198 protein-coding genes and 4 pseudogenes (1 of these 202 cut by a window edge) are annotated in these 230,686 nt (G+C 69.6%); 116 read left to right on the top strand and 86 right to left on the bottom strand.

Annotated features, from left to right (window positions below; translation table 11 throughout):
* The 10 genes from ACXR2U_RS01010 to ACXR2U_RS00965 all read left to right on the top strand — a co-directional run.
* On the top strand, window positions 1-1,121 hold the 3' portion of the coding sequence (locus tag ACXR2U_RS01010) for an SCO6880 family protein (RefSeq protein WP_458823035.1). It extends 409 nt beyond the left edge of the window; the window shows 1,121 of its 1,530 coding nt (coding positions 410-1,530); its start codon lies beyond the left edge, outside the window; its stop codon occupies window positions 1,119-1,121.
* Window positions 1,121-2,674 carry an ATP-binding protein gene (locus ACXR2U_RS01005; RefSeq protein WP_458823034.1) on the top strand — a complete coding sequence of 518 codons (1,554 nt, stop codon included), beginning with the start codon at window positions 1,121-1,123 and terminating at the stop codon, window positions 2,672-2,674. The genes ACXR2U_RS01010 and ACXR2U_RS01005 overlap by 1 nt, the downstream gene beginning before the upstream one ends.
* Before the next feature lies 1 nt (window position 2,675).
* Window positions 2,676-3,824: a C40 family peptidase gene (locus ACXR2U_RS01000; protein WP_458823033.1), complete on the top strand. Its 1,149-nt coding sequence runs from the start codon at window positions 2,676-2,678 to the stop codon at window positions 3,822-3,824.
* Between the two features lie 610 nt (window positions 3,825-4,434).
* Window positions 4,435-4,740, top strand: a complete 306-nt coding sequence (locus tag ACXR2U_RS00995; RefSeq protein WP_458823032.1) for a hypothetical protein — start codon at window positions 4,435-4,437, stop codon at window positions 4,738-4,740.
* An 89-nt stretch (window positions 4,741-4,829) separates the two neighbouring features.
* Window positions 4,830-6,065: a hypothetical protein gene (locus ACXR2U_RS00990; protein ID WP_458823031.1), complete on the top strand. Its 1,236-nt coding sequence runs from the start codon at window positions 4,830-4,832 to the stop codon at window positions 6,063-6,065.
* 21 nt (window positions 6,066-6,086) lie between these two features.
* Window positions 6,087-7,604, top strand: coding sequence for a type IV secretory system conjugative DNA transfer family protein (locus tag ACXR2U_RS00985; RefSeq protein WP_458823105.1), 1,518 nt, complete (start codon window positions 6,087-6,089; stop codon window positions 7,602-7,604).
* A gap of 56 nt (window positions 7,605-7,660) precedes the next feature.
* A complete protein-coding gene (locus ACXR2U_RS00980) occupies window positions 7,661-8,134 on the top strand; it encodes a hypothetical protein (RefSeq protein WP_458823030.1) in 474 nt (157 codons plus the stop codon).
* Between the two features lie 54 nt (window positions 8,135-8,188).
* Window positions 8,189-8,572, top strand: a complete 384-nt coding sequence (locus ACXR2U_RS00975; protein ID WP_458823029.1) for an Lsr2 family DNA-binding protein — start codon at window positions 8,189-8,191, stop codon at window positions 8,570-8,572.
* 243 nt (window positions 8,573-8,815) lie between these two features.
* Window positions 8,816-9,502 (top strand): hypothetical protein, encoded by a 687-nt coding sequence (locus ACXR2U_RS00970; RefSeq protein WP_458823028.1) that lies wholly within the window; start codon window positions 8,816-8,818, stop codon window positions 9,500-9,502.
* 249 nt (window positions 9,503-9,751) lie between these two features.
* Window positions 9,752-10,213 (top strand): hypothetical protein, encoded by a 462-nt coding sequence (locus ACXR2U_RS00965; RefSeq protein ID WP_458823027.1) that lies wholly within the window; start codon window positions 9,752-9,754, stop codon window positions 10,211-10,213.
* A 27-nt stretch (window positions 10,214-10,240) separates the two neighbouring features.
* Here ACXR2U_RS00965 and ACXR2U_RS00960 read toward each other — a convergent pair whose 3' ends face one another.
* Complete coding sequence (locus tag ACXR2U_RS00960) at window positions 10,241-10,561, bottom strand: hypothetical protein (protein ID WP_458823026.1); 321 nt, start codon at window positions 10,559-10,561, stop codon at window positions 10,241-10,243.
* A gap of 62 nt (window positions 10,562-10,623) precedes the next feature.
* Window positions 10,624-11,550 (bottom strand): hypothetical protein, encoded by a 927-nt coding sequence (locus ACXR2U_RS00955; protein WP_458823025.1) that lies wholly within the window; start codon window positions 11,548-11,550, stop codon window positions 10,624-10,626.
* A gap of 752 nt (window positions 11,551-12,302) precedes the next feature.
* Between ACXR2U_RS00955 and ACXR2U_RS00950 the strand changes: the two genes are divergently transcribed.
* From ACXR2U_RS00950 to ACXR2U_RS00935, 4 genes are all read left to right on the top strand, one after another.
* Window positions 12,303-13,301: a CBASS oligonucleotide cyclase gene (locus tag ACXR2U_RS00950; protein ID WP_458823024.1), complete on the top strand. Its 999-nt coding sequence runs from the start codon at window positions 12,303-12,305 to the stop codon at window positions 13,299-13,301.
* 3 nt (window positions 13,302-13,304) lie between these two features.
* Window positions 13,305-13,817, top strand: a complete 513-nt coding sequence (locus ACXR2U_RS00945; RefSeq protein WP_458823023.1) for an HORMA-1 domain-containing protein — start codon at window positions 13,305-13,307, stop codon at window positions 13,815-13,817.
* Window positions 13,818-13,906: 89 nt separating this feature from the next.
* Complete coding sequence (locus tag ACXR2U_RS00940; RefSeq protein WP_458823022.1) at window positions 13,907-14,851, top strand: AAA family ATPase; 945 nt, start codon at window positions 13,907-13,909, stop codon at window positions 14,849-14,851.
* Entirely contained in the window at window positions 14,848-16,320 is a 1,473-nt protein-coding gene (locus tag ACXR2U_RS00935) for an SAVED domain-containing protein (RefSeq protein WP_458823021.1), read from the top strand. Before ACXR2U_RS00940 ends, ACXR2U_RS00935 begins: the two co-directional genes overlap by 4 nt.
* 654 nt (window positions 16,321-16,974) lie before the next feature.
* Here ACXR2U_RS00935 and mobF read toward each other — a convergent pair.
* Window positions 16,975-22,809: a MobF family relaxase gene (gene mobF / locus ACXR2U_RS00930; RefSeq protein WP_458823104.1), complete on the bottom strand. Its 5,835-nt coding sequence runs from the start codon at window positions 22,807-22,809 to the stop codon at window positions 16,975-16,977.
* 271 nt (window positions 22,810-23,080) lie between these two features.
* On the opposite strand from mobF, the gene ACXR2U_RS00925 reads away from it, so the two are divergent.
* Window positions 23,081-23,425, top strand: coding sequence for a hypothetical protein (locus ACXR2U_RS00925; RefSeq protein ID WP_458823020.1), 345 nt, complete (start codon window positions 23,081-23,083; stop codon window positions 23,423-23,425).
* Between the two features lie 15 nt (window positions 23,426-23,440).
* Here the strand turns inward: ACXR2U_RS00925 and ACXR2U_RS00920 are convergent, their stop codons facing one another.
* Both ACXR2U_RS00920 and ACXR2U_RS00915 read right to left on the bottom strand, forming a co-directional pair.
* Window positions 23,441-24,247 carry a hypothetical protein gene (locus ACXR2U_RS00920; protein WP_458823019.1) on the bottom strand — a complete coding sequence of 269 codons (807 nt, stop codon included), beginning with the start codon at window positions 24,245-24,247 and terminating at the stop codon, window positions 23,441-23,443.
* Window positions 24,248-24,307: 60 nt separating this feature from the next.
* Complete coding sequence (locus tag ACXR2U_RS00915; RefSeq protein WP_458823018.1) at window positions 24,308-25,051, bottom strand: hypothetical protein; 744 nt, start codon at window positions 25,049-25,051, stop codon at window positions 24,308-24,310.
* A gap of 353 nt (window positions 25,052-25,404) precedes the next feature.
* Here ACXR2U_RS00915 and ACXR2U_RS00910 point away from each other — a divergent pair, with 353 nt between their 5' ends.
* From ACXR2U_RS00910 to ACXR2U_RS00895, 4 genes and pseudogenes are all read left to right on the top strand, one after another.
* The gene (locus tag ACXR2U_RS00910) at window positions 25,405-25,833 is read left to right on the top strand and encodes a hypothetical protein (RefSeq protein WP_458823017.1); all 429 of its coding nucleotides are present in this window, start codon (window positions 25,405-25,407) and stop codon (window positions 25,831-25,833) included.
* The gene (locus tag ACXR2U_RS00905) at window positions 25,830-26,030 is read left to right on the top strand and encodes a helix-turn-helix transcriptional regulator (RefSeq protein WP_458823016.1); all 201 of its coding nucleotides are present in this window, start codon (window positions 25,830-25,832) and stop codon (window positions 26,028-26,030) included. The genes ACXR2U_RS00910 and ACXR2U_RS00905 overlap by 4 nt, the downstream gene beginning before the upstream one ends.
* 198 nt (window positions 26,031-26,228) lie before the next feature.
* Window positions 26,229-26,570 (top strand): hypothetical protein, encoded by a 342-nt coding sequence (locus ACXR2U_RS00900; RefSeq protein ID WP_458823015.1) that lies wholly within the window; start codon window positions 26,229-26,231, stop codon window positions 26,568-26,570.
* Window positions 26,497-26,724 (top strand): annotated as a pseudogene (locus ACXR2U_RS00895) (hypothetical protein); the annotation flags it as partial. The gene ACXR2U_RS00900 and the pseudogene ACXR2U_RS00895, both read left to right, overlap by 74 nt.
* 58 nt (window positions 26,725-26,782) lie before the next feature.
* On the opposite strand, the gene ACXR2U_RS00890 reads toward ACXR2U_RS00895, so the two are convergent.
* A complete protein-coding gene (locus tag ACXR2U_RS00890; protein ID WP_458823014.1) occupies window positions 26,783-27,967 on the bottom strand; it encodes a CaiB/BaiF CoA transferase family protein in 1,185 nt (394 codons plus the stop codon).
* A gap of 58 nt (window positions 27,968-28,025) precedes the next feature.
* Here ACXR2U_RS00890 and ACXR2U_RS00885 point away from each other — a divergent pair, with 58 nt between their 5' ends.
* From ACXR2U_RS00885 to ACXR2U_RS00875, 3 genes are all read left to right on the top strand, one after another.
* Entirely contained in the window at window positions 28,026-28,748 is a 723-nt protein-coding gene (locus ACXR2U_RS00885) for a GntR family transcriptional regulator (protein WP_458823013.1), read from the top strand.
* Window positions 28,749-28,779: 31 nt separating this feature from the next.
* Window positions 28,780-29,943 carry an acyl-CoA dehydrogenase family protein gene (locus tag ACXR2U_RS00880; protein ID WP_458823012.1) on the top strand — a complete coding sequence of 388 codons (1,164 nt, stop codon included), beginning with the start codon at window positions 28,780-28,782 and terminating at the stop codon, window positions 29,941-29,943.
* A 995-nt stretch (window positions 29,944-30,938) separates the two neighbouring features.
* A complete protein-coding gene (locus tag ACXR2U_RS00875) occupies window positions 30,939-31,142 on the top strand; it encodes a hypothetical protein (RefSeq protein WP_458823011.1) in 204 nt (67 codons plus the stop codon).
* A gap of 154 nt (window positions 31,143-31,296) precedes the next feature.
* Here the strand turns inward: ACXR2U_RS00875 and modA are convergent, their stop codons facing one another.
* The 4 genes and pseudogenes from modA to ACXR2U_RS00855 all read right to left on the bottom strand — a co-directional run bounded on the left by modA (window position 31,297) and on the right by ACXR2U_RS00855 (window position 33,705).
* The gene (gene modA / locus ACXR2U_RS00870) at window positions 31,297-32,115 is read right to left on the bottom strand and encodes a molybdate ABC transporter substrate-binding protein (protein ID WP_458823010.1); all 819 of its coding nucleotides are present in this window, start codon (window positions 32,113-32,115) and stop codon (window positions 31,297-31,299) included.
* Between the two features lie 20 nt (window positions 32,116-32,135).
* Window positions 32,136-32,549 (bottom strand): annotated as a pseudogene (locus ACXR2U_RS00865) (TOBE domain-containing protein).
* Between the two features lie 97 nt (window positions 32,550-32,646).
* Entirely contained in the window at window positions 32,647-33,195 is a 549-nt protein-coding gene (locus ACXR2U_RS00860) for an NAD(P)H-dependent oxidoreductase (protein ID WP_458823103.1), read from the bottom strand.
* 159 nt (window positions 33,196-33,354) lie between these two features.
* Window positions 33,355-33,705, bottom strand: coding sequence for a cupin domain-containing protein (locus tag ACXR2U_RS00855; RefSeq protein WP_458823009.1), 351 nt, complete (start codon window positions 33,703-33,705; stop codon window positions 33,355-33,357).
* A gap of 146 nt (window positions 33,706-33,851) precedes the next feature.
* Between ACXR2U_RS00855 and ACXR2U_RS00850 the strand changes: the two genes are divergently transcribed.
* The 3 genes from ACXR2U_RS00850 (at window position 33,852) to ACXR2U_RS00840 (ending at window position 37,465) form a co-directional block, all read left to right on the top strand.
* Window positions 33,852-35,081 (top strand): PucR family transcriptional regulator, encoded by a 1,230-nt coding sequence (locus ACXR2U_RS00850; RefSeq protein ID WP_458823008.1) that lies wholly within the window; start codon window positions 33,852-33,854, stop codon window positions 35,079-35,081.
* Between the two features lie 323 nt (window positions 35,082-35,404).
* On the top strand, window positions 35,405-36,559 hold the full coding sequence (locus ACXR2U_RS00845; protein ID WP_458823007.1) for an alpha/beta hydrolase family protein: 1,155 nt from the start codon (window positions 35,405-35,407) through the stop codon (window positions 36,557-36,559).
* 231 nt (window positions 36,560-36,790) lie between these two features.
* Window positions 36,791-37,465: a Crp/Fnr family transcriptional regulator gene (locus ACXR2U_RS00840; RefSeq protein ID WP_458823102.1), complete on the top strand. Its 675-nt coding sequence runs from the start codon at window positions 36,791-36,793 to the stop codon at window positions 37,463-37,465.
* 295 nt (window positions 37,466-37,760) lie between these two features.
* Here the strand turns inward: ACXR2U_RS00840 and ACXR2U_RS00835 are convergent, their stop codons facing one another.
* Window positions 37,761-40,190: a xanthine dehydrogenase family protein molybdopterin-binding subunit gene (locus ACXR2U_RS00835; RefSeq protein ID WP_458823006.1), complete on the bottom strand. Its 2,430-nt coding sequence runs from the start codon at window positions 40,188-40,190 to the stop codon at window positions 37,761-37,763.
* A gap of 357 nt (window positions 40,191-40,547) precedes the next feature.
* On the opposite strand from ACXR2U_RS00835, the gene ACXR2U_RS00830 reads away from it, so the two are divergent.
* The 14 genes from ACXR2U_RS00830 to ACXR2U_RS00765 all read left to right on the top strand — a co-directional run bounded on the left by ACXR2U_RS00830 (window position 40,548) and on the right by ACXR2U_RS00765 (window position 56,467).
* A complete protein-coding gene (locus tag ACXR2U_RS00830; protein WP_458823005.1) occupies window positions 40,548-41,876 on the top strand; it encodes a flavin monoamine oxidase family protein in 1,329 nt (442 codons plus the stop codon).
* A 183-nt stretch (window positions 41,877-42,059) separates the two neighbouring features.
* Window positions 42,060-43,286, top strand: coding sequence for a PucR family transcriptional regulator (locus tag ACXR2U_RS00825; RefSeq protein ID WP_458823004.1), 1,227 nt, complete (start codon window positions 42,060-42,062; stop codon window positions 43,284-43,286).
* Window positions 43,287-43,464: 178 nt separating this feature from the next.
* Window positions 43,465-44,352, top strand: a complete 888-nt coding sequence (locus ACXR2U_RS00820; RefSeq protein ID WP_458823003.1) for an FAD binding domain-containing protein — start codon at window positions 43,465-43,467, stop codon at window positions 44,350-44,352.
* Window positions 44,349-44,861: a (2Fe-2S)-binding protein gene (locus tag ACXR2U_RS00815; protein ID WP_458823002.1), complete on the top strand. Its 513-nt coding sequence runs from the start codon at window positions 44,349-44,351 to the stop codon at window positions 44,859-44,861. Before ACXR2U_RS00820 ends, ACXR2U_RS00815 begins: the two co-directional genes overlap by 4 nt.
* A gap of 139 nt (window positions 44,862-45,000) precedes the next feature.
* Window positions 45,001-45,297 (top strand): Dabb family protein, encoded by a 297-nt coding sequence (locus tag ACXR2U_RS00810; RefSeq protein ID WP_458823001.1) that lies wholly within the window; start codon window positions 45,001-45,003, stop codon window positions 45,295-45,297.
* Complete coding sequence (locus tag ACXR2U_RS00805; RefSeq protein ID WP_458823000.1) at window positions 45,294-46,235, top strand: cyclase family protein; 942 nt, start codon at window positions 45,294-45,296, stop codon at window positions 46,233-46,235. Before ACXR2U_RS00810 ends, ACXR2U_RS00805 begins: the two co-directional genes overlap by 4 nt.
* Window positions 46,232-47,440 (top strand): FAD binding domain-containing protein, encoded by a 1,209-nt coding sequence (locus tag ACXR2U_RS00800; RefSeq protein WP_458822999.1) that lies wholly within the window; start codon window positions 46,232-46,234, stop codon window positions 47,438-47,440. Before ACXR2U_RS00805 ends, ACXR2U_RS00800 begins: the two co-directional genes overlap by 4 nt.
* Before the next feature lie 35 nt (window positions 47,441-47,475).
* Window positions 47,476-48,219: an SRPBCC family protein gene (locus ACXR2U_RS00795; protein ID WP_458822998.1), complete on the top strand. Its 744-nt coding sequence runs from the start codon at window positions 47,476-47,478 to the stop codon at window positions 48,217-48,219.
* 20 nt (window positions 48,220-48,239) lie between these two features.
* Complete coding sequence (locus ACXR2U_RS00790; protein WP_458822997.1) at window positions 48,240-49,028, top strand: carbon-nitrogen family hydrolase; 789 nt, start codon at window positions 48,240-48,242, stop codon at window positions 49,026-49,028.
* A 265-nt stretch (window positions 49,029-49,293) separates the two neighbouring features.
* Window positions 49,294-50,148 carry an FAD binding domain-containing protein gene (locus ACXR2U_RS00785; protein WP_458822996.1) on the top strand — a complete coding sequence of 285 codons (855 nt, stop codon included), beginning with the start codon at window positions 49,294-49,296 and terminating at the stop codon, window positions 50,146-50,148.
* Window positions 50,145-50,624, top strand: a complete 480-nt coding sequence (locus ACXR2U_RS00780; RefSeq protein ID WP_458822995.1) for a (2Fe-2S)-binding protein — start codon at window positions 50,145-50,147, stop codon at window positions 50,622-50,624. Before ACXR2U_RS00785 ends, ACXR2U_RS00780 begins: the two co-directional genes overlap by 4 nt.
* Entirely contained in the window at window positions 50,564-52,981 is a 2,418-nt protein-coding gene (locus ACXR2U_RS00775; protein WP_458822994.1) for a xanthine dehydrogenase family protein molybdopterin-binding subunit, read from the top strand. Before ACXR2U_RS00780 ends, ACXR2U_RS00775 begins: the two co-directional genes overlap by 61 nt.
* A 350-nt stretch (window positions 52,982-53,331) precedes the next feature.
* On the top strand, window positions 53,332-54,810 hold the full coding sequence (locus tag ACXR2U_RS00770; protein WP_458822993.1) for an APC family permease: 1,479 nt from the start codon (window positions 53,332-53,334) through the stop codon (window positions 54,808-54,810).
* Window positions 54,811-54,940: 130 nt separating this feature from the next.
* Window positions 54,941-56,467: a PucR family transcriptional regulator gene (locus tag ACXR2U_RS00765; protein WP_458823101.1), complete on the top strand. Its 1,527-nt coding sequence runs from the start codon at window positions 54,941-54,943 to the stop codon at window positions 56,465-56,467.
* A 31-nt stretch (window positions 56,468-56,498) separates the two neighbouring features.
* Here the strand turns inward: ACXR2U_RS00765 and purU are convergent, their stop codons facing one another.
* Genes purU through ACXR2U_RS00750 form a run of 3 tightly spaced genes read right to left on the bottom strand, consistent with a single transcriptional unit; the run spans window position 56,499 to window position 60,105 of the window.
* A complete protein-coding gene (gene purU, locus ACXR2U_RS00760) occupies window positions 56,499-57,350 on the bottom strand; it encodes a formyltetrahydrofolate deformylase (RefSeq protein ID WP_458822992.1) in 852 nt (283 codons plus the stop codon).
* Complete coding sequence (locus tag ACXR2U_RS00755; protein WP_458822991.1) at window positions 57,347-59,791, bottom strand: GcvT family protein; 2,445 nt, start codon at window positions 59,789-59,791, stop codon at window positions 57,347-57,349. Before ACXR2U_RS00755 ends, purU begins: the two co-directional genes overlap by 4 nt.
* A 47-nt stretch (window positions 59,792-59,838) precedes the next feature.
* A complete protein-coding gene (locus tag ACXR2U_RS00750) occupies window positions 59,839-60,105 on the bottom strand; it encodes a hypothetical protein (protein WP_458823106.1) in 267 nt (88 codons plus the stop codon).
* On the opposite strand from ACXR2U_RS00750, the gene ACXR2U_RS00745 reads away from it, so the two are divergent.
* The 8 genes from ACXR2U_RS00745 (at window position 60,007) to ACXR2U_RS00710 (ending at window position 70,366) form a co-directional block, all read left to right on the top strand.
* Window positions 60,007-60,867: a bifunctional methylenetetrahydrofolate dehydrogenase/methenyltetrahydrofolate cyclohydrolase gene (locus tag ACXR2U_RS00745; RefSeq protein WP_458822990.1), complete on the top strand. Its 861-nt coding sequence runs from the start codon at window positions 60,007-60,009 to the stop codon at window positions 60,865-60,867. The genes ACXR2U_RS00750 and ACXR2U_RS00745 overlap by 99 nt on opposite strands.
* A 246-nt stretch (window positions 60,868-61,113) precedes the next feature.
* Window positions 61,114-62,421 carry a flavin monoamine oxidase family protein gene (locus ACXR2U_RS00740; RefSeq protein WP_458822989.1) on the top strand — a complete coding sequence of 436 codons (1,308 nt, stop codon included), beginning with the start codon at window positions 61,114-61,116 and terminating at the stop codon, window positions 62,419-62,421.
* 284 nt (window positions 62,422-62,705) lie between these two features.
* Entirely contained in the window at window positions 62,706-63,638 is a 933-nt protein-coding gene (locus tag ACXR2U_RS00735; RefSeq protein ID WP_458823100.1) for an AAA family ATPase, read from the top strand.
* Between the two features lie 6 nt (window positions 63,639-63,644).
* Window positions 63,645-64,769: a vWA domain-containing protein gene (locus ACXR2U_RS00730; protein WP_458822988.1), complete on the top strand. Its 1,125-nt coding sequence runs from the start codon at window positions 63,645-63,647 to the stop codon at window positions 64,767-64,769.
* Window positions 64,762-65,874 carry an XdhC family protein gene (locus ACXR2U_RS00725; protein ID WP_458822987.1) on the top strand — a complete coding sequence of 371 codons (1,113 nt, stop codon included), beginning with the start codon at window positions 64,762-64,764 and terminating at the stop codon, window positions 65,872-65,874. The genes ACXR2U_RS00730 and ACXR2U_RS00725 overlap by 8 nt, the downstream gene beginning before the upstream one ends.
* Window positions 65,871-66,671: an MOSC domain-containing protein gene (locus ACXR2U_RS00720; RefSeq protein ID WP_458822986.1), complete on the top strand. Its 801-nt coding sequence runs from the start codon at window positions 65,871-65,873 to the stop codon at window positions 66,669-66,671. Before ACXR2U_RS00725 ends, ACXR2U_RS00720 begins: the two co-directional genes overlap by 4 nt.
* Window positions 66,672-66,795: 124 nt before the next feature.
* The gene (locus ACXR2U_RS00715) at window positions 66,796-68,448 is read left to right on the top strand and encodes an FAD-dependent oxidoreductase (RefSeq protein WP_458822985.1); all 1,653 of its coding nucleotides are present in this window, start codon (window positions 66,796-66,798) and stop codon (window positions 68,446-68,448) included.
* 82 nt (window positions 68,449-68,530) lie between these two features.
* On the top strand, window positions 68,531-70,366 hold the full coding sequence (locus ACXR2U_RS00710) for a chorismate-binding protein (protein ID WP_458822984.1): 1,836 nt from the start codon (window positions 68,531-68,533) through the stop codon (window positions 70,364-70,366).
* A 269-nt stretch (window positions 70,367-70,635) separates the two neighbouring features.
* Here ACXR2U_RS00710 and ACXR2U_RS00705 read toward each other — a convergent pair whose 3' ends face one another.
* From ACXR2U_RS00705 to ACXR2U_RS00695, 3 genes are all read right to left on the bottom strand, one after another.
* Complete coding sequence (locus ACXR2U_RS00705) at window positions 70,636-72,090, bottom strand: NAD-dependent succinate-semialdehyde dehydrogenase (protein ID WP_458822983.1); 1,455 nt, start codon at window positions 72,088-72,090, stop codon at window positions 70,636-70,638.
* Window positions 72,091-72,440: 350 nt separating this feature from the next.
* Window positions 72,441-73,736 (bottom strand): NAD(P)/FAD-dependent oxidoreductase, encoded by a 1,296-nt coding sequence (locus ACXR2U_RS00700; RefSeq protein ID WP_458822982.1) that lies wholly within the window; start codon window positions 73,734-73,736, stop codon window positions 72,441-72,443.
* A 155-nt stretch (window positions 73,737-73,891) separates the two neighbouring features.
* On the bottom strand, window positions 73,892-74,266 hold the full coding sequence (locus tag ACXR2U_RS00695; RefSeq protein ID WP_458822981.1) for a hypothetical protein: 375 nt from the start codon (window positions 74,264-74,266) through the stop codon (window positions 73,892-73,894).
* A 220-nt stretch (window positions 74,267-74,486) separates the two neighbouring features.
* Here ACXR2U_RS00695 and gabT point away from each other — a divergent pair, with 220 nt between their 5' ends.
* The 5 genes from gabT (at window position 74,487) to ACXR2U_RS00670 (ending at window position 80,130) form a co-directional block, all read left to right on the top strand.
* The gene (gene gabT, locus ACXR2U_RS00690) at window positions 74,487-75,896 is read left to right on the top strand and encodes a 4-aminobutyrate--2-oxoglutarate transaminase (protein WP_458822980.1); all 1,410 of its coding nucleotides are present in this window, start codon (window positions 74,487-74,489) and stop codon (window positions 75,894-75,896) included.
* A gap of 487 nt (window positions 75,897-76,383) precedes the next feature.
* Window positions 76,384-76,815, top strand: a complete 432-nt coding sequence (locus ACXR2U_RS00685; protein ID WP_458822979.1) for a very short patch repair endonuclease — start codon at window positions 76,384-76,386, stop codon at window positions 76,813-76,815.
* Between the two features lie 109 nt (window positions 76,816-76,924).
* Window positions 76,925-78,298, top strand: coding sequence for a serine/threonine-protein kinase (locus ACXR2U_RS00680; protein WP_458822978.1), 1,374 nt, complete (start codon window positions 76,925-76,927; stop codon window positions 78,296-78,298).
* A 182-nt stretch (window positions 78,299-78,480) separates the two neighbouring features.
* Window positions 78,481-79,836, top strand: coding sequence for an RNase A-like domain-containing protein (locus ACXR2U_RS00675; RefSeq protein WP_458822977.1), 1,356 nt, complete (start codon window positions 78,481-78,483; stop codon window positions 79,834-79,836).
* A gap of 3 nt (window positions 79,837-79,839) precedes the next feature.
* Window positions 79,840-80,130 (top strand): contact-dependent growth inhibition system immunity protein, encoded by a 291-nt coding sequence (locus ACXR2U_RS00670; protein ID WP_458822976.1) that lies wholly within the window; start codon window positions 79,840-79,842, stop codon window positions 80,128-80,130.
* A gap of 2 nt (window positions 80,131-80,132) precedes the next feature.
* On the opposite strand, the gene ACXR2U_RS00665 is transcribed toward ACXR2U_RS00670, so the two are convergent.
* Window positions 80,133-82,220 carry a beta-galactosidase gene (locus ACXR2U_RS00665; protein WP_458822975.1) on the bottom strand — a complete coding sequence of 696 codons (2,088 nt, stop codon included), beginning with the start codon at window positions 82,218-82,220 and terminating at the stop codon, window positions 80,133-80,135.
* 101 nt (window positions 82,221-82,321) lie between these two features.
* On the opposite strand from ACXR2U_RS00665, the gene ACXR2U_RS00660 reads away from it, so the two are divergent.
* Window positions 82,322-83,200 carry a DUF817 domain-containing protein gene (locus ACXR2U_RS00660; protein WP_458822974.1) on the top strand — a complete coding sequence of 293 codons (879 nt, stop codon included), beginning with the start codon at window positions 82,322-82,324 and terminating at the stop codon, window positions 83,198-83,200.
* On the opposite strand, the gene ACXR2U_RS00655 is transcribed toward ACXR2U_RS00660, so the two are convergent.
* Genes ACXR2U_RS00655 through lxmK form a run of 8 tightly spaced genes read right to left on the bottom strand, consistent with a single transcriptional unit; the run spans window position 83,116 to window position 91,044 of the window.
* Complete coding sequence (locus tag ACXR2U_RS00655) at window positions 83,116-83,478, bottom strand: hypothetical protein (protein ID WP_458822973.1); 363 nt, start codon at window positions 83,476-83,478, stop codon at window positions 83,116-83,118. The two genes, ACXR2U_RS00660 and ACXR2U_RS00655, sit on opposite strands and share 85 nt — an antisense overlap.
* A gap of 44 nt (window positions 83,479-83,522) precedes the next feature.
* Window positions 83,523-84,047 carry a TetR/AcrR family transcriptional regulator gene (locus tag ACXR2U_RS00650; RefSeq protein WP_458822972.1) on the bottom strand — a complete coding sequence of 175 codons (525 nt, stop codon included), beginning with the start codon at window positions 84,045-84,047 and terminating at the stop codon, window positions 83,523-83,525.
* Between the two features lie 31 nt (window positions 84,048-84,078).
* Window positions 84,079-84,873 (bottom strand): hypothetical protein, encoded by a 795-nt coding sequence (locus ACXR2U_RS00645; protein ID WP_458822971.1) that lies wholly within the window; start codon window positions 84,871-84,873, stop codon window positions 84,079-84,081.
* Window positions 84,870-86,114 (bottom strand): ABC transporter ATP-binding protein, encoded by a 1,245-nt coding sequence (locus ACXR2U_RS00640; RefSeq protein WP_458822970.1) that lies wholly within the window; start codon window positions 86,112-86,114, stop codon window positions 84,870-84,872. Before ACXR2U_RS00640 ends, ACXR2U_RS00645 begins: the two co-directional genes overlap by 4 nt.
* Window positions 86,114-87,901: an ABC transporter ATP-binding protein gene (locus ACXR2U_RS00635; protein WP_458822969.1), complete on the bottom strand. Its 1,788-nt coding sequence runs from the start codon at window positions 87,899-87,901 to the stop codon at window positions 86,114-86,116. Before ACXR2U_RS00635 ends, ACXR2U_RS00640 begins: the two co-directional genes overlap by 1 nt.
* 10 nt (window positions 87,902-87,911) lie before the next feature.
* Window positions 87,912-88,874 carry an LLM class flavin-dependent oxidoreductase gene (locus ACXR2U_RS00630; protein ID WP_458822968.1) on the bottom strand — a complete coding sequence of 321 codons (963 nt, stop codon included), beginning with the start codon at window positions 88,872-88,874 and terminating at the stop codon, window positions 87,912-87,914.
* On the bottom strand, window positions 88,871-89,905 hold the full coding sequence (locus ACXR2U_RS00625; protein ID WP_458822967.1) for a T3SS effector HopA1 family protein: 1,035 nt from the start codon (window positions 89,903-89,905) through the stop codon (window positions 88,871-88,873). Before ACXR2U_RS00625 ends, ACXR2U_RS00630 begins: the two co-directional genes overlap by 4 nt.
* Complete coding sequence (lxmK, locus tag ACXR2U_RS00620) at window positions 89,902-91,044, bottom strand: class V lanthionine synthetase subunit LxmK (protein WP_458822966.1); 1,143 nt, start codon at window positions 91,042-91,044, stop codon at window positions 89,902-89,904. Before lxmK ends, ACXR2U_RS00625 begins: the two co-directional genes overlap by 4 nt.
* A 225-nt stretch (window positions 91,045-91,269) precedes the next feature.
* On the opposite strand from lxmK, the gene ACXR2U_RS00615 reads away from it, so the two are divergent.
* Together ACXR2U_RS00615 and ACXR2U_RS00610 are read left to right on the top strand one after the other, a co-directional pair.
* The gene (locus ACXR2U_RS00615; RefSeq protein ID WP_458822965.1) at window positions 91,270-91,428 is read left to right on the top strand and encodes a signal protein; all 159 of its coding nucleotides are present in this window, start codon (window positions 91,270-91,272) and stop codon (window positions 91,426-91,428) included.
* A gap of 44 nt (window positions 91,429-91,472) precedes the next feature.
* Entirely contained in the window at window positions 91,473-91,631 is a 159-nt protein-coding gene (locus tag ACXR2U_RS00610) for an LxmA leader domain family RiPP (RefSeq protein ID WP_458822964.1), read from the top strand.
* Between the two features lie 15 nt (window positions 91,632-91,646).
* Here the strand turns inward: ACXR2U_RS00610 and ACXR2U_RS00605 are convergent, their stop codons facing one another.
* A complete protein-coding gene (locus ACXR2U_RS00605; protein ID WP_458822963.1) occupies window positions 91,647-93,899 on the bottom strand; it encodes a LuxR C-terminal-related transcriptional regulator in 2,253 nt (750 codons plus the stop codon).
* 280 nt (window positions 93,900-94,179) lie between these two features.
* Here ACXR2U_RS00605 and ACXR2U_RS00600 point away from each other — a divergent pair, with 280 nt between their 5' ends.
* Window positions 94,180-94,755, top strand: a complete 576-nt coding sequence (locus ACXR2U_RS00600; RefSeq protein WP_458822962.1) for an N-acetyltransferase family protein — start codon at window positions 94,180-94,182, stop codon at window positions 94,753-94,755.
* Window positions 94,756-94,772: 17 nt separating this feature from the next.
* Here ACXR2U_RS00600 and ACXR2U_RS00595 read toward each other — a convergent pair whose 3' ends face one another.
* Together ACXR2U_RS00595 and ACXR2U_RS00590 are read right to left on the bottom strand one after the other, a co-directional pair.
* Entirely contained in the window at window positions 94,773-95,096 is a 324-nt protein-coding gene (locus ACXR2U_RS00595) for a contact-dependent growth inhibition system immunity protein (protein WP_458822961.1), read from the bottom strand.
* Between the two features lie 9 nt (window positions 95,097-95,105).
* On the bottom strand, window positions 95,106-96,482 hold the full coding sequence (locus ACXR2U_RS00590) for an RNase A-like domain-containing protein (protein WP_458822960.1): 1,377 nt from the start codon (window positions 96,480-96,482) through the stop codon (window positions 95,106-95,108).
* Window positions 96,483-96,859: 377 nt separating this feature from the next.
* Between ACXR2U_RS00590 and ACXR2U_RS00585 the strand changes: the two genes are divergently transcribed.
* Window positions 96,860-97,033 carry a hypothetical protein gene (locus ACXR2U_RS00585; protein ID WP_458822959.1) on the top strand — a complete coding sequence of 58 codons (174 nt, stop codon included), beginning with the start codon at window positions 96,860-96,862 and terminating at the stop codon, window positions 97,031-97,033.
* Here ACXR2U_RS00585 and ACXR2U_RS00580 read toward each other — a convergent pair.
* The 4 genes from ACXR2U_RS00580 to ACXR2U_RS00565 all read right to left on the bottom strand — a co-directional run bounded on the left by ACXR2U_RS00580 (window position 97,030) and on the right by ACXR2U_RS00565 (window position 99,567).
* Window positions 97,030-97,590, bottom strand: a complete 561-nt coding sequence (locus ACXR2U_RS00580; protein WP_458822958.1) for a DUF6036 family nucleotidyltransferase — start codon at window positions 97,588-97,590, stop codon at window positions 97,030-97,032. The genes ACXR2U_RS00585 and ACXR2U_RS00580 overlap by 4 nt on opposite strands.
* A complete protein-coding gene (locus ACXR2U_RS00575) occupies window positions 97,590-97,904 on the bottom strand; it encodes a hypothetical protein (protein WP_458822957.1) in 315 nt (104 codons plus the stop codon). The genes ACXR2U_RS00580 and ACXR2U_RS00575 overlap by 1 nt, the downstream gene beginning before the upstream one ends.
* 12 nt (window positions 97,905-97,916) lie before the next feature.
* Window positions 97,917-98,273 (bottom strand): hypothetical protein, encoded by a 357-nt coding sequence (locus ACXR2U_RS00570; RefSeq protein ID WP_458822956.1) that lies wholly within the window; start codon window positions 98,271-98,273, stop codon window positions 97,917-97,919.
* A gap of 103 nt (window positions 98,274-98,376) precedes the next feature.
* Window positions 98,377-99,567, bottom strand: coding sequence for a DUF2786 domain-containing protein (locus ACXR2U_RS00565; RefSeq protein ID WP_458822955.1), 1,191 nt, complete (start codon window positions 99,565-99,567; stop codon window positions 98,377-98,379).
* A gap of 56 nt (window positions 99,568-99,623) precedes the next feature.
* Between ACXR2U_RS00565 and ACXR2U_RS00560 the strand changes: the two genes are divergently transcribed.
* Window positions 99,624-100,910 carry a plasmid pRiA4b ORF-3 family protein gene (locus ACXR2U_RS00560; RefSeq protein WP_458822954.1) on the top strand — a complete coding sequence of 429 codons (1,287 nt, stop codon included), beginning with the start codon at window positions 99,624-99,626 and terminating at the stop codon, window positions 100,908-100,910.
* A gap of 12 nt (window positions 100,911-100,922) precedes the next feature.
* Here ACXR2U_RS00560 and ACXR2U_RS00555 read toward each other — a convergent pair whose 3' ends face one another.
* On the bottom strand, window positions 100,923-101,270 hold the full coding sequence (locus tag ACXR2U_RS00555; protein ID WP_458822953.1) for a nucleotide pyrophosphohydrolase: 348 nt from the start codon (window positions 101,268-101,270) through the stop codon (window positions 100,923-100,925).
* Window positions 101,271-101,389: 119 nt separating this feature from the next.
* Here ACXR2U_RS00555 and ACXR2U_RS00550 point away from each other — a divergent pair, with 119 nt between their 5' ends.
* Window positions 101,390-101,689: a hypothetical protein gene (locus ACXR2U_RS00550; protein WP_458822952.1), complete on the top strand. Its 300-nt coding sequence runs from the start codon at window positions 101,390-101,392 to the stop codon at window positions 101,687-101,689.
* A 1,096-nt stretch (window positions 101,690-102,785) separates the two neighbouring features.
* On the opposite strand, the gene ACXR2U_RS00545 is transcribed toward ACXR2U_RS00550, so the two are convergent.
* Both ACXR2U_RS00545 and ACXR2U_RS00540 read right to left on the bottom strand, forming a co-directional pair.
* On the bottom strand, window positions 102,786-103,181 hold the full coding sequence (locus tag ACXR2U_RS00545; protein WP_458822951.1) for a hypothetical protein: 396 nt from the start codon (window positions 103,179-103,181) through the stop codon (window positions 102,786-102,788).
* Window positions 103,182-103,196: 15 nt separating this feature from the next.
* Window positions 103,197-103,427: a hypothetical protein gene (locus ACXR2U_RS00540; protein WP_458822950.1), complete on the bottom strand. Its 231-nt coding sequence runs from the start codon at window positions 103,425-103,427 to the stop codon at window positions 103,197-103,199.
* A 493-nt stretch (window positions 103,428-103,920) separates the two neighbouring features.
* Between ACXR2U_RS00540 and ACXR2U_RS00535 the strand changes: the two genes are divergently transcribed.
* The 4 genes from ACXR2U_RS00535 to drmB are packed head-to-tail and all read left to right on the top strand — an operon-like array spanning window position 103,921 to window position 115,020.
* Window positions 103,921-108,477, top strand: a complete 4,557-nt coding sequence (locus ACXR2U_RS00535) for a sacsin N-terminal ATP-binding-like domain-containing protein (RefSeq protein WP_458822949.1) — start codon at window positions 103,921-103,923, stop codon at window positions 108,475-108,477.
* A gap of 14 nt (window positions 108,478-108,491) precedes the next feature.
* Window positions 108,492-110,084 (top strand): nuclease-related domain-containing DEAD/DEAH box helicase, encoded by a 1,593-nt coding sequence (locus ACXR2U_RS00530; protein WP_458822948.1) that lies wholly within the window; start codon window positions 108,492-108,494, stop codon window positions 110,082-110,084.
* Complete coding sequence (locus ACXR2U_RS00525) at window positions 110,081-113,227, top strand: helicase-related protein (RefSeq protein ID WP_458822947.1); 3,147 nt, start codon at window positions 110,081-110,083, stop codon at window positions 113,225-113,227. The genes ACXR2U_RS00530 and ACXR2U_RS00525 overlap by 4 nt, the downstream gene beginning before the upstream one ends.
* A complete protein-coding gene (drmB, locus tag ACXR2U_RS00520) occupies window positions 113,224-115,020 on the top strand; it encodes a DrmB family protein (protein WP_458822946.1) in 1,797 nt (598 codons plus the stop codon). The genes ACXR2U_RS00525 and drmB overlap by 4 nt, the downstream gene beginning before the upstream one ends.
* Before the next feature lie 35 nt (window positions 115,021-115,055).
* Here the strand turns inward: drmB and ACXR2U_RS00515 are convergent, their stop codons facing one another.
* Window positions 115,056-115,883, bottom strand: a complete 828-nt coding sequence (locus ACXR2U_RS00515; protein WP_458822945.1) for a hypothetical protein — start codon at window positions 115,881-115,883, stop codon at window positions 115,056-115,058.
* A gap of 200 nt (window positions 115,884-116,083) precedes the next feature.
* Here ACXR2U_RS00515 and ACXR2U_RS00510 point away from each other — a divergent pair.
* Window positions 116,084-116,329: pseudogene (locus ACXR2U_RS00510) on the top strand (transposase); the annotation flags it as partial.
* Window positions 116,330-116,492: 163 nt separating this feature from the next.
* Here ACXR2U_RS00510 and ACXR2U_RS00505 read toward each other — a convergent pair.
* The 6 genes from ACXR2U_RS00505 to ACXR2U_RS00480 all read right to left on the bottom strand — a co-directional run bounded on the left by ACXR2U_RS00505 (window position 116,493) and on the right by ACXR2U_RS00480 (window position 125,657).
* Complete coding sequence (locus ACXR2U_RS00505) at window positions 116,493-119,381, bottom strand: Z1 domain-containing protein (RefSeq protein WP_458822944.1); 2,889 nt, start codon at window positions 119,379-119,381, stop codon at window positions 116,493-116,495.
* Window positions 119,378-120,331 (bottom strand): PD-(D/E)XK motif protein, encoded by a 954-nt coding sequence (locus ACXR2U_RS00500; RefSeq protein WP_458822943.1) that lies wholly within the window; start codon window positions 120,329-120,331, stop codon window positions 119,378-119,380. Before ACXR2U_RS00500 ends, ACXR2U_RS00505 begins: the two co-directional genes overlap by 4 nt.
* A gap of 19 nt (window positions 120,332-120,350) precedes the next feature.
* The gene (locus ACXR2U_RS00495) at window positions 120,351-121,862 is read right to left on the bottom strand and encodes an ATP-binding protein (RefSeq protein WP_458822942.1); all 1,512 of its coding nucleotides are present in this window, start codon (window positions 121,860-121,862) and stop codon (window positions 120,351-120,353) included.
* A gap of 176 nt (window positions 121,863-122,038) precedes the next feature.
* Window positions 122,039-122,866: a NaeI family type II restriction endonuclease gene (locus tag ACXR2U_RS00490; protein WP_458822941.1), complete on the bottom strand. Its 828-nt coding sequence runs from the start codon at window positions 122,864-122,866 to the stop codon at window positions 122,039-122,041.
* Window positions 122,867-124,081: 1,215 nt separating this feature from the next.
* Window positions 124,082-125,182: a DNA cytosine methyltransferase gene (locus ACXR2U_RS00485; RefSeq protein WP_458823099.1), complete on the bottom strand. Its 1,101-nt coding sequence runs from the start codon at window positions 125,180-125,182 to the stop codon at window positions 124,082-124,084.
* Between the two features lie 94 nt (window positions 125,183-125,276).
* The gene (locus tag ACXR2U_RS00480) at window positions 125,277-125,657 is read right to left on the bottom strand and encodes a very short patch repair endonuclease (protein WP_458823098.1); all 381 of its coding nucleotides are present in this window, start codon (window positions 125,655-125,657) and stop codon (window positions 125,277-125,279) included.
* Window positions 125,658-125,780: 123 nt separating this feature from the next.
* Between ACXR2U_RS00480 and ACXR2U_RS00475 the strand changes: the two genes are divergently transcribed.
* Window positions 125,781-126,626 carry an NgoMIV family type II restriction endonuclease gene (locus tag ACXR2U_RS00475; RefSeq protein ID WP_458822940.1) on the top strand — a complete coding sequence of 282 codons (846 nt, stop codon included), beginning with the start codon at window positions 125,781-125,783 and terminating at the stop codon, window positions 126,624-126,626.
* A gap of 237 nt (window positions 126,627-126,863) precedes the next feature.
* Here the strand turns inward: ACXR2U_RS00475 and ACXR2U_RS00470 are convergent, their stop codons facing one another.
* The 4 genes from ACXR2U_RS00470 to ACXR2U_RS00455 all read right to left on the bottom strand — a co-directional run bounded on the left by ACXR2U_RS00470 (window position 126,864) and on the right by ACXR2U_RS00455 (window position 128,587).
* Window positions 126,864-127,454: a hypothetical protein gene (locus tag ACXR2U_RS00470; protein ID WP_458822939.1), complete on the bottom strand. Its 591-nt coding sequence runs from the start codon at window positions 127,452-127,454 to the stop codon at window positions 126,864-126,866.
* A gap of 139 nt (window positions 127,455-127,593) precedes the next feature.
* On the bottom strand, window positions 127,594-127,914 hold the full coding sequence (locus tag ACXR2U_RS00465) for a hypothetical protein (RefSeq protein WP_458822938.1): 321 nt from the start codon (window positions 127,912-127,914) through the stop codon (window positions 127,594-127,596).
* Complete coding sequence (locus tag ACXR2U_RS00460; protein ID WP_458822937.1) at window positions 127,892-128,308, bottom strand: nitrogen fixation protein; 417 nt, start codon at window positions 128,306-128,308, stop codon at window positions 127,892-127,894. The genes ACXR2U_RS00465 and ACXR2U_RS00460 overlap by 23 nt, the downstream gene beginning before the upstream one ends.
* An 87-nt stretch (window positions 128,309-128,395) precedes the next feature.
* Entirely contained in the window at window positions 128,396-128,587 is a 192-nt protein-coding gene (locus ACXR2U_RS00455) for a hypothetical protein (protein ID WP_458822936.1), read from the bottom strand.
* Between the two features lie 166 nt (window positions 128,588-128,753).
* Here ACXR2U_RS00455 and ACXR2U_RS00450 point away from each other — a divergent pair, with 166 nt between their 5' ends.
* Window positions 128,754-129,650 (top strand): S66 peptidase family protein, encoded by an 897-nt coding sequence (locus tag ACXR2U_RS00450; RefSeq protein WP_458822935.1) that lies wholly within the window; start codon window positions 128,754-128,756, stop codon window positions 129,648-129,650.
* Here the strand turns inward: ACXR2U_RS00450 and ACXR2U_RS00445 are convergent.
* Window positions 129,634-131,049, bottom strand: coding sequence for an ADP-ribosylglycohydrolase family protein (locus ACXR2U_RS00445; protein WP_458822934.1), 1,416 nt, complete (start codon window positions 131,047-131,049; stop codon window positions 129,634-129,636). The genes ACXR2U_RS00450 and ACXR2U_RS00445 overlap by 17 nt on opposite strands.
* A 59-nt stretch (window positions 131,050-131,108) precedes the next feature.
* Between ACXR2U_RS00445 and pnuC the strand changes: the two genes are divergently transcribed.
* The 3 genes from pnuC to ACXR2U_RS00430 are packed head-to-tail and all read left to right on the top strand — an operon-like array spanning window position 131,109 to window position 133,659.
* Window positions 131,109-131,774, top strand: coding sequence for a nicotinamide riboside transporter PnuC (gene pnuC / locus ACXR2U_RS00440; RefSeq protein WP_458822933.1), 666 nt, complete (start codon window positions 131,109-131,111; stop codon window positions 131,772-131,774).
* Window positions 131,771-132,913: an AAA family ATPase gene (locus ACXR2U_RS00435; RefSeq protein WP_458822932.1), complete on the top strand. Its 1,143-nt coding sequence runs from the start codon at window positions 131,771-131,773 to the stop codon at window positions 132,911-132,913. The genes pnuC and ACXR2U_RS00435 overlap by 4 nt, the downstream gene beginning before the upstream one ends.
* Window positions 132,910-133,659: an NUDIX hydrolase gene (locus ACXR2U_RS00430; RefSeq protein WP_458822931.1), complete on the top strand. Its 750-nt coding sequence runs from the start codon at window positions 132,910-132,912 to the stop codon at window positions 133,657-133,659. Before ACXR2U_RS00435 ends, ACXR2U_RS00430 begins: the two co-directional genes overlap by 4 nt.
* On the opposite strand, the gene ACXR2U_RS00425 is transcribed toward ACXR2U_RS00430, so the two are convergent.
* Entirely contained in the window at window positions 133,649-143,329 is a 9,681-nt protein-coding gene (locus ACXR2U_RS00425; RefSeq protein ID WP_458822930.1) for a Calx-beta domain-containing protein, read from the bottom strand. The two genes, ACXR2U_RS00430 and ACXR2U_RS00425, sit on opposite strands and share 11 nt — an antisense overlap.
* A gap of 215 nt (window positions 143,330-143,544) precedes the next feature.
* On the opposite strand from ACXR2U_RS00425, the gene ACXR2U_RS00420 reads away from it, so the two are divergent.
* The 3 genes from ACXR2U_RS00420 (at window position 143,545) to ACXR2U_RS00410 (ending at window position 147,116) form a co-directional block, all read left to right on the top strand.
* Window positions 143,545-144,408 (top strand): aldo/keto reductase, encoded by an 864-nt coding sequence (locus ACXR2U_RS00420; protein ID WP_458822929.1) that lies wholly within the window; start codon window positions 143,545-143,547, stop codon window positions 144,406-144,408.
* Window positions 144,409-144,630: 222 nt separating this feature from the next.
* On the top strand, window positions 144,631-145,857 hold the full coding sequence (locus ACXR2U_RS00415) for a sensor domain-containing phosphodiesterase (RefSeq protein ID WP_458822928.1): 1,227 nt from the start codon (window positions 144,631-144,633) through the stop codon (window positions 145,855-145,857).
* 38 nt (window positions 145,858-145,895) lie between these two features.
* Entirely contained in the window at window positions 145,896-147,116 is a 1,221-nt protein-coding gene (locus tag ACXR2U_RS00410) for a saccharopine dehydrogenase family protein (protein WP_458822927.1), read from the top strand.
* A gap of 24 nt (window positions 147,117-147,140) precedes the next feature.
* On the opposite strand, the gene ACXR2U_RS00405 is transcribed toward ACXR2U_RS00410, so the two are convergent.
* Entirely contained in the window at window positions 147,141-148,067 is a 927-nt protein-coding gene (locus tag ACXR2U_RS00405) for a proteasome assembly chaperone family protein (protein WP_458822926.1), read from the bottom strand.
* 126 nt (window positions 148,068-148,193) lie between these two features.
* On the opposite strand from ACXR2U_RS00405, the gene ACXR2U_RS00400 reads away from it, so the two are divergent.
* The 3 genes from ACXR2U_RS00400 to ACXR2U_RS00390 are packed head-to-tail and all read left to right on the top strand — an operon-like array spanning window position 148,194 to window position 151,297.
* Complete coding sequence (locus tag ACXR2U_RS00400; protein ID WP_458822925.1) at window positions 148,194-148,772, top strand: TerD family protein; 579 nt, start codon at window positions 148,194-148,196, stop codon at window positions 148,770-148,772.
* Window positions 148,769-149,638 (top strand): metallophosphoesterase, encoded by an 870-nt coding sequence (locus ACXR2U_RS00395; RefSeq protein ID WP_458822924.1) that lies wholly within the window; start codon window positions 148,769-148,771, stop codon window positions 149,636-149,638. Before ACXR2U_RS00400 ends, ACXR2U_RS00395 begins: the two co-directional genes overlap by 4 nt.
* A gap of 18 nt (window positions 149,639-149,656) precedes the next feature.
* Complete coding sequence (locus ACXR2U_RS00390) at window positions 149,657-151,297, top strand: alkaline phosphatase D family protein (RefSeq protein WP_458822923.1); 1,641 nt, start codon at window positions 149,657-149,659, stop codon at window positions 151,295-151,297.
* Between the two features lie 69 nt (window positions 151,298-151,366).
* Here ACXR2U_RS00390 and ACXR2U_RS00385 read toward each other — a convergent pair whose 3' ends face one another.
* From ACXR2U_RS00385 to ACXR2U_RS00370, 4 genes are read right to left on the bottom strand one after another with little or no spacing between them, the layout of a single operon-like run.
* Complete coding sequence (locus tag ACXR2U_RS00385) at window positions 151,367-152,428, bottom strand: Gfo/Idh/MocA family protein (protein WP_458822922.1); 1,062 nt, start codon at window positions 152,426-152,428, stop codon at window positions 151,367-151,369.
* The gene (locus ACXR2U_RS00380) at window positions 152,425-153,585 is read right to left on the bottom strand and encodes a M20 metallopeptidase family protein (RefSeq protein WP_458822921.1); all 1,161 of its coding nucleotides are present in this window, start codon (window positions 153,583-153,585) and stop codon (window positions 152,425-152,427) included. Before ACXR2U_RS00380 ends, ACXR2U_RS00385 begins: the two co-directional genes overlap by 4 nt.
* Window positions 153,582-154,700 carry an amidohydrolase family protein gene (locus ACXR2U_RS00375; RefSeq protein ID WP_458822920.1) on the bottom strand — a complete coding sequence of 373 codons (1,119 nt, stop codon included), beginning with the start codon at window positions 154,698-154,700 and terminating at the stop codon, window positions 153,582-153,584. Before ACXR2U_RS00375 ends, ACXR2U_RS00380 begins: the two co-directional genes overlap by 4 nt.
* Before the next feature lie 13 nt (window positions 154,701-154,713).
* Entirely contained in the window at window positions 154,714-156,195 is a 1,482-nt protein-coding gene (locus tag ACXR2U_RS00370) for an APC family permease (protein WP_458822919.1), read from the bottom strand.
* 107 nt (window positions 156,196-156,302) lie between these two features.
* Between ACXR2U_RS00370 and ACXR2U_RS00365 the strand changes: the two genes are divergently transcribed.
* On the top strand, window positions 156,303-157,697 hold the full coding sequence (locus ACXR2U_RS00365) for a glutamine synthetase family protein (protein WP_458822918.1): 1,395 nt from the start codon (window positions 156,303-156,305) through the stop codon (window positions 157,695-157,697).
* Complete coding sequence (locus ACXR2U_RS00360; RefSeq protein ID WP_458822917.1) at window positions 157,697-159,160, top strand: aminotransferase class I/II-fold pyridoxal phosphate-dependent enzyme; 1,464 nt, start codon at window positions 157,697-157,699, stop codon at window positions 159,158-159,160. The genes ACXR2U_RS00365 and ACXR2U_RS00360 overlap by 1 nt, the downstream gene beginning before the upstream one ends.
* Before the next feature lie 126 nt (window positions 159,161-159,286).
* On the opposite strand, the gene ACXR2U_RS00355 is transcribed toward ACXR2U_RS00360, so the two are convergent.
* Complete coding sequence (locus ACXR2U_RS00355; RefSeq protein ID WP_458823097.1) at window positions 159,287-161,368, bottom strand: RecQ family ATP-dependent DNA helicase; 2,082 nt, start codon at window positions 161,366-161,368, stop codon at window positions 159,287-159,289.
* 208 nt (window positions 161,369-161,576) lie between these two features.
* Between ACXR2U_RS00355 and ACXR2U_RS00350 the strand changes: the two genes are divergently transcribed.
* Genes ACXR2U_RS00350 through ACXR2U_RS00340 form a run of 3 tightly spaced genes read left to right on the top strand, consistent with a single transcriptional unit; the run spans window position 161,577 to window position 163,829 of the window.
* Window positions 161,577-162,266 carry a YciI family protein gene (locus ACXR2U_RS00350; protein WP_458822916.1) on the top strand — a complete coding sequence of 230 codons (690 nt, stop codon included), beginning with the start codon at window positions 161,577-161,579 and terminating at the stop codon, window positions 162,264-162,266.
* A 2-nt stretch (window positions 162,267-162,268) separates the two neighbouring features.
* Window positions 162,269-162,604, top strand: coding sequence for a YciI family protein (locus tag ACXR2U_RS00345; protein WP_458822915.1), 336 nt, complete (start codon window positions 162,269-162,271; stop codon window positions 162,602-162,604).
* Between the two features lie 4 nt (window positions 162,605-162,608).
* Window positions 162,609-163,829, top strand: a complete 1,221-nt coding sequence (locus ACXR2U_RS00340) for an RNA polymerase sigma factor (protein WP_458822914.1) — start codon at window positions 162,609-162,611, stop codon at window positions 163,827-163,829.
* 18 nt (window positions 163,830-163,847) lie between these two features.
* Here ACXR2U_RS00340 and ACXR2U_RS00335 read toward each other — a convergent pair whose 3' ends face one another.
* Complete coding sequence (locus ACXR2U_RS00335) at window positions 163,848-167,435, bottom strand: S8 family serine peptidase (protein ID WP_458822913.1); 3,588 nt, start codon at window positions 167,433-167,435, stop codon at window positions 163,848-163,850.
* A gap of 252 nt (window positions 167,436-167,687) precedes the next feature.
* Here ACXR2U_RS00335 and ACXR2U_RS00330 point away from each other — a divergent pair, with 252 nt between their 5' ends.
* Entirely contained in the window at window positions 167,688-169,259 is a 1,572-nt protein-coding gene (locus tag ACXR2U_RS00330; protein WP_458822912.1) for an MFS transporter, read from the top strand.
* 4 nt (window positions 169,260-169,263) lie between these two features.
* Here the strand turns inward: ACXR2U_RS00330 and ACXR2U_RS00325 are convergent, their stop codons facing one another.
* The gene (locus ACXR2U_RS00325; protein WP_458822911.1) at window positions 169,264-170,082 is read right to left on the bottom strand and encodes an alpha/beta fold hydrolase; all 819 of its coding nucleotides are present in this window, start codon (window positions 170,080-170,082) and stop codon (window positions 169,264-169,266) included.
* Window positions 170,083-170,240: 158 nt separating this feature from the next.
* Between ACXR2U_RS00325 and ACXR2U_RS00320 the strand changes: the two genes are divergently transcribed.
* Window positions 170,241-170,690 (top strand): MarR family winged helix-turn-helix transcriptional regulator, encoded by a 450-nt coding sequence (locus tag ACXR2U_RS00320; RefSeq protein ID WP_458822910.1) that lies wholly within the window; start codon window positions 170,241-170,243, stop codon window positions 170,688-170,690.
* 9 nt (window positions 170,691-170,699) lie between these two features.
* Here the strand turns inward: ACXR2U_RS00320 and solA are convergent, their stop codons facing one another.
* On the bottom strand, window positions 170,700-171,866 hold the full coding sequence (solA, locus tag ACXR2U_RS00315) for an N-methyl-L-tryptophan oxidase (RefSeq protein ID WP_458822909.1): 1,167 nt from the start codon (window positions 171,864-171,866) through the stop codon (window positions 170,700-170,702).
* A gap of 17 nt (window positions 171,867-171,883) precedes the next feature.
* Between solA and ACXR2U_RS00310 the strand changes: the two genes are divergently transcribed.
* On the top strand, window positions 171,884-172,510 hold the full coding sequence (locus ACXR2U_RS00310; protein ID WP_458822908.1) for a flavin reductase family protein: 627 nt from the start codon (window positions 171,884-171,886) through the stop codon (window positions 172,508-172,510).
* Here the strand turns inward: ACXR2U_RS00310 and ACXR2U_RS00305 are convergent.
* Genes ACXR2U_RS00305 through ACXR2U_RS00295 form a run of 3 tightly spaced genes read right to left on the bottom strand, consistent with a single transcriptional unit; the run spans window position 172,507 to window position 176,096 of the window.
* The gene (locus tag ACXR2U_RS00305) at window positions 172,507-174,729 is read right to left on the bottom strand and encodes a hypothetical protein (RefSeq protein ID WP_458822907.1); all 2,223 of its coding nucleotides are present in this window, start codon (window positions 174,727-174,729) and stop codon (window positions 172,507-172,509) included. The two genes, ACXR2U_RS00310 and ACXR2U_RS00305, sit on opposite strands and share 4 nt — an antisense overlap.
* A gap of 9 nt (window positions 174,730-174,738) precedes the next feature.
* Window positions 174,739-175,374 carry a cytochrome b/b6 domain-containing protein gene (locus ACXR2U_RS00300; protein WP_458822906.1) on the bottom strand — a complete coding sequence of 212 codons (636 nt, stop codon included), beginning with the start codon at window positions 175,372-175,374 and terminating at the stop codon, window positions 174,739-174,741.
* Window positions 175,371-176,096 carry a molybdopterin-dependent oxidoreductase gene (locus tag ACXR2U_RS00295; RefSeq protein WP_458822905.1) on the bottom strand — a complete coding sequence of 242 codons (726 nt, stop codon included), beginning with the start codon at window positions 176,094-176,096 and terminating at the stop codon, window positions 175,371-175,373. Before ACXR2U_RS00295 ends, ACXR2U_RS00300 begins: the two co-directional genes overlap by 4 nt.
* A 44-nt stretch (window positions 176,097-176,140) precedes the next feature.
* On the opposite strand from ACXR2U_RS00295, the gene ACXR2U_RS00290 reads away from it, so the two are divergent.
* From ACXR2U_RS00290 to ACXR2U_RS00230, 13 genes are all read left to right on the top strand, one after another.
* Window positions 176,141-176,572, top strand: coding sequence for a nitroreductase family deazaflavin-dependent oxidoreductase (locus tag ACXR2U_RS00290; RefSeq protein ID WP_458822904.1), 432 nt, complete (start codon window positions 176,141-176,143; stop codon window positions 176,570-176,572).
* A gap of 201 nt (window positions 176,573-176,773) precedes the next feature.
* Window positions 176,774-177,220: a hypothetical protein gene (locus tag ACXR2U_RS00285; RefSeq protein WP_458822903.1), complete on the top strand. Its 447-nt coding sequence runs from the start codon at window positions 176,774-176,776 to the stop codon at window positions 177,218-177,220.
* 155 nt (window positions 177,221-177,375) lie between these two features.
* Window positions 177,376-178,104, top strand: a complete 729-nt coding sequence (locus ACXR2U_RS00280) for a GntR family transcriptional regulator (RefSeq protein ID WP_458822902.1) — start codon at window positions 177,376-177,378, stop codon at window positions 178,102-178,104.
* Between the two features lie 298 nt (window positions 178,105-178,402).
* Entirely contained in the window at window positions 178,403-179,662 is a 1,260-nt protein-coding gene (locus ACXR2U_RS00275; RefSeq protein WP_458822901.1) for a CaiB/BaiF CoA transferase family protein, read from the top strand.
* 340 nt (window positions 179,663-180,002) lie between these two features.
* Window positions 180,003-180,428, top strand: a complete 426-nt coding sequence (locus ACXR2U_RS00270) for a GlcG/HbpS family heme-binding protein (RefSeq protein WP_458822900.1) — start codon at window positions 180,003-180,005, stop codon at window positions 180,426-180,428.
* A gap of 82 nt (window positions 180,429-180,510) precedes the next feature.
* Window positions 180,511-181,620, top strand: coding sequence for an amidohydrolase family protein (locus tag ACXR2U_RS00265; RefSeq protein WP_458822899.1), 1,110 nt, complete (start codon window positions 180,511-180,513; stop codon window positions 181,618-181,620).
* Complete coding sequence (locus tag ACXR2U_RS00260; RefSeq protein ID WP_458822898.1) at window positions 181,617-182,003, top strand: metal-sulfur cluster assembly factor; 387 nt, start codon at window positions 181,617-181,619, stop codon at window positions 182,001-182,003. Before ACXR2U_RS00265 ends, ACXR2U_RS00260 begins: the two co-directional genes overlap by 4 nt.
* Before the next feature lie 173 nt (window positions 182,004-182,176).
* The gene (locus ACXR2U_RS00255) at window positions 182,177-183,016 is read left to right on the top strand and encodes a mycofactocin-coupled SDR family oxidoreductase (protein WP_458822897.1); all 840 of its coding nucleotides are present in this window, start codon (window positions 182,177-182,179) and stop codon (window positions 183,014-183,016) included.
* A 34-nt stretch (window positions 183,017-183,050) separates the two neighbouring features.
* Complete coding sequence (locus ACXR2U_RS00250) at window positions 183,051-183,836, top strand: ABC transporter ATP-binding protein (protein WP_458822896.1); 786 nt, start codon at window positions 183,051-183,053, stop codon at window positions 183,834-183,836.
* A complete protein-coding gene (locus ACXR2U_RS00245; RefSeq protein ID WP_458822895.1) occupies window positions 183,833-185,092 on the top strand; it encodes an ABC transporter substrate-binding protein in 1,260 nt (419 codons plus the stop codon). Before ACXR2U_RS00250 ends, ACXR2U_RS00245 begins: the two co-directional genes overlap by 4 nt.
* 29 nt (window positions 185,093-185,121) lie before the next feature.
* Window positions 185,122-187,866, top strand: coding sequence for an ABC transporter permease subunit (locus tag ACXR2U_RS00240; protein WP_458822894.1), 2,745 nt, complete (start codon window positions 185,122-185,124; stop codon window positions 187,864-187,866).
* The gene (locus tag ACXR2U_RS00235; protein ID WP_458822893.1) at window positions 187,863-189,830 is read left to right on the top strand and encodes an oxidoreductase; all 1,968 of its coding nucleotides are present in this window, start codon (window positions 187,863-187,865) and stop codon (window positions 189,828-189,830) included. The genes ACXR2U_RS00240 and ACXR2U_RS00235 overlap by 4 nt, the downstream gene beginning before the upstream one ends.
* Before the next feature lie 509 nt (window positions 189,831-190,339).
* Entirely contained in the window at window positions 190,340-191,764 is a 1,425-nt protein-coding gene (locus ACXR2U_RS00230) for an HNH endonuclease signature motif containing protein (RefSeq protein WP_458822892.1), read from the top strand.
* 10 nt (window positions 191,765-191,774) lie between these two features.
* On the opposite strand, the gene ACXR2U_RS00225 is transcribed toward ACXR2U_RS00230, so the two are convergent.
* The 6 genes from ACXR2U_RS00225 to ACXR2U_RS00200 all read right to left on the bottom strand — a co-directional run bounded on the left by ACXR2U_RS00225 (window position 191,775) and on the right by ACXR2U_RS00200 (window position 197,640).
* Entirely contained in the window at window positions 191,775-192,296 is a 522-nt protein-coding gene (locus tag ACXR2U_RS00225; protein WP_458822891.1) for a hypothetical protein, read from the bottom strand.
* The gene (locus tag ACXR2U_RS00220; protein ID WP_458822890.1) at window positions 192,296-193,924 is read right to left on the bottom strand and encodes a GMC family oxidoreductase; all 1,629 of its coding nucleotides are present in this window, start codon (window positions 193,922-193,924) and stop codon (window positions 192,296-192,298) included. The genes ACXR2U_RS00225 and ACXR2U_RS00220 overlap by 1 nt, the downstream gene beginning before the upstream one ends.
* A gap of 183 nt (window positions 193,925-194,107) precedes the next feature.
* Window positions 194,108-194,854, bottom strand: a complete 747-nt coding sequence (locus ACXR2U_RS00215; protein WP_458823096.1) for an amino acid ABC transporter ATP-binding protein — start codon at window positions 194,852-194,854, stop codon at window positions 194,108-194,110.
* Window positions 194,854-195,696, bottom strand: coding sequence for an amino acid ABC transporter permease (locus tag ACXR2U_RS00210; RefSeq protein WP_458822889.1), 843 nt, complete (start codon window positions 195,694-195,696; stop codon window positions 194,854-194,856). The genes ACXR2U_RS00215 and ACXR2U_RS00210 overlap by 1 nt, the downstream gene beginning before the upstream one ends.
* Complete coding sequence (locus ACXR2U_RS00205) at window positions 195,693-196,571, bottom strand: ABC transporter substrate-binding protein (RefSeq protein WP_458823095.1); 879 nt, start codon at window positions 196,569-196,571, stop codon at window positions 195,693-195,695. Before ACXR2U_RS00205 ends, ACXR2U_RS00210 begins: the two co-directional genes overlap by 4 nt.
* Before the next feature lie 22 nt (window positions 196,572-196,593).
* Window positions 196,594-197,640 (bottom strand): alcohol dehydrogenase catalytic domain-containing protein, encoded by a 1,047-nt coding sequence (locus ACXR2U_RS00200; protein ID WP_458822888.1) that lies wholly within the window; start codon window positions 197,638-197,640, stop codon window positions 196,594-196,596.
* Window positions 197,641-197,822: 182 nt separating this feature from the next.
* Here ACXR2U_RS00200 and ACXR2U_RS00195 point away from each other — a divergent pair, with 182 nt between their 5' ends.
* The gene (locus ACXR2U_RS00195; protein ID WP_458822887.1) at window positions 197,823-198,503 is read left to right on the top strand and encodes a TetR family transcriptional regulator; all 681 of its coding nucleotides are present in this window, start codon (window positions 197,823-197,825) and stop codon (window positions 198,501-198,503) included.
* 17 nt (window positions 198,504-198,520) lie between these two features.
* On the opposite strand, the gene ACXR2U_RS00190 is transcribed toward ACXR2U_RS00195, so the two are convergent.
* A complete protein-coding gene (locus tag ACXR2U_RS00190) occupies window positions 198,521-200,266 on the bottom strand; it encodes an acyl-CoA dehydrogenase (RefSeq protein WP_458822886.1) in 1,746 nt (581 codons plus the stop codon).
* 145 nt (window positions 200,267-200,411) lie between these two features.
* Between ACXR2U_RS00190 and ACXR2U_RS00185 the strand changes: the two genes are divergently transcribed.
* The gene (locus ACXR2U_RS00185) at window positions 200,412-201,809 is read left to right on the top strand and encodes a sugar porter family MFS transporter (protein ID WP_458823094.1); all 1,398 of its coding nucleotides are present in this window, start codon (window positions 200,412-200,414) and stop codon (window positions 201,807-201,809) included.
* On the opposite strand, the gene ACXR2U_RS00180 is transcribed toward ACXR2U_RS00185, so the two are convergent.
* The gene (locus tag ACXR2U_RS00180) at window positions 201,798-202,406 is read right to left on the bottom strand and encodes a DUF6891 domain-containing protein (protein ID WP_458822885.1); all 609 of its coding nucleotides are present in this window, start codon (window positions 202,404-202,406) and stop codon (window positions 201,798-201,800) included. The two genes, ACXR2U_RS00185 and ACXR2U_RS00180, sit on opposite strands and share 12 nt — an antisense overlap.
* Before the next feature lie 83 nt (window positions 202,407-202,489).
* Here ACXR2U_RS00180 and ACXR2U_RS00175 point away from each other — a divergent pair, with 83 nt between their 5' ends.
* On the top strand, window positions 202,490-203,530 hold the full coding sequence (locus ACXR2U_RS00175; RefSeq protein WP_458822884.1) for a GmrSD restriction endonuclease domain-containing protein: 1,041 nt from the start codon (window positions 202,490-202,492) through the stop codon (window positions 203,528-203,530).
* A gap of 133 nt (window positions 203,531-203,663) precedes the next feature.
* The gene (locus tag ACXR2U_RS00170; RefSeq protein WP_458822883.1) at window positions 203,664-204,728 is read left to right on the top strand and encodes an alpha/beta hydrolase; all 1,065 of its coding nucleotides are present in this window, start codon (window positions 203,664-203,666) and stop codon (window positions 204,726-204,728) included.
* Window positions 204,729-204,751: 23 nt separating this feature from the next.
* On the opposite strand, the gene ACXR2U_RS00165 is transcribed toward ACXR2U_RS00170, so the two are convergent.
* Window positions 204,752-205,486 carry a rhomboid-like protein gene (locus ACXR2U_RS00165; protein ID WP_458822882.1) on the bottom strand — a complete coding sequence of 245 codons (735 nt, stop codon included), beginning with the start codon at window positions 205,484-205,486 and terminating at the stop codon, window positions 204,752-204,754.
* Between the two features lie 34 nt (window positions 205,487-205,520).
* On the opposite strand from ACXR2U_RS00165, the gene ACXR2U_RS00160 reads away from it, so the two are divergent.
* Entirely contained in the window at window positions 205,521-205,991 is a 471-nt protein-coding gene (locus ACXR2U_RS00160; protein ID WP_458822881.1) for a nuclear transport factor 2 family protein, read from the top strand.
* A gap of 19 nt (window positions 205,992-206,010) precedes the next feature.
* On the opposite strand, the gene ACXR2U_RS00155 is transcribed toward ACXR2U_RS00160, so the two are convergent.
* Window positions 206,011-206,184: a hypothetical protein gene (locus ACXR2U_RS00155; protein WP_458822880.1), complete on the bottom strand. Its 174-nt coding sequence runs from the start codon at window positions 206,182-206,184 to the stop codon at window positions 206,011-206,013.
* Window positions 206,185-206,284: 100 nt separating this feature from the next.
* Here ACXR2U_RS00155 and ACXR2U_RS00150 point away from each other — a divergent pair, with 100 nt between their 5' ends.
* A complete protein-coding gene (locus tag ACXR2U_RS00150; protein ID WP_458822879.1) occupies window positions 206,285-207,955 on the top strand; it encodes a cation:proton antiporter in 1,671 nt (556 codons plus the stop codon).
* A gap of 8 nt (window positions 207,956-207,963) precedes the next feature.
* On the opposite strand, the gene ACXR2U_RS00145 is transcribed toward ACXR2U_RS00150, so the two are convergent.
* From ACXR2U_RS00145 to ACXR2U_RS00135, 3 genes are all read right to left on the bottom strand, one after another.
* Window positions 207,964-209,190 carry an RNA polymerase sigma factor gene (locus ACXR2U_RS00145; RefSeq protein ID WP_458822878.1) on the bottom strand — a complete coding sequence of 409 codons (1,227 nt, stop codon included), beginning with the start codon at window positions 209,188-209,190 and terminating at the stop codon, window positions 207,964-207,966.
* The gene (locus ACXR2U_RS00140) at window positions 209,187-209,513 is read right to left on the bottom strand and encodes a YciI family protein (protein ID WP_458822877.1); all 327 of its coding nucleotides are present in this window, start codon (window positions 209,511-209,513) and stop codon (window positions 209,187-209,189) included. The genes ACXR2U_RS00145 and ACXR2U_RS00140 overlap by 4 nt, the downstream gene beginning before the upstream one ends.
* A gap of 90 nt (window positions 209,514-209,603) precedes the next feature.
* On the bottom strand, window positions 209,604-210,584 hold the full coding sequence (locus ACXR2U_RS00135; RefSeq protein WP_458822876.1) for a hypothetical protein: 981 nt from the start codon (window positions 210,582-210,584) through the stop codon (window positions 209,604-209,606).
* Window positions 210,585-210,644: 60 nt separating this feature from the next.
* On the opposite strand from ACXR2U_RS00135, the gene ACXR2U_RS00130 reads away from it, so the two are divergent.
* Both ACXR2U_RS00130 and ACXR2U_RS00125 read left to right on the top strand, forming a co-directional pair.
* Window positions 210,645-211,412, top strand: coding sequence for an MBL fold metallo-hydrolase (locus ACXR2U_RS00130; RefSeq protein WP_458822875.1), 768 nt, complete (start codon window positions 210,645-210,647; stop codon window positions 211,410-211,412).
* The gene (locus ACXR2U_RS00125) at window positions 211,409-211,945 is read left to right on the top strand and encodes a hypothetical protein (RefSeq protein WP_458822874.1); all 537 of its coding nucleotides are present in this window, start codon (window positions 211,409-211,411) and stop codon (window positions 211,943-211,945) included. Before ACXR2U_RS00130 ends, ACXR2U_RS00125 begins: the two co-directional genes overlap by 4 nt.
* 107 nt (window positions 211,946-212,052) lie before the next feature.
* On the opposite strand, the gene ACXR2U_RS00120 is transcribed toward ACXR2U_RS00125, so the two are convergent.
* Complete coding sequence (locus ACXR2U_RS00120; protein ID WP_458822873.1) at window positions 212,053-212,610, bottom strand: YceI family protein; 558 nt, start codon at window positions 212,608-212,610, stop codon at window positions 212,053-212,055.
* A gap of 156 nt (window positions 212,611-212,766) precedes the next feature.
* Between ACXR2U_RS00120 and ACXR2U_RS00115 the strand changes: the two genes are divergently transcribed.
* Window positions 212,767-213,522 carry a VIT1/CCC1 transporter family protein gene (locus tag ACXR2U_RS00115; protein ID WP_458822872.1) on the top strand — a complete coding sequence of 252 codons (756 nt, stop codon included), beginning with the start codon at window positions 212,767-212,769 and terminating at the stop codon, window positions 213,520-213,522.
* Here ACXR2U_RS00115 and ACXR2U_RS00110 read toward each other — a convergent pair.
* Complete coding sequence (locus ACXR2U_RS00110) at window positions 213,515-213,676, bottom strand: hypothetical protein (protein ID WP_458822871.1); 162 nt, start codon at window positions 213,674-213,676, stop codon at window positions 213,515-213,517. The genes ACXR2U_RS00115 and ACXR2U_RS00110 overlap by 8 nt on opposite strands.
* A 69-nt stretch (window positions 213,677-213,745) precedes the next feature.
* On the opposite strand from ACXR2U_RS00110, the gene ACXR2U_RS00105 reads away from it, so the two are divergent.
* Entirely contained in the window at window positions 213,746-214,183 is a 438-nt protein-coding gene (locus ACXR2U_RS00105; protein ID WP_458822870.1) for a MarR family winged helix-turn-helix transcriptional regulator, read from the top strand.
* Between the two features lie 12 nt (window positions 214,184-214,195).
* Here ACXR2U_RS00105 and ACXR2U_RS00100 read toward each other — a convergent pair whose 3' ends face one another.
* Together ACXR2U_RS00100 and ACXR2U_RS00095 are read right to left on the bottom strand one after the other, a co-directional pair.
* Window positions 214,196-214,993, bottom strand: coding sequence for a phosphotransferase (locus tag ACXR2U_RS00100; RefSeq protein ID WP_458822869.1), 798 nt, complete (start codon window positions 214,991-214,993; stop codon window positions 214,196-214,198).
* Window positions 214,983-215,993: a sugar-binding transcriptional regulator gene (locus ACXR2U_RS00095; RefSeq protein ID WP_458822868.1), complete on the bottom strand. Its 1,011-nt coding sequence runs from the start codon at window positions 215,991-215,993 to the stop codon at window positions 214,983-214,985. The genes ACXR2U_RS00100 and ACXR2U_RS00095 overlap by 11 nt, the downstream gene beginning before the upstream one ends.
* Before the next feature lie 227 nt (window positions 215,994-216,220).
* Here ACXR2U_RS00095 and ACXR2U_RS00090 point away from each other — a divergent pair, with 227 nt between their 5' ends.
* From ACXR2U_RS00090 to ACXR2U_RS00075, 4 genes are all read left to right on the top strand, one after another.
* Window positions 216,221-217,525, top strand: a complete 1,305-nt coding sequence (locus tag ACXR2U_RS00090) for an ABC transporter substrate-binding protein (protein WP_458822867.1) — start codon at window positions 216,221-216,223, stop codon at window positions 217,523-217,525.
* Window positions 217,526-217,638: 113 nt separating this feature from the next.
* A complete protein-coding gene (locus ACXR2U_RS00085; RefSeq protein ID WP_458822866.1) occupies window positions 217,639-218,595 on the top strand; it encodes a carbohydrate ABC transporter permease in 957 nt (318 codons plus the stop codon).
* Between the two features lie 2 nt (window positions 218,596-218,597).
* The gene (locus ACXR2U_RS00080; RefSeq protein WP_458822865.1) at window positions 218,598-219,518 is read left to right on the top strand and encodes a carbohydrate ABC transporter permease; all 921 of its coding nucleotides are present in this window, start codon (window positions 218,598-218,600) and stop codon (window positions 219,516-219,518) included.
* A 55-nt stretch (window positions 219,519-219,573) separates the two neighbouring features.
* Complete coding sequence (locus ACXR2U_RS00075; protein WP_458822864.1) at window positions 219,574-219,903, top strand: DMT family transporter; 330 nt, start codon at window positions 219,574-219,576, stop codon at window positions 219,901-219,903.
* Here the strand turns inward: ACXR2U_RS00075 and ACXR2U_RS00070 are convergent.
* On the bottom strand, window positions 219,872-220,678 hold the full coding sequence (locus tag ACXR2U_RS00070; protein WP_458822863.1) for an alpha/beta fold hydrolase: 807 nt from the start codon (window positions 220,676-220,678) through the stop codon (window positions 219,872-219,874). The two genes, ACXR2U_RS00075 and ACXR2U_RS00070, sit on opposite strands and share 32 nt — an antisense overlap.
* An 84-nt stretch (window positions 220,679-220,762) precedes the next feature.
* On the opposite strand from ACXR2U_RS00070, the gene ACXR2U_RS00065 reads away from it, so the two are divergent.
* The 4 genes and pseudogenes from ACXR2U_RS00065 (at window position 220,763) to ACXR2U_RS00050 (ending at window position 222,972) form a co-directional block, all read left to right on the top strand.
* The gene (locus ACXR2U_RS00065; protein WP_458822862.1) at window positions 220,763-221,596 is read left to right on the top strand and encodes a sigma-70 family RNA polymerase sigma factor; all 834 of its coding nucleotides are present in this window, start codon (window positions 220,763-220,765) and stop codon (window positions 221,594-221,596) included.
* A 74-nt stretch (window positions 221,597-221,670) separates the two neighbouring features.
* Window positions 221,671-221,907 (top strand): hypothetical protein, encoded by a 237-nt coding sequence (locus ACXR2U_RS00060; RefSeq protein WP_458822861.1) that lies wholly within the window; start codon window positions 221,671-221,673, stop codon window positions 221,905-221,907.
* A gap of 194 nt (window positions 221,908-222,101) precedes the next feature.
* Window positions 222,102-222,563: pseudogene (locus tag ACXR2U_RS00055) on the top strand (suppressor of fused domain protein); the annotation flags it as partial.
* Window positions 222,564-222,663: 100 nt separating this feature from the next.
* Window positions 222,664-222,972: a hypothetical protein gene (locus ACXR2U_RS00050; protein WP_458822860.1), complete on the top strand. Its 309-nt coding sequence runs from the start codon at window positions 222,664-222,666 to the stop codon at window positions 222,970-222,972.
* 158 nt (window positions 222,973-223,130) lie between these two features.
* Here the strand turns inward: ACXR2U_RS00050 and ACXR2U_RS00045 are convergent, their stop codons facing one another.
* The 4 genes from ACXR2U_RS00045 to ACXR2U_RS00030 all read right to left on the bottom strand — a co-directional run bounded on the left by ACXR2U_RS00045 (window position 223,131) and on the right by ACXR2U_RS00030 (window position 225,044).
* Window positions 223,131-223,280, bottom strand: coding sequence for a hypothetical protein (locus ACXR2U_RS00045; RefSeq protein ID WP_458822859.1), 150 nt, complete (start codon window positions 223,278-223,280; stop codon window positions 223,131-223,133).
* An 86-nt stretch (window positions 223,281-223,366) separates the two neighbouring features.
* Window positions 223,367-223,771, bottom strand: coding sequence for a hypothetical protein (locus ACXR2U_RS00040; RefSeq protein ID WP_458822858.1), 405 nt, complete (start codon window positions 223,769-223,771; stop codon window positions 223,367-223,369).
* 35 nt (window positions 223,772-223,806) lie between these two features.
* Entirely contained in the window at window positions 223,807-224,223 is a 417-nt protein-coding gene (locus ACXR2U_RS00035; protein ID WP_458822857.1) for a YybH family protein, read from the bottom strand.
* 50 nt (window positions 224,224-224,273) lie between these two features.
* Complete coding sequence (locus ACXR2U_RS00030) at window positions 224,274-225,044, bottom strand: hemerythrin domain-containing protein (protein ID WP_458822856.1); 771 nt, start codon at window positions 225,042-225,044, stop codon at window positions 224,274-224,276.
* Between the two features lie 89 nt (window positions 225,045-225,133).
* Between ACXR2U_RS00030 and ACXR2U_RS00025 the strand changes: the two genes are divergently transcribed.
* Entirely contained in the window at window positions 225,134-226,168 is a 1,035-nt protein-coding gene (locus ACXR2U_RS00025; RefSeq protein ID WP_458822855.1) for a helix-turn-helix transcriptional regulator, read from the top strand.
* A gap of 27 nt (window positions 226,169-226,195) precedes the next feature.
* On the opposite strand, the gene ACXR2U_RS00020 is transcribed toward ACXR2U_RS00025, so the two are convergent.
* On the bottom strand, window positions 226,196-227,278 hold the full coding sequence (locus ACXR2U_RS00020; protein WP_458822854.1) for an NADH:flavin oxidoreductase/NADH oxidase: 1,083 nt from the start codon (window positions 227,276-227,278) through the stop codon (window positions 226,196-226,198).
* 105 nt (window positions 227,279-227,383) lie between these two features.
* On the opposite strand from ACXR2U_RS00020, the gene ACXR2U_RS00015 reads away from it, so the two are divergent.
* Window positions 227,384-227,926, top strand: coding sequence for a hypothetical protein (locus tag ACXR2U_RS00015; RefSeq protein ID WP_458822853.1), 543 nt, complete (start codon window positions 227,384-227,386; stop codon window positions 227,924-227,926).
* A gap of 17 nt (window positions 227,927-227,943) precedes the next feature.
* Here the strand turns inward: ACXR2U_RS00015 and ACXR2U_RS00010 are convergent, their stop codons facing one another.
* Complete coding sequence (locus tag ACXR2U_RS00010) at window positions 227,944-229,575, bottom strand: long-chain fatty acid--CoA ligase (protein WP_458822852.1); 1,632 nt, start codon at window positions 229,573-229,575, stop codon at window positions 227,944-227,946.
* Window positions 229,576-229,641: 66 nt separating this feature from the next.
* Window positions 229,642-230,686: alpha/beta fold hydrolase (locus ACXR2U_RS00005; RefSeq protein WP_458822851.1), on the bottom strand; the 1,045-nt coding region annotated here is incomplete at its 5' end.

Genomic DNA, 230,686 nt, shown 5'->3' with positions numbered 1-230,686 from the left:
TCGCCGACAACCGGGAGCGCACCTGGGCCGTCGTCGCCAGGATCACCCACCCCGGCATCGGACTGGCCGAGGCGCCGGTGCGCACCCGGATGGGCAACGGACTGTCGGAGCTGCTGGAGGGCGCCGCCATCGCCGAGCTGGTGTCGGTCATCGCGCTGCAGATCCGCACCGTCCCGGACGACGGTGCCGAGCGCGCCGCATGGCAGCAGCTCAACCTGCGTCCGGACGCGCCCGCGCTCGCGCTGGCCGTCAACGCCGAGCTCACCGCAGTGATGACCCAGGCCGGAGTACGGCACGAGGCCTTCGTGACCGTCGTCATCCCCGAGGGGCGCATCGCCAAGCTGGCGAAGGAGGCCGGCGGCGGCATCGACGGTCGGGCGCGCGTCATCTACGGCGTGATGGGCGAGATCGAAGCGCGCCTGCTGGGGCCGGTCGCCTGCACCACGGTGAGCTGGTTGGACTCCCCGGCGTTGGCGGCCGCGATCCGCACTGGCTTCGCGCCTGGTGACCGTGCCGGTCTCACCGCCGCCGACATCGCCGCCCAACGCAACCCGCAACTCACGGCGTCATTGCCCATGGCCGCAGCAGGTCCGTCGTCCACCCCGAACCCGGAACGTCGCCACTACGCCCACGACGCGTGGCTGTCCGCGACGTGCACGATCCTGCTGCCGGACAAGGGAGCGATCATGGGCGCCCTGGCCCCGGTGTTCACGCCGACCACGGCTGGCGAACGACGATCGGTGACGGTCTTCTTCGAACCCGTTCCCGCTGCGAAGGCCGACCGCATCGTCGGCAACGAGTCGATGTCGTCGGAACTGGCGACCGAGATCCGCCGCAAGGGTGGCTTCAAGGTGCGCGCCGCCCACCGGCGCGACGCGGCACGCGTCGAGGGCCAGGACGTTCGGCTGGCGGACGGCAACGCGCTGGTGCGGGTGGCCATCGCGGCGTCGGTGACCGTGCCCAACACCTGGTCGATCACCGACTACGGACGTCGGTTGGAGTCCAACATCACCGGTTCCGGCTTCAAGCCGCTTCGTCTCGACCTTGCGCAGGACTCCGCGTTCGCGGCCGCCTGCATCCCGCTGGGAATCGGACTGCCCCGACGTCGAGGACACCGGTGATGCGCCGCACGCAGGACGGCGTCCCTGGTGGCAGGGGTGTCGCGCAACTGGTCGCGGACTTCGGGCACGAACTCCCGGCGCTGGTACCTCCGCCCACGCCCGGCCCAGACAGCGACCCGTTCACGGTCGTGGTCGGTCGGCACGGGGCGACCGGCCGCGCGCGGGGCTGGGCCCCCGTACCGGCGCCGCTCGCCGCGTACCGCATGACGTCGGAGCAGGTCGGGGGAGTGTGGCCGCTGATCGCCGGGGACGGCCTGCCCTCGACCGGTGCGCAGATGGGCATCGACTACTTGTCCGGCGGGGCCTTCCATGTCGACCCTGTCGGATGGACGCTCACGGGCACCGCCGGCGTGACCAACCCCAACATGATCTTCTTCGGTGCTCCGGGCCGCGGCAAGTCCGGCACGGTGAAGATGTTCTGCCTGCGGATGATGGCCTATTCCTACAGGACGCTGATCCTCGGCGACGTCAAGGACGAGTACGAACCGTTGTGTCGCGCCCTCGGCGTGGAGCCGCATGCGGTCGGACACGGCCTGCCGGCCCGCATCAACCCGTTGGACTTCGGTCCGCTCGGCAACGACTGGCGCCGCCTTCCGCGGGACGAGGCACAGCGGCGCGCAGCGATGATCTTCTCCCGTTGGCTGCTGCTGATCCGCGGTCTCGTCGGTTCGCAGCACGTGCCGTTCGGGCCGACCGCAGAGACAGCTGTCGGGCAGGTCATCCGCGATCTCACCGGTTACGCCACCGGCGCCGACCGGATGAACGCGATCACGATCCCGCAGGTCTGGGAAGCCTTGAACAACCCGTCGGAGGCGTTGATCGTCGACTGCCGCTACTCGGACCGGCAACACTTTCTCGACGAGACGCGCGCGGTGCGCGACGCCCTCGGCTCGCTGGTCAAGGGTCACCTGTCCGGACTGTTCGACGCGGCCACCACCGTCGACGTCGACTGGCGTGCACCGATCCAGTCGCTCTCGCTCTCACGGCTGGACCCGCTGGGCGACGAGGCCGTGGGTGTCGCTCTGACCTGTCTGAACTCGTGGGGCCGCGCGATGACACAGGTCGCCGAGCCGGGCGATCTGCGGATCATCATCCGTGACGAGTGCTGGAAGCAGATGCGTCTCGGCACGGACGCGGTGAAGTCGCTGGACGCCGACCTGCGCCTCTCGCGGCGTGACGGGTGCATCCAGGTCGTCATCGCGCACAAGCCGTCCGACATGCTCACCGTCGGTGACGCCGGCAGCCAGGCCGTCGCGATCGCCAAGGACCTGATGCATCTTTGCGCGACAAAGGTCCTGCTCGGGCAGGACGACCAGATCGGCGACGAACTGTCCGACCTGCTCGGGCTCAGCCCAATGGCCGAGCGCATCGTCACCGATTGGGCCACCGCGGCCAAGGGTCGGGCCCTGTGGCTGATCGGTTCGCGTGTTGCGAAGGTGCAGACAGTGCGGACCTCGATGGACATCGCCCTGACCGATACGAACGACGCGATCAGCAGTGTTCACGATGCTCCGTCTCGGGAGAGCTCCCGCCCGGTCGGCGGTGCTGCCTGACATGGCCGCTCCAGATGGTGGTGCGGCTCCTAAGGTCGGCCTCTCAGCTCTCGCCGTGCTCGTGATGTCGACGGTGCTGATAGTCGTGGCGGGCGCTGGCGCGAACGCGTCTCCCAGCTCGAACGTCTGCGGCGGCGCCGGGACCGGCCAGACCGTCGGCACGATCGCGCTGGACGCGGAGCAGCTGGGCAACGCCCGGACCGTCGTGTCCGTCGTCGCCGGTCGGCACCTCCCGGTGTTCGCAGCAGTGGTCGCCGTCGCGACCGCCTACACCGAGTCGACGCTGCACAACTCGTCGGCGCAGTCCGACCACGATTCGGAGGGGTTGTTCCAACAGCGCGTCTCGATCTACACCGAGGTTGTCGCGATCGACCCGGTGCGAGCCACCAACGCGTTCCTGGACCGCCTCGTCGAGGTCCCGGGTTGGCTCGGACGCACCGTCGGCGACGACGCCCAGACGGTGCAGATCTCCCAGCACCCGGAGCGGTACGACCGCTACACGTCACTGGCACAGCAGGTCGTCGGTCAACTCTGGCCGACCGCTGCCGCGGCGGCCGTTCCTCCTCCTACCCCGTCAGATACGACCGCAGCGGCGACGCCGGCCATCGGTGCCGGGCCGGCCATCTGTGCCGGCGGTGGGGGAGCTGTGCCGGGTGGCGGTGGCGTCGCCGGCTCGATCGTCGGCCCACACGGCAACAACGTCGCAGGGACGACCACCGTCCCGCCCGGCTTCGTGATCAGCGGATCCACGACGGCCGCGGTCGCCGTCCGTTTCGCGCTCGCGCAGCTCGGCAAGCCCTACGTCTTCGCCGCTGCCGGACCCACCGCCTTCGACTGCAGCGGGCTCACGATGGCTGCCTGGGCGACCGCAGGCGTGGCTCTGCCGCACCTCGCCGCGGCGCAGACCGCCGCGGGAACCGCTGGGCTCACGGACCTCAGCCAAGCAGTCGGGGGCGATCTTGTGATGATCCCCGGCGCGGACGGCACCGCCGCCAACCCCGGGCACGTCGGCATGATCGCCGGCTACGCCGACGAGCCGGACGGCCGACACCTCTTCATCGTCCAGGCGCCCATGAGCGGGATCCCGGTCGAGCTCACCGAGGCCACCGAGTGGTCCGGTCAGATCAGCGACGTCAGGCACATCGCGTGAGTGCCATTTCCGCGCGACGCCGCGACCCTCAGCCGATGACCCAGGGGTGGGAGATCGCCGCCGCGACGATCGGTGGACTCCTCCTCACCGCGGCGCTCGCGGCTCTCGCCGGTCTGGGAATCGCCTCCGCCTTGTTCGGTGGTGGCTGGGTCTGGCCTCACGGCACGGAGACGATCGGTCATGTCATCGCTGGTGTGCTGACCGGTCATCCCGGGCGCGGCCTTCCCCCGGCAGATGCTGCTCTTGTTGCCCCGGTCGGCGTCACCTACGGGTGCATCGCCGGGTGCGAGGTCGCGACCATCGCAGTGGTCATCGGTGGCGGCGTGCTCGTCTCCAGGTACCGCCGGCCGAACGACGCACGCAGCGGAATGGCCAGCCGTGGCGATGCCAACCGCGTGCTCGGCGTCGGTCAGCTGCGAGCAGCCCGCCAGATCATCCGACCTGACCTTCACCCGTCGGCTGCCCTACAACGCGTCGGGCGCCGTGGGTGGCGGCCGTCCACAGGCGCGCGACCGCGCACAGAGTCGCGCACCCGGCAGGAGGCCCGCTCCGGGGGCCCGAATCCTGAAGGACCAGTCGCGTTCCGACACCACCACGACGAGGAGATCCCATGACCATGAACGGATCGGTCACCAGCGACCCCGGCCCCCGGGCACGTGCTCTCGCACAGTTCGAGGCGGCGGCGAGGTCGACGGGCGGGGTGTCCACCACCGCCCGCCTTCATTGCCTCGCCGCCGTGGACGCGCTCGGGCCCCAACCCACTGACTACGAACTTCCCCCGACCGCCGCTGCCGACGGACACGACTCGCTGATCCGTGGTGCGCTGCGGGACCTGGGCTCCCTGCCCATCGGGGAGTTCGGCTCGGTCCGTGCCGCGGCGATGCACGGCCGGCGCGCGCTGGCCGCGTTGCGCTGATGGCCACCAGTCTGTCGGACCTGCTCGATCACACGGTCGACCGCGCCGCCCACGCGGGCCTCGGCGAGGCGGTTGCGCGCGACGCCCGCATGGCCCTGGGCCGGTTGGGTTCGGCCGTGACACGGCTCGCCGTCGACGGCATCGACACCGTCGACGTTCCCGATCCGGAGCGCGCCTGGTGGGTGAACGCGCTTGCCAACGCCTGCAGCATCGCCGGGCAACCGCCGATTGCCCCTTCGAACGTGGCACCGGGCCGGCTGGCGGAGTTGGCCGACGCCGCCGGGATGACCGCCACCCTCTACCGGGACGAGCTGACCTCCGGCGAGCGCTGGGCGAGCGTCGTCGCGCTGACCGACACCGTCCTCGCGCTCACCCGTCTTGCCGAGGGACCTCACCCCACCGCCGGGGCGGCCCGGGCGATCGCCATGGTCGATGCGGCCGGAGCCGTCGTGTCCAGGTTCGCCGCACTCGACCCACCGAACGCGGAGCACGCGGCGGTGCTCGACCGGCCGGTCCCGGATCCGTTCCCGAATGTGGGGTCTCACAGCGCGCGGATCGACGAGGCCGTTGCCGGGTTGGTGCACTCGACTCGTCCGGGTACCGGTCCTCACTCGGTCGCTGCCATCCTCGCGGTCACGATCGCGGCCGAGACGCTCTGCCGCGCCACCGCACGTCCGGGCGATGGTGACGCCGCTGACGTCCAGAAGGCGGCGGTGGCCTGGAGCAACGTCCGTAGTGCGTTTGCGCCGTTCAACGACGGCAGTCGCGAGCCGCAGACCGTCAGGCCTGTGGCCGCGAGTTACGCACTCAGTGTCAACCGAGTGTTGCATCATGCACGCGTCCAGGAACAGGTCGATGGTGTCGGTAGCGGCATCCTCGTCGTGGCGCCCGAGGTGGCGAGGCGCCTGCCGGTCATCGCGCGCCATCTCGGTGCGGCGGTTGTTGAGGCGACGAACGGTGGCCGCCTGCTCGCCCACGCGTGCGACCTCCCGTTGCGGGAGTCACGGGTCGAGCAGTTCCTGGCGGGACGTCGGCCCCGCGGGCTGGTCGTCGCGGACCTCAACGACGTGCGCGCCGTCACCGATGCGCTCGACGCCGCCGTGAGACACAGTTCGGGGCTGGGCGACGGTCGACATCGAGTGGACACCCCCTACGCGGGTCCCGACCTCGGCCGCGTCGACCTCGATCGGGTCGCTGATCGGGATGCGATCCGCGCCGAGCCCGTCGATCGGTCGCACCAGGAACGCACTGCTGCCGCCACGTGCGCAGCTGCCACCGCGCTGGCGTGGCACGCTGCGCCTCCGGTGTCCGGTCCACGACGTTGATCCTGAGCAGCCGGAGTGGACATGGCCTTCGATCCAGCTGACGTCGGATGGCGGATCGGACGATCGCAGTCACCCCGCGGCGTCGAACTGTGGTCGCGGTACGACCGCACCACCGGCGTCTACGGCGAGCAGGGATCCGGCAAGACCCTCGATGTGCTGGCGCCGGCGCTGCTCGCGCACCGCGGTGCCGCCATGGCGACCCTGACTAAGGTCGACGATCTGCTGCTCACCGCCGGCCGTCGACAGTTGCCCCTGACCGCGACCGGGGGCGCGCGCCCCATCGCCGTGCTCGATCCGTTCGGAGCGGCACCGGGCCTACCGGAGTTCGTGTGGGACCCGATCGCCGGGTGCGTCGACCCGAAGGTGGCCGAGAAGCGCGCCAAGGCCTTCGCCGCGGGGACGGTCACCGGAGCGGTCACCGGCGGTCATCACGACGGGGCCGCGCGCTTCTACGCGGCCGAAACGGCGAAGGTGCTGCAGGGCTTCCTGCACGCCGCCGCGTTGACCGGCCGCAACCTCGACCACATCCTCGAGTGGATCGCGAACCCCGTCGCGGCCGAGCAGCCCGCCGAGATCCTCCGGCAGCACCCGCATGCGGCGAGGTTCTGGGACGGGCTCGTCAGCGGCGCGCTCCACGGTTCGGCCGATACGGTGGGCAACACGGTCACCACCGTGCAGCAGGCGATGGCGCTGTTCTTCCAGCCCGCGATCCGGGCCCGGTGCGTGCCGTCGACGGGCCGACCCGCCACCGACATCGCCCACCTGATCGCCAGGCAGGGCACCGTCTACCTCCTCGGCCGGGAGGATCCCTACGCCAGTGCGGCGCCGCTGATGACAGCCATTGCTGAACACGTGCTGGACACCGCGTTGTGGGCGGCGACGACGGCGCCGCACGGGCGGCTCACGCCATGTTTCCTCGCGTGCCTTGACGAGCTGCCCTCCACCACGCCCCTGCCGACCTTGCGGGTGCGGATGGCCAACGAGCGCGCACTCGGGTTGAGCTTCATCTACGCCGCGCAGACCTGGAAGCAGATGGTCGTCTCGTACGGCGAGGACGAGGCACGGTCACTGTTCGGCCTCACCAACAACTTGATCGTGTTCGGCGGCGGGAAGGACGTGCAGTTCTACCGCGAACTGTCAGAGCTGCTGGACGACGTCCGCATCAGCCGGCAGACCGTGTCGGACGGTCCGGGCGGCGTCGGAACATCCCGTGCGGGCGAGGATGTCCGTGTGCTGCGCCCGGGCGACATCCGCCGAATCGAGGAGCGCCATGCGCTGGTGATCGCCGGCAACGCGCCGCCGATCATCGCCAAGCTACGGCGCTGCTTCGACGGCAAGGAGGGTCGCCAGCTCAAGGTGGACCTCGAGACTGCGCGGGCACGTGTGACGGCCGCCCGCGCCGAGGTCACCGACCTCGAAGACCGCACCGCTGCGGCCGTGGCCTACGCGCGCGCCAACCGTCTTGCACCTCCGACCCGGTCCCCGCACCACGACGAACCACACGCGGAGACGCCTGGCGTGAAGCAGTGGTCATGGTGACGTCGATCGTCAGCGCCTTCCCGCCCCCGCCTGGTTCAGTGGTCCGGGTCCTCAGCATGCTGCAGATCCTCCGGCGCGGCGACCGCGACGAGATGCGGGCGGCTGGTATCGACGGCGACGTGCCACGGCCGTGGGACCCCGCCACCTGCCCGGCTGAGCTGAGAGAGGACATGTGGCTGTGGTGCGATGAGGTCGCGATCTGGATCAACCACGAGTACGCCTGGCGCCCCGCGCAGATGATCCCGCCCTGCTGGCCGCACCACGCCCACATCGCGCGCGAGCTTCCGGTCCTCGCAGTTCTGCGGTGGACGGCTGAGTGCGCGACCGTTCCCGAGCTCGTCGAGGACTGGCACCGCTACACGTTCCCAATGTTCTGCGACCGCATGAGCGGCCGCCTCGGCGAGAGCACGTGTCGCACGGGCGAGCACGCTGAGTGGCCGGCGGAGGCGCGTCACCACTCGTACGTGGGGCGGAGGGGCAACGACACTCGGTTCGACGAGATCAGCTCGCGTCGCGGGGATCTCGTTTGAGCCGCCCGGGCCGATCCGTTGCGGTGCCTGCACGGTGCTGAGGGTGACCCACCCGTGTATGCGTGGTCGGGTATTGACACCTGGATTAGCCCGGTGATGTCGATCGGACACAATGGGCTCATGCAAATCACCATTGATTCGAACGAACCCCTCGCCGACGTCATGCGCGTCGTCGGCAGCATCTACAACGTCACGTTGACCGCCGACGGCCGTCCGTCGATTAGTGGAGCGCGCCGCAGGGGGAACAAGGCACCCTCGGCTACGACGAAATCGAAGTCCTGGAAGAACGGGTCGACTCGATCGTCAGCTGCGAACAGCGGTGCCTATGACCCGAAGGTAGTACGCCAGTGGGCCATGCAGAACGGGCACGAGGTGAGTGCTCGCGGTTCGTTGCCGGCGGCCGTGCTACAGGCGTACGAGGCGGCAAACTCGAACTGAGTACGAACCCGACGAGCAGCAGCATCGCGTCCGTTCGCCGATCCCCGGTTGCGAAGTCGTCGTGCTTTGAGCCCTCGACGGCGTTCGCAACGGGTCCGCTTCTACGACTCTGTGCAAGCCGGGGGTCGGACAGACGAGAACGGCCAGCCGGCCGCGACCCATCTAGTTCCTGGCCAAGTCCTGCTTGCCCGAAGGATGCCCGCGGGGGCTGTTCACACGGCGGTTGTGAGACAGACTGCGGCCATGGAGTACGTGACTGGTGCGGGCGGTGCGGTGGGTGGGACGGACCCTGCGGAGGCTGAGGCGCGAATGGCGGCGTTTCGTCGTCGGCAGGTCCCAGAGAACGAGGCGCCGGTCAGTGTCGGGTGGGACGCGGTGCTGCTGGAGTCCGCCGACGTGGTCGTGCTCTTGGCGGGCGCTCGGGTGTATTCGACGGGCGTAGAAATCACGGTGGTCGTGAACGCACGCCGCGACGAGGATGATCCGCAGGGCGTCGCGCGCGGGCTGTTCGATCCGCGCGCGGGCGCCGACGTCCTGCTTCTGGGGGTGGAGTACGCCGACGGTCGAACCGGCAGCACGTCTGGCGGGATGCAGGCCGTGTTCGCCGAGGCAGCGACGCTCGCAGCGGATGCGGTGACGTTCGCCCCGGTTGGCGGGGGCGGGGGTTCACGGCACGCCACCCGTACGTTCTTCTTGTCACCTGTACCGCCGGTGGGGCCATTACGGCTGGTCGCGGCGTGGCCAGCGCGAGGACTCGAAGAGCGAGTCGTCCGTCTGACAGCGGACCCGATTGCCGCGGCCCAGGCCGGGGTCCGGCGGCTGTGGGACGTCGAGCCGCGTGTGCCACGTCCACCGCGGCGCCCGCCGGTGCCGCCGGGCGGGTGGTTCGAGCGCAACCAGTCCGCCGACTCGGAGCCGGGTCCATCCTGACCTCGGCCTCGGCCGCCCACGCGACGGCGCCTCTACACGGCTGCGAGGGCAGCCTCGTCGACACCGACCCGCGGCTAGCCCGCCGCGATCGGGGATCGGCATCTGCGTCAGGGGGTCGCGCCAGCGCTCCCCCAGGGCGCCTGCTCCGAGGTGCGTCGTTCGCAAGGTGTCGAAGCTGACGATGACGGGGTCGGGGACACCAGGCCGCAATCGCGGCTCGCGTTCGTGTGTCTGTGCCACGCTCGTCTCATGACGGGCCTGACGGGAGCGATCATCGCCGGGGTCGTGGCGCTCCTGGTCGCGATCGGAACCCAGGTCGAGCTGGCCCGACGCGAGCGGCGAGCACGCGTCTATGAACGTCGCCGGCAGGCACTGCTCGACACTCAGGGGGCGGTCGTCGCGATGCGAGGCCGACTGCGCGAATACGGGCTCATCGCGCGAGCTGGAGCCGGGATGCCCTCGCCCGAGCTCGATGAGGCCCAACGCCGGTTCGACGATGCCCGCGTGCTGGTCACGGTCACCTTGACCCGGGTGGAAGATCGCCGCGTCATCGACGCGACCGAGTCGTGGGCAGTCGACGCACAGCAGCGGTTCGTCAGCACACAAGATGTGAGTCCTCGGGACGAGGACGCGGACTGGGATGCGCTGCACGAGGCGTTCGCCGCCGCCTTGCGCTCGGCGACAGGCCTGGGACCGGCGCTGAAGAGCTGAGCGACCAGCGGGAGCGGCGGGCGCGACCTAGCTGGCGACAGAGGCAAGGCTCGCCGCAACGTCGAAGCGTGCCGTGGCCTCGAGCTCGCTGGCAGCAAGGGTCGCGTCCTGAGCGAACTGTGTCGGCGCTCCGGTGAGGACCATCTCGGCGGCGTTGGCGTCGAACAGGATGCGGCGTACGAGCTGAGCTGCGAACGAGGCGGTGCCGCTGAGGAGATTCGAGGCGTCGACGACCACGTGGACGCCGTCCAAGGGGCCTTCTGCGGCCGTGAACGCGTCGACCATCTCATCGGCGAAGTCCCGGCCACTAACGAGGCGCGGTAGCCGGATGGTCTTCGAGTCCGTCATCTTTAGTTCCCTACCAGTAGCTCGGGGTCGTGTCAATCGCGACTGAGTCCATTCTGGCACGCTCAGCGCGGCGCCGGCAGCGTGGAGGCGTGTCGTGCCTGAGCCAGGGGTACCCAGCCTTCGAGCACGGTCCCTGCGCGCCAGGCGCGGGTGGGCTGGTGCGTGCGCCCGTTGCGGTCCGCGGCTGTGAGTGCGTCGCCCGAGGCGACCACCAGTTGACCACCCAGAGCACCAACATCTCGCAGGACGGAGGGCAGCCCCCGCCCGTGGGTGGCCTCAGTCAGACTGCTGGCACCGGACAGCGCCATCGCGATGGCAGTCCGAGCGTCGGTGGCACCACGTGTGCGCAGTGTGGCGAGCATGCCGACGCCGGCGTCCGCAACGGCGAATCGGATGACGCCTTGAGCGGGGATGGTCTGCGCTGCGACGAAGCCGATCGTGCCGGAGTGCTCGTGCACGTTGGCGCTGATCTCAGCCAGCGAGTTGTGCAAGCCCGCGGCCGTGTCGGCGTCGAAGGCGGCCACCTTGTCGTACACCAGCGTCGCCATGGCGCGGACGTCCGCCGGACGCTGCAGAGCCGTGAGCTCGGTGAGGACATCGGCGCGGTCGCGCTCACGGACCTCGGGAAGGTCGTGCCGCGCGCCGACACGGTCGAGCACGTGACCAAGACGCATACGTGCTGCATAGCGGGCTTGGTCTCCCTGAGGTCCGAGGAGTTCGAACGGCGTGCCCACCACGTGCGCGTCGTGGGCGGCCGACGCCACGCAGACCAGGTGGAGTGGGTCGAGCCATCCCGCGGAGCGGAGGTCGATGCCGCGACCCGCTTCTGTCTCGCGCACGGTCAGTAGTGCAAGCCGACGACTGTGCGAGTCGACCGACATGGACATCTGAACCTCGATGGAGCCGACCTGTGCGAATGGGAGGGAGAGGATGACGAGGCTGTCACGCCCGCTGCCCGAGACCCCGCTGACACGCTCGAAGGGGCTCATTCGCCGCGTTGAGACGAGCGGCGCAGCTGACGATCGGCGACTGCAACTTTTCGCAGAACGAAACCTGAGCGGGCGGACGCTCGACGGCCGGACCCTATGCGCTGCGTCCGGACAGGCGGGGCAGGCTCCGAGCGATGAGGTCTGGCCGTGCCGCTCGGATGAGATCAGCTTGATTCCGACTTCGCGCGGACAACGTGGCGTTAACCCAACGAGTCTCACAGCTGCTCGACATCATTGATCAGGAGAGCCGTGTCCACCGCGAGCAGGCCGAGGGCTGGATAGCGATCGTCCGCGCCGCCAGCGCGCCGGCCAACCTCCAGCTGCTGGACGACATGCTGAGTCACCTAGACCGGCCCCCGACCGGAAGGTGACGAGTAAACCCCGGTGCCGGCGCTTGGGCGGGCAAGATGAAGATGACCCGGACCGTTCAGCTGTGTACCGTCCTGGCCCCGCGTAGTGATCGGCGTTCACGGGTAGCGGCAACGGACGGGGGTACGGCGACCGTACGCCGACCTCGCTTCGCCGGTAGACATTCACCCGAACGTGTGTTCGACTAGGTGGTCGACCGGACACCGCCGTCTGTGATCGGCTAGCCGTCGTTTCCGCCCTGACGCCCCGCCCGGTCCTAGCGACCGTCGGCGCCGACAGCAGGCGGAACTGTCAGACCCCCGTGCAAGCATGACGGCCGAGATCAACCCCTGCGGGCACGGCATGCCGTCGCCGTCCCGCCCGACCTTTACGAAGGCACCACGATGCACGAGTTCGTCACGCACACCGTTCTCGCGGCCTACGCCGTCAACAGCGTCAACGTCCCGTCCGACACCGCCCGTAAGCGACGTGAGCAGGTCAACCACCTGCGGACTCGGCTGGAGTCCTACATCGCCGAGCACCCCGACTACGACCTGGTGAAGATGCGCGCCTCCGGCAGCGTCGCCAAGCACACCGCGATCCGCGGCGCTGGCGGCTCCGACGCCGACGTCGCCGCGTACGTCCGCGCTGCCAGCGTCGGCGGCACTGGCGCCGAAGAATCCGGTCTGCTGGATTGGCTACGGGACCGATGCATCGAGGTGTACGGCAAGACGAAGGTCGCCGACGACTTTGTCATCTCCCAGCACGCCGTCGGCATCACCATGATCGGCAGCGGCCTGAAGATCGACGTCGCGCCGGTGCTGTACGAAGGCGGCGAAGACGACCGCGGCTGCCTCATCACCCGCGACGGACGACGGGTGTTGACCTCGGTCTCCCTGCACCTGAAGTTCCTGAACTCGCGCGCCTCCACCGCAGGCCCCGAGTACAAGGAGTTCATCCGACTGGTCAAGGCGTTCATCAAACGGTCCAAGGCCGAACTCGGCGACGAGTTCAAGTTCAAGAGCTTCCTGGCAGAGCTGATCGTCGCGCACCTATGGGACACCGGTTGGAACGGTGAGCCTCTGGCTCTGCACGACTACCCGCGGGCGTTCGAACAGTTCCTCGGCTTCATCGTCAACGGTGGCCTGAAAGAACCGGTCTTGTTCGACGACTTCTATAGCGCCGCCGACGTCACCGTCCCGTCCGAGCCGATCTGCGTGATCGATCCGGTCAACCCCACCAACAACGTCGCCGGCGCCTACCAGGAATCCGATCGGCTCCGACTGGTCGACCGTGCTGCGGACGCTCTCGACGCAGTCACCTGGGCTTCGGCCGCCAACACCAAGTCCGCCGCCAACGACGCCTGGCGGACGCTGTTCGGACCTACCTTCCACGGGGCGTGACCGATGACCTCAAGCCTGACCCGCAGCGCCACCTCCACCTTCACCATCACCGACGCCCGATATATTGCGAGCAAGCTCGGCGCCGACCTGCGCAACCTCAACGCGATGTACGGCAAGCCCGCGCTCGTCGACATCCCCGACTACGTCGAAGAGGTCGCGCAACTGCTAAAGGCCGGGTACCTGAAGTCTGTGGACTTCGGGTTCAAGTCCGGCACCGAATGGAAGTTGCGGTTGCGCTACACCGCCACGGCCAACGGTTACCTGGACGACAACAACCCCGGGCAACTCCCGCGGTCAGCACCCGTCGCCAACCTGCCGTTCTACAGCTTCCTGACCTACTCGGCTGCACTCGATCTGCTGCCGTCCAACGCGCGCGTCGAGTTCCTGGACGCCCTGCCCGTGCACCGGGTGACCGGCACCGAACCCACGACTGGCGGCGGGTCTTACGGAGTCACGAAGTCCTACGCGCGCGCCGAACACGGACTCGAACGCGGCGTTTACACCGCCGCATCCTGACCTGACCCACCTGCCCATCCGGCTACGCGCGCCGCGCGGCGCCAGTCAGAACCATCCCGCACGGGCCGTCTCGACATCCGAAGGGGACCATGAGCACCCAAGAAGACCTGTTCTTACCCGTCGTCGAACTCCCCGACGAGGTCCGCGACGAGCGGTACCGCCGTCTGGTCGGTGTCGACGACATCAAGACGCGGCTGCGCCGAGAAGCGTCGGTACTGGTCAACCCGCAGTCACTGACCGACTGGGCGCGCCGTCACCACCGCGACGTCAACGCCGACGCATTGACCGCGACGTTGAGCGACCGGGCGCCGCTGATCATCTTCGGTGGTGACGTCGGCTCCGGAAAGTCTGCCCTCGCCGAGAGCTTCGGCTGCGACCTCGCCCGCACCCATCGGCTCTCTGCGCAACTGTTCCGGCTGAAACTGACCGCCCGCGGCACCGGCTTGGTCGGTGAGATGACAACGCTGGTCAGCGACGCCTTCGCGATGATCCGGCGTGAAGCCGAGCAGTCCCGACGTGGCGACAAGATCACCGCGATCCAGATCTTGGTCATCGACGAGGCCGACGCCCTCGCCCAGTCCCGCGAGGCGCAGCAGATGCACCACGAGGACCGCGCCGGCGTTGATGCCTTCCTCGCCGGGATCGACGACCTCGCCGGGAGCGGCCTTCCTGTGGTCGTTGTGATGTGCACCAACCGGCTCGACTCGTTGGATCCGGCCGTCCGGCGGCGGGCCGCGGCCACGTTCGAATTTTCCCGCCCGAACGACGGGCAGCGGCGAATCGTGCTCGCCGACGCGCTGACCGGGTTCGGGCTGAGGGGCAAGACCCTGGACGAACTCGTACGCCTCACCGGCGAGCACGGCGACCGGCCCGGCTATACCTATTCCGACCTCACCCAGCGGCTGGTCCCTACAGCAGTTCTCGCTGCGTATCCCGACCGGCCGCTGACCGACCAGGTCATCCTCGACACCGCGCGAGAACTGGCACCGTCGCCAGTGTTCACTGACCACTCCGGGCCAGCGCGAAACGCATGACCGGGCCGTTGCCGTCGCCGTCCGCGACCGGAGTACGCGTCGGGGGTGACTACTACCAGTGGCTGTGGGTGTGGTGTGCATGCCTCGATGTGCTCCGCGACAACACCGGCATCACCCGAGCCGCAAATCCAGCCGTCACGGTCGGCGTCGAGGACCCAGATGCCGGAACCTTCGACGACGTCGTCATCTACCGGCAGTCACCACCGCACGAGTACACGCAGGTCAAGTACACCGTCGACGGCTCGTCACCGGTCAGCACCGCCTACCTCACCGAATCCGCCACCCTGGGCGGGCGGAACCTCCTGCGAAAGTTCGCCGAAACCTGGGCTACTTTGTCCGCCGACAATGGCCCGGGTCCCCTGCTGCGGCTCGTCACTAACCGAAATGTCGACCCCGGCAACCCGCTGCTCTCTGGCATCGACGCCCGCACCGAGCTGCTCTTGCCCAACGCCGCCGCGCAGGGACCCGCCTCGGCCCGCGGCCGCGAGCGGGCGGCGTGGGCCGCCGCCGCCGGTGTTCCTGAAGCCGACCTGCTGCGGATGCTCGGGCACCTCCAGTTCAAGACCGGACGCGGCATCACGGATGTCGCCGACAATTTACGAGCGCGGATGACCGCCCAAGGTCTGCGCAGCGACGACGCCGCGCTGCTGACCGCGACCGCTTGGGTAGCCCAGCACGTCCGCCACGGCCATCGCCGCATCGACGCCGACACCATCCGAGCCGCGATCGACACCCTTGAACTGCACGCCGGAGACGCCTGGGCAACCCTGTCGATCTCCACGATCAAGCCCGACCCGCTGTCAGACCAGGCCGTCGCTTCGGTCGACTGGGTCGACCGGTTCGACGGAGACGACGAGTACGCCAAACGTCATCCGAAAGCACCTGCGACCTGGCAGCAGTTGAACGACGACATCGCGTCCGCTGCCCGCCAGATCGTTGCGCTTCCTCGGGTCATGATCACCGGGAGTTTTCGTCTGTCGACCGGGTTCACGGTCGGCGCCGCGTTACGAGGTGTGACCGGCGTGGAGATCGCCCGCATGCAGGGCCCGCAACTGTGGCGCTCCGACGCCGTCCCCACCCATGCTGCGGTCACGACCGCTGTGGCTGAACTTGGCGGAAGCGACCTTGCCATCGTCGTGGACGTCGCGACCCGGGCGACGGACGATGTCGTGGAGTGGCTCCAGGCGAACCGGGTCTCGGTGGGCAAGGTCATCTCGGTTGCGCCGGCAGCCCGTGCCCATGACAGGTCGATCAGCTCCGGCGGTGATGCCGTCGCGGTCGCGACGGCGATCCGAGACGTCGCGCGCCAGCACTCGAAGGGCGCGTCGAGGGTGCACCTGTTTCTTGCGGCCCCGCTCGGGTTGGCGCTGCTGCTTGGCCACCGCTGGAACCGTATCAAGCCGACAGTCGTGTACGAAGACCTCGGCAACGACGCTGGTTACGAGTTGGCGTACACCGTGTCGGCGTAACCACGGCCGCATTGCCCGACGGCCGCATGGCAGCCCCTCGTGCAGCCGTTGCGAGCCCGGCAACCGCTGCGAAAGCCCAGGAGCGCTGCCTCGTCGGCGGGTCTCACAGATCGGGTCCGGCCCGCCGAACCCAGCGAGCACGGGTCCACCAAAGGCACCGCTTCGCGGTCAGGATGGAGACCACCTTCTGCGATCGGTTTGCATCACGTCGTCGCCTCGATAGCCGAGGACTAACCACGACCGGCAGGGACCCGGCGACAGCCGCAGCACTGCCCAAGTCGCCGCAAGCTTTGCCGGTCCTGACGTGCGCCTCGACACGAGGACATCGCAGCCGCCTCTTGCCGCTTCGCGTTCCACGGCACTCGGCCAACGGCGCTGCCGCACGAAAGATCACAGATCCCCGGGACTGGCTACTGGAGAGAGGCGCCGGGTTGGTCGATCTGCTAGTCCCACACATAGAGCGGCCAGCGCCGGCGGTCTCAGATGACGAACGGTAACCGGGTGCAGTCGCAGTCGAGGCACGCGACGAGCGACGGCCGGTGTCGCCCGTGACCCAGCTGCCGCGAGGCCTGTGTCTAATTCGCACATGCGTGGTCCGCAACGTTTTTGCACTGAGGTGCGTCAGGCGTACGGACGGTGCGCGCGCCTCAGGGGTCAGGCGGGACGGCCTTGATGGCCGAGTTCAGCGGCCGGCACCTGTCGAACCGCATTCCATTGTTGCCGCGGATAGGTAGGGCCAATGTCGTGCCGCTGCATGTCATCATGGTTCGGTTCGGAGGTCGCGACCGAGGCAGGCCACGCGGTGGCTAGCCGAAGCTCGACTGCTCTAGCGACGTGGGCGTTGGGCAGGGGTCGGTGGCCGACGAGCGCGGGCAGGTGGGCACTGACGTCGTAGCCGGTCTGGTCGGCGCGGTCGAGGCTCTCCGCAAGAGCCGGCCACCCTGAGTCGGCGGTGAGGTTTGGCACGAGTCGGTCGGCGAAGGCGGCCCACCGTGCCTCCGACGACTTCAATGCCGACGCGAGACTGATCTCAGCCGGGTCAGGCACACGCTCGGCGAGAGCCCGGCGTGCCGCGGTTCGGGGGTCAGCGGACCAGATCGTGTGCGCGTCGAGCACCGCCCCCACCGCGGTCTCCGCTGAGACCCCAGTCGCCGCTGTGACGAGCGCGAGGCGACCGGGCCAATTTGTGAGCGGAATCGCCGCGACGACTTGCGCAACCGCGCGCGCCGCGTAGATGCTGCCTTCGACGGTGTCGAGCCGGTCGGCCCAGGGAGCGACGCGGTCGGCGATAACGGTGTCGGCGAGTAGACCAGCGGCGGTGAGGTCGTACCACAGCGTGTCCGGCCCCTGCGTGTGGAGCAGTTCGGCGGGGTCCGTGCCTTCGGTCATGAGCAGCTGGCGGGGGTTGTCGCCGCGGGCCGTGAGCTGCCAGAACGCTCGGTGCGCTGCCTGTCGACCGGCCCGGTCGGCGTCGGTTGCGACGATCACGCCGGGACAGCCGTTGCCGATGAACGGGCGCAGTGCGTCGGCCTGGGTATCGGTGAACGAAGTGCCGAGCGGGGCGACGCCGACGAAGTCGCCGCGGCCCGCGAGGGTGACGGCCAATGCGTCCATCGGACCTTCCACGAGTACCGGGGTGGCACCGTCAGCGAGGGCGGCGGCGTTCTCGGCCAGGCCGTAGAGCTCGTTGCCCTTGACGAACAGCTCGGTCTCGGACGAGTTGAGGTACTTGGGCCCAGCGTTGTCGGCGTCGCTCCTGTCAGGGTGGCGCCGTCCGATCCAGCCCCGGATCTCGATGTCGCCCCGGGGCCCAACCGCCGTGATCGGCACAACGAGCCTGTCGCGGAACCGGTCGATGACGCGGCCGGTCGAGGCGTAGGTGCCGAGGCCGGCGGCGAAGATCTCCTCGTCGGTGGCGCCGAGCCCGCGCAGGTGGGTGGTGAGCCCCGTCCACCCGCCGGGTGCATAGCCGACGACGAAACGGTCGTCTGCGGCCAATTCGGTACCGAGCCGGTCGGCCAGGTAGCTCGGAGCCCACGACGAGGGGTAGCGCTCAATGAAGTACGCCGCGGCCTGAGCGTTCAGTTCAAAAAGGCGTCCGCGTGCTGCCGATGCGTCGTCTGTTCCGCTCGCGGTCGTGTGAACCGGTTCCTCCGCGGCGGGAGGGGTGTCTTCGTGCTCGGGCTCGATGAGCCCTTCCAGCCAGTCGCTGTCCGGTGCGCCGTCGGATCGGGCCAGCAGTTCGAGTTCGTGCAGGTCCGCCTGGGGAGCTTCTTCGGCGGCCGTCGGTGGGTCGATGACGTGTGACGGCGGGTCGGTGAGCATGCCGATGCGCCAGACGAGCGCGGTGGCGAGCTCGTCGGCACGAACAGACTCCTCGTAGGGCACGCCGGTGCGGAGCAGGTCGTGAGCGGTGGTGAGCAGCAGTTCCGGTTCCCAGCCACCTCGCTGAGCGTGGGTGACCGCAGCGACCAGGGCGGGCCACGCCGGGTCGGTCCAGACGCGCTCGGCATCGGGGGCGCCGAGAACCGCGACGAGCGTTGGCGTCCAGGCCGGACGGAGGGACTCGGAGACCGAGTGCTCGGTGGCGGTCATCGCGGCTGGAGCCAGATGTGGCACCAGCCGCCACCAGAGGGCGGCGGCCGGCTGCTCGTCGGGCAGGGGGGCTTGGGCCCCGGCGGCTCGCACGAGTGCGGCGATGTCGATGCCCGCACGGTCGGCGATAGCGAGGCGGTCGGCGAGTGTGGGCCAGTACGGGTCGGTGGCGATGCGGCTGTCGATGGCGGCGACGATCGGGGCCCAGCGTCCGGTGGCTGTGCGTGGGTCGCCGAGCACCCGGGCGATTCGCTGGTCGAGGCTGCGCTGGGCGCAGGCGTCTGCCGCGGCGAGCGCGGCCGGCCCCGTCGTCCGGCGGTCGGAGTCGTCGACGTTGTTCGCGGCCCGCCAGACGGCGAGTTCGGCGACCAGGCCGAGGTCACGGTCGAGTAGCGGGGAGGCCCAGGTAGGGGCGCTGGTGGGTGTCCACCCGCGTGCCCGGGTGGCGACCGCATCCGTCACACGGGTGACGGCGTCCGCCTTGTGGAGCAGGTAGTCCCCCCAGGTCCGGTCACGGCTCAGTGCGGGTGGGATGGGAGGGAGCCACGGCAGTGGACCTTTGTCGGCTGAGCGTCGTCCGGCGGGGTCGAGCCGCCATTGGAGAACGGCGGCTGCGTCATGGGCGTCGTCGACGCCGCGTCGTCCGGGTGCGTCGACCGCGTTGCGGAGGACGGTCGCGGCGTCGTCGCCGGCCACGGCCAGCAGGGTGAGGTGCGATCGCAGCGCGGGGTACGCCTCGAGCTCTGTCACGCCGGGCACGACGGCATCGGCAGCGATGTCGATGGCCTGCAGGGCACGCGGACCCAGATGCTCTGCGGCGGCAACGCCCAATGCGTCGGCGTACTGGTCCGCGCACGCCGCCAGTCGGAGAGCCGGGTCATCCGCCGTGCGCTTCGCGCTGGCTGCGGACACGGGGGCGCCGTCGCGCGCGAGGACACGGGTCAGGATGTCGACCGCCGTCGGGGGCAGCAGCGCGTCCCGGGTGACGACGGAGTGGGGGTCGCCGTCGCCTGCAGTGGCGAGGAAGACGTGGTTAACGTGTCGGCCGCGGGTCATCGCGACGTACAGCAGTTGCCGGGTCTCGCCGCCGGTCGCGACGGTGTAGGCGGCGTCGGCGGTGATGCCCTGTGCGCCGTGGACGGTGGTGGCGTACCCGAGGGTGACGTGCTCGGCGACGTAGGCCGCGGGCAGCGTGAGGTGCCGGCCGGTGCGCCGATGGGTGACGTCGAGTGATCCGGACTCGCGGACGGTGTCGACCGTCCAGCGGTCGCCGTTCTTCACCCAGTCGGTGCCGCTGAGCGTAAGTTTCCGGTTGTTCTTGCGGGTGATGATGACGTCACCGGCGGAAGCGCGAAGGCCGTCGACGAGCGTCACCTCCCGTTCGGCGCCGGCGGTGAGGCCGTCGATCCGGTCGTGCCGGGCGCGCGTGTTCAGGTCGGCGACGAGGTCTCTCGTGGGCGCCACCATGATGGCGTCGCGACCGGCGGCATGGTCGGCCGCCCACGCCGCGTACGCGTCATCGGCCGCGGTCGTGGAGTCGCCGACGTGCACCCGGCCGTTGTCGACGTAGTACGCAATCGCGGCGGCGTCACCGTCTCGGAGAGCGAGACTGGCGGCGCCCTCCGCGTGATTCGGAGCGCCGGTCTCTGGGTGGGTGAACCGCATGACCTGCGACAGGGTGACCGCGCCTTGGTTGGCTGCGACGTCGCGCAGCACTCCGCCGGCGCCGATCGCCGCGAGCTGCTGATCGTCGCCGACGAGGCGCACGGACCCGCCACGACCGACCACGTACTCGATGGCCTCGGCGAGGTCGAGGGTTCCGGCCATGCCGGCTTCATCGATCACCACGAGTGTCCCGGGGCCGATCGAGTCGACCCACCCGGGCACATCGGTGCCGGTTGAGAGCGCGTGGAGCAGCTTCGCCAGGGTGTCGGTCTCGGCGCCGATCTCCGCGCGCAGCACGGCCGCGGCTGCTGCCGACGGTGCCAGGCCGACGACGTTGCCGCGGGTGTCATCGTGGCCCTGCGCAGCGGTCCAGGCGCGGGAGAGCACGCGCATCGCCGTGGTCTTGCCGGTGCCGGCCGGTGCCAGCGCGAGCTGCACCCGTGCGCCCGATGTCGCGAGGGCGCGGACCAGCTGTGCCTGGCCGGGGTTCAGCTCGACACCGTTGGCGGTGGATTCCAGCAGTGCCATGTCGACCGTGGCATCGGTGACGACGCGGCCGTCACGGCGGGCGGCGTGAGCGACGATCGCTTCCTCGGCGGCGATGATCCGCGTCGACGTGTAGGTCGTGGCCCCGGCAACCCGGTAGACAGGGCTGCCGTCGCGTCGGCGCAATGTCATCGGAGTGAGTGCATCGTCGCCGGGTTCGACGTGTCCGAGCAGGATGGACCTGAGGGGCGTGAGTGCCGCGGCGACCACGTTGTCGACGGCCCGATCGAGTTCGGCAGCGGGGACTCCGGCTCGGCGCACCTGGCGTTCGGCCTCGGCGCGAATGTGGTGCGCGCTCCACGTTGCGCGGGAGGCCTGGACGTTTAACAGGACGGTGTCGGCGGTGACGCCCACCCATGTCCCATCGACCTTGATGGGCTTTCGTCCGTTGCGCCGGGGCGCCAGCGCGGTGCGCAGGTAGTCGCGTAGACCGGCCTCGCCTCCCAGTACGGCGATGGCCTCGGTCCGCCAGGTCGCGCGCTGCTCGGCGTGGGAGCGGGGTGCGTGCTTCGCTTGCCGGGTCTCGGTGTTCGCTCGTGCGGCCAGAGCGATGGCTTCCAGCGAGGTCGGCGGACGCCCGTGGTCCACCTGGAACGTCGCTGACAGCGCCGCCCGGCGGACGTCGATCGCAGCCCGCCGTGACGACCAGCGGCGGGGGAGTGGGCCGTCGATGCCGACGATCTCGCGGACCGGTCGCTTCGTCGGGTCGTCACCGGGGCGGTCGGCGAACTGCACGCCGAGCCGGTCGATGAGGAAGCTCTCCAGTCGGGTGTTGTACCGCTCCGAGGCGGCGACGTTGTTCGTGAAGATCGGGCGCCCGTCCAGCGCGAGCCACGCGCCGTCGAGTGCCTGCACCTTGTTGCTGATCGCGACGTGGGTGTGCAGATCCGGGTCGCCCGCGCGGGAGTCGCGGTGGGTGAACGCGGCGGCGATCAGGCCGTGGACGTCGACTTGGGCGACTCCGTTCCGGCCTCGCCGGGTGTAGGTCGCGTTGTCCTCCAGCCAGGTCAGCGTGTCGCGGACGGCGTCGTGGTGGGCCTTCTCGATCACGGCCGCCACCTCGCGCGGTGCGACCGCCCACAGCGTCGACACGCTCTTCACGGGACTGAACGCGAGGTCGTATCCGGCGACGGCGGTGGTGGCCTGCCGGGAGATTCGCGCGAGATGCCCCGAGAGTTCGCGGGCGTCGAGCGGCGGCCGACCGAAGGTCTCCGCAAACATCTGGGTGGCCAGGGCGGTGCGGATCTGAGCCCGCACCTCGGCGGGGACCGGTGTGTCTGCCTGCAGACCGAGGGCGGTGTTGTGGTCGCGGTAGGCCCCGGCCGAGCGGCGGTTGAACTGGTTCGCCTGCTCGTGGATCCGGTACGGCGTGCCGAGGCGGCTCGCCTGCCGGACCTGCGCCGGAGACCTACCTGCCGCGACTGCAGCACGTTCCAGCTGTTCCGCCTCGGGATGGCGTCCCTCACCGAAAAGCGCGACCATCTGAGCCTCGGTCACACCGTTCTCTGGGTGAAAGTGCGGCACGGAGGCCACACCGGATCCCAGCCAGACGCCGGGGGATTCACCCTTCTCCGCGTAGTAGGCACCGAGGTTGTCGTAGCCGCGATTCGTGGCGTCGTTCGCCGCCACCTGGCGCGTCAGGTACGTGTATCCGTCGCCCGCGGTGAGCTTGTGCACCGTCATCACGGCCCGACTCTCACGGAGTCATCTGCCAACGCAGCGAGGTGAGGTACAGCGGGTGACGCCGGAATGCATGAGGTGTGTCAGGTTTCGCGGTTCGTCCCGCACTTGCGGTTGGACGTCCGGCCGAGCGAGAAGTCCGCGGGTGAGCGTCGGTTGGTGCTGCCGGCGTCGAGTGGCCGGCGATGGAGTACACCGACGTGGCGTAGGTGGGTGTGACGATCCGATGACGAATCATCACGCGACGGAGGTTGGTATGGCCGGCAGGAATGTCATGACGAGACAGACGGCATTGGCCCGTGCGCGCGAACGGCGCCGTGAACTCGATCGCGCGCGAGGGGACCAGGACGCGCGAATCGAAGCCGCGACGGCGGCGGCGTTGCTGGCGTTGGAGGTCCGTGCCGAGGCAGCTCGCGCTCTGGACGCCACGCAGGCCGACGTGGCGGTGGCGCTCCGCCAGCTGCTGGCCGAGGGCGTCAGCGTCAGCCGGGCGGCAGCGCTACTGGAACTGGACGCGGCCGAGGTGCGTCGGGTGACCCGCGCTGAGCGACTGTCGGAACCCCGCGCCGCTATCGGTGGTGACACTCAGAAGGAAGACGGCCGTCAGCGGCCGGTGTGACGAGCGCCGAAGGCGTCAGGGGGCCGGAGGCGGGGACAACTGCCCGATGCGTTGCAGTGGACTGCGGTTCGCGCGTCGCTCCACGTCGGCTAGGTCGGCACCGGCCGGGTAGTCCCGCAACGGGATGCCCGAGCTGGGTACCGGCGCGTCGCCGCGTGCCTTCTCCACGACGGCCCACATCGCGTCGATGTGGGCACCAGGGTCGTCGTCGAACCCGGACTCGACCGTGACCTCGACGGGGACGCTCAAGCCGGGCAGCAGTTGCACGACGGCAGCACGGACGGCCGCGGCGTAGGAGCCTCCGTAGGCCGCGATGTCGTCGTCTTGGAGTTTGTGGAGTTGAACGGTCAGCTCGTCGAGCGTGGCGGCTGCCGCTTCCTGCTCTGGTGTCCACGGGGTCGGGTCGCCGGTGAGCGTGCCATCGGGGTGATGGGTCATGGATGGAAGTGCAAGCGCGTCGTAGCGACGCTCCAGCGTTGCCTCGTCCTCGTCATGCAGACGCCAATACCCCTCGTCGAAGAGCAGCTGCTCCGGCCGCACCACGAAGTGCAGCGGCTCGGTGCGGTGGTGAAACAGAACGGAAAGGTCGTCGCCGACAGTCGAGACGAGCATGTCTCGCACGTGGGCGGCCTCCCACGATCCGGGACGACGGGCCAGTGCGGTCTCGATGTCGCCGATGTTGGCCACAGCGCTGGCCACGGCGAGCGTCACGAACTCGGCGAAGTCAGGACCGTGGTCCAGCCGGGCAGCGGCGGTGAGGGCCTGCACGGCGTCGGCAAGCAGCTGCCGGGGCGATGGCTGAGTGGTGTCAGGTGCGTTCACGTTGTGTCCTCTGATTGTGAGCTGTAGACGTCGGATGAGGTCGACCTGCGGTCGCCACTCCTACGCAGCGCGCGCCACGGCATGACGGCGCCGGGAGACGGTGCGCATCGTGGTTCCGAGCCGGTCGGCGATGGCGCGGATGGACTCGCCGCGCTCGGTAAGCCGCCGGACGACCTCGTACTGCTCGTTGCGGGTGAGTTGCTCGAGTCGGATGCCGTCGCCGGCCAGGGCGCGTTCGACCGCGATCTCGTCGATGTCGTCACCGGTGAGGTGAGCTCCGATCCTCGGATGCGGCGAGGCGTCGGTGTCGATGTCGTCCCAAGCCAGTGGTGGTTGCCAACCGTTGCGTGCCGCCCACGCCAGTGCTTCACGCGCCGGGCGGCGGTCCAGCGCCGGGCGGACGTCCCACAGCTGCTCGTACAGCGACTGAACGGCCGCGGCGGTGCCCGCGGTGACACGAATACCGCGCATCGTGCGGGCGACATGGGTGGGTGTCCGCTCGAGGCGAGCTGCGAGCTCGCGGAGATCCCATCCGATCGCGACCAAGGCCTGAAGGCGACGTCGCGTACCGGTGGAATCGAGTGTGCTCCGATCGGCCCGGTTTACCCGCTCAGGTTTGATGGCGAGGATCGCCGTGGCGGTCGCCGGTCGGATCTTCATCCGTGCCGGCCCACCTTCGGGCCCGGTCGCGATGACGGCACGCAATGTGGTCGGTGAGATCCCGGCGAGGACGGCTATGCGTCGCAGCCCCAAGCCGGTGGCCCGCAGTTCGCCGACGCGCGCTCGGGCCGGCGCGGCCGGCACGAAGGGAGCCCACCGCCCGTAGGTCCGCTCACGCGTGACGACGCGGCTGGCAGCTGTGTTGGCCGCGGTGCACCGCGTACACCGGCACCGGTCCTTGACGTAGGCGGCCCGCGTGCCGTGGGTGTGGGTCGTGCGCTCGTGCAGGCAGGCCCGAGTAGGGCCGGCGTGAGCTCGCCTGGCCCGCTGCTCGGCGGTTGCAGCAGCGCGCAGGTGCCGCACGCACGAGTGCAGACCGTGGTGGTGTGCGGCCATGGCGTCTGTTGAGTACGAGCCCGAGAAGCCGCAGGTGGGGCAGGTCCGTGTGACGGTCATCGGGCAGGTTGGGGTCGGCAACAGGTGGGTCCTGTGTCCGCATGCCCGGCGACGCGGGCCCGCTCGAGAACCGCGTCGATCCAGTCGGTGCGAACGGTTCCCCGGTCGCCGACGTGGTCGTCGAAATCCATGGCCCGGAACTCTTGGCGGATCAATTCCCATTCCGAGCTGATGAGGAGGTGCTCGAGGTGGGCCTCGACGGTCGCCCGGTCGACGTAGGCGAGAGAGAGTCCAAGATGGTCGCCGACGTCCCGCAGGAGGTGGTGGACATGGCCGTCGTAGGCGACGACCAAGCAAGTGAGGGCTTCGAGGCGAGCGGGCGTCAAGGGAGCGGCGGCCCAGGTGCCCGTGGCGGCAGTTGCAGTCATACGTTCGCTCCGGGTGCGAATGGGGTTGTCAAACAGCCTAGTAGGCAAATCGACTATAGGCAATTAGGCAAGCGTGAGAGGCCCTCTACGCTGTCGGCGTGAGTGACGGGTCGGTCGTCGCCGCGGCGGAGATCGCCGCGATGCTCGGCGTGAGCAGGCAGCGGGTGACGCAGTTGACTGCTAAACCCGACTTCCCGGCGCCGTTGACGACGCTGTCGGTCGGCAAGATCTGGTCCTACGACGACGTGCGCTCATGGGCCGAGGCCACCGGCCGAACGGTGCGCCCGGCCGGAGGCTGAAACTGGCGCCGGGCTGGTTACTGCCGTCCCGGCCGGTGCTCGCGGCGTCACCCACTCACCCCTTGTCTGTTCGATCCTGAGTGAGCAGGCGCCGTGGACTGCCAGTTGGTGACGTCCATGCCGACAAAACCGCCAGCACGGTCCGCCGTGCCGGACTAGTTGTGCTGGTCAGCGGTGATACATCGGAGCGCAACCGACATGCCCGAAACTCTGGGAACGTACGCGGCGCCCACGCTGACGGATAGCGAACTGAGCCTGACCGCCGCCGCGCCTCGGGTGCTGTCCCGTCGGCGGGGCCGTGTCAGTTCCTCCTGTGGCCCTTGGCAGCAGGGCAGCAGTCAGAACGACTGGCGGATGATCACGATTCGCGAACATCTCGGCGCCTGGAGGGCGGTCGTGGTGCTCTGGCTATGGCCCGGCAGCCTCTCCGAGCTGGTAGGCGTCTTCGGCTGGTTCGGCTCGCGGGATCGCCGTCACGATCGGCAGGCGGTCGCCGTCGGAGCAGCTCTTCTCACCCGTCACAGCGACGAGCCGGCGTAACGCCCTGCCGCCGGGCCCTTCAAGGGCCTGTCACAACGGACTGCACAGCGACGTCGACTACGGCGTCGTGGCGCCGGTCGCGGGGCTGCTCACATCCGTGCCCGGTGGAGTTGGCCCGAAGACTGTCGTGATGGTGCCCAGCAACACGGTGACGGCAGCGTCGCTGCAGCAGAACTTGAAAGTTCGACCCCACCAGGCACGAGACGGTCAGTTCAGCGAGCGGGACGGGCACTCGTGTCTGCGGTCAGCCACTGGCGGAGTTCAGCCGAGTCGGCGCCGAGCTGCGGTGGGCGGCGGTCATGGCGCAGGGTTGATCGCTCGAAGCGGATGGGATTGGCCAGTGTACGAATCGGGTCCGGCCCTCCGTGGTCGTACACCGGGGCCAGCCCTAAACCCTCGGCCAGTTCGATGGCCCCGCCGATGTCGTTGACCCGGCCGGCTGCGACCCCGACTTGCTGGAGGCGGTCGGCCCACGTGGCTGCACCGGCACCGGCCATCGCCGCTTCGAGCTCCACGATCAACTCGTCGCGGTGGGCTACTCGGGCGGAATTTGTCGCGAACCGATCGTCGTCAGCCAAGCCGGTGCGTCCGAGCACACCCACCATGGCTGCGAACTGCCGGTTGTTGCCGATCGCAACGGCCAACGGGCCATCGGAGGTCCGAAGCGTCTCGTAGGGCGCGATGCTCGGATGCTTGTTTCCCATGCGGTGAGGTGCAGGTGCGCCGTTGATGTAGGCAGCGCCCTGATTGACGAGGGACGCGATCAGGCTTGAGAGCAGGTTGACCTCGACGACTTGGCCCCGGCCGTCAGCGTCGCGAGTCCGCAGAGCGGCCAGGATGCCGATGGTCGCGTGCAGCCCGGTCAGGACGTCCACGAGCGCCACTCCAACCTTGGTGGGGTCGCCGTCGGACGCGCCCGTGATGCTCATGAGGCCGCCCACGGCCTGCGCGACGAAGTCGTAGCCAGGACGGTCCGCACCCGAGCCGGATCCGAACCCGCTCACCGAGCAGTAGACGAGGCCGGGGTTGTCCGCGTGGGTCGATGCAGCATCAAGGCCGTACCGCGCCAAAGTCCCCGGGAGGAAGTTCTCGATCATCACGTCGGCGCGGGCGGCCAAGGTGCGAGCCAGTGCGAGGTCCGTCTCGTCGCCCAGATCCAGCGTCAGACTTCGCTTGTTCCGGTTGACGCTCGTGAAGTACGTCGTCGTGTCAGCGACGTGCGGCGGTCCCCACTGGCGGGTGTCGTCGCCCAGGCCCGGGCGTTCGACCTTGATCACCGTGGCACCGAAGTCGGCCAGGAACATGGTGGCGAGAGGGCCGGCGAGGACCCGGCTGAAGTCCGCGACCAACACGCCGTCCAAGGGGCCAGCAGCGGGCTCCGCCATGTGATCCTCCATGCCTGCTCTGGCAACGTCGCCGCCGCCGGGTTAGATTTTAGAAAATCTAGCGCACCACGTGGAGGTGGTCGTGATCGAAGCGGGAAAGGGTGACACGCCCCGACTGCGAACGGTCGTCACCGTGCAGCACGCAACCTTGACGTGGTTGCGAGAACAGATCGCCACCGGCGTGCTGAAGGCGGGCGACCAGGTACGCCAGGAGGTTCTGGCCCGCGAGTTCGGCGTGAGCGTCCCGCCGATGCGCGAGGCTTTGCGCACGCTCGAAGCCGAAGGTCAGCTCGTGTACGCGCCTCATCGCGGCTACTTCGTAGCCTCGATGAGCTACGACGAACTCGCCGAGACCTACCGCATCCGTCAGCTGCTGGAGACCGAAGCCATCACACGTTCCGTGCCCGGTCTCGGCAGGGAGGACGTGACGCGGATGCGTGAGGCGGTCTCGGCAATGGAACGCCACCACCGCACCGCCGATGTTCGCGCCATCGCCGAGGCCAACCGCGTCTTCCACTTCACGCTGTTCGACGCGGCCGCCATGCCGCGGATGGCCGACATGATCCGGGTGCTGTGGAGCACGACCGACCGTTACCGCTCGCTGTACTTCGCCACGGCGGAGCACCGACTACGAGTCAACACCGAACACCGCGCCATCCTCGCCGCGACGAGAGCGGGGGACTCCGCCCTCGTCGTCGAGCTGTCGCACCAACACCGCCTACGTTCCCTTGACGCGCTCGCCCGCACCTTCGAGGCCGAGACGTCCTCGGCCCCCTCCTCCTCGCATGGCTGATCGACCCATCACACCCAGACCGGAGAACCGAATGCCCCAGCCCGTCACCTCCCACCTCGACGTCGACACCCTGCTGTCCGACGAGGAACGCGCCATCCGAGACACCGTCCGGGAGTTCGTCGACAAGCGTGTTCGCCCAGACATCGGCCGCTGGTTCGAGGAGGGGATCAGCCCGAAGGATCTCGCCCCGGAGCTCGGCAAGCTGGGTGTGCTCGGGATGCACCTCGACGGCTACGGCTGCGCCGGAACCAACGCTGTGAGCTACGGCCTGGCGTGCATGGAGCTCGAAGCCGGCGACAGTGGTCTGCGAAGTCTGGTGTCGGTGCAGGGCTCGCTGTCAATGTTCTCGATCTGGAAGTACGGCTCCGAGGAGCAGAAGCAGGAGTGGCTGCCGCGGCTCGCTGCTGGTGAGGCTATCGGGTGCTTCGGCCTGACCGAGTCCGACTTCGGCTCCAACCCCTCCGGTATGCGGACCGCTGCGGTGCGCAAGGGCGACGACTGGGTCCTCAACGGCTCGAAGATGTGGATCACGAACGGATCCGTCGCAGACGTTGCGACCGTCTGGGCCCGCACGGAGGACGGCATTCGAGGCTTCCTGGTCCCGACCAACACGCCCGGCTTCACGACCTCTGACGTGCACCACAAGCTTTCGCTGCGCGCTTCGACGACCTCGGCGTTGTACCTCGACGACGTTGTCCTACCGGCCAGTGCGATGCTGCCCGAGGCCCGGGGTCTGTCCGGACCGCTCGGCTGCCTCAACGAGGCCCGGTTCGGCATCGTGTTCGGCGCCATGGGCGCAGCCCGGGACAGCCTGGACACCGCCCTTGAGTACGCGTCGACCCGGATCCAGTTCGACAAGCCGATCGCGGCGTACCAGCTGACGCAGGCCAAGCTCGCTGACATGGCCGTCGAGCTCTACAAGGGGATTCTGCTGGCGCTGCACCTCGGGCGCCTCAAGGACGCGGGCGGGGTCCGTGCTGAGCAGGTCAGCATCGGCAAGCTGAACAATGTCCGCGAGGCCATCCAGATCGCTCGGACGTGCCGCACCATCCTCGGCGGTTCCGGTATCACGACCGAGTACTCCCCGCTTCGTCACGCCAACAACCTCGAGTCAGTGCTCACCTACGAGGGCACTAGCGAGGTCCACCAGCTCGCCCTCGGTCAAGCTCTCACGGGGATCTCGGCCTACCGGTAATCGCGACGACGGTCAGTCGCATCAACGTGACTGGCGCCTATTCGATGAGTGCCGGCATCGCCGAGGTATGAGCTCAGACACGAACAACCACAGGGGGTGTTCGAGGTCGACGAGCGTCTGTCGAGCAGGGCCGTGCGCGCATCGATACGCGTTACCGACTTCCCTGCTGGCCCAGCTTGATCAGCTGGGTCTACGAGGCGTTCGTGATCGAACTGTTCTCCCGCCGCGTCGTCGGGTGGCAGGTGTCGCGCTGTCTGCGCACCGACCCGGCCCGGGACCCCCAGGAAATGCGACTGTTCGACGGCACCCCAGCAAGCCTTTGCACCGACGGACTGGTCCACCGGAGTGACCGACACGGCGTGCACTGTTCGTCAGTTCGTCATGCCTCGACGGCTCGCCGAGGTCGGCATCGTCGGCACGGTCGGGACCGGCAGCAACTGTGACAACGCGGTGGCCGAGGGAGCTGAGCTCCTTGCTCTTGGCCGAGCTGGTTGGCACAGGGCCCTTGGAGGACCGTCGCTGTCTTTGGGATCGCCGTCACCGAGTATGTCGACTGTTGAACCGTCGGCGCCCGTCGGCGACATCGGCCTCGACCCATCGGTCCAGTTCGAGACCCAGCACTACGTTCAGCACAACCGCGCGGCGGTAGTTGAACCGGCCCTAGAGAACGCTGCTGAACCCGGGGCGGGCCGAGACCGAGCGGTTCTCACCGGGTCGTGCGGGCCCAGCAGCACCTCTTAAGTCGTGGTCTGTCACGGCCGGAATCAGCCGGTTGCCAGACGTCAAGGCGGCAGTACGCCTGACTCGGATCTACCGGAAGGCACCTGATGAGGCGTCGTCCGACCTCTTCGCGTCCCACGCACGCCCGCGGCTACGTCGTGACTGTGCTCAGCGGTGACTGGGTCACGTCGGATTGTGGGGTTCAGTAGAACGGCGGCGGCGGTCTGACGCTGAACCCCCATCGTCGGGGGGTCTTTGAGCCTTACGGTCGACCCATGACCTCTTCCCCTTCTAGTCGGTATGGCGACGCGTTCGAACGTGACTTCTTCGAGCCGGAGCCAGACGATTCACCGGACGCCGGCGGTTGGGAAGCGGGCACTCACCTCAAGACGACCGGCGCAGTCGTGAAGGCTCACGGCCGGACTCAGGACGCCGCGCGCGCCGCCCTCGAAGTCCTGACCCGCGAACGCCCGCACTGACAGGCACACGTTTCGGTCTGGCTGGCGAGGTCCCTGCCCGGACAGCCGGTCCGCCTGCGACCCGAGATTCGAGCACGGGAGGGAGGCCGGGAAGACCGATCCGTCGTGAGAAAGGGGATTCGAGGCATCGCTCCGCGACGTCGGGCGATCGACCTCACGGGGAAGCAAACCCCGCGGAGGTCAGGACCTTCTGACCGTCATCGGACAGCACGTAGGCGATGAACGCCTTGGCGAGGTCGGCGTTCTTCGAGGCGGTCAGGGACGCGATCGGGTACTCGGTCGTCGCGTTCTGGTCCGCCGGGATCTCGATGCCCTCGACCGCGTCGCCGGCGGCCTTCACGTCGGTGACGTACACGATGCCGGCGTCGACGGCGCCGGTGGTGACCTTAGCCAGGGTCGACTTGACGTCGGCCTCCTGCGTCACCGGGTTCACCGTGATTCCCGCCTTGCTGAATATCGAGGTCGCGAGCTTGCCGCACGGCACCTGCGCCTGGCAGACCGCGACGGTGACGTCGCTCTTGGCGAGGTCGGCGAGCGAGGTCACCCCGCCCGGGTTGTTCTTCGCCACCGCGATCTCGCCGGAGTTGCTGACGAAGTTCTGCGGGGTCGCGGCTGCCTTGGCGTCGACGACGGTCTGCATGTTGCTCGTCGCGGCCGAGGCGAACACGTCGGCCGGCGCGCCCTGCGTGATCTGGGTGGCGAGCGTGGAACTCGCCCCGAAGTTGAAGGTGACCTTGGTGCCGGGGTTCGCCGACTCGAACTGCTGGCCGAGGGTGGTGAACGACCCGGTCAGCGACGCCGCCGCGAACACCGTGATGTCACCGGTGACCGAGGCCGACGGCGAACCGCTCGCCGACGCCCCACCCGACGACGACCCCCCGGCGTCGGACGAGCCCGACGAGCAGGCCGTGAGCAGCACGGTCGTGGCGGCGAGGACGGTGGTCGCGGTGGCGACGCGGTGACGCAGGTGCACGAGGTCTCCTGGGGTGGTAGTCAGCGGTCGCCGGTCGGGATCTCGACAACGACGTTGGTGGACTTGATCGACGCCACGGCCCGCACGCCGGGCTCGAGCCCGAGGTCGTCGGCGGACTCACGGCTGATGAGCGAACTGACCCGGTGCGGGCCCGCCTAGATCTCCACGAGCGCCATGACGCCATCGCGGACGACCCGGGTGACCAGACCGGTGAACCGGTTGCGGGCCGACTCGGCCGCGACCCCCGCCGCGGGCACGAACGCGCCGTCGGCCGCGACCTGCTCGGCGAGCGCCGCGAGGGCCGTTCCGTCCACGGTCAGACGGCCCGAGTCGTCCTGCGCGGTGCTGAGGCGATCGGAATCGAGTAGGCGGCGGACGGTGTCGTCGCTGACGCCGAGCAGGCCGGCGGCTTCACGGATCCGGTACCGGGGCACGTAGCGACTCTATCCGCGAAAGCGGCTCGAATATCTGCGGATCGATGCAGACGCGGCAAGAAATGCAGCCAATCGGTCGAATTCGCGGAGGGACGGCTCAGCTGGCGAGGCGGCCTGCGATGGTGAGCGTCCGGCGGGCTAAGTGGTCGAGCGCCGCGTTTTCGACGTCGGTCAGCGGGTCGTTGTTGTCCGCACCGGTGACGTGTGAGACGCCGTACGGGTTGCCGTCGGCGAACTTGGTCGGATTGGTGTAGCCCGGCGGGACGATGATGCCGCCGAAGTGGTAGATGGTGTTGTACAGGGCGAGCAGGGTGGATTCCTGCCCGCCGTGCTTGGTCTGTGTGGCGGTAAAACCTGCGTAGACCTTGTCGGCGAGTTCGCCGCGTGACCATTGCGGGCCCAGGGTGTCGAGGAATTGTTTGAGTTGGCTGGCAACGTTGCCGAAGCGGGTCGGTGTACCGAACAGGACGACGTCGGCCCACAGCACGTCGTCGGGGGCGGCCTTGGGGTCATTCTTGGTGCGGTCGAAGTGGGCGCTCCAGGCTGGGTTGCCGGAGACGACTTCGGCGGGTGCGAGCTCAGCTACCTGCCGCAGTCGCACATCTGCGCCGTCTGAGGTGGCGGTGGCGGCGATGCGTTCGGCCATCGAGTGGAGAGTGCCGGTGCTGGAGTAGTAGATGACGGCGAGCTTGACGCTCACAGGTGTTCCTTTCAGTGGGCTGTCCGACTGTGGCCGGCGTGTGTCGCCGGGTGAGGCAGGCATGCTCATGCGTGCTGAGCACGTGCTGCTGCGGTGGCGCCGCGGTTAGTCGGTCAGGACCCAAAACTCACGGAACCGAGTCTTGAACGTCCACGTCGACATGTGCCCCTTGGGCAGGAAGGCTGCGTCTCCTGCTTTGAGCTCGATGGCGCTGCCGTCTTCGAGTTCGATGCGCGCTTCGCCTTCGAGCACGTAGATCATCTCGTTGTCGGTCAGCTCATACCGCGTCTGGGAGGGGTCACACTCGAAGAACCCGCACCCACGCGCTCCGTCCGTCCGGTCCTCGTGCAGCGTGAAGCCGCGTCCGGCAGGTTCGCCACTCAAGATCGTGACGCCGTCGGGCTGCCAAGTCTCCAGTTCGGCGGTGGCGGCAGTCGCGGACTTCAGCGTGGTCATGGGGGCCCTCCAGCTTCGTAGGTGCAGTGTGGTTATCTTCCTGGCTCTCAGCTTGGTTCTCTTTGACGGAAACCGTAGGGAAGTGGGTTTCGGTCGTCTGAATACGCACATGTGAGGGGTGCGGCAGCCGGAAGTACGCTAGGCCGGTGGCGGTCGAGGATGATCTGCGGCTGCTGGCCGATGGTGTCGGCGCCCAGATGTCTGCCCTCACCAGGACCATCGCCCGCCGCCTTCGCGAAGAGGTGCCAGAGTACTACGAACGTGACGACCCGGTCTTAGGCGCCGCAGAGACCGACGCCATCGCCGCGTCACTCCGGGACGTTCTTGACGGGCTCGTCGAAGGTCGCATCCCTCCAGATCGCGCGTCCGACAGCATCCTCCGCGAAGCACGGCTCGCCGCTCAAGCCGACATCGACCTCCACGCCCTGCTCCGCACTTCCAGGGTGGGGCAGGCAGCCATGTGGGACAGCTTCCTCCAGGTCTCCAACGACCTCATCCCCGACGCGGGCCGCCGACTAGCCGCACTGCGCCGCGCTAGCCAGTACCACTTCGCGTGGAACGACCGCGTCGCCGAGTCCATCATCGACACCTACGAGAAGGAACGAAACCTCTTCTACTTCCAGGGCCGGGACCGCAAACGGCGCGCGATCCTTCGGGATCTGCTCGCGGGCATCCCCGTCGACGAAGCAGCGCTCGGGTACCCCCTGCAGGGGCGACATCTTGGGATCGTCGTGTGGGGCGACGCTCCGGAGACCGTCATCAAGCAGCTTTCGGCTGGTCCCGGGCGTCGTACGTTAACGGTCGCCGGCACTGGCGACACCACCCTGGGCTGGGTCAGTTGGCCGGGGTCACCATCTAGCGCCCAGGACGCGGTGGCCTCGTTGAGTCTGCCGCCGGACACATTCATCGCGTGTGGGGAGCCGGCGAACGACGCCGATGGCATGCGATTGAGCCACCGTCAAGCCTGGCAGGCGTACCGAGTCGCACGGATCCGCACTCAACCGATCACACGCTATCGACGGGTAGCGCTTGAAGCGCTGGTCCTGCGTGACATCCCCGCGGCGCGAGACTTCGTCAAGCGTGAGCTCGGCCCGCTCAGCGACTCCAGCGAGCGATCCGTGATCCTGCGTGACACGCTGCGGGCGTACTTCGCAAGCGGGCAGAACGCGGCGTCAACAGCGTCCGTCATCGGGGTTCACGAGCGAACAGTCGCGTACCGGTTGCGGTCGGTTGAGTCGCTACTGAGTGTGTCCGTGGCAACCGCCCGCGACGACCTGTCTGTTGCGTTGCGGCTGTTCGACCTGCTCGGCGACGACACGAACGACCTCGATCTGCCGTTGCATGACGACGGGCCGCTCACCGGCACCACATTCTGAGTACGACGCCGCAACCCGCCCTTGTACTGAGGCTGCACAACGCCTCGTCGAACGGTGCTGGAACCGTTCCAGTTGCACGCTGGCGCTAGACCGGCCATGACCGAAGTTGGCGGCTCAGACCGGCGCCGTGTCACCCGACGTCCACCGCGGCGCGCCTTTCGCGAGAGCGCCACCAACGTCACCTCCGACCGGCCAAACCAGCCGGGGCCGACCGTTCTGGCCGGGGTGCTCGCTTTCCGCAGGTCAGACGCAGCGTTTGTCCGAGCAGGGCAACGCCTTCGCGGGACAAATTCTCGATACTTCTGCGGTCGCGCCTCGCGGATGTGCCCATCCGCACGAAGCGCGACCCGATCCAGCGGTCTGACACGACCAACGACGACGACGCGCCTGCGGAGGGCTTTGTGACCAACGACAACGGTGTTGCGGTGCTGAAGCCGGAGCAGGAGATGCTGAACTGGGGCCGCCTCCTCCTCGACGGCGTCCCTTACGCCGACCTCGTCAGCGCCCGGGACCGAGACCCCTCGGTCACGTGGTTCCAGCACTGGATGGACACCGCGGCTCGGTACGAGCGACTCGGTGACGTTGCACTCGAAGGCGGCCACACGATCAGCGCCGGGGAGTACTTCATTCTCGGTTCGCTCGCTGCTCAGTACGCCCAGTTCCTCTGGTTCGACGATCGCCGACGCGTCGGGCAGGAACGGAAAGTCGAGCTCTACCGGCGCGCCGCACCGCTACTGAACCCACCGGCCGAACGCTTCGAGATCACCGTGGACGGCGCCACCGTTCCTGGCTACGTCCGGCTGCCGCTCGTCGGCTCCGCCCCTTGGCCGACCGTCGTGCTCCTCGGAGGTCTCGAATCGACCAAGGAGGAGAGCTACCAGTTCGAGCAGCAGCTGCTGACGCGGGGGATGGCGACGGTCACCTTCGACGGCCCGGCTCAGGGAGAGATGTTCCCGGAGGTGCTGCTGCGCGGCGACTTCGAGCGATACACCTCCGCAGTGCTCGATTACGTCATCAAGCTCGACACCATCGACTCCGAGCGGGTCGCTGTCCTTGGTCGCAGCCTCGGCGGGCACTACGCACTACGCAGCGCCGCGCTGGACTCCCGGTTTGTGGCTTGCGTGTCGTGGGGTGGCTTCGCGGACATGGACTCTTTCGACATGGAGACCCCACTGACGAAGGAGAGCTGGAAGTACGTGACCGGGTCCACCACGGTGGAGCAAGCCCGGGAACGGACCCAGGCAGCGCTCGATGTCCGCTCAGTTCTCGACGGGCTCCGAGTCCCGACGTACATCCAGCACGGCGCGCTCGACGAAGTCCCGACTTCGGAGGTCGACGTCGTGAAGCAGTACGCCGTGAACGCTGATCTGCACATCGTGATCGAATGGGAAGGCGACCACTGCTGTCACAACCTCGGTCCCCGCCCGCGCATCGAGATGGTGGACTGGCTCGAAGAGCAGCTGAAGCCTCAGAACTGAGCTGGCAGTGCGGCCGCCGCCGTCGAGAACCCACTGGGTACGGCTCTGACGGCGGCGGCTCGCGGCCGCCACCGCGTATCCGCACGTCGACACCGAATCGTGTCAGCACCAGGCACCCCGGTTGGCGTCACGGTTCTGCGTCGACTATCTCGGCGCGGCACTCACCGCCCAGCCTTCGGGCCGCCACGTCTTGGTCGCGCTTCTGCGGGCCTGCGGAAGGATTGAGCTGTGATAGACGAGGTCCTGCGCCGTGCGGGGTTGTTCCAGGGTGTGGACCCGGAAGACGCCGAAGCCCTCTCGGACCAGTTCGAGACGGTCGAGGTCCAGCAAGGCCGCGCAGTGTTCCGGGAGGGTGATCCGGGTGACAGCCTCTACATTGTGCTGTCCGGAAAAGTGAAGCTGGGCAAGCACAGCTCCGATGGGCGAGAGAACCTCGTTGCGGTGATGGGACCGGCCGACCAGTTCGGTGAGCTGTCCCTGTTCGACCCCGGGCCCCGCACCACCACCGCCACCGCGGTCACGGACGCCCGCCTGGCCCGTCTGCCGAAGGCGGCGTTGCATCAACGGCTGCAGGAGCGGCCGATGATCGGCGTGCAGCTGATGCGGGTGCTCGCCCGCCGGCTACGGCGTACCAACACGATGTTGGCTGATCTCATGTTCGTCGACGTTCCGGGCCGAGTGGCCAAGCAGTTGTTGTTGTTGTCGCAGCGGTTCGGCACGGTCGACGGAGGTTTGCTGTGCGTCACCCACGACCTCACGCAGGAGGAGCTGGCTCAGCTCGTCAGTGCCTCGCGAGAAACAGTGAATAAGGCGCTGGCTGAGTTCGCTTCCCGCGGCTGGCTGCGGGTCGAGGGCAAAAGCGTCGTAATCCTCGACCGTGACCGGTTGGTGCGCCGCGCGCGTTAATCGGATGTTCCGGTATCGCGAGGCGCGAATCTGTAGCACGTTCTCGGGGGCGGCGTTCCCGGCATGCGAGCGGCCAACGCCGTTCGCACACCGACACCAGCGCTGCACTGCGCCGACCGGGCGCCGGGCCTGCCCTCGAAGCGTCGCGTGGTGACACCCGCTCGGGCTGAATCGGGGTCCTGCTTGTTCACAGTGCTTGAGGGTTGGGCATCCGGCTGCGGTCTACACACGTCAGGTGCACCGACCTGGGCCGCCGCAACGTTCTTAGGTCGGTCCCGGGTCGGTGCACTCACTATCAGGTCTGAGGAGTTCCGACGTGGGTGGTCACCGCGGTGCTTGATGAGTCCGCGCCGGTTTGGTGGTCGGTGCGGCTGTCCCGGCCGCGGACGGCGTCCGCGGCCATCGTGAACAACGCCTGCGGGTGCACCGGGACACGCTGAGTCCGGAAATCCCCGCCGAGAGCGTCGTCGATGGCTCCTGCGACAGCTGCGCCGACTGCGATCAGTCCGACCTCGCCCATACCCTTAGCTCCGAACGGGTTGTTGGGTGTCGGTGCGTCTTCGGTGATGAAGAAGTCGACGTGGGGGATGTTGCCGGCCGCCGGCAGCAGGTAGTCCATGAAAGACGTCGACAGTGGTTGACCGGTCTCGTCATAGAGGAACTCCTCGAAGAGCGCGCCGCCGATGCCCTGGGCCGCGGCGCCGATGATCTGGCCTTCGGTCGTCAGGTGGTTGATGACCTTGCCCGCCTCTGTGCTGACAAAAAATTTGCGGATGGTGTGTCCGCCCGTGGTGGGGTCCACCTCGAGCTGGATGAGGTTGATTCCGTACGGGTAGTTCATGTGGTCGTCGAGGTAGACCGCGTCCGCGCCCAGCCCGGGTTCTTTCCCAGCTAGGCGGGCTGTGTAGGGGTCCCAGCGGCGGGCGATTTCCGTCAAGGTGATGGATGTGGTCGGTGTGCCTACCACTCTGACGGCTCCCTCGTGGAGCTCCAGATCAGCGATGTCGGCTTCGAGCATCTCGCTTGCGAGCTCAAGCGCCTTGTCTCGGGTCTTGATCGCGGCCGCGCGGGCTGCGCCGCCGGCGAGGACCGTGGAGCGGCTGGACCAGGAACCTACGCCGTCGGGGATCAGATCGGTGTCGCCGTGCAAGACGTCGATGATGTCGGGGTCGATGCTGAGTTCGTCGGCGACGATCTGCGCCAGGATGGTCTCGACACCTTGGCCGACCGATGACGCACCGGTGAGGACGCGGACACGACCGACCTCGTCCACCTCGACTGAGCCGGTCTCGTAGAGACCTAGCCCGGCCTTGTCCATCAGTACACCCATGCCGTTGCCGACGAGGCGACCCTGTGCCCTCAGCTCTTCCGCCTCACGGCGCCAAGAATCGAAGTCGGCAGCAGCCAGCGCCTTCTGAACGTGGTCGAGGACGTCACCGGAATTGAACGAGTACGGCTCGAACGCGATTTCCAGGCCCGGTTCCCACGGGAGGTCCGCGGCAGTGAGGAGGTTCCGCAGGCGAATCTCGGTTTGGTCGATGCTGACTCGGGCCGCGGCAAGATCGAGGAGTCGCTCTCGGGCGAATGTTCCCTCGAATCGGCCGGGCGCGCGGTAGGCAGCGAGCGGTGTCTTGTTGGTCAGAACAGCGTGCAGTGTGGCCGAGAGTGCGGGGATGCGGTACGGACCGACGATCATGCCTGCGGTGATGTCGGAGACCAACGGCTCGGCCTGACGCATGTAAGCGCCGTGGTTGTGCCAGATCTCGTCCTTCATCGCGAGGATGCGGCCTTCTGCGTCGAACGCCCCGGAGATGCGGTGTACCTGTTCCCTCGCGTGGGAGATGCCGACCATATGCTCGACTCGGTCTTCAATCCATTTGACGGGGCGGTCGAGGAGACGGGCCGCGTAAGCGACCAGGATGTACTCGGGGAATGCGCCGCCGCGTACCCCGAAGTTGCCGCCCACGTCGGTGTGCCGCATCCGCATGCTGCTCTGAGGCAGCTGAAGGACCTTGGCGAGCACGCGGCGGGAGTCGTGCACGTGGACTGGGCCCCACATCCACAGCTCGTTGCGGGCTGAGATGGGTTCGACGACGCACCCGCGTGTCTCCATGGGGATACCGGTGTGACGCCCGATGAAGAACTCGCCTGACACGACGTGGGCCGCCGCGGCGAACGCCGCGTCGACGTCGCCGTACTCCTTGACGAAGCTGGCCGGTTCGTTCCCGCCGGGGTGGAGCAGTTGCTGCCCGTTTTCGGCGGCCTTGACGGGGTCGAGCACGACGGGCAGTTCTTCGAGGTTGACCTCGACGAGCTCTGCTGCGTCCTCGGCGGTGTACGGGTCCTCCGCGATGACGACAGCGACGGGTTGGCCCACGTAGAGGACTCGTCCGTCGGCGAGGATCGGATGGCCGAAGTCGTCGATGTCGGGGAACGCGTCGTGATACCCGATCTCTTCGATAGGGATAAGACCGAGGTGTCGTACGTCGTCTCCGGTGAGGACGAGTCGAACGCCGGGCAGCGCCCTCGCCTCGCTGCAGTCAATGCTGGTGATGGTGGCGTGTGCGCTAGACGCTCGAACGACCCTCATCCAGAGCGCGCCAGCCACATCGATGTCGTCGATGAAGGTGCCGCGACCCCTGAGCAGGCGGCGGTCCTCGATGCGGGGCGTGCGGCCACCGACGTGCTTGGCCTCGTGCTCGCTGACCTGACGGGAGGGAGTCATACGTCTGGGGACCTCTCGGTTTTGGGGTTCCAGTCAGTATCCGGCCGGCGGACTGGCCGGCGGCCTCCGGATACCGGAGTGCTGGTGGTGCCTGTCTACCCCAAGTGACAACTGATGTGGCGGCCGAGAAGGGCTCGGTGGGTCGCTGCCCGGCGCTGGCTTGGGTCGGCTTGGTTCGGCGGTGGCGAGCATCGGTGGTGAGGCAACCTGCTGATCGTGCGGATAGCGACAAAGCTGCGGTGAGTTTTGCCGCTTCGGGTCAAGGCTCGTGGCCTCTCGGACCGGATACTGCACTGATCGAACGACCGACGACGGTCGCCTGCATTGCTTGTTCGAATTGACTGTGGAGGCAAAGAAGTGGTCTATGACGTCATCGTGATCGGCGGAGGGTTCGCCGGTCTTCGGACCGCCCGCGACCTGGTAGCGAGTGGCAGCACGGTGCTGCTGCTTGAGGGCGGCGACCGGGTTGGTGGCCGGGCCTACACCCGCCCGTCCGAGCTGTTCGATGGCCTCGAAGTAGAGCTCGGCGGGACCTATCTGCACCGGCATCACCATCCGCGCCTCGCCGCCGAGATCGACCGGTACGGCATGGCAACAGCGCCGGCGCCCCCCATGACCGTCTTCCGTAACCGGTTGGGCCCGGGTGACCACGATTCTGCGTTCCCGGTTCCGATCGAGGAAGCGGAGGCCGCCGAGAACGGGCTGTATCGGATGTTGACCGATGCCCACCGCATCGATGTGACGGCCGGGCTCGAGAATCAGGGCTTGGACGATCTTGACATCCCCCTCGTCGACTATGTCGACGGCCTGGATTTGGGTCCGGTGACGCGTCAGCTGGTCTTGTCGTGGGGCTGGAACATGCTGGGGCATCACCCGTCGCGTTCGTCGGCTCTGTGGGCGTTGCAGATGGTCGCGTCTCACGGTTACAGCGTCTTGGGGGTGGTTCTGTCCCTGGACGAGGTGATGACGAGCGGGATGAGTCGCCTGGCTGAGGCGATGGCGGCTGACATCCCCGAGGTCGTGCTCCGGTCCCCAGTGACGTCGGTTCGGCAGACGGACGACGGCTGCTATGACGTGGTGTCGGTCCGCGACGGTTCGCTGAGTCGAGAGCAGGGCCGTCACGTGGTGGTGGCGACACCTTTCAACACGTGGCGTCGAATCGCGTTCGAACCGGCCCTGCCGCCGGCGCGCGCTGCCGCGGTGACGCAGGGTCACGATTGTCGGGGGCTAAAGCTGTTGATCCATGTCACCGGGGTGCCGGAGGGCCTGTCGTGCACCGGCGACGGTGTGTTCCCCACCCTGTACGACGGCTTGGCTGCCCCCGATGGCGGACGGTTCCTCGTGGCGTTCACGGACTCCGATTCAATCGATCCCCACGACTTGTCGGCCGTCACTCGAGCTGTTCACCACTATGTACCGGAGGCCGTGGTTCACGGTGTCGAGTACTACGACTGGGCCGCCGACCCCCTGTTCGGCGGTCCCTGGGTCTCGCCGTACATCGGGCAGTTCACGAAGATGCACAAAGGCCTGACGGAGCCGCACGGCAACATCGATTTCGTTGGATCGGACGTCTCGTTGCGGTTCCCTGCCTACATCGAGGGCGCGTTCGAGACGGCCGAACGAGCGGTCGAACGCATCATGAAGTCCGGGTACCCGGTCGGGGCCGGGGCCGGAACGGACAGGTGAACGGGTCACCCAAGTCGGGATATCTCCGCACCATGGTGAAATCACGTTGAGTGTCTTGATGGGGGGTCGACGGACCGCTTAGCCACACGCGGACCGCTAAGACCTCACCGCGGTGCGCGACGGGCGTGTAAACCTGTCGTGGCGCCCACGCCGCGACCAGGTGAACGCTCGTACCATCTCGGGGTGGCCCTCGACGACGACCTCCGGTGCCTTGCTGAGGGGGTCCGCACCCGCCTGCCGAGCCTCGTCGACGCCATCGCCCGCCAACTTCGAGACGACATCCCTGAGTTCTACGCACGCGACGACCCCGGCCTGCGGGCTGCCGAAGCAGCAACCATCACAACCTCGGTCCGTGACATCCTCGACGGGCTGGTAGAAGACCGCCCGCCCCCGCGCCAGGCGTCGGATTCCCGCCTGCGCGAGGCCCGCCTCGCGGCTCAGGTCGGCGTCGACCTCAGAGCTCTACTGCGGACCTCCCGCGTCGGGCAGGCCCTCACCTACGACACCATCCTCGACGTCGCCCACGAACTCATCCCCGATCCCGACCGCCGCCTCGCCGTCCTGCGGCACGTCAGCCAATACCACTTCGCCTGGAACGACCGTGTATCGACCTCGATCATCGAAGCCTACGAAGAAGAACACCAGGCGTTCTACATGCGCGGACGCGACCGGAAGAGGCGTGCGCTCGTCCGTGACCTTCTCGCCGGCATCCCCGTCGACGAAGCCGCCCTGGGCTACAGCCTGCGGGCTCGACACCTCGGTCTGATCGCTTGGGGCACCGCGCCCGAGGCAGCTATCAGGGGCATTGCCACGACGCACGGCTACCAAGCCCTCACCGTGACAGGTGCCGGCGACACGGTCGTCAGCTGGCTCGGACGACCCAGCGGTAAGCACACCACCGACCACGAGATCGACACCGCCGAGATCCCGGCCGGGACATTCCTTGCCGTCGGTCGACACGCAGACGGACCCGAAGGCATGCGCCGCACCTTCCGACAAGCCTGGCAGGCGCACCGAGTCGCGCGGGTGCACCTGCAACCCCTGACTCGTTACGCCTCCGTGGCCCTCGAAGCGCTCGTGCTGCGCGACCTACCCTCCGCACGCGACTTCGTCGCCGAACAACTCGGCGCCCTCTACACCGCGGATGACAAGTCTCGAACCCTCCGCGAGACGCTGCGCGCGTACTTCGCCAACGGCCAGAACGCCGCTCTCACAGCATCGTCGATCGGAGTTCACGAACGCACCGTCGCCTACCGCTTGCGGTCGGCCGAGAAGGTGCTCAGACGCCCCATCGCCATGAGCCGCGACGAGCTGTCCATGGCGCTGCGGCTATACGACCTGTTGCAAGAGGACGCGCAGCCTGACCTGTCGCAGCTGCAAACTGAACTGACCAGACCCGTACCTCTGTGACGGTGCCCGGATAGCAAGCAAGCAACGCGGCGCTGTTGTCAGAATCCGCAGTGTTCGTCCGCCAACACTGAGAGGACGCTGGAGCTTCGACACCATCGGCGCTGATCAACCCGCAAGCCGGTGACACGCCACCGCCTCGGCGGCCCACCGCACAGGAGATCCACCGGATGAAGACCCCGTGAAACCCCCCGCCTTCGACTTCGCAGCGCCCACCACGCTGCAGCAAGCCGCAACCCTTCTCGCAGAGGCCGACGACGCGAAGGTGCTCGCGGGCGGTCAGAGCCTGATCCCCCTGCTCAACCTCCGCTTCGCGTCCCCCGCGATGCTCATCGACCTCAACCGCCTACACGAGCTCAACGACATCGAAGTCGGACACGACGAGCTGCGCATCGGCGCGCTCGTCCGCCACACCACGGTCGAACACCACCCCGAGATCGCCCGACGGCATCCGCTACTGACCCAAGCGATGACTCACGTCGCCCACCCACAGATCCGCAATCGCGGCACGATCGGGGGGACCACGGCGCACGCCGACCCGGCAGCCGAAGTCCCCGTGGTGCTGCTCATGAGCGACGCGCGAGTCACCGCCCACTCCACCCGCGGCACCCGAGAAATCGACGTCGACGACCTGTTCGTCTCCATCTTCACCACCAGCCTCGAACCCGACGAGATCCTGACCGAAGTCATCCTCCCCAACCGGCCAGGCACACCCGGCGGGACGACCGGGGCGTCGTTCCAAGAATTTGCGCGCCGACACGGCGACTACGCCATCGGCGGTGCAGCCGCCTGCATCGAGCTCGACAGCGACAAGATCTGTCGCTCAGCCCGCATCGGTCTGCTCGGCGCCGGGATGCGACCCGAAGAATCCAAGCAGGCCGCAGCGCTCATCGAGGGCCAACACATCACAACCGACCTCATCCACGAAGCCGCACACATCGCCACGCGCGACATCGAACCGATGGGCAACGTGCACGGCGACCCCGACTACCGACGACACGTCATTCGCGAGATGACCGAAAGAGCATTACGGGCCGCCACCAACCAAGCAGAGGAGGCGCTGCGATGAAGCACGACATCGAAGTCGAAGTCAACGGCGACGCGTACCGGCGGACGATCGAGCCCAGGATGCTGCTCTCAGACTTCATACGCCGAGAACTGCGCCTCACCGGAACACACGTCGGATGCGAACACGGCGTCTGCGGAGCATGCACCATCCTGTTCGACGGTCAACCGGTGCGGTCCTGCGTCATGCTCGCCGTGCAAGCCGACGGCCACAGTCTCAGCACCGTCGAGAGCCTCGCCGGCGACGGCGAACTGAACCCCCTCCAGCAGGCGTTCAACCGGTGCCACGGTTTGCAGTGCGGGTACTGCACCCCCGGCTTCTTGATGACGCTGCAACCAGTCGTCGACGCTGGCGAGCCAATGGACGACGACGACATCCGTGAAGCCATCTCCGGCAACCTCTGCCGCTGCACCGGCTACCAGCAGATCGTCGATGCCGTCCGCGAGGTCGTCCCGCGCAAAGCTGCGACCGAAGCACTGACCCCGGCCTCAGACGCGCCACGCTCAGCCTGACCCCACCCCAACCTCGTCACTTGCGCGTTCTGGACAACTCCCGACCCTCTTGTACGACGGATGCAGTACAACGCCGCCCCGGCGACTCGCAGACTGCTGTAACCGTCAAAACCCAGGGCCTAAAACCAGGAGGAACAGGATGATCCGGCACATCTTCATGTGGCAAGTCGCCGAAGGAAACGACCCCGCAGAGGTCGTCGCCCTGCTGAACACCCTCAAGGACATGCCGAGCATCCGCAGCTGGGAACTCGGTGCTCACACCGGCGACCCCGGCGACAACGGAACCCCGTGGGACGGCGCCCTCATCAACGACTTCGCCGACTGGGACGGGCTGGAGGAGTACTCCGTCGACCCGTTCCACGCCGAGGTAGTCGCCAAGCTGCTGCCCAAGCTCGCAGCCCGCGCCGTCGTCGACTTCGAACGGGTGGACCAGTGACAGCGACTCAGCCGCGCGCCGACATTCAGGTTGCGTCCAGTCCCTGGGGACCAGACGACCAGCTCGGCGCCCTCAACTTCCTGGAACCAGCCCGCGCGGCCGAAGTGCTCGCACGCGCCGACGGGTCACGGGTGTACGACCTCAGTGTCGACTACTTCGTCGGCATGCCCAGCTTCCAAGCCGCGGGTGACCCGGCCTACCAGCTGTTCATGAGCCACACCCCAGCCGGAACCGCCGTCGACAACCTGAACGGCGCCGGCGCAGGAGTCAACGGGCACGTCTGCTACTCCGGGGACGTTGTGTTCATGTACACCCACACCGGCACCCACATCGACGCCCTCAACCACTTCGGGGTCGACGGCGCGATCTACAACGGGTTCAAGCCCGAACAGCACCTGGGCAGCCGGCACTGGACTCGCGGCGGCGCCGAACAGATCCCGCCGATCGTCACCCGCGGCGTACTCCTAGACGTCGCCGGACTCAAGAACGTCGAGTGCCTGGACCCGTCCTACGCCATCACCGTCGAGGACCTGCAGAACTGCCTCGAACAGGCCGGCACGAGCTTGACCACCGGAGATGTGGCGTTGGTGCGGACCGGCCGCATGGCGTACTGGCCCGACGGGAGCAAGGTCTTGGGCAACCCTCCCGGACTTGGCCTGGACGCGGCCCGCTGGTTGACCAAGCAAAACATCGCCGCGATCGGCGCCGACCAAGAATGCGTCGAGGTCGGACCTTCGGAGCACGTCGACAACTGGCTTCCGGGACACTGTCACTTCCTTGCCGAGGCCGGCGTACCCATGATCGAACTCCTCGACCTCGAATCGCTGGCTCGCGACAAGGTCACCGAGAGCTGCTTCATCGCAGCCCCCATCCGACTGCGCGGCGCCAGCGGCGCCCCGCTGCGTCCGATGGCGATGCCGTTGCGCCAGGCCTCGTGAGCGCTCCTCGAAGCCACGACCCCGCGCAGACCCGGGTCGCGATCGTCGGCGGCTCGATCGGGGGGATGACGGCCGCGGGGTTGTTCCGTGACGCGGGCTACCAGGTCGACGTCTACGAACGGTCCGCAGGTCCCCTGTCCGGGCGAGGCACCGGCATCGTTGTCCAGCCGCAACTTGTCCGGTTTCTACTTGAGAGGACTGCGACCACCCTCGACGAGATCAGCGTCCCGTCCTCGGCGATGAAGTACAGAGACGCAGCCACCGGAGAACTTCTCGGTGCCACCGACGATGCCTGGCGGTTCACGTCCTACAACGCGCTCTACCGTGGCCTGCTCGAACACTTCGGTCTGGACCGCTATCACTTCGGGCACACCCTGGAGCGGATCAACCAAACAGACGACGAGGTCGAACTCAGCTTTCGCGAAGGCAGTACCGCCCGCGCAGACCTCGTTGTCCTGGCCGACGGTGGCGCGTCCACAGGCAGGTCGCTGCTGCTAGGCGTCGAAACCGAATACGCCGGTTACGTGACCTGGCGGGGTCTGAGCGAGCCCGAAGCGCTGTCGGTGTCGACGCGTGAGGTTTTCGATGACAGCTTCACCTACGGTCTGCTCAACGATGGGCACCTCATCGCCTACCCAATCCCGGTCGTGGACGCCGACGGGGGCATCCGGCGGGCTTTGAATTACCAGTGGTACTGGAACGTCGCGGACGGCTCAGAGCTCGACGACGTCATGACCGACCGAGACGGAGTACGCCGACCCACGTCGGTGCACCACCACCAACTCCGTGCTGATCTGCTCGACGAGTTCCGCGGCCGGGCGCAGAGTCGACTGTCCGACGCGTTCACCGAGCTGCTGCTCGCTGCTCCGGACCCGTTTGTCACCATCATCGCCGACACTGACGTGCCCCGCATGCGCGTCGGCCGGTGCGTGCTGATCGGCGACGCCGCGGTGACCCCCCGCCCGCATGCGGCTGCAGGCGGCGCCAAGGCAGCCGCCGACGCGTGGACCCTGGTCGAAGCGTTGAGCGGGTCGGACGCCGACCTGGATGTGACGCTGGACCGTTGGGAAGCGCAGCAGCTGTCAGTCGGCCGTGCCTATCTCGCCAAGGTCCGTCGCATGGCCGACGTGTTGCAGCACGGCGGGCCGTTCGCACCTGGCGACCCGGCCAACCGGTTCGGTCTGCCGGCCGCGACCGCCTTGTAACACCCCACCTCTCCGCCCACACAAAGGACCTTGTCATGCAGCTGACCAACGAGTTCGACGTGTCCGTCCCGATCGATGAGGCCTGGCGGGTCTTGACCGACTTGGAGCGCGTCGGCCCCTGCCTTCCCGGAGCCTCGATCACGGGACGCGACGGCGACGACTTTCAGGGGCAAGCGAAGATCAAGGTCGGCCCGATCACCAGCAATTACAAAGGCACCGCTCGCTGGGTTGAACTGGATGAGGGGCAGTACCGCGCTGTTTTGTCGGCGAAGGGACGCGAGGCACGCGGCGGTGGCGACGCCCAGGCGCTGGTTACAGCGTCACTGTCTGCACAGGGCAACGTCACACACGTCTCGGTGATCACCGAGCTCACGTTGTCAGGCAAGATCGCGCAGTTCGGGCGAGGCGTCATCACGGACGTCAGCTCGGCACTGCTCAAGACGTTCGTGAACCGGCTCGAGGCAATGTTGCAGGAAGAACCCGGCCAGGGCGCAGCTGCGAACCCGTCCGACGACGCCCCGGCCGCCGACAGTGCGGAGCCGGCGGCGACGCGGCTCACGACGGTTCCCGCCACGGAACGCACGGAGCCCTCGCCCGCCGGGTCGAGCCCGTCTCACGGGGTCGCCGCTGCCGCGCCAGCGTCTGACGACGACAACGCGCTGAGCGTCATGCCGCTGGTCCGCAGCGTGGTGGTCGGCCGGTTGACCAAGCCGGTACCGATCTCGTTCGTTGTCATCGCAGCCCTGGTGGGCTACCTGTTCGGGCAGCGGAAGAGGTGAGCGCTGTTTCCCTCGCGACTGTGGATGTGCGGATCGTCCAGGTCTCCTACGGCGACTCGGAATCGCTTGGTGAGCGGGTCGAACGCGTCGGTGACCTTGTGCGCGAGCAGCGAGGCGCCGACTTGGTCGTGCTGCCCGAGTTGTGGGCGCACGGGGGGTTCTCCTACCAGAGTTGGCAGGCCGAAGCCGAGGGTGTAGACGGGGCGACGGTTGAAGCAATGCGGCGGGCTGCGCGCGACGCCGAGGTGGTGCTGCACGCTGGTTCGATCATCGAGCGGGACCCTGTGACCGGCGCCTTGTTCAACACGGCAGTGGTCGTCGACCGGGCCGGTGAAGTTAACGCTACGTACCGAAAGATTCACCGTTTCGGTTTCGATGAAGGTGAACCCCGGCTGTTGAGCGCCGGACATCAGCTCGTGACGCCAGCGCTGCACCTCGCAGATGACGTTGTCATCACCGGCCTGGCAACCTGCTATGACCTGCGCTTCCCCGAGATGTTCCGAATGCTGACCGTCAACGGGGTGAGCCTCGTAATCGTGGCCGCCGCTTGGCCACTGGCGCGCCTGAGCCACTGGCGCCTGCTCGCTCAGGCCCGCGCGGTGGAGAACCAGGTCTTCGTCATCGCCTGCAACACCGCGGGCACGCACGCAGGCGCCGCCATGGGCGGCCACAGCATGATCGTCGACCCGCTGGGTCACGTCGTTGCCGAGGCCGGCGACGGTGAAGAGGTCCTGAGAGCTGACATCGCCCTTGACGCCGTGCAGGCCGCCCGTATGAGCTTCCCCGTCCTGGCCAACCGCCGATTCTGACGAATCGTCGGGGCATGGAAGCCCCTCGGGTACTGACCAGAAGGCCAAGAAGTCGAACCAGGCAGGGCGTCACCGTGTAGCCGCCTGACCAGTCGAGGGCGGACAGGGGCAGGTCGAGGGACGGGCGGCGCCCTCCGGTTTGAACCAAGGTTCCGGCGTTCGTGGTGGTTATCCGTAGGGAGCGTCAGGTTGGCCGGACCTTATGGTTGGCCAACCGCCGCGTCAGCGGGCGCCTGTTCAACGTCACCCAGAGGGGATGCCTCCCGTGAAAGCACCAGTATTTGCCTACGCTGCGCCCGACAGCATCGAGGAGGCATACGGTCTACTGGCGGAGGACGAGGACGCAAAAATCCTGGCCGGCGGCCAGAGCCTGATGCCGCTGTTGGCGCTACGCCTGGCCGCACCGTCCACACTTGTCGACATCTGCAAGATCCCCGGGCTCCGCGACATCGACCTCGTCGACGGCTCGCTCCACCTCGGCTCGATGGTCACCCACAAGGCGATCGAACACTCCTCCACCGTCCGTGCCGCCGCCCCGGCAATCGCGCAAGCAGCCTCCCTGATCGCGCACCCCCAGATCCGGACTCGCGGAACGATCGGCGGTGCAATCGCGCACGCCGACGCCGCCGCCGAATGGCCGGCAGTGATGCTCGCCCTCGACGGGCGCGCGGAAGTGGCCGGCCCAAGCGGCACCCGGTCCATCGCTGCCGACGACCTGTTCCAAGGACCGTTCATGACGTCATTGGACGCCGACGAGGTCATCACCGCCGTGGTGCTACCTGTCGCCGACCGCAACATCTGGGTCGGCGAACACCAACGCCGCCACGGCGACTACGGCCTGTCGATCCTGGCGATGAGCTGGCAGGTCAAAGACGGAGCGTTCACCAACGTCCGCCTGGCGGTCGCAGGCGCAACGGGCAGCGTCAGCCGCGCACCCGCAGCCGAGGCCGCCATGGAGTCCCGGTCGCCTGCGGACTGCAATGCCGCCATCACAGCGATGGCAGACGAACTCACCTTCACATCTGACATTCACGGATCCGCCGACTACCGACGTGACATCACCGCAACGTTGTTCCGGAAGGCGCTCGAAGCCGCCGGGGAAAGGTTGACTTCGGCATGACGAAGCCTGCTGAGCAAATTGCCGTCGACACGGCCGTGAACGGTCGGCGATACCGCCGAACCGTCATGGCACGCATGTCGTTGGCCGACTTCTTGCGTGAAGAGCTCACCCTCACCGGAACCAAACTGGGCTGCGAGCACGGCGTGTGCGGCTCGTGCACCGTGCTCGTCGACAACGAATTAGCCCGCGCCTGCCTGATGCTCGCCGCTCAGGCCGACGGACGCGACATCCGCACCGTCGAGAGCTTGGCGGACGGGCGGGAAATGACCCCGCTCCAAAAAAGCTTCCAGAAGCATCACGCGCTGCAGTGCGGGTTCTGCACGGCCGGGTTCCTCATGAGTTCCACGGCGCTGCTGGAACAGGGGAAACCATCACGACAAGACGTGGTGGACACCTTGTCTGGTCACTACTGCCGGTGCACCGGTTACGCCCCCATCATCGATGCCGTCGTCGAGGTCGCGGAAGGACAGTCGTGAGCTTCGCCCACACACAATCACCGAAGGTCGCAGCCCGCAGCATCGGATCGCGAATCCCCCGTGGTGAAGACCCCAAGCTCTTGACAGGGCGCGGGCAGTACACCGCAGACGTGGTCCTGCCCGGTGTGTTGCACGCCTGCTTCGTCCGCAGCCCCGCCGCACATGCCCGAGTGGTGGCGATCGACACCGAAGCCGCGCTGGCCCTCGACGGTGTTGTGGCGGTGTGGACCGGCGACGACGTCGCCAAGTTCTGCGAGGGCGTCGTCGGTGAACTGGCCATCGACGGTTGCGTCCCGATCATCATGCCATTGCTGGCCCGCGAGGTTGTGCGATACGTGGGTGAGCCGGTGGCGGTCGTCGTCGCCGAGAACCGCTACGTGGCCGAGGACGGTTGCGACCTCGTCGACGTCGAGTACGACACCCTCGAACCGGTCCTGGACCCGCGTACCGCCATCGTGGGCGGTCCAGTAGCCAACGACGGGTTGCCGGACAACATCGCCCTGCAAGGTTCCAAGGTCTTGGGCGACGCCCCCGGCGCGTTCGACGCCGCAGACCGCGTCGTTGAGGCCACTTTCCACACCGGCCGACTGTCGGCCGCGCCCATGGAGACCCGTGGCGTCATCGCGCAGTACGACTGGACCACGCAGGCGCTGCGACTCTGGACCTGTTCGCAGATGCCGCACTACGTCAAATACTGCCTGACCGCCTACCTGGGGTTCCCGGAGAACTCTTGCGAGGTGCTGACCCCAGATACCGGCGGCGGGTTCGGGCAGAAAGCCCACCTGTTCCCCGAGGAGCTGATCCTGCCGCTGCTCGCGCGGGAGCTCGACGCCCCGGTCAAGTGGATCGAGGACCGACGCGAGAACCTCATGACCGCGACGCACGCGCACGAGCAATTCATCGACATCGCGTACGCGTTCGATGCCGACGCCAGGGCGACGGGAGTCCGGATAGTCGCGACAGGCGACGGCGGCGCCTACCACCAGCCGCCGTGGTCAATGGCGGTCGAACCGTGGTGCACTGCGATGGTCACCCCCACCGGTGTATATGACATCCCGGTCGCGGACCTGACCTATCAAGCCGCCGCCACCAACAAGTGCCCCATCGGCGCCTACCGCGGTGTTGGATACATGGCAGGAACCGTTGCCCGGGAATGCCTCATGGACGACGCCGCCCGCGAGTTCGGGCTGTCGCCGTTCGAGATCCGACGCCGCAACGTGGTGAGGGAGTTCCCGTGGACGAACCCGCAGGGGATCGTGTACGAGGAGGGCAGTTGGCGTGAGACCGTCGACACCCTTGAATCGATGGTCGACTACGACAGCTTCCGGAAGCGGCAGGAGACGCTGCGGTCCGAAGGCCGACTGATCGGGCTTGGTCTGAGTGTTTTCGTAGAGAGCAGCGGCGAGAGCACAGCCATGGCGAAAGCGCACGGGATGGGCGACGTCTACCACGACACCGCCACGGTGCGGATGGAACCCAACGGCACCGCCACTGTCACCATCGGTCTGACCACTCAGGGGCAAGGCCACCGCACGACCATGGCCCAGGTCGTAGCCGACACGCTCGGTATCCCCGTCGAGTCGATCACCGTTCGCGCCGCAGAGTCGACCTCCTATGGGTGGGGCAGCGGCACCGTCGGTAGCCGTGGTGCGGTCGTCGCCGGCGGAGCCGTGCTCCGGGCGAGCGACGGCATCCGCACGAAGCTGGTCCAACTGGCAGCCAACATGCTCGAGGCGGACCCAGCCGATATCGAGCTGGCCGATGGCAACGCATCCGTTCGCGGTGTACCCGGCGCATCGGTGTCGATCGTCGACCTCGCGACCGCGGTCTACTTCGACCAGAGCGCGTGGCCCGACGACTTCGACCCGACACTGGAAGTCACGTCTGCCTACGACCCGGCACGTCCCATCTTCAGCAACGGGGGACACGCCATGATTGTCGAGATCGACCCCGACACCGGGTTTGTGTCGGTCGAGCAGGTCTTCTCGGTGGAGGATTGCGGCACAGTCATCAATCCCGACATCGTCGAAGGACAAATCCGCGGCGGCGTGGTCCAGGGGATCGGGGCGGCGCTGCTCGAAAAGTTGGTGTACGACGACGCTGGCCAGCTTCTGACGACGACGTTGCTCGATTACCACATGCCGAGCATGGACTTCTCACCTCCGTTCAAGATCCACCACCTTGAAACGCCGTCGTCGCACACGCCCGGCGGCATCAAGGGCATGGGGGAGTCCGGGCTCATCGCCGCGCCTGCCGCAGTGTTGAACGCCGTCAATGACGCGTTGGCGCACACCGGTGTGGTCTTGCACAGCCTGCCCGTGACATCGGAACAAGTGCTCGCTGCGCTGCGGTCCTGACGAGCCGCATCAGTACGTGTCAGATTGCACCGTTCGGCCGTCTTGAGCGATTCGAACCGAGTCACCCTTTCTGAGCCGAGACAGGCGACGTGCGCGACTCCGCTGAGTCGACGAACTGGCGCAGCCGTGCGTTGAGGCATCGGTGATGGCCACGGCGGACTGCTCCACCTGGACTGGTCCGCCGTGTCATTGTCGGCAACCACTAAAAGTCGACATCGATTGTCCTTGACCTCACTAGTCGGTGTGTCGCGGGCCCCGCAGACTTCGCCACACCCCCGTCGCGTCCATCACACCCGCCGCGGGCCCGCGGCCGGGCCGCCGGGCCACACCTCGACTGACTGGAGTCGCACATGACGACCACGGAGCACGACCCAGAACCTAACCTCCGCACCGGCGCGCTCGGAATCGTGGGTCTCACCGCCGTCGCCGCAGGCGGGGTCGCGCCCGAGTACTCGATCCTGGTCGTCGGCTCGGTGGTGGCGGGCATCGCCGGCGGCGCAACGCCGGCGGCCTTCCTGATCGCCGGCATCGGACTTCTCGGCTTCGGTGTCGTCATGGCTAGCCTGTCGCGGCACGTGGCCGCCGCCGGCGGGCTGTACAGCTTCGCCCGCATGGCCCTCGGACGCGACGTCGGGTACATCACCGGGTGGCTCTACCTCGGCATCGCCGTCGTGGTCGCCCCGGCCACGTTCATCTCCGCCGCGTTCTTGATGCAGAACTTCTTCGCCGCGGTCGCACCAGGCGTCACGTGGCTGTCCTCCAACTGGGTGTGGTGGGCGATCATCATCACCCCCCTCACGCTGTTCGCGGCTTACCGCGGCGTCACCGTCTCTGTCCGACTCCTCCTGACCTTGACCGCCGTCGGGATCGTCTCGATCCTCATTCTCGACATCGCAGTCCTTGCGCAGGGCGGCGCCAACGGCATCGTGTGGTCAGCGCTGTCACCGTTCAACCTCCACGGCACCTCAGTGTCGAACCTCCTCCTCGCTGTCGGCCTTGCCGTGACCTCGCTAGCCGGCTCGGAAGGTGCGGTGTTCATGGCCGAGGAGGCACGCGACCCGCACCGAACCGTGCCTAAGGCCGTGATGATCACCATCGCAGGCATCGTCGTGTTCTACCTGTTCACGTCGCTGGCGTTCACCTCCGGCCTCGGCACGGACGGCACGTCCCAGTGGGGGCTTCTCGGCGCCGGGGTAGTGCAGACCCTCGCCGACAAGTACGTCGCTTCCGGATTCGGGTACTTCCTCCTCGCAGTGGTTGCAGTCGCAGGGATCACCGCAGGGCTCGCGTTCTCCAACTACGTCGCCCGTCTGATCTTCGAGTGGGGACGCGACCGGCACCTGCCGCGCGCCTTTGCACTGACCCACCACAAGTTTCAGACCCCCTATGTGGCTCTCATAGCCCTGGGTGTGTTGTCCGCAATCGGCTTCCTGGCGGGTTGGCTGTGGCAAGGCGGCTCTGCAACCGGTGGCCTGACCGCGTTCAGCTGGATGTACGAGGTCGACGCCGTGCTGATCGCGCTCATCTACCCGATCGTCGCCATCGCTGCTGCAGTCATCGGACACCGGACGAAAGCCGGTGTTCTGGTGCGATACGTCGCGCCGCTCCTGGTCGTCGCATTGATCGGCATCTCCATCAAGGCACAATTCTTCCCCTTCCCCGCCAGCCCCTTCAACATCGCAGTCATCAGTGCGATCGGCTGGATCCTCGCCGGTATTATCATCCGCGCCGTCACCCGTACCCGACACGACCGCAACGAAGAGTTCGGGGAAGAGCAGAAGGCCATCCGCGACGCAGGCGGATCCGGCGAAGTTCGTCTGCCAGCCTGACCTACCCCGCTTGCACAGACCGGCCCACGTGCTGGCCTTCCTGCCTAGCAACCATTCAGGCAGGAAGGCCGCCGGCGCCCAACCCTGGACGTCGCCGCTACCACAACGGCGGAGGTGAGACCAAGTGAGCATGACGGTCGCTGAACTGGTCGCCTCAACTGACCTCCGAACCCGCTTCCTCGCAGGTCGCTGCGGCGGGCAACGCGCCGTGCTGTGGGCGCACACGTGCGAACTCGAAGACCCCTGGAACTGGCTGGGAACAGGTGACCTGCTGCTGTCTGACGGGCTGAACTTCCCCGCCGGACCCGACGAGCAAGTCCACTTCATCCGGTCGCTGGACCGGTCGGCGCTCTCAGGTCTGGCATTGGCTGAGGGCATGCACGCGCCTGCGCTCAGCGACGAGGCCGTTGACGCCGCTGATGCCCTCTCCTTTCCCGTGCTCGAGACTGCGTACGCGCTGCCGTTCGTCACCGTTGCCCGAGCGGTAGCCGACCGGAACACCCAGGAGTCCGGTGCCAGGATCCGCAAGATCATCCGCATCTACGACGTTCTGCGCCAAGCACACCAGGCATCTTTCCGGGGCGGTCCGCTCCTCGACGACCTCGCACGAGAGACCGGCACGCAACTACACGTCGTAGATCCCATCACTGCCGAACCGTTAGCGCCGGACACAGAACGTCTCGCGCAGCCCGCCCGAGAGGCTGTCACCGCCGCCCTCAGCGCCGCCCGCCGACCAATGCCAACGTTCGTTCGAGTCACCGGCGCCGATGTCGACATGCTTGCTCTCCCGTTAGGTACCGGCGAGCGAGGGGTGCTACTCGCCGCGTCGACGCCGCGTGGCGCTCCGGTGGACCTGGTAGTACTCCAACATCTCGCCACGGTGGCCCACCTCGAAGTTGAGCGGCGTTCTGCACTGTCGCTGCGCCGCACACAGGCCGGCGCACGGCTGTTAGAACAACTGGTTGACGGCTCGGTCGACTTCGAGACAGCCGAGGCAGGTCTTGCCGCGATGGGCATGCGCCATCGTCCGTGGCGTGTCCTGTCAGTCCAGGGAGCGAACCCGTTCCGCCTGGACGAACTGCAGTCGAGGCTGGGGGCAGCTGACCTGCCGCACCTGGCCTCCTGCCGCGACGACCACCTTCTGGCTCTCCTACCCGAGGCGTACGCCAACCGAGACATCATCAGCTTCGATCGTGGGTCTCCGCTCGTGGCAGGACTCAGCCAGCCGGTTCACCAGTTGAGGGGCGTCGGCGACGCGGTGCGCCAGGCGCGGTGGGCCATGGAGGCGGCGCGGTCGGACGGCCAAGGGTTCGTCGTCTATGGAGAACAGTCACCGGCGTTCATGCCCAAGACTGTGGAGGAAGGACGGGCCGTCATCGCCCGGGTGTTAGGCCCGATCGAAGAGTACGACGAGCAGCACGGTTCGCAACTGTTGACGTCACTGCGGGTGTTCTTCGACTGCAACCGATCGTGGAAGTTGGCGGCTGACCGTCTCGGTGTCCACCGTCAGACGCTCACCTACCGGATCCGTCGCGTTGAGGAGCTCACCGGCCGTGACCTGCGCAGTTTGCCGGACCAGACTGACCTGTACCTCGCGATGAGGACACAGCAGATGTTGGACACCGGGGCTGCCGCGTCGGGCCAAGCCGGCAGCTGAAGAGTCGGATACCGCGCGACGACGCGCTGGGTTATCGAAAGACCACAGTCTTGGTGCCCGCGATCAGGACACGTCGTTCCGCGTGGGCAGTGACTGCTCGGGCGAGGGCCAGCGCCTCGAGGTCACGGCCGACGGCGGTCAGGTCGGTCGCCGACATGCTGTGGTCGACACGCGTGAAATCTTGGTCGATGATCGGGCCTTCGTCGAGGTCGGCCGTGACGTAGTGGGCGGTAGCGCCGATGACCTTCACACCGCGGGCATGCGCCTGGAAGTACGGCCGTGCACCCTTGAAACTGGGAAGCAGGCTGTGATGGATGTTGATGGCGCGGCCGTGGAGGTCAGCGCAGAGACGGTCCGACAAGATCTGCATGTAGCGGGCAAGCACCACAGTATGAATGTCGTACTCGCCGATGAGACGGCGGATCTCGTCCTCGGCTGCGGCTTTGGTGTCGGCAGTCACCGGGACGTGGTGGAACGGGACGCCGTGCCACTCGACCAGCTCGCGCAGGTCAGGGTGGTTGGAAACCACCGCGGTGATCTCCGCAGGTAGCGCCCCGGTGCGCGCACGGTGAAGAAGATCGTTGAGGCAGTGGTCCTGTCGGGAGACCATGACCAACAAACGGTGCGGTGCCGTTGTCGATCCGATGTGCCACTGCATCTCGAACTGGTCTGCGCACGGCTTGAATTCGTTGCGGAGCCGGTCGAGGTCGTAGTCGTCATCGATTGCGGCGCGGACTCGCATGAAGAACAGCGCAGTGTCATCATCGCCGAATTGCTGGCTGTCGCGGATGGTGAAGCCGCGGTCGGCGAGGAACCCGGCCACGGTGGCGACGATGCCTGGTCGGTCGACGCAGGACAAGGTCAGCACAATGTTGTTGCTCAACTCTTGGGCCTTTCGGACTTGGGGTCATACAGGGGGCGGAGCGACGCCGACGCCGTCATCCGCTGACCTGCAACCTCGACCGTGTAGTCGCCGGTCTCGAACCAGGACCGCTCCTCGGGTCCCGGCGCGGCAACCCAACCCAAGGCGACGGCGCCGCCGACGGTGTGGCCGTACTGGGCGGATGCGACCCGGCCGACGAGTTCCCCGTCGCGGTAGATGGGCTCGTCGTGGGTGAGGTGCACACTCGGGTCGGTCATGCAGAACTGGGTCAGCCTGCGTGACACGCCCGCTTCTTTCGCGGCGAGGAGAGCTTCGCGGCCGACAAACCCACCTGGCTTGTCCCACTTGACGGTGAAGCTGAGTCCCGCCTGCAAGGGGTTGTCTGCGCCGGAGATGTCGTGGCCCCAGCTACGATAGCCCTTCTCGAGACGCAGCGAGTTCATGGCGTGGTAGCCGACTGGCCGCAGGGGCTCGTTGCCGCCGGCGAACAGGGTGTCCCAGATGTGCCGCGCGATCTCGGTCGGGATCAGCAGTTCCCATCCGAGTTCTCCGACATAGGTGACGCGTGTCGCGCGGACATAGCCCAGACCGAGATCGATTTCACGGGAGGTGCCGAACGGAAACGACTCCGTTGAGAGGTCAACGTCGGTGAGCGGCTGGAGCAGCGTCCGTGAGTTGGGTCCCATGACTGCGAGCATCGCCATCGTGCCGGTGACGTCGGTGACGGTGCAGAAGTCCTGGTCGGTGATCGCGCGCTGGAGGTGGGCGAGATCGTGGTTGACGGTTGCCGGTCCGGACAAGACCAGGAATCGGTCCTCAGCGAGGCGTGTGATGGTGACGTCGGCTTCGATACCGCCATGCACGTTGAGCCACTGCGTGTAAACGATCTTGCCGGCGTCGACATCGACGTTGTTGGTGCTGACACGTTGGAGGACCAGCAGAGCGTCGCGGCCCTGCACGAGCAGCTTCCCGAATGAGGAGGTGTCGATGGCACCGACCTGTTCCCGGATCGCCCGGTGCTCAGCCGCGGAGTGCTCGAACCAGTTCTGGGCGCCGAAGGAGTAGCGGTACTCCTTCGGTGTCCCGTCGGGCGCGTACCAGTTGGCGCGTTCCCACCCGGCCAGCTCCCCGAACACGGCGCCTGCCGCCTGAGTGCGTTCGTACAGCGGACTGACCCGCAAAGGGCGTGCGCTGGTGCGCTGTTGAAACGGCCAATGCACCTCGTAGGAGAGGTCCAGAGACTCGACGACTCGCTTTTCGAGGAACCGTCGGTTGGTCTCGTGCCGTTGGACACGGCCGAGGTTGGTCTCGGGCAGGTCGATGGGGCTCTTGCCGTCGACAATCCAGTCGGCGAGGACTGATCCCGCGCCCGGTCCGGACAGGAACCCGACGGAGTTGAAGCCGGCTGCGACGAAGTAGTTGCGGAGGTTGGGGGCTTCGCCGAGGTGGTATTGACCGTCTGGGGTGAAGCTCTCGGGGCCGCAGAAGTGCAAGCGGACTCCGGCGTCTTCGAGGATCGGCATCCGGTGGACGATGCGTTCGTAGAAGGGACCGAGGTGATCCCAGTCCTCGCGGAGCCTCACGAATCCCTTGTTGTCCGGGATTCCGTCGGAGGCCCACGGGTAGCTGCCTGGTTCGAAGAACCCGACCATCAGCGCGCCAGCTTCGTCCTTGACGTAGGAGTACTCGTCGCCGCTCTTGACCGTGGGCAGGTTGCGCTGGAGTCCGGGAATTGCCTCGGTGACGATGTAGTAGTGCGCGAGGGCTTGGAGAGGGACGTCGACGCCGGCCTTTGCGCCGAACTCACGTCCCCACATACCGGTGGCGTTGACGACGTACTCGGCCTCGATGTCGCCTCGGTCGGTTCGGATGCCGGTGACCCGGCCGTTGTCAACTAGAACGTCCAGGGCGGAGACGCCTTCGATGACCTTGGCGCCGCGGGAGGTGGCGCCTCGTGCCAGGGAGATGGTGGTGTCGGTGGCGCTGCCGCGACCGTCACGCGGAAAGAACAGACTGCCGTGAAGCCCGTCTGGGTTGAGCAAGGGGTGACGTTCCAGGGTCTCGTCGACGTCGAGGATGTGGGCTTCGACGTTGCTGCTGCGGACTGCGCTTGCTTGATGGAGCAGCTCCGACATACGTTCGGGGGAGGCGGCGATGTTGAGTGTTCCTGTTTCGACGAACCCCGTCGAGAAGCCCGTGTCCTGTTCGAGCGTGCGAAAGACTTCCAGGCTTCGTCGCACGACCTGGCGGGTTCCGTCGGTGCCGCGTGCCTGGGTGATCAGGCCGGCCGCGTGCCAGGTGGTGCCCGATGTGAGGGTGTTCTTTTCGAGTAGGACGACGTCGGTCCACCCTCGACATGCGAGGTGATATGCGGTAGCGGCTCCGATGACGCCGCCACCGACGATGACGACGCGGGCCCTCGCGGGCATGTTCACGTTCATGGCACCTCCCTGGTGTCCTGCCACAGTCCAAGGCTGCCCAACGCCCATCAACTGAGCTCTTGTACATACCGCGAGCGGTCGTTCGTACAGATGCTCAGTTCCCGGGTGGGGTAGGCCGCCGCGATGATCGAGGCGAAGGTCGCCGACATCGCGTGCCGGTCTGACCTGACCCGTTGATAGGTCGACCCGATGGCAGAGGAAGGCAGCGGCGTGTCGTGAGGCCAAAAGCGCTGCTGCTCGACGGCAACCTTGCTGCCCAACAGATCCGTGCAGAGCTCCGGAACCGGGTGGAGCGACTGGCCGATGCCGGGCACCGTCCGGGCTTGGGAACCATCTTGGTTGGCGACGACGCCGGGTCGAGATCGTACGTCGCCGGTAAGCACCGAGACTGTGCCGAGGTCGGGATCGAATCGTTCCGCACCGAGCTGCCGGCCGATGCCACACAGGCCGAGGTCCTCAATGCCGTCGCGACCCTGAACGCGGACGTTCACTGCTCGGGCTTCATCGTGCAGCTTCCGCTGCCCGCCCATATCAACATGAGAACGGTCCTGCAAGCGATCGACCCGAGGAAGGACGCAGACGGCCTGCACCCGACCAACCTGGGTCTACTCGTCCTGGGTGAGGACGGCACTGAGCCGTGCACTCCCCGGGGCATTCTGGAGTTGCTGCGCCGTAACGACGTGCCCATCAAGGGCGCTCAGTTTTGTGTCATCGGCTGCGGGACAACAGTGGGTCGGCCGCTGGGCCTCATGCTCACCCGTCGGACCGAGCACGCGACCGTCACTTTGTGTCACGAAGCGACGCTCGATGTCGCAGCCCACACTCGGGTGGCCGATGTGGTCATCGCTGCGGCTGGTGTTGCTCATCTGGTCAAGCCGTACTGGGTGAGACCAGGAGCGACCGTCCTATCGGTGGGTCTGACCCGCACGGTCGAGGGCGTGCTCGGTGACGTGCACCCTGACGTCGAGGAGGTCGCCGGCCGGTGGACCAAGGCGACAGGTGGGGTGGGGCCGATGACGCGAGCGATGTTGCTGACCAACGTCGTCGAGGCCGCCGAGCGCCGGTTGACCGAGTGACCCGTTCCGGTCGACTGCCAAGTTGGCTCTGGAAGTGCGCGTACCTCAGGGCGTCGCAGGTGCCATCGCTGATCGGCACTGTTGCGTTGGCACGACAGCGGCCGCAGATTTCTACTGATTTGTCAAAAGACGACCGGGGAAGCGCCGCCTACCGTAGGTACGACCGTCAGCAGGAGTACAACCGCCAGACATGAAGTTCACAACGAGAGGTGGTCGGTCAGTGATTTTTTCGCTCGCCGTACCCCGATGCTCGACGCAGCCGCCGCTGGTGCGCGCATGAGCTGGTTGCCTACCCACCCGCGGGTGGCGGTCCTTGGAGCCGGACTGGCCGGCCTAGCCGCCGCCACCCAGCTGTCCCAGCATGGTTGCGACGTCATCATTCTCGAAGGGCGGAACCGAGTTGGCGGCCGGGTCTGGTCGGAGCAGATCGCGACGGGCGACAGAACGGTAACCGTCGAGCGTGGTGCCGAGTTCGTCCTCCAGGGTTACGACGCGTTCCGTCAGATGCTCACAGACGTTGACGCCGACCTGGTGGACACTGGCATGAGCTACTACGTGCGAGACGTCGGCGACATGCCTAACGTAGAGACCTCGCAGGTCACAGACCTCGGCCGTCGTGCAATGCAGATCGCCGAGACCCTCTCCGACGCGGCCTCCGCCGACGACGTGCTCCGCTACCTTGATGACGACGTCGCAGTCGATGCTCTCCGAGCCCGGATTGAGATCTCCACCGCCGCACCGGCCACAGACGTCAGCGCCACCGCGTTGCGGCACATCGCATCGCTGGAACCGCTGCCGAGCTGGCGGGTCGCGGGCGGAAATCAACGTCTACCGCAAGCGATGGCGCACCGACTGGGCAATATCGTGCACCTCGGCGACCCGGCGCGCCGCGTCATTCAGCACGAATTCGGCGTAACCGTGTCCACCACAACCAGTTCACTGACCGTGGACGCGGTCGTCGTCGCGTTACCGCTGGCAGTGCTGCGAAATCGATCGACCTTCGACATGCACCTGCCGGCCTGGAAACGGGAGGCCCTTGAGCGGGTCGTACAGGGCCACGCCGCCAAGCTGCACCTTCCCCTAGCCGGCACACCGGACACCTCTTCGGTGATGTCGACCCGGGGACGGTTCTGGACCTGGACAGCACGAGACGCGTCCGGCGCAGCGGCCCCCGTGCTGAACTGCTTCATGGGAAGCGCTGCGGCGCTGACCGCCTACCTCGACGAAGGGGCGGCGGTTGGCTGGACCGACGCAGTCAAATCGCTCAGGTCCGACCTGCGCTTCGCCGACACCGCGCCTCTGCTGACCACCTGGGCTGATGACCCGTTCGCTGGAGGCGCCTACTCCGCTCGCGGCGCGAACGCCCAGGACGCAGACACCGACGCACTAGCCAAGCCAGTCGGCGCGGTCTACTTCGCGGGCGAGTACGCAGACGCGGATTTCACCGGATTGATGGAGGGCGCGGTACGTTCCGGCCTTCGAGCAGCTGAGCAGATCGGCGTAGCACGTCGTGGAACAGAGGATTCACCCAGCGCATCAGTCGGTGGCCGATGAGCGTCGGCCGCGGTTTGCAGACGGCGCCACGCTTCGAGGGTTGTCAATGAGCGAACCTGATCAGCCCCCAGTGGGTGCCCGGCCGGAGTTGTCGCGTGGCCCGCGATGGTGGCGTCGTCGCCTGAGCGGCGCCGTCGCAGGACGGCCCCCGGTCGACAAGGCCCCAGCGAAGCCTCACACCGGTCAGGTTGACGCCGTCGTGGCGTTTGCGGTCGCGTGGGGCGCTCCCGCGGATTGCTGTTGGCGGTCGGACGCTGATTCAGCCGGCCCAATTGACGCCTGAAATGCTGACGCGAACCATTCGACCAGTCCCGGACTTCTCCACACCATCGGCTCTAGCAGACGCACTCGACAGGGTCGGCTATCTCGCTGACGCCGGCGTCGCGACCGCCGCATACCTTGCAATGATGATGCGCCGGCCCCTGTTCCTGGAAGGCGACCCGGGCGTTGGGAAGACCGCGCTCGCGACCGCCCTGGCCCAAGTCACCGATGCAACGCTCGTGCGTTTGCAGTGCTACGAGGGCATCGACGCCAGTCAGGCCCTCTACGACTGGGACTTCCCGCGGCAAGTTTTACACCTGCGTGCATCGGAAACCGACGGTGATTCCGTAGTAGCGGAGGGGGAACTGTACGACCGGCGGTTCCTCCTAGCTCGGCCGATCCTGCAAGCACTGGAGACCGCGCCGTCGGTGCTGTTGATCGACGAGATCGACCGGGCTGACGACGAGTTCGAAGCTTTCCTGTTAGAAGTCCTTGCCGACCACGCGGTGACCGTCCCCGAACTTGGCACGATCCGCGCCGAGGTGCCGCCCCTGGTGGTCGTCACCTCTAACCGCACCCGCGAGGTTCACGACGCGCTGAAACGCCGTTGCCTGTACCACTGGGTCGCGCACCCCGCGCTCGACCGCGAGACCGCGATCGTAACTCGGCGGCTTCCTCAGGTCGACGCGTCGCTCGTCGGGCAGGTGGTGGCGGCGGCCCAGGTGCTCCGCCGAGCAGATCTTCAGAAACCGCCTGGAGTCGCTGAGACCATCGATTGGGTGCATGCGCTATATCTGATCGGCGCCGACCAGTTTGACCTTGAGTCGGCAGTAGCGACTCTCGGGACGGCTGTTAAGTACCGCGAGGATCAGGCGCGTGTGGTCCGCGACGTGTTGCCTGAAGCATGCCGAGAGTCGAGGACGTCTTCGGCGGCCGGACCCGCCGAGGGACGGTGACCGGTGGTGAGTGCCGAGCCCGCCGAGGCCATGAGTGTTCCGCTGGGGATGCTGTCGTTCGCCGACGCTCTCCGCAGGGCGGGCGTGGGCGCTGACACCACTCGGGTGACGTTGGCACTTGAAGCCTTGTCGCACCTCAATGCGTTGAACATCGACGAGGTGTATTGGGCGGGCCGATTGACCCTGGTGGCCGACCCAGAGGACATGCCTCGGTACGACGTCGTGTTCCAGATGCACTTCCTCGATCGGGAGTTGGAGGCTCCTGAGACGGCCGCGGTGAGCACGCTGCGAACGGTGCCGCTTAGCGCCGATGGGTCTGAGACCGCAGACTCCGAGTCGCCGCAGGACGACACGCCGTTGTTGACTTCCGCGGACGATGCAGAGGTACTCCGACATCGTGACCTCGCCGAGATCGACGCTGCCGACCGTGAGAACGTGAGTCGTCAGATCGCTGCGTTGCAGCCGCGAACGTCGCCGCGCCGCACTATGCGCCGGCAGGTAGGCGGTCACGGGCGGATTCACCGGCAGCAGACAGTCCGGGCCATGTTGCGAGCAGGCGGCGAGCCAGCGCGACTGGCACACGCACAGCGTCGGGTGAAAAGGCGGCGGCTCGTTCTCCTGCTGGACGTGAGCGGATCGATGACGCCCTATTCCGACTCCGTTCTGCGGTTCGCCCACGCTGCGGTGCGGGCGAACCCAGCGAACGTCGAAGTCTTCACCATCGGCACGCGGCTCACACGAGTCACGCGTGCGATGCGGCTCCGGGATCCGCTGATGGCGTTGCAAACAGCGGCCGAGGTCATTCCGGACTGGTCGGGCGGTACCCGGATCGGTGAGTCCATGCAGGCGTTTCTCGAACTGTGGGGTCAGCGGGGGACCGCCCGACGTGCAGTCGTGGTGGTGTTCTCAGATGGTTGGGAGCGTGGGGACGCCAGCTTGCTCGGCGAACAGATGCAGCGCTTGGCGCGGTTGACGCACCGGGTGTTGTGGGTGCATCCACACCGCGGTAAGGACGGGTTTGCACCGCTGACCGGCGGGATGGTCGCCGCCCTGCCCTACATCGACGACTTGGTGGCGGGGCACACGGTGGCCGCGTTGGCCGAGGTAGCCGAGGTGATCGGTCATGCGTGAACTGCTCGCGGATCTGCGTCGGTGGTGGGACGAGGGCGTGACCGTCGGGGTCGGCACCGTCGTCCGGACCTGGAAGTCCGCCCCGCGCCAGCCGGGCGCCTCGATGCTGGTAGGCCCCGACGGCACCGCGGTCGGCAGCGTGTCCGGCGGGTGCGTCGAGGGCGCGGTCTACGACCTCGCGGGGCAGGTGCGCGAGTCCGGCGCGCCCGCCCTGCAGCGCTACGGCGTGAGCGACGACGACGCGTTCAGCGTCGGGCTGACCTGCGGCGGGATCATCGACCTGTTCGTTGAACCGGTGTCGAAGACGGCCTTCCCGGAGTTCGGCGGGGTGGTCGACGACGTCGAGGCGGGCGCGCCGGTCGCGGTCGCGACCCTCATCGAGGGCCCGCACGCCGGCGCCCGCATGGTGGTGCGGGCCGACCGGGTCGAGGGCAGCCTCGGCCACGACCGGCTCGACGACGCCGTGCGCGACGACGTCCGCGGCATGCTCGCGCAGGGCAGCACCGGCGTCGTCCGCTACGGCGAGCAGGGCGAACGCCGCCTCGACGACATCGCGGTGTTCGTCGCCAGCTACGCCCCGAAGCCGCGCATGATCGTGTTCGGCGCGATCGACTTCGCGGCCGCCGTCGCCCGGGCCGGCAGCTTCCTGGGCTACCGGGTGACGGTGTGCGACGCCCGGCCGACGTTCGCCACGGCCCGCCGGTTTCCCGACGCCGACGAGGTCGTCGTGGAGTGGCCGCACCGCTACCTCGCCGGCACCGACACCGACCCCCGCACCGCGCTGTGCGTGCTCACCCACGACCCGAAGTTCGACGTGCCGCTGCTGGAGATCGCGTTGCGGATGGACGTCGCGTACGTCGGGGCGATGGGTTCACGGCGCACCGGCGACGACCGTGCCGCGCGGTTGCGGGAGCTCGGGCTCACCGACGACGAGCTCGGACGCCTGCACGCCCCCATCGGTCTCGACATCGGCGCGCGCACGCCGGAGGAGACCGCGATCTCCGTCGCGGCCGAGATCGTGGCCCTGCGGTGGGGCGGGTCCGGGCAACCGCTTCGCCGCAGGAACGGACCGATCCACCACGACCAAGAACTGGGACGACGGTGAGCCACGCCCAGGCGAACAAGCTGGGATCAGTTCACCGGTTGCAGGTGTCGGCAGTCAAAGGCTTCGCCCTCCAAAACGTTCAGACGGTCGACATCACGATCTCGGGCATTGCAGGTAACCGCGAGTTCTTCCTGGTGGATGTCGACGAGTTGGTGTACTCGGTGCCCAAAGACCCCATCTTCTTGTCGTGGTCGTCGAAATACGACCCAACCAACAATCGGTTGTCGTTCAGCAACGCCCAGGGCCAGCACTGCGAAGCGCCGGTCCGGAACCACGGCCCGCGCCGTCCGTTCCAGCTCGATGAGCGAACGGTCGACGGATGGTGGGCCCCAGGACCCTGGGACGACCTACTCTCAGTGCTCAGCGGACGCTGGCTGCGGTTGGTGCGGTGCGCCGAACCGGGCGGCGGCCACGACGTGCACCCAGTGACTTTACAGTCGACAGCCTCACTGGCAGCACTCGGCCGCGAAACGGACGGTCGGTCCTTGGACTCTCGGCGATTCCGATTGAACCTGACGCTGGATGTGGGGACCGAGCCGTTCGTCGAGGACACCTGGGCCGACCGGGAGCTCTATGTCGGAAGCTGCGGGTTACGACTCCACAGTCCGGTACCCCGTTGTCTAGCGATCGAGAACAGGCCGCGAGACGGGGACCGAGGATTGCAGGTCCAACGACGTATCCGGCACGTCCGCGGGCCCACCCCCAGCCCATGGGCACCCGGGGTCCTGTTCGGCATGTATGCCGAAGTCACCGAGCCCGGACAGATCAAAGTCGGTGACGAGGTCCGAACACCCTGACCAAATGGTGGCGGTGCCGGGACTCTGCGCGCAACATGTCCCTCTGTTTTCCGCCTCTGGGTAAAGGCTTGCATCTGAACGCACTGCGGCACGCTGGGGATTGACCCTCGCGAGCACCCTCACCATGAGAGAAGGGACCGGGACCTTGGCCTTCGTGATCACGCAACGTTGTTGTGACGACGCTTCCTGCGTGCCGGTCTGCCCAGTCCAGTGCATCCGGCCACGTCCGGGTGACCCGGGCTTCGTCAGAACAGAACAGCTGTACATCGATCCGGGGACCTGCATCGACTGCGGCGCTTGCGCCAACGCTTGCCCCGTCGACGCCATCTTCCCCGAAGACAAGCTCCCCTCGTCACTGAAAGACTTCACCGCAGTCAACGCTGAGTACTTCGCGGAGAACCCGTTACGCGAAGTGGCCCACCTGCCGGTCACCCGTCGGTCCCTAACCGCAGAACAACCGGAATTGCGCGTGGCGGTCGTCGGCGCTGGACCGTCGGCGCTGTATGCCGCTACGGAACTCAGCGAGATGGTCGGAGTGTCCGTCACGATCGTCGAACGGACACCGACGCCGTTCGGACTGATCCGGTCGGGTGTCGCTCCCGACCACCCGTCGACAAAGTGGATCATGAGGCGGTTGGAGCGAGTTCTGCACCGCCCCAACGTGAGATCTCTTTTCAACGTCGAGGTCGGTCGTGACATCTCCCTACAGGAGATGACCGACCAGCACCACGCCGTGGTCTGGGCCGGCGGTGCTGACGGTGAACGCAGGCTCGGTATCCCCGGTGAACACCTCGACGGTGTTATCGACGCTGGCCGGTTCGTTCGGTGGTACAACGGCCATCCCGACTTCGCTATGGACCGGTTCAACCTCGCAGGCCGTACCGCAGTGGTCATTGGGAACGGCAACGTCGCCCTCGACGTCGCTCGAGTGTTGGCCCAACCGGCATCCGCCTACGAGTCGAGCACGATGTCCGAGGTTGCTCTTGCCGCGCTCCACAAAAGCAGCATTAGAGAGGTGCTCATCGTCGGGCGGAGAGGTCCAGTCCACGCCGCCTACAGCACTTCGGAGCTGCTCGCACTGTCCACTCTTCCAGACGTGGAGCTCACCGCGGATCCCGCCGAAGTGCTCTTGGACCCGCAGGAAGCAGCCCACGCCCAAACCCTCCCACCTGCGTCATTTGAACGTCGCCAGGCTCTGGTCGAGGCGGCATCGCATCGCGCAGGCGCGGGTACACGGCGGATCGTCCTTCGCTACCGGCTGGTGCCGACGTCGTTCACCGGCGAAGAAGCGCTCGACGGGGTGGTGTTCACGCGGCCCGACGGGACCACGGAACGGATCGATACGCAACTCGTAGTTCGAGCCGTCGGCTTTCGCGGGCGGCCCGTCTCTGGCCTGCCGTTCGACGAGTCGACAGGAATCATCCCTAACGACGCCGGCCGCGTTCTAGACCCTGCGACAGGTCGTCCGATGCCGGGGCTGTACTGCACCGGCTGGGCCAAACGTGGTCCAAGCGGAACAATCGGAACCAACCGAGTCGACTCGGCCGAGACTGTCGCCTCGCTGCTTGCCGACCTTGAGGCCGGTCGTCTCAGACCGCGACCAGACGGCCAGCGTGACCTGGTCGAGCTTGTCCGAGAACGTCATCCCGGCGTCGTTGACCTCACCGGATGGGACCGCATCGCGGAATGGGAACGACAGCGCGGCCAGGCCCAAAACCGGCCATGGGCTCCGCTGCTGACCTACGACGCGCTTACAAGAGCAGCCCACGGATCCTAGGGTCACGTCCGATGCCACTTCGGCGAGCACGAATTGTCAGCTCCGAGCCGACCGTTCGGCACCATCTCAGTAGGATCCGCTGGTGGACAGCGTCAGCGCACGATTCGACGACGTAGCGGCGGGTACGGCCCTGGTGTTCGGAGTCCCGGACCGCGTAGTCAGCGCCTACAGCCTCGACGAAGTCCGCGACGTCCTCTCCGAAGTCGACCAGGCGAGCCAAGCGGGGGCGTGGGGCTGGGGATACGTCACTTACGAGGCGGCTCCGGCGTTCGACTCGGCTCTGCGGGTGCACTCTCGCCAGGCTGACTCCACCCCGCTGGTCCGCTTCGCGCTCGGCGCCGAGCCATCACGTGAAGTAGCTATCGCGCCAATAGGCCGAAACGAGGCGACCGCTTCGTCGGAGACCACCAAGTGGACGGCCGATTGGAACGCCAGCTCTTTCGAGCAGCGAGTCGAGGCAGTCCGTACGGCCATCGAAGCAGGCGTGGTGTATCAGGTGAACCTGACTACCCGTTTTCGTTGCCGCAACATCCATGACCTCCTGCACTTCTACTCCGAGCTCGCCGCGGCTCAAGGCGGTGCCTACAACGCGTATCTCGACATTGGATCAGCTCCGACCCTGCCTGCTGACACGGGGGTCGACCCCTGCTCCGGGCCCGTCGTGATCAGTGCCAGTCCAGAACTGTTCTTCCGTTGGGACGACACCGGCATCACAGCGCGTCCGATGAAGGGAACTGCGCCGCGAGGTGTGACCGACGCTGAAGATGAACGCGTCCGTGCCGGGCTGCTCACCAGCGAGAAAGAACGCGCCGAGAACGTCATGATCGTCGACTTGCTACGTAACGATCTTTCAAGGTTAGCCCAGCCTGGCTCTGTGCAGGTCAAGGCGCTGTTGCAGGCCGAGCAATACCCCACTGTGTGGCAGTTGACGTCGACCATCGTGGCGCAACCTCACGAGTCAACCACATTGCTCGATGTGTTCGATGCGTTGTTCCCGTGCGGATCCGTGACCGGGGCTCCCAAGGTTGCGGCGATGAACGTCATCGCCGGTCTGGAGGACTCCCCGCGCGGGGTGTACTGCGGTGCGGTCGGCGTGGTTGCTCCGCCGGGTTCAACGTTTAGGGCACGGTTCTCGGTCCCGATCCGGACCGTAGCCGTGCACCGGCTCGAGCGGGCGGCTGTTTTTGGCTCGGGTGGAGGTATCACTTGGAGTTCAGAACCGGCTGGGGAGTGGGACGAGGTGATGACCAAGGCCACGATCCTCGACCGGCCGCTCACCGCCGGTGTGGCTCTGTTGGAGACGATGCGGTTCACGCCGGAACATGGCCTCCGCAACCTTGACCGTCATTTGGACCGACTCGTTTCGTCGGCGGGGCACTTCGGCATCACGGCCGCTCGCCAGCGTATCCACCACGAACTCGAACTCGTCGCTGGTGCCTTCGAGCAGAACGGAGCCCGTCGGGTGCGGCTCATGCTCGCTAGATCCGGCCGCGTCGTGATCGAAGATGCCGCCCTGACCGTCGTTGACGGTAATCAGGTCCTTGACGTGGTGTTGGACAACCACGTGACGGTGCCCGATGTTTGGACCCGCCACAAGACAACCCGGCGCGACGTGTACGAGGCGGCCGCGGCCCGCCACCCCAGCGCCGCTGACGTTCTACTTGTCGATGTCAACGGGTACCTCCTGGAGGCCACCCGGGCGAACGTTGCGGTGCGTCTCGGTCGGCAATGGTGCACCCCACCCCTGGCATCGGGTTGTCTGCCCGGCGTCGAACGCCAGCGACTCATCGACGAGGGCGTCCTCGTCGAACGCCCAATCCACACATCCGATTTGACCCATGAGTCCGAGCTAGCCCTCATCAGCTCCCTACGCGGTTGGAGACCAGCTCGCGTCGTCGGTGAGCGAGCGCGGCGCTGAGAGTCGGGGAAGGTCGTCGTGTCAGCGTGTGAGGGTGGCGTCGCGTGACTCGCTACGGCAGTGGGCTTGTATCCGGTTCGCGCCGGCCTGCCGGTCCTGCCACCGTAGGCAGGTCGGTTTGACGTAGGCATTGCGGCATGGGTTGCGACCGCCTGCGACAGGTGAGTAGCAGCGTTACCGTCACCCGCGACGCTGACAACTGCACGACGCGCACGGACCGGCAGGCTGAGGCCAGGGGGCTTGTCTAGAACCATGTGCTGATTGCGGTCTCACCACTCAGTGGCAACGTACATGGTCTCCAGGTACTCCTCGACGCCATCGAACCCGCCCTCACGGCCCAACCCAGACTGCTTCACGCCCCCGAACGGGGCCGAGGGGTCGGACACCAGCCCGCGGTTCAACCCGACCATGCCGACCTCCAACGCCTCGGACAATCGCAACCCGCGGGCGAGGTCACGGGTGTAGACATAGCCGATCAGGCCCATCTCGGTGTCGTTGGCGAGCGCGACCGCCTGCTCGTCGGAGTCGACCGGGATGACGGCCACCACCGGGCCGAAGACCTCCTCGGTCGCCGCCGCGGAGTCGGCCGGGACGTCGGCGAGCACGGTGGGCGGGTAGAAGAACCCGCCGCCCTCGGGCACCTCGCCCCGCACGAGCACCGTTGCGCCCGCGGCCACCGTGCGGTCGACCTTGTCGGCAATCCCGGCAACCGCTTTGGGCGAGATCATCGGCCCGACCTGGGTGTCCTCCTCGATCCCCGGGCCCACCTTCAACGCGGCCATCCGTTCGGCCAGCTTGCCGGTGAACTCCTCGGCGACCGACCGGTGCACCAGGAAACGGTTGGCGGCCGTGCAGGCCTCGCCCCCGTTGCGCATCTTGGCCAACATGGCGCCGTCGACCGCGGCGTCGAGGTCGGCGTCGTCGCAGACCACGAACGGGGCGTTGCCACCCAGTTCCATCGAGGCCGACGTGATGTTCCTGGCCGCCTGGCCGAGCAGCAGCGCGCCGACGGCGGTCGAGCCGGTGAACGACACCTTGCGCACGCGGCGGTCGGCCAGCAGGTGCTCGACGAGCGGGCCGGGCTTCGCGACCGGCAGGACGTTGACGACACCGTCGGGCGCACCGGCCTCGGCCAGCAGCTGCGCGAGCAGCAGCACCGTCAGCGGGGTGTCCTCCGCGGGCTTGAGGATGGTGGTGCAGCCCGCGGCCAGGGCCGGGCCGAGCTTGCGGGTGGCCATGGCCGCCGGGAAGTTCCAGGGCGTGAGCAGCAGCGACACCCCGACCGGCTTCTTGAACGTGACGATCCGGTTCGCGCCCGAGGGCGCCATCCGCGCCTCGCCACCGATGCGCACGGCCTCCTCGCTGTACCAGCGGAAGAACTCGGCGGCGTAGGTGACCTCGCCCTTGGCGTCGGTGAGCGACTTGCCCATCTCGGTGCTCATCAGCCGCGCGAGGTCGTCCGCGTGCTCGTGCATGAGCACGAACGCCCGCCGCAGCACCAGCGACCGCTCCCGGGGTGCCGTGGCGGCCCAGCCCGGCGCGGCCGCGGTCGCGGCCTCCACCGCGCGGTCGGCGTCCGCGGTGTCGCTGTCGGCGACCGCCACCAGCACCTCACCGGTCGAGGGGTTCAGCACGTCGAACGTGCCACCCCCACCCGGGCCCCAGGTCCCGCCGATGAGCACACCGGTGGGGACGTCGACGTCGATGCCGGGAAGGGAGGTCATGATTTGCTTCCTTGAAGGGTGGGTCGCTGCGGCGGCAGGACAGTCGGATGGCCGGACGGTGGTGTAGTTCCTGGTGGGGCGGGGTGGGCCGTTCGGATGTGCGTGAGTGCACGGGACGTTGCCGGCGTGGTGCTGAGGCGTGCGCCTCCCTGACCCGGCTCCGACGACGCAAGCGTTGTATGCGTTCGCGTTGGTCGCTCAATCTCGATGTCTTGCCTGGCTGGTGGGCGGGCCGTTGACCAGACGCTAGGCAGCCGCGGCCCGCGTGCCGTTGCGCTGAAGCGACAACGGGCGCCATTGGGCACAATCTGTCAACGCGGGGTCACTGTCGCCCTGGGTTGCCGTCGGGGTTACACCCATGTGGTGGGGTCGAGACGGCTGAGGGCGTCGGACATGCGGCCGGGTCGGCGGTTCAAGTTCTCGCGTTTCTCTTTCCTCATGATGGCTTGCTTGACGAGTTGACCGCCGAGGTAGCGGAACGGTTCCGGCGGTAGGTGTCCGCGGGGCGGTGCGGTCAACGCACAACGCGACCACAGGTCGTCTTCACCCAGTACTAGGCTGGCGAGAATTCGTCCGCCCATGCGGCTTGGCCCGACCCCGTCCCCTGAGTACCCGGTGCCGAACCACACCCGGTCATTGTTGGCCAGTTTTTGGAAGTAGGGCAGGGAAGTGAGTGTGTATTCGACTGGCGCTCGCCAGGTTGCGACGAATGCTTCGTTGGCGAGCGCCGGTAGCAGTCTGTTGAACTCCCGCCGGATGAGTTCTTCGTGGGGGACCTGCCCGAACATGGATGACGCGCCGCGCTGTCGGTAGCCAAGGCCGACCCCGCCCTTGCCAAACATCATTCGGCCGTCGGCTGTGGTACGCCAGTAGTTGAGCATTCGGGTGGAGTCGGCGACGCCCAAGCCGGTGCTGCCGGTACTTGCTAGCAGGTCGTCGGGCAGTGGACGTGTGATCGCGTTGTCGCTCGCGCTGGTCAACATGCTACGCCGAACTTCGGGGTAGGCGCTCATCCAGGCGTTGATTGCCAGGACGACGGCTCCCGCATCGACTCGACCGGTGGGTGTCATCACGGTTGTTCGTCGACCGTGGTGTTCCATCGCTCGCATGGGGGTGTTCTCGTAGATTCGCACGTTAAACGTGTCCATTGCGACCCGTCGCAGACCGCGTGCTAACAACGCTGGTTGCAGCGTCGCGGATGTGGGGTCGAGGACGCCTCCGCGTACGGCGGGACCGCCGAGAGCTTGAGCTTCATCGGAACTGAGAAGTTGGAACGGGGAGTTCGGCAGTTCGGCCACGAGCTCCGTTGTCGACTTCCATGCATCGTCCTGTGCGGGGGCGGTGGAGGCCCACAACCACCCGGCGCGTTGGATGTCTGCGTTGATCTGGTGCTCAGCACAGAAGTCGACGATGTCTTCGACGGCGACGCTTGACTGCTGGGCTAACCAGGTCGCTCCTTCGCGGCCAGCTATGGTTTGGAGGGAGTCGAACTTTGGCCACAAGTTCATCAACAGCCCGGCGTTGGTTCCGCTGGCGCCGCTCCCGCACAATTGCGCTTCGACAACGCAGACGTCAAGGTCGGGTCGGCGCATCTTCAGTTCGAGTGCCGTCCACAGTCCGGTGTAGCCGCCGCCGACGATGCACACGTCTGCCGATGTGCGGCCGTGGAGCGAACTGGACGCGATTGTGTGTTCGAGTCCGAGTGCGTGCGAGAGCCACGGGCTGCGGCGTCGGGCGACGGCTGCGTGGTGGTTGGACACAAGGGCTCCAGGTGCTCTGAGTTGGTCGGTGCGTTTGCCTGTCAGGCGGGGAGACGAACCAACGCGGCGGCGATGAATGTGGCTGGCGTGGCGACGAGGGCGATGCCTAGGTAGAACCAGCCACTCAGGTAGCCAACGTCGCGGCCCAGGGCGACGCGGGCGAAGCTGTAGAGACCGCCAGCTGCGGCGACGTGTCGGGAGAGGCTGGCCATGACAATGCCGAAGGCCACGATGCCGATACCTGAAATGGGAAATGCCGCGGGTGTTGCTCCGCCCGCGATAGCCGCGACAACCGAACCGACGACGATGACCGAGTACTCGGGTGACACTCCTCCGGCGGCCGCCGCAGTGAGACCGACGACGCCCGAGGCTCCGTTGCGGAGCGTCCCTCGCTGGTGTGGGTTGGTGTCGGTCATCGGTCCCCGTTCACGGTGATGGTAGGTGTCTTTCAGCTAGCCGACGTGCTACTGGGCGGTGACGTCCCGGCGCTAGAAGGGGCAGTCTTGTTGCGATGTGCACAACCGCCTATGTGCAGGTACGGAGTATCGCTACGTCCTTTCTGCGGATAGTGACAAGGCCGGTTCGAGCGGGTGAGCCGAGGCGGCGGTGTCTGCGTACTCCGGTTAGCCTGCGCGCATGAGCGACGTGGTCCAGAAGCGGTTGTTGGTGTCGGCGGTCCCCGGGCCGCGGTCGGTCGAGTTGCATCGTCGGCGACAAGCGGCAGTGGCTGCGGGTGTCGGCAGCGCGATGCCGGTCTACGCCGCGACCGCCGGCGGCGGGATCGTGGTCGACATCGACGGCAACCAGTTCATCGACCTCGGTTCCGGCATCGCCGTCACTTCGGTCGGCAACGCCGCGCCGGCCGTGGTCGCGGCGGTCACCGACCAAGTGCGGGCCTTCACCCACACCTGTTTCACCGTCACGCCGTATTCGGGATACGTCGAGGTCTGCGAGGCGCTCGCCCGCCTGACCCCGGGCTCGTTCGCGAAGAAGTCGGCGCTGTTCAACTCCGGCGCCGAGGCGGTCGAGAACGCCATCAAGATCGCCAGACGGGCCACCGGCCGTGACGCCGTGGTGGCCTTCGACCACGCCTACCACGGCCGCACCAACCTCACGATGGCCCTCACCGCGAAGAACATGCCCTACAAGGACGGCTTCGGCCCGTTCGCCGGCGAGATCTACCGGGTACCGATGGCCTACCCCTACCGCTGGCCGGGATCGTCGGACCCGGCCGTGGTCGCGCAGGAGGCGTTCGACACCGCGGTCGCCCAGATCCACGCGCAGATCGGCGAGGACCGGATCGCGGCCGTCATCGTCGAACCGATCCAGGGCGAAGGCGGCTTCGTCGTCCCCGCTCCAGGCTTCCTCGCCAAGATCGCCGCGTGGTGCAACGAGCACGGCATCGTGTTCATCGCCGACGAGATCCAGACCGGCTTCTGCCGCACGGGCGATTGGTTCGCCTCCGAATTCGAGGGGCTTGAGCCCGACCTGATCACGACGGCCAAGGGCATCGCCGGCGGACTGCCGCTCGCGGCGGTAACCGGCCGGGCCGAGCTGATGGACAGCGTGCACGTCGGCGGGCTGGGCGGGACCTACAGTGGCAACCCGGTCGCGTGCGCCGCGGCGCTTGGCGCCATCGCCACGATGGAGACCGAGGACCTGCCGGCGGCCGCCCGTCGCATCGAGGAGCTCATGCTGACCCGGTTGCGGGCGATGCAGGAGCGGTTCCCGGCCATTGGTGACATCCGCGGGCGTGGCGCCATGATCGCGGTCGAGCTGGTCTCCGACACGGTGGCCAAGACCCCGAACGCTGCGCTCACCGCCGCCGTCGCCACGGCGTGCGCCCGCGAGGGTGCCATCGTGCTGACGGCCGGCACCTACGGCAACGTGCTGCGCTTTCTGCCCCCGCTGGTCATCGGCGAGGACCTGCTGACCGAGGGTCTGGACTTGGTCGAGAAGGCGTTCGCGGCCGCGACCTCGCACCACCCCTCGGCCCCGGCCCCTCAGTCGGAGGCGGCGGCCGAGGACGCGCCCGCCTCTGATTGAGGGGGTGGCTCGAAGGATCGCTGCCTTGGGCGGTCCCGAGCCGCCGGCCTCGGCGTGCCCGCCCAACGCTCGATAGGCCCGACTGGCGAGTGCGCCCGCAGGAACGTGTTCCGCGCCTGCCACCTCGACGCGTCACCTCAACGGGATGAGCCCCGTGTTCACGCTGTGACGACCCGTTGGTCCGGTCGAGGGGCGACGGGTGCGCCCAGGTCCTCCGGGCTTGCGGCGGGGCCTGCTGAATCAAGGTTTAGTCGATTCGGTGCCTCGAGCTGAAGACGAGGCGTTGGAACGGATGCTGGTCTCCGCGGTCTCAGTCCTGGTCTCAGTACGTCACCGTACGGGGTCGACCACCGGCGTACGAACTCCAGCAAAGACGGGCCCTACGTACGTCCACGGACCCTCTGAGGGCATCTTGTAATCGGGCGGTTAGGGGTTCAAGTCCCCTCGTCGGCTCCACCGCGCGCCGGTCGGCACGGACCGGGTCCTGATGCCGCGTCCGTCGAGCGACGCCGTCGGCCAGCGGTTGCAGCGCCAGGGTCGCCGCGACACGAAGCCGGAGCTGCTGGTCCGCCGCGAGCTGCACGGACTCGGCTACCGCTTCCGGGTGGACGTCGTTCCCGAACGCGGTCTGCGCTGCCGCGGCGACATCGTGTTCTCCCGGCGCAAGGTGGTCGTCTTCGTCGACGGCTGCTTCTGGCACGTGTGCCCGCTGCACTGCCACTTCCCCACGGCGAACGCGGCGTGGTGGCGGACCAAGCTGCTGGCCAACGTCGACCGTGACCGGCGGCACGACGTCGAACTGCGGCAGCGGGACTGGGTGGTCGTGCGGGTGTGGGAGCACCAGCCGCTCGACCAGGTGGTCCGGGTGGTGACCGCGATCGTCGGGTCGCCGCGATGTGCCCAGCCCACGTCCGGGTGACGGGGAACGGCCCCCGGCGCAGCCACGTGCGTTCGTTACGCCTCCGTGGGCATCGTCCCAACCCGCTGGTCCGGGGGAGGGCGGCGGTCCTCGTGGGCACGATGGGTCGGTGACTGCGACGGGGACGACGATCGGCGGCCGGTACCGCGCCGTCCGTCCTCTCGGTCGGGGCGGGATGGCCGAGGTCTGGGAGGCCCACGACGAGGTGCTGCGGCGCCGCGTCGCGGTGAAGCTCTTCGAGTCCCACGACGACGCCGAGGCCCGCCGCGCGGCCGGCGAGATGCACACGCTCGCCGCGCTCGACCACCCCGGGCTCGTGACTGTGCACGACGCCGGGACCGACGGCGACCGCAGCTTCCTCGTGATGGAACTCGTCGACGGCGAGACCCTCGCCGACCGGTTGCGGCGCGGTCCGCTCGACCGGTCCGAGGCGGCTGCGCTCGGCGCGCAGATCGCCGCGGGCCTGGCGTACATCCACGGTCGCGGCATCGTCCACCGCGACGTCAAGCCCGCCAACCTGCTGCTGCCGAACCGCCAGCACGACGACGCGCCGACGGTGAAGCTCGCCGATTTCGGTATCGCCCAGCACACCGGCGGCGAGCGGCTCACCCGCACCGGCACCACGATCGGCACCGCGGCGTACCTCTCGCCGGAACAGGTGACCGGCAAGCCCGTCACGCCGGCGGCCGACGTCTACGCCCTCGGCCTGGTCCTGCTCGAGAGCCTCGGCCGCTCACCCGGGTGGTCAGGCACGCCGATCGAGATCGCCGTCGCCCGCCTGACCGCCCCGCCGACGGTTCCCGACGATCTCGGACCAACCTGGACCCCGTTGCTGCGTGCGATGACCGCGGCCGAGCCGGAGGCCCGCCCGACCGCCGCCCGCGTGCGGGAGGTGCTCACCGCCGTGGCCGCGAGCACCGACGTCGTCGACGGACCGGCGTCGGGCACCACCACCGTGCTGCCGGCGGCGGGTCGCGATCCGTCGTCGACCCGCGTGCTGTCCCCGGCGGAGCGTGGTCCGAGCTCGACCCGCGTCCTGCCCGGGGCGGGTCTCCCCGGGGCGCCGGTCCCACCCGTGCCGACGACGCCGACCGAGATCGTGCCGCTGACCGGCGCGGGTGATGACCGGCGGCGACACTCCCGTCTGCTCCTCGCGGGGTTGCTCGCGCTCGGGCTCGCCGCCGTGGCTGTCGTCCTCGCGGTCGCCCTCGGTGGCTCGCCGGACGACACCGCGCCCTCGGGTGGTACCCCGGCAGCGACCACCGCGTCGACGGGCGCGACGAGCTCGGCCCCGACGACCCCCGCTTCGACAACGGCTGCCACCAGCACGGCACCCACCACCAGTGCGGCACCGACGAGCAGCACCCCGACCGTGGCCGAGACCCCCACCACGCCGGCCGGACCGGGCAACGGCGGCGGACCGGGCGGCGGCAAGGGGCCGGGCGGCGGCAAGCCCGAGAAGACCAAGCCCGGCAAGCCCTGACGACGCTCGCAGATCTCGCCGCGGCGTAGCCGCTGTCCGAGCGGCGCGCAACCCCCGAACTGCCTCTGTGGATCGCCGTCCACAGAAGCGTTCCGTCCTTGTCGGTGCTCGCGTCGGTCTGGGACGGTCGAGGCATGGCGACGCAGGCGGCAGACGTCGAGCGCACGGGGCGGGTGTGACCGGTGTCCGCACCCGTCCTCGATCTCGACAGCGACGTCTTCGTGACGGCGGGCCGAACCTTCCTGGCCGCCAACGACACCGTGTGCGACGTCGTGGCGTCCGCCGCCACCTCGGCCGGTGCCGGCGGCGGGATGGCGGGCTCCGACGCGAGCGCGACGGCCTGGGCCACCGTGTACGACCAGGGCGCGCGACAGGCCCTCGAAGCCGGAGCGGTCCTCGCCGACCGGCTCGGTGAGTACGGGATCCTGCTCGTCACCAGCGGTCAGAACCACGAGGGGGCCGAGCAGGCCTCCGTCCCGGGCGCGCCGGTCTACAGCGGCACCCCCGCCGTGCCGTCGGCCGGCAGCGTCATCCCGGCCGCACCGCCGCCCGCGGCCGGTGGATCGTCGTCGCCGCCGCTGGTGTGGACGGTCCTCTCCGCCCTGATCCCGTTCGACTGGCCCGGTGGCGACCCCGGCCGGTTGCGCGAGGTCGGTGCCGGGTGGGCGACCGCCGCGGGATCGTTGCAGGATGCCGCTGACCGACTGTCGGCGCCGATCGGCGACCTGTCCGCTCAGCAGTCGCCCGAGGTCGCCACCGCGGTCGCCCGGTGCACCGAGATCCAACTCGCGGTCCGCTCCCTCGCCACCGCCTTCGAGCAACTCGGGACGGCCTGCGCCACGCTCGCCGGCCACCTCGAGCAGGCCCACGCCCAGCTCACCGACCTCGTCTCCGACGTCGGCGACCTCGCCTGCTCCGGCTACGGCGTCCTCGCCGCCGCGATCACCGGCGACGACCTCAAGGACAAGATCGAGAAGCTCGTCAACTCGCTGAAGGACGTCTTCGACACCCTCACCGAGCTGATCTCCGAGGCCGCAGGCCGCCTGCTGAACGTGCTGTGCCAGATCCGCGCTCTGATCAAGCAGCTGCAGGCCTTGGTCACCACCCTGGCGAAGGCGGCCTTCAGTCTGGCGGCCGCGAGCGTCGCCGCCCTCAGCGAGGACGACGTCCCGAATGTCGACCTGACCGCGATGGAGTTGGCCGGTGGTCACACGATCGAGCGGCACGTCGGCAAGAGCGACGAGTACCTCGAGAACAGGACGACGCGCTTTGCATCAACCTTTCCCGACCTCGCGACGGCCGAGTTGGCAACCGGCGACAACCTTGCGGACAACGCGAAGCTGATCCAGGACTGGCTCGCTGGACGCCTGCCGGACGACCCGGAGACGTTGGAGATCACCACCCCGTTACCCGCCGGGGTCACAGGGCGCGTGTACAACAGGGTCACTGCCACGTACGAGCCACCGTCAGGAGTGTTCTCTCTCCTGAGGCGAACGCCTACTGGGTTCATCGTCGTCACGTCATTCCTGGAGCCATGAGAGATGAGTTCGTCAGAGCCGGGACTTCCCAAGCTTGCCCGCGCCTACTTCAACCAGGACTACGACCTTGACGGCACGCCTGACGAGGTCGTTCGCAGATTCGTGTCCGATCACCCACGCTCTGTTGTCGAGAGGACAGCAGACCAAATCAAGGGACTTCTCGCGGGTGACGCCGACGAGGCAGAACTGGACCGAATTTGGGGCGAGCAGTATCGATCGAACTTCCTTCCGGAAACAGTCGGTATGACGTACCGGCAGTGGTTCGGACATGTGCTGACAATCCTCGACGCCTGAGGTCAGTCGACTCGCAGCACCCGTACGTCCCAGGCCCCGAGCTCGAGAGTGTCGTCCTCCTCGAACCGAGCGGGTCCGAGCACGTCGGCCGCGGCGGCGGGAAGCGTGAAGGTGCTGGGTTCGAACGACCAGTTGTGCACCACGACCAGCCGCCCGCCAGTGGGTGTCGTGCTGGTGCGCACCGTCTGACTCGGCGCCTGGCGTGACCAGGTGCGGTCGAGGTCGCGGCCGAACCACTCCAGCAGCGCCCGGCCGAGATCGGGGTTCGGCACCGTGCCGACGTAGGTGACCCGGCCGTCGCCGTGGAGTCGGGTGGTCACGGCGGGCCAGCGGCCGAAGTGCGGGTGGACGTAGCGGACCAGCGGAGTGGCGTCGTCGATGGTCAGGCCGTCGACCCAGCCGGTGGCCGCAGCGTCGACCGGAAGGCTGAGCTCGGAGGAAACCGTTGTCACCTGCAACGATGTCGACAGCGTGCTGTACTCGTCGTAGTGCACGCCGGCGGCGACGTCGAGGAACGCGGGCTTGCGCTCCGTCCGGGCCCGAGCGAGGTTGTCCTCGTAGCCGGTGCGGATGCCGAGCACCAGGTGACCGCCCGCGGCGGCGTAGCGCTCGAGCCAGCGGAGGTCGTCGTCGGTGGCGAGCAGGTAGGCCGCGGCGACGAGCACCGGCGTCTCGGCGGCGACGGCGGCCGGGTCGCGGTCGAACAGCTGGCCGGCGTGGACGATGCGGGTCTGCAGGCCGGCGTCGGACGCGGCGCGGTAGAACGCGTCGACCACGGTGCGGTACGCCCGATGGTCAGGCCCGGAGGCGCCGTCACCGAGGAAGGGCGTCTTCGCCGACATCCACGACGTCTCGGTCGAGTACAGCAACGCGACGTCGGCGTCGGGCACGGCGCCCTCGAACGCGTCACCGGCCGCGGCGAGGTCGCGGCCCAGGGCTGCGACCTGCTCGTACACCCGGCCGGGCTCGAGGCTGTGGGGGAGCACGCCGCCCCAGTACGTCTCGGCGCCGAAGTGCAGCGTGTGCCAGTGCCAGTACTCGATCATCCGCGCGCCGCGGGCGACCATCGCCCACGCGGCCTGCCGCCACTGGCCGTCGTACCCGGTCTCGAACGACCACGAGAAAACGATGCTCTGCGCGTCGGTCTCGGTGACGAGGAACGGTGCCTGCTTCGAGGCCCACATCCGGTCGGCCGACTCGAACAGTGCCCAGGTGCCGGTGCCGAACCACGTCTGCGGCGTCACCGCGGTGTCCGGCAGCGAGAGGTGGTCCTGCATGCGGAAGTACAGGTTGCCGCTGGTGACGTCGAGGCGCTCGGACACCGCGACGTCGTCGACGGCGGGGCGTTCGTAGGCGATGCAGGTGGTGACGAACTGGTGGTCGCGCGCGTACTCCCGCACGATGTCGGCCTGCCAGCCGATGAAGTCGGTCGTCAGCGCGGCCTGGAACCGTCGCCACGCCAGTTCGTACTGGGGCTGGGCGTTGCCGTCGGGCGTCCAGAGGTCGGCCCAGGTGGCGAGCCGGTGCGACCAGTAGGTGAGTCCCCAGCGTTCGTTGAGCGCCTCGACCGTGCCGTACTCGTGGCGGAGGTGGTCGACGAAGCGCTGGAAGACCTGCGGGTTGGCGATGATCTCGTTGCCGGGCTCGTTGTCAACCTGGAACCCGACCACGGCCGGGTGGTCCGCGTACCGCGCGAGGATACGGCGGTTGACCCGCTCGGCGTGGAAGAGGAACGCCGGGTGGGTGTAGTCGATCTCCTGCCGCGCACCCCAGCCCATCCGGTGGCCGGCCGAGCGCTCGACGTTGATCTCGGGGTACAGCCGGGCGAGCCACGGCGGGGCGGCGTAGGTCGGGGTGCCGAGGACGACGTCGATGCCGCGGGCGTGGGCGCCGTCGAGCACCGGCGCGAGCCACTCGAGGTCGAAGACGCCGTTGTCCGGCTCCCACGTCGACCAGACCGATTCCCCGACCCGGATGACCGAGAAGGACGCCGCCGCCATGAGGTCGAGGTCCCGCTCGAGCCGCGGGGTCGGCTGGTACTCGTGGTAGTAGGCCGCGCCGAAGCGGATGCGATCGGGGAGGTGGGACACGGCCGCAGCGTATGCGCGGTCGGCCGGTTCAGGCGGACGGTGGGAGTCTCCTGAGCGGGACCCCGGGGCGTCTCAGTGCGGTTCGGGTTGGGTCAGCGTCCGTGACGGCTCCGGCACTGGCGACGACGTTCGCCCGCGGCACCAGCCGGCTCGCCACCCAGCTGGTGCGGTTCGGGTGGCAGCAGGCGGCGTCGTGCGTGTTCGCCGTCGCGGTGTTCGCCGGGCTGCTCGCGGCGTACCTCGTGCCGCTGCCGATCGCCCGGTACGACGCCCTGCTGATCTGGTGCGTCGTGGTCGCGCTCGGGTTGTGGGTGGCGCGGGTCGAGACCTGGCGCGAGGTGCTCGTGGTGTGCGGGTTCCACCTGCTCGGGTTGGGGCTCGAGCTGTTCAAGGTGCACGTCGGGTCGTGGTCGTACCCCGGCGACGCCGTGACCAAGGTGGCGGGCGTCCCGCTGTTCTCGGGTTTCATGTACGCGGCGGTGGGGTCCTACATCTGCCAGTCGTGGCGCCGCCTCGAGCTCCGGGTGACCCACTACCCGGCCGTCCTCACCACGATCGTTGCAGTGTGCATCTACGCCAACTTCTTCACCCACCACTGGATCGTCGACCTCCGCCTGCCCCTCGCCGTCGCAGCGCTCGTGGCGCTGCGACGGTGCGGCGTGCGGTTCACCGTCGGCGACGCCCGCTACACGATGCCGCTCGTGCTGGCGTTCGGCCTGATCGGTGTGTTCCTCTGGCTGGCCGAGAACATCGCCACGTACCTGGGGGCCTGGCGCTACCCCGACCAGGAGGACGTGTGGCACGTCGTGCACGCGTCGAAGATCGGGGCGTGGGCGATGCTCGTGACCATGAGCTTCGTACTGGTCGCCACCGTCAAGGCCCAGGAGGGACGGCTCTACTCCCGCGACGAACCCACGGCGGACGCGACGAGTTCCGCTGTGGCGCGGGGGTCGTCGACCTCGACGACCAGGCGGGCGTAGTCCTCGTCGCGCAAGGCGATGACGACGGCCTTCTGCGGGTCGCGGACGTCCCAGAACACCTTCTCGCCGTCCTGCCGGAAGGTCCCGGCGGCGACCACGCGCGGGATGTGCGCGCCGGGGGAGCGGAAGCCCTTCGACTCGCGGGTCACGCCGGGGTCGGGGGTCGCGCCGCGGACGTGCCGCAGCGGGATGGTGAGCGTGCTCTTCAACGCCCAGAGCTTGTCCATGCCCTCGACCTCGACGACCAGGTCAGTGCCTTCGATGCGCACCTTCGCCATGTCCTCGTGCCTCACTTCGACTCGGTGGTGCCGGATGGAACAGGTCAGATCCCGACGCGTTCGGACAGCGCCGCCGCCGCGCGCCCCACGACGTCACCCGGGGCGCCGGCCCGTGACCGAAGGTGCAGTCCGACCAGGGCGGCGGCAAGACCGTCGGCGACGGCGCCGTCGGCCGGCGGGTCCGTGTGCAGAGCACCGGTCAGGGCGGTGAACACCCGGTCGACCTCGGCGGCGGCCACGGGGTCGGTGGGTGCGCGTTCGACCGCGGCGACGAGCAACAGGCCGAGGTCGACGTCCGGGGTGCCCGGTCGCGCGCCCTCGACCAGTGGGCCGCGCTCGGAGCCCGGCAGGGTCGCGATCCACGGCAGCAACTCGGCTTCGACGTGGGTGCGCAGGGCCCGGTGGAACAGCGCGAGCTTGCTGCCGAACACCCGGTACAGCGAGCCGCGGTGCACGCCGAGACCGGTCACGAGGTCGTCGATCGACGTTCCTTCGTAGCCGCGCTCGGTGAACAACCGGGCGGCCGTGGCCACCGCGTCGGCCTCGTCGAACCCTCGTTGCCGTGCCATGTGTCCACCGTAGATCAATGGGAACGAGCGGTCAAGAACGATCGTTCTCAATCGGCTGACGGCGTCCGGAGAGCAGCACCGCCACCACGACCAGTGCGGCCGTGACGGCGGCTGTGACCACCACACTGCGGGTGAGGTCGCCGATCGATGCACCTTGCAACACGTCGTCCGTCGCGGTGGTGAGCCGGCTCGGGAGCCACGGCGCCAGCGCCGACACCGTGCCCAGGACGGGGAGCAGGAGCAGAACGACCACGCCGCCGCCCGCCGCGACCGCCGTACCCGCCCCGGCGGCGGCGCCGACGGCCGTCACTGCGAGCAGGAACAGCAGGTACAGCAGGGCACAACCGGTCCCGATCAGGGTGCGGCCGGCATCAAGAGCACCGATCAGGACGACGGTCTCGTACCAGGCCACCCCCAAGCCGACGACGTAACCGAGCACGGCGGCGACACCGGCCGTCACGACGCGGGGGAGCACGAGGTCGGCCGCCCGGCGGGTGCGGGTTCGGTAGAACACCGCGAGTGCCGGACGCGCGTCGACACACAGGCCGGACGCCGCGGCGATCACCGTGACCAGTGCGCCGATCTGCAACGCGCTGCGGGCGTATCCGGCGATGCCGTCGGCGGGGACGGGGGTGGGGGTGATGACCTGGACCCCACGGCCGGCCGCGCCGGCGAACAGGTCGCCCGCGTACCGCGCGAGCAGCGGGCCCGCGACGCCGCACACCACGAACGCCACGCCCACCGCCACCCACCGGTGCGAGCGCCACCACCGCAGCCGTTCCACCCGCCACACCGTCATCGGCCGAGGCGGGGCCAGCGCGGTCATGCGATCTCCCTCGTCGAACCGGCCGGACCGTTGCTCAGTGCAACCGGAGGTGCGGGCGGGGCCGACGTCAACGCCCGGAAGGCGGTCTCGAGGTCGGCGTCGACCGCGGCGATCTCGACCACGGCCAGGCCGCTGTCGGCGACCGAGCGCGCCAGCTGGCGGCCGCCGCTGTCGGTGTCGGTGGTCGCGACCAGCAGGTGCCCCGGTCCGATGGTCTCGACCGACGTCACCCACGCCGCGCGCCGCAACCGGTCGGCGAGGACGTCGACGTCTCCGTGCACCCGCACCCGCCACACCGGCCGGACGTGGCGGGCCACCAACTCGTCGGTGCGTCCCTGGTAGAGGAGCCGGCCGTCGACCAGCACACCGACGCGGGGTGCGATGCGTTCGACGTCGGCGAGGATGTGGCTGCTGAAGACCACCGCGGCCGACGTGCCGATCTCCGCGAGCAGCGTCAGCACCTCGGCGCGACCGGTCGGGTCGAGCGCGCTGGTCGGCTCGTCGACCACCAGCACCGCCGGCTCGACGACCATCGCGGCCGCGATGCCCAACCGTTGCGTCATGCCCCGCGAGAACGTGCCCACCCGCCGCCCGGCCGCGGCGTCCAGGCCGGTGCGGTGCAACACCTCACGCACGATCCGCGCCGCGCGGGGAGCGTCGCCGTCGCCGCACACCAGCTGCCGGGAGAGCGCGACCGTCTCGGTGGCCGTCAGCCACGGTTCGAACTCGGCCACGTCCGGGCAGACGCTGATCCGTTCACGGGGGACACCCAGTTCGACCCGGCCGGAGTCGGCCCGGCGCAGGCCGGTGACCATCGCCAGCAGCGTGCTCTTGCCGGCGCCGTTGGGGCCGACCAGCCCGTACACCCCGCGCGCCGGGACCTCGAGGTCGACGCCGTGCACCCCGACCCCGCCCGCGAACTCGCACACCAGTGCATGGGTGCGCACCGCGGGCGCGCCCGGGGCGGCCGACGTGGCCAGGGGCGGCGGGAGGAGGGGTTCCGCAGCCGTGGGTGCCGACGGCTCGGTAGGAACAGAACGTCGTTCGCCGCGGCCGAACACCAGGTAGCCGACCATGCCCCACGGCAAGAACGCGAAGCACAGCACGACCCAGATCCACCGCGGCAGGTTCCGGGTGACCGGTCGCCGGGCCAGGTCGACCAGGCAGAACACCAGGGCGAGGCCGAGCACCACGAGCACCGGCGTCACCGCCGCCCACGGCACCGCGACCCGCGCCGGCATCAGCCGGTCACCCGCAACCGGTGCGCGCCGCCCGCCCCGCGGTCGGCCTGACCCTCGACCAACGCGGTGTACGCGGGGCAGCTCGCCAGCAGCGACGTGTGGTCGCCCGCTCCGACCGCCCGGCCGGCGTCGAGGACGACGATGTGGTCGGCGTCGCGCACGGTCGAGAGCCGGTGGGCCACCACGAGCACGGCCCGTTCGCGCGCGAGTCGTTCGAGCACGCCGACCAGACGACGTTCGTTGAGGCCGTCGAGCTGCGAGGTGGGTTCGTCGAGCAGCAACAGGTCGGCGTCAGAGAGCAGCGCCCGGGCCAGGGCCAGCCGTTGCCGTTGGCCGCCGGAGAGGTCGACCGCCCCGCCGACCACGGTGTCGAGGCCGAGGGGCAGCTGCTCGACGACCGCCCGCATGCCGACGTCGTCGAGTGCCGCCCACACCTCGCCGTCGTCGGCCCGTCGTTCCCGGCCGAGGCAGAGGTTGGCCCGCACGGTGTCCTCGAGCAGGGTGCACTGCTGGTCCACCAGGGCGATGCGGCGGCGCACCGAACCCAACGGCCAGGCCGTCACGTCGTGCCCGTGCAGCAGCACACTCCCGGCCGTCGGCTCGACGAACCGTTCGGCCAGCGCGAGCACGGTGGTTTTGCCCGCGCCGGAAGGCCCGACCAGCGCGGTCATCCCGCGCGCGGCGACGTCGAGGTCGACCCCGTCGAGGACCTGCTGGTCGTCGTACGCCGCGTCGACACCGCGCAGGCTCAGCACCGGTGCCGGGTGCAACGATCGGAGCGTCGCCGGATCCGAGGCCGCCCCGGCGTCCTCCCGTGGCAGCGACAGCACCTGCCGGATTCGGCCCAGAGCCGACAGCCCGACCTGTACCCGGGCCACCCCCGAGGCCAGCACGGTCAACGGCGCGATGAGCTGGAACAGGTACATGAGGAACGCGACGAAGTTCGGCGCCGACAGGGCCCCCGAGGCCAGCCGTGCGCCACTGCCGGCGATCACGCCGATGATGGCGATCTGCTGACCCAACCCCATGAACGGCGAGATGCAGGCCTGGGACCGGTCGGCCGAGATCGAGGCGAGGGCCGCGGCACCCGCGTCGGCGTCGACGGCGTCGGTGGCGCGGTCCTCGGCGCGGTAGGCCTTGATGGTCGAGACCGACCCGAGGGCGGAGGTGAGGGTGGCGGCCAACCGGCCCACCGCGACCTGCTGGCCGGTGGCGCCGCGCCGGACCCCGCGGACGAACACGGCGATGGCCACGCCGGCCACGACGAACGTGCCGATGACGATGAGCAGTAGCACCCAGTCCAGCAAGCCCATCACGACCAGGGAGACGGCGACGACGACGACCGAGACCGGCAGGGTCGTCACGCCGACGTCGATGACCGACCGCAGTTGCGCGGCGTCGTTGGTGACCCGGGCGACGAGTTCCCCGGTGCCGGCGGTGCGGATCGTCGTCAGCGGCAGGCGCAGGATGTGCGCGGCGATGCCGGTGCGCAAGCGTCGGATCCCCTGCTCACCCACCCGCCCGAGCAGGAACGACGACCAGGCCGAGCAGGCCGCCCCGCCGAGGACGAGCACGGCGAGCAGGATCAGCGGCAGCACCAGCGACGAACCGTTGCCCAGTGCAGCGACGAGGTCGCGGACCACGAGCGGGTTGAGCAACGAGGTGGCCGCGGCGACCAGGGCCAGGACGATGGAGAACGCCACCTGCCCGGGGTGGACCTTGAGGACGGACTTGGCACCGGCACCGGCGGAGACGCTCGGCCGGGCCGCGAGGGTGTGGCTGGTCATCGTGGTCTCCTCAGACCTCGGCGAGGATGTCGTGCAGGTCCTCGGCGGCGGCGTCCATGCCGTGCACCGCGGCCACGGCGGTGGTGTTGAGCACGACCTCGTCGACGCCCGCCGCGGCGTACCGCTGGAGTTCGGCGGTGATGTCGCCGGGCTTGCCGTAGACGAACACGCCCTGCTCGACCAGTTCGCGGGCGCCCGCGATCGGGTCGGAGGCGTCGACGTCGAGTCCGGCGCGCCGGAGCATGTCGGTGTAGTGCGGTGCGCGCAGGTGGTTGAAGGCGCCGTGCTGGGCCAGCAGCATCGCGTGCCGCCCGGGCCGGTCGACCGCGACGTGCACGACGGCGACCAGGCGGGGTCCGCCCTCACGCTCGGACGCCGCGCCCGCGATGACCGGGGCGACGGTGTCACGCAGGTAGTCCGGCGGCGTCAACCAGGTGATGGCGGCGTCGGCGACCCGTCCGGCCGCGCGCGCCATGGCCGGGCGCAGCACGCCCGCTCCGATCTCGACCGGCGGGTGGGCCATCGGTGGCAGCTTGGCGTCGACCTGGAAGTGGCGTCCGTGGAACTGCACCGGACCACCCGCCAGCAACGCGCGGGTGACGGTGACGAACTCCTCGACCACCCGCGCGGGGCCGGGCCACGGCGCACCGTGCAGGCTGGCCACGAAGTACGGATCCGCAGCGCCGTAGCCGATGGTGGCGGGCTGCCCGGTGAGGGCGGCGAGCGAGCGGGCCTGCAACGCGGCGTCGTACGGGTGCCGCAGGGCGGCGAGACCCACGGCGATCCCCACCGGGATCTCGTAGCCCGCGCCCGCGAGGTACGCGAACGCGGCGTGGCTCTCCACGTGCAGCGACTGACCGGTCCAGAGCCGGCGCGCGCTGCTGTCGCGCACCAACTGCGCGAACGGCACCATCTCCCGGCCGTGGGTGGGCTGCAGCGGGTAGAGCACCGAGAGTGTCGGCCGCGCGGTCACGACGCCACCGCCGCGAGCAGCGGCGACGAGTCGGGGGTCGCGACCGACGACGGCAGCGCTGGGGAGTCGGTGTTGCGGTAGGGCGCGGCCGGGTCGACCGAGGCCGCGACGAGGCTCGCCGCCACGGCGGCCCGCACCGCCGCGGGGTCGCCCGGTCCGCCCTTCTCGATGACGCCGACGACCGCTTCGGCCACCACCGCGCCGCGGTGCTGCCCGAAGCTCATCCGGTCCCACCCGGGACGGCCGTCGCGCGGATCCCACGCCATCGCCACGCCCGGCGCGACCCTGTGGGCCAGCGCCGAGGTGTCCGCCGCGAGCGCGTCGAGGTCGGTGGCCGCGGCGATGACGTCCGGCAGCACCGGCCAGGCCCGCTCGCCGAGGTAGACCACGACGGCGTCGCGACGCGGGTAGGACTCCCGCCGTGACAAGACCTTGGCGCGGTACGGCACGCGGGCGTCCTCGAGCGCGGCGAGGGTGGCGCCCCACACCCCCGGCGCGAGCGCGGCGGTGGGGACGTGCAGGTAGAGCCGGAGGATCTCGCCCTGGCCGGGCCCGCCGGTCGAACCGTTCACCAGCAGGAACCCCGGTGACAGCGACGGCCGTACGGAACCGAACGGGAGGGTCACGGCGTCGCCGGGGGTGGCGTGGCGCAGCCGTTCACCGAGCTCGCCGGCCAGGGGGACCCGGACGCGGACGCGGTGCAGCTCGACCACCACGCACTCGCCGTCGGGCCCAGCGCCGCGCGGACCGACCGTCACCTCGACCTCGGCGGTGTCGTGTGGAACTGTTGCGGCCAGCAACGCTTCCAGGTCGTGGTCGCGGCGGGGTGAACGCCGCCGACGGGCCGAGGCCTCGGGGCTGATGCCGGCGTGCCACTCCTCGTAGAGCGCGGTGGCGAGGGCGCCCCGCAACTGCTTCGGCGTCTCGCTCTCGACCGTGCGGTCCTCGCTCACTCGGATGCTCGTGCCGTCCTCGGCGACGACGAGCGCATCGAGCCGGGCGCTGATCTCCGGGGTCAGGTGGGTGCTCATCGGACCGCCCCCGTGTCGTCCGCGGCGGCGTCGACGTCGACCAGGCCGATGGTGGCGGCGAACTTCGCCGGGGTCAGGAGCGCGTTGCGTCCTACGCCCGCGGTCCCGCGTTCGACGTGGGTGAGCTTGGCGCTGAGCATGCAGCCGGCCAGCAACCGGTCGAACAGGTGCCAGCCCGCGAACGCGACCACGCGGTCGGTGAAGCCGGGGTCGACCGGCGTGACGTCACCGCGCACCTCGCGGTACCCCGCCCAGAACGCGCCGATGTGCGGGCGGACGGAGGCCAGTTCGGCGTCGCCGCGGCGCATCAACGCCGCGTGCACCTCGCCGGGTGGCGTGGTGTCGTCGGCCTCGACGTCGACGAACATGCGGGAGACCGCGGTGCGGAGGAACTCCCCGACGAACCCACCGACGTCGTGCGCCGCGTCGGCGAGGCGGTACTCCTCCCAGTCGGTGAGGTAGAGGACGTCGTCCTGCAGCAGGAACTGGTCGAGGCGCAGGTCGCCGTGGCACGGCACCCGCGGCGCCGCGGCGGACGCCGTGGCGAGCACCTGAAGGCCCTCGAGCAGCTGGCGGTCGTGCTGGAGCAGCGCCCAGGCCTCGAGTTCGGCGCCGCTGCTGTTCACGTACGCCTCGACCGTGAGGGCCTGCAGGCTGTCGGCGAGCCGGGACCCCGAGCGTGTCGACGTCTCCTCGCCGACGGGTGCGTCCAGGGTGTGCAGGGCGGCCACGGCGCGGCCGGCCCGGCGGCACAACGCGACGTCGAACCGGCCGTCCTCGGCGAGCTCGTTGCCGGGGACGGCGTCGGGCAGGCAGGCGTAGGCGAGGACGTGCGACCCGGGGTCGGCACCGAGGAACTGCGGTGTGACCAGGTGTTCGGAGGCGAGACCGGCGATGAGCTGCTGGAAGGCGTCGAGGCGGGCGAACCGGGCGCCGGCGTCTTCCGTTGCGCCCTGCAACCGTTTCACGAACACGGTACGGCCGTCGGTCACGGCGCCCACGACGTTGTCGTTGCGTCCGCCCTTGACACGGTCGGGATCGACGAGGAATCCGTCGAGCCCGAGGCGTGCGAGGGCGGCGGTCACGAGGTCGGCCGTGGCCGTGAGGACGTCACGCTCCGGTGCTCGGGTGGCTGTCATGGCCTCGACGCTAGGGAGACCGGGCGGCGCGCGGCACCCGCAAGACCCTGTCTGACAGGAGTTCTGTGCCCTGTCAGCAAGGTCTGGTCATGTCGGCGGCCCGGGTGGGTGCGGTCAGCTGTGCAGGCGTCAGGACACCAGGTCCGACGCGGCGCCGGGCCCCGACCGGTCGTCACACCGGATGCCGCGTCGATCGACCGGCCACCACCGCAAGGAGTGAGCACCATGTCCGAAGACCTCATGAACGGTTACGCCGCGTACGCCAGCCCGAGCGCGATCGTGCAGGAGCGCGGCCCGCAGGCGGTCGAGCACCCCGACACCTCGATCTCGGTGTCGATCTCGTTGTCGCTCTCGGTGTCCTGGTCGTTCTCGTTCTCGTTCTGATCGCCCCCGTCCGTCCCGTCCCGTCCCCGTAGAGGAGTCCTGACATGTCCGAAGACCTCATGAACGGCTACGCCGCGTACGCCAGCCCGAGCGCGATCGTGCAGGAGCGCGGCCCGCAGGCCGTCGAGCACCCCGACACCTCGGTGTCGCTGTCCGTCTCGCTCTCGCTGTCCGTCTCGTGGTCGTGGTCCTGGAGCTGGTGACCGCACGCTGAGGGATCACGCCAGGTCAGTGGCGGGCACGGGTGACAAGCCCGTGCCCGCCGCCGTCTGGGCGTGAGCCGCTTCGCGTTCGGCGACCCAACGTGCGAGCTGGACCCGGGACCGCAGGCCGAGTTTGCCGAGCACACCGCGCATGTGGTTGACCACCGTCCACTCCGAGATGGCCAGCCGGCGCGCGGCCTGCCGGTTCGAGAGGCCGTCCGCCACGAGCAGCGCGACCTCGGTCTCGCGTGGGGTGAGGTCGGACCAGCACGCGAACCGGTCGTCGAGGGCCGCGACCGGTGCCGTGGGCAACGGTTCGGTCTGGGTCTCGGCGACCACTTCGTTCAGGACCACCGGCTCGACCGTCACGGTGGTGCCGCTCGCCACGGCGTCGCGGGCCACCGCGGCCAGCAGAGCCTCGGGGGTCGTGGCCCGGCCGCGGGTCCACGCCGCGGCGAAGTCGACCGGGCCGAGCACCTGCGACATCCGCCGTTCGAACCCCGCCACCACGAACGCCGGCTCGTCGTGCCCGGTCGGCATCGTCTGCCGCTCGTCGACCATCGCGCCCAGCAGTTCGGTGACCCGGAGCCCCCGTGCGCGGCTGTTGGACTGCACGCAACTGCCGACGATCTCGGCGATCTGCCCGAGGGTCACGGCGAACCCGAGCTGCCGCAGGTGCACCATCGCCCGCGACCAGTACTCGTCGGCGCTGACGGCGTCGTCGATCGCGGCGTGGCACCCGGCCAGGCGCAGCAGCGCGGCGCCGGAGGACAGGTGGTCGCCGCGGCGGCGGGCGTCGGGCAGCACCGTGCGGCACAGCGCCGCGCCGTCGGCCGGGCGGCCGTCGAACAGGCAGTGCAACGCGGCCATGAGGACGGCGCGGTCGGCTTCGGCCGGGCGGCCGGCGGCCCGCAACGCGTCGGCACCCCTTAGCAACACGGCCTCGTCCCTGGAGCCCGGCGCCGTCAGGGCCAGCACGCCCTCGGTGACGAGCACGTCGGGTTGCTGTGCGTCGGTGGCGAGCCGGCGGCCGCGTTCGAGGGAGTGCGCGGCGAGTTCGGGTTCCCCGAGCCGGGCCTCGGCGTCGGCGAGGGCCAAGCCGAGGCGGACGGCGTGTTCGGGGTCGAGGGCGTGCTCGACCTCGGTGAGCGCCTCGACCTGCTCCTGCACATCGAAGACCAGCCCGAGGGCGCGCCAGTAGGTACGCAGGCCGAGAACGGCGTCGACGGCTCGGGTGGGGTCGAGGTCGCGGGCGCGGGCGAGCGCCGCTGTGATGTTGGCGTGCTCGGCGTGCAGCAGTGCGAACCCGGTGGCCTGCTTGCGGCTGTCGAGCAAGGCCAGTGCGCGGGTGACGACGTCGAGGTGGTGCAGCGTGCAACGGTCTGCCAGGTGGTCGTCGTCCTCGGGTGACGTGACCGCGGCGGCCACGGGCAGCGCCGTCACCGGGACGTGGAAGCGGGCGCGCACCAACCCGCCCGGCCCGGCCGAGCTCTGCTCGCTCGCGACCAGCAGACCGAGGTCGACGAGCTCGGCCGTGGCGCGGTCGAGCCGGAGGACGGACAGGCCGGTGACCCGGGCGAGGGCCTGCCGGCCGATGCCGTCGACGCCGAGCGCTGCCGTGCTGAGCACCGCTCGCGCGTCGGGTGACATCGCGGTCGCGACCTCGGCGGTGTCGGCCAGGCCGTGCTCGACGCGCGACTGCGTGAGCAGGGCCGTCACGGTGGGGGAGCGGGTGGCGTCGGGCGAGGTGGCGAGGTCGGCGTCGACGGTGGTGAGCAGGGCGCTGGCCACCCGCAGGTCGCGCGGCACACCGCGGAAGTGGGCGCACAGTGCCGCGGCCTCGGGCAGGGTCTCGGCGTCGAGCTCGAACGACGGTTGCACGGTGCGCCGGGCCGCAACCAGCAGGGCGACCGCCGGCACCCGCAGCGCGGCGTCGACGTCGAGCAGGGAGTAGTCGGTGGGAACCGGGAGTGGGCGCACCAGGTGGGTGGCGTCGACTCCGCTGCCGGCGCGGCGGTCGGTGACCAGGACGGTGCGGCCGGGCGCGCGTGCCGCCTCGATCCGGGCCGCTCGCTCGGCAGCGTCGAGCCGGTGGGCATCGTCGACGAGCACGACGTCGGCGCCTGGGCCGACCAGGTGCAGCAGTTGGTGGGCGAGGCGGCTCTTGCCCACCCCGGGCTCGCCGACCAGCTCGACGACCTCGACGTCGGGCCGGTCGACCTGCTCCCGGAGTGCGGCGAGCTCGGCCTCCCGCCCGACGAAGGGCACGTCGGATCCGACGTCCGAGCCTCTCGAGCGCAGCGCAGGTGTCAACACGCGGCCGATCCCCTCCGGCCTCCGCTCCCCCCCTTGAGAGCGGGTCACCCCGACCACAGACCGGACAAAGCCCGCGAACGTGACCGAAGTGTGACCTCTCTGGATCGTTGCACACGAAATGGTCACGTGACAGGGCTGTTCGGTGATCGAACGAGGTCCTTACACAGTGAAGCTCTCTCGTACATCTGCGTTGATGCGTTAGGTTGTCGGAGCCGTGGGGTGTGATGCCGGGGTGGACTTCGAGACGCACCCCGTGACGCCGTCGCGGTTCGAGGACTTCGCCGACGTGATCAACCCGAACCGCCGCGCCACCCATTGCTGGTGCCTGTCGCACCGGCTCAACGCGCCGGAGATCGAGGAGTTGGGCCACGGCAGTCGCGAGGAGGTGGCCCGGGCACTGGGCCGGCGCCGCAACCCGCCGGGCGTGGTCGGCTACGTCGACGGCACGGCGGTCGGCTGGTGCAGCATCGGCCCCCGCGCCGAGAACCCGCGCCTGGCGAAGTCCAAGCTCATCCGCCCCCTCGACGACGTCGCCGTCTTGAGCGTCATCTGCGTCGTCATCCGGGGCGGACGCCGCAAGCGCGGCTACACGACCCCGCTCATCGAGGGCGCCGTGGCCTGGGCGGCGTCCCGCGGCGCCCCGGCCGTCGAGGCCTACCCGGTCGACGCCGAAGGCGGCCGGATCGACACCACGATGGCGTTCGTCGGCACGCGGCAGATGTTCGAGAAGGCGGGGTTCGAGGTCGTCGGCCAGACCGATGCGCTGGCCTCGAAGCGGCCGCGGCTGATCATGCGGCGGACGCTTTGATCGAGCGCCGCCCGCCTTCAGCTCGGTTCCGGCGCTGCACCGCCCGGCCCGCGCGCGGCCCCGCGACGGAGCAGCTCGAGTGCGTGGGCGAACCAGTCGCGGAAGGTGTAGCCGTCGTCGCGGGGGTCGTAGCCGGAGTGCAGGGCGAAGATCCATCGTTGGTAGTACTCGTCCTCGGTCAACTCCGCAGCCAGTAGGTCCTCGAAACCACCGATCGACGCTGTGACGTCATCTTGATCCTCGTCTCGGAGGAAGGCGGCGATGGCTTCCTCAGAGGTGGCCCCGTACAGGGTCCAGTCCTGCCCGAGGTACGCGCTGGTGAGGATCTGGAATCCGGTCACGACTGGCATCTAGGGCTCCGGGAAGGCGGTGAAGACGAACCAACCCTGCGAGTTGCGGCGAAGAGTGACACGCAGGTTGAGGGGAACGATGAAACGCTTCGAGTCTCGCAGATACGAGCGGCCGGCACCTGCCGGCAACGGGCCGGTCAGGCGGAGCTCCGCTTTGTGACCGCGGAGCCACGCCTGGATCTCTGCCAGGTGGCCCGCGATCACACCCGAGATGGCCACCGTGGCCGCGGCCATCGACGTGAAGGTCGACGCGATCGGCTGGTCGGTGCGTCCGGTCAGGTAAGTGTCGGGCTTCGCGACATGCCGCCTGATGACATGTGCAGAGGGGTTGTCCCGGTCGTTGGCCTGGAGGTCGAGGGGTGGGACGCCGGCGTCGACCAGATCGGTCACGGCTTGCAGCAGCTCCCGCTGTTCGGTGACCTTTTGCAGCGAGGCGAGGACGCTTATCACCCGCTCGCTCACACCCGCGAGCAGGTTCTCGAAGGTCACGACCTCTTCGGCGAGCCGCGAGATGTACCGACTGATCCGGACGACGGCGATCGCCACCCGGCCGCCGGCGACGGTCTGCGTCGGGATCTCCGCCAGCCCGGCGGTCGGGCCTGCTGCGAGGGCACCGGCGGCCTCGATGACCGCCTCGGTGGCGAGCAGTTCGACCAGTTCGGTGATCACGTCGCCGTGCATCTGCTGGATCGCGCTCGCGTACCCGCCGCACGCTTGCGCGAGCAGTTGGTGCTCGCCGGCCAGGGTGCGCAGGGTGTTCTGCAGGTTCGAACACAGCTGCAGCGCGTAGGGAATCTCCGGCGACTTCTGACCGGACAGGTCCGCGATCGGACGGGAGAGCCGGTCGGCCTCGTCGGTCAACCGGAAGTGGGCCGAGAGCCAGCCGTTGGCGACCTCGCGCAGCTGGTCCGGGTGGCCCGCGGGCCACACGACCGCCAGCGCGTGCGCGACGAGGAACCATCCCGGCGGCGGGTCCACCGGTGTGCCGTCGGCGCTCGGTGGGGTCGACACCACGACGCTGACCCCGCGCCTGGTCACCGGTGTGCTGGGGTAGGCGGGAGGGCCGGCAGTGCTCGACGCGGCTGGAGTCGAGGCGGCCTCGGCGTCGTCGTGGTTGGTGGCGCTGGCCACGAGGCGGTCACCCACGACACCGAGCGCCTCGACCACGGTCGCGTCGGCGCGCAGGAGAGCGTCCGCGGCGGCGTCGTAGTCGCGCGCCCATGCGGCGCCGGTGCTGTCGACGCCCGCCATCCCGCCCGCGCCGTTGACCGCGGTGGCCAGTGCGGTCACGGCATCGCACACGGCGTCGTTGACGGCGAGGAACGCCTTCCCGGCCGAGGCGTAGACGTCAGGATCGACGTCGAGGACGGCAGGCACGATGACGACCCTGGTCGTGGTCGGCGCCGGGTTTCAAGGACGGATCGTCAGCTGTGGACGGCCGTCCACAGCTTCACCGCGGTCCTGGCGGTCGCCTCGTTGATCGGCTAGGTCGAGTTGGCCGTGGTGTCGACAGTTCACCGCTCGGCCGTGATGTCGGTTGTCTTCGCTCACGTTGAGCGTATGTCTCGTAGTAACGCTCACGTGCGGCTCCAACCACCGCCAGTGACCGGCGCCGATCGCCGTGCCCTTGAGCGCGGGGACGATCAGCGACGTCAGTTGCGAATCTTCGTGTAGCGGCAGCGTCACGCGACAAGCGGTCACTGCACTACTGGACCGCACTACCGCCGTGACCCCCGGCGGTGCAGGCTCGCCACGTGACCACCTACGACACCGAGATCGCCAAGCTTCACGCCATGGTCGACGACATCCGGCGCATCCGAGAGGGGACATGCGAGCCCAAGGCCAACACCAACCCGCGGTACTTGGCGCTCTCGGCGGCCGTGAGCAACCTGAACAAGGCCATCGCCGACATGCAGGCCGAAGGCTAAGGATTGACGCGCGGAGGCTTGATCTTGCCGGCGTAGTTGCGAATCGTTTCGAGCGCGCGATCACGGGCCAAGCCTGCGTCGAGAGTCTTCGCCCGCGCCTCCAGCGTCGTGGTAGAGACCAGCCCCGCCTCGATGAGGGCCCAGGCGAACGTGAGGTCCTTGGCTCGGCCGGCGACCAGCTTGGACACGACCAGGTCGTGAGGCTCGAGGCAGCGGGCACGGCTGGGCTCCGCCGAGGCCAGCTCGAAGTTCACCAACCGCTCTTGCCAGCCTTCCGGCAAGGTCGCTGTCGTGAGGTCGACGCCCTGGCCGTAGATCGCGAAAGACTCGTGAAAGGAGGAGTCCTCCCCGATGAAGAGGTCAACCTTGTCGGACTTGGAAAGGGTCGGGTCGTTCAGAAAGGCGATGTCGGCCTCGGCAGAGGCCACCGCGGCGTCAGGAAGCTCGTGCTCGTCGAACGAGCCCAGGATCGACTGACTGCCGATGACCAAGATGTCTGGATCATCGGCGATCGTCGCCGAGGCGCGGAGGATGTGGGCTAGCTCCTCCCGCGTCACTACAGAAGAGCCTCGGCGTACGCATCAGCCCGCTCCTGCATGGTGAGCACACCGGCGAAGGGCGAGTTCTGGCGCATCTCGATCGCCAACTCCGACGGAGACGTCAACGCCTCAACGAGCGCATCGACTGGCTGGGGGCCATTCCGCAGCGTGAGCCACTCACCCAGCATGAGGGCCGCCTGGCCTCGCACGTGGCGGTTCAGACCCTGCGCGAGGTTGGCGTCCATCTTCGAGAGCACCGCGTCGGGATCAGCTTGCAGTCGGCGCGCGACGGCAGCGTTGAGCGCCAAGCTGCGTGCAGCCTCCCGCGTCATGGGGCCAGAGTACTAGCGCAGGGCGTTACCCAGGTCCTGCGTGTTTCGGATCCGGTGGTCGTTGTACCGCACACCCAGCGTTCGCAGCTCCGCGCCGGTCGACTTCACCCTCGACTCGGACTGCCCAGTGAAGCCGAGATCGTCGATGAGGAGGGTGGAAGGGCAGTAGACACTGACGAGCTGGCGCTCGACCTCGCCGAGCTCGGACTTCTCGACGCCCTCGCCGTCGACAGCGGGCTGGGTCTCGACGCCGGCCGTCTGCGCGCGCGGCATCACCACCGCACCCGTCGCGCGGTCAGCCTGGCCGACTGCGTGGTCGCAGCGGCCGCGCGCCGGTCGGGCGATCGGGTGGCGACTTCCGATCCCCACCCGCTCGACCTGTGCCGCGCGGAGGATATCGGCGCGGTGGTGCTGCCGAGCAGCGGCGGCTCGACGTGGTCGCCGCGCTGATCACGTCGAGCTCGTCCCCTGGTCATGACCGCCTCGGCAACGGTGTTGCCGCACCGAGCCGGGCAAGGTCGGCGGCGGCGCGGCCGGCGGCCCACCCGGCGGGGTCGAGTGCGGCCGTGGAACGCAACGTCTTCATGAGGGGGAACGCCTCCGCTACGGCACGGTCGACGGCTGCCTTCCGGTCGACCAGCACCGGCAACAACCGGTCCTGGTCCGCCGACGCCTCCGCCTCGGTCCGCACCTCGCGCAGACGCTCCCCGATCCGGTCGGCGAACGCGAGGAGGAAGGACCGGCGGTACGTCTTCACCGACGACGACCACGCGCCGTCGTCCGGACGTACCCGGGCGACACCACGTGCGGCCTGCAGTTGCAGCGACGTCGCGAGCATGACGGTGGCCCGGACGTCGTCACGCATGCCGACCACCGAGGCGAAGTCGAACCCGGGCTTCAGCAGGGCCTCGCACCGGTTGGCCCGCGCGACTGCGGAGACGATGGAGAACTTCGCGCGCACGTACGGGGCGTCGAGCCAGATCCGGTGCAAGGCCGTTCCGGAAGTCGGCGCCTGCCCGTCCGCGCTGAGCATCGCCGCGTCGATGCTGTGTCGCGCCATCAACGACTGGGCCTTCGCGGCGTAGGTCTCGGCCTCGTGCGGGAACTCGGTCCGCTCCGCTTTGACCAGCAACGCCCGCACTTTGACCAGCATCGCCGCCTCGGCTCCGCCGGCCTCGTCGACCGTCACGGGCGCCGCCTTGGGCAGCCGCGGCAGGAGGGACAGTGCGCCGAGCACGTGTAGGGCCGTCTCGACGATGTGCGCGATGGCCCACCGTGTGTCCGCGGGGTCGGCGAGCCGTGGACGCGGCGCGCCGGCCGGCACCGCCGTCATGACCGCCCGCAGCTCGGCGCTCCACCCCGGGTTGGTACGCAACCGCCCGTCCGCCGCCGTCACCTCGCCCAGCACGTCGAGCAGGCACAACGCGGCGTGGCCGGTGAGGCGACGGGAGCGGAGCTGGTCGAGATCGGAGGGCCGCCAGCCCGACTCGACTGCAGCGGCGACGGCGCGCGGCGTGACCCGGGCGACGGCAAGACGCAGGATGTCCTCCGGCACGGCGAGGAGCGGCGCCACCGGGTCGCCGACGGGCGGACCGAACATGAACGCGACCGCCCGCTTCATCAGCTCGGTCTCGACCTGCTCGTGCTGCGACGGGTTCGGCATGCGGGGAGCGTGGACCTGGGGTCCGACAGTTTCCGTTGCGTGGTGGGATCGGACCTGTGGATCCGACCGTCGAGCAGGTCGTGGACCGCCTCCGCGCGACGCGGTCCACCACCTGGCTGCGTCTGCTCGACGACGCCCGTCTCGATGAACCGGCCACACCGGGCGACGACGCCGCAGCCGTCGTCGAGCCGTACCGGTGGTTCCTCGAACGCATCGGCGGCGGCGTGAAGCTCAGTCAAGCCGGGTGGCTGCCGCCGGCGCTCGTCGTCGAGATGATGGATGCGCTGGGGGAGTCGGACAGGTTCTGGGGAAAGGGCAACCGGGAGAACCTGGCGATCCCGGCGATGCTGCTGCGCGAGTCGGCGACCCGGTACGGCCTGGTCCGCAAGTACCGCGGCCAGCTGCTGCCGACCCGTGTCGGCCGAGGGTTCGTCACCGATCCGACCGGGTTGTGGTGGCACCTCGCCTCGAAGCTGCCCGACGGCCGGGTCGACTCCGAACGGCACGCGGGCACGGTGGCGCTGCTGATGACGGCGGCGGGCCGGGCTATCAACGGAGCCGAGCTCGCCGACGCCATGGCGGTGCTGGGCTGGTGGATGGGGTCGTACGAGCCGCTCACGCCGTTCGACGCGCAGCGGGCCGCCCGCGACACCACCGAGCTGTTCCGCCGTCTCCGGCTGGTGTCGGAATCCTGGAACCACGAGCCGCCGCCGCCGTCCCCAGGTGCCGTCGCCCTGGCGCGGGCGGCGCTGATCGGCCGTGAGGCACCGCCCCGTCGCGCACCGGCGCCCGCGGCCGGGCAGACCCTGGAACTGACGGTCACGCTGCGTGACGTCGAACCACCCGTGTGGCGGCGGCTGGTCGTGCCGTCGTCGCTGACGCTCGCGAAGACGCACGAGGTGCTGCTCACCGCGATGGGGTGGCAGGGCTACCACCTGCACATGTTCGACGTGGGCGGCACGCTCTACGGCGACGTCGAGGACTTCGACGGTCCACTCGGCGAGGAGGACGCCGTCACCCTCGCCGACCTCCGCCGTGTCACGCCGCGCCTCACCTGGGAGTACGACTTCGGCGACGGCTGGACTCACGACGTCGAGCTCGGCGCGCTCGGCATCGGGTCGTCGGTGCCGCGGGTGGTCGCCGGTGCTCGCGCCTGCCCGCCCGAGGACTGCGGCGGACCTGGCGGCTACGAGGAGCTGCTGATGGTGTTGGCCGACCCCGCGGACGACGAGCACGGCGACCTGCTCGAGTGGCTCGGTGGCGCCTTCGACCCCGAGGCGTTCGATCTCGACGCGAAGAACGCGAACCTGGAGCTGCTCGACCGGCAGACCCGGCCGCGCTGACGGCCCGAGCCGTCAGGTCTTGTCGGGCGCGCGGCCCGTAAAATCTGCGGCGGGGAAGCGGCCCTCGGCGGCGTCGATCTTGGCGATCGCCGCGGCGGTCGCGTCGATGCCCAGGCTGTCGGCGAGGGCCAGCAGGTACACGAGGACGTCGCCGATCTCCTCGCCGACCCGGGTGTGCAGCGGGTCGGCCGCGGCGAGCTCCTTCGCTCGGTCGGCTGGCAGCCACTGGAACAGCTCGGCCAGCTCGCCGACCTCCCCCACGAGCGCCAGCAGAAGCGATTTCGGGTCGTGGAACTGGCTCCAGTCGCGGTCTGCGCTGAACCGCCGGAACCGCGCGATGACGTCGTCCGTGTCGCCCACCTGCGAGATCCTCTCAGGCCCTTTAGGGTGACCGACGCGGCCCGACGGACCGCCCGGTCCGTGCCGGGCAACCAGGTCCCCACCCGCACGAGTTCTCTTCGTGCTGCCCGGGGACGTCCATGCCGCTCCGCTACACCGCCGCGTCACTGCCGCGCGCCGGTCAGACGGAATCGGTGGTCGAGCGGTTGGCCGAGCAGCTGCTGTTCGAGGGCGGGCGGCGACCGTCGCCGAGCGAGCGCCGCTCGTGGGACCGGAGCCTGCCGGTTCTTGCCGAAGACCTGCGGGAGGCCGGGCTCGGGAACGGCGAGGTCTTGCTGGAGTACCAGCTCCCGCTCACCTCGCAGCGGGCCGACGTCGTGCTCGCTGGGACTCACCCCGACACCGGACGGCCGTCGTACGTGGTCGTCGAGCTCAAGTAGTGGAGTGCGGCGACGACCGCGGGGATGTCTGGCGATCCGCTCTGCGCAGCGTCCGGGTGAGGACTGCATCGCTCGCCTCCGGCACGTCCGAGTGGTCATCCCGCGTGCACCGAGGGGGGCGCTCGGACGAGCCGAGCCCTCGGCCCTCTCTAGTCGGCTTAGACGTGGCGACCGTAGGGCCGGGCGAGGAGGCGCCGAACGCAGGGACGTACCGGCCGCGCACTTCAAGCCCCTCCACGGTCGGATCGCGACGACGATGCGCCCCGCGTAGACACAGGGCGTCGAAACCTGGATGCTTCGGGTAGACGCAACGTCTGCGAGCGACGGGGGTAGCACGTGTCCTGGTACGACTATTTAAACCCGGTTCGCTGGTTTGCAGACGAGGCTGAAAGCGCACAGCGGCAGGTGGACGCGGGTGACGCTCACAAACGCCTGCACCTTTGTAGTGGGTGCCGGCAAGCGGGACACAACATCCGAACTTGTGCGGACCTGACAGCTGTGCTCGCCCGGCTGGATCACGTCGAGGCGGCGCTGGCTCAGGAGAGGGACCGGAACGAACGGCTTTCGGCGCAGTACCGTCAGGCGTCGGAGGAGTGCGCGCGCCTCCGCGATCGTCTCGCGCGGTTGACCGGGGATTCAATGGCCGTACATTCTCATTCCTCGCGGTAGGCCTCGGCCGCCAGCCTCCCGTCAGAGCGCGCGCGACCGCCGTGACGCCGACACTTTCGGACAAGGTTCAGCGACTGGAGTTCCGCGGGCGTCCTCGTAGCTCGTGAGACGTGATCGTGCACGACCCTCACCGGCGGGCGGAGGGCCGGCGCGAGGCCAGCACCGCGCACCCGTTTGTACCGGCTCAAGGCCGCCCTGTCGCCCGCCGTCCACACCCGGCTCAGCCGTCGAGTCGTTGATCTCGAGGAAAGAGCCAATGTCCTTGAGCTGGTCGACCTACTTCAGACCGGCGAGAAGCTTGCGGCCGTAGTGTGCACCGATCTCATAACCCGACGGTTACGTCGACCCATCGTCCACCGGCCGTCGGTTCTCGACAGATCTCCCACCGCCCGCCCCGCACCCCTGGGCGCAGCCGGATGCAACGAGCTCAGGGCGTGAGGGTCTTGCCCCCGTTACGGGCGGCGATGTCGTGGGCGGTGTAGGGCCTTGATGGCCGCAGGTGGGCCATGACGTGACAAGTTGGGCAGAACGCGGTCAAGTCCTTGGACTTGTTCAGCTGTCTGCGATCCGAAAGGTGCAGTGGTGTCCGGTGGTGTGCTTGTAGGAGGCTGCGCCAGCTGTTGGCGGCGACGAGGGCGTAGTCGTATCCACATCCTGCACACATACCGCCTGATGCATCAACGCAGCTGTCACGGAGCCCGCGGTTACGACTGCGCGCCAGGATCTTGCGTTCAGTGATGACGTTCTCGACAGCGCCCTCGGACTGGTTCTCGTGATCCATGCCGATGCTGTGGAGCAAGATGTCTGCGATGTCGTCGGGCACGCGGGCGTGATGGCGTCAGGTCCGAGCCCACCCCCAGTCGGGGAAGTCGGCACGAAGCGTGCGCAGGTCGAACGGCTGAACCAAGGAAACGTTCTCGATACGCGTGGTCCACCGCCCCCAGCGTTCATTGCCGCTGTCTGTGGCGTCGTCCTGTGTGGTGCCATGCGCAAGGATCTGCTTGAGACCTGTGACGTAGAAGAACACGTCCTCGCCCGCGCGAGCTGCTGCATGGATGGTCCATTCCACGGGGGGCCGGAGTACGCCGCATTGGCCAGCTCCAGCGGGTGCCGGTCGTCTCGGTTGCCCATCGCGACCCAGGTAGCTCGATTGGTCCCGGGGTGACGCGGCTTCGCCTGCACGTTCGAACCCTAGGGTCACTCGTCTTCATAGGCACGCCTCACCCCCCGGGGTGCAGTTGGCCTCGCCGGGCCACTCCGCGGCAGTTCCCGCCACCTCGCGTCTCAACCGCCGATGGGCCAGCAGCGCGGGTGGAGATGGGCCGGCCAGTTCCACGCTTCGGCGCGCCGACTTACCTCAGTCCAACTGGAATTTACGCAGCACGTCTGTATTCTCCGGCCGTGAACGCTTCGTCAGCCCACTGTCAAGACGCTCACATCAGAGACGGGCTGGTAAGACGTTGACTCAGCCTGCACCGCGGTGGTCGGGATCGGACCCAGACCTGCTCGCACGCGTCGCCGAGCTCCGTAGCAACGTCCTGAACGCCTATCGTGCCGACCCGGTGCTGGTGGACGAGCACGGCAAACAGGAGGACAGTTTCCGCACAGGTGGCTACGCCAAGCGTCAGGTACTCGAGCTCGTCCAGAACGCCGCGGACGCTCTGCTTATCTCTGGTACGCCGGGCCGGGTGGAACTGCGCCTGACCGAGTCGGCGCTCTACTGCGCCAATGAAGGCAGGCCATTCACGCGGAGTGGGGTCGATGCCGTAGCACATGCTTACATCAGTGGCAAGCGCGGGAAAGAAGCCGGGCGGTTCGGTCTCGGCTTCAAGTCCGTACTGGGCATCTCGTCATCGCCGACGATCTTCAGCCGCTCGGTGAGCTTCGGCTTTGACGCGGCACGCGCTCGCGAAGAGTTGGCGGACATCGCCCCCGACGCCGAGGCCTTCCCCGTATTGCGCACTCCGGTCGTCGTAAACCCAGACGCAGAGTTCGCAACTGACCCGGTGCTGGCCGAGCTGGCTGTATGGGCGACGACAGTCGTTCGGCTACCGCTGGCGAACGTCCCTGAGGCGTTGGCGAAGGAGCTGTTCGACTTCCCGCGGGAGTTCCTGCTATTCGCGCGCAACGTGGACACCCTCCATATCGGAGTCGAACTTGCGGCGACGGCCCCTCTGACTGTCGAGTACCGCTGCACGATGCAAGACGACCTCGCCACCGTGACCGGAGGCGGCCGACCGGACGCCGACTGGCTGGTCCTCGAGCGGACCCACCGACCCAGCGAGGACGCGCTGGCCGAGGTCGGGGAGGCGCTGCGTCGAGACGAGGTGCTGGTCTCTTCTGCCGTTCCGGTCGACGACCCGGGCCCGCTCGGCCGGTTCTGGGCCTACTTCCCGCTGCAGGACACCACGTCGACCCGCGGCATCCACAATGCGCCTTGGCGGATCAGCGACGACCGTACGACATTGCTCGACGGGCAGTTCAACACGGAGCTGCTCGACGTCGTCGGTGACCTGGTGGTGGAAAACATGCACCGGCTGGTGACCCCCGACGATCCCGCACGCCACTTCGATTTCCTGCCCGCACGTGGGCGGGAGGCACCGAATGACTCGGACCGCTACCTCGCGGCAACCATCCCAGTAAAGGCGCGGCGCCTCCCTTGTATCCCCGACGCCGACGGCACGCTCCGCAGGACTGATGAGCTGTACTACCTGCAATCGGATGTGGAGCTCGAGCTGGAGGCCTACGGTCGATGGGATGCCACTCCGGGCAGGCCGGTCGACTCTCCACACTGGGTCTGCTACCGCGGCCGGGACCGTCGGGCGCGACTGAAGACCCTAATGCGACTCGAGGACGAACAGACCACCGATCGTGAGGTCAGTCCAGCGGAGTGGTTGGAGCGGATTGCTGGCGACGGTATCGACCTGAAGGTCGAAGCCGCGTTGCAGATTGTGTTCACGGTCAAGAACGATGTGGCCCGGCGGCTCCTACTGTTGGCTCGGATCCTGCCGGACAGCACTGGTCGTTTGCACCGGCTGGCCGCCACCGACGAACTGTTCCTCCGCGGCAATGTCTTGTCCAGCATCGCAGGGCTTCAGCTCCTGCGACCCACTCTGCTCGAACGAGGGGACGTTCTCCAGCGGCTGATCACACTCGGGTTCCGTGACGTCGACCCCCGCGAGGAACTGGCCCGCTTGGCCGTACTCACCGCCCGACAGTGGGGCGCCTCTTCGTGGGAGAGCTTTTGGGAGCTGGTCGACGAGGTGACCAACCGCGACGCTGAGGAGATTCTTGTAAAGCACGTCGCGGCTGGCGCCCCTCTGCGAGTCAAGTGCGCCGACGGGCAGTGGCACGACATCGGCACTGCCGTGGTGCCGGGGATTGTCGAACCGGTCGATGAGTCTCTGGCCATCGATGTCGAGCGGCACGAGATGCACCTCGGCCTTTTGAAGGCGTTAGGTGTTTCGGCGCGGCCACTCGAATCAACTGCGTTGGCCCACGATCTCACCTTCCTGGAGTACCAGCGGATACAACGGGATGCCTATCTGCGGGAACTCCCCCCACGGGGGCGCCCGCCCGCCGCTGCGCTCGAGTTTCGTGAACGGGCACCTGTCGGACCGCTGCACGTCCTTCGTCGGTTCGTCGACACTGGCGACTTGACTGCCGCCGAGATCTGGACCAGTGAGCTTCTGTCTGTCGCTGGCTTCGAGCGTTGGCGATTGATGAACCTGCGAAAGCCGATCGGAACGGAGCGCGACGTTCCCGCGCCCCATCTGTGGGCGGCGCAACGCTACGGTCTTCTTACCTCCCCCTGGGGGCCGAGATCGCCAGCCCAGTGCCTGCATCCCGATCTGAGCCGGTATACGCCACTGCTTCCGGTGGCACTGAACGCGGCCGCGACTAAGCTCACGACGGTTGCTTCCATCGAAGCGATGCCGCTTGACCTGTGGCGAGAGTTCTTGACACGCCCCACCGCCGAAGCAGACCCCTGGCTTCTAGGCGAGTTGTTGTTGTCTGCTGCGACGCGACTGCCCGAAAACGAGGCACCGGCTCGAGTGCCGGCCGCTGGCGGTGACGCCGGAATGGTCGACGCGGCAGATCTGCTGGTCGCACTGACCGAGGACGAGGTCGACGCGCTATCCGCGCGAGCCTTGTCGCACGTAGCAGTCCGATCTGAGAGCGACGCCGAGTTGCTGTCGACCGCATGGGGATGTCGACTGGCCTCGACGGTTCTTCGTGTCGAGATCCTGAGCGAGACCCCGAGCGAGCCGGTGGTGCTGCTCGACCGTTTCCGTGGACTGCGAGTGCTGTCGGAGGGGCGGCTGGACAACTACGAACTCGTGCTGTGTAGCGACCTGGCCCGGCAGATCACCGGCCCTGATGGAACGCAGTTCGAGGCGGCCGACTACCTACGCAGCGGAAACACGGTCTACTACCTGAACACCCTCACTGACGAGGAGCTGCTCGAACGTCTCGCCGAGGACTTGGCCCTTCCGTTGACGGCAACGGCTCTACAGCGGGTCCTCGAGGATGCGCAGGATGCGCAGGTCAAACAACGCATTGCGCAGTGCCGACTGGCTGCTTCGGTGGCTGAGAAGCTACTCACGCTACTGCCCGCCGCAGTTCTTGAATCGGCACTTCCTGCTGGGCTGCTCGAGTCCGTACGGCTGCTCGGCGAGGACACCGGACCGCACCAGGTCGCCGAGCTGCTTCTGCACGTCCACGGGTACAGCGTGCTGACCGAACTACGCCGACCGCTGGAGGACGCTGGCTTCCCGGTCCCTGACCGGTGGGCGGGCTCGGCCCCGGCCGTCGCCTTTGTCCGATCCCTCGGGATGCCTCGCGAATTCGCCGGTGTGCGGGGAGGCTCCTTGGACTCCGACGTGACCGTATTGGGCCCGCCGCGGCTTGACGACTTGCACGACTACCAGATGGAACTGGCGCAGCAGATCCGGGAAATCGTCTTACCTTCGGCGGTGCCGTCGCGCGCGTTGCTGTTCCTACCGACCGGTGCTGGCAAGACCCGAGTGACGGTCGAGGCGCTCTGTAAGGCGTTCGTCGAGGACGGGCTCGGCAGTCCTCTGCTCTGGATCGCCCAGTCTGAGGAGCTCTGTGAGCAGGCTGTTCAGACGTGGAGCGTGGTCTGGCGCGAGTTCGGCGACAGGCCCCTACGCTTGTGCCGGCTTTGGAGCAGCAACGAAGTTGCGGACAGTGATGACGCCCCCACCGTGGTCGTAGCGACCGACGCAAAACTCGACAAGTGTCGCGACCGTCCCGAGTACAACTGGCTGCGCTCGGCCAGCGCAGTGATCATCGACGAGGCGCATACAGCTACCGGCGCGGGAATCGACGCGACGTTGCGGTGGCTCGGGCTCGCTGCACGTGAGACCGAGCGGCCCCTGCTCGGCCTTACCGCGACCCCGTTCAAGGGCACCGGTGAGGAAGCGAACCGTCGCTTGGCCGCCCGCTTCGGCCACCGTCAGCTCGACGTCCTCGGCGAGGATCCGTACGGCGAGCTTCAGCGTCGTGGTGTGTTGGCGCGAGTCGAGCACCGCGTCCTGGATGGGACCGCAGTCGAGCTCGCGGCCGACGAGGTCCGCCAGGTCAACACCTTCGGTGCGTTGCCCCAGGCCGTCCTGGAACGTATCGGCCGCGACGAGCAGCGTTCTAGACGCCTATTGGAGGACATCACCAACCTGCCGGAGGACTGGCCCGTTCTGGTCTTCACTGCTTCCGTGTTGTCCGCTCAGGTTCTCGCAGCACTCCTTCGAGTTCGCGGTATTGCGGCGGCCTCGATCAGCGGTGCTACCCGCATCTACGACCGACGCCACAACATCGAGGCGTTCCGGCGGGGCGAGTTGCGAGTGCTGACCAATTGCAATGTCCTGACACAGGGCTTCGACGCGCCCGCTGTGCGTGCCCTTTACATCGCGCGTCCGACCTTCAGTCCCAACGCGTACATCCAGATGGTGGGGCGCGGTTTGCGCGGACGACTCAACGGAGGCAAGGATGAGTGTTTAGTCGTCAACGTCGCCGACACCTTTGGCCAGTTCGGCGACAAGCTGGCCTACAAGGAATTCGATTACCTGTGGGACAGCAAGGGTGGTGAGCTGCGGTGAGACTCATTCCTCCGGTGGATCAGCTCGGACATGTGTCGAGCCGAGCGGAGAAGCGGGTGGCCCAGCTTCTCGCGCAGGTCGACGACCGTCGTCCCGAGTGTGCCTTATACTCGGTTCACCTCCCACGTCACGAGTACAAAGCCATGTCCGAGATTGACTTCTTGGTCGTATACGACGACGCCGTCCTCGTGATCGAGGTCAAGGGTGGTCGTCTGAGTCGCGGCGACGGGGTGTGGACGTTCACCGACCGATACGGGCGCTCGAACAGCAAGCGCGAGGGGCCGTTCGAGCAGGCACGCAGCGCCATGTTCGCCCTGCGCGACCGCCTCACCCGGCAACTGCCGGCTCTGGACGTCGCCTTCGGATACCTCGTGGTCACCCCTGATCAGGACCTGGCCGCCGATCTGGAATGGGACCCGCAGCTTCACGCCGGACCCAGAGCCATGACGGTCACCGGGCTCACTCGCACCCTCGCCAACGCCCGCCGTTACTGGCTCGACAAGAGCCACCGCGCCCCCTCAGGGCGTGCCTACGGCGACCTGGTCAGAACACTCCGGCCGGACTTCGATCGCGTCCCCTCGCTGGGAGCGCGCGCTCAGAGCCTGGAGGAGGACTACATCCGCTTCGCAGACCGGCAGTACGAGCTCCTCCTCGCAGCCGAACGCAATCCCCGCATTGTCTGCACCGGCGGCGCCGGGTCGGGTAAGACCCTTCTCGCCGTCGAGACGGCGCGTCGCGCGAGCGCTGAAGGCAGTCAGGTGCTCGTTACGTGCCGTTCCAGGCCGTTGGCGAGCTTGATCACCGTAGCTCTTGCGGACAGCGGAGCCCGTTGCCTCCCGTTCGACGAGATCGGGTTTTTGGACCCCGTCGACGTGCTCGTCGTCGACGAGGCACAGGATTTGATGGACCTGGACTCCTATGCCCGGCTGGACGCGCTGGTCGTGGGAGGATGGGAGCAAGGGCGATGGCGCCTCTTCTGCGACGTCAACAATCAGGCGCACGTCGAGGGACACTTCGACCGCGCCGTGTTCGATGACCTGGCGACCGCCGCCACTGTGATGGACCTTCCGTTCAACTGTCGCAACACTTCGACGGTCGTGACCCAGACGCAACTGACGACTGGGGCCGATCTGGGGGTCGCCCGCGCCGGAGAAGGACCACCGGTTGAGTATCGCCTCTGCCCAGATGATCAGACGGCCGCGCGAGAGCTCGATGCACGACTGCGAGAACTGCGGAGCGAGGACGTGCCGGCCGGGCAGATTGCCGTTGTCACGTTGCGCGACAGTATCGCCGAGAGTGCCGCCACTTTGAGTGCCGCTTTCCGGAAGGGAGCGCTGAAGGCACCCGCAGACGCAGGTGCCGGAATGCCCACCGGCGTGGCCGAACACGGCGCCGCACAGCTGGTCACCGCCGCCGGCATCAAGGGCCTCGAAGCCACGCACGTCTGCGTCATCGATGTCGCCGATACCCGCTCCCCAACGGCACGAGCGCGACTGTATGTCGCGATGACCCGTGCGCGGATCAGCCTGTGGGTGGCCGTCAATCAGACCGCATGGGACCAGCTCGCCGCTCCACCAGAGCCAAGGACGGGAGTGACGCGGCCATGACCAACGCCCACACGAGAACAGTCGATCATCGGGGAGTCCGCGACGACGTCGTTGCCTACCTCCGTAGCCAGTACCTCGGCCCGGCCGACGGTGAGCACGAAACGATGGCTGACCGACCCGACCGCGCCTACCTCGTCGGGACCCTCTACCCCCGAGGGCGCGCCTCGGAGCAACTCGACGGCGACGTGCTCGGCGAGGAGGGACACGACGATGAACTCGACGAACAGGTCGAGCTGACCAACGCTTGGTACCCGGCCTCCGCAGCCGTATCGTTCCTTCACGACGGAAATACCGTGACTTGCTCGGTCAGCACTGCGGCCTACATTCGAGATCAGTCCACCAAGGACTGGTCCCGCACTCCGCTGAGTGCCGATGACCTCGTCTTGGCTGCTCCGCCGGACGGCCCGTTAGTCCACGACCTTTTCGGCAAGCGGGCGCGGCTTTCCTCGGTCTGGCGTCGCGTCGGTCGCAAATGGTTGGTCACTGTCGCGGTCGAGAACACCGCCGAGCACGACGACGCCGAGTCGCCGCCGCCTACTGAAGACTGCCTGTTCCAGGTCCGGCTCAGGTGCCTTGTAGGTGGCGGGACAGTGCTTCCCTACCCGACCAGCCGAGACCTGACCGACGACCCGGAGGACCAGGAACTTCGTCTGCTGTACCGCGATCACCGCGCCTATGCGGCTGGCCACGGTTGCTCGGTCGACTGGGCTGTCGACGACGACGGCGCCGTCCGTGCGGTGTCGACTCAAATGTTGCCCGCCACAGTCGTGCCCGCAGTGAAGGCTCGTGACGACCTCGACCTGCCCGTCTTCGAGCTGGCCCGCCTGGCCGACGAAGATCTGCCGCCGGAGGTGCTTCGGCGAGAATTGCTGGAGTTCGTCTGCATCTACCAAGAATGGATCCATGAGCGGGAGCGCGAGTTCTTGGCGCTGTCGTCGGCCTCGCCGGAGCACGGACCGGCCGGGACACGACTGCTCGAACGCATGCAAACGGCAGCCGAGCGCATGGCCGAGGCCGCAGATCTGCTCGGGCGCGACGACACGGTTCGTGCCGCTTTCCGGATCGCCAACGCCGCCATGCGCGAACAGATGCTGCAAAGTGCCCATGTGCGACGCAACCCCGGCCGCCGCGGGGTAGCGCTGACCCCGCGCCCTGAACGACCGCTTGTCGAACCGCGCTGGCGTCCATTTCAGCTGGGCTTCCAGCTTCTCGCCCTGGCTTCGACCGGCGACGCAGCGCATCGCGACAGGGGTCTCGTCGATCTTCTGTGGTTCCCCACCGGTGGCGGCAAGACGGAGGCTTACCTCGCCTTGGCCGCATTCGAGATGGTCCGCAGGCGTCTCACCCGTGGACTGCGAGGCGGCGGGACCGCGGTTCTGACTCGGTACACCCTCCGACTGCTGACTACGCAACAGTTCCAGCGATCCGCCACGCTGATCTGCGCTCTGGAACGACTTCGTGAGACCGAACCCCGTCTGAAGGGGACACCGGCGTTCTCAATCGGTCTGTGGGTTGGCGGCGAGACAACACCGAACAGCTACGACCGTGCGCATAAGCAGGTCACCCTCATGCGGCGGTCCCAGAATCCTGACAGCCCGTTCCAGATCCAGGTGTGCCCGTGGTGCGGCACCGCGCTGCTGCCCCGCCGCCGGGTCAATGATCCGGGTGCCTACGGCGTTCGCTCGACTGCCCACAGCTTCGAGCTGTTCTGTCCTCACGAAGACTGCGACTTCCACGATCTGCTGCCGGTCGACGTCGTCGACGAGCAGATCTTTGCTACACCGCCGTCGCTGTTGGTTGCCACTGTCGACAAGCTCGCCCGCTTGCCATGGTTGCGCGATGCCGGCTCCCTGTTCGGGCAGAACAACGTCCCCTATGACCCGCCAAGCCTCGTGATCCAAGACGAACTGCACCTGCTTTCGGGCCCACTCGGCACCACGGTGGCGCTCTACGAGGCGGCCGTTCAGTCCCTGGTCGGATGGGAGGGTCACCGACCCAAGATCGTCGCGTCCACCGCGACAATTCGCGCCGCAGATCACCAGGTTCGAAATCTGTACGCCGCCCCTGTCGGCCTGTTCCCGCCGAGCGGGTTGGATGCTGACGACAGCTTCTTTGCCGTGACCGACTTTCGAGCAGCCGGACGCATGTACCTGGGTGTGATGCCCCAGGCGCACACGCAAGCGTTCGCCACGGTCCTGGCTGCGGTTGCGCTGCTTCAAGCGCCGAAGGAGCTTACGCTGAGCGGCCCCGCGCTGGACGACTACTGGACCCTTGTGGCATACCACAACAGCCTGCGTGAACTGGGTCGAACCGTGACGATCGCCCGCGACGACGTCGATAGCATGCTGCAGGCCCGCCGTGGGGCCGGTGAGGTCCGGGCTCTGCGGCGCGACGGCATCGTCGAGCTGACGAGTAATGTCTCTGCCAGTCAGCTGCCGGTTATCCTCGAACGTCTCGAGCGCGGCGTGGAGCACGATGACGCCGTTGATCTCGTCGCCACCACCAACATGCTCAGCGTAGGCATCGACATCAGCCGGCTGGGCCTGATGCTGATGAACGGGCAGCCGAAGACAACCTCGGAGTACATCCAAGCGACCAGTCGCGTGGGGCGTGCTGACGTTCCGGGACTGGTGGTCACACTCCTGCGAGCGGGCAAGCCCCGTGACCGCTCCCACTACGAGGGCTTCCGGGCGTACCACGAGGCCCTTTACCGATTCGTCGAACCCACCAGTGTCACACCGTGGTCACTGGCTTCTCGACGTCGGTCGTTGCATGCTGCGCTGACCCTGCTGGTCCGCCACGCATGCGGCCTACGGGGCAACGATGACGCAGGCTCATTCTCCGTTGACGATGCTCGAATCGGTGCTGCGTTGGACGCGTTACGCGACTGGGTCGCACGTGCTGACCCAGACGAGGCCGTCGATGCCGACGCTGACCTGAGCCGCTTGGCTGGCGAGTGGGAGCACCGTGCGCGGACTGCCGAGCGGTCCGGCACGAAGCTGCGCTACTCCTCCTCCGACAAGGACGTCCCAGCCCTGCTTCGCGACTACGGCGAGAAGAAGGAGGGCTGGGACACGATGAACTCGATGCGCTCGGTTGATCGACAGGTTCGGGTACTCGCCATCGGAGAGAGTCTTTCATGAGAAAGATGCGACTCAGCCAAACCGTCTCTCCGTTCGGCGTGGGCAGTGTCCTGGATGTACTTGGCGAATCGCTCATGGGAGCTGACATCAGCGAGTGGCCCTACGAGCGCACCGAACGCGTCGTCATCCGCCGCCTTGAGCTCGCTCTCGGTGTCAGCGAGCTGCGCTCGCCACCGAGCGTGCCGTCCTACCCTTCCCCCAACACGCCTGGCCTGCCCTACCAACGCTTCCCGCGGTGGCTCTTCTGTCAGGACTGCCGGCGCATGCGGTTGCTGCGCGCAAGCGAGGAAACCGGTGAGCCACCGGCCTGCGCCCACTGTGGGGGAGGCCTGGTTCCGATGCGCTTCATCGCCGTGTGCACCCGTCGCGGCCACGCGATGGACGTGCGTTGGGATCGGTGGGCGCATTCTGAAGCCACGAGCGACGGCCAACGTCGCTGCAAGGCGCCGAACCTCCTGTTCGAGACCCGCCAGAGCGGAACCGACGGACTGAGCAACTTGCTCGTGCGGTGTACCACGTGCTCCGCCCAGCGCGATCTCGGAGACCTGACCGTCCGTGACAGCCTCAAACGTATCGGTGTGCGTTGCAGCGGTAGACAGCCTTGGCAGCGTGACAGCGGTCAGCAGTGCGACGAGCGCGTCGAAGTTCTGCAACGCGGCGCAACGAACGTCACTCTCACTGAGACGACCACTGCTCTCGACATTCCGGAACCCAGTACCGCGGTGCGCGACGTCGAGGGTGAGATCCGCAGTCACCGCAACTTCGAAGATGTACGCACAGCACCGACCGGGCCGCGCGCCGCGGTCCTCATCGACCTCATCGCAGAAGACCTGTCGGTGAGTCCGGACCTGATCCGTCGACTCGCCGGAGAGTGGCACGACACCGGAGAACCTGAGCAAGAAGCACGGACCGGGCTGCTGACCGCTGAATGGGACGCCTTCCGCCAAGCGTTCGAGCGCCAGGATGAGACGACCGGCACTCCGAACTTCATCATCTCGGCCACGAGACTCGCCGATGATGACAACCGAGACGCCCACCGCCGTCTCGCGGAAAAGGTCGCCCACGTCGTACTGGTACATCGACTTCGCGAAGTTCGTGCGCTGCACGGATTCCGCCGCTACGACCAGCAAGCCGACCTTGTCGACGTCGATCTCGGTTCCCGTGCACGGGCTCGCTGGCTGCCCGCTGTCGAATCGTTCGGTGAAGGCGTCTTCCTAGCCTTGCGCCAGACCGGCCTTCAGGACTGGGAGGGGGACGAGGCTGTACAACGACGCGCCCAACGGCTCGAACGACGTCGACGTGACAGCCTGATCGGCTCGCGATTCGACCCGGTCACTCCCCGACTCGTCCTGCTGCACACCTTCGCCCACCTGTTGATGCGCCAGATGGCGTTCAGTTCCGGCTACTCCTCAGCTTCCCTGCGTGAACGGGTGTACGCAGGCACGGATCAGGAGGCCGGAGTGCTGATCTATACCGCCGCGGGGGACGCCGAGGGCACCCTCGGCGGCTTGGTCCGACAGGGCCAACCGCCTCGGCTGGCCGAGACGATCCTTGCAGCTCTGGAAGATGCTTCCTGGTGCTCGGCGGATCCGATCTGCCGCGAGAGTCACGGGCAGGGGCTCGGCAGCCTCAACCTCGCAGGTTGTCACGGATGCGCTCTGGTGGCTGAGACGTCCTGCGAACGGTCCAATGTCCTGCTGGACCGGGTTCTGCTCGTCGGTGACGAGGACACGCCCGGCTACTTCGCCCCCGTCATCGACGCTGTTCGGAGTGAGAGCATTACTCCCAGCTGACGGCTGCCCAGAGTGTTCTCGTGTGGGTGCGGGGGTCAGCCCTCCGTGGCCGACGACGCCTGGCCGCGCCGTTTGGCACGTCGGTCCGCCGTCTGCGCCTCGCGCAGACATCGGCGGCAGTACGTTGCCAAGGCCGCCAGGTCCTGCAGCTGCGCAATCGGCAGCTGTTCGAGATCCTCGGTGGGGGCGTGCAGGTAATGAACCTGCAGATAGAAGACCTCGCCGTGGTCTGCTGCGACCCTGTCGCGGTGGCAGCGCCAACAGGTGTAATCGTCACGCCGAAAGACCTGTGCTCGCACCGACTCGGGGAACAGGCCTTGGAGACTGTCGCGCCGGTCAGCAAGGTCCAGCGAGAGCAGTCGGAACTGATCCCCGTGCAGGTCGCGGCAGTCCAAGGCCGAGTCGATCGGTAGCCCCTCGCCGTCACGCAGCTCGCGCACCAACGGCAAGGCGTCACGGCCACCCGCGACATATGACAACTCGCTACCGCGAAATACACCCCCGATCGGATCGGACAGCAAGGTGAGGACTCGATCGCGTGCAGTGCCGCCACCGCGCCGAATTGCGCTCGAACTGTGCCAGCGTCGTGCAGCGTCTGTATCCGGGTCCGCCTCGAGCAACCGGTACATGCCGTCCTGCTCTTCGATCCGAAAGCCCTGCTCGAGCCGAAGTTCGCGGACCCGACGAGCCCACTCGCCAATCCCGGAGACCGCGGCCAGCTCGTCGCCGGCGATCCAGTCGCCGAGCCGCGACTGCAGGCGGGCCAGAATCCGTCCACGCGCGCCCCGCCCGGCCGTGGCACGGGGCCGACCCCCGTAACAGCGAGCCGCGGCCAACGTCAGGTGCTGTATCGCCTCGAACACCGACTCGCCATCCGTCTGTCGAGCGACTGCATCTCAAAGCCCCTCGAGGCGCGTCAGAGCAGAGCCGAACTCGGAATACGGATCATCCTCCGACATAGTGCGAGGCTAGCGACGTACGACGCCAGATCACGTCCGGCACGATGTTGTGCGATTTACTGTCTGGAACGCCCTGGTATGTCCGGAACTCCGCCGAGAGCGGCAGCGGCGTCCCGAAGCCGCCTACTGGGCTGACCACTCTCGGCCGCACCCCCAAGGGGCGAGCGGCCGACGTGCTGGCCTACTTTCGACCGGCCCGATACCAGCAACGGCTCGACCGAGGCGATCAACGGCCGCTTCGAGCGGCAGCGGGGCACCGCCCTCGGCTTCCGCAACCCCGCCAACTCATCACCCGCGCCCTGCTTGACGCCGGCGGCTTCAGACCGCGACTAAACCCTCTTCTGCGATGAGCTGGCATACATCAGTGACGCCGTACTGGGCGTGGTCTGCGAGTTAGTGGTCGATGACGCGACGCGACTGGACGACGTGGAGGTACCAGAGTTCGCGAACACAGCTTGCGTGACCGGAGCTGGTGGATGCGCGCGTCCCCCCATGCGCCGGCTCGTGATGCGGCTACTCGACCGGCATCCGAACCTCAAAGGTTAGGACGCGCGATCCCCTCGGGACGAGCAGCGCGGGCACGTATAGCTGAACCCCGGCGTACCGCTCCGCACTCGACCTTTCCTGCATGACGTACAGGAACATGGCGCCGCGGGTTGGGAGTCGCAAAGCGGCAAGCTCGCGGTCGATGTGAGCGGACTTTTCCACAAATCCCTCAAGCGTATTGCGATGGTTTGGGTCTGAAATTTCTCCGAACACTCCGCGCTCGACACGAATAGCTCTTCGCACAACGTAGAATGACTGCTCCCCGCAATCGAAGGTCCCCAGTCCGGTGTCGAGTTGTGGCGCGAGAACGAGAAAATCTTCCAGCAGACCGTCTTTAATCAGCTGTCTGTAGAACTTCAGCGTCGGGTCGACGAGATTCTGCCGTGATGCATCGGTGAGCGGCGTAGAAACGATCGACTCGACCACGTTCGATGCATCCAGAATACCGATGCGCGCGGCAAATGGCCTACGCCGGCCCACGAAGCGAACCGGATCGGTACTAAGATCGAGAACCTTGAATGCTGGCTTCCACGCTTCCAACGATGCGGCTCCACGGCCAGCGGCTAGACCATTTAATGGAAGGGGATTTTCACGGCGGGTGGTGAGCCGGGCATGTATCATCTTGCTCTTCGCATCGGGCAGAAGCCAGTCCAGGTGCTGATACACGAGCGGCCGGAGCTGCAGTGGCGTGAGCAGTGGGTTGCCGTCCTCGTCGAACCCGGCATACTGTTCAAGCTGCGCTCGAAACGCTCGCTCGTCACGTGCGATTCCGTCGAACGCATCCAGCAGGTCGACCTCCTTCTTGCCAATCCGGGCCTTACGTGCGATGTACACGCGAGTCAGATCTTCGTAGCCCTCACGAAATCCAAACCAGCGGCCCATTTGAGTCAACGCGGCACCAAGATTGGTCGCTCGCCGGAAGTATGTGACCGTAAGGCCAGCGACTGTGAATCCCCTACTTAGTTTGGTGCCACCGACTAGAATGCGCCAAGTGTCGTGTGTGTCGAAGTTTAAGACCTCTTGCTGATTCTGGATGTCCTTGTCGCTGTTGACGAGAATAACGGGATGGCCGCTGTCAGCGGTCATCCGTGCAACCGCGTCACCGACATAGTCTCTTAGGTCGTCGAAGTCCGGTGCGGGCATCATCCGACCCTCGGCGCGGGCCTCAATCACAGGCTTTACATCTGTCTCGTACAAGTCGCGCAGGGCCCTCAGCGACCGTGGTTGGGTGAACGCCTCCTCCCGCCAAAGGCGCATGATCTCGGTTCGCAGGTCACGGGCGTCGGCCATTTTGACTGACTCGTGCACCAGCATCGTGTGGTGCCGGAACTTGATCTCTGGATGTCGAGCCGCACGGTGCAGTTTGACAGCGCCTGTGAGCACGTACATACGCACCGCGATACGAAGCTCCTCGAGCTGCTTGTCAACCTCCTCGTCGCCAGCGTTGAGATCGCGCACATGCGCTTTGACATTGGACTTTCGGTAAGACGTTGGGTCTTCGGCGCCGTCGAGGTCGCTAAAACGTTCGACTCCCATGTACCCATTTGGAGGCTCAAGGCCGATAACAAAGTCCTTCGGGAAAATATCTGCGGTATCGGCGGGGTCGACGAACACATTTGCGAACGGTGTTGCAGTGTAGCCTATGTATTGAGCCCGAGGCATCAGCTTAAGCATTTCGGCGATATGACCGTTAATGGCTTTACGGTCGGCAACATCTTTACCTTCGGATCGAGCCTTCTTGACTTTCTCGGGGTCGACGGTATTCACCGATGCCTGGTCGGACTCGTCATCGATGATGAGCACGGGGAGTTCCGTGAACGTATCCCTGTTGTGCCGAATGTCGTCAACGAGCTTGCCTAGTACATCGTGGTTCTTCTTGGTGATCACGAGTCGCGCCCCGGACGGGTAGAGATTGTCGGGATGCCACATCGGTTTATCAGAGTGAATACGTTCCGGAGTCAGCGTTAGGAACTGCTGCACGTAGTCATGATCACGGCTGGTGAGCCTGTTGATACGCGGCTTTCCCTCGCGAGTCCCGAGATCGAGGAATCGCCCGCTGAGCCAGTCGATATCGTCTTGGTAGTCGACCCTTGCGGCTACGGCCTCCTCGTCCGTCATGGCGCCTACAATGTTTTGCCGACCAACCAACTCCATATCGATGCGGCGTTGAGTTTGGCTGCGGAGCAACTCGATGGTGCCAGTCATTATGATCACGAGCCGATAACCTGCGTCGATGGCCTTGGCGACCACGCCGGTGAAGTTGGCCGTCTTGCCGGACTGCACGTGTCCGACTACCAGTCCCTTGGTCTGATAGAGATCGCTCGATGTGGGGTCTGCCAGCCGCCGGACAATGTCGGAGCAGGTCGCGTCGAGCCGGGCTACAGTGTCCTCACGCCACTCCTTCTTATCGAGCAAGTAACTCTCGTACCGCGGCCAATAGAACGATCGCTCGGCTGCGCGGGCCGCGGTGTACCAGGGGGTGTACCGGTTGGCAACGACGATGTCGTGGCGCTGCAGGGCCGGCCTGCGTTCGTCGAGAATCTCTGCCACCCGCCCAGTGGTTCCAAGGAGGCGGTGGATGAGAGCGCGGCGCGCCGTCGTACTTGCGGGGGTGCCTTCGGTCCACGCCTCCTCAACGGGAGCGCAGTCCCATCTGCTCAGCGCCAGGCCGGCCTCGCGCAGGCCGACGTTGTCGTCGGTGGCGTGACGCAGCAATGCGGCTAGTTGATCTACGCCGAAGGCTGCCCCGGCTTCTTCGGCCTCGACCTCTAGACGCGGAAGTAGTTTCCTCGGCGCACCACCGGAGATTCCGCGTAGCACGGCCTGGAGGGACGGGCCGAACCATTCGTCGCTCATTGCGTAGCCGCCTCTGTGGTGAGGGTCAGTCCGATCAACGGGAACAGAGGATCGGTTGGTTCTAGACCGCTAAGGTCCACGCGATAACGGACCTCTAGCAGGAGCTCCGACCGGGGTACCGAGTTCTGGAGCCGGCGTGGCGTGATCGCCGGGAACTTGTCGTCCACGACGTAGAAGGCGGGTGTGGCCCGCAGCGACCAAGCCTGGGTGTATTGCGGCTCGTCCTCGCGCTGGTACAACGGCTGTAGGTGATGGACTACATCGCCGCCCCTCGACCCTGCGTCGTCAATGGCGAGGTCCGCCAAACGGGGCAGGGTCACGCCGATGTCCCGTGTTCCCGCGGTCACCTGGACCGACAATAGGTGAAGTGCTCGGCCTGAGGAAGGCACCATCTGCGTGGCGCTGGATATCCAGTGTGCAGGATGCTCGGATCTGGTGCACTTCACCTCTAGATCAGACGCTGGGAGCCGGAAGTCGTGCTCCTCGGAGGCCGTCCCGACCCACATGTCCACCGCACTGGAAACCGGCCCTGAGCGCATGAGTGCTCTCAGCGTGGCGAGCTCGGCGATTAGGCCGATTTCCTGCTCCTCCGACAGCCGGTCGGGACGTGCCAGCAGGTGTCCATATGCAGCGAGCGCGCGCTGCACCGCATCTGAGAAGGAACTTCCGTTCAGCTGGATTCGGTCGGCCACGGCTCCCAGCAACGCCACCGCTTCCGGCAGTCCCTGTTTAACGACGAGTCGCATCTCCATGTAGCGCACGCCCGCTGCTGAGAACACGACGACGGACACGCGACGTCGCTCGTCCACCTGAGGTCGATCGGCATCGGCGACCACCCGGAGGGCCAACACATCCTCGGCAGGGTCGATCACGAACCACACCACGGGTGACCCTGACACTGTGATCGACCCTCGCGTCGCGGTGTCCCAATACGCCTCGATCGCCTCCACCGTGGGCAAAATGCGGGTCCTACTCGTCACGAAATCTGCTCTCCTCGGCTTCAGCGGCCGAGGCGAGCACCTCGTCCCAGTAGTCCAGCAAGGCCCGTTCCTTAGCGCCGACCGCGGCGCCCTTCATGACGTCTTCGTAGAGTAGATATAGGAGTGCCTTCACCATCGGAACGTCGTTCAGTCCACCCCGCCTTCCGCTGAGCAGGGCTGGTCGGAACCACGAGTTCAACCATAGGACACCCTCCTTGCGGTCGATTTCGACGAAGCGGTCCGTGCCGTCAAACCGGGCCCATCGGATCTCCAGTGGCTTTTTGCCCCGATGGATCGTCGCCTCGCTGGATACAGCACGTTTCACTCGTGGATCGATCCCCGCACCCGGCGGAAGGACCGGCGGGAGCGCCGGGGTACGAGCGTTCGACTTCGCGAAGACGGCCTCCGCGGCTGCGATGTAGTCGTCGAACGTGGTCCCGTGGCCGTCGTCCGCTGTCGCGATTGCCGTGACGAGGTCGGGTCCGAGGTCGACAGAGTCCTTTTCGGCGGACATCTGGACCAGGTCGTCGAGGCCCGTGACGTCGACGGCGACGCGGGCGAGGCGTTTCCGGCGATCCTCACTCGTGGTCTCGTGCCATCCGCCGTAGGACAGCAGCCGGTCGTTTCGATAGATGTACAGACCCTGGTACCGGTCGGGACTACCGCGGCCTATTTGGAATCCGGGGTTGTCCGAGCGCGCAGGCCAGATAGTGCAACTCAGTGGCAAAATCTGACCACGCACGTCTGCCCGCATCTCTAGTGGGTACCCCCTTCGGGCTGCGTGAGGATGCCCGAAGGGGTCGATGGCATGCAGTCGCATCCTGGCGCCCACCTCGCCAAGATCATCGTCCAGAACATCCCACGTTAATGTCAGACGTTCTGCGGTCAGAAGGCGATGGAATACCACACCGAGATGGCGGAACGTGGTTCGCTGCATGGCGTCCAGACGTGCGTCCGTGGCGGTCCGACCGCCGCGGGGCACCTTCCGCAGCTCGTCCCACCGCACGACTGTGCCGTGATCAGCGTTCAGGCCCGGGAGAGGAGACTCGAGGTCCGCCTCCACCTGCGCGGATTCGAGGACGTCGCACACGAACCCCTCGACCTGGCTACGACGCATACGTCGACCCTCGGCTGCTCCGCCCGCGCGGTGGGTCAGTACGGTCAGAGTCTCGGCCTGGCTGAACGAGGCCGACTTCAGGCCAACACCGAAATGACCCAGGGACGGTTTCGCCGTCACTTTGGGTTTCCCGAGGGTCATGGCTGCGTCGACCTGCGCCGAGTCCATCCCTTGGCCGTTGTCGCCGATTACTACCCGCTGCAGTCTGTCCGCGCGGACCACGACCCGCACATGCACGGTCGACGCGCCGGCGTCGACGCTGTTGTCTACAAGGTCGGCCACAGCGGTGTGAAACACGTGCCGCGACGACATCGCCGCCGTTAGGCCCTGGTCTGGCGGCACCCGGCGTTGCTCGACCACGTCGAATTGCTCGTGGTCTGCCACCACATCGCTCCTTCTCGCCGCCGCCGTACGCGACGGGCTGGCTATAATTGCTCAAAATGGTCGAGTACTCGGGTCGGGCAGATCGTGCTAGTAGGACAAGTTCAACTCGGGACTCTGGCCCGCACTAACCAAAACCGACTTTTGTGGACGGTCCGAACGCTCGGGTCTACTCCTCCTTACAGATCCGCGCTGATCGCGCGTATTACCTTGTCACTCAGTGAGCCATGCCCAAGGATCTCGTCCCAGCGCACAGCAACCCAGGCGGCGCCCGCCAGATCGAAGTCCATTAGCGACGCCAGCTGTCTTTGCTCCGGGAATTTCCCACAGAGAAGTGCGAGCCCATCGGGGTAGATTCTCTTTCTGGTCGCTCGAACTCGCCTCATCGGATCGGCTCGATCGGCTCCGACTGTCATCAGTACCCCACGCTGGATAACAGTTCGCGGTGCAAATCGGAAGAGCTCGGCAAAACGTGATTCCTGACCGCCACTACCAAATACTATGGCAAGTTGGCTAACTGTTAAGTCCCTCAGCGGGTTAGGTCTAAGGGTGCGCCATCCGAAAAGGTCAATTGCGTAGTCCTCCAACGCTTGGGTCGCAACGCCTCGCTTGCCGTCGCCGTTCTTTCCTGGTCGGAGCCAAACGCGATGTGCGCGCATCATGAAGGCTTGGTGCCGCCACTGCCTTGCATCCACCTTGACGAGCAGAGTGACCCCGCAGTGGCCTTCTTTAGGAATCGCCCAGTTGTCGCGGGTCGTGCCCTTTATCTCGACTCCAACCCCCTCTATATGAGTGTCAGGGTGACGACTCTTCATCAGCTCAAAATTATCAATCAAGTGATACTGCAGCTTGGTCCCAACCGTGCGTCTTTCGTCGCTGTCGACGGCCTCGTCATATAGATCGAATCTACCAGTGCGTGCACTATCAAGCACATAGTAGACCGAATCCTCTATGGCATCACCAATCAATTCGACCAAGTCGGGCTTCGCCAAGAGCCAGGAAGTCACCTTTTGCAGTTCGTGGTCCTCGTCCGGTGTCTCAAGTAGATGCCTATTATTTCGATAGTCTGAGCAGGGCATGCCGGGGCCGTGAACAGAGTGTCCACGTCGTCGTGGCTGCCCGTTAGACGACCCCCTAGTGCCGACTTTAGGCGGAGGAGCCTTCTCAGCCGGCGATGACGCCGATTTAATCTCGAAGAGCGTTGATGGCCCGTCTTGTTCGTCGTGCTGGAGCCGCTGCCGCGCATCGTGCCAGGCGTACGTGTGAGGCAAGGCTTGTACTCGCGCAGCCTCGAGAAGGCAGAAGGTCTTATCGACTGCAGGAAGACTGGTGCTGTGCGGGTCTGTTGTGATCAAGCCCCTGTGCCCATTGCTACACGAATTCGGCGGAACCTGCGGCACCGGCACACCCATCTCACATCGCTGCGGGCCACGGACTTCCTGTGAAATTCGGGTGAGGTTGCGTTCGACTTGTGCCGCGAGCTGGCCAGCAACAGGAATCTTGAGACCGCTTCTCGGGCGCTCATAAGTGACGCCAATCATCCGTGATGCCGTTGTTGCTGCGTTCCGTAGATCACTCGCTGCTTCGCAGACAATATAATAAGGAGCAATGTCTACTGCACTCAAGCGAGAATCGAACGGTAGAGGTGGGTCTGAGGTCCTACACCCTACAAGTAGATGCTGGCGCTGATCTTGAGCCCGCCTGAAGTCGGTCGCGGCAGAGTATTCGTCTGCAATTGCGTAGCTGGGCTGCTCTCCAGCCACGAAGGAGTTGAGGAGACAGTAGAACCGCCTTTTGCACGACTCAACATCGTTAAACTTCAGAATTTGGACGTTCAGCCGCACGTCAGAAACAAGCCTAGGTATCCCGGCCCATTGTGACGCGGTGATTGGGCCGCCAGCGGGCGGTGTGCCGGCCGGGCTCTTGAGAGGTACGGCTGCAGCTGGCACACCGGTGGGCGGAAAGTTTGAGGCGGACAGATTCCGCACTTCCGTCACGGTCAGCACCTGGCCGCCAAAGTTGGCGGAGTCAGTTGATGATGTGATTGGGGCGCACTCCACTTCGCCCCCGACTACGAAGGCAAACCTTTGGTGGCCTGCGCTCCGCCCACCGCTTCCTAAGAAGAGGTCGGCCGTCGGGATCGCCACGTCAGCACTTTAGGGCCAGCCGCGGCGGCCCGCGCGGCAGGACGGCTACCACTCGGTGACCTGCCGCTCGCCAGGTCAGACTCCCAGGCCGACTGCCGGCCTGATATGTGCCGCGATCGCAGCGGCGAGTCGCGCAGGCACGGCGTTGCCGATCTGCTTGGCAATCTCGATCTTTGTCCCGCACCAGAGGAAGTCGGAAGGGAAGGTCTGCAAGCGAGCCGCTTCGCGGTGCGTGATAACGCGGTTGATCCGGTGCGCCGAGCGCTTCGCCTCCCACTGCGGGTGCAGGTACTGTCCCTTCTCCGGCTTGAAGAACTCCGTGCGCACCGTCAGCGAGGGCGCGTCCCAGCGCATCCGCCCCAGGACGTCGGTCGTTCCAGTCGGCTTGTCCCGCCAGCAGCGTGGCAGCAGCTCATCGGGCAGGTCGAACCGCCCGCCGCCGGGCGGCACGCAGTCGTACCGAGCCAACGACAGCGGCGTCGGCCGGCGGCCGAAGTGCAGGTCGGGCTCTTTGAAAATGCCCCGCTCGGTGAACTCGTGGCCAGCGACGTCGACGAAGCTCGTCCACGAGTCCGGGATCTCCGTGGTGGAGGTGTGCAGCGGGATTCCGTCGAAGGCGTCGCGCACCGTCGACCACGGCTTGAGCCCGCCGGTCGCCGTCCGCGAGTGCGTCGGCGTAGGCAGCTCGAGCGGGCCGACGCGGCTGCCGATGACAATGGTGCGGCGCCGGCGCTGGGGCACACCGAAGTCGGCGGCGTTGAGGACGCCGAAGCGGATCTCGTACTCGTCGAGAGGCCCGCCGTCGACCATGTCCTGCAGCAACGTGAACTCGCCGGAGGTCAGGAACCGATCGACGTTCTCGATGACGAACACCTTGGGCCGTGCGGCCTGCACCACGCGGACGTACTGCTGCCACAGCTTGTTGCGCGGATCCGTCGATACCCGGTTCCCGAGGTTCGAGAAGCCCTGGCAGGGCGGGCCGCCGATGACGACGTCGACCTCCGGGATCAACGACTCGTCGAGCCCCGCGATGTCGCCGCAGTAGATGTGGTCGCCGAAGTTCGCCGCGAAGGTGGCGGACGCGGCCGGGTCCCACTCGACCGCGAGCTGCGAGCTGTACCCCTGTGAGGTGAACCCGGCGGTCATGCCGCCGCAGCCTGCGAACAGGTCGATCATGCTCGGAGCGGCCTCGGTCACCTCTGCGCTCACCACCCGGAGATCGTAGAACGTACGTGCGACATCGAGTCGCCGGCACGCCGGACCGAGACCCTCACGACGCGGGCCGCACGGCCTGCTCGATGACGTCCGCCGCACCCACCGCGTCTTCGTGCTCCCAGAACCGCAGGACCGTCCACCCCGCGTTCACGAGGCGCTCGTCGGTGTCACGGTCCCTCTGAACGTTCGACCGGAGCTTGATGGCCCACCACTCCTTGTTGGCCTTGGGGGCGGTGCCGTGAACGGGACAGGCGTGCCAGAAGCAGCCGTCGACAAAGACCGCGACCCGACGGCGGGTGAAGAGGAGGTCGGCACGACGGCGGCCGAGGCCGAGGACCGGTAGAGGGCTGTGAACGCGGTACCGCAAGCCCCGTCGGTGCAGCTCGCGCCTCAAGAGCATCTCGGGACCCGTGCCCGTATGCCGTTGGCGTGCCATGCGAACCCGGACGGCGTCGCTGCTAGGGGTCGGATCCAACACCCGAGGAGTCTGACGTCGGCTGTCTCGGCGACAGTCGCCGGGGTTGGTGGGCGTTGGACCTGCATGGAAGTATCTCGTGTCATGACGGCCTCGTTCGCCGCTTCGCTGTGCGGATACCGCGAGACCGGAGCACCTTCAATATCAGACGCCGGCGACCCGGGTTCGATCGCTTGGGGGCATGCCTTATTTGCCAGGCTCGGGGTTGAGAAGCATGTGCCGGAAGTCAAAGGAGTCGGGTTAAAGCTCGAGGAACTGACTGCTTCTCAGATCGCGCAGGCATTCCCCGCATTTGTTGTTCGGCGCTCGCAATTGATCCGCTCATTCGAGCAGTATCGTCACCTGGGAGTCTTTGATCGCTTCCGCTCAAGTTACGATGGATCTACCACCGCGATTGAGCGGGCGATGCTTCTTCTGTCATCGATCGAACCGCAGGCGGCAGTCGAGGACGCCCGGTTCGTTCTTGCAGCGGCGTTGAGCCAGGCGCAGAGCGACCAAGATCTGGCTGCAGAGCTAATACTTATGGCTCCTGAGGAGTCGCTCCTGAAGCTTGACATCACCATCGCAACGCAGTCGGATCGGCCGAAGTTGATTGCCGGGCTCTCGTGCAAATGGTCGTTACGAACCGATCGTGCTCAGGACTGTCTCGCCCAGGGAGCCAAGCTCGTTGCAAATCGGCGAGGTCGCATGCCGCATTACGCCACTCTCACGATGGAACCGAGGCCAGCGATGCTGCGGTTGTTGGCTTACGGGTCTGGCTCGATCGACTGTGTCTATCACCTTGCGCTGCCCGAGCTGCGTGACGCTGCGCAGGATCTCATGAAGCAGAAAGGAACCAAGTCATCTCGCCAACAGCGAGACAGTATCGAGCGGATGGTCTCACAGGGTCGTTTGCGTGACTACGAAGCTCTACTGACCGAAATCAGTTGACGCGTTGCGTGCCGCTGTGCTCGTCAGAATGGAGTGCGCTGTGCCGTTCCCGCCCGAGCACTTCAAGCAAATAATAGGCTTAGTGGCTATGCCCTTGTCAAAGGCGTCGGTGGACGGTGGTGACGTCGCGCGCAGATAAGTAGCGACATAAACGATTCGCGCATTCCTAAACCGCTTTGTTCCTGCTCGTGTATCTCGGTCCGCTCGACGAGGGTCACGACCAACGGAATTGCTTCGTCACTTCGGGCGGTCCGCGGGCATGTAGTCGGACATCTTGACGCCGGCGTCCTCCCACGTCGCCACGGGGCCGAAGGGGTCGGCGCCGGGGAGGCCGTAGAAGGAGATCGGGTTGTTGTACGCCCACCGCCCGGTGCCCGGGAAGCTGCGGTGGCCGAGACGGCCGGTGCCGGAGAGGGCGCCGAGGGTGCGGGCGAGGTACATGCTCGCGGTGTACGGCAGGTCGGCGCGGGTGATCTTGTCCGCGTCGTGGTACTCGGTGTGGTCGAACTTCGAGAGGATCTTCGCCCACTCGGCCGGGTGGGCGAGGGCGTAGGCGCGCTCGACCAGGCCGTACTCGACCCAGTCCTGCCCGGCCTCCTCGACCGCCGTGGCGACCGCGAGGGGCAGTTCGACGTCGAGGCCGAGCTTCATGGTGTCGCCCGAGGCCCGCTCGGGTTCGGGGACGAACGGCCACTCGAACGGGCCCTTCACCGGGTGGTTCTTGCGCTCGCAGCGGTAGGTGTACTCGGCGGTCTCGCTCGCCGTGCGGATGGGCCGCACGATCTCGTCGGAGTGGAACGGACAGACCTGGACGCCGGGTGACGGCACGTGGGGCCCTTCATCGAAATGGCGTCGCCCTGGTGGACCCGCTCGGGTGGTTCTCGACCTTGACGCTACCCCGGGTGGCGCCCTCGCCGTTCCCTCCCGTTCACGCCGACCTGACGCAACCGTTGCCGGGCAGCGTCACTCAGCCGCCCGAGCTCAGCACTTCCGGCGCCCCGCAGACACAGATCCACGGCCCACCCTCGACCTCCTGCCAGCAGATGTAGACCCCGCCGGGCGGGGGCATCTTGGTCGGCGGCTCGTCGAACTCGGCACCGGCCGTGCCGTCGTCGGAGGAGCTCGCCGCGGCGGTCGGGACGAACTGGATGGAACTGACGCGCACGGGGATCCCGCGTTCGCGCAGCAGCCGGTCCACCTCGTGGCCGAGGTCGCCCTCGAGTGCGGCGAGCACCTGGATCTGTTCGTCGCTCAACGCGCGGCGGTCACTCTCGGTGTACGTGGTCATGGTTCACCTCATCGTGTGTGGGGGTCTCGCCGCGCGGTTGCACGGCGTGGACGTAGGCGTCGTCGGCGGCCACGCGCATCGTCACGACGACGGGGCAGCGCAGGCACGCCGCGCCGCCGCGTTCGGCGAACCAGCGGCAGGAACCCCGCAGGTGGCACCGCGGCAGCGTGTCGACCACCGGGTCGAGTTCGGTGGCCACCTGACCGCCGAGCCCGCACTGTTGGCCGTCGAAGTGCCGGCACCCGCCTTCGGCGCAAGGGCCGCCGAAGCGGAACACCTGGCGGGGGTCGACGGGCTCGGCGAGCGCGAGGAGTTCGGCGGTGACCGGTACGACGCGGTCGAGGTAGCGCATCGAGGCGCCGCGGTCGTCGCTCTCGCCGCGCACGGCGAACACGACGCTGTCCGCGGCCGGTTCCGCGCTCGGGCACAGGAGCGGGCGGTCCCGCGGGTGTCCGCTCCCGGAGCGGGCGGACACGGGGCGTCAGCCTTCCCTGACCGAGCCCGCGGCGCCCTCGCGGAACTGGCTGAGCTCCGGCCACGCGATGATGCCGGCGAGGATCGGGCCGGGGAACTTCTCCAGCGCGAAGTCCTGCTCCTTGAGGGCGGCCAGCACGCCCGAGAACGCGGCCTTGGTGAGCTCGGCTGCGGTGATCTCCCTGCCTGGTTCGCTCATGATCCACTCCGTGGTGTCGAAGTCGAGGGGGGATGCCTCGACTGTCGACCCGCTCAGCTGGAGACGTCAACGGTGCTCGCGGCCCTGTGCCCGTTCGGGCGCGCGACGATCTCGCGGCGCCGATACGGCAACATCGGGACGTGATCATCGGTCTCGGGAACCGGCGGTGACCGCTCCGTTGCGCCGCTCACCGTTGTTGCGTCCGGGTGACCGCGTGGCGATCGTCGCCCCGAGCGGGGTGGTGCTCCCCGACCGGCTGGCCGCCGCGGTGGACCGGCTGCGAGGGGCCGGGTTCGAGGTCGTCGTGTTCCCCTCGGTGTACGACGGCGGCAGCGCGCGCCCCTACCTCGCCGGATCCGACGCCGGCCGCGCCGCGGACCTCACCAACGCCCTGCTCGACGACGACATCCGCGCCGTGTTCTGTGCCCGCGGCGGGTACGGCGCGCACCGCGCGGTCGACCTGGTCGACTGGCCGCGGCTCGCACGCGTCGAGCCGAAGCACGTCGTCGGCTTCTCCGACGTCACCGCGCTGCACGAAGCGCTCGCCGTCCACCTCGGCTGGGTGAGCCTGCACGGCCCGTGTGTGGCGAGCAACGTCCCGCCCGACGACGTCAGCTGGCGATCGTTGCTCGATGCACTGATGGCGCCACCGACGTTGATGACGTTCCCCGGCGCCCGGCCGCTACAGCGCGGAACCGACACCGGCGTCACGCTCGGCGGCAACCTCACCGTATTGGCCGCATCGATCGGCACCCCGACCTCGCGATCGGCGGACGCCGGGATCCTGCTGCTGGAAGACGTCGGTGAGACCGCCTACCGGGTCGATCGGATGCTCACCCAGCTGCGGCGGTCGGGCTACCTCGACGGCGTGGCCGGCATCGTCGGCGGTTCGTGGCGCGGGTGCGACGGTGTCGAGGATGTCCTGGCCGAGCGCCTCGGCGATCTCGGGGTGCCGGTGTTGCTCGGTGCACCGTTCGGCCACGAACCGCCCAACCTCACCGTGCCGCTGGGCGTGACGGCCACCCTGGACGTTGACGCCCGGACCCTCACCTTCCCCGGTTGATCGTTTCGCTCGCGGAGAGGCGGGCGGCCAACGGTGCCACCCGGCCGAGCGAGGCGCTGGGGAGGACGCTGGCGACGTCGGCCAGGGCGGTGTCGAGCGGGACACCACGGACCGCGGCGCCGTAGGCGGCGGCGATCAGCGGCGTGCGGACCTGGGCCTGGACGCAGTGCAGGAACACGATGCGACCCTCGGCGCGCAACGCCCGGACGGCCTCGACGGTGTCGGCGACGACGAACTCCAGGTTCTCGTTCTCCGCCGGCTGCGGCCGGTCGACCAACCACACCTCGAGACGGTTGCTCTCTGCAACGGTGCTCGGCACCATCACCGGGTCGACCCGGCACAGCGACACCACGGCGTCGACCGACGGCGGCAACGCGGCCAGGGCCGCCACACCGCCGAGCAGCACGCCGTCGTCGTACGGGTGGGGCACGACCTCGGGCGAGGCGTACCCGGCGTAGTCGGGCGCACCCCAACCGGCGCCGACGGTGCGCACGCCGAGCTGGACCAGGTCGCGGGCGCGCAGGCCCGGCCAGCCGTGAAGCATCCGGCGCCAGGCGGCGGGAACGGCGGAGGCGCCGTGGGCGGCGCCGAGCAGGCCGCCGGCGATGGCCGCGACCGTGTCGGTGTCGCGGCCCCCGCGCACCGCGGCCTCGAGGCCCGGGACCAGGCCGGGGGTGGTGTGGATCGCGCACCACGCGGCCTGGAACGCCTCGACCACCCAGCCGTTGTGGGCGAAGTCGGCCGGGACGGAACGCTCGGCCACCTCGATGCGCTCACGCCACACCGCGGCGCGGTCAGGAGCGAGCGCGGACAGGCCGACCCGCACGTCGAGCCCACCCGTCAGCACGGCGTGGCGGATGGCCAGGCACCACAGCACGCAGGCCTCGCCGGCGTCCGGATCGACGTGGGTGAGGGCCGAGATCGTCGACGCCGCCTCGACCAGCGCCTCGGGATCGTCGAGGTACGCGAGCGCGACGGGCGCGGTGCGCATGAGGGAGCCGTTGCCGCCGGTGTGGCCGGTGCGCTCGTGCAGGGAGCGTGCCGCCGCGCCGACGGTGGCGGCCGAGGGGGAGTCGACCGAGAGGACGGCGCGGGTCTGGTTGCCGACGTCCTTCGCCGAGCGCGCCCACCCCGCCCACCGGGCGACCAGGGCGTCCTGCGTGCCGACCTCGAGCAACGACCGGCCGGCCGCGGTGAGTTCGGCGATCGCGACGGCCATCGACGTGTCGTCGGTCCACTCGCCCGGTTCCCAGCCGAACGACCCGCCGCCGGTCATGGCCACGGGCACCGAGGGCGCGAGCGGCGGGCCGAACTCGTACGGCGCGCCGAGGGCATCACCGGCCGCCGTGGCGAGCAGGACTCCCGCCGTGCGGTCGCGCTGTGACGTGGTCAGCTCCATCGGGCACCTCCGGGTCAACGGCTGTTATGGTCACTCTGACCATAACAGGGAGGACCGACATGCTCGACTGGCTGAGCAACCTCGTCGCACCACTGAACGTCGTGCTGTTCACCATGGGCGGCGACGCCGTGACCTGGGCCGAACTGCTCGGCTTCGCCACCGGCGCGGCCTGCGTCGCGCTCACCGTGGCGAACCGCATCGAGAACTTCCCCGTCGGCATCGCCAACTCGGCGTTCTTCCTCGTGCTGTTCGCCTCGGCGCGACTGTGGGCCGACAGCGGCCTGCAGATCGTGTACATCGTCCTGGGCTTCGTCGGCTGGTGGCAGTGGGTCTACGGGGGCGAGCGGCACACGCCGCTGCGCACACGGAACGCCACCCGGAACCAACTCGTCGGCTGCTTCGCGTGGGTGGTGGTCGGCACGGTCGGGCTGACGTTCTTCCTGCGCTGGGCCGACGACGCCGCGCCGTTCTGGGACGCGCTCACCACCGCGCTCTCGCTCGCCGCGCAGTACCTGCTCAACTCGCGGCGGGTGCAGACCTGGTGGTTCTGGATCGCCGCCGACGTGATCTACGTGCCGCTCTACTTCACCCGCGACCTCAACCTCACCGGCATCGTCTACATCCTGTTCCTGGGCCTGGCGATCGCGGGCTACGTCCAGTGGCGGCGCACCCAGCGGGCCGAGCCGGTCACCGCCCCGCCGGCCGTGACGACCGTTGCACCATGACCCGGTTCCGGCACGGCCTGCTGATCGGCAAGTTCTACCCGCCGCACCGAGGGCACCACGTCGCGATCCGCCGGGGCGCGGCGCAGTGTCAGCGGTTCACGGTGGTGGTGATGTCGTCGGTGCGCGAGACCATCCCGTTGCGCGACCGGGTGGCGTGGCTGCGGGCCGAACACGCGAGCGACGGCAACGTGCGCGTCGCCGGCATCCCGTGCGACGCCCCGCTCGACGTCGACGATCCGCAGGTCTGGGCCGCGCAGGTCGCCGCCATGCGGGCCGCGCTGAGGTACGACGACCCGCACGCTCCGCCCGTCGACGCCGTGGTCAGCCACGACGACTACGGCGCCGAACTGGCCCGGCGGTTCGAGGCCACCTGGATCCGGGTCGACCGGCCCGAGGGTGAACCGTCCGGGACGGCTGTGCGTGACGACCTCACCGCGACCTGGCACGACCTGGCCCCGGCCACGAAGGCGGGACTCGCGACCCGGGTCGTCGTGCTCGGCGCCGAGTCGACCGGCACCACCACGGTGGCCCGGGCGCTGACGGAGCGGTTCCGCGGCCGCGGGGGCGTGTGGGAGCGGACCGACTGCGTCGAGGAGTACGGCCGCGAGCACACCGAACTCAAGTGGACCGCCGACGTCGCCACGGCGAAGACGGCCGGGACGACGCCACCGGCGCTCGACGAGATCGTGTGGACCACCGACGACTTCGACACCGTCGGCGCCGAGCAACAGGCACGGGAGAACGCTGCTGCGAGCAACGGTTCGCCGCTGCTGGTCTGCGACACCGACGCCTTCGCCACGGCGATCTGGGAACGCCGTTACCTCGGCGATGACGCACGGGAGGATCCCGCGTACGCGCGGGGGCGCGGCCACGTGTACCTGCTCACCGACCACGAGGGTGTGCCCTGGCACGACGACGGCATGCGCGAGGGCGATCTGGCGGTCCGCGCGGCGATGACCGGCTGGTTCGCCGATCGCCTCACCGCGCACGGTCACTCCTGGGTGCTGCTCACGGGGAGCGAGGAGCAGCGGATCGACCTCGCGGTCCGGACCACCGACCAGCTGCTCGAGCACCGCCTCCGGTTCGCCGATCCCCTGTACGGGCCGGGGTTCGCGCCGACCCCGCGGAGGAAGGCGTGACCGCGCGACGCGGCGAGGCGGCCTGGCTGCGGGGCTACGACCCGTCGGAGTTCCCGCCGTTCGCGGTCACCGTCGACCTCGCCGTCTTCACCATCCGCGAGGGCGAACTCTCTGCCTTGTTGGTGAAACGCGGCAGCCACCCCTACCGCGGCTGGTGGGCGCTGCCCGGTGGGCACGTCCAGCAGGGCCGCGAGTCGACCGACGCCGCCGCCCGGCGCGAACTGCTCGAGGAGACCGGGGTCGATGCCGACTTCCACCTCGAGCAGCTCGCCACCTACAGCGACCCGGACCGCGACCCGCGGATCGCCGCCGGCCTGCAGGTCGTCTCGGTCGCGTACGTCGCCCTCGCGCCGGACCTCCCCGTTCCAGAGGCGGGGACCGACGCCGCCGACGCCCGGTGGTGGCCGGTCGCGGGCCTGGACACCGACGAGCCCCGGCTGGCGTTCGACCACACCCGGATCCTGCGCGACGCGGTCGAACGGGTGCGGGCCAAGCTGGAGTACACGACGCTCGCGTTGGCGTTCGTCGACGAACCGTTCAGCCTGTCCGAGGTCCGCCGGGTGTACCTCGCGGTGTGGGGTCACGCCCCGGACCCGGCGAACTTCCGCCGCAAGGTGCTGGCCACGCCGGGCTTCGTGACCCCGGTGCAACGATCCGAGTCCGCCCCCACACGGAGCGGCGGCCGCCCGCCTGAGCTCTACCGCTCGGGCGGCGCGACCGCCGTCAGCCCCCCGCTCAGTCGCTGATCGTCACCACCGCGGACGGCGTGGCGATCTTCGCGTTGACCGGCGCGGCCAGCGCGACCGTGAACTTCTCCTTGCCCTCCTGCACGCCGTCGGCCAGCACCTGCACGGTGATGGTCGCCGTCTGCTGCCCGGCCGCGATGGTGACCGTGCCCGATGCCGCCACGAAGTCCGTGCCGGCCGTCGCCGTGCCGGCCACCGTCGACCAGTTGACCGTGGTGTCACGGGCGCTGATCGCCGACAGCGTGACCGTGAGGACGGCCCCGCCCGCCGACTCCGACACCGCGACCGGCGCGATGGACAGCTTCGGCAGCGGCGCGGGTCCGGACGACACCGACCCCTTGACGACCTCGACGTCGGACCGGACGTTGTCGAACTCGCCGGTGGCGCCGTCGTCCGCCGTGCCGTTCTTCGTCACGAAGACCGTCCCGGCCGGACGCGAGCGGTAGTCGACCGTGTCGCTGCCGTCGCCACCCGCGATGTCGTCGCCGTACACCGGTGACCAGTGGCTGCTGGCCGAGTCGCCGACCGCCGGCTGGACGAACGTGTCGTTGCCCTTTCCACCGATGAGCGTGGAGTTCTGGCCCACCGTCTGCAGCACCGTGATGGTGTCGCTGCCCGGTCCGCCGTCGACCGTGACCGGGCGGTCGCGGGGGCCGGCCAGGGTGAGGACGTCGTCTCTCGAGCCACCGACGATCTTCTGCACCGTGCGGAAGTCGATCCGGTCGCCCTGGCCCCAGACCGGGGACTTGTCGAGCGTCTTGCTCCCCTGGAAGCGGTTGTCCTCGGTGATCGACACGGGCACGGTGCGCCCCGCGTAGGTCACGGTGTCGATGTCACCCGCGGGCGAGGCCTGGTTCTGGTTGCTCGACCACCCCACCAGCTGGTCGCTGCCGTTGCCGCCGTCCATGACGTCGCTGCCGGCGCCACCGACCAGCACGTCGTCACCACCGTCGCCGAACAGGAGGTCGTCGCCGGTGCCGCCGGCCAGGCCGTCGCGGCCGTCGCCGCCGTGGATGACGTCGCGTCCCACGCCCCCGGCGATGCGGTCGTCGCCGCCGGCGCCGTCGATGGTGTCGTTGCACGAGGCGCCGACGACGTCGGTGCAGTCCGCGGACGTGTCGCCGTTGGAGTCGCCGTCGATCGTGTCGACCCCGCTGCCGCCGGTGATGGTGTCGTCGCCTGCCATGCCGTTCACCTGGTTGACGCCGTCACCGGTGGTGATGGTGTCGTTGCCGGTGCCGCCCTCGAGGACGTCGTTGCCCGGGCCGCCGATGACGGTGTCGGACAGGCCGTCCTGCGCCGGCTGGCCGGTCAGGTGGGTGTTGCCCGTGCCGCCGTAGGCCGTGCTGCCCTCGGCGCTCGCCGTCACGGTGTCGTGACCGCGCCCGCCGACCAGGATCTCGTTGCCCGGGTTCCCGGTGCTGCTGCCGCCTCCGACGACCGTGTCGTCACCGTCGCCGGCGTCGACGGAGTCGCCACCCGTCCCACCGTCGACGGTGTCGCCGCCGCCGAAGGTCCAGATGTCGTCGTGGTCCGGGCCGCCCCGCACCGTGTCAGCGCCGGCGCCGGTGCCGATGACGTCGCGACCGGCTCCGCCGTCGACGGTGTCGTCGCCGCCACCGCCGTAGATGATGTCGGCACCGTCGCCGCCGATCATCGTGTCCTTCGACGTGTCACCGGTGTTGCCGATGTTGCAGGGGGCGATGTCGCAGAGGCGCCCACCGCCGGGACCGGCCACCAGCAGGTCGGCACCGCCGTCGACCCCGAGCGCACCGTCGGCACCGCCCTGCACGCGGTCCGTGCCCGGACCGCCGTAGAGCTTCTCAGGACGGGAAGACCCGTAGATCTCGTCGTCGTTGCTGCCGCCGATGACGACCTCGACGGTGTCGCCGACCAGGTCGTTCTCAGCGTTCGGCCACGCGGCCTGCCGACCGTCGTTGCGGACGCCGTCGAGCGTGATGCGCAGCGGGTCGGTGCGCTCGCTGTAGTCGACGGTGTCCTCGTCGGGGCCGCCGTCGAACGTGTCCGCGTCGGTGCCGCCGACCAGGCGGTCGGCGCCCTTGCCGCCGGACAGCTGGTTGACGCCCTGCCCACCGCGGAGCACGTCCTTGCCGTCGCCGCCGTTCAGCGTGTCGCCACCGGCGCCGCCCTCGAGCAGGTCGTCGCCACCGTTGCCGTTGAACGTGACGGCCTGGCTGCCCGCGACCAGGTGGTCACCCGCCGTGCCCCCGTTGACGATCTCGGTCTCGGCGATGTTGTCGGGGTTCGCAGCCCCGACCACACCGTCGTCCGCGACACCGTCGACCGTCACGTTCACCGGGGCGGTCGCCGCGGCGTAGGAGAACGTGTCGGTGTCCCAGCCGCCGTAGAACAGCTGCGCGCCCGGCTCGTCGATCGCGGAGTCGTTGCCGAGGCCGCCGAGGACCAGCGCCGGTGACGTGCCGGTGCGGAACGTGTCCGGACCGTAGCCACCGCTGACGATCGTGGGCAGGCCGGTCGCGACCTTGATGGTGTCGGCCCCGAGACCGCCGGTGGCGTTCTCGACGCTGCTGATGGTGTCGGCCTCGTTGCCGGACCCGCCACGGCCCGGGAGGGTGACGGTGACGGCGGCCGACCGGTCGGAGTAGTCGACGGTGTCGGCCCCGTCGCCGCCGGCGACGTTGTCGTTGCCGTCGCCTCCGACGAGGACGTCGTCACCGGTACCACCGTCGAGCTGGTCCACCCCGCCGTCGCCCTTGAGCGTGTCCGATCCGTCCTCGCCCTTCAGCGTGTCCTGGCCGTCGTTGCCGACGAGGGTGTCGTCGCCCGGGCCGCCGGACAGCGTGTCGTTGCCCAGCGAGCCGGTGAGCCGGTCGTTGCCGGCGTCCGGCGTGGCGACGGTGGCACAGTCGGGACCGCCGTCGCCGTAGAACGTGGCCGGGCCGACCGTCGCGGCGTTGAGGGAGTCGCTGCCCGCACCGCCGCACACCGTGATCGGCACGGTGCCGATGGCGTCGTCGTCCACCAGCACCTGCAGGGAGTCGTCGCCCCGGCCGAGGTCGCCGACGACCTTCGTGACGCCCGCGAACCGGATCGGGTCGTCGAAGCCGTTGTCGACGGTGACGACGCGACGGCCGGCGGCGTCCGGCTTGTCCAATGTGACGACGAAGTCGTCGAACTGGTCGGTGCCCTTCAGCGTGACGACGCCCTTGGAGAACGTCGCCGGGGAGCCCGGTCCCTCCCCGCCGTGACACGACGCGTTGAGGTTGCGTTGCTTCCAGATCGTGGCGTCGGCGATGTCGAACGTGGCGTTCCCCACCGGGGACTGCACCTTGAGCCGCAGGAAGATGTCGACCTTGGCCCCGATGTCGAAGAAGCACAGCGGGTTGGGGTTCTCGTTCAGCTGGTCGACGATGTTCTGGATGCGCACCTTCCCCTTCCACTCGGGCTTGGTGTAGAGGTTGAAGTCGAACTGGCCGCCGATGCCGCCTTCGATCGCGAAGCTGAAACCGGGGATGCCGATCGAGGCCCCGACCGTGAGTTCGGCCCGCAGGCTGATCTCCGGCACGTCCTTGCCGGACGCGTCGTTGTCGTCGAGGTAGAAGCCCTGCAGCAGGCCGTAGCCGATCGCGGCCGGGCCGTCGTCCTTGTGCATGAGGGCCTGGCGGATGCCGTAGGTGTCGAAGCCCGCGGCGAAGTGGCCGGTGACCTTGAACAACCCGCCGACGTACACCAGCGCGGGGCCGACCGGGAAGCTCACCTGCAGGCTCGGCGCCACCGACAGCGTGCCGGCGTCGAACGTCACCAGCGGGACGTCCTGACCGAGCAGCAGCGAGAACAGCGACGTCGGCTTGGACAGGATCGGGATGTCGAGCCCGCCCTTGGTGGTCTGAGCCGCCAGCGCGCCGGACTTGGTGCCGTCCGCGTCGCCCTGGAACTGCAGTTGCGACAGCGGGTTCGTGGTCGCGGTCGGCGACCCGATCACCGTGCCCGCGGCCGACGGCGGCACCGGTGCGGTCACCGCCGTGCCTGCGACCTGGAACGAGCCGATGCTGATGGTGCCGGGAACCGCCGACGGGTTGTCCAGCGTCGCCACCAGGTCGGTGAGCTGGATGATCCGGTCGACGACCTGGATCGCTGTGCCGTTGCCCGCCACCGCCCGCATGAGCTGGAGCCAGGTGGTCCCCTGGTTGGTGCCGATATCGGTGCCCGGGATCGTCTTCTGCAACTCCGCGATCGGCTTCTCGAGCGGCTGCGTGTACTCGTGGATCTTGCCGATCACCGGGGTGATGAAGTCACTGACGAGGCTGCCGGCGTCGAGCGTGACGTTGTTGAACGCGAGTGACGCCTGGGTCACCGGGTCGTGGCCCGGCTCCCACGTGACACCCGCTTCGCTACGGAGGTCGGTGGAGATCGACGGGATCCCCGACGGCGCGCCCTCGGGCTTGACGGTCTTGATCGTCAGGTCGATGTGGGCGTGCGCGTCGACCGTGGGTGTGATCGACAGCGACGACAGGTCGTTCAGGCCGACCCGGCCGTCGGCGCGGGTGCTGGTGAGCACGACCTTGATCGACGCCGACGCGTCGGACGCGTTGGTCTTGTTGTCGGGGTTGGTCGGCCAGTTGTCCTCGACCTGGATCGGGACGAACGCGATCGTGCCGGTGAAGTCGGGGCCGTCGGCGTGCGGCAGCCGCACCTCGAGGCCGAGCTCCATCGAGTTGGCGTTGTCCTTCGTGGGAACGTAGAAGCCCAGCTGCCGGTCGATGCCGAACGCCAGGTTCAGCGTCAGGCCCGCGCGGTACTTCACGTTGTCGCCGCCGGTGAGGGAAAGACCGGGGAACCCGATGTCGAACGGGATGGTGTCGTCGGCCCCGATGAAGATCTTCACCCCGAACTGCACGGCGCGGACCGTGGTGATCGGCTTGGACTCGTCGGGGCACAGCGTGGGCGACGGCCCGGTGCCGCAGAGGAACTGCATGGTCGGGAGGAGCTTCACGCCGCCGGAATCCTGCTGCAGGTTGGCGATCTCGCTCAGCGGCTGCTGCGCCGCCGCGCGGACGCCGGCGATCGTGGTCTTGCCCTGGACGGCGGTGGCGAGATCCTTGAGCTTGCCGAGCGTGCCGTCCCGGAAGGTCTTGACGACGTCGACACCCGCGGTGACGTCGCTGCCGATGAACGGGATCTTGGTGCCCGGCGGCAGGTTCTCCAGACCGTGCTGGAGCTGGGCGGCCAGGCTGTCGACGCCGTCCACGACGAGCCCGAACTGGAGCGCCTGGTCGTTCAGTGCCGCCTCCACCTCGGTGGTGTTGACGTCCCAGCCGCTCGGCTCGAGCAGCTTGGGCAGGGTGACCTTGATGGTGCCGAGGGGGGTGCTCGGGTTGCCGTTGCCGTCGAGGACGAAGACCGGCAGCGTGGCGCAGGCCTGGGGGTTGACAGTTGCTCCCTGCAACGGTGCGCAGTCGGTGGCGAGGCCGGTGCGGGTCTCCTGCAGGTTCAGCATGGCGAGCGACGGCACGAGCCGACCGAGGTAGGCGCCGAACGCCGGGGTGCCGATGACGTACCGGGTGGTCCCGGTCGCCTGCGGGTCCTTCACCAGCAGGTGCGCGGCGAGCTTCGCCGTAGCGGGCTTGGCGGCCGAGCCGAGCCCGGCCCGGATGGGGCCGAGGTTGGCCTTGAGCGTGGCGTTGACGGTCGCGCCGACGCCCACCTCGAACGAGCTGTCGTCCTGGAGGAAGAAGCTCGGGGTCTTCGCGGTGGGGTCGACGGTCGGGACACCCCCGGCGTTCAGCACGAACCTGGGCAGCAGGACACCGAAGGTGAGGGTGGCGCGGGCGTCGAACCCCGCGACCACGCCACCGTCGGTCGTCGCCCCGGCGAGCCCACCGAGCGAGGAGTTGCCGAGCGAGAGCGCGATGGGGCCGGTGAACGCGCTGACGGTGACCGTGCAGGTCCCGGCGGGCAGCTTGGCCACCCGGTCGGAGGTGCAGGCGCCCAGGCCGAGCTTGACGACCAGGGCAGGACGACCGTCGGTGCCGGTCGCGTCGTAGCTGAACGTCACCAGACTGCTGCCCGACGGCGCGCCGAGGGCGCCGACGAGCGCCCCGTTCACCTTGGCCTGCAACGTGGCCAGGGTGAAGGTGTCGGTCGTCGCCACCAGGGTGTCGAGCGAGGTCTGCAGCTTGCCCAGCACCGGGTCCAGGTCGGCGATGCTCTTGCCGACCAGCGGCAGCGGAGTGGTGGTGGCGGTGCCGCCCTTGGCGATCGCGCCGCGGACGCTGGTGAGTGCGGTGCGGACCGCTCCGATCACCTGGCCGACGAGCGCCTGCGGGTTGGACGGGTCGTACGCGAACGGCAGGGCGGCCCGGGCGAAGTTCGCGTCGGCCGTGACCTTCAGGCCGTCGGCGTCCGACACGTCCGGCCACGCGAGGGTGACGCTGCCGGACGCCAGGTTCTGTCCGAGCACCTGCAGGCGCGCAGTCAGCGTCGTGGCCGGCACGGCGGCGTTGAACGCCACGCTGATCGGCAGCTTCCCGGACTGCGGCGTGATGAGGTCCTGCAGCGTGACGACCCCGTCGCTCGGGGTGGGGTCGACGAGGGCGACACCGACCATGGGCTTGGCCGGATTCGGCGCCGTCAGCAGGTCGACCGTTCCGGACGCGTTGGCGTCGGCCAGGGTGAGGTCGGCCAACGCGAGCGAGCCGGCCAGGGACAGGTCGGCCTTCACCGGCGCGTCGAGGGAGATCACGTTCCCGGAAGGCCCGTTGGTGAGGAAGAACCGATGGGCGAGATCGGTGTCCGGCGTCAGGCTGAAGCCGAAGCCGAAGGTGACGTCGAAGGTGGGCGTGACGGTGGCCGAGGCCGTGCCGGTCAGCCCGGCCACGCCGAGGCCGTCGAGCGCGCTGCCGAGGTCGACCGACGCCGCCTTGGCGCCCGGTGCGCCGTGGTACGCGACCGTGAACGTCACGCGCTGGTGGTCGGCGTCGTAGGTCACGCCGATCTGGCCCCGCTGCGTGTCGGTGCAGGTCGCCTGGCTGGTGGCGAAGACCGCGCAGGACAGCTTGCCGGCAAGTCCCTGCAGCGTGGTGATGCCGGCCGCCCCGGCCTTCTCGACGTCGATGGTCGCGAGCGGTTGGTCCCTCGAGGTCAGGCCCAGGTCGACGAAGAACTGGGTCAGCTTGGACGTCACGTCGGTGACGGCGGAGAGTTTCTGCCTGAGGAACGGCAGATCGACGTCACCGGCGGCCTGTGCGGTCTGCAACGATCGCACCACCTGGGCGACGCCGTTGAGGATGTCGCCGATGGTGACGTTCTGGAACTGGCTGAGGTCGGCGAGCTGCACCTGCGGCGCGGAGAGCCCGTCGCAGAGGGTCGGGTCGACTAGCGAGATCGAGCCCAGCTTGCCGGTCAACCCGGTGAGCGAGGCCGACACCGACAGGTTCGCCTGCACGCCCGTGGACGTGCAGCCGAGGGAGAACGGGGTCGACGTCAGCTCCGACAGCGTGATCCAGCCGTCGTGGTTCGTGTCCTGTGAGGCGTTCCAACTCAGGGCTTCTCCGATGTCGGCGTTGACCGTGCCGGTCGCGTTCGCCGCGAGCACACCGCTCTGGAACGCCAACGCGTTGCCGGTGCCGAACGCGCCGCCCATCGACAGGTCGACGGCGGCGACCGGCCCGACCTTGAACTTCACCAGGCTGTCGAGCAGCGAGAGCTTCATGGTGGTCCCGACGGTGAACGACGCCGTGGCGCCGACGCGCAGGTTCGCCCCGCTGTCGGCCAGGTCGAGTTGGTTGATCAGCCAGGCGAACTGGGTGTCGCCGGCGGCGGTGACGTTGAGCGCGACGTCGACGTCGTAGTGGTCGGCGACCAGCTTCGGGCTGGTCGTGACCTGCAGGTCGACCTTCACGCCGGGCAGGGTCGGCAGGTGGACGTCACTGGTGGGATCGCCGTCGCCGTCGAGGTCGTTGAGCTTGTTCTCCCAGGCGGTCCACGTGGTGGTCGCGGGAACCGAGAGCGGGATGCCCTGTTGCAGCTGGGCGATGCCCTGGAACAGCTGGTCGTAGAGCACCTTGAAACCGGCGCGGGCGCCGAAGGGGATGTCGTCCGCGGCCCGGTCGAAGGCGCCGCTCTCGTCGAGCGTGCCGAGGAACGTCGAGACGCCGTTGGTGGCGAGGGCGACCCGGTCGTCGTTCGCGAAGGGCAGCGGCTGGGTGCCGTTCCACCCGTCGAAGCCCGCGATGGCCTGCTCGATCTTGGCCCCGTAGACGCGCAGGTGGCCCTCGGTGTTGGGGTGGAACGCGCCGTCGATCGCGCCCTGGTAGGACAGCGACTCGAACAATTGCCGCACGTAACGGTCGGTGGCGCAGTAGCCGTGACCGTTGAACGCGTCGGCGATGCCGTTCACGAGCGTCCACTGCGGCCCGCTGGGGAACGTCGTGTTGGCGTGCGCGACGTGGTCGGCCACGAGCTGGTTGAGCTTGACGCCGACGGTCTCGCGGGCCCACGTGTACTCGGCGGGGGAGAAACCGTCGACCGGAGCGGTGGTTCCGGGCGCGGTGTCACCGGTGTTCTCCTGCGCCGAGGTGCCGGTGCAGTACTTCGGCGCCGCGGCGGTGCTGCCGTCGGCAGTGGAGACGTCGTAGTACTCGGTCTGCACGACGTGACCGATCCTGGCCGTTCCCAACGCGGCGATGCCGGCCTCGAGCGGCGCGTACTTGCCGGCCAGCTTCGGCCAACCCTCGTCGAAGGTCTTGCGGCCGGTGGCCCCCGGCTGGTCACAGCCGACCTCGTAGAGGCAGGACTTGACGATGGTCCCGAAGCCCATGTCGTTCGCGCCGATGGAGACGGTGAGGTCGTCGATCCTGCGGACACCGGAGAGCGTCTTCACCCGGTCGAACTGCGGCGGGATCTTCGCGACGCCCGGCGGTGGGTTCTGTCCCTCGTACGGGCCGAGGACGCCGTCAGCGATGGTCGCCCCGGAGCAGGCGAGGTGGACGAACGTCACCGAGCTGTGCGGGTCGCGCTTCTCCAGTCGCAGCGCGGCCTGCGCCGGGCCGGCGAGCGCGCTGCGGTCGCAGCGGTAGTCCTCCCACGTGGCCTGGTACAGCGGCAGGGGGGTGTCCTTGCGGGTGACCTTGTCGGGGTTGCCCTCGCCGCTGGCGACCGAGTCGCCGATCGACACGATGAACGTGTCCTTCAGCGTGATGTCGTCCGCCATCTGGACCGCGCTCTCGTCGGTGAGGCTCGCGACGACGTGGTAGCCGCCGAGCGCCGGCACCGACAGGTGGGTGCTGCAGGTCGCCACGGTGACCTGGGCCTGGGGCAGAGCCGCTCCGGTCACCGTCCACGTCACCCTGGTCGTCGCGCCACGGTCCTTGACCGCGGGTGACGCACAGGCGTCGACGTCGACGTTCCAGTCTTCGGGGGCGACGTACGCGGCGTACCCGGCGGGGGTCGCGTAGTCGATGACACCGTCGTGGTCCGCGTCCAGACCGAAGCGGTCGGGCATCGACCAGGTCCACGACAGCGTGCTCGAGGGCGCGGCACCCGCGAACGACGCCAGAGCCGTCCCGATCGCCCCGCACAGCAGGAACAACCCGAGAGCGACGACGCCCAGGCGTGAAGGCCGCCACCCGGGACGCCGGCCGTCGTCGGACGGCTCGAGGCGGTGGGCGGCGGGGCGGGTGCTGGACATCGCGTGCTCCTGTCGGTGACCGGACGGGTCCACGACGGACCCGACCGGCTCAGAGCTTCGGAGGCGGCGCTTGTCCTCTCCTTGCCGCACGCTTGCGTCCCGCCGGTGCGTCGGGCAGATCGGGCATCTCACCCGGGTGTTGGACCGCACTCCAGGAGTTCGCCGTCAGAGGACGCCTGCGCGCGGGGGCGGTCGAGGTGGGGAAACCGGAACGCGTGACCACCACCAACGCTCCCGCCCACGCCTCCGGCACCTTCGAGATCGCGGGCAAGACCGTCCACCGCCTCGGCTTCGGCGCCATGCGCCTGACCGGAAAGGGGATCTGGGGTCCGCCCGCTGACCGCGAGGAGTGCGTGCGCGTGGTTCAGCGGGCCGTCGAGCTCGGCGTCGACTTCATCGACACGGCCGACTCCTACGGGCCCTACGTCTCCGAGGAGATCATCAAGGAGGCCATCCACCCCTACCCCGACCAGGTCCTCATCGCCACCAAGGCCGGGCTCACCCGCACCGGGCCGGACCAGTGGCCGCCGGTCGGGCGCCCCGAGTACCTGCAGCAGGAGATCGAGATGTCGCTGCGGCGCCTCGGCCTCGAGCAGATCGAGCTCATGCAGCTGCACCGCATCGACGAGAAGGTCCCGGTCGCCGACCAGATCGGCGTGTTCGTCGAGGCCCAGCAGGCCGGCAAGATCGTCGACTTCGGGCTGTCCGAGGTGACGGTCGACCAGCTGCGCGAGGTCCAGCAGCTCATCGAGGTGAAGACGGTCCAGAACCGCTACAACCTCACCGACCGCACCTCGGCCGAGCTGCTCGACGTGTGCACCGCCGAGGGCATCGGCTTCATCCCATGGGCGCCGGTCGCGGCCGGCGACCTCGCCAAGCCCGGCGGCCCGCTCGACGACGTCGTCCAGGCCACGGGTGCGACGACCTCGCAGGTGGCCCTCGCGTGGCTGCTCGCCGTGTCGCCCGTCATGCTGCCGATCCCCGGCACGTCGACCGTCGCGCACCTCGAGGAGAACGTCGACGCCGCCGGTGTCGAGCTCACCCCCGAGCAGGTGCAGGAACTGCTCGACGCCGCCTGACGACGGTCTCCTCGCGCGCCTCTGGCACTGCTCGCACCGGTGCGAGCAGTGCCAGAGGTGTCAGAGGGGCATCGGCTGTCAGAGAGGTACGGCCGGACCGGGCTCGTCGGTCATCGGGCGTCGGCGGGGCGGGTACCGTCGAGAACACAGGTGGAAACCACCGCCTCCGTGCGACGGCGCCCGCGCTCACACGCCGCTGCGTCCGAACGTCGGAGATCCGGCATGCCAATGATCGACCGCGTGCTGGACGACGTCCTCGCCAGCGCCCGCATCCCGGTGCAGTACCAACCCCTCGTCGAACTCACGACCCTGGAGACCGTCGGGTTCGAGGCCCTGGCCCGCCCGCCCGAAGGGGTGACGTTCGTCGACCTGTTGCAGCGAGCCCTCGACCGCGGTGAGGCCGACCGGCTCGACTGGATCTGCCGGGCCGCGGCGCTCGCCGACCCGGGCATCGACCGGCTGCCGGGAGAGCTGGCGTGGTTCGTCAACGCCGAGCCGCGCTCGCTGCTGGCGCCCCGGCCGAGCGACGTCGCCCTCGACGAAGGCCGGTGGGAGCGCGCAGTCGTCGAGATCACCGAGCGGGCACTGGGCAGTGACCCGGTCGGGCTGTTGCGGGGTGTGCAGCAGTTGCGGGGAGGCGGTGCGGGGATCGCGCTCGACGACGTGGGTGAGGTCGAGGAGTCGCTCGCGTTGCTGGCCGTCGTCGCACCCGACGTCGTGAAACTCGACCGCGCCGTGCTCGAACCGCCGGACGATCCGTTCGCGGTGCGGGTGGTCGACGCCGTCTCGGCCTACGCCGAGCGGTCCGGCGCGGCCGTGCTCGTCGAGGGCATCGAGAACGAGGAGCACCTGACGCTCGCCCGGACCGCCGGGGCGACCCACATCCAGGGTTTCCTGGTGGGGCGGCCGGGCCCGTTGCCGACCTCGGTGCCGGTGCCGAGCCGGCCGGTGCCTCGCCACGGCGAGACCGCGCCGGTGGACGACCACGCGACCCCGTTCGGGGAGGTCGGCGAGGGCGTCGCCCACGGCGTGGCGACGCACGCGACGATGGCGGCCATCACCCGTCACCTCGAGAGCCAGGTCGAACACCACCGCGAACCGCTCGCGCTGCTCGCGACCTTCCAGGACGGCGACCAGTTCGGCGAAGCGGTCGAGAAGCGCTACCGCGAACTCGCCGACCAGTACGCGTTCGTCGCGGTGTTCGGGCCGGGGCTGCCGGACCTGCGTCACGCCGGCATCGAGCGCGGCGACATCGCCGACGGCGACGACCTGCTCCACGAGTGGAACATCGTCGTGATCGGCCCGCACTACGGCGTGGCGCTGTGTTCCCGCGACACCGGGCGGGGTCGGGGCTCGGACCGGGAGTTCGAGTACTTCGTCACCCACGACCGCACGCGGGTCGAGCGGGCCGCGCGCGTGCTCGGGCACCGGCTCACCCGCCCCCACTGACCCCCGGACTGTTCCTCGGGTCCGGCTACGGTCGAGCGATGACCGACCGGGAGCACGACCTCGTCGTCCACGGCGCGACCGGGTTCGTCGGCGCACTGACCGCCCGCCACCTCGCCGACCACGCGCCCGCCGACGTCCGCATCGCGCTGTCCGGGCGCAGCCGCGACAAGCTCGAGGCCGTGCGGCGCGACCTCGGGGTCGACTGGCCGCTGGTGGTCACCGACTCCGGTGACGACGCCTCCGTCCGTGCCCTCGCCGGGTCCACCACCGCGGTGATCTCGACCGTCGGGCCCTACGCGAAGTACGGGTTGCCGCTCGTGCTGGCGTGCGCCGGGGCCGGCACGTCGTACGCCGACCTCACCGGCGAGGTGCTGTTCGCCCGCGAGTCGGTCGACCGGGCCCACATGACCGCCCGCGAGACCGGCGCCCGCATCGTGCACTCGGCCGGGTTCGACTCGATCCCGTCGGACCTGTCGGTGTTCGCCCTGCACGAGCGCGCCGCGGCCGACGGTGCCGGCACGCTCACCGACACCGTTCTCGAGGTCGTCTCGATGCGGGGCGGGGTGTCGGGCGGCACGATCGACTCGATGCGCGGGCAGGTCGACGTGGTGCGGTCGGACAAGGCCAAGCGGAAGATCGCGCTCGACCCGTTCGCCCTCTCGGCCGACCGGGCGGCCGACCCGGCGGCGGGGGACCGGACCCACCGCGACGTCGTGACGCCGTTGAAGGACCCCCTGCTCGGACGCTGGGTCGCCCCGTTCGTCATGTCCAGCTACAACACCCGGGTCGTGCGCCGCAGCAACAGCCTGCTCGACCACGCCTACGGGCCGGACTTCCACTACCGCGAGGTCATGAACGTGGGCGACGGCCTCACGGCGCCGGTCGTCGCGGCCGGGATCAGCGCCGGGGTCGGTGCGCTCGCGGGCGGGCTGGCGCTGCCGCCGACGCGTTGGGTGCTCGACCGGGTGTTGCCGAAGCCGGGGGAGGGGCCGTCGGTGGCGACCCAGCAGAAGGGCCGGTTCCGCGTCGCCACCCACACCGTGACGACGACCGGTGCGCGCTACACCTGCACGGTCGCCGCGTCGGGCGATCCGGGGTACGCGGCCACGGCCGTCATGCTCGGTCAGAGTGGGCTGTCCCTGGCCGTCGACGAGCTGACGTCCGAGGGCGGCGTGCTCACCCCGGCCGTCGCGATGGGCGACGCGCTGATCAGCCGGTTGCGCGAGCGCGGCTTCGAGATCGAGGTCCGCGAGGGCTGAGCCCGTCCGCGCGCGGGCGGTGACTCAGTGGTCGTCGCCCTTGCTGCGCTCGGCGAGGAACCGCTCCAACTCCGCGCCGAGTTCATCGGCCGAGGGCAGGTCCTGCTCGGACTCGGCGAGCAGCGAGCGCTCGGAGCCGCGGGCGTAGGCGTCGTACTGCTCCTCCAGCGCGGTGACCAGGGTGCGCACCTCGTCGGACTGCGCGACCTCGCGGTCGATGGCCTCGCGGTTGCGGGCGGCGGCCTCGTCGAGGTCGGCGAGCGGCAGCCGGAGGCCGGCGCGGGAGGCGACCTCGTGCAGGATCGCCGCGGCCGAGGTCGGGAACTCGGACTGGGCGAGGTACGGCGGGACCGGGGCGGCGAGGCCCAGGGCGTCGTGGCCCGCCTCGCCGAGCCGGAACTCCAGCAGGTGGCCGGCCGAGCCGGGGACGGCGATCTTGCCCAGCCACGGCTCGTAGCCCTCGAGGAGGTCCTTGCGCGAGCCGTGCACGATCACGCGGGTCGGGCGGGTGTGCGGCAGCGACATCGGGAACGCGTTGAGCCCGATCGTCAGCCGCACGCCGAGGCGCTCGACCAGCTGGCGGACGGCGGCGGTGAACCGCTCCCACGCGACGTCGGGCTCGGGGCCCGCGAGCAGCAGGAACGGGATGCCGTCGAGGTCGTGCAGGAGGTGGACCGCGAGTTCCGGGGCGTCGAAGGACGTCCAGTGGTCGCTGTCGAACTGCATGACCGGCCGGCGGGCGCGGTAGTCGTGCAGGGCGTCGGCGTCGAAGCGGGCGACCACGCGGTGGTCCATCGCCGAGAGCAGGTGTTCGCGGGCGAGCTTCACCGTCGACCCGGCGTCGACGAAGCCGTCGAGGGCCTGCACCAGCACGGCACCGGTCAGATCGGGGCGATCGGAGTCCAGCTCGTACAGGTCGGCCGGGTCGGGGCCGTTCACGCTCTTGGGCACAGGGGGCACTCCTCGCATCGTCAGGCGCCATTCTCCCACCCCAACTCCGCACGGGCCCCAGGCATGCCCGGGTGCCCCTTTCCACCCGCCGCGCGCGAACACAGCCCCGTGGGGTACGAACGTGCCATGAGCGTGACGCTGCAGAAGGGCGGGAACGTCTCCCTCGCCAAGGCCTCGCCCGGCCTGCGGTCGGTGCTGATCGGCCTGGGGTGGGACGCCCGGACGACCCGCGGGGTCGAGTTCGACCTCGACGCCAGTGCGTTCCTGCTCGACGCCAACGACCGCGTCCTCGCCGACGAGTACTTCATCTTCTACAACAACCTCGTGAGCCCGGACGGCTCGGTCGAGCACACCGGTGACAACCGCACCGGCGAGGGCGAGGGCGACGACGAGTCGATCCGGGTCGAGTTGTACGAGGTCCCGGCTGCCGTCCAACGCATCGTCGTCGTGGTGTCGATCCACGAGGCGATCGAGCGGGGTCAGAACTTCGGCCAGGTGCGCAACGCCTTCATCCGGGTCGTCGACGCCGCCTCCGAGGCCGAGGTGGCCCGCTACGACCTGTCCGAGGACGCCTCGGTCGAGACCACCATGATCTTCGGCGAGCTGTACCGCCGCGACGGCGACTGGAAGTTCCGGGCCGTCGGGCAGGGCTACAGCAGCGGGCTCGCCGGGATCGCGCGCGACTTCGGCGTCAACCTCGCGTGACGCCGCCGGGCGCCGCCCGCCGCGAACCCGGGCGGGTGGCGGTGATCGGCGACGTCGGCGGGCAACTCGCGGCGTTGCGGGCCGAGCTGGCCCGGCTGGGTGCCGACCCCGACTCGGGCGCGCTGCCGGACGACCTCACCGTCGTGCAGGTCGGCGACCTCGTGCACCGGGGGCCTGACTCCGAGGGCGTGGTCGCGCTCGCCGAGCACTACCTCGACACCCAGCCCGGGCAGTGGGTGCAGCTGGTCGGCAACCACGAGGCGCAGTACCTCCGCGAGCCCGCGTTCCACTGGCCCGAGCGGATCGGCGAGGCCGCCGCGCTCACGCTGTGGGACCTCTGGGAGGCGGGCCGCCTGCACGCCGCCGCGGCCGTGCGAGCCGGTGACGACGGCTGGTTGGTGACCCACGCGGGTCTGACGCACGGGTTCTGGCGGGAGGCGCTGGGCTCGCCCACGTCGCCCGAGGACGCCGCCCGCGCGCTCGACGCGTTCCGGTTCGACCACCCCGACGTGCTGTTCCATGCCGGGACGGTGCTCGGCGGCGGGGCGCCGGACCCGGTGGCCGGGCCGGTCTGGGCCTCGGCCGGCGAAGAGCTCGTCCCGAGCTGGCTCGCGGCGAGCGTCCCGATGCCCTTCGACCAGCTCCACGGTCACAGCGCCATGACCGACTGGCGGCGCGGGCGGGTGCACGCCGCGTCCGAGATCGTCGCGCTCACCACGGTCGACCGCGAGCGGGCGCACGAGATCACCCGCGCGGGGCAACGGCTGGTGGTGGGGGTCGACCCGCGCCACGGGCGCAAGGCCCACCGGGGGTGGGAGGCGTTCGTCCTCGACAACGCCGTCGTGACCTCGTTGCCGCCAGGTTGATCCTGTAGACACGAGGGCGTGACGTCTCTCGTACTCGGGCCGGTCCTGCGACACGTCGGCGCCACCGACGCCACGGTCTGGGTCGAGACGGCCGGCCCGGCAACCGTTGCAGTGCGCATCGGTTCCGACCTGCACACCGAACCGACGTGGGAGGTCGCGGGCCACCACTACGCGCTGGTCGAGGTGACCGGACTCGAGCCCGACACCTCCTCGCCGTACCAGGTGCTGGTCGACGACGACGTCGTGTGGCCCGAGGCGTCCGACACCCGGCCGGGGTGCCGGATCCGCACGGTGTCGGAGGGCCGCCGGGTGCGGATCTCCTTCGGCTCGTGCCGCTACGCCCGCTCGGCCGCGGTGCACGGCGACGACCACTACGACGCCGACGCCCTCGACTGCCTCTCGGCCGAGATGATGGCCCGGCCGGACTCGGAGTGGCCGGACTACCTGCTCATGCTGGGCGACCAGGTCTACGCCGACGAGACCACGCCCGAGACCCGCGAGCGGATCGCGGCCAAGCGCAGCCTGGAACTGCCGCCGGGCGCGGAGGTCGCGGACTTCGAGGAGTACACCTGGCTCTACCACGAGAGCTGGACCGACCCGGAGGTCCGCTGGCTGCTCGCGACCCTGCCGTCGTCGATGATCTTCGACGACCACGACGTGCGCGACGACTGGAACACCTCGCACAGTTGGCGCGAGGACATGGCGGAGACGTCGTGGTGGCACGAGCGCATCGTCGGCGGCCTGTCCTCGTACTGGGTCTACCAGCACATCGGCAACCTGGCGCCGGCCGATCTCGCCGCGAGCGAGATCTACCAGCAGGTGCGCTCGCACGGCGGTGACGCCGCCGACCTGCTGCGGGACTTCGCGGTCATGGCCGACGCCGAGGCCGACGGCGGCAAGGGTGCGCGCTGGTCCTACCGCCGGGAACTGGGCTGCGCGCGGCTGTTGATGATCGACTCGCGCTGCGGCCGCATCCTCGCCGACGGCCGCCGCTCGATGGTGAGCGAGGACGAACTGGCGTGGATCACCGAGCAGACCTCGGATGTCGGGCCGCACCTGCTCATCGGGACGTCACTGCCGTGGTTGCTCGCCCGGGCGCTGCAGGACCTCGAGGCGTGGAACGAGGCACTGTGCAACGGTGATGCGGGGCCGAAGTGGGCCGTGCGCGGCGAGAAGCTGCGCCGCGCGGCGGATCTCGAACACTGGGCGGCGTTCCGGCGTTCGTTCCTCGAGCTCGCCGACCTCATGCGCTCGGTCGGTCGCGGCGAACGCGGTGACGCGCCCGCCACGGTGTGCGTGCTCTCCGGCGACGTCCACCACGCCTACGTCTCCCGCGCCGACCTCGGCCCGGGGCTGACCTCCGCCGTCTACCAGCTCACCTGCTCGCCACTGCACAACTACGTGCCCGCGTTCGTCAAGGTCGGCTTCCGGCTGTTCTGGAGCAAGGCGATGGAGAAGGGGCTGCGCGGACTGCTCGGCCTGGTGCACCGCGTGCCCGACCACGAGATCGCCTGGAACCGCGAGGGTGGCCCGTGGTTCGGCAACGAGCTCATGACCCTGCACCTGGACGGCCGGGACGCCAAGCTCGTCGTCCAGAAGTCCGGCAGCGCCCACGACGACCTCACCCTGCACGACGTCGAACGCCGCGACCTGACCTGACAACCGGGAACAATCAAATTCTGTGTACTTCTGCGTCGTGAGGCTGCAGGAGTACACAGAATTTGGTCGTTACGCCCAGGGTTCGACGGCGGTGGTGACGGCGCGGTCGGTGTCGGCCGCCTCCTCGACGGCCAGCGCGACCGCGTGGTCCTGGCACGCCTCCCGCAGCGGGTAGGGCGGGTCGGCCTCGCCCGCGACCCAGGCGCCGGTGGCGGCGAGGATGGTGGCCATCGCGATGTCCTCGTCGTTCCAGCGGTTGCCGAGGTACGGGTTCCGCCAGGCGACCAGGTCGCCGAAGGTGATGTGGTCGGTCTCGAAGCCGTCGAGGTCGAGGTCGTAGCCGGTCTGCCGCCGCACGATCGGGGTGGTGACGATCGTGCGGGGTTCGAGCAGCCGCACGACCCTGTCGTCCATGAGCTCGCCCCGGGTGCCGCGCGCGAGGATCCGTCGGAACCGCAATTGGTTGTGCCACTGGTTGTCGGTGAAGTCGTAGACGCCGGAACGGTCGTCACCGAAGTCGAGCACGGCGTGGATGGTGGTGGCGGCGTGCGGGGTGTCGTCGTCGGTCCAGCCGTCGCGCGTCAGCGGATCGACCAGGGGCGCGGTGGTGCGGGTGGCCCGCACCGTCACCGGCCCGAACCCGACGCCGAGCAGCCCGCGCATGAGCGAGACCGCGTGGTACTGGTGGGTGGAGCTGACCTGGACCTCGGTGACGTCGCCGATCGCGCCGCTGGCCAGGACGGCCGCCCGGGCGGCGTGGGCCGGCACGAGCAGGTACTGCTCGGCGACCTGGACGAGCTCGGAACCGCCGACGTCGTCCCACAGCTCCCGCAGGCCGGGCAGGTCCGGTGCCGGCGGTGTCTCGCACAGCACGGGGAGCCCGAACGCGACGGCCTCGCGGACGACGTCGGGGTTGGCGGCCCAGGTCACGGCGACCACCGCGAAGTCGGGACGGCCGCTCTCCACCGCTGCGGCGAGATCCGGGAAGGTCGGCACGCCGAGCTCGGCGGACAGGTCGACCGACGCCGACCGGCTGACCACGCCGACACACCGCACGTGGGGCAGTGCCCCGGCGAGGCGCAGGAAGTACCGCGCCCGCCAGCCGGTCCCGACCAGCACGAAGGTCCTCATCGGTGCTCCTCCGGTGTGAGGGCCGCGAGGTACCCCGCGACGAGAGCCTCGGCGACGAGCCCGACGGCGTCGTCGGGCGGCAGGAAGCGGGCGTCGTGCAGGCCCGCCCCACCGTCGACGCCGACGAAGGCCATCAGCGAGGGAAGGGCGTCGGGCCCCGACGAGTAGTACGAGAAGTCGTCGGCGCCGAAGGAGCGGAACTCGGTGTCGGTGCGCACGCCGGCGGCGGCGAGGTGGTTGGCGGCGCGGCTGGCGAGCCCGACGTCGTTGACCACCGCCGGTTCGCCCTCGTGGACCTCGAGCTCGGCGGTGCAACCCCACGCCCGCGCCGTGGCCTCCGCGACCTCGTGCAGCAGCTCGACCAGCCGGACCCGGTCGGCCGGGTCCATCGCCCGCAACGTGCCGCCGGCGCGGGCGAGGTCGGGGACGATGTTCGACGCCGTGCCCGCTGCGAGCGTGCCGATCGTGCACACCGCGCCGTGCACGGGATCGATGCGCCGCGAAGGCAACTGCTGCAGGGCGAGGACGACCGCGGCGATCGCCACGACCGGGTCGCGGACGGTGTGCGGGTACCCGGCGTGGCCGCCGTGGCCGTGGATCGTCACCTCGAAGTGGTCGGCCGAGGCGTTGACGAAGCCCGGGGTCACCGCGACCACACCCGCCTCGACCTGCGGTTGGACGTGGGCGGCGACGACGGCCGTGGCGCCGAGTTCGCGCAGGATGCCGCTGGCCATGACGTCGCGGGCGCCGGACGGGGCGGACTCCTCGCGCGGCTGCAGGAGTGCGGCGACCGGCCGGGGCGGGTCGGAGCGGGCGATGGCGCGCACGACGGCGGTGAGGGCGGCGAGGTGGACGTCGTGGCCGCAGGCGTGCATGGCGGCGCCGGTGGCCGACCACGGCACGCCGGTGGCCTCGGTGACCGGCAGGGCATCGAGTTCGGCGCGCAGCACGATCGGCTCGGGGCCGGTCGTCACGACCCGACCGGTGCCGGCTGCAACGGTTCCCTCGCCGAGTCCCAGGGCCTCGACCACGACGGCGGCGGTGTCGGCCTCCTGCCCGGACAGGCGCGGGTCGGCATGCAGGGCGCGGCGCCGGGCGACCGCGGCGGGGAGTTCCTCGGCGACGGCGGCGCGGACCCGCGCGGCGAACCCGGTCACGAGCCGCCCAACCCGTACGCCCGGCGGGCGTTGTCACGGCCGATCAACCGGCTGATGCGTTCGACGTCACCGATGGACCAGGCGCCCTCGCGCAGGCCGGTGTCGAGGAACCGGGTGAGCGCGCGCCGGAACAGTGCCGTCGAGGTCACGTACAGCTCGGGCAAGCCGAACGCGTCGGTGCTGAACAGCACCGACCCGAAGGGCGCCAGCTCGAGCAGCTCGGCCAGGACGGCGTCGGCGCGGGTGCCGACGTTCTGGAGGGCCAGACCGACATCGACGAAGACGTGGTCGAACACCTGGGCGAGGTAGCCCGCGTTGCGGTGGAACGGGTAGTTGTGCAGCAGCATGATGGGCACGCCGAGATCGACCGTTGCTCGCAGCAACGGTGCCAACTGCAACGGATCGCACTTGAGCAGGTCGACGTCGCGGTCGCCGTAGCCGACGTGGAACTGCAGCGGCTTGCCGATGTCGAGGGCGGTCCAGATGCCGAACCGGATCAGCACCGGATCGACCAGCCGTCGGACCCCGGACTTCTCGACCGTCCGCGCCCAGGCCTTCGCGGCGGCCCGGACCTCGGCCGTCGTGGGCCGCGCGGGGTCAAGGTCGAGGCCGATGCGGTAGGCCGCGATCGACTTGAACCCGACCGCCCGCCGGGCGCGTGACACCAGGGCGGCCTGGAACGCGTCGACGTAGTCGGTCGCGCCGATCACCTGCTCCGCGACCTGTTCCAACCGCACGATCTCGTGCCCGGCGCCGCCGGTCATCGCGGCCAGCTCGGCGGGCGGGGTGAGGGCGTCGGCCGCGAAGCCGGTGTCGACCACGAAGTCGCCGATCGCCACCGACCCGATCAGCCGGCGGTTGACCTCGTCGGGGCCGAGGTCGGCGCGGCGGGCGAGGTACTGCTCGGCCGGGGCCAGGGCCGGCAGGTCGAGCAACGGCGCGCAGAACCGTCGGACGGCGATGCCGGCCTGGCTGTCGAACAGCGACTCGTGCCACCGGCCGGGGCCGTCGGCCTCGGTCAACATGGACTCGAACGCGGTCCGGTCGAGCGGCTCGGTCACCACGCCGTGGCAGTGGTGGTCGACGAGGGAGATGCCGTCGAGCAGATCGGGCATGTGGGTCAGGCTTTCACGCCCCCGGGACGGCCGCGCGCTCGGTCGCGAAACCCTCGTCGGCGGCGAGGGCCCGACCCAGGCGGTCGGCCGCTCTCGGTGCGGCCAGGACGGCGACGACGGACAGCAGGATCCACGCGCCGGCCACGATCGGGAAGAACCGCGCCGGACCCTCGGTGGGGTAGGGGATGACGTTGCGGTAGAGCGTGTAGCCGAGCACGACCAGCGCCAGGACCGGGATGACGACCTGCCAGGTCGGCACCGACAGCTTGCGCTGGACGAACACCAACCGGATCGCCCCGATCGTCGTCAGCACGTAGGCGACCAGCAGGATGAGCGTCCCCATCACACCCGACCACGCGAAGGTCTCCCCGATGTGGGCGCCGCAAGCGATCATCACCACGAACGCGACGACCATCAGCGCGGCGACCGCACCGGCGGCGCGCGCCGGGGTGCCGTTGGCGGTGAGGGTCGCGAGCCCGCGCTCGCCGCCCGCGACGTCGCGCTGCATGGCGAACAGCAGCCGCGAGGCCCCGACGACGCACGCCAGGCAGCACCCGAACGCGCTGATCGCCGCGCCGAGGCTGATGAGGTCGCCGACCCACTCGCCGATGTAGCTCGACCCGAGGTCGCCCAGCAGCGAGCTCGACCCGGCGAACGCGGTGAGTCCGGCCTCGTCGGTGCCGAAGCCCATGACCTCGATCGCGGTGACGACCACGAAGTACACGCCGCCGAAGATCGCCGTGCCGAGGATGGCGCGGGGGATGTCGCGGCGGGGGTGGGCGGTCTCCTCGCCGAGCGTCGAGGCCGCCTCGAAGCCGGCGAAGCTCAGGAACCCGAAGACGACGCCGAGGAAGACGGTCGACGCTCCGAGCCCCGGCGACACGCTGAACACCGACAGGTCGAAGTGCTGGGTGCCGCCGTCCGGCGCCTTCTTCAGGATGACGCGGACCAGCACGACCGCCGAGACCACGAGGATGAGCGCGACGGTCACGCCCTCGATCGTCAGCAGGGTCGAGGTCCCGCGCTTGGCCGGCACGATCGTCAGCAGGACGGCCAGTGCCAGCGCGATCGCCGCGAAGACGAACGGCTGCCACACGGGCGGGTTGTTCCAGACATCGACCTGGTCGAGGAACGAGGACAGGAACAGCCCGGCCGCCGACGACGTCACGACGCCGTAGAAGGTGTAGGTCGCGAAGAGAGCCAGCCCGGAGACGACGCCGGTGCGCGGGCCGAGGGTCAGCCCGACGAACGCGTACACCGACCCGGCGTGCTGGAAGTACTGACACATCCGCACGAAACCCCAGCCGACGAGCAGCACGCCGATCGCGGCGAGCAGGAACGCCAGGGGCACGCCGCGCCCGACCTGCGCGATCGTCGGCTGCGGGTTGATGTTGGCCGCCATGCTCGGCGCCATCAACGCCACCGACAGGCCGACGGCCTGCCAGACGCTGAGGTTGCGGCGCAGGCCGGTGCGCTCGTCCGTCGGTGCCGGCATCGGAGTCCTCTCCCAGGTCGTGCTGTGGTCGGCCACAGTCTCGCCCTCCGGAGGCGTGGACGGAAGATGGTTCGAGCCGGTGATCGGGCCGTCTAGGCTCACCCGCCATGAGCGCTGCCGACGAGCTCACCACCGAGCGCCGTGAGGCCGCCCGTGAGCACGCCATGGCCCTGATGTCCGTCCTCGCCGAACGGGGGGTCGCCGGGGTGGCGACGACCTACGTCGACACCAGCGGGATCACGCGGGTCAAGGCCGTGCCGCTCGCGCGGCTGCCCCAGGCGTCGCAGTGGGGCATCGGGATGTCGCCGGTGTTCGACGCGTTCCTCACCGACGACTCGATCGTCGCCGGCCGGTACGCGGGCGGCCCGATCGGTGACCTGCGCCTGCATCCCGACCTCGACCGGTTGGTCGTGCTCGACCAGCAGCCCGGGTGGGCGTGGGCGCCGTGCGACCGGTACACCCAGGACGGCACCCCCCACCCGTTCGACGCCCGCAGCGCGGCCCGGCACGCCGTCGCCGCGCTGGGCGAGGCCGGACTGACCGCGCGCATGGCGTTCGAGGTCGAGTGGGCGATCGGGCTCGCGGAGGCCGACGGTTTCGTCCCCGCCGTGTCCGGCCCGGCGTACGGCTTCACCCGGCTGACCGAACGGTCGGACTACCTGCGCGACGTCCTGGTGGCGTTGGAGCGGCAGGGTGTGAAGGTCGAGCAGATCCACCCCGAGTACTCGTCGGGCCAGTTCGAGTTGTCGGTGGCGCCCGAGGACCCGGTGGCCGCGGCCGACACGCTGGTGCTGGTGAAGGAGACGGTGCGGGCGGCGTCGCTGGCGCACGGGCTGAAGGCCTCGTTCTCGCCGAAGATGGTCGCGGGCGGCGCGGGCAACGGCGGCCACGTGCACCTGTCGGTCTGGCGCGACGACCGGAACCTGTTCGCCGGCGGTACCGGGCGGTTCGGGCTGCAGGACGAGGCGGTCGCCTTCGCCGGCGGCATCCTGCACCGGTTGCCGGCGCTGCTGGCGATCGGGGCGCCGTCGCCCGCGAGCTACCTGCGGCTGATCCCGCAGCACTGGGCGGGCTCGTTCCAGGCGTGGGGGCGGGAGAACCGCGAGACCGCGCTGCGGTTGGTCACCGGTTCGCGGGGCAGCGAGGGGAGCGCGGCGAACCTCGAGGTCAAGGCCTTCGACCTGGCCGCCAACCCGTACCTGGTCGTCGCGTCACTGCTGTACGCCGGGCTCGCGGGCATCGCCGATGCAGCGACCCTGCCCGAGCCGGTCGACGTCGATCCCGCCTCGCTGTCGGAGTCCGAGCGCGCCGCGCGGGGCATCGCCGCGTTGCCGTCGTCGGTCGAGCAGGCCGTCGTCGCGCTGGAGGCCGACGCCGCACTCACCGCCGCGCTCGGCCCGGAGTTGGTCGCCACCATCGCCGACGTCCGCCGCGGCGAGGCCGCCCGGTTCGCCGACGCCTCCGACGACGACGTGGTCGCCGCCCTGCTCTGGGTGTTCTAGTGCCCGATGGTGCGAGATCTGGCGGTGTCACGCCGCCAGATCTCGCGGAACCGGGTCGTGCGCCGTTGTTCGAGGCGTGGGTGGACGTGGTGCGGCGATCGGACCGGGGGCGGTTCGTGCCGTTCACGATCCCCGGGCACAAGCGGCGCGGGGCGGCGGTGGTGCCGGAACTCGGACGCCTGCTCGACGCCGACGTCCCGCTGTACGGCGGGCTCGACACCGTGAAGCTGACGGCCGGGGTGCTGCACGAGGCCGAGGTGTCGGCCGCGCGGTACTGGGGTGCCGACTGGTTGCGGTTCTCGACCGGCGGCTCGACCCAGGCCAACCAGGTCACGACGCTCGCGGTCGGCCGACCAGGTGACACCGTGCTCGTGGCCCGGACGGCCCACCGCAGCCTGCTCTCGGGGATCGCGCTGGCCGGGCTGCGACCGGTGTGGCTGCCGTGCGGGGTGGACGACGCCACCGGGTTGCCGACGGGTGTCGACCCGCCGATGGTGGCGACGGCGTTGGACGAGAATCCGTCGGTCTCTGCGATGTTCCTGGTCGAGCCGTCGTACGTCGGCACGGTGTCGCCGCTGGCCGAGATCGTTGCACTCTGCCACACTCGCGACGTCCCGGTGGTCGTCGACCAGGCGTGGGGTGCGCACTTCGGCGCCCACCCGTCGCTGCCCCGGACCGCGCTGCAGGTCGGCGCCGACGCGATGGTGTTCTCGGCCCACAAGACGCTCCCGGCGTTCAGTCAGGCCGCCGTGGTCGCGGCGCGGGGTGAACGGCTCGACCTCGACCGGTGGGAACGGGCGGTCGCGGCCCTGGAGACCACCAGCCCGGCCGGCGCCATCCTGGCCAGCATCGACGCGTCGCGGTGGATCCTCGAGACCCGCGGCGAACCGTTGCTCGATGCACTGATCGCGGCCGTGGCCGAGGTCAGGGTCCGGTTCGCCGACCAGGGGATCGTGACGGCCGCGGTGGCCGACCCGTCGAAACTCGTGCTGCTCTGCGCGCCGTCCGGCCTCGACGGCCTGGTGCTGGAGCAAGCTTTGCTGGCGCAGGGGTTGCCGGTCGAGCAGGCCGACCGCGACACCGTCATCCCCCTGGTCGGACTGCTCGACGACGCCGCGACCCTGACCCGCCTCGCCGACGCCGTGCTCGCCTTCGCGACCACCTCCGACCGGACGCCCCGCCCCGTGGTCCCCGCTGCGCACTGGACGCTCGCCCCGCCGCCGCAGGCGCTGCCACCCGGCGAGGCGTTCACCGCCCGGCACGAGACGGTCGCGGTGGCCGACGCCGTGGGCCGGGTCAGCGCCGAACTCGTCGCCCCCTACCCGCCGGGCATCCCGCTGCTGGTGCCCGGCGAGCAGATCACGACCGAGGTGCTCGATGCCGTCGCCGCCGCGCGCGCCGCCGGCACCCGCATCGCCTACGCCGCCGACCCGACGTTCAGGACCGTCCAGGTGGTGCGCTGACCGCATCGAGTGGCGCGTGAGTCGCTGAGTGGCGCGACATTCCGGACATCTCCCGCGCCACGGAAACGCTTCCCGCGCCACTCGATCCGAAACGGTCTGGCCGGGGCGGGGGGAGCGAGCGGCGGTTCAGGTGCCGCTGGCCAGCACCATCGGGTGGACGGCGGTGGCGCCGGCGTCGCGGAGCCAGGCGGCGGCGAGGGTGAGGGTCCAGCCGGTGTCGGTGCGGTCGTCGAGGAGCAGGACCTCCTGCCCCGCGACGGCGTCGGCGAGGCCCGCGGACATGGCGTAGCGGGAGTCGACGGCGCGGACCCGGTGGGCGGAGTTGACCGCCCCCTCGCCGGGGCGGATGTCGGGGCGGACGATCTCGAACCGCCCGGCCACCGGCACCTTGAGGTAGCGGGCGAGGCCGTCGGCCAGGTGGGCGGTGAGCTGCGGGTGGGTCACCGAGTCGACGCCGACCACCACGGTGGGCTGCGCGCCCCAGGCGCCCAGGACCTCGACCAGCGCGTGGCGGATCGGCACCGGCAGTTCGGCGTCGCCGCCGGCGAACAGGGTGCGCAGGGCCGAACCCCAGCCGAGGTCGGTGATGCGGGCGACCGCGCGACCGGGCGAGGCGAGCGCGCCGGCGGGGATGCGGCCCTTGCGGTCGGACAGACCGGTCGGCCACATCTTCTTCGGCTCCAGCACGACCCCGGGTTGGCGCAGCCGGGCCTCGGCGGCCTCGAGCGCCTCGGCCGGCGGAGCGTCGGGGAGGGTCAGGCCGCCGCAGCGGTCGCAGCGCCCGCACGGCTCGACCTCGGACGGATCGTCCAACGCCCGGCGCAGGTAGACCATGCGGCAGTCGGGGGTGGAGACGTAGTCGAGCATCGCCTGCTGCTCGGCGCGGCGGGTGGTGGTGACGCGCCGGTAGCGCTCGGCGTCGTAGCTCCACGGCTGCCCGGTCGACCCCCAGCCACCCCGGACGCGGCGGACCGCGCCGTCGACGTCGAGCACCTTGAGCATCATCTCCAGCCGGGTGCGGCGCAGGGGGACGACGGTCTCGAGGGTGGCCGTGGACATCGGCGTGCTCTCGGCCTCGAGCGTGCGCAGCGCGAGGCGGACGTCGTCCTCGGGCGGGAACGCGAGCGAGCCGAAGTACTCCCAGACCTCGCGGTCCTCACGGCCGGGCAGCAGCACGACCGTGGCGTCGGCGGTGGCACGGCCGGCCCGGCCGACCTGCTGGTAGTACGCGATCGGCGAGGGCGGCGCGCCGAGGTTGACCACCCACCCGAGGTCGGGCTTGTCGAAGCCCATGCCGAGCGCGGAGGTGGCCACCAGGGCCTTGACCTCGTTGTTCAACAACGCCTCCTCCGCCGCGAGCCGGGCGGCGGGGTCGGTCTGGCCGGAGTAGGCCGCCACCTCGAACCCGCAGCCGCGCAGGTGCTCCGCGACGTCCTGCGTGGCGGCCACGGTCAGGCAGTAGACGATCCCGGAGCCCGGCAGGGTGGCGAGGTTCGCGCCGAGCCAGGCCAGGCGTTCGGCGGCGGTCGGTAGTGACACCACACCCAGGCGGAGCGACGAACGGTCGAGCGATCCGCGGAGCACGAGGGTGTCGGACCCCAGCTGCTCGGCGACGTCGGCCGTGACCCGCGCGTTGGCGGTCGCGGTGGTGGCGAGCACCGGGATGTCGGCCGGCAGGTCCGCGAGCATGGTGCGGATGCGGCGGTAGTCGGGCCGGAAGTCGTGCCCCCAGTCGGAGATGCAGTGCGCCTCGTCGACCACGAGCAGGCCGGTGGCGGCTGCGAGCTTCGGCAGCACCTGGTCGCGGAAGTCCGGGTTGTTGAGCCGCTCGGGCGAGACGAGCACGACGTCGACCTCGCCCGCGTGGATGCGGCCGTAGACCTCCGACCACTCCTCGACGTTCGCCGAGTTGATGGTGACGGCCCGGATGCCCGCCCGCTCGGCCGCGGTGACCTGGTTGCGCATGAGCGCGAGCAACGGCGACACGATGACGGTCGGCCCCGCCCCCTCGGCCCGCAGCAGCGCCGTGGCGACGAAGTAGACCGCGGACTTGCCCCACCCCGTGCGCTGCACGACCAACGCCCGCCGGTGGCCGACCACCAGGGCCTCGATCGCGCTCCACTGGTCGTCGCGGAGCGCGGCGTCCTCGCGCCCCACGAGCGCCCGCAGCGCGGCCTCGGCGCGGTCCCGCAACGGGGTCGTCTGCATCTGGGTCACGCGTCCACCCTGACACGGGGGACCGACAGTCCGGGTCGCCGGCCGTCCGGCTGTGGACGACGGCCCCGGGCTGTGGACGACCGGCGCCCCGCCCGCCAGAATCTCGTGCCAGCCGGTTGTCGATCGGCGCGGACCTCGTCCGTCGTGATGTCAGAATCGGCCCACCGGCGGCCGCTCCACACCCGAGAGGACCACGCGCATGGCCACCTACCTCGCCCTCATCCACGATCCCGTCGGCGCCTGGGACGACCCGGCCGTCCGGGCCTCGGGCCACGCCGCCCACGAGGCCTTCGCCGGCGCGCACGGCGCGAGCCTGGTCGGCGGCGCCGAGCTCGCACCCGACGCCGTCACCCTCCGCACCGCCGACGACGGCACCCAGACCGTCACCGACGGCGCCTACACCGAGGCCAAGGAGGTCCTCGGGGGCTTCTACGTGTTCGCCGCGCCGGACCGGGAGGCCGCGATCGAGATCGGCCGGGACGTGCCCGTGATCCAGGGGGCGGTCGTCCTGCGCGAGGTGGTGGACCACGGCGGGAGCGGCGAGCGCCGGTGGGTCGCGCTCATCCTCGACGACGAGTGGCACTGGACCGATCCCGAACGGGCCGCGGCGGGCTACCGCCAGCACGAGCAGTTCGGCACGAAGTACGAGGCCGTGCTCAGGGGCGGGCACGAGCTCGCGCCGTCGGCGACCGCGACCCAGATCCGCCGCGACGGCGACCGCGTGACGCTCACCGACGGCGCGTTCTCCGAGAGCAAGGAGGTGCTCGGCGGCTACTACGCGTTCACCGCCGACGACCTCGACGCCGCCCTCGCCATCGCCCGCGAGGTCCCCAGCATGGGCGGGACGGTCGAACTGCGACCGACCGGCACGATGGCCGAGGAGGACTGACCATGCCCCGCTACCTGGCTCTCATCCACGACGACAACACCGCGTGGAACGAACCCGGCGCCTACGAACGCGGCCTGGAGTGGCACAACCGCTTCGGCGCCGAGCGCAAGGCGCAGATCCACAGCGGTGAGGCCCTGCAGTCGGAGAGCACGATGGTCCGCTCCGACGGCGAGGGCGGACACCTGGTCACCGACGGCCCGTTCAGCGAGGCCAAGGAGACCCTCGGCGGTTACTACCTCTACACGGCGGCCGACCGTGACGAGGCCGTCGAGATCGCCAAGGAGGTCCCCGTGTTGCGCGGCTGGATCGAGGTCCGCGAGATCCTCGAGTTCGACTGACCGGATGGACGTCGCGGTCGCGGTCGCGGACGCGCACCGTCGCGAGTGGGGCCTGGTCCTCGCCGCGACGGTGCGCGTCACGCGCGACCTCGACCTCGCCGAGGAGTGCGTGCAGGACGCGTACGGCGAGGCGCTGAAAGTGTGGCCGGAGCGGGGGATTCCCGCGAACGTCGGCGCGTGGCTCACGACGGTGGCGCGGCGCAAGGCGCTCGACACCCTGCGCCGGGCGCAGACCCAGGACCGGTTGCTGCCCGCGCTGGTCGTGGAGGACGTGCCCGAACACTTCGACGTCCCCGACGACCGGTTGCGGTTGATCTTCACCTGCTGCCACCCGGCCATCGCGCCGGAAGCGCGCGTGGCGTTGACCTTGCGGTTGTTGTGCGGGTTGACGACGGCCGAGGTCGCCCGCGCGTTCCTCGTCTCCGAACCGACGATGGCGGCACGGATCACCCGGGCCAAGAAGAAGATCGCGACCGCGCGCATCCCGTACCGGATCCCGACAGCCGAGGACCTGCCGGCCCGGGTCGACACGGTGCTCGACGTCGTCCGGCTGGTGCACACCACCGGGCACACGGCGCCGAGCGGACCCGCGCTGGTGCGGTCGGACCTCACCGACCGCGCGTTGGAACTGGCCCGCCTGCTGCGGCAGTTGCTGCCCGCCGATCCGCGGGTGGCGGCGCTGCTGGCTCTGCTGCTGTTCCACGCCTCGCGGGAGTCGACCCGGGTCGACGAGCGCGGGGACCTGGTGCTGCTCGCCGACCAGGACCGCTCGCGGTGGAACCGGGCGCAGATCGAGGAAGGCACGGCACTGACGAGGGAATCGTTGACGGCCCGGCCGGTGTCGCGGTTCGCGCTCGAGGCGGCGGTGGCGGCGGTGCACGCCGAGGCCGAGCGTTACGAGGACACGGACTGGGCCGAGATCGTTGCCCTGTACACCCTTCTGCAGCAGGCCGCGCCGTCACCCGTCGTCGAACTCAACCGGGCCATCGCGCTGGGCCTCGCGGTCGACCCGGCCACGGGCCTGGCCGAACTCGACCGCCTGGCGGGCGAACCCGCCCTCGCCGGCTACGGCTACCTCGCCGCGAGCCGGGCGGACTTCCTGCGCCGGCTGGGCCGGGTCGACGAGGCCCGCACCGCCTACGAAGAAGCGCTCCACCTCGTCGACAACGAGGTGGAGCGCCGGTTCCTCAGCGGCCGGCTGGCGGCGTTGCCCGCCGGCCGCTGAGGGGGGTCACTCGATCGATCAGCTCACCGAAGGCGCCCCGACCGTGTACGAGTACGGCACCGTCGCGAGGACGTCACCGGTCGTGTAGAACGCCGACAGGAACGCCGGCGGCGTGTACACGTTCAGCACGCCCTTCACGACCGCACCGACCTTCGCGGTCGGGGTGATCGACACGGTGATCGTGGCGCTCGCGCCCGGGGCGATCTGCACCGCCTGGCCGGTGTCGGCCGTCGGGTCGAACGACGCGGCGAAGAAGTCGCCCGTGGACGACGTCACCGCCGGGTCGAGCGGTCGCGTCTTCGCCGAGAGGTCGACGCGGGCCGACGCCGTGGGGGCGCCGTTCTCGTCGACCGCACCGATCTCGTTGAGGTCGGTGAACCACAGACCCGTCGAGACGGTGCCGGTCTGCTCGGCGACCTTCGCGACCGAGACGGTCGAACCACCCTGGGCCGCCTCGAGGTCACCGACGACGTCGATGCCTCCGGCACCCGCCTGCAGCTCGGCCAGAGCCGGCAGCGTCGAGGTGCCGACCGCGGTCAGGCTGGAGGTGCCTGGCGGGACCAGGAACGTCGGACCCGCGTGGTTCGGCAGCTGGAAGCTCTGCGGACCGAACGGTGAGGTCAGCGGCAGCTGCTGCAGCTGACCGGTACGCGGGTCCACCTGCACGTTGATCGGTGCGATGCCGGTGTTCGTGACCTTGACCTTCGCCTGGACGGCCTTCCCGCGGGCGAGGGTCGTGGACGCGCTGGTGGGCACCCCGGTCGCCACGACCTTGTTCTGGTCGAAGCGGACGGTCCCCGTGAACGGCTGCTGGAACTCCGTGCCGGTCACCGGGTTGACGACCAGCACGACCACGCGCCAGCGACCGGCGACCGGGGCCGCGGTGGTCAACTGCATCGTGCGGCCCTGACCGGTCGGGTTGCCCGCGGTGTCGAGACGGAGGTTGGTGTCGATCGCCTGCGTCTCGTCGTGCGGGTCGACCAGGACGCCCTCGAGCAGGTCGCCCGGGTTGGTGGCGAGCTCGACGCCGACGCTGAGGTCCTTCCTGCCCGCCGGCACGTCGACCCCGTAGGTGAAGACCTGGGCCGAGGACCCGGCGCGGGCGTTGCCACCCGTGATCGAGCCGTGGAACGTGCCGGTGCCGCCCTGGACCGCGACGAGCGAGCGGATGACCGCGGCGATGGACGTCTGGTGGCCGTCGGAGCTGGTGACCACGATCGACTGCGAGGTGTCACCCGAGTCGGCCGGGACCGTGAGCACGACGGAGACCTTCTTGGACGCGCCCGGAGCGAGGGTCAGCGTGGGGCTGGAGACCCGCCCGGCCGGGATCGACTGCTGGGCGGTGGTACGGATCGCGACCGGACCGGTGTAGCCGTTCGCGCCGGCCACCGTGTAGATGACCGCGGTCCACGTGCCCGCGGCGGGCTGACGCACGTCGAGGTTGGCGTAGTTCGCGGACACCGCGCCACCCTGCGGGCGGCTGTTGGCGACGTACGTGCCGTCCGGGTTGAAGAGCGAGACGCGGACGACCGGGGTCACCCGGGCCCCGTTGACGATCTTCGCCGCACCCTGCCAGGTCATGGCGAGGGCGAGCCGGTCGGTCGAGGCCGGGACGCTGAACGTGACCTTCTTGTAGACCCACGGCGCACCGGTGGTCGGGTAGGGGAAGGTCTTGGTGGACGCCGCGTCGATGTCGGTCTTGACCGTCGCCACCTGGGTGGTGGCCTCGGTGCGGCCGGCGAGGGCCACCGTCAGCGGCTTGGTGCCGGCGTTGGTCACCGTGACCGGGGTGCTCTTGCTGCTCCCAGGCGTGCCCGCCACGTCGATCTGGCTCGTGGACAGCACGATGTTCGACTTCACACCGGCCGGGGCGGTCCCGGTCGCACCCGGGTAGGTCAGCGCGGCCTCGACGGCGGCGCGCGAGTCGAGCAGACCAGCACCCTGTTCGAACGCCGGCAGGCCGAGGTCCCGCGCGGTGGAGGTCAGCAGCTGCTTGACCAGCTCCGGCGCGGGGGACGCGCCGTCGTGCGTGCTGCGGTAGGCGTCGATGACCAGCGCCGCCGCGCCCGCGGTGAGCGGGGCCGACTGGCTGGTGCCGCCGAACAGCTGGATGTCGGACGTGCCACCGCGGTAGTTCGCGCACTCCGGGGCCCGTGCATCACACGCGGACCAGCCGGACTCGCCGGGTGCGGCGAGGTCGACCGTTCCGCCGGACTGGGTGTAACCACCCGAGGACAGCGACGAGATCTCGTCGTTGATCCAGCGGCCGTTGCCGAACGTGCGGGCGCCGGCGTAGCCGGTCTGCAGGTAGGCCCGCGAGTTGGTGCTCGCGGCGACCGTGATGACCTGCGGGTCGGTGGCCGGGTTGCCGATGGTGCTGGTGGTGCCGGCGTCACCGGACGACGCCGTGACGGTCGTGCCGGCGGCGACGGCCATGTCGTTGAACGCCGAGATGGCGCTGCGCGTGGCGGCGTCCGGGACGGGGTTGCCGCCGAAGGACTCGTTGATGACGTCGACGTGGTCGACGCTCACCGCGTAGTCGATGGCCTGCACGATCGAGGTCGTGTAGAAGTCGATCTTGAGGGCCACGATGCTCGCGCCGGGCGACATCCCGAGGATGCGGATGTTGCAGCCGGCGGGCAGCGGGTAGGCGGGGTTGACGAACGTCGACAGGTCGTGGCTGACCAGACCCTGCGCGGCGATGGACGACGCGTCGCCGTACGCCTCGGCGCCACCCTCTTCGGGAGCGGGACCGTCGGCGGAGAAGGCCTTGTAGTCGGTGATGACGTGCGACCCGTCGGCCCGGATGAAGTCGGGGTTGTCGGGGTCGATGCCGTCGGCGATGTAGGCGACCTTGACGCCCGAGCCGTCGACCAGCTGCTGCGCGGTCGGCTGGCTGGGGTCGTCGGACGCGGTGTGGGTGTCCTCGAGCGCCTCGGGCTCGAGCAGCGGCTTGCTCGGGTCGGTCGGGCACACGGCGTCGGAGCTGGGGACGCCCTGCTCGTTCGGGGTGGCCTTCGGCTGGGCGTGGGGCAGCGTGCCCGGCGTGGCCGGCGTGGTCGTGGTCGAGCCGGGCGCGGTGGGCGCCGAGACCTCGATCTTCTGGTTCTGCACCACCGACGCGACGGCCGGGTCGGCCGCGAGGCTCGCGGCCTGGGCCACGCTCACGGTCGCCGAGAACGCGTTGGCGGTCGTGTAGTGGACGACGTGCGTGGGCTTTGCGCCGGCCAGTCGCGCCAGGACGGCGTTCTGGGCGGCGGTGGCCGACGACCGGCGGGCGCCGACCTTCGACGCGGTGGGCGGGGTCGCGTGCAGTTGGTCGGCGAGCACGACGATGACGGACTCGGTCGCCCCGGGGGTCGACGGCGCGGCGGTGGCGGGTGCGGTGGCACCGGCCACGACCGCGCCTGCGGCCAGCGCGCACGCGGCGGTGACGCCGATGCCGAGCCGCGTCCTACGGGTGGAGACGTGCAACGTTCCTCCTGGGTGGATTGCTGCGATCGGGTGGATCTGGGTGAGGTCACTCTGTTCCTCCTGGTTGTCCGCCGCGCGCGCGGTACCGCGTTGCCGCAGAGCGCTCGTCAGCGGCGAGAACCCTTGTGTCACAGGGGGTTTCTGACGCGCAGAGGTGCTGACTGCTGACCTGATCCGAACCTGGGGGCCTTGCGCGGTTCCCGGGTGCGTGGGTGACGGACGGTCCACCCGACCCTTGTGCGACCTCTGTGGCTGCTCTGGACCTGGTCGGGGTCGGGCAACGATCCGGCATCGGTTGTGTCAGGAACAGCCCGGTTGACAGATCGGCGGGCCGCGTAGAACATTGTCCTACATCAATGGCACACCGTTCTACAGGAGCTCCGGATGACCACGACCACGCCGCGGCGGTGGACCGCCCTGCTGGTGCTCTGCCTCGCCGAACTGCTCGTCAGCATCGACAACACGATCGTCAACGTCGCCTTGCCGACGATGTCGCGCGAACTGACGGCCGGCACCAGCGGCCTGCAGTGGATCGTCGACGCCTACACGCTGGTCTTCGCCGGGCTGCTGCTCGCCGCGGGGCACCTCGGTGACCGCACCGGCCGGCGTCGCACGCTCGTGATCGGTCTGGCGGGCTTCGGCGCCACCTCGGTGGCCGCCGCGCTCGTGACCGACCTGGGCGGCCTCATCGCCACCCGCGCGGTGATGGGCGCGTTCGCCGCGCTGATCTTCCCGGCGACGCTCGCGATCATCACCAACATCTTCACCACCGCGAAGGAACGGGTCGCCGCGGTGGGCATCTGGTCGGGCATCGCCGGCGTCGCGGTCGCGCTGGGGCCGGTCACCGGCGGCTTCCTGCTCGAGCACTTCTCGTGGCACTCGGTGTTCTGGGTCAACGTGCCGCTCGCCGCGGCGGCGATCGTCCTGACGCTGTGGTGCGTGCCGGACTCGCGTGACCCGGCCGCGGCGCGGCTCGACGTCGTCGGGGTCCTCGCCTCGGTCGCCGCCGTCGTCGCCGTGGTCTGGAGCGTCATCGAGGGACCGAACCGCGGCTGGACCTCCCCGGTCGTCCTGGGCGGTTTCGCGCTCGGCGCGGCGCTGCTGGCCGGCTTCGTCGGCTGGGAACGACGGCACCCGCACCCCGTGCTCGACGTGACGCTGTTCCTGAACCGACGGTTCTCGGCGGCGGCCGGTGCGATCGCGGTGGCGTTCTTCGGCCTGTTCGGGTTCATCTTCATGATCACCCAGTTCTTCCAGGCCGTGCAGGGCTACGGAACGCTCGACGCCGGCCTGCGCACCCTGCCGTTCGCGATCGTCATCGGGGTGTGTGCGCCGATCTCGGTGCAGTTGGCGGCCCGCATCGGGACCACGGTCGTGGTGTCCGCGGGTCTGCTGCTCATGGCCGCGGGCTTCACGGTCGCGGCGGCGACCGCCTCGGTCGGGCTGGCGTACTGGGGCCCGGTGATCGTGGCGATGTGCCTCATGGCGGCCGGGCTCGGTCTGGTGAGCGGCCCGGCGACCGAGGCGGTGATGGGCGCGCTGCCGCTCGCCAGGGCCGGCGCGGGATCCGCGGTCAACGACACCACCCGGGAGATCGGCGGCACCCTCGGGGTCGCGGTCATCGGCTCGGTCATGGCAGCGCTCTACGGCAGCCGGATCGCCGAGGCCGTGGGCCGGTTCGACCTGTCCGGGACCGACCTCGCCGCCGCGCGCTCCTCGGTGGTCGGCGGGCTCGAGGTCGCCCAGCGCACCGGCAACCCCGAGCTCGCGGACGTGGTGAAGACGTCGTTCGTCGACGGCTTGCAGCACGGCGCGGCCGTGGCGGCCGGGGCCTGCTTCGTCGCGGCCGTCCTGGTCGCCCTCGCCCTGCCCGCTCGGGGCGGGGCGCGGCACGGCGATGCCGCCCGGCCGACCACCGCTGCGGACGAGACGCCGGCGCTCCCGCTGGGGGTCTGACCGGTCAGACGCCCCGGAGGTGGTCCAGGACGAGGTCCGCGACCTGCCCCGGACGTTCCTCGGCCAGCCAGTGCGTGCCGCCCTCGACCGCGACGAAGCGGTAGGGGGCGCTCACGTGCGCCGCGGTGCCGCGGGCGGCGGCACGGGACAGGAACCGGTCGCGCTCGCCCCACACGTAGAGCGTGGGGACGGCGACGGGTCCGGCGGCGGGGAGGCCGAAGCGCAGTGCGCGATACCAGTTCACCGCGGCGGTCGCGCCGCCCGGCGCCGCGAACTGGGCCTCGGCCGCGGCGATGCCGTGCGAGTCGAGCCCCGACGAACGCAGGCTGTTCGCGGCGAACCCTTCCCGCCGCAGCAGAGCCTCCGGTGCTCGGGGCACCTGCAGGGCGAGGAAGTACCAGGACTTCAGGGCCTGGCCGCGGAGCATCCCGGAGCGGAACGCGAGCGGGTGGGGCGTCGAGAGAACTGTGAGACTGTGCAGCAGTTCGGGGTGGCGGGCGGCGAGTGACCAGGCGATCGCCCCGCCCCAGTCGTGCCCGACCAGGTGGACCGGACCGACGTCGAGCGCCTCGATCAGCCGCACGGCGTCGCGGACCAGTTCGCGCTGGGCGTACGGCCGGATCCCCGGTGGCCGGGCGGCGGGGGAGTACCCGCGCTGGTCGGGGGTGACCACCCGCAACCCGGCGGCCTCCCAGAGCGGCCGGGTGCCGTCCCACATGCCCGAGGTCTGCGGGAATCCGTGCAGTGCAACGATCGTCCCGGCCTCGCCCGCGCCGGTGTCGCGCACGTCGAAGATCAGCCCGTCGCGCTCGAAGTGATCCACGGTACGGCCTCCCGTCGTCGCCTCCACGCTACGGGATGCACAGATTGAACCGTTGCGTGGTGAATCGATCGCATCCCACAGCCCCGTCGATCGTTGACCTATCGTCGGTACGATCACGTGCGGACGTGCACCCTGCAACAATCCGAGGAGTGGTGAACGTGGCTCAGGCCAAGGTCAACTGGGACGACGCGACAGTCGACGAGATCACGGAGGCGATCACCGGCGCGGCGCGGGTGCTCACGACCGTGTCCACGCAGGCACTCTCGGAGGCGGGGGCAGACCTCACGGTCCCGCAGTTGCACATGCTCACGGTCCTCAACGACCGCGGCCCGAGCAGCGTCGCCGCGCTCGCGACCGAACTCGACGTCAACCGCTCGACCGCCCTGCGCATGGTCGACCGTCTGGTTGCGGCCGGCACCGTCTCCCGCGCCGACAACCCGGCCAACGGTCGTGAGGTCGTCGTCAAGCCGACCCGCGCGGGTACGGCGCTCATCAAGAAGGTCGCGACCCGCCGTCGCCGCGCGCTGGTCAAGCTGCTCAGCACCGCGGGCATCGAGGCCGACCGCAAGACCCTCAAGACGCTGAAGGCGCTCTCCGACGCCGGCTGAGCCCCTCGCTCAGCGCCGCGCGAACTGCGCGGGGTCGACGAACCGCGCGGGGTCGAAGAGGCCGATCGGGTGCGCGGTCGTACCGGTGGTCGCGAGGTCGGCGACGATCTCGCCGACCACCGGCGTGAACTTGAACCCGTGACCGGAGAACCCGGCGGCAACGACGACGTTCGGGTGCCCCGGGTGGGTCGCGATGACGAAGTCCTCGTCGGGCGTGGTGGTGTACATGCACGCCACGCCCCGCACGAACTCGCCGGCGGCGTCCGGCACCCGGGCGCGCAACGCGTCCGCGACCGCCGCGACCTCGTCGTCGTGGATCTCACGGTCGAGTTCGTCGGGATCGGTCGGCCCCCCGCGGCGGAAGAACGACACCTTGAACTCGTCGCCGCCGTCGAGCAGCGGGAACGCGTAGAGCTGCAGCGCGTCGGGCTGCTCCCAGATGAACACCGGGAACCGGTCGGGCCCGAACAGCTGTGGCGCCGCCGTGCGGAACCAGTAGAGGACCTGCCGCTCCACCACGAGCGGCAGGTCGAGCTCGGCCAGCACCCGCGGCGCCCAGGCGCCCGCCGTCACCACCAGCCGGTCGGCCCGGTAGGTCCCCCGCGCGGTGGTGACGGTCACACCGCCGTCGTCCGCCGTCAAGTCGACCGCGGGCTCCTCGAAGTGCAGCTCGGCCCCGGCGCGCTCCGCCCGCCGCAGCTGCAGCGACACCGCCCGCTCGGGACGCACGTACCCCGCCGCCGCCTCGTACAGCGCGACGTCGTCGTCGCCCGGTCGGAACTGCGGGAACCGCTCCCGGATCGCCGTGGCGTCGAGCAGGTCGTGTGCCAGGCCGTGGGCCCGGGCGGCCGCCGCGGAGCCCTCGACCGTGGGGCTGCCGGACTTGCCGATCATGAGCCCGCCGGTGCGGCGGAAGACGCCGGGGTCCTCGCGGTCGAGGTCGTCCCAGAGCTCGTAGGCGCGCAACAGCAGGGGCACGTACTCCGCGCCCTCGAAGTACGCCTGCCGGATCATCCGGCTCTCGCCGTGGCTGCTGCCCCGGTCGTGGGCCGGGGTGAACTGCTCGAGCCCCAGCACGGTGGCGCCGCGCGCGGCGAGGTGGGCCGCGGCGGCGCTGCCCATGCCGCCGAGGCCGAGGACGATCACGTCGTACCGCTGCGTGGTGCGGGCGCTCATGGGGGCATGGTGTCATCGTGCGCACCGACTTCGATCCGGCGGCCCTGGGTGTCCGCCCGTTCTACAAGCTGCTGACGGCCGTGGTCGTACCCCGACCGATCGCCTGGGTCAGCACCGTGGGCCGCGACGGCACCGTCAACCTCGCCCCGCACTCGTTCTTCACCGTCGCGTGCACCGACCCGCCGGTGGTCCAGTTCACGTCGGTCGGTCGCAAGGACTCGCTCGACAACGTCGAGGCGACGCGGGAGTTCGTCGTCGCGCTGACGCCCGAGCGGCTGCTGGAGCAGGTGAACGCCACCGGCACCGACTTCCCGCCGCACGTCGACGAGTTCGCCGCGGTCGGTCTCACCCCCGAACCGTCGCAGCTCGTCGCCCCGCCGCGCGTGGCCGAGTCACCGGTCGCGCTCGAGTGCCGCCTGCTCAGCACCGTGAGCTTCGGCAACTGCACCGTGGTGTTCGGTCGGGTCCTGCTGGCCGCGATCGACGAGGACGTCCTCGACGGCGACCACCCGGTGTTCGAGAAGCTCGCGCCGCTCTCTCGGCTGGGCCGTGACGAGTGGGGGCTGCCACCCCGCACCACCGAGATCAGCCGGATCGCGTACTCCGACTGGCCGGGTCACTACGACCCGCCGACCGGTTCCTAGCTGTCGTAGCGGATGTCGGTGGCCGTCGCCAGCGTGGTCTGGGCGGACGTGTCGTTGGAGTCGAGGGCCTGACGCATCGCGGTCCAGGCGTCGGCCGGTGAGAGGTCACCACAACCGGGGTCGGTCCCGCACGCGGCGACCTGGGTCAGGACGCCTGCGAACTCGACCCGAGCGCCGCTGGTCAGGTTGATGTTCTGCCACTGGGTCGCGTTCTCGGGGAAGTAGATCTGGGGCAGCACGGAGATGCGGGTCGGCGCGATGCCGTAGGAGAAGTCGACGTAGTCCGACTGCTGCCAGGTCTGCGTGGTGGTCGTCCCGTCCACCCTCACGGCTCCGCAGGACTGGTTGGCCTGGCCGAGCACCGTGGGGCAGGCGGCCGCGCTGCCGTTGTTGATCAGCTGCAGGCTGTTGCCGGACAGGTAGTTCTGCACCCAGACCTTCACCTCGGCCGCCGTACCGTCGAAGTTGGCCTCGATGTCGTTGGCACCCACGACCGTGATGTCGTCGTTCGACCCGTACGACACCAGCGGCTTCACGACCTCCGAGGCCCAGTCGGCGCCCTTGTCCGCGGGCAGGTACGGGGTGACGCCGGTGGGGTAGCGGTAGCCGTCGTTGCTGGTGCCGACCGCGACGGTGATGACGCCGGACGCGCTCTCCCCGCGGGCGGAGGCGAAGCCGTCGAGGTAACCCTTGACGGCGGTCACGACCTGGGCGTAGGTGAGCCGCTGGCTGTTGCCCTGCGTGTTCGGTGGCAGCACACCGAAGCTCAGACCACCGTCCTCGTTCGGCACCTTGTTGCTCTGGGCGCCGAACTCCAGCAGCACCGTGCGGTCGGACGGGTCGTTCACGTCGACCGCGTCGTCCTGGCCGTGCTGGTACATCTTCTCCCTGATCACGCCGTCCGAGTCGGCGGTGAGCAGGTCGTTCACGTAGCGACTTGTCGACACGCCCGGCGGGACGACGTCGCTGCTACGGACGAACCCGCTGACGTCGGCGATGACCGACAGCGTGCCGCCACTGCCGTTGTAGTAGGCGATCTGGAGCTGGTCGTCGACGGGCGTCACCGGTACGACCACCAGGTTGGTGACGGTCTGGCCGGCGGTGAAGTTCAGCGTGCTGGACCCGCGGGTCTTCTGGTCGGGGTACACGGTGAGGTACCCGCTGCCGGTGCCGCCGGTGACCGTGACGGTGAGGACGACCGCGGACACGCCCTTGACCGGGATGCCACCCGCGCCGCCGACCGCCTGGCTGATGGCGGTGCTGGCCGGGACCGGGCCGACGCGACCGCCCCGGCCCACGCCGGTGCGGGTGTCCAGGATGCGGGCGGGCGAGAGGAAGGAGAACGTGCCCGCGAGGTTGCCGGTGGACCCGCGGAACCAGCCCGCCGCGTCGACCAGCACCTGCAGGGGACGGCCGGAACCGTTGTAGATCGTCACGCTGCCGTCGCCCGCGAGTTTGACCGCGGCCGCGGTGGCGACCGTGCGACCTGTCGTGAAGTTGACGGCCGCGGTGGTCGGGCGGGTGCCGCCCGGGTAGAGGGTGATGTACCCACCGGCCGAGGGGGTGACGGCGGTGACCGTCAGCGCGACGGCGCCGGCCGCGGCCGGGACCGACGAGCCGGTCACCTGCAGCTTGCGGGTGCCCTTGGCGGGCACGGCGACCGAGCTGCGGGTGTCGAGCAGACGCTTCGGCGGGTTCAGCGGCGCGAACGCGCCGGCCGCGGTCGGCGTGGTGGACACGGTGAACGCCCCGCTGACGTCGACCAGAACGTTCGTGCTGCCCCCGCTGCCGTTGTAGATGCGCACGCTGCCGTCCGCGCCGACCTTGACGGTGACGAGGTTCGCGACGATCTGGCCCGCGCCGAAGTTCACGTTGCTGACGACCGGCTTGGTGCCGTCGGGCCAGACGGTGAGGTAGCCCGAACTGGTCGGCTTCACGGCGGTGACGTTGAGGACGACGCTGCCGGCGTTGCCGGGCACCCCGCCCTTGCCGAGGACCGGGAGGGTGAGGGTGCCGCCGGGTGCGATCGGGGCCGTCGAGCGGGTGTCGACGAGTCGCGTCGGGGTGAGGGCGGTGTACGCGCCCGCCGGCGGGGCCGCCTTGTCGACCGGGCGTTGCGGGGCGGTGTCGGCCAGGGCCGGACCGGCGGCGACGAGCGCTCCGGCCAGCAGGGACGTGCCGAGGAGGCCGAGGGCGAGACGGGTCGCAGCGGTGCGCACCACCGGAGGCTACGTCTTCCGGCCCCCCACGTCTTCCCGTGTCGGGGAGAGTTCATCTGCCCAGTCCGGGTGGTGACGCCGCGCCCACGCCGCACTGACCCGGCCCGTACGCGCGCCCCGCAGCGCCTCTCGGTCCTGCAGCGCCTTGTAGACGTGACCGAGCACGAGCAGACCGAGGGCGAACCCGACCAGGTCGTGCACGAACGTCGCGCCGGCGCGGTAGTCCAGGCGCACCAGCGAGGGCCAGTACATGAGCACCCCGGTGCCGAGCAGGACGAGCAGCGCGCCCGCCGAGAGCGCGGTGTTGAGCTTCTGCCCGGCGTTGAACTTGCCCACGCCGCGGTTCGACGCCCGAGCTCGGCGCGAGCGCAACCAGCGGCGGTCGGCCGGCGCGAACCGGTTCAGACGGCGGAGGTCGAGACGGAACGCGACCGACGCCAGCCCGAGCAGCACCGGCACCGGCAGGGCGAGCCCGCACCAGACGTGGACGGTCGCCACGATGCGACGGTGACCGACCATCACCGCGATCGGGTTGAGGTAGAGCGCGGCCGCGGTCGCCATCAGGACGACGACGAGCAGACCGACCACGGCGTGCACCATCACCTCGACCCGGCTGAACCGGACGACCTCCGGGGTCGCGGTCACGTCTTCTCGTCCGACCGGCCGTTGGACTCCCCGACCCAGCCGTCGACGTCGTAGCCGTACTGCTCCCAGTACCCCGGCTGCACCGCCGCGATGACCTCGATGCGTTCGAGCCACTTGATGCTCTTGTAGCCGTACATGGGCGCGACGTAGAGGCGGACCGGGCCGCCGTGGTCGTGGGTGACCGGGGTGTCGTCGAGCATCGAGGTGGCGACGATGACGTCGTCGCGCCGGGCCTGGTCGAGGGTCAGCGACTCGGTGTAGGTGCCGTCGAAGCTGACGAAGCGGAGCGCGGTGGCGGATCGTTGCACTCCGACGCGATCGAGCAGGTCGCGCACCCGGACGCCCTTCCACGGCACCGACGGCACCCGCCAGCCGGTGACGCACTGGAAGTCGCGGGTCATGGACGTCTGCGGGAGGTCCTGGAGGTCGTCGAGGCTGAGGGTGAGCGGGCGGTCGACCAGGCCGTCGACGGTGAGTCGGTAGTCCGCCGCGGTGCGCACCGGGACCGACCCGGTGACCGAGTAGTAACGGAAGCCGCCGCCGAGGGGGAGCAGCCCGAGGATCCCGCCCGGGTCGGGCAGCTTGGCGATCCCGGTGGCGAGGCCACCCTGCACGTCGTGCCCGATGAGAACCCCGAGCGCACCGAAGCCGAGGACGCCCAGGAAGACACGCCGGCCGACGGGCGTTCCACCCGTCGGCGCTCCGGAACCGGACGTCGACACGTGACCACGGTACGGCGGCTCCGGCCGCCCGGAAGGAACATGGCATGCCGCTCGAAGGCGAGTACGAACCCAGCCCGGAGAAGTGGGTCCGCGACCAGGTCGACACGATCGAGGGATCCGGCGGGACGCAGGGCAACGAGCTGCGCGGGATGCCGGTGATCATCCTGACGACCCGGGGAGCGAAGTCCGGCAAGCTGCGCAAGAACCCGTTGATGCGGGTGGAGCACGACGGCGTCTACGTCGCGGTCGCCTCGCTGGGTGGCGCCCCGAAGAACCCGGTCTGGTACCACAACGTCAAGGCCGACCCGCACGTCGAGTTGCGCGACGCGACCCAGGTCTTCGACCTCACCGCCCGCGAGATCGACGGCGAGGAGTACGACCTCTGGTGGGACCGGGCGGTCGCGGCGTATCCCGACTACGCGGACTACAAGCGCAAGACCGACCGCAAGATCCCGCTGTTCGTCCTGGAGAAGTGACGCACGTCCCGAACCCGTGACACCGCTGGGACGTGGCTGAGCGGGTCCACACGACCCGAACAGGAAACCCAGCGACGACACGGGTTCGGGTGGGATCAAGGAACCATGGACGAGACACCGGAACCCCTCCCCACCCCGCACGAAGCGCACACGGCACCGGGGTGGACACCACCCCCCGCGTGGACGCCGCCGAACGGCCCCGTGTCGTTCACGCAGGACGCCCAGCCGTCCCGCGGACGACGGCGGGTGCTGCGCACCGCTCTGATCGCGGTGCCGGCGCTGGCCGTCGTCGCGGGCGCGTCGTCCGTGGTCACCTTGGCGATCGCGGGGGACCACTCCACCGCGACCGGCGCTGGTCACCAGGCGAGCCACAGCCACAGCAGCAGCAGCAAGCACCACGCCGCCACGGTCGGGACGCTGACCGCTGTCGACGGTTCGTCCTGGCAGGTGTGCACGACGTCGGGCAAGACGCTCACCGTCCACCTCGCGCCGTCGACCACGTTCGGCAGCAAGGCCGACCCGTCGACCGAGAGTGCGTTCCACGACGGCTCGACGGTGAAGGTGATGGGCAAGGACCACCACGGAACCGTCGACGCCACCCGCGTCGTCGGTGTGGCCGCGAAGGACAAGTCGGCGCCGTCCACCTGATCCGGCGGGGGTCGTCGCGCGCACCACGGCCGCCCGCTCGAGAGGACCGGGCCTGCCCGCCTCGCGCGGTACGCTGCCCCGGTTTCCCCTCAGCGAGGAGTGGCCGGTGCGAACGACCTGTGGTGGGCGCGGACGTCCCGCGCAGCGGCTCTGACGTGGCCGCCGTCGAGCCGTCGAGCGCGGCGAAGCCCACGAACAACGGGTCACGCGGACGCGCCCGCGCGTACGACGAGATCCGGCAGGCGATCGTCGAGGGCCGTTACGGAGCCGGCCAACGCCTGGTCGAGAAGAACCTCGCGGAGGAGTTCGACGTCTCCCGCACCCCCGTCCGCGAAGCGCTGCGGGCGTTGGAATCCGAAGGCCTGGTCGTCAGCCTGCCCAACAAGGGTGCCGTCGTGCGCTCGTTGTCCGCGCAGGACGTCTACGACATCTACGACCTGCGGGTGCGGCTCGAGTCGTTGGCTGCCGAACGGGCGGCGCAGAACCCGCAGCCGGAACAACTGGCCGTCCTCGACCGGGCCAACGAGGAGTTCGCCGCTCTGCTGCCGCGGTTCGTCCCCGACGACGTCGACTTCGTGCGTCAGGTCGAGGCCATCAACCGCCGCTTCCACCAGGCCTTCATCGACATGGCCGACAGCTGGCGGCTCACGCAACTGCTGGAGCGGACCGTGCACGGCGTGCTGGTCTTCCAGAACTTCCAGTTCTACGACGCCGAGGAACTCGAGCGCTCGCTGATGTTCCACCGCCTCATCGCCCAGGCCATCGGGCGCGGTGACTCGCGGCGCGCGGGCAACCTGGTCGCCGAGCACATCCTGCTCGGGCGCGACATCCTCGTGGACCGGCGCTGGGACGCGCTGACCGAACACCTCGCCGCGCCTGACTGACCCCGCACCCGAGTTCACGAGTTTGCATACAATCGTTGTTCTCGTGGTGCAGGACACGCTAGGGTCCCCGTCATCGACCTCGCGGGTGTGACGGGTAGCCGTCCGGATCGCACGCGTTGATCGCTGCTGTACCAGCGCGAAGTACACCCGTGCCGTCCTCGAGGACGGCACGGACGTCGGACCGCCGATCCTCCGACGACCGTGTCGTGCAGCTGCGCGCCCCCACCTTTCTCGCGATTGCATGCGACCCTGTCGACCCGTCCCGACGGCTCGACCCGCCCGAGAGGACGACCCCTCCGTGGACACTCCCGCCGTCGACACCCGGCCCGCGACCCCGACCCGCACCACCGTTCCGACCGGCGGCGCCCTCGAGGGCGTCCGGGTCGTCGAACTCGGGCAGTTGCTCGCCGGGCCCTTCGCCGGTCACCTGCTGGCCGACCTCGGCGCCCGGGTCATCAAGGTCGAACCGCCGGGGGCGGGTGACCCGATGCGCGAGTGGGGCCACGACCGCTACCGGGGACGGGCCCTGTTCTGGCCGCTGCTGGCGCGCAACAAGATGAGCGTGACGCTCAACCTCCGCTCGCCGGAGGGTCAGGCGTTGTTGAAGGAGATCATCGCCGACGCCGACGTCCTCATCGAGAACTTCCGGCCCGGAACGCTCGAGAAGTGGGGCCTCGCCCCGTCGGTGCTGCTCGAGCTCAACCCCGGGCTGGTGATCGCGCGGGTGTCGGGCTACGGCCAGACCGGCCCGTACGCGCACCGGGTGGGGTTCGCGAGCGCCGGCGAGGCGGTCGGCGGGCTGCGACACCTCAACGGCTTCCCCGGTGGCCCGCCGCCGCGGACCGGCATCTCGCTGGGCGACTCGCTGGCCGGGATGTTCGCGTTGCAGGGCGTCCTCGCCGCGTTGGTCTGGCGGGACGGTCCCGGCGAGGGTCGCGGCCAGGTCGTCGACGCGACGATCACCGAGTCGTGCTTCGCGCTGCTGGAGGGCGCGGTCACCGAGTACAACGCCCTGGGCGTGGTCCGGGGGCCGAGTGGCACCGGCCTGCGCAACGTCGCACCCTCGAACCTCTACCCCTCCAGTGAGGGCAAGTGGATCGTCATCGCGGCCAACGCGGACCCGATCTTCGCGCGCTTGTGCACGGCCATCGGCTCACCGGAGCTCGCCACCGATGCGCGGTTCGTCAGCCACGCGGCGCGAGGCGAGAACGCCGACGAACTGGACCGGTTGATCGCCCAGTGGACCGCCAAGCATGACGCCGAGACCATCGAGGCAGTGCTCAACGAGGCCGGCGTGGTCGTGAGCCGGATCTACGACGTCGCCGACATCAGCCACGACCCGCAGTTCCAGGCGAGGGACATGCTCCTCCGGGTCGAGGACCCCGATCTCGGTGAGCTGGTCCTACCGGGTTTCGTGCCGAAACTGTCGGAGTCACCAGGGGTCTTCCGGTGGACCGGCCCGGGCCGGCCCGGCGCGCACAACGAGGCTGTGTACGTCGACCTGCTCGGGCACGGAGCCGACGAGCTGACCGACTGGCGCGACCGCGGCATCGTCTGAACGCGTTTCACCCACGTCCGCCGGGCCTTCGTATGCAATAGCGACGCTGTGGGTCACGCGAGGGCCCGTGCTCTTGTCACAGTCCGTCGAGCGGTGACGGGCGATGGACGGCTCGAAGCGGCGGGTTTTGTTGCCGTCCTCGTACAAATTCCCGCAGGTTCGGACGACCGTGGTCGCCCGCCTCAGGTCACGACTTCGTGACCAAAGCAAATTTGATGGTATGCAATCTGCCTCGTGCTTGATATGTTCCACGTCACCGGCCGGGCAGCGACGGAACTGCTCGGCGCCGACTTCCCGCGCCGTCACTCGCCACGGTGCCGGCTCTTCGACAGGAGCAGATGTGAGTCAGTCCTACGAGAAGCGCAGCATCAGCGCCGACGCGGCGCAGGCCGTCATCGCGGCGGGCGTCGCCAAGGCCCAGGAGCTCGGCAACAACTACGTGATCGTCGTCGTCGACGAGAGCGGCGTGGTCAAGGCGTCGTTGCGCATGGACGGTGCTCCGTTGCTGTCGGTGCAGGTCGCGACCGACAAGGCCTACACCGCCGTGGGTTTCGGCATGCCGACCGACGCCTGGTACGACTTCGTCGACGGCGACGGACCTCTGCGCCTCGGCGCCACCACCGGTATCAACCGGCTGGTCGTGTTCGGCGGCGGGTTCCCCCTCAAGGACGGCGACCAGGTCGTCGGCGCCGTCGGCGTGAGCGGCGGCCACTGGTCGGACGACATGGAGGTCGCCAAGGCGGGTGTCGCCGCCTTCGACGCCTGATCGCCCTCCTACCACCTGAACGTTGCACCAGGAGCCAGTCCCAGTCCGGTAGTCGCACAACGACGTGAGGATCTGAACGCGCATGTGGAACAACAACCTGGTGATCGACGCCGTCGGTCACACCTACGACTTCAGCGTCGACAACCGTCGGCCGGCCGTTCCGGTCGAGGGTTACGACGGGTTCATCAACTGGCTGTACCACTACGGACACACCCCGCTCGAGTCGAAGCAGGACGGCTACCTGCTCTCGCTCGAGGAGTTCCGTGAGGGCTGGACCACCGAGGAACTGCTGACGATGTTCTTCGTCGAGAGCGACGTCGACATGGTCGCCATGCACGCGGTGAACTTCTTCGACCTCTTCGAGCGCGGCGCGAACCCGTGGCCGCAGTGCGTGGCCGTCAAGGAGGCCGCCCCGGACCGCGTCCTGCTCTACCCCGCCGTCGACCCGCTCTCGAACCGCGGCGAGGAGATGGCGAAGATGGCCGAGCGGGCCGAGGCCGGCATCGACGGCTTCAAGTTCTACCCGGTCAACGGCTTGACCGACTACAACGGTGCAGCGCTCGGTTACTCCTTCGCCGACGAGAAGATCTTCCCGTTCTTCGAGCACGCCCGGAACCTCGGCGTCAAGCACATCGCGGTCCACAAGGCCCTGCCGACCGCCCCCGGCCCGCACCACCAGGACCGGCCCGAGGACGTCTCGGCCGCGGCCGCGGCCTTCCCCGACATGACCTTCGAGGTCGTCCACTCCGGGTGGGCGTTCCTCGACGACTGTGCGTTCCAGCTGCAGATGAACCCCAACATCTACGCCAACCTCGAGACCACGGCGAACACCGCGGGGCGCATGCCGCGCCGGTTCCTCAAGTCGGTCGGGGCGCTGCTCGCCGCCGCGCCCAAGCAGGTGCTGTTCGGCACCGGCGCCCCACTCGGCCACCCCCAGCCCATCATCGAGGCCATCTCGGCGATCCAGATGCCGCAGGACCTGCTCGACGAGGGGCTGCCCGAACTCACCGACGAGGTCAAGGCCGACCTGTTCGGCGGCAACTTCGCCCGGATGCTCGGCCTCGACGTCGAGCGCTTGAAGAAGACCTTCGCCGAGGACGAGTTCGCCACCCGCCGCCAGGAGTGGAAGGACAGCGACCAGCAGCCGTGGGCGCTCAAGCGGGCCCGCATCCACGGGACGGCTGCGGCATGACCGTGGCGGCGGCCGCCGACCGCGTGAACGCGGCGCTGGCCGAGGTCATCGACCCGTGCAGTGTCGGTCGTGGGGTCCCTGCGGGCCTGGTCGACATGGGCATGGTCAAGGCGGTGGAGCGCTCGGTCTCCGAGGACGGTCACTCGGTCGTCACGGTCGAACTGCGCATCACGTCCCCGGCGTGCACGTTCCAGCCGTACTTCGAGCGCGAGGTGCTCGAGAAGCTCGGCGCGGTGCCGGACGTCGACGAGGTCCGCATCGAGTGGAACCGTGACTTCGACTGGTCCGACGACGACATGAGCCCCGCCCTCCGGCAACGCCTGCGCGACAAGCGGCACCGGCTGCTCGCGATGGCCGACGCCGCGGGACCGCCCGGCCGGTAGACCCGGCGCGGCGCCCCGCCGACCGCACTCCCGCACCACGGCAACCCGCCCGGAACCGACGACGTCGGACCGGGTGGGTGATCTCGCCGTACCCGAACGACCCCCCCGAGCGCGCCTCGGTGTTGCCGCGTGCAACGGAAACCTCGTCAGAGCAGAGAGAAGGAACGGACATCATGGCCGGAAGGCTCGAAGGCAAGGTCGCATTCATCACGGGCGCGGCGCGTGGTCAGGGCCGCTCGCACGCGATCCGGATGGCGGAGGAGGGCGCCGACATCATCGCGGTCGACATCTGCGAGGACATCGACACCGTGACGGCCTACGACCTCGCCACCGAGGCCGACCTCGCCGACACGGTGAAGGCGGTCGAGGCGCTCGACCGCCGCATCGTCGCGCAGAAGGCCGACGTGCGCGACATCGACGCTCTCACCCGGGTCGTCGAACAGGGGGTGGCCGAGCTCGGCCGCCTCGACACCGTCGTCGCGAACGCCGGCATCTTCTCCCACGCGCCGGAGACCCACGCGTACGGCGAGCAGCCGTGGGCCGACGTCATCGACGTGAACCTCACCGGGGTGTGGCACTCGGTGAAGGCGGCCGTGCCGCACATCCTCGAGGGTGGCCGCGGCGGATCGCTGGTGCTCATCAGCTCCCTGGCGGGGACGAAGGGACTCGCGAGCCTGGGCAGCTACACCGCCGCCAAGCACGGCGTGGTCGGCCTGATGAAGGTGCTGGCGAACGAGTACGGCGGGCACGGCATCCGGGTCAACACCATCCACCCGAACGCGATCGCCACGACCATGGTGCAGAACGAGACGCTCTACAAGCTGTTCCGGCCCGAACTCGAACACCCGACGCTCGACGACGCGTTGCCCGCGTTCGCCGGGATGAACCCGTTCGGGGTGGCGTTCATCGACCCGGTGCACGTCTCGAACGCGGTGGTGTTCCTCGCCTCCGACGAGTCGCTCTACGTCTCCGGCGCCCAGCTGCCGGTCGACGCCGCGGCCGCGGTGGCCTGACCGCGGCTCGAGGGAACGCGGCGACGGGGCAGCGATGACGACGACGATGACGCCGACGGCGGGCGGCGCAGCGGGTGGCGTGCCGGCGAGCCGGGGCGAGCCGCTGCTGGAGCTGCGGTCCCTGACCTCCGGCTACGGCGACCTCGCCGCGATCCGCGACGTCTCGCTCTCGCTGCACGTCGGCGAGATCGTCGCGCTGTTCGGGCCGAACGGGGCCGGCAAGTCGACCACGATGTCCGCCGCGGTCGGTGTCCTGCCGATCATCAGCGGTGAGGTGCTGTGGCTCGGCGGGAAGCGGCCGAAGAACCTCTGCGCCCTGGCCCGTCACGGCCTGGCCTTCGTCCCCGAGGGTCGGTCCGTGATCTCGGGACTGACCGTGCAGGACAACCTGCGCCTCGGCAGCGGCGGCGTCGACGCCGCCGTCGCCTTCTTCCCCGAACTGGAGCGGCTGCTCTCGCGGCCGGCGGGCCTGCTGTCCGGCGGCGAGCAGCAGATGCTCAGCCTGGGCCGCGCGCTCGCGACCCGACCGAAGGCGCTGCTGGCCGACGAGGTCTCCCTGGGGCTCGCGCCGATCATCGTCGACCGGTTGTTCGGCGCGATCCGGACCGCCAGCGCCGAGAGCGGCATGGGGGTGCTGCTCGTGGAGCAGCAACCCCGCCGCGCCCTCGCGGTCGCCGACCGCTGGTACCTGCTGCAGAACGGCCAACTCGTCGGTGGCGGACCGGCGAGTGACACGACGTTGCTGGACGAGAGCTACCTGCCGACCGCCTCGACGACCACGTCGATGCGCCCATCCACCCCAGAGGAAGAGTCCCGATGACCACCACCAAGCTCGGCGCACTGCGGCGCCGACGGACGACGGCGGCCGCGTTCGCGGCGCTGACCTCGGCCGCGCTCGTGCTCACCGCCTGCAGCTCCGGTGGCGGGGGAGGCTCGGGCGGGGCCTCCAGCGACGAGATCCTCATCGGCTCGACGGTGTCGCTGACCGCGGCGGCGGCGAGCTTCCCCGAGGTGAAGCAGGCCCAGGACGCCGCGGTCGCCGCCATCAACGACGCCGGTGGCATCAACGGCAAGAAGCTCAAGCTGACCGTGTGTGACGGCAAGTTCGAGGTCAACGCCGAACTCGGCTGCTTCCGCACGATGCTGCAGGACAAGGTGTCGGCGATCGTCGGCCCGGTGCTGATCGCCGGCACGGGCGTGTCCGAGTACAAGGCGGCGCTGCAGGCCAAGACGGCCGTCATCGGCTCGCCCGCGTACCAGCCCGGTGAGCTCGTGAGCGACGCGGCGTTCCCGCTCGGGGCCTCGGTAGTGGGCGGCACCTACGCCGCGATCTACGACCTGCTCGACAAGGGTGCCACCAAGATCTCGATCTTCGGTGACGCCAACAACCCGGCCGCGAACTCGATCGTCGAACTGTCCAAGCAGGCGCTGTCCAGCATCGGCAAGTCGCCGGTGAACACGGTCGTCGGTGACACCAGCTCCGACCCGACCTTGCAGTCGGCAGCGGCCAAGGCGACCACCAACGGCACCGACGGCATCATCATCACCGGCGCCCCGCCCTCGATGTCGAAGTCGGTCCCGGCCCTGCGGGCGCAGGGTTACAAGGGCCTCATCGCGACCATCGACGGCGCGCTGCCCGGCCCGGTCGTCGACGCCATCGGTGCCGCGGGCGACGGCATGCTCGTCGCCTCCCAGACGGCCTTCCCCGAGCAGTCGCCGGCGTCGGACCAGTTCCTCGCCGACATGAAGAAGTACGCGCCGGACGCGCCGCTCTCGTTCTTCTCGATCCAGGCGTGGTCGTCGGTGAAGCTGTTCGCAGCCGTCGCCACGCAGGCCAAGGCGTCGACCAGCGAAGAGGTGTTCAACGCCTTCACCGATCTTTCGGATCCGGTCGACATCGGCACCATCGCTCCGTACAAGGTCTCAGGCGTGACCTCGCCGGTCACCGACGGCTTCGAGCCGGCGCCGCGCATGTTCAACCAACAGGTGCAGCTCGGGACGATGCAGGGCGGGAAGTTCGTGGCCGACGGTGGATTCGTCGACCCGTTCACCTCGCTGAAGTCGCTCGGTAGCTGACCGCAGCCACATCCCAGGAGGCCGGACGAATGATCAACTTCCTGCAGTTCGGCCTCCTGGGCCTGGCGACGGGCGCGATCTTCGCGCTCATCGCCCAGGGCGCGGTGCTCGTCTACCGCGGATCGGGCCTGCTCAACCTCGCCCAGGGCGCGTTCGCGATGGTCGGGGCGTACGCGTACTACTCGTTCAACGCGCAGGCCGGGATCCCGGTGGTGCCCAGCGTGGTCCTCGCGGTCCTGCTGTGCGCGGCCGGCGGTTACCTCATGCACCGGTTGGTGTTGCGGCCGATGCGCCAGTCGTCGTCGCTGACCCGCGTGGTGGCCACGCTGGGCATCGTGGTCGTGCTGCAGTCGGCGGCGTTCATCATCTACGGCCAGTACACCAAGACGGTCGAGCCGGTCATCCCGCGGCGCACGGTGTTCCTGATGTCGGACAACCGGCTGCCGATCGGCACCGACGCGTTGACGATCATCGGCCTCGCCGTGGTCCTGACCGGGGTGCTCACGTACGTCTACCGCTCGACGAAAGTCGGCCGGCTGACCTCGGCTGTGGCGGAGAACGACCTCGTCGCGAGCAGCCTCGGGCACTCCCCGGACACCATCGCCGCGCTGAACTGGGCGTTCGGCTCGTCCCTCGCGGGCCTCGCCGGCATCCTCATCGCTCCGGCCATCGGGCTCGAACCGACGAGCCTGGTCCTGCTCGTCATCCCGGCGTTGTCCGCAGCGCTGGTCGGCGGCTTCAAGTCGTTCCCGGTCACGCTGATCGCGGCGCTGCTGCTGGGCGTGGCCATCTCGGAGATCGCGGGCTACGTCGAGACGCCCGGGTGGCAGAACGCGGCACCGTTCCTCGTCGTGATCATCATCCTGGTCGTCCGCGGGGAGGGGTTGCCGCTGCGCAGCTTCGTCCTCGACCGACTGCCGCGTGTCGGAACCGGGCGGGTCCACGCGGTGCCGGTGCTGATCGTGTACGCACTGATGCTCGTGTGGATCTTCGGATCCGGGCCGCAGTGGTCGCAGGCGATCGTCTACACCGCCTCGCTCGCGGTGGTGTGCCTGTCGGTCGTGGTCATCACCGGGTACGCCGGGCAGCTCTCGCTGGGGCAGTTCGCGATCGCCGGGCTGGCCGCGCTCATCGGGGCCAAGCTCTCGCTGCACCTGCCGTTCCTGCTGGCCGTGCTGGTGACGGTGATCCTCACCGCGGCGATCGGCGGGATCCTCGGGCTGCCGGCGCTGCGGACCCGAGGCGCCACCCTCGCCATCGTCACCCTCGGGTTGGGCAGTGCGATCGTGTCGGTCTTCCTGCTCAACAGCGACTACACCGGCGGGCCGGGCGGGATCACACCGCCGATCCCGACCCTGTTCGGGTGGAGCATCGACCCGTTCTTCGAGTTCCAGCGGTACGGGTTCTTCGTCGTGACCGTCCTGTTCCTCGCCTGCCTGGGCGTGGCGAACCTGCGGCGCGGGGCGGTGGGGCGCCGGCTGCTCGCCACCCGCTCCAACGAGCGCGGTGCGGCGGCGCTGGGCATCAACGTCGCGGGCTCCAAGCTCTACGCCTTCACGTTGGGCTCCGGGATCGCCGCGCTCGGCGGTCTGCTGTTGGCGTTCTCCCAGCCGACGCTGACGTTCGCCAGCTTCACGGTCTTCAGCTCGGTGTACCTCGTGGCGGTGACGGTGACCGCCGGCGTCGGGTTCGTGGCCGGTGCGCCGTTCGGCTCGTTGCTCATCGCCGGCGGCGTGGTCAGCCAACTGTTCATCGGCTGGTCGAGCATCAACCTGTACCTGCCGCTCATCGGCGGCATCGCGGTGATCATCACGTTGCTCTCGGCCCCGGACGGTCAGGTCGGGTTGTTCTCGAAGGCCCTGGGCCCGCTGGCCAACCGCTACGCCGCGCTCTCGCGGAGCGTCACCTCGCGGCTGCCCTGGACCTCGCCGGACACCCTCGACAGCGAGGTCGACGCCGGCCTCTCGCGCCGGGAGCGTCCGACCTCGGTGCTCAGCGTCGAGGGCCTGACCGTGCGGTTCGGTGGGGTCGTCGCGGTGAACGGCGTGACCCTCGAGGTCCGGCCCGGGGAGATCCACGGCCTGATCGGACCGAACGGCTCGGGCAAGACCACGCTCATCGACGCCATCACCGGGTTCGTGCGCTCCGAGGGGGCGATCACGCTCGGCTCCCGCAGCCTGGTCGGACGTCCGGCCCGGGCGCGTGCCAAGGCGGGGCTGTTGCGGTCGTTCCAGTCGTTGGAGTTGTTCAACGACCTCAGCGTCGAGCAGAACCTCGCGGTGGCGGCCGAGACCCCGCGCGCCTGGCGCTACGTCACCGACCTGTTCAAGCCGGGACGCATCCGGCTCTCGGCCGACGCGCTCGAGGCCATGCGCCAGTTCCAGCTCGAGGACTGCCGGCAGAGCCTGCCGGAGGAGGTCTCGTTCGGTCAGCGCAAGGCCGTCGCCATCGCCCGGGCCGTGGCAGGTCGTCCCGACGTCCTGCTGCTCGACGAGCCGGCCGCGGGCCTCGGGGACGGCGAGGCCGGTGAGCTCGCCGAACTCGTTGTCCGCGTGGCGCACGAGTGGGGGATCGGTGTGCTCCTGGTCGAGCACAAGGTCGACCTCGTGCTGGCGATCAGCGACCGGCTCACGGTGCTCCAGGAGGGCAGCGTGCTGACCTCGGGCGAGCCGGGCGCCGTGCTCCGCGACCCGCGGGTGGTCGCGGCGTACCTCGGCCCGGGCTCGGAACCCGTGGCGCCGGCGGGCGATCTGGTGGCAGGGCGCGCCGAGTGAGCGCGTCGTTCGGTCACCTGTTCGCGCCGCTGCGGCTGGGGTCGTTGGAGCTGACCAACCGGGTCATGCAACTGGCGACCACCAACAACCTCGACGACCACGGGCGGATCGGCACCGACCAGATCGCGTTCTACGTCGAACGCGCGAAGGGTGGAGTCGGCGTCATCGTGTCCGAGGGCCTCGCCGCCCACGGCGCGGAGTCCGGTTCCGCCACGAGCCTCGGTCGCGGGCGCATCGCCGCGCACAGCGAGCAGACGCTCGCCGGGTTGACCGAGCTCGCCGCGGCGGTGCACGCGGAGGGCGTGCCAATCATCGGTCAGATCTACCACGGTGGGCGACAGCACCACTCCGACGCCGTCCCGCTGCTGTTCGGTCCGTCGGCGGTGCCGGACCCGCACAGCGGCGGCGTGCCGCACGCGATGTCGATCGACGAGATCCACGGCATGGTCGAGGGATTCGCCGACGCCGCCACGATGCTGCAACGCGCCGGGTTCGACGGCGTCGAGGTGCACGCGGCGCAGGGCCACCTGACCCAGGAGTTCTTCTCGCCGTTCAGCAACGTGCGTACCGACGAGTACGGGGGAAGCTTCGCCAACCGGGTCCGCTTCGTCGAGGAGATCCTCACCGAGGTCCGCCGCCGGTGCGGAGCCGACTTCGTGCTCGGTCTGCGCATGGGCGCCGAGGAGTTGTCGCCGAACGGCATCGACCGCGCCATGGCGGTGCAGTTCGCCGAGTACGTCGCGGGCGTCGGCCTTGTGGACTACCTGTCGGTCACGGTCGGGAACTTCAACAGCATCGAGATCCACACGCCGGACCGCCACCACGCCCGCATGGAGTTCACGCACTACGCCGCCGCGGTCAAGGCGGTCGTCGGTGACCTGCCGGTCGTCACGTGCGGGCGCATCGTGGAGCCCGCTGCGGCCGACGCGTTGATCGCCACCGGCGACGCCGACCTCGTGGGTCTGTGCCGCCCGCTGCTCGCCGACGCCGAATGGGTCGCGAAGGCCCGCGACGGCCGTGCCGACGAGATCCGACTGTGCATCTCGTGCAACCAGTGCTGGGGCACGATCATCATGGAGCGCCCGGTCAACTGCATCCAGAACGCCGCGACCGGACGTGAGGCGGCGTGGGGGATCGGCACGTTGACGCCGGTGCCCGCGGCCAAACGCGTCGTCGTGGTCGGCGGTGGGCCGTCCGGACTCGAGGCCGCCCGCGTCGCCGCCCTGCGCGGGCACTCGGTGCTGTTGCTCGAGGCGCGCGAGGCCGTCGGCGGTTCGGTCAACCTCGCGGCGAGCGTGCCGGGGCACGAGGAGACCGGCTACGTCGTCGACTACCTGCGCGACGCCGTGCGACGGGCGGGGGTCGAGGTCCGGACCGGGGTGGTCGCCGACGTCGACGCCGTGGTCGCCGAGTCTCCCGACGTCGTCGTGGTGGCCACCGGGTCGACCCCACGCCGTGACGGCCTCGGCGACACCGGCTCGGTGCCGGTGTACACCAGCCACGACATCGCCTCCCGCGCCGTGGACCTCAGCGGCCAGCGGGTCGTGCTGTTCGACGAGGACGGTTACTACCAGGCCTGCGAGATCTCCGAGATGGTCGGCGCCGTGGCAGCGTCGCTCACCCACGTGACGCAGTTCTGGGAGGTCGGCCGCGAGATCCCCGCGACGAGCCGGGTCACCACGTTGCGCACGCTCGACCAGCTCGGCGTCGTCCTGATCGCCACGACGTGGTTCGATGCCGTCGAGGGCCGCGACGTCGTCCTCGAACACTGCCTGTCCGGTCGTCGCTCGCGCATCGCGGACGTCGACGCGATCGTGCACGTGGGCCTCGGTGCGTCTCAGGCCGGCCTCGGGGAAGCCCTGCGCGGCCGGGTTCCCGCCCTCGACGTCATCGGCGACGCCTTCATGCCCCGCCGTATCGCCGACGCCGTCTTCGAGGGCCACCGCGCTGGTCGCGCCGTCTGACGCTGCGTTGTGGGGCGGTTCCGAGAGAACTGCGAGTAGGGGTAACCGACACCCGTGGGTGGTGCGGTGGACCCAGTTCGCATTGCGCTGTCGGCCGACGGTTCCGTTTCCCGTGTACCTGCTTGTGGTCACCTTCCATCAGAGCGCGCGTTGACTACAGGCAGCGGCGGTTGCGCGAGGGTTGGGTTCCGAGAGAAGGACGAGTAGGGGTACCCGGCCCTCGTGGGTGGTGCCGTGGACCAGTCCGCCCTGCGATGTCGAGTCACCCTGCGCTGGCCGTCTACCCGCCTGTGGTGTCGTTCCGAGAAGAGCGGGGGGTGACCACAGACAGGCGAACGGCGCGCGGCGGGTGCGCCGAGAGCGGGAGCTGCTCTGGTCCGGTCGACCACGTCGTCAGGTCGGGGACCCTCACCGCAGTTCCTCTCGGAACCCAACCCGCACGCAACCTCCGGCAGGGGAATCAGCAGCAAAACATTGACGTTTCGGTATCTGGTGGTAGACTCGAACACGTGCACGAATCATTGCCTACCCTCGACGACTGGGTGCCGTGCGAGCCGGTCTTCCTCGAGACCGACGACGGGTTCGTGCTGTCCGACCAGGCGCAGGCGATCCTGGCGGCGATGGACGCCGCCGAGCACGGCGGGCAAGAGAAGCCGCTGTCGATGCTCGACCAGATCGCGGCTCTGCGCGCTCAGGTCGACACGCTGGCGGGGCTGATCCCGGCCGCGGTGCGCGAGGCGGAGGGGCACGAGGTCCTGGATGCGGTCCACGAACTGCAGGCCGCCGTGAACGTCATCGCCTCGTGTGACCAGGCGTTGATCGCGGAGATCGAACGACGACCCGACACCATCGAACGCACCGGCGCCCGCTCTACCGCCGCCTGGCTCGCCGGCGCCCTGCGGATCCGGCCCGCGGAGGCGAAACGACGCGTACGCACCGCCAACGGCTGCGCCCCACGGGTGACACTCACCGGCGAACCCCTCCCGCCGGTGCGGCTGCACGTGGCCGCAGCGCAAGCGGCCGGGTTGATCACCGCCGACCACGCCCACACCATCGACCGCGCGGTGGATCAACTTCCCGTCGGGTTGCCGGTCGAGGTTCTGGACGCGGCCGAACTCGAGTTGCTCGCCGTTGCCCGCATGTACGACGCGTCCGATGTGGCGATGCTCGGTCGGGACCTCCGCGACCGGCTCGACCAGGACGGACCGACGCCCCGCGACGAAGCTCAGCGCCGCCGCCGCTCCCTGCGCCTCATTCAGCACGACGACGGCGCCTGTACCACCCGCGGCGACCTGACCGCCGGGCTGTTCGCGAAGCTGCAGACCGTCCTGAGCCCCCTCGCCGCACCCCGGCCGGACGACGGTCACGGACCCGACACCCGCCCCGCCGACGTCCGCCTGCACGACGCCCTGGAAGAACTGTGCGACCGGTTCCTGCGTTCCGGCACCCTGCCCGACTCCGGCGGCGTCCCCACCACGCTGGTCGTGACGATGACCGTCAAGGACCTGGAGCAGCGGACCGGCCGGGTCCACACCTCGCACGGCGGGGACATGTCGGTGGCGGAACTGCTGAACCTGGCCGCCGAAGCCGAGATCATCCCCGTCGTCCTCAACGACGCCGGCGGCGTCCTCAGTCACGGCCGGACGAGACGGCTGGCCAGCCCCGGCCAGACCAAAGCGCTCATCGCCAGAGACGAGCACTGCAGCTTCCCCGGCTGCCGCATCCCACCGCAGTGGTGCCAACGACATCACGTGCTGGACTGGCTGTTCGACGGTGAGACCGAGATCGACAACCTCACCCTGCTGTGCGGTCACCACCACCGCAACTTCGGGCGTTGGGGATGGGCCTGCCACATGGAAGGCGGCGTGCCGTGGTGGACACCACCACCCGACGTCGACCCCACCCGAACACCGTTGCGCAACGCAACGATCTGAACAGGATTGATCAGGCCGGACGCCAGAACGGTGCGCGTTGCGAGATCGTGGTCATGATGGCCGGGTCGAACGGCTCCAGCTCGTAGCCCAGCGGTTGCGGCGGGCGGGCGATGAAGCCCGATTCCGACTCGATGAGCGCGAGGACGTCGGGCTGCACGTAGTAGGCGTTGTAGGCGAGGTTGACGATCGTCGCGAACCTGCGGGGCTCGGCGGCCTCCAACGAGCGCAGCACGTCGACACGGGTGGGCTCGTCGGCGGTGACGAACGAGTCCGGCAGCGCGTCGCCCAACCAGTCGAGGGTCTCGGCGAACTCGGGCGACCAGCGGGCGTCGACCAGCACGGCGTCGGCCAGACCCATGGCGCCCGCGGCCGGCAGGTGCCGGTTGGCGGGCAGCAGGGTGTCGAGGACGGCGGGTAGCCACGCCGACCACGCGGTGTCGACATCGGTGTGGCTGGTGGCGTCAGCGGGGTCGGCGGGGAGCGGACCCTCGCCCACGGCGGGCGCGTTGATGCCCGAGGTGCCGGCGACCATCAGGCCACCCCGGCCGAGGCTGCCATCGCGAGCGGAGCGCCTCGACCCATGATCCGGTCGACGGCCCGCAACGCGATGGCCATGATCGTCGAGGTCGGATTCAGCGCTCCGCAGGTGGCGAAGACGCTGCCGTCGATGACGAAGAGGTTGGGGACGTCGTGTGCGCGGCAGTCGGCGTCGACGACCGAGTCGGCGCGGTCACGGCCCATGCGGGCCGTGCCGAGCAGGTGGAACCCCGCCCCACTGATGAGCGGTAGCGGGACGACCTCGCGGGCGCCGGCGGTCTGCATCAGCTTCGTGGCGTTGGCGATGCCGTGCGCGATCGTCTGCTCCGCGACCGGCGCCAACGTGTAGGTGAGCTTGGGTGCCGGGATGCCGTTGCTGTCGACGAGCGTCGGGTGCAGCGTGACCCGGTTGTCGGGATCGGGGAGGTCCTCGGTCGTCACCGTGACGCTCGCGGTGTGCCCCAGGCGTTCGTTGAACACGCGGTGGTGGTCCGGCCCCCACGGGACCGGCGCGAGGTACCCGCCCAGCGCCGTTCCCAGCGGACCGTCGCTGCGGCAGTACTGCATCATGTAGCCGCGCGCGAAACCGCGGGAGAGGTCGGTCTCGTAGAACTCCTGGCTGATGATCGAGACCGCGAACGGGCCCTTGAAACCCTCGAGCTGCTCGTCGAAGACGCCGGTGACCATGCCGATCGGGTGGTGCATCAGGTTGCGCCCGACCATGTCGGAGGAGTTCGCGAGACCGTTCGGGTGCGCGGGCGATGTCGAGTTCAGCAGCAGGCGGGCGGTGCCGACCCCGTTGGCGGCCATGATGACGACGTCCGCGGCCTGGTGGCGCTCCACGCCGTCGGCGTCGAAGTAGGCGACACCGGTGGCGCGTCCACGTTCGTCGACCGTGACCGTGCTGACGCGGCAGTGCGTCCGCAGGTCGGCGCCGGCGGCGATGGCCTCGGGCCAGTAGACGAGATCGGTGCTGGCCCGCGCGCCGCGGGGGCAGCCGAGATCGCACGGCCCGCACATGTTGCACGCCTGCCGGCCCTCGCCGTAGGCCTCGGAGTTGATCGCGGCGTCGGCGGGCCACCACGCCCAGCCGAGCTCGTCGAACGCGCGCGCGAGCTTCTCGCCGCCGCGCCCGAGGGGGAGCGGCCGGCACTGCCGGGCGCCGCGCGGTGGGTTGGCCGGATCGCCCGCGAGCCCGGAGACGCCCATCATGGCGTCGTTCTGCTCGAAGTACGGGCCGAGGTCGTCGTAGGAGATCGGCCAGTCGACGCCGACGCCGTCCAGCGTGCGGACCTTGAAGTCCGACGGATGCAACCGCGGGAAGTGCGCGCCCCAGTGGATGAGCGAGCCGCCGACGCCGTTGTAGAGCAGCGGCCGGATCGGGGTGTCGAGATCGTCGATCGGGTAGTCCGCCGGGCCGCGACGCATGTTGGGGTTGGGGTGGCGCGCGCGTTGCCGCGCCAGTTCCCAGTCCAGCGACTCGGACGCGGTGTTGCGATCGTCCCAGCCGCCCTGTTCCAGGCACACGACCCGCCAGCCGGCGGTCGCGAGGCGCCACGCGGCCACTCCACCCGATGCCCCGGCCCCGACGATGACGGCGTCGACCCGTTCGGTCCCGACCACGCGCGTCCTCCTCGACCCGGCGTCCCCGCCCTGAGCGGCGAGGGCCCCACGATTGCATACAGAGGGTGTCCGCGTACAGAGTCGGACGGCGTGGATCTGTCGTGAGCAACAGACGATCTGCTCGTAGCGATCAGGTGGGCGCGCCGCCCAGGGCCGGGATCGTATGCAACGAACCTGGAACAGTCAGCCCGCGGCGTCGAGCACGCGCGAGAGGAACTGCCGGGTGCGGGCCTCTCGCGGCTCGACCAGCACCTGCTCGGGCGGGCCCTGCTCCAACACCCGGCCACCGTCGAGGAACACGACCCGGTGGGCGGCGGCGCGCGCGAACGCCATCTCGTGCGTGGCCATGACGATCGTGCGGCCCTCGGCGGCGAGATCGCGGACCAGGCCCAGCACCTCGCCGACCAGTTCCGGGTCGAGCGCACTGGTGATCTCGTCCAGCAGGAGCAACCGGGGTTCGGTGACGACAGCCCGGGCGATCGCTGCACGCTGCTGCTGCCCACCGGAGAGCCGGTCGGGGTAGTCGCGGGCCTTGTCGGCCAGGCCGACGCGGGTGAGCATCGCCATGGCCCGGTCGTCGGCCTCGGCGCGGTCGACGTCGTGCACGAGGCGCAGGGCGAGCGTGACGTTGGCGAGCACCGACAGGTGCGGGAACAGGTTGTAGGCCTGGAACACCACGCCGATGCGCTTGCGGACGGCGTCGGCGTCGACCCGCGGGTTGGTGATGTCCCCGCCGTCGAACACGATCACGCCGTCGTCGACCTGTTCGAGCAGGTTGAGGCAACGCAACAACGTCGACTTGCCCGAGCCGGACGCGCCGATGAGGCAGACGATCTCGTGCTCGGCGACGTCCAGGTCGAGGTGGTCGAGCACCGTGCGCTCGCCGAAGCGCTTGACGATGTTCGTTGCTGACAGCAACGGTGGCGCGATCACAACACCGCTCCGGCGTTCTGCCGGCGGGCCTGCCGGATCGCCACCCAGTCGGCGAACCGGCCGGAGGGGATGGCGAGGGCGAGGAAGAACAACCCGGCGACGACGTACGGGGTGAAGTCGGCGGATTCCGCGCTCTGGATCTGCGCCTGCCGGACGGCGTCGACCGCACCGAGGATCGAGATCAGCCCGACGTCCTTCTGCAACGCGACGAAGTCGTTGAGCAGAGCGGGCAGCACACGCCGGAACGCCTGCGGAAGCACGACGACCCGCATCGTCTGCGCGTACGTCAGACCCAGCGAGCGGGCGGCAGCCCGCTGCGACGGGTGGACCGACTCGATCCCCGCCCGCAGGACCTCGGCCACGTAGCCGCTGTAGACCAGCACGATCGCGATCGTGCCGAGAACCACGGGGTTGTTGGGCGTGCCGGCCAGCCGCAACCCGGGCAGGCCGAAGCCGATGATGTACAGCACGATGATCAACGGGATGCCGCGGAAGATGTCGACGTAGGCCGTCGCCAACGCGCGCAGCGGGAAGAACACCGGTCCGCGCACGCTGCGCAGCAGCGCCACGACCAGCGCGAGAGCGAGCACCAGGACGGCCGCGACGAGCAGCACCCGGACGTTCAGCCACAACCCGGACAGGATCGGCCGCCACGACCTCGCTGCGACGTGGACGTCGAGGAACGACTCCTTGACCCGGTCCCAGCCGGGCGACAGCACGATGGCGATGCCCGCCACCAGCACGAACAACGTCGTGCTGGCACCGGCGATCGCGAACGACCAGATCGTCCTCGTCCGACGGTAGGACTGCCGGTCGAGTTCGACCTGGCTCGGGGTCATGACAGTTCGGGGGCGCTGCCCGCCTGCGACAGCCACTGGTCGACCAGCTTGTCGAGGGTGCCGTTCGAGCGCAGGGCGTCGACGGCGCCGCTGACGCACGTCGTCAACGGGCTGCCCTTGTCGAGCACCATGCCGAACTGCTCCGCCGTGCCGCCGCTCTCCGGGAGCTGGCCGACGATCTTCGAGTTCTCGAGCTCGGCCGAGGTGATGTAGAAGGCGGTCGGCAGGTCGACGACGAGCGCGTCGATCTGCTTGTTGGTGAGGGCGGCCTTGGCGTCGTCGTTGGTGTTGAACACCGACGGCTGCTGCGAGGGCTTCACGACGTCGGTGATCGCGGTGTAGCTGGTGGTGCCGACCTGCGCGCCGAGCTTGAGGTCCTTGAGGCCCGCCAGGTCGGTGACGCCGGCGGCCTTGCTGCCGTTCAGCGCCACGACGGCCTGGGTGACGTCGTAGTAGGGCGAGGAGAAGTCGACGGCCTGCTTGCGCTCGTCGGTGATCGAGAACTCGTTGATGTCGGCGTCGAAGGTCTTGGGCCCGGGCGCGATGGCCGCGTTGAAGGTGACGCGGGTCCAGGCCACCTGGTCCTGCGAGTAGCCGAGCTGCTCGGCCACGGCGTACGCGACGGCGGACTCGAAACCCTTGCCGTTGGTGGGGGTGTCGTCGACGAACCACGGCTCGTACACCGGCTGGTCGGTCCCGAACGTGAACTTCCCGGCGGCCAGGGTGTCCAGAGCGTCCGGGGTGCACGCGTTCGTGGCGGCGGACCCCGAGCCGGACGCGGTGCTCCCGTTGTCGTCGTCGGCGGGCGCACACGCGGCGAGCGCGGCCGCTCCCACGGCGACGAGAGTGGCGAGCGGCAGCAGACGGAACTTGATTCCTGGCACGGCGGCAGAGTACCTAGGCCCCGTTGCGACGGGGGACCGCGACCGTCATCCCGCCCCGCGCGGCGTCGGGGGCGTCCATGGCGGCGAGCGCCGCCGGCAGCTCGTCGAACCCGACCGTGCGGCCCACCAACCGGGCCGGGTCGAGGCGACCGGCGGCGATGTCCGCCAGCATGGCCGGGTAGTCGACGGCCGCCATGCCGTGGCTGCCGAGGATCTCCAGCTCGCGGCCGATCACCCGCGCCATGTCGACCGGGGGCGCCGCGTCGTCGCCGGTGAGCAGCCCGACCTGCACGTGCCGACCGCGGGGTCGCAGGCCTGCGAGGGCGTCGGCGAAGGTGTCGGCCCGGCCGAGAGCGTCGACCGAGGCGTGCGCCCCGCCGCCGGTGCGCTCGAGGAGTTCGGCGGCTGTCGGCGGGGCCAGGGTGAGTTCGGCGCCGAGCGCGGCCGCGGCCGCCAGGGCGGCGGGGTCCACGTCGACCGCGACGACCCGTGCCCCACGGGCGACCCCGATCATGACGGCGGCGAGCCCCACCCCGCCGCAGCCGTGGACGGCGAGCCACTGGCCCGGCGCGGGCCGGGCGTGCACGACCACGGCGCGGTGGGCGGTGGCGAACCGGCAGCCGAGCGAGGCGGCCGCGACGGGGTCGACGGCGTCCGGCAGGGCGACGAGGTTGACCTCGGCGTGGTGGACGACGACGAACTCGGCGAAGGAGCCGTCGTGGGTGAACCCCGGCTGGGTCTGGTGCGGGCAGACCTGGCCGTCGCCCGCCCGGCACTGCTCGCAGCGGCCGCAGGCGTACACGAACGGTGCCGTGACCCGCGCGCCCGGCCGCCACCCCCGGACGTCCGGGGCGACCGCCACCACCGTGCCCGCGAACTCGTGGCCGGGGACGTGGGGGAGCGTGATGTCGGGGTCGTGGCCGCGCCACCCGTGCCAGTCGCTGCGGCACACGCCGGTGGCCTCGACCCGCACGATCGCGCCGCCCGCCGGCAGATCGGGGTCGGGGACGTCCCGGACATCCGGGACCACGCCGAACTGCTCGACCACGACGGCGCGCACCCGGCCAGCGTAGGCAGTCGGGTGTGGCCTGCGACCGCGCCGGGTTCGCGCCTGGGAGACCTGGGTACCGTCGGACACGTGCTGGGACCCATGCACACGGTTTCGGCGACCTCTGCCGGGCGCCGTGTCCTGCGTGTCACATCCGGCTACCCGCTGCCCACATGCGGACGGCGCGGCCACCCGTGACCGGCGCCGAGAGCGGAGACAGTTCGTCGACCCGGGAACGCATCGTCGCGAGCGCGATGGCGCTGTTCACCGAGAACGGCTACGACCGCACGACGATGCGGGCGATCGCCGCCGACGCCGGCCTGTCGGTCGGCAACGCGTACTACTACTTCGCGTCCAAGGAGCACCTGATCCAGGGCTTCTACGACCTGGTCAACTCCGAGCACCGCGCGCGGGCGCACGTGGTCATCGAGGGCACCACCGACTTCTCCGAGCGACTCACCGGCGTGCTCGACGCCTGGGTCGACGTCGCGATGCCGCACCACGCCTTCGCGGCCCAGTTCTTCCGCCACGCCGCCGATCCCAACTCGCCGATGAGCCCGTTCTCGGCCGAGTCGGCGCCGACCCGCTCGAGCTCCGTGGCCTCGATGGCGGCGGTGATCGACGGATCGGACATCAAGGCCGATCCGGACCTGCTCTCCCGTCTGCCGAGCCTGCTGTGGCTCTACCAGATGGGGATCGTCCTGTTCTGGGTGTACGACTCCTCCGAGGGAGCCGAGCGGACCCGGTTGCTCATCCACCGCTCCGTGCCCCTGGTCGAGCGGCTGCTGCGGCTCTCGCGGTACCGCCTGCTGCAGCCGGTGACCCGGCAGACCCTCCAGCTGCTCGACGACCTCGGCTGGCGCGACTTCGGCTAGCGACGGGCCGCCCGGGCTCAGCACAGGGTGGCGTCGAGGACCGTGGTGTCGAGGCTGTCGAGCAGGTCGAACTGCGGGCCGGTCCGGGGCAGCTCCCAGCGGAAGAAGTAGGCGGCGGCGCTGCGCTTGCCGTCGTAGAACTCGCCGTCCTTCCCGCACGCTGCGAGCAGCTGCTGCAACCACAGCCACGCGACGACGACGTGGCCGGTCGCCTCGAGGTGCACGCTGGCGTTGGCCAGGGTGACGGCCGGGTCGCCCGCGCCGTGCAGTTTCCGGGTGGTGGCGACCAGCCGGTCGAGGGCCGCTGCGAGGTCGGACGCGTACTCGGGGAACGCCGCCGTGGCGGACTCGACGGTGGCGCGCACCGCCGACTCCAACGCGCGGAGGCCGGCGCCGTCGTGCAGGACGAACTTGCGTCCGAGCAGGTCGAGCGCCTGGATCCCGTGCGTTCCCTCGTGGATGGGGTTGAGCCGGTTGTCGCGGTAGAACTGCTCGACCGGGTAGTCGCGGGTGTAGCCGTAGCCACCGTGGACCTGGATGGCGAGGTCGTTGGCCGCGAGGCACCACTGCGACGGCCAGCTCTTGGCGATCGGGGTGAGGACGTCGAGCAGGGTCGAGGCCCGCTCCCGATCGTTGCTGTCAGCAGCGGTCTCGATCTCGTCGACCAGACGCGAAGCGTAGAGACCGAGCGCGAGACCGCCTTCGACGTAGGCCTTCTGCGCCAGCAGCATGCGGCGGACGTCGGCGTGCTCGATGATCGGGATCTGCGGCGAGGTCGGGTCCTTGTCGCCGAGCGGCCGCCCCTGCGGACGCTCCTTGGCGTAGGCCAGCGCGTGGAGGTACCCGGAGTAGCCGAGGGCGGTGGCGCCGAGCCCGACGCCGATCCTGGCCTCGTTCATCATGTGGAACATCAACGCCAGGCCCTGGTGCTCGCCGCCGACCAACCACCCCACGGCGCCGTCCCGTTCGCCGAAGTTGAGCAGGGTGTTCGTCGTGCCGCGGTACCCCATCTTGTGGTTGAGGCCGGCGAGGACGACGTCGTTGGCGGAGCCGTCGTCGAGGTAGCGCGGCACGACGAACAGCGAGATGCCCTTCACGCCCGCCGGTCCGCCGGGGATCTTGGCCAGCACCAGGTGCACGATGTTCTCGGCCAGCTCGTGCTCACCGGCCGAGATCCACATCTTGTTGCCGTACAGGCGGAAACTGCCGTCGGGCTGCGGTTCGGCGCGGGTGGTGATGTCGGCGAGCGAAGACCCCGCCTGCGGTTCGGACAGGCACATCGTGCCGGTGTAGCGACCCGCGAGCATCGGCTCGACCCAGCGCTGGATCTGCTCGTCGGTGCCGTACGCGAGCAGCAGGTTGGCGTTGGCGAGGGTGAGGAACGGGTAGGCGGCGGTCGCGGTGTTGGCCGCCTGGAACCAGGCGAGGACCGCCCGGCCGACGGTGAACGGCAACTGCATCCCGCCGACGGCCTCGTCGAAGGTGGCGGTGATCAGGCCGGAGGCGGCGAACGCGTCGAGGGCCTGCTGGACCTCCGGGATCAGCACCACCTTGCCGTCGACCACGTGCGGTTCGGCCAGGTCGGCCTTCCGGTTGTGGTTGGCGAACTTGTCGGTGGCGATCTGCTCGGCGAGGTCGAGGACGGCGTCGAAGGTCGCGCGGTCGTGGGCGGCGAACCGCTCGCGCGAGGTGAGGGACTCGACGTCGAGCCACTCGTGCAGCAGGAAGTCCAGGTCGCGGCGGGAGAGGATGAGCGACGGCACGGGGTCGACTCTATGTCGACGGCCCAGGTGCCCGTCGTGTCACGAACCGGTCCGAATCGGGTACGGGCCCTTCATGAGCGACACCCGCAGCCACCGGGCCGAGACCACCGGCTCCGACCGCGCCGCCGATCGGATGACGCCGACGATGTGGGTCGCCGCGGCGGTGTCGGCCGTCTCGTCGCTGCTCTACGGCTACGACACCGGCATCATCTCCGGCGCGCTGCTGCAGATCCGCCGGGAGTTCGACACCACCAGCCTGGTCGAGCAACTGGTCGCGGCGTCGATCCTGCTCGGAGCGGTTATCGGCGCGCTGGTGTGCAGCAAGCTGTCCGAGGCGTGGGGCCGCAAACGGACCTCGCTGACGGTGTCGATCGTGTTCGCCGTCGGGGCGCTCGCCGCCGCGGTGGCACCCAGCTGGGAGACGCTGTGCCTCGCCCGCATCGTCCTGGGGTTCGCGGTGGGCGGGGCGACGCAGACCGTGCCGATGTTCGTGGCCGAACTCGCGCCGGCCGCGCGCCGCGGCCGGCTGGTGCTGACCTTCCAGCTCGGGATCGGCGCGGGCATCGTCATCTCGACCGTCGTCGGCGCCACCGAGGCCCTGGACTGGCGGGTTTCGGTCGGGCTCGCCGTCATCCCGGCCGCGCTCCTGCTGGTGCTCGTGACCCGCCTGCCCGAGTCGCCGCGCTGGTTGGTCAGTCACCGCCGTGGCGACGACGCCCGTGCGGTGCTCGAGCGCATCCGGGCGGAGGGCACCGACGTGTCCGCGGAACTCGACGAGATCGAGGACCTCGACCGCGAGGAGAAGAACGCGGCGCGAGGCGAGCGGGGGTGGCGCGGGCTGCGGCGTCCGGTGGTGCGTCCGGCGTTGATCGTCGGGTGCGGCATCGCGATCTTCACCCAGCTCTCGGGCATCGAGATGATCATCTACTACGCCCCGACCATCCTCACCGACAACGGTTTCTCCGAGTCGGCGGCGCTGCGGGTGAGCGTCGGCCTCGGCGTCACCTACCTGGTGATGATGATCATCGGGTTGTCGATCGTCGACCGGGTCGGCCGCCGGCGGCTCACCCTGATCATGGTGCCGGGCGCGGCGCTCGCCCTGATCGTGTTGGGGTTCTTCTTCGTCACCGGCAACAGCGACCGCACCGACATCGGCTTCATCATCGCCTGCCTCATCGCGTTCATGTTCTTCAACGCGGGCGGCCTGCAACTCATGGGGTGGCTGACCGGCAGCGAGATCTACCCGCTCGCGGTGCGCTCGGCGGGGACCAGTGCGCAGGCGGCGACCCTGTGGGGCACGAACCTGCTGATCTCGTTGACGGTGTTGTCGATGATCAACGCGATCGGCCCCGGCCAGACGATGTGGGTGTACGCCGGGTTCAACATCCTGGCCTGGGTGTTCGTGTGGTTCCGCATGCCGGAGCTGACCGGCCGCAGCCTGGAGCAGATCGAGAACAGCCTGCGCGCCGGGGACTTCACCCCGAAGGACTTCGCCGCGGCGACGCGTGGTGACGCGCAGCCCGCCACGACGTCAGGCCGGTAGCGGGCGCCGCCAGTCCAGGCCCACGACCTCGATGCGGGCGGTGGCGCTGGCGTTCCACCGCACGTCGAGTCCTCGCGCGACCATCGCCTGCGCGATGCGGTGTCCGACCGCCACGGCGGCGTCGTCGTACTCGGCGGAGGAGGCGAACTTCGCCACTCCCGGCGGCGGCACGGCGTCGAAGCCCAGGTAGAGCGTGGCCTCGGGGTAGGCGAGGCGTTCGGCGTCCTGCGCGTGGAAGAACACGTACCCCGGGCGCCCCTCGGCGCGCGCCACCTCCTCGCACTCCGTGCCGCCCTCGCCCTGGTCGAAACCGCAGCACATCCGCGCGACCAGGCCGTCCGCCGCGAGGGCCGTGAAGGCGTCGGCGACCCGCTGGTCGTCGGTGGGGCGGCGCGCGGGTTCGGTGGCGAGGTACTGCTCGCGGCGGCTCCACGCGGCCCGCACGAGCGCCTCGGCGCCGTCGGCGTCGACGCCCGCCTCCGGGTCGTCGTCCGCCCACTCGCGCAGGCCCTCCACGGCGTCGTCGAGGGTCGTGAACCCCGGCGCCACCGTGTTCCACGCCAGCTCGGCGGCGTACCCGTGGTCCGGTTCGCTCATGTTCGTCACCGTATCGAGGGAAGCTCGACGGGGCCCGGCGAGTCCGCCGCGCGGGGCCACGTCACGGACCGCAGACTGGGCTGGTGACCGCGCGGGACCGGAGGACGACGCGATCCCGGAAGCGCCGTCGGGTCGCGGCGTGGATGGGGGCCGGAGCCGCGGCGGTGGCGGGAGTGGTGCTGGGTGCAACGTTCGCAGGGGGGTCGTCGGACGCGCCCGCGGTGCGGTCGGTCGCGGGCACGGCGCCCGTGACGACCACGGCGGCGCCGAGCGCGACAGCCGTCGTGTTGCCGGCGGCGGCGACCGCGACCGTGCCCGGGGCCGCGACGGCGCAGGCCGAACTCGCGGCCCTGCCGGTCAAGGGCCGCGCGCCGATGACCGGCTACGACCGCGCCGCGTTCGGGCAGGCGTGGGCGGATGTCGACCGCAACGGGTGCGACACCCGCAACGACGTGCTGCGGCGCGACGTCACCGCGGCCGTCGTCGACCCCGACACCCACGGCTGCGTCGTGCTGTCCGGCTCGGTCGACGCCCCCTACAGCGGCACGACGCTGCCGTTCACCCGTGGCGCCGACACCTCGGCCGACGTGCAGATCGACCACGTCGTCGCACTCGGCGACGCCTGGCAGACCGGGGCGCAGCAGTGGACCGCCACCACCCGCGAGCGGTTCGCCAACGACCCGGCCAACCTGCTCGCGGTCGACGGCACGCTCAACCAGCAGAAGGGCGCGGGCGACGCCGCGACCTGGTTGCCGCCGAACAAGGCCTTCCGGTGCACGTACGTCACGATGCAGGTCGCGGTGAAGCGCGATTACGGGCTCTGGGTCACCGCGCCCGAGCGGGACGCGATCGGCCGGGTCCTCGCCACCTGCCCCGGCGCGACGACGCCACCGACTCCGACCGTCACCGCGCCGTCGACCTCGGCCGCACCGCCCGCCCCGCCGGCGCCGGTCGTCTTGACGAGCGCCCCGCCCGCGCCGCCGCCGACTACGGACCCGGGTGACGTCCACTACGCGAACTGCGACGCCGTCCGTGCCGCGGGCAAGGCGCCGCTGCTCGCCGGACAGCCGGGCTACAGCCGGAAACTCGACCGGGACGGCGACGGCGTGGCCTGCGAGACCTGACCCGGACCGACGGCGGACGCGACGTCGAACCCTGAGCAGGTGCCGCGAGGGACAGGTCGCCGTCAGCCACCGGCTCCTACGCTCCTGATCGGTCGTCCGGTGCGGGTGGCCGGGTCGACGGGGAGGTCGGGTCGTGGAGGTCGCGACGTGGTGGGTGGCAGCGACGCTGCTCGCCCTCGCCGCGGTCGGGTGGTGGCGGGTCGCGGTCTCACCGTCCCGGACCGCCCGCGGGGTGCGGTGGTGTCTGACCGTCGGTCTCGCCGCCACGCTCACCGTCCTCGGGGCGGCCGACGGTGTGAACGCCTACTTCGGGTACCTCCCGACCGTGTCCGACGTCGCCGAGACCGTCGTCGACCAGCACGGCCACGTGCCGTTCGCCGACGTCGCGTCGTCGCACGCCCGGCACCCGAACGGCGCGGTCGTCCGGCTCGACATCCCCGACGAGGGCAGCGGTTTCGGGGCAAGCTCCGCGCTCGTCTGGTTGCCGCCGCAGTACTTCTCCGAGCCTGCTGCCCGGTTCCCGGTCGTGTTCCTGTTCCACGGGTCGCCCGGCGTCCCGGCCGACTGGTTCCAGGGCGGCCGGGCGGCGCAGGCGGGCCTCGCCGCGGCGCGGAACGGTGAGCCCGCGATCATCGTCGCGCCGCGCATGAGTCACAGCTGGCTCGACGACCCCGAGTGCGTCGACGGCGTGAAGACCAAGGTGGACAGCCACTTCGTGCTCGACGTCGTCCCCACGGTCGACGCCCGGATGCGCACCCGGGCCGACCGCGACGACCGCGTGCTCGGCGGGATGTCGGCCGGGGGGTACTGCGCACTGCAGCTCGGGCTGACCCACCGGGAGCTCGCGGCCGGCATCGTCGACATGAGCGGGTTGACCGAGCCCACGCACACGGGCGGCCCCGCGGCACTGTTCGGCGACGACCCGGCCGTGGTGCAGCGTCGCCTGGCCGAGACCTCGCCCGCCGTCTACGCGCCCACGTTGCCCGCCGCGCCCAGGACCCGGATCTGGTTTGACGTCGGCGCCAGCGACCGCGAGACCCGCGGCCCGATCACCGCCATCGCGCCGGTGCTGCGGTCGCGCGGGTTCGAGGTCGAACTGCACGTGCGTCCGGGCGCGCACACCTTCCACGTGTGGGCCCCGGCGCTGATGGCGGCGTTGCCCTGGGCGCTCGCCCCCTCGGTCCAACCGACGGAGTGACGTCCGCGTGGTGAGTCGGCCGGTCAGATCCGGTCGCGCCACCGTGTCGCGTCGGTGGCCTTGGTGACCCGCGTGACCAGCAGGGCGAGCAGCCCACCGATGCTGAGCGCGACGCAGTGGCCGATGCCGGTGAACGACGGGTCCAGCACCAGCGGCAGTGCCACGTAGCCGATCAGCACCAGCAGGTACAGCGGCCGCCACCCGCGCGGCACCCGCACCGCGATGAACGCCGCGAGGCAGACCAGCCCGTAGCTCACGCCGACGTCGATCTCGTGCAGGACGTGGTCGCGGACCAGGTTGCCGTGGGCGATGCCGGCCGAGAGCCCGGTCGCCACGACCAGGGTCGCGCCGATGTGGCCGAACGCGGCCACGACGACGGTCGCGATGCGGCCCACCCACCGCTGCGACGCGGCGTAGACGAGGGTGAGGAACGGCAACAGCCACAGACCCCACGGCGACGACACCACGAACGCGCTCGCGAGCAGCACCGTCAGCGGCCGTTCCCGCAGGTTCGCGAGGTTGGTGCTGCTGGCGGCCACCACGTCGTCGTAGGTCGAGCGCCCGAGCGCCAGCAGCACGACCGTCACCGCGATCAGCACCGCGGCGTACGTGAGCGCGAGATCGCTGCGTCGGACCAGGCGGATCGCGAGCCAGAGACCCCGCCGGAGGGCGTCGACGCCCGCCGCGAGCCGGCCCGGGGCGGCGGGCTCGCCCGTGCCGCCGTCCGGCCGGTCGAGCCGGTCGGAGCGCGTGGTCACCCGTCGAGGATGACACCTGTCGCAGACTGGTGGGGTGACCGAACCCGCGGCCGAGGGCCGTCCTCCGTACCCGCCGTTCACCGCCGAGACCGCGCTGCAGAAGGTGCGCGCCGCCGAGGCCGCGTGGAACACCCGCGACCCGGAGAAGGTGGCGCTCGCGTACACACCGGACTCGGTCTGGCGCAACCGCGACGAGTTCGTCACGGGCCGGGCCGAGATCGCCGAACTGCTGAGGCGCAAGTGGGAGCGCGAGCAGGACTACGTGCTGCGCAAGGACCTCTGGGCGTTCGAGGGGAACCGGATCGCGGTGCGCTACCAGTACGAGTCGCGTGACACCGACGGCCGGTGGTGGCGCAGCTACGGCAACGAACTGTGGGAGTTCGCCGACAACGGGCTCATGGCCCGCCGCGAGGCGAGCATCAACGACGTCGCGATCGACGAGTCGGAGCGACGGCTGTCCGGTCCGCGCGCCGAGGGCGACGACGAGGTGCCGCCGCTGCGGTGAGGTCCCCGCGGCGGTGAGGTCAGCGCTCGGCGCAGCAGGGAGCGGCCAGCAGGTCCGCGACCCGGGCGTCGCGGACGGCGTCCTGGACCACCCGTTCGAGCTGGTACGCCCGTTCCTCGGTCCGCATGCGTTCCCACACGCCGTCGACGTGCTCCGGTCCGGCGGCGTCCTCACCGGTGTACCGATCACCCATGCGCCGATCCTGACACGGGGCGGCGGGCGGGATCCGACGGGGTGGCACCGGGTGCCGGTCAGCGCACCCGAGAGCCCGTCGAGATGACAGGGTGGGGGCCGTGACGGAGACCCTCGTCGTGATCGTGTGCGGACTCGCGGTCATCGCCGCCGCCGCGGTGTTCGGTCCGAGGCTGGGGATCGCGGCGCCGTTGGTGCTCGTCGCGATCGGGGTCGGCGCGAGTTTCCTGCCGGCATTCGCGTCGGTCCAGATCGAGCCCGACTGGATCCTCGAGGGGATCCTGCCGCCGCTGCTGTACTCGTCGGCGGTGTCGATGCCGTCGATGAACTTCCGGCGCGAGTTCGGCGCCATCAGTGGTCTGTCCGTCCTGCTCGTCGTCGCGAGTGCGCTGCTGCTCGGCCTCTTCTTCGCTGTGGCCGTGCCCGGCCTCGGCTTCCCGTGGGGCGTCGCGCTCGGCGCGATCGTCAGCCCGACCGACGCCGTCGCGACCTCGATCGTCAAGCAGACGTCCGTCTCGAAACGGGTCGTGGCGATCCTCGACGGCGAGAGCCTGCTCAACGACGCGACCGCCCTGGTCCTGCTGCGCACCGCCATCGCCGCCACCGCGCTGTCGTTCTCGTTCTGGGACACGATCGGCACGTTCGCCTACTCCGTCGCGGTGGCCGCGGTCGTCGGCGTGGTGGTCGGGATGCTCAACCTGGCGATCCGCAAGCGGGTCAGCGACCCGACGGTGAACACGATCATCTCCTTCGCCGTGCCGTTCGCCGCGTCCGTGCCGGTGGGCCTGCTGTCGGCGTCGGGGTTGGTCGCGGCCGTCGTCGCCGGGTTGGTCACCGGGTACGGCGCACCGCGTGACCTCTCGCCAGGGCACCGTCTGTCGGACACGCAGAACTGGCGCACGGTCGAACTGGTCCTCGAGGGCGCGGTCTTCCTCACGATGGGCGTGCAGATCAAGTCGATCGTGACGGCCGTGCAGCGCGACCACGCCGGGGTCGGGTCGGCTCTCCTCGTCGCCGTGGTGGCCCTGGTGCTGACCGTCGTCGTCCGCGCCGCGTTCGTGGCGCCGCTGCTCGGGGTGCTCGCCCGCCGCGGGCGGCGACGCCAGCAGTTCCAACCACGGGTCCGGGAGATGAAGGACCGGATGGAGACGCCGGAGGGCCGGGAGCAAACGTTCCGCGAGGTCAGTCACCGCCGGCGCCGGGCTTCGGAACGCACCCTCGACCGGTTCGCGCTGCGGGTCACCCGGCTGGTCGCCGACATCGACTACTTCGTGCGGGCACCGCTCGGCTGGCGTGACGGCGTCGCGGTCGTGTGGGCGGGCATGCGCGGCGCGGTCACGGTCGCGGCGGCCCAGACGCTGCCCGAGGACACCCCGCAGCGGTCGGTCCTGGTGCTCGTCGCGTTCACCGTCGCGATCCTCTCCCTGCTGGTGCAGGGTGCAACGATCGGGCCGCTGCTGGCGCGCATCACCCGCGGCGTCGACCCGACCATCGCGCAGGAGCAGACCCGCGCCGAACGCGACGCGGTCTTCGCCTTGATGCGCAGCTCCGGCGAGTCCGTCCCGGAGCCGCCGCACCCCGAGGGTGAACCGACGACCGAGACGTTCGAGTCCGCCAAGGCGCACCGGTTGGCCGTCATCGCCGCCCAACGCGCCGCCCTGCTCGACGCCCGTGACGACGGCGTGTTCGACGCCGACGTCCTCGCGGTCGCGTTGGGCAACCTCGACGCCTCGCAACTCGACCTCGAGATGCGCGGGCGCCTGGTCTCGTGACGGCGGCGTCAGCGACCGAGTTGATCCCGTCGCCGTCGCAGGAAAGCCGTCTCGGCCGTGTTGCCGGCCAGCTTGATCGCGCAGTCGTACGCCGCGCGGGCGTCGGCGCTGCGGCCCAGTCGACGCAAGAGGTCGGCGCGGGTGGCGTGGAAGGCGTGGTAGCCCGCGAGGGCGTCCTGCAGCCGGTCGACCTCGGCGAGCGCGACGCCCGGACCGTCGAGTTCGGCGACGGCCACGGCGCGGTTCAACGCGACGACCGGTGACGGGTCGAGGCGCACCAGCTGGTCGTACAGGGCGACGACCTGCGACCAGTCCGTGTCACGGGCGTCGGGAGCCGAGGTGTGGACGGCGTTGACGGCCGCGAGCACCTGGTACCGGCCGGGTGGCACCCCGGACGCGAGCCGTTGGCGCACCAGGGCGTGTCCCTCGGCGATCAACTCGCGGTCCCACGCCCCGCGGTCCTGGTCGGTCAGGGTCACCAGGGAGCCGTCGGCCGAGACCCGCGCCGCGCGTCGCGCCTCGGTCAGCAGCATCAGCGCGAGCAGGCCGGTCGCCTCACCGTCGTCCGGCAGCAGGCCGTGCACGAGCCGCGCGAGGCGGATCGCCTCGGCCGTCAGTGCCGGCCGCACCGGGTCGGTGTCCGCGCCGGTGGCGAGGTACCCCTCGTTGAAAACGAGGTAGAGCACCCCGAGCACGCTCGACACCCGCGCCGGCAGGTCGGCCGCGGCGGGCACGCGGTACGGGATGTGGGCGCCCTTGATCTTGGCCTTGGCGCGAGTGATGCGCTGACCCATGGTCGCCTCCTGCACGAGGAAGGCGCGGGCGATCTCGGCGACCGTCAACCCGGCGACCAGCCGCAGCGTCAGCGCGACCCTCGCCTCGAGCGAGAGCGCCGGGTGGCAGCAGGTGAACACCAGCCGCAGCCGGTCGTCCCCGATGAGGTCGGGCGGTGGCGGTGGTTCGTCGACGGGCCACACCTGCGCCTCCCGCTGCTTGTCGTCGCGCTTGCTCTCGCGGCGGATCCGGTCCAGCGCCTTGCGCTGGGCGGTGGTGGTGAGCCAGCCGCCGGGGTTGGGTGGGACACCGTCCACGGGCCACCGCTCGACGGCCGTGGCGAACGCCTCGGCGGCGGCGTCCTCGGCGACGTCGAGATCGCGGAAGCGCGACGCGAGCGCTGCGACCACGCGGGCCCACTCCTCGCGGTGGACGCGGGTCAGGTCGTCCGCGACCGTCACAGGATCGGCCGCACCTCGAGGCGGCGGTTGCACGCCTTGGAGGCCTCGACGGCGAGCGCGAGCGCGACGTCGAGATCGGGGACCTCCCAGATCCACAGCCCGGCCGCGTGCTCCTTGGTCTCGACGAACGGGCCGTCGGTCAGCACGGCCTCGGCGCCGCGGTTGTCCACGACCGTGGCGGTGTCCGGCGCGTCGAGGCCGGCGGCGAACACCCAGTAGCCCTCGGCCTGCAGTCGGTCGTTGAACACGTCGACGGCCGCCCGCTCCTCCGCGGTGCCGGTGTTGGTGCGGTGGTCGATCACGGAGACCAGGTACCTCGGCATGGCGTTGCTCCTCGTCGTCGCGGGTGCCCCGTCCGTGGAGCGCCTCACCCCTACCACGAACGGCGCGGCGCGGATCCGACAACTGGCGCGCTACTGGTAGGTGATGAGGTCCGGTTGCGGGGTCAGGGCCATGACCTGGGCGGGCGACATGATGTCGGTGTCCTCGTCGAGGAACAGCTTGAACCCGGTGTGGAACGGCGGGTTCGGGATCGCCAGGGCGTTCCACGTCGCGAGCTTCTGGCTGGGCGGGCCGAAGCCGTCGGCGTGGACGACGTTCTCGACGCCGTAGGCGGTCTTGATGTTCTGGCGGTCGGGCAGCATGTCGGTGCGGAACTGGTGGACGACCAGCAGCTTGTCCGGCAGTCGGTTGCGGGTGACCAGGGCGGAGAGGTAGTCCACCACCGCGTTGACGCTCGCCGCCGACGAGGACCCGATGGTCTGGATCGGGAACTCGTTCGGCCCGAGCTTCCACTCCGGGTCGAGCGCGACGCTGACGCTGGGGTCGACCAGGTACTTCTCGACCGCCTGCACCTGCGGCAGGAACTCCCCGCGCCCGGGTTGGAAGTCGAGGATCAGCAGCATCTTGTGCCGGTGCGCGGCGTCGAGGTAGCGCTGGATGGCGGCGTCGGGGACGGGGCGGGTGCACAGCGGCGCGCTCGGCGTGCACGGCGACGCGACGGTGGCGATGAGCTCCATCGCCGGCTGCAGCTGACGGCCGTACGGGGCCCACTCGGTCGCCCGCTGCTCGATCTGCGCCGCGACCGTGTCCGGGTCGGCCTCGCCGAGGACGCCGAGGGCCGGGCCGTCGGGGCCGCCGTAGTAGGCGACCACCCGGTGCGAGGGGAAGATCGTGCGGCCGCCGCGGGGCAGTTGCGGCGGCGGTGGGGGAGCGGGGGCCGTGGTCGTCGGCGCGGTCGAGGTGGGTGGCACCGAGGTCGACGACGTCGCGCCGTGCGCCGAGGTGGTCGGGGCGCTGGCGCTGACCGGGGTGTCGGGGGTCGTGCCGGAGCCACACGCCACCAGGGGCAGGGCGACGACGAGAGCGGCGAACGCCGCGATCCGGACACGCACGAACACGGATTCTCACATGCCGGGCCGTCGCGTAACGTGCGCCCGCATGGACGCCGCGCCGTGGAGCTGAGCATCCTGGGCTGCAGTGGCACCATCCCGGCCGCCGACGACGGCTGCTCGGCCTACCTGCTGCGCCACGACGGCTTCACGCTGCTGCTCGAGGTCGGGACCGGCGCGGTGTCGTCACTGCTGCGGCTGGGTGGCCCGCGCGGCAAGGCGCTCCCGCAGATCGACGCCGTGTTCGTCTCGCACCTGCACGCCGACCACTGGCTGGACCTGGTGCCGCTCTCGTACGTGCGGCACTACCAACCGGCGGGCCCCGGGCCGGTGATCGACGTCCACGCGCCGGCTCCCACGCTCGACCAACTGGTGGCCGCCGGCGGGTGGCCGCGCGAGGGTGAGCACGCGCTGCACCCGGACTGGAACTTCATCCCGACCGCCCCCGGCCGACGGGAGATCGGGCCCTTCACCGTCGACCTGGTGCGGTCCGAACACCCCGAGCCGTGCCACGCCTCGCGGTGGACCGCGGGCGGGACGTCGCTGGTGTTCAGCGGTGACACCGGCGAGAGTGCCGACGTCGTGAAGCTCGCGGCGGGCGCCGACGCCGCGTTGTTCGAGGCGAGTTGGTACGCCGAGGACGACCCGCCCCCCGGCGTCCACCTCACCGCCGCGCAGGCCGCGGACCACGCCAACCGGGCCGGCGTGGGACGGTTGCTGCTCACCCACGTCACGCCGTGGGGCGACCTCGAACGCACCGAGGCCGAGGCGATCCCGGTGGCGGAGATGCCGTGCGAAGCGGTGGTCTCCGGCCGCACCTACCAGCTGTGAGCCGGATCGACCCGACCGCCGCCGAGGTCGCGGCGGTGCTCCCGGGCGACGACGTCGTGCCCGACGCCGAGGTCGTCATGGACCGGGCGATGACGTTGCCCGCGGCACCCGCCGAGGTCTGGCCGTGGCTCGCGCAACTCGGGAAGCGTCGGGGCGGGTGGTACATGAGCCGTCGGGTGGAGCGGTTCGTGCCGCCGTCGCGCCGTGCGCTGCGCTCCCTGCGTGAGGAGTGGCTGCACCCGGCCGTCGGCGACGTCGTGCCCGACTGGGGCGGTCGGAACGCCGACTTCGTCGCGGTCGTCGTCGCGCCCGGACGTTGCCTGGTGCAACGGTCGACCCGCGGTGACATGCGGTTGACCTGGACGTTGCTGCTCACGCCGGTGGCCGGCGGCCAGACCCGCCTGCACCTGCGGTTGCGCCTCGCCGGGGTGAAGCGCCCGCGGTTCGCCGAGGTGCTCGGCGGCGCGGTCGACCTCGCGACGGTGGTCCTGCTGCGTGCGGGCCTCGACGAGCGCCTGCGGGAGTCGTCCTAGCGCCCCGTCCACACGTCCCCCTGAACGCACAGAAGTGCACGGTCCGGTCGTGGGCGCGCGCGCCGGACGACCAGACCATGCACTTCCGTGGGAAGGGCGGGGGTGGATCAGGCGGTGCGGAGTACGGCCTCGATCTCGAGCTGGATGTTGACCTTGTCGGACACGACGACGCCGCCGGTCTCCATGGTCGCGGACCAGTTCACGCCGTAGTCCTGGCGGTTGATCTCGGTGGTGGCGGTGAAGCCCGCGCGGGTGCCGCCGTAGGCGTCGGGACCGAAGCCCTCGGACTCGAGCTTGAGCTCGACGGTCTTGGTGGTGTCCTTGATGGTGAGCTCGCCGGTGAGGACCCAGTCGTCACCCTTGGCCGCGATCGAGGTCGAGCGGAACGTCAGGGTGGGGTGCTCCTCGACGCCGAAGAAGTCGCCGGAGCGGATGTGGCTGTCGCGCTGCTCGTTGCCGGTGGTGATCGAGGTGGCGTCGATGGTCGCGGTGACCGACGACTGCTCGGGGGTCTCGCCGGTGACGATCTCGCCGGTGAAGGCGCCGAAGCGGCCGCGCACCTTGCTGACCATCATGTGGCGGACGCTGAAGCCGACCTCGGAGTGGGTGGGGTCGATGTCCCAGGTGCCGACGACGTAGCCGGGCAGGGCGCTGATGGCGGTCATGTGGTACTCCTTTTTTCGAAGCGGGTAGCCCTACCGTAGCGGTAGTTGCTTGAGGGTTCAACCACCAACACGGCCGGATGTTCCCGTGCCCTCGGTCACAGGGGGGTCTGAGGCAAGCCTTCGCTCGCTGGCGACGACCGCGGTCGGCGCGAGACCATGGACCGCGTGAGTGCCACCGTCCCCGATCTCGACCCCGCCGACCACGTCGATCCCGAGCTGCACCCGTTCGGGTCCGAGCACCGTGACGTCGCCGGTGGCTGGCTGCGGCCGGCCGTGTTCGGGATGATGGACGGCCTGGTCACGAACGTCTCGCTCATCGCGGGCGTCGGCGGGGGCGGGGTCTCGTCCCACACGATCGTGCTGACCGGCCTCGCGGGCCTGGTCGCCGGCGCCTTCAGCATGGCGACCGGCGAGTACGTCTCGGTGAGCAGCCAGAACGAGGCGGTCCAGGCGGAGTCCGGCATCGAGTTGCACGAGCTGCGGGTCAACTCCGCGGCCGAGGCCGACGAACTCGCCGAGCACTACGTCGGGCTCGGGATCAGCGAGGCGACGGCCCACGCGTTCGCCCACGAACTCGCCCAGCACCCCGAGCAGGCGCTGCGGGTCCACGCCCAGGCGGAGATGGGGGTCGACCCCACCGACCTGCCCAGCCCGTGGACGGCGGCGGGTTCGTCGTTCGTGTTCTTCGCCATCGGCGCGGTGCTGCCGCTGCTGCCCTACCTGTTCGGGCTGGACGACCTGGTGGTCGCCCTGGCGATCGGCGGCGCGGCCCTGCTGCTCGCGGGCGGCATCACCGCCCGCTTCACCCGCCGGTCGGTGCTGTTCTCCGCGGTGCGGCAACTCGCGCTCGGGGCGCTCGCGGCGGGCGTCACCTACGCCGTCGGTGCGCTCATCGGCGCGGGCGTCAGCTGACGCGCGACTTCTGCGGCTTGATCAGCCGGCCCTTGCTGTCGCGGGGGCGGGGCGCGGGCGGTGGCACCGGCGGGCCGTAGGGACCCATCTCCGCCGGCCCCATGAGCTTGAAGAGCAGCCGGGCCCACCGGCCGCGCGGTTCGTTCGTCGCCATGATGTCGTGCCTCCCGATAGTTTGTGTCCTAACCATTGTGACACCAAGGGTGGGGGCTACGCTCGGGGTGTGTCCGACGACGTCCTCGCCCTCGAACGGCAGGTCTGCTTCGCGTTGGCCGTCGCGTCCCGCACGGTCAACTCCGTGTACCGGCCGCTGCTCGAGCCGCTCGGGCTGACCCACCCGCAGTACCTGGTCATGCTCGCCCTCTGGGACACCGACCGCCGATCGCTGCGCTCGTTGTCGGACACGCTCGCGCTCGACCCCGGCACCCTCTCGCCGCTGGTGAAACGGCTGGAGTCACAGGGGTACCTGTCCCGCACCCGCGACCCCGACGACGAACGGGTGCTGCGGGTCGCGCTCACCCCGGCCGGGAAGGCGTTGCGCCGGCAGGCCGAGGAGGTTCCGCCCGCGGTCGTCGCCGAACTCGGGATGTCGCTGGCCGAACTCGAACGCCTGCGCAAGGGGCTCGACCGCATCATCGACGCCGCCCGGGTCGCGGGCTGACTGCTGGCCCGGCTACGCGGCGTAGGTGCGCTGGATCCAGGCGCGGCCGCGTTCGGCGGTGTCGCGCCGGGTCCGCCAGGACCGGACGAACCCGGGGTGCCCCGCCTCCGCGCCCTCGCGGATCACGCGGTAGATCCAGTCGTGCGCGTCGAGGGCGGCCGCGCGGACGTCGTCGCGCAGGGCCGCGTCCGCACCGTAGCCGTCGCACAGCACCGCGAACCGTTCGACGAAGCGGCCGGCGCGCGGGTCGTCGACGTCGGCGGGGTCGAGCATCGGGACCCAGAAACACGCGGCGGACGCGAGGTCCCACGCCCGGGTGCCGGGTTCGGCGAGGTCGAAGTCGATGAGCCCGGACGCCCGGCCGTCGCGGAACACGACGTTGCCGGGGTGGGGGTCGTTGTGGGTGACGACGACCTCCGGCCCGCTGCGGTACCTGACCGGAACGCGGCGCGGCCAGGTCCACACGTCGGCGTCGAAGGACGCCGTTGCATCGTGCAACCCTCGCAGCAGACGACCGACGCTGGCGAGCGCGTCGTCGCCGGCCGCCCACGGCGCCAGTTCATCGCCCGGCGACAGCGACGGATCGGGGACGGAGCCGGGCAGGTACGTCAGCACCTCCACCTCGTCGCCGAGGCGCCGGACCCGTGGCGAGCCCTCGAAACCGACGGCCTCCAGGTGACGGAGCAACGCGTGCCGGGCGGTGGCGCCCGCGAGGCGCGGACGCCAGACCTCGTTGCCGCGGCGCCAGATCCGGCCGCGGTTGGCGGTCCCGCCGGGCATGACCTCGAAGCCGTCCTGGTCAGGGTGCACGACGCCGCCTCCGGTGGGGCGCGGGACCGTCAGGATCGGGGGACTCCCGCAGCGAGAGCAAGGCCTCCGCCATCGAGCTGTGCGTGACCAGGGCGTTGACGTGCCCGCCGCGCAGGGCACTCGCCACCGCGGTCGCCTTGGCGTCGCCGTACGCCACCGCGATCACGGTGGGGATGGCCTGCAGGTCGGCCGCGGTGAACCCGACGACGCGTTGGGTCATGGCGTTCTCGACCGGGTCACCGCCGGCGTCGAGCAGCACGCCCGACACGTCCGCGACGACACCGGCCCGCGCGAGCGCCTCCCGGTCGTCGGGGGAGAAGGCGTCGTACACCGTCGAGAGCCCCTCCTCCCAGGCGCCGATCCCGACGGCGGCGACGGTGACGTCGCGCGCGAGTCGCAGCACCCGGGTGACGTCGGGTTGGCGGCGCAGGGTGCGCGCGGTGCCGGCGTCAGCGGCGATCATCGGGGCGTAGAACACGTGGGCCGCGCCGCCGCCGAGCCGGGCGAGGGTCCGGACGAGCTCGAGGACGTCGAGGCCGTCCGGGCGGGACAGGGCGCCGGTGAGCTGGACGACGGGCACGGGCAGGAAGTGGTCGAGGGCCGTGCCCATCGGGTGCAGGCTGCGGGCCCACGCGAGGCCGACGACGTCGTCGACGGTGACGATGTCGGACAGCAGGTCGGCCGCCGCCTCCCCGAGGGTGCGCCGAGCCGCGGGTTCGTCGTCGACCCCGATGTCGAGCACGAGGGCGTGGGCGAGGCCGTAGGTCTGCTGCAGCCGCCACGACAACTCGGAGTCCAGCTGTCCGGGGGTGGTGATCTCGATCCGGACCAGACCGGTCTCCCGGGCCGTCTCCAGCAGGCGGGCCACGCGGAACCGGCTGATCTCGAGGTCGTCGGCGATCTCGGTCTTGCTCTGGCCGACGAGGTAGAAGCGACGCGCGACGTTGGCCAGCAGGACCGACTCGGCCAGGTGGGTCGGCCGGGTGATCGGTCCGGTCACCACGACGCCACCTCCCGGTCGTACGTGCTCATCTGAGCGCCGACTGTCTCATCCTTGCATCGGCTCTTGACTGACGCCAGCACACGAGACAGAGTCCGAGCGACATACGAGCGGCGACATGCTCACATGAGCGCAACTCGCAGAGACGACACGTGGAGGTTCGAGTGCAGGGAAGCACACACGGGTGGCGGACGGCGCTGGCGGCGGGATGCGGTCTGCTCGTGGCCGTGGGCGGTCTGACCGCCTGCGGCGCCGGCGGCGGCGGAGGCGGCAGCAGCGAGGGCAGCGACACCGTGCGGGTCCTCATGGTCAACAACCCGCAGATGGAAGACCTCCAGAAGCTGACCGCGGCCAACTTCACCAAGGACACCGGCATCAAGGTCGACTTCACCGTGCTGCCGGAGAACGACATGCGCGACAAGGCGAGCACGGAGTTCAGCTCGCAGGCCGACCAGTACGACGTCGCGACGCTGTCGAACTTCGAGATCCCGTTCTACTCGAAGAACGGCTGGCTGGCGGACCTCTCGGACTACTCCAGCAAGGACTCGTCGTTCGACCAGAGCGACATCCTCGAGCCCATGACCACCTCGCTCACCGGTGAGGACGGCAAGCTCTACGGCGAGCCGTTCTACGGTGAGTCGTCGTTCCTCATGTACCGCAAGGACGTGCTGGCGGCCAAGGGCATCACGATGCCGGCGAACCCGACCTGGGACCAGGTCGCGGACGCCGCAGCGAAGCTCGACGGCGCCGAGCCCGGGATGAAGGGCATCTGCCTGCGTGGCCAGACCGGCTGGGGCCAGGTCCTCGCGCCGCTGACCACGGTCGTGAACACCTTCGGTGGCACCTGGTTCGACAAGGACTGGAACGCCCAGGTCGACCAGCAGCCGTTCAAGGACGCGACCAACTTCTACGTGAACCTGGTCAAGGCCCACGGTGAGCCGGGCGCCTCGCAGGCGGGCTTCACCGAGTGCCTCACCGCGATGGAGCAGAGCAAGGTCGCGATGTGGTACGACGCCACCTCGGCCGCGGGCACACTCGAGTCCAGCGACTCGCCGGTGGCCGGCAAGCTCGGCTACGCCGCGGCGCCGGTCAAGGAGACCAAGAGCTCCGGCTGGCTCTACACCTGGGCCTGGGGCATGGAGAACGCCAGCAAGAACAAGGACAACGCGTGGAAGTTCATCTCGTGGGCGTCGTCCAAGCAGTACGAGGAGCTCGTGGGCAAGGAGCTCGGGTGGGCGCGGGTGCCGGCCGGCAAGCGGTCGTCGACGTACGACAACGCCGACTACCTCAAGGTCGCGTCCGCCTTCGCCGAACCGACGAAGAACGCGATCTCGACGGCCGACCCGAAGAACCCGGGGACGCAGGAGCGGCCCACGATCGGTATCCAGTTCGTCGACATCCCCGAGTTCACCGACTTCGGGACGCAGGCGTCGCAGCAGATCAGCAACGCCATCGCGGGGCAGACCACGGTCGACGCCGCGTTGAAGGCGTCGCAGGAGCTGGCCCAGACCGCGGGTGACAACTACAAGTAGTTCCCCGACGTGATGTCCGTCGGTCCCGCCTCGCAACCCCTCGCGAGGCGGGACCGGCGGCGCACCACGCGACGTCCGTGCCCACACCCGTCCAGCGGAGGACTCGAGGAACCATGGTCGCGACTGCACCCCCCGACACCCGGACCGACCCGTCCGGAGCGCCATCACCCGCGCTGCTGAAGAAGATCGCGCGCCGCGGCCAGTGGCGACGGCGCGCCCCCCTGTTGCCCGCGCTGGTGTTCATGATCGTCGTGACCCAGTTGCCGTTCGTGTTCACGCTGATCTTCTCGTTCTTCGACTGGAACTCGTACCGGCCGAGCGAACGGCACTTCAACGGGATCGACAACTACAAGCGGGTGTTCACCGACTCCACGCTGCGTGACTCGGTGCTGCAGACCATCCTCATGACCTTCGTCGTGGTGGTCGTGAGCGTCATCCTGGGCTTCGCGATCGCGCTGCTGCTCGACCGGAAGTTCTTCGGTCGCGGCGCGGTGCGCACGTTGATGATCGCGCCGTTCCTGGTGGTGCCGGTCGCCGCGGCCCTGCTGTTCAAGCACGGCACCTACAACCCGTCCTACGGGTTGTTCAACGGCGTCCTGACCTGGATCTGGGACCTGTTCGGCGCGACGGCCCCGCAACCGGACATCATCGGCGGCCACCCGACCATCGCGGTCGAGGCCGCGCTGATCTGGCAGTGGACACCGTTCATGATGTTGATCCTGCTGGCGGGTCTGCAGTCGCGTGACCCCGAGATCATCGAGGCCGCCAAGGTCGACGGCGCCGGCGGTTGGGCCATCTTCAAGGCGATCACGTTGCCGCACATGCGTCAGTACCTCGAACTCGGTGCGCTGCTCGGCTCGATCTACATCGTGCAGAACTTCGACGCCGTCTTCACGATCACGTCGGGCGGTGGTGGCACGGCCAACCTGCCGTACACGATCTACCGCACCTTCTACCAGGGCCACGAGTACGGCCTGGCGTCGGCGCAGGGCGTCGTCGTCGTGGTCGCGTCCCTCATCCTCGCCACCTTCGCGCTGCGAACGGTGTCCTCGTTGTTCAAGGAGTCGTGACCATGACCGCCACCGCCGGCCAGGACACCGCCCCGTCGGGTCTGCAGCCCGCCACCGGTCGGGTACGCACGCGCAAGTCCGCACCGCCCGGAGGGCGGCAGGGCACCCGCGGCGGGACCATCGCCATCGGGTTCGTCGCGTGGGTCGTCGCGATCATCTTCTTCATCCCGGTCGCGTTCATGGTCCTGACCTCGTTCCACTCCGAGCAGGACGCCGCCACCAACCCGCCCTCGATCGGAGCGCCGCTGACCCTCGACGGGTGGCGGAACTTCTTCGGCGCCTCCGGGGCGAGCCCGTGGCCGTACATCATCAACTCGTTCACGGCGAGCATCGTCTCGACGTTGATCGTGCTGGTGTTGGCGATCCCCGCGGCCTACGCGCTGTCGATCAAGCCGGTCCGCAAGTGGACCGACGTCATGTTCTTCTTCCTGTCGACCAAGATGCTGCCGATGGTCGCGGCGTTGCTGCCGATCTACATCCTCGCCCAGAACCTGCACCTGCTGGACAACATCTGGCTGTTGATCATCCTGTACACGTCGATGAACCTGCCGATCGCGGTGTGGATGATGCGCTCGTTCCTCGCCGAGGTGCCGCCGGCGATCCTCGAGGCGGCGTCGATCGACGGCGCCGGACTGATCGGCATCCTCTGGCGCATCGTGCGTCCGATCGCCATGCCCGGCATCGCCGCCACCTCGCTGATCTGCTTCATCTTCAGCTGGAACGAGCTGCTGTTCGCCCGCGTGCTGACCTCGACGATCGCCTCGACGTCGCCGGTGTTCCTCACCAGCTTCGTGTCGAGTCAGGGGCTGTTCCTCGCCAAGGTGTGCGCCGCCGCCACGGCGGTCTCGCTGCCGGTGCTCATCGCGGGCTTCGCCGCGCAGGACAAGCTGGTGCAGGGGTTGTCGCTCGGCGCTGTGAAGTAGCCGGGCGCGCCCGCGGCCCGGGCTGAGAGTGTTCGGGTCGTGTCAGGATGACCGCGTGAAGTGGGTGCTGCTCGCCGCAGCGATCGTCCTCGAGGTGTTCGCGACGACCGCGCTGAAGCTGTCCGACGGGTTCACCAAACTGTGGTGGGGCGCCGCCATGGCGGTGGCGTACCTGCTGTGCTTCGGCTGTCTGACGCTCGCGATCAAGAAGCTCGACGTCGGCACCGCCTACGCGATCTGGGCCGGTGTCGGCACCTCACTCGTCGCCGTGGTCGGGCTGCTGGTCTTCGACGAGCGGTTCAGCTGGGTGAAGGTCGCCGGCATCGTGCTGGTGGTCGCCGGCGTCATCGCGATCAACCTGGGTGGGGAGCAGTCCGCTCACTGACGAACTCCGCGATGAACGCGGCCGTCTCGGCGGGGAACTCCACCGGCATGGCGTGGCCGCTGGCGGCGACGACCTCGACCCGCGCGCCGGCGGCCCGGTAGCGGGCGGCCGACCGGTCGCCGTAGAAGTGGTCGCGGCCGCCGAGAAGGACGAGGGTCGGGACGTGAGCGGCGGCGACCTGGGCGTCGAGGGGGCGGCGCGCCATGCGGTCGCGGCGGTCGACCAGCACGGTCCGGAACATGACGGGGTCGAGCACCTGCAGGTCACGCAGCCCGACCGCGGCGAGGCCGGCGAGTTGGCCGCGGCGGGCGAGGAGGTCCCGGGCCGGCCGGTGCTCGGCGACCGCGGCGACCGCCCCGAACACCGGCCGCACGCCGCGGTACAGCGACGGGCCGATCCGGCCCGTCATCAGCGCGCCCGCACGGGGCAGGTGGGCGTCGGAGTAGTCGGGTGCCTGGGCGACGATCACCAGCCCGGTGACCGGTGCGCCGCGTTCCGCGAGCTCGACCGCGACGTCGGCGCCGAACGAGTGCCCGACCGCGGTGACGTCGGTGAGGCCGCGCTCGGCCAGCACCGTCTGCACGGCGGCCGCCTGGACCGGCGAATCGGCCGCCGCCCCGCCGGTGCGGCCGTGGCCGAGCAGGTCGACGCGCACGACGCGGTGGGCCCGTGCGAGCGTGGGAACGACGAGGTCCCACGAGCGGGACGACGAGCTGAACCCGTGCACGAGCAGGACGACGGGCGCGTCCGGTGGGCCGTCCTCGGTCACGAACACCGGACCAGTCTGCGCCGGGGCGTCACACGCGATACTGCCGATCCGTCAGTCGGGTGACCGCCCGACGAGCAGGAGGCACAGCTGATGGACCTGACGACCGAGTTCGAGGCCGAACGCCCGCGGCTGGTGAACGTGGCCGCCCGCGTGCTCGGAGACCGCGCTGAGGCCGAGGACATCGTCCAGCAGGCGTGGCTCCGGCTCGACGCGACCGGCACCGCGATCGACAGCCTGCCGGCGTGGCTCACGACCGTCGTCACCCGGCTGTGCCTGGACCGGCTGCGGCAGCGGACCCCGATCCCGGACGACGACGTCCAGCCGACCGGGACGGCTCCGGACCCGGCCGACGAGGTCGCGCTGGCCGACACCGTCGGCGTCGCCCTGGCCGTGGTGCTCGACCGGCTCTCGCCCGGCGAGCGGGTGGCGTTCGTGCTGCACGACAGCTTCGGCTTCGAGTTCACGACCATCGCGGCCGCGCTCGACACCACGCCCGCGGCCGCGCGGCAGTTGGCGTCACGCGCCCGGGCCAAGGTGCGGCAACCGGCCGCCGAGGACCGGCTCGCCGCCTGGGAGGTGGTCGACGCGTTCATGACCGCGGCGCGGGCCGGCGAGTTCGACCGGCTGCTGGAACTGCTGGCACCCGACGCGCACGTCTCGGCCGACGCCGCCGCGATCGCGATGGGAACGCCCGCCGAGATCACCGGGCGCCGGGCGATGGCCGAGTTCTTCAACGGCAGCGCCAAGGCCGCGCTCCCGGTCTTCGCGGGCGAGCGTCCCGGCTCGGCCTGGTTCCAGCACGGCGCCGCGATGGTGCTGTTCGACTTCACCGTGGTCGACGGGCAGGTCGCCGCCATCACCTTCCGCGCCGACCCGGACGTCCTGGCGCAGGTCGTGCGGCGCGACGGGCCGACGCGACGTTGACAGGTCGTCACACCGACGGCTCGGGCGTCGTCAGAGCAGTGACCGTCCCCGTTCTCGACCCAGGAGGAACGACCGTGAAGACCATGACCTGCCGCCAGCTGGGCGGCCCCTGCGATCTCGCCCACCGCGGGGAGACGGCCGACGACGTCATCAAGGCGCAGGACCAGCACCTCAAGGACGCCGAGGCCGCGGGCGACACCGCGCACCGGCCAGCTCGCGACGCGATGAAGGGCCGCTGGCGTCACCCGAAGAAGGCGTTGGGTTGGTACAACGACGCCAAGCGGGCATTCGCGGAGCTGCCGAGCTCTTGACCCCTTGCCGCGTCGGTGCACTCACGTGATCGATGGACTTTCGTCCGCTCCGCGTCAGTGTGCCGCCCGTGTCCGACGTGGTGATCGATCCCGGTCGTGGCCTGGTCGAGCACCTCGAGCGGTACCTCGGACGCATCGGCCGGGGGTAGGAGGCGCTCGACGACTTCGCGACTCCCGCGCCCTTCCGGGTTGTCGAGTACGAGGTCCAGGAGGGCTTGCCCAGCGTCGCGTACTCGACACTGGGGCTGAGCCGGATGCGCCTGGCGCAGATGAGCGGTCCGCCGGTTCGGCACGAGCTCGTCACCCTCAGTCGGGTGGAAGCGCCGGCGGACATGTGGCTCGGCATGTTGGGAACGCACATCTGGACGAGCCGCCAGGCGGTCGCGCGCGGCGAGGTCACCGGTGCCATCCGCCCGGTGGTGGACGGATCGTCGTTGACCGGGTTCTACTTCGCCGCGCCGGCCTACTGGCACGACGGGCTGGGCAAGTTCGAACGTCCGGACGATCCGGTGATGGTGGTGTGGGCGCTTCCCGTGAGCGCCCGCGAGATGAGTTTCGTCCAGACGCACGGCTGGCAGGTCTTCGAAGACCTGCTCTTCGAGGCCCAGCCCGACCTCTCAGACCCTCGCCGCCCCGAGGTACCGGGCGTCCACTGATGCCGCAGTCGGAGTTGATGCATTCCTCGGCCCGTGTGACGTGCGTTGGACGGTGGGTTCTGCCACGCTGCCGCCAGCCCGCGACGTGGAGGAGATGGCCGTGACCGAACCCGAGAGCAGCAGCCGCACGGTGGCCCGGCCGTCCGAGGTGGTCCTCGAGACCGCCGCTCCCGACACCTTCACGCACACGTGGCGGGGGTACCTGGTGCAGGCGCACGACGCGGACGGCCGCCTGCTCTTCGACGCCGACGGCCACCCCGTGCTGGTCGAGCAGGGTCGGCAGTCCGCCGGCCACCCGCTCGACCGGATGATGGGCTTCGCCGTGCTGTTGCTGGTCCTGCTGCTCGTCGCGATCTGTGTCATCGGCGGCATCGGACTGCACTACCTGGATCAGCTGCGGTACCTCTGACGGCTCGCCGCCTGGCGTTGTGCCGACGCCGCGGGCGGAACCTCGGGGCTCGCCCAGCGGATCAGGGCAGGTGTGACGACACCGCAGATCAGACGCAGTCGGCAGTGGCCGGTGTCCGCGGTCCTCGTGACAGTCGCGGTGCTGACGACGTCTGCGTGTCAGGACTCGCACCGCCCGGCGTCGGTGAGCAGGTCGCACCCGACCACGACGACGGCGGCGCCCGCGAGCCGGCCGCCGCACGTCTCGCAGCTCGGACCGGCGTGCCGCCAGTCGTCGAGCGGGTGCGACGCGGCGACGTCACCCGGCAACGTCCGGCCCTGACCGCACCGATGTGCTGGTTCCCGGGGTGGAACGTGCGCCTCGCGCCCCGGAAACCCGCACACGGACGACGGTTTCAGGTCCCGGCGTCGAGCTCCCGGCCGTCGCGGTCGAGCAGGTCGATGCGGTGCACGTCGAGACTCGCCGGGTGGACGAGGACGGCCACGCGTGCACCGAGCGCGGCCGGATCGCCGTGCAACACCAGGTCCTCCCGGGTGCCGTCGGACAGCATCACCACCACGGCGGCGACATCGTCCGCGACCCGCGCGATCACCGTCGACGGGCCCTCGTCGGTCGAGCCGGCGCAGAGGTTCAGTCGGGCGCCGGGGTGCAGCGCCGGTCCACCGCACCCGAGGCTCCACGGCCGGTGGCCGTCCGGGCGGGTGACGTGCACCGTCGTGAGCAGGTCGTCGGCGTCGCCCTCGACGTCGAGTTCCCAGCGGCCGCCGTCCTCGAGTGCGCCACCACCGATCACCGCCACGCTGCGAGTGTGCACGCGGTGCGGAGCACGCCCGCTCAGGCCGACCCGCCGAACGGGTGGTCCACGACGTACTTCCAGCTACCGTCCGGCTGACGACGGATCAGCTCCGACGTCGAACCGCGCAGGTCGACCGGGTCGCCGTTCTGGTCGCGGCCGTCGTCCATGACGAACGCGACGCTGCCCAGCGCGAGGTCGCCCTCGACGAGCCAGAAGCGGGTGGTGAACCGCAGGGTGCCGCCGAGGCCGAGGAACCACTGCAGCGACGCCTCGATGGCGGCGTGGCCCCGGACGGGGTCGGCGCCCGGGCCGGGCACGAGGACGGCATCGGGTTCGTACATCGACATCAACGCGGGCAGGTCGCCCGCGTTGAACGCGTCGGCCCAGCGGCGGGTGAGGTCGCCCGGGGCGGACGCCGGCGCGATCTCGGTGGTCGGGGAGGAGGTGGTGGTCATGGCGGTGCTCGCTCTCGTGAGGGGTGATGGGGTGGCGGGGAACGGAACGGTCAGGGGCGGCGGGTGCCGTGGACGCGGCGGGCGCGGCGGGCGTAGACGCGCGGGGCGATGCGCGGCAGGAGCAGGCGCGGGACGGCCGGCGCCTGGGCGAGCATCGAGCGCAGGACGACCGGGTCGCCCTCGTAGGCGAACATCCCGAACACCAGCGGCAGCAGGGGTCTCGGCAACGCCTCGACGGCCGCGGCGCCGATGGCGTGCCACTCCTGCTCGGTGAGCAGGGCGGCGGCGTGCGGCAGCAGCGCCCGCTCCTCGAGGTCCAGGTGCTCACGGAGGACGGTGTGCAGCTTGTCGAGGTGACCCGCGAGCCGCTCGCCGCCCGCGGGGTCGGGACCGGCCACCCACGGCCCGAGCTCGCTGCGGACGTCGGTCAGCGCGGCGTCGATGTCGGCGTGCTGCGCCTCGGCCTGGTCGACGACGGCGCGCACCGACGGCGGCACCCGTTCCACCAGCAGCGGCCACAACAGCTCGTCCTCGCCGGCGTGGTGGTGGTGCAGCAGGTCGAGCAGCAGCGTCAGGTGCGCGGCGACACGGCCGACCTGCCGCCGGTCGTCCGGCGACGTGCGGGCGACAGCCGCGGGCGCGAGCCGGAACTCGCGCAGCAGCGCGGTGTGCACGACGAGCATGTCGCGGACGTCGACGAGGGGCCGGTCGGTCGTCGTGGCCTCGCTCGGTGGCCGGGCGGGACGGCACACCCAGCGGGCCTGGTCGGGGTTCCACCAGCACCGGGTGCCGTGGACGTGGTCGGGGCTGTGGTTGGTCACGGGAAGAGCCTCGCGGCGCGACCCGCGCCCGCCCATCCCAGAAACCTGGGGTCTTCACACGGGGCGCGGCCGTCCCCCACGATGACCGCGTGACCACCACCCGGACCGCGTCGCTCGCCGACCGCCTGGAACGCGCCACGGCCGGGTGCCCGGACGTCGACGCGCTGAGCGCGGCGGTCTTCGCCGTCGTCGCGCAGTGGGTGCCGTTCACCTTCGCGTGCCTCGCGACGACCGACCCCGCCACGCAACTGATCACGACCGCGGTGAAGTCGCACCCGCTCGACCTCGGCGACGAGGACTTCAGCGCGGCCGAGTACGGGCCGCCCGACGTCAACCAGTTCGCCGAGCTGGCGGCGCGGCCGGTGCCGGTGGGGGCGTTGTCGCTCGACACCGACGGCCACCCCGAGACCTGCCGCCGGTTCCGCGAGTTCATGGCCCCGGCGTTCGGGTTCACCGACGAACTGCGCGTCGCGTGCCGCTCCCGCGACATCATGTGGGGCGCGCTCGCCTTCTACCGCGGGCCGGGCGAGCCACCGTTCACGGCCGCCGAGGCCGCGCTCGTCGGCGGGGTCCACGAGGTGGTCGCCACCCGCATCCGGCAGGTGCTCTTCGCGCCCGCGGGACCGGCGGCCGACCGGAACGGCCCGGCGGTGATGGTGATCGACGGCGACGACCGGGTCACGGACGTCACCGACGCCGTGCAGCACCACGTCGAGGACCTCGGCGGCTGGGACGGCGCGTCGCTGCCGGCGAACGTGCTCGCCGTCGCGGCGCTGGCCCGCACCCGCGGAGCGCTGGCCACGGCGCGGGTGAAGGGACGGTCCGGCGGGTGGCTCGCCCTGCAGGCCATGCCGTTGGCGGGCGCCCCGGGTGCCCGGCGCTCGGTCGTCGTCACGGTCGACGACGCCGCACCCAGCGCGATCGGACCCATGACCTTGGCGGCGCGGGGGCTCACGGCCCGGGAGACCGACGTGGCCCAGCTGGTCCTGCAGGGGGCATCGACGAAGGACATCGCCGAGGTCCTGCACCTGTCGCCGCACACCGTGCAGGACCACCTCAAGAGCGTGTTCGGCAAGCTCGGCGTGGCTTCGCGCCGCGAGATGATCGCGACGCTCACGACCTGAGCAGACCGGCCCGCCCGCCCCGAGGGCTCAGCGGCCCCGTTCGTACTGCGGGGCCCAGTAGGCGGCGTCGTCCGCGACACCGCCGTCGACGGCGGCGAGGTCGCGGGCGGCCTGCTGCGCCCAGGACGGGTTCTTCAACCACCCGCGGGCGACCATGACGGCGTCGGCGGCGCCGTCGCGCAGGACCTGCTCGGCCTGCACGCCGTCGGTGATGAGCCCGACCGCCGAGGTCGGGACGCCGGTCGCCTCGCGCACGGCGCGCGCGAACGGGACCTGGTAGCCCGGGCCGGTCGTGATCCTCTGGTCGGGGGAGTTGCCGCCGGAGCTGACGTCGAACAGGTCCACGCCGTGCCCGGCCAGCAGTGACGCGACCTCGACCGCGTCGTCCGGGGTGAGGCCGCCGTCGACCCAGTCGCTGCCGGTCAGCCGCACGAACAGCGGCTTGTGTTCGGGCCACACCGCACGGACGGCGTCGACCACCTGGACCAACAACCGGGACCGGCCGGGGAGGTCGCCGCCCCAGCCGTCGGTGCGGTGGTTCGACAGGGGCGAGAGGAACTCGTGCAGCAGGTAGCCGTGAGCGGCGTGCAGGTCGACGACCTCGAAGCCCGCCGTGTCGGCGCGGACGGCCGCGGCGGCGAACGCCTCGACCACGGCGGCGATCTGGTCGGGCGTCATCGCGTCGGGGGTGCCGAGGCCGGGGTAGGCCTCGGTGTCCGGGCCCAGCGGGGTCCACCCGCCCTCGGTGGGCGGCACCCAGCCGCGGCCGTCCCACGGTCGGCGGGTCGACGCCTTGCGGCCGGCGTGTGCGAGCTGGATGCCGGTCGTCGCGCCGTGAGCGGTGATGAAGCCGTTGATGCGCCGGTAGTCCTGCGCCTGCTCGTCGGTCCAGATCCCGGCGTCGTCCGGGCTGATCCGGCCCTCGGGCACGACCGCGGTCGCCTCCTGCACCACGAGTCCGGCGCCGCCGCGGGCGAACCCGCCGAGGTGGACGAGGTGGAAGTCGGTCGGACGGCCGTCGACCGAGCTGTACATGCACATCGGGGACACCCAGGCACGGTTGCGGATCGTGGTGCCGCGCAGGGTCAGCGGTTCGAGGAGTCGGCTCACGTCTGGGTCAAGAAGCTCCGTCGTGCCCGGTGTTCCGTGAACCGGCCGGGGGACGCCCCGGCGTGGGGATGGTCACGCGGCCGGGTGCGGCCCTACCGTCGGGCTGTGACGCCGCCCCGTCCGCCCGCGATCTCGTTCCTCGACGACGACGGCAACGAGCTGCCGCCCCAGGGGGCCGAGGAGATCGACAGTGGCGACGACACCGCCGCCCACCGGGCGCACGCCCGCCGCGCCCGCGTCGAGCAGTGGTTGCCCGACGGTGGGGGCGCGGCGATCACCTCGCTGCTGTTCGTGCTGGTGGCGTGGATCGGGGCGAGCCCGATCGTCCAGGCGGTGACGGCGTTGGCGCCGAGCGGGATGCACCGGGTCGGCAAGCTCGACGAGGCCTCGGTCAACTTCGGCAACGGCGACTACTACGGCGTGACGCCCGGGCTCATCCCGGTCATCAGCTTCGGCACCCGCGCGCTCCTCGTCGCGCTCGCGCTGGTGCTTGCCGGCCGGGCGCGGCACCGCGAACGCTCGGCACTGGCGACGGCCGCGGTGGCCACCGCGTCGATCTCGCTGGCGCTGCTGGTCCTCGCCGCGGTGGTCATGGAGATCGGACTCGCGCTCGGGCACGGCGCGGGCGTGTACGGCACGCCGTTCTAGCTCGCGGCCCCGGACGGCTACGTCAGCGCGTGGTCGCCGTACTTCTCCCGGAGGGTCTTCTTGGAGAACTTGCCGACGCTGGTCTTGGGGATCTCGTCGACGAACACGACGTCGTCGGGCAGTTGCCAGGAGCTGACGCGGGTCTTGAGGAACTCGAGCACGTCCTCCCTGCCCACGTCCTGCCCCTCGGCGGCCACCACGATCGCCAGCGGCCGTTCGCTCCACTTCGGGTGGGGCACGCCGATCACCGCGGCCTCGGCGACGCCCGGCATCGACATGATCTCGTTCTCGAGGTCGACCGAGCTGATCCACTCGCCGCCGGACTTCACCAGGTCCTTGGTGCGGTCGACGATCTTCATGTAGCCGTCGGGGCTGATGACCGCGACGTCGCCGGTGCGCAACCAGCCGTCGGGGCTGAACTGGGGGCCGGGTTCGTCGGTGCGGAAGTACTGGCGGGCCACCCACGGACCGCGGATCTCCAGCTCGCCGGAGCTCTCTCCGTCCCAGGGCTGCGCCGCACCGTCCTCCGGGTTGATCACGCGCCACTCCAGCCCGGCGACGGCCATGCCGGCGGTGACGCGCACGTCCATCTGCGCGTCGGCGTCGGCGTCGAGGTACTCCGCGCGCAGCAGGGACTGCGACCCGACCGGGCTGATCTCGGTCATGCCCCAGCCCTGCATCATCGGCTTGCCGGTGGCCGCGGCCCACTTCTCCGACAGTGCCCGCGGCATCGCCGAGCCGCCGCTCATCACCCGGCGCAACGACGAGACGTCGCGTCCCTCGAGCAGCGGCACCATGCCCATCCAGATGGTCGGGACGCCCGCGGTGACGGTCACCTTCTCGTCGGTGATGCGGTCGAGCAGGCCGGCGGGGGTCATGTCCGGGCCGGGCATGACCATGTTCGCGCCGGCGAGCCAGGCCGCGTAGGGGATGCCCCACGCGTTGGCGTGGAACATCGGGACGACCGGCAGGACGGTGTCGGCGTCGGTGAGCGCGAGGGTGTTGGCGTACATCGCGGCCGCCGCGTGCAGGTAGGTCGAGCGGTGCGAGTACAGGACGCCCTTGGGGTTGCCGGTGGTGCCGGTCGTGTAGCAGAGCCCGCAGGCGGTGTTCTCCTCCGTGACCCGCGCGGCGAGCTCGTCCGGGTCGGCGGGGGCGACGCCCGCGACGAAGTCCTCGTACGGGACCACCCGGGGGTCGTCGGGCAGGTCGTGCGGGGCGCCGTCGTCGAAGACCACGACGTGCTGCACGGTCTTGAGCAGCGGCAGGTAGTTCGCGAACAGCGGCAGCAGCGACCGGTCGACGAACACCACGCGGTCCTCCGCGTGGGTCACGGTGTACGCGAGCTGCTCGGGGAACAGCCGGATGTTGCCGGTGTGCAGGACCCGGCCGGTCATCGGCACGGCGAAGTAGGTCAGCAGGTGGTGGCGGGTGTTCCAGCCGAACGTCCCGATCCGGGCGTCGGGTTCGAGCCCGAGGCCGTCGAGCGCCGCGGCCAGCACGAGGATCTCCTGGGCCGTCTCGGCGAAGGTCGCACGCTCCACCCCGCCGACGGTCTTGGTGACGATCGTCCGCGAGCCCCAGTACTGCCGGCCGCGCTGGAAGATCAGGTTGACGGTGAGCGGGGTCTCCTGCATCAGTCCGAGCACGAGACGCATCCTGCGCCCCCGCCCTGTGACGGGCAACACGCGGGGGTCGTCTCACGGGAAGCTCCTTCACGGGTGGCTCCGGCTGACCACGAACACGTGGGTCTGGACGGTGTCGGCGGACAGGAACGGGGCGAGCCGCGCCCGCGCGGCGACGACCGAGGGATCGGTGGAGGCGTCGACGTCGGCCGCCCCGGGCAGGTACGCGGGTTCGAGGCCGTGGTTGTCGCCCGTGGCGGCGTGCGGGTGGTCGACGGTGACGGTCGTGACGTCCGGCCCGGCGGGGTTCGCGGCGCCGTCCAGGTGGGGCACGAGGTCACGGGCGTTCTCCAGGGCGAGTACGGGCACGCCCGGCGGCGGGGCGATGGCGCCGAGCGGGGACCCCGCGGTGACCACCCCGCCGACCCGGTAGCCGCTCGCCCCCGCGCGCCCGGCGGCCGCGAGCGCGACCATGCCGCCGAGGCTGTGCCCGACGAACAGCACCTCGGTGCCGGGCTCGACGCCCGCCGCGGCGAGGGCGGCGAGCACGCCGTCGGCGTAGGTGCTCGCTGCGCCGGACAGCGCCCGCAGGTTCGAGCCGAGGTTGGTGACGTCGGGGTTCACGCGGTCCAGCGACCAGTCCTTGGTGCCCGGGATGTCGACGACCGCGCGTCGGTGCACGGTGCCGTCCGGGTCGACCGTGGTCAGGATCCGGACGTCGATCGCGCCGGGGACGTCGCGGTTGCGACGGGCCAGCGCCCCGATCAGGTCGGTGACGTCGCGTGGGGGACCGGCCGGGTCGGCGCCGACCGGCTCGCCGGGGGTGGCCGGCCGGGTGAGCACGGCGTGGCCGTCGGGGAACAGCTGCGCCAACCCGAACGCCACCCCCGCGGGGCTGCCGCCGCCGGCCGCGAGCACGACGGCGTCGACGAGGTCCGGGCTGTCCCCGAGGGCGATCTGCACCGACCGGCCGGGGTCGCCCGTCGTGACGAGCCCGCCCACCGCGACCGCGACGGCTCGCGGCAGTTCGAGCAGCCCCCGCCCGAAGTCGACGACGGCCGAGCCCACGACGGCGTCGGCGGTCGCGTACGCCGCGGCGGCGGCCCGCACCGACGCCGCGAGGGCGAGGCCCCGC

This window comes from Jatrophihabitans sp. YIM 134969, assembly GCF_054456675.1.
The sequence above is the reverse complement of the archived record's forward strand: the minus strand, read 5'-3'. Positions and strand labels throughout refer to the sequence as shown.

Bases quoted from the DNA above. Each gene is read 5' to 3' on its own strand.
- ACXR2U_RS01005 (WP_458823034.1), top strand. From the start codon at position 1,121: ATGCGCCGCACGCAGGACGGCGTCCCTGGTGGCAGGGGTGTCGCGCAA.
- ACXR2U_RS01000 (WP_458823033.1), top strand. From the start codon at position 2,676: ATGGCCGCTCCAGATGGTGGTGCGGCTCCTAAGGTCGGCCTCTCAGCT.
- ACXR2U_RS00995 (WP_458823032.1), top strand. From the start codon at position 4,435: ATGACCATGAACGGATCGGTCACCAGCGACCCCGGCCCCCGGGCACGT.
- ACXR2U_RS00990 (WP_458823031.1), top strand. From the start codon at position 4,830: ATGGCCCTGGGCCGGTTGGGTTCGGCCGTGACACGGCTCGCCGTCGAC.
- ACXR2U_RS00985 (WP_458823105.1), top strand. From the start codon at position 6,087: ATGGCCTTCGATCCAGCTGACGTCGGATGGCGGATCGGACGATCGCAG.
- ACXR2U_RS00980 (WP_458823030.1), top strand. From the start codon at position 7,661: ATGCTGCAGATCCTCCGGCGCGGCGACCGCGACGAGATGCGGGCGGCT.
- ACXR2U_RS00970 (WP_458823028.1), top strand. From the start codon at position 8,816: ATGGAGTACGTGACTGGTGCGGGCGGTGCGGTGGGTGGGACGGACCCT.
- ACXR2U_RS00965 (WP_458823027.1), top strand. From the start codon at position 9,752: ATGACGGGCCTGACGGGAGCGATCATCGCCGGGGTCGTGGCGCTCCTG.
- ACXR2U_RS00960 (WP_458823026.1), bottom strand. From the start codon at position 10,561: ATGACGGACTCGAAGACCATCCGGCTACCGCGCCTCGTTAGTGGCCGG.
- ACXR2U_RS00955 (WP_458823025.1), bottom strand. From the start codon at position 11,550: ATGAGCCCCTTCGAGCGTGTCAGCGGGGTCTCGGGCAGCGGGCGTGAC.
- ACXR2U_RS00950 (WP_458823024.1), top strand. From the start codon at position 12,303: ATGCACGAGTTCGTCACGCACACCGTTCTCGCGGCCTACGCCGTCAAC.
- ACXR2U_RS00945 (WP_458823023.1), top strand. From the start codon at position 13,305: ATGACCTCAAGCCTGACCCGCAGCGCCACCTCCACCTTCACCATCACC.
- ACXR2U_RS00940 (WP_458823022.1), top strand. From the start codon at position 13,907: ATGAGCACCCAAGAAGACCTGTTCTTACCCGTCGTCGAACTCCCCGAC.
- ACXR2U_RS00935 (WP_458823021.1), top strand. From the start codon at position 14,848: ATGACCGGGCCGTTGCCGTCGCCGTCCGCGACCGGAGTACGCGTCGGG.
- mobF (WP_458823104.1), bottom strand. From the start codon at position 22,809: ATGACGGTGCACAAGCTCACCGCGGGCGACGGATACACGTACCTGACG.
- ACXR2U_RS00925 (WP_458823020.1), top strand. From the start codon at position 23,081: ATGACGAGACAGACGGCATTGGCCCGTGCGCGCGAACGGCGCCGTGAA.
- ACXR2U_RS00910 (WP_458823017.1), top strand. From the start codon at position 25,405: ATGCCCGGCGACGCGGGCCCGCTCGAGAACCGCGTCGATCCAGTCGGT.
- ACXR2U_RS00900 (WP_458823015.1), top strand. From the start codon at position 26,229: ATGCCCGAAACTCTGGGAACGTACGCGGCGCCCACGCTGACGGATAGC.
- ACXR2U_RS00890 (WP_458823014.1), bottom strand. From the start codon at position 27,967: ATGGAGGATCACATGGCGGAGCCCGCTGCTGGCCCCTTGGACGGCGTG.
- ACXR2U_RS00880 (WP_458823012.1), top strand. From the start codon at position 28,780: ATGCCCCAGCCCGTCACCTCCCACCTCGACGTCGACACCCTGCTGTCC.
- ACXR2U_RS00875 (WP_458823011.1), top strand. From the start codon at position 30,939: ATGACCTCTTCCCCTTCTAGTCGGTATGGCGACGCGTTCGAACGTGAC.
- ACXR2U_RS00860 (WP_458823103.1), bottom strand. From the start codon at position 33,195: ATGGCCGAACGCATCGCCGCCACCGCCACCTCAGACGGCGCAGATGTG.
- ACXR2U_RS00855 (WP_458823009.1), bottom strand. From the start codon at position 33,705: ATGACCACGCTGAAGTCCGCGACTGCCGCCACCGCCGAACTGGAGACT.
- ACXR2U_RS00835 (WP_458823006.1), bottom strand. From the start codon at position 40,190: ATGACTCCCTCCCGTCAGGTCAGCGAGCACGAGGCCAAGCACGTCGGT.
- ACXR2U_RS00815 (WP_458823002.1), top strand. From the start codon at position 44,349: ATGAAGCACGACATCGAAGTCGAAGTCAACGGCGACGCGTACCGGCGG.
- ACXR2U_RS00810 (WP_458823001.1), top strand. From the start codon at position 45,001: ATGATCCGGCACATCTTCATGTGGCAAGTCGCCGAAGGAAACGACCCC.
- ACXR2U_RS00795 (WP_458822998.1), top strand. From the start codon at position 47,476: ATGCAGCTGACCAACGAGTTCGACGTGTCCGTCCCGATCGATGAGGCC.
- ACXR2U_RS00780 (WP_458822995.1), top strand. From the start codon at position 50,145: ATGACGAAGCCTGCTGAGCAAATTGCCGTCGACACGGCCGTGAACGGT.
- ACXR2U_RS00770 (WP_458822993.1), top strand. From the start codon at position 53,332: ATGACGACCACGGAGCACGACCCAGAACCTAACCTCCGCACCGGCGCG.
- ACXR2U_RS00765 (WP_458823101.1), top strand. From the start codon at position 54,941: ATGACGGTCGCTGAACTGGTCGCCTCAACTGACCTCCGAACCCGCTTC.
- ACXR2U_RS00755 (WP_458822991.1), bottom strand. From the start codon at position 59,791: ATGAACGTGAACATGCCCGCGAGGGCCCGCGTCGTCATCGTCGGTGGC.
- ACXR2U_RS00740 (WP_458822989.1), top strand. From the start codon at position 61,114: ATGCTCGACGCAGCCGCCGCTGGTGCGCGCATGAGCTGGTTGCCTACC.
- ACXR2U_RS00735 (WP_458823100.1), top strand. From the start codon at position 62,706: ATGCTGACGCGAACCATTCGACCAGTCCCGGACTTCTCCACACCATCG.
- ACXR2U_RS00725 (WP_458822987.1), top strand. From the start codon at position 64,762: ATGCGTGAACTGCTCGCGGATCTGCGTCGGTGGTGGGACGAGGGCGTG.
- ACXR2U_RS00715 (WP_458822985.1), top strand. From the start codon at position 66,796: ATGAGAGAAGGGACCGGGACCTTGGCCTTCGTGATCACGCAACGTTGT.
- ACXR2U_RS00705 (WP_458822983.1), bottom strand. From the start codon at position 72,090: ATGACCTCCCTTCCCGGCATCGACGTCGACGTCCCCACCGGTGTGCTC.
- ACXR2U_RS00695 (WP_458822981.1), bottom strand. From the start codon at position 74,266: ATGACCGACACCAACCCACACCAGCGAGGGACGCTCCGCAACGGAGCC.
- gabT (WP_458822980.1), top strand. From the start codon at position 74,487: ATGAGCGACGTGGTCCAGAAGCGGTTGTTGGTGTCGGCGGTCCCCGGG.
- ACXR2U_RS00685 (WP_458822979.1), top strand. From the start codon at position 76,384: ATGCCGCGTCCGTCGAGCGACGCCGTCGGCCAGCGGTTGCAGCGCCAG.
- ACXR2U_RS00670 (WP_458822976.1), top strand. From the start codon at position 79,840: ATGAGTTCGTCAGAGCCGGGACTTCCCAAGCTTGCCCGCGCCTACTTC.
- ACXR2U_RS00655 (WP_458822973.1), bottom strand. From the start codon at position 83,478: ATGGCGAAGGTGCGCATCGAAGGCACTGACCTGGTCGTCGAGGTCGAG.
- ACXR2U_RS00650 (WP_458822972.1), bottom strand. From the start codon at position 84,047: ATGGCACGGCAACGAGGGTTCGACGAGGCCGACGCGGTGGCCACGGCC.
- ACXR2U_RS00645 (WP_458822971.1), bottom strand. From the start codon at position 84,873: ATGACCGCGCTGGCCCCGCCTCGGCCGATGACGGTGTGGCGGGTGGAA.
- ACXR2U_RS00640 (WP_458822970.1), bottom strand. From the start codon at position 86,114: ATGCCGGCGCGGGTCGCGGTGCCGTGGGCGGCGGTGACGCCGGTGCTC.
- ACXR2U_RS00635 (WP_458822969.1), bottom strand. From the start codon at position 87,901: ATGACCAGCCACACCCTCGCGGCCCGGCCGAGCGTCTCCGCCGGTGCC.
- ACXR2U_RS00625 (WP_458822967.1), bottom strand. From the start codon at position 89,905: ATGAGCACCCACCTGACCCCGGAGATCAGCGCCCGGCTCGATGCGCTC.
- lxmK (WP_458822966.1), bottom strand. From the start codon at position 91,044: ATGACAGCCACCCGAGCACCGGAGCGTGACGTCCTCACGGCCACGGCC.
- ACXR2U_RS00615 (WP_458822965.1), top strand. From the start codon at position 91,270: ATGTCCGAAGACCTCATGAACGGTTACGCCGCGTACGCCAGCCCGAGC.
- ACXR2U_RS00610 (WP_458822964.1), top strand. From the start codon at position 91,473: ATGTCCGAAGACCTCATGAACGGCTACGCCGCGTACGCCAGCCCGAGC.
- ACXR2U_RS00575 (WP_458822957.1), bottom strand. From the start codon at position 97,904: ATGACGCGGGAGGCTGCACGCAGCTTGGCGCTCAACGCTGCCGTCGCG.
- ACXR2U_RS00565 (WP_458822955.1), bottom strand. From the start codon at position 99,567: ATGCCGAACCCGTCGCAGCACGAGCAGGTCGAGACCGAGCTGATGAAG.
- ACXR2U_RS00550 (WP_458822952.1), top strand. From the start codon at position 101,390: ATGCCGCTCCGCTACACCGCCGCGTCACTGCCGCGCGCCGGTCAGACG.
- ACXR2U_RS00525 (WP_458822947.1), top strand. From the start codon at position 110,081: ATGACCAACGCCCACACGAGAACAGTCGATCATCGGGGAGTCCGCGAC.
- drmB (WP_458822946.1), top strand. From the start codon at position 113,224: ATGAGAAAGATGCGACTCAGCCAAACCGTCTCTCCGTTCGGCGTGGGC.
- ACXR2U_RS00505 (WP_458822944.1), bottom strand. From the start codon at position 119,381: ATGAGCGACGAATGGTTCGGCCCGTCCCTCCAGGCCGTGCTACGCGGA.
- ACXR2U_RS00485 (WP_458823099.1), bottom strand. From the start codon at position 125,182: ATGATCGACCTGTTCGCAGGCTGCGGCGGCATGACCGCCGGGTTCACC.
- ACXR2U_RS00480 (WP_458823098.1), bottom strand. From the start codon at position 125,657: ATGGCACGCCAACGGCATACGGGCACGGGTCCCGAGATGCTCTTGAGG.
- ACXR2U_RS00475 (WP_458822940.1), top strand. From the start codon at position 125,781: ATGACGGCCTCGTTCGCCGCTTCGCTGTGCGGATACCGCGAGACCGGA.
- ACXR2U_RS00465 (WP_458822938.1), bottom strand. From the start codon at position 127,914: ATGACCACGTACACCGAGAGTGACCGCCGCGCGTTGAGCGACGAACAG.
- ACXR2U_RS00455 (WP_458822936.1), bottom strand. From the start codon at position 128,587: ATGAGCGAACCAGGCAGGGAGATCACCGCAGCCGAGCTCACCAAGGCC.
- ACXR2U_RS00445 (WP_458822934.1), bottom strand. From the start codon at position 131,049: ATGGAGCTGACCACGTCACAGCGCGACCGCACGGCGGGAGTCCTGCTC.
- pnuC (WP_458822933.1), top strand. From the start codon at position 131,109: ATGCTCGACTGGCTGAGCAACCTCGTCGCACCACTGAACGTCGTGCTG.
- ACXR2U_RS00435 (WP_458822932.1), top strand. From the start codon at position 131,771: ATGACCCGGTTCCGGCACGGCCTGCTGATCGGCAAGTTCTACCCGCCG.
- ACXR2U_RS00425 (WP_458822930.1), bottom strand. From the start codon at position 143,329: ATGTCCAGCACCCGCCCCGCCGCCCACCGCCTCGAGCCGTCCGACGAC.
- ACXR2U_RS00415 (WP_458822928.1), top strand. From the start codon at position 144,631: ATGCCAATGATCGACCGCGTGCTGGACGACGTCCTCGCCAGCGCCCGC.
- ACXR2U_RS00410 (WP_458822927.1), top strand. From the start codon at position 145,896: ATGACCGACCGGGAGCACGACCTCGTCGTCCACGGCGCGACCGGGTTC.
- ACXR2U_RS00400 (WP_458822925.1), top strand. From the start codon at position 148,194: ATGAGCGTGACGCTGCAGAAGGGCGGGAACGTCTCCCTCGCCAAGGCC.
- ACXR2U_RS00385 (WP_458822922.1), bottom strand. From the start codon at position 152,428: ATGAGGACCTTCGTGCTGGTCGGGACCGGCTGGCGGGCGCGGTACTTC.
- ACXR2U_RS00375 (WP_458822920.1), bottom strand. From the start codon at position 154,700: ATGCCCGATCTGCTCGACGGCATCTCCCTCGTCGACCACCACTGCCAC.
- ACXR2U_RS00370 (WP_458822919.1), bottom strand. From the start codon at position 156,195: ATGCCGGCACCGACGGACGAGCGCACCGGCCTGCGCCGCAACCTCAGC.
- ACXR2U_RS00365 (WP_458822918.1), top strand. From the start codon at position 156,303: ATGAGCGCTGCCGACGAGCTCACCACCGAGCGCCGTGAGGCCGCCCGT.
- ACXR2U_RS00355 (WP_458823097.1), bottom strand. From the start codon at position 161,368: ATGCAGACGACCCCGTTGCGGGACCGCGCCGAGGCCGCGCTGCGGGCG.
- ACXR2U_RS00350 (WP_458822916.1), top strand. From the start codon at position 161,577: ATGGCCACCTACCTCGCCCTCATCCACGATCCCGTCGGCGCCTGGGAC.
- ACXR2U_RS00345 (WP_458822915.1), top strand. From the start codon at position 162,269: ATGCCCCGCTACCTGGCTCTCATCCACGACGACAACACCGCGTGGAAC.
- ACXR2U_RS00340 (WP_458822914.1), top strand. From the start codon at position 162,609: ATGGACGTCGCGGTCGCGGTCGCGGACGCGCACCGTCGCGAGTGGGGC.
- ACXR2U_RS00330 (WP_458822912.1), top strand. From the start codon at position 167,688: ATGACCACGACCACGCCGCGGCGGTGGACCGCCCTGCTGGTGCTCTGC.
- solA (WP_458822909.1), bottom strand. From the start codon at position 171,866: ATGAGCGCCCGCACCACGCAGCGGTACGACGTGATCGTCCTCGGCCTC.
- ACXR2U_RS00290 (WP_458822904.1), top strand. From the start codon at position 176,141: ATGCCGCTCGAAGGCGAGTACGAACCCAGCCCGGAGAAGTGGGTCCGC.
- ACXR2U_RS00265 (WP_458822899.1), top strand. From the start codon at position 180,511: ATGTGGAACAACAACCTGGTGATCGACGCCGTCGGTCACACCTACGAC.
- ACXR2U_RS00260 (WP_458822898.1), top strand. From the start codon at position 181,617: ATGACCGTGGCGGCGGCCGCCGACCGCGTGAACGCGGCGCTGGCCGAG.
- ACXR2U_RS00255 (WP_458822897.1), top strand. From the start codon at position 182,177: ATGGCCGGAAGGCTCGAAGGCAAGGTCGCATTCATCACGGGCGCGGCG.
- ACXR2U_RS00250 (WP_458822896.1), top strand. From the start codon at position 183,051: ATGACGACGACGATGACGCCGACGGCGGGCGGCGCAGCGGGTGGCGTG.
- ACXR2U_RS00245 (WP_458822895.1), top strand. From the start codon at position 183,833: ATGACCACCACCAAGCTCGGCGCACTGCGGCGCCGACGGACGACGGCG.
- ACXR2U_RS00240 (WP_458822894.1), top strand. From the start codon at position 185,122: ATGATCAACTTCCTGCAGTTCGGCCTCCTGGGCCTGGCGACGGGCGCG.
- ACXR2U_RS00225 (WP_458822891.1), bottom strand. From the start codon at position 192,296: ATGGTCGCCGGCACCTCGGGCATCAACGCGCCCGCCGTGGGCGAGGGT.
- ACXR2U_RS00210 (WP_458822889.1), bottom strand. From the start codon at position 195,696: ATGACCCCGAGCCAGGTCGAACTCGACCGGCAGTCCTACCGTCGGACG.
- ACXR2U_RS00185 (WP_458823094.1), top strand. From the start codon at position 200,412: ATGTGGGTCGCCGCGGCGGTGTCGGCCGTCTCGTCGCTGCTCTACGGC.
- ACXR2U_RS00180 (WP_458822885.1), bottom strand. From the start codon at position 202,406: ATGAGCGAACCGGACCACGGGTACGCCGCCGAGCTGGCGTGGAACACG.
- ACXR2U_RS00155 (WP_458822880.1), bottom strand. From the start codon at position 206,184: ATGGGTGATCGGTACACCGGTGAGGACGCCGCCGGACCGGAGCACGTC.
- ACXR2U_RS00140 (WP_458822877.1), bottom strand. From the start codon at position 209,513: ATGCCGAGGTACCTGGTCTCCGTGATCGACCACCGCACCAACACCGGC.
- ACXR2U_RS00120 (WP_458822873.1), bottom strand. From the start codon at position 212,610: ATGACCGCCATCAGCGCCCTGCCCGGCTACGTCGTCGGCACCTGGGAC.
- ACXR2U_RS00115 (WP_458822872.1), top strand. From the start codon at position 212,767: ATGGACCGCGTGAGTGCCACCGTCCCCGATCTCGACCCCGCCGACCAC.
- ACXR2U_RS00110 (WP_458822871.1), bottom strand. From the start codon at position 213,676: ATGGCGACGAACGAACCGCGCGGCCGGTGGGCCCGGCTGCTCTTCAAG.
- ACXR2U_RS00085 (WP_458822866.1), top strand. From the start codon at position 217,639: ATGGTCGCGACTGCACCCCCCGACACCCGGACCGACCCGTCCGGAGCG.
- ACXR2U_RS00080 (WP_458822865.1), top strand. From the start codon at position 218,598: ATGACCGCCACCGCCGGCCAGGACACCGCCCCGTCGGGTCTGCAGCCC.
- ACXR2U_RS00065 (WP_458822862.1), top strand. From the start codon at position 220,763: ATGGACCTGACGACCGAGTTCGAGGCCGAACGCCCGCGGCTGGTGAAC.
- ACXR2U_RS00035 (WP_458822857.1), bottom strand. From the start codon at position 224,223: ATGACCACCACCTCCTCCCCGACCACCGAGATCGCGCCGGCGTCCGCC.